This window comes from Aggregatibacter sp. 2125159857, assembly GCF_017798005.1.
Classification (GTDB): Bacteria; Pseudomonadota; Gammaproteobacteria; order Enterobacterales; family Pasteurellaceae; genus Aggregatibacter.
In genome coordinates this window covers 1,439,222-1,669,907 of the sequence record NZ_CP072548.1, presented here as the reverse complement: position 1 = coordinate 1,669,907, position 230,686 = coordinate 1,439,222, and the positions used below count along the sequence as shown (strand labels likewise).

Below are 230,686 nucleotides of genomic sequence, written 5' to 3'. Positions count from 1 at the left end.
GTAATTGTTGGTAAAGTTTGAGTTGTGCAGCGGCGCGACCGTCTTTTTCTTCAATTAAGTCCGCTAACATTAATGCAACGGCACTGTTATTCTTTTCACGGCTTGCCTTAATGAGAAATAATTCAAAATTATCCCGTTGATTGAGTTGTTGATAACAGAATTTTAAACGGTGCAAGACCTCACCAATATAATCAGGATTTTGCGTTAAAATATTTTCTAAAAAATGCACCGCACTTTGGTAATCTTTCTGTTTGATGGATAATTCCGCCAGCATCATAGAGGCGCGTACGCAAGTTGGAGAAACGGCGAGGGCTTGTAACAAAATTTGTTTTGGATCTTCTTTACTTTCGTCAGGGAGATTTTTGACATACTCACAATAATAATGCGCTAATTCAATTTGATGACTATTGGGTGATATTTTGGCTAATTTTTCCGCAACATTAATGGCTTTTTTCCATTCTTTCGTTTTCTGATAGATAAGCGCAAGCTGTTGTAGTGCGCCTTCAGCAAACTCCGGTTCATCTACCATTAAAATATAAAGGTGTTCGGCTCGGTCAAAAAAACCTACTGCCATAAAATCTCGGGCTAATTGCTGTTTAGCTAATAACTTTTGTTCGAATGTGTAATGAGGACTGTTATCGAGAGCTTGATGGATACGTAATGCGCGATCCACTTCACCTCGAGAACGAAATAAATTACCTAAGGTAAGTTCAGCTTCAAATTGTGAATTGCTGTCAATTTCATTTTCATTTTCCTGCTTTTGTAGCATATCTAAAAATAAATCAACAGCTTTTTCAGTTTGATTAGCTAAAAGAAAATTGACCCCAGCAACGTAATCACGGGAGAGTTTATTACTGATATCTTCCTGATCTTTTTTGGCGCTACGATGCCCCATATACCAACCATACGCGGCAGCTATTGGTAGAAGAAGGAAGAGTAGTTCAAGCATTATTGAGGAGCCTTATCTCTGCTGGTCGTTAATTCATTGATTTGTTGAGTTTGGCGTTTTATTTGACGATTTAATGCAATATTTTTTAATTTTAACTTAAGGTAGAAAACCCCTGTGATAAACCAACCAAGGATAAGCCCTAAGCCAAATAAAATAGCTACTAAGGTAGAAAGTTGGAATTGGCTTTGTGCAAAAATGTAATTAAAGGTAATTACTTGATCATTATTTGCTCCTACGGTAACAGCAACTAAGATGATAGCCAAGATAATGATTAATCCCAAAATATATTTAATCATTTGGTTTCTCCTTAAAATAAAGTTGTTGCTCATTATGCCAAAAATGAGCATAAAAAACGACACTTAAAAGTGTCGTTAATGAAAGTTAGTGAAATAAATTATGCATAAACGTCAACGCGTTTTCTTAGCTCTTTGCCCGCTTTAAAATAGGGTACGCACTTCGCCTCTAATTGAACCTGTTCTCCCGTTTTAGGATTTCGCCCAAGTCTAGGTTGGCGACAGTGTAAAGAAAAGCTACCAAATCCTCGGACTTCAATACGTTCGCCATTTTCTAATACGCATGACATTTGCTCTAAAATGGCTTTGACGGCTTCTTCGATATGTTTCAGGGAAAGGCTATTATTTTTTTGCATTAAAAGCCCAATAAGCTCTGACTTTGTCATACCATTCTCCTAACTTTTTATGAACCGGCATATTGCTATGCCGGTTTATTAATGAAGTGAATTATTCACCTTTAGCTGCTTTGAAAGCTTCAGCCATGGCATTTGGAATAGCAACTTCTTCTTGCTTATTCACGTTTGCTACAGCGGCCGCTTCTTCAGCTTGATCTTTTGCACGTACAGACAAGTGAACAATACGTGATTTACGATCTACACCGGTGTATTTTGCTTCAACAACATCGCCTACAGCAACTTCATGAGTTAAATCAGCTGCGCGAATGTAACCTTCAACACCGCCGTCTAATTCAACTTTAGCGCCTTTTGCATCAGCTTCAACTACTTTTGCATTTAATACCGCGCCTTTTTTGTTGATAGCAACGAAGTTATTGAATGGATCTTCTTCAAGTTGTTTGATACCTAAAGAAATACGCTCTTTCACTGCATCGACTTGTAATACAACTGCGGCAACTTCATCACCTTTTTTGTAGTTACGAACCGCTTCTTCACCTTGAACATTCCAAGAAATATCAGATAAGTGAACTAAACCGTCGATACCGCCTTCTAAACCGATGAAGATACCAAAGTCAGTGATAGATTTGATTTTACCAACAACTTTGTCACCTTTGTTGTGAGTTTCCGCGAATTGAGTCCATGGATTTGGTTTACATTGTTTTAAACCTAAAGAAATACGACGACGTTCTTCATCAATTTCTAATACCATCACTTCAACAACATCACCTAAGCTAACCACTTTAGATGGGTGGATATTTTTGTTAGTCCAATCCATTTCAGAAACGTGAACTAAACCTTCAACGCCGTCTAAAATTTCAACGAAACAACCGTAGTCAGTTAAGTTAGTGACTTTACCGGTTAATTTGCTGTTTACTGGGTGATTTTCAGCGATTGCCGCCCAAGGGTCTTGACCTAATTGTTTTAATCCTAAAGATACACGGGTACGATCTTTATCGAATTTTAATACTTTAACGGTAATTTCATCACCAACATTAACGATTTCGCTTGGGTGTTTAACACGTTTCCAAGCCATATCGGTAATATGTAATAAACCGTCAACACCGCCTAAATCAACGAATGCACCGTAGTCAGTTAAGTTCTTAACAGTACCTTTAACTTCTGCACCTTCAGACAAGTTCGCTAATACTTCTTCACGATCTTGGCTGCTTTCAGATTCGATTACTGCACGACGGGAAACAACAACGTTGTTACGTTTTTGATCAAGTTTGATTACTTTGAATTCTAATTCTTTACCAAGTAGGTGATCTGCATCACGAACTGGGCGGGTATCAACTAATGAACCCGGTAAGAATGCTCGAACACCGTTTAACTCAACTGTGAAGCCGCCTTTCACTTTACCGTTAACTAAACCAAGTACAGTTGCTTGTTCGTCGTAAGCTTTTTCCAATACAATCCAAGCTTCGTTGCGTTTTGCATCAGCACGGGAAGCAACAGTTTCACCGAAACCATCATCCACAGCTTTAAGCACAACATCAACAACATCACCAACTTGAACTTCCAATTCACCTTGTGCATTTAAAAATTCTTCGGAAGGAATTGCAGACTCGGATTTAGAACCGGTATCTACAAGGACGAAGCCTTTTTGGATAGCAACAATGGTACCTTTAACAACTGCACCTTGACGGGTTTCAAGGTCTTTTAATGATTCTTCAAAAAGTTGAGCAAAAGATTCTGTCATAATTAATCTTCAATTTAAGTAAATAACGTCCACTTCTAATCCATAAAAAGTGGGGCTGATAATAAAGTTTATCCATCCTTGGGTAAACCGTAAAAATTTAAGCTTTAATATCAATACGTTGCTGAATATAGTTTAAGGCCTGACAAATCACTTCATCGATACTCAATGTCGTGCTGTCAAGTAAAAACGCATCTTCAGCAGGTTTTAAAGGAGCGACTGCTCGATTTCTATCACGCAAATCACGCTCTTTTATCTCGGCTAAAATCTGTGCAAAGTTACCACTAATCCCCTTATTTTGCAACTGGTTATAGCGTCTTTTTGCACGTTCTTCCGCACTCGCATCTAAAAATAATTTCACTTGCGCATCAGGAAACACCACCGTTCCCATATCGCGACCATCCGCAATTAAACCGTCATTTTTGGCGAAATCCTGCTGAAGTTGTAGTAATGCAGCACGAACTTGCGGGAAAACTGCCACTTTTGATGCCGCATCTGCCACTTCTTGCGTACGGATTAAATGGCTGACATCCATGCCACCTAATAATACATTCACTTCACCATTTTTCGGCACAAACTGAATATCTAAATGACGGGCAAGCTCAGCCAATTCGGCTTCATTGGTTAAATCGGCATGGCGTTTTAACGCGGCCAATGCCGTCACACGATAAATTGCGCCGGAATCTAGCAACGCAAAACCTAGTTTTTCTGCCAATGCGTAACATAAAGTACCTTTACCGGCACCGCTTGGTCCGTCAACCGTAATAATTTTATTCATGATTTTTCTCTGTCAAAAGGGATTGAATCTCAACCATCATCTTGTCAAACATGTCATAACGTTTGCGATACATAGAACGTTTTTTACTTTGAATGTCTTCTAAAGGACGACGCTCAAGTGCGGTCGGAATTTGCCAATAATTTTCCGCCAAATGCCCCTCGTTTTCCTGCCAAAATTCATCGTAGTTAAACAATAATTTTGCCGAATCATTCCAGCGATATTTTGCCTGACGTTTATGCGGAATGCCTTCCAAACGACAATTCAACGTCTCCGCAAAAACTTTAAACGCATTCACCAACATAAACATCGGGCGCACACCATGTAGCAATTTTGTCGCCTGACGCACTAAATCTTGCGCCTCATCGCCTTTTGGTCCTTGAATTGATGCGATTAACAAGCGGTTATCCGCTAAAAACGTAAAGCTGGCAGAATAAATCGTACGTTGATTAGCATCAGTTAAAGCGATAGCAAAAAAGCCTTCATAAGGATCGATATGGTTGAGCGTTAAATTTAACGCCAATTCATCCGTTAACTGTGCTAACAGCACCGGCTGTTGTGAAATTAATGTCTCGCACAACGCCACACTAAAGTGTTTTTCCGCCATGGCAAAATTGGTCTTAATAGCTTCTAAACGCTGTGTCGCATTAAAGTGTTTATCACAGTACTGGCTTAATAGCGTATTCACACGATAAGGATACTGTACAAAAACCGGCTGCCACAATGGATTTTCATGAATAAAATCGACTAACGCCCGGCATTGCGTTGCAAAAACTAAACGGCGCACTCGATAACGTAGCCATTCCCGCAACAATTTTAATTTGCGTTTTTCTACGGGAAACATTTCATGAAATGTTGGAAAATGGAATTTTGTCACCACAAACCTCAAAAATAGGAATCTGAATAGTTAAAAAAAATTGTATCAAAGAAGACGAAATAGTTTAACCGCCAATATGTATAATTGCTATTCGCTTAGATTGTAGTATAAGTGCGGTAAAAATTTGCATTAAATTACATAGATTGTATTTTTTCTGACCTATCAAACATTTTTTCGAAAAAAATACTTGATCCTCAGGATCGAATCTCTATAATACGCCTCCGCACCGCAGGGGTAGCAAACAAAAAGAAAAGTTCTTAAAAATTTTTCTTGACGATAAAATAACGAGAAGTTAAAATTATCAACCTTGCTTAGTGCAAATGTTCTTTAACAATCAATCAGACAAACTGTGTGGGCACTTGAAGATTCGTTTTTATCATTAAAGAATTTTAAAATTGAACTGAATAGTGCTACGAAGATTCGTTTATTTATATAGATGATTAATTAAGTCAGCAGTATTGAGCGATTAAACTTTTTAAATTGAAGAGTTTGATCATGGCTCAGATTGAACGCTGGCGGCAGGCTTAACACATGCAAGTCGAACGGTAACAGGAGAAAGCTTGCTTTCTTGCTGACGAGTGGCGGACGGGTGAGTAATGCTTGGGAATCTGGCTTATGGAGGGGGATAACGACGGGAAACTGTCGCTAATACCGCGTAGAGTCGAGAGACGAAAGTGCGGGACCGCAAGGCCGCATGCCATAGGATGAGCCCAAGTGGGATTAGGTAGTTGGTGGGGTAAAGGCCTACCAAGCCGACGATCTCTAGCTGGTCTGAGAGGATGACCAGCCACACCGGGACTGAGACACGGCCCGGACTCCTACGGGAGGCAGCAGTGGGGAATATTGCGCAATGGGGGCAACCCTGACGCAGCCATGCCGCGTGAATGAAGAAGGCCTTCGGGTTGTAAAGTTCTTTCGGTGACGAGGAAGGTTGTTGTGTTAATAGCGCAACAAATTGACGTTAATCACAGAAGAAGCACCGGCTAACTCCGTGCCAGCAGCCGCGGTAATACGGAGGGTGCGAGCGTTAATCGGAATAACTGGGCGTAAAGGGCACGCAGGCGGCTATTTAAGTGAGGTGTGAAATCCCCGGGCTTAACCTGGGAATTGCATTTCAGACTGGGTAGCTAGAGTACTTTAGGGAGGGGTAGAATTCCACGTGTAGCGGTGAAATGCGTAGAGATGTGGAGGAATACCGAAGGCGAAGGCAGCCCCTTGGGAATGTACTGACGCTCATGTGCGAAAGCGTGGGGAGCAAACAGGATTAGATACCCTGGTAGTCCACGCTGTAAACGCTGTCGATTTGGGGATTGAGCTTTAAGCTTGGTGCCCGTAGCTAACGTGATAAATCGACCGCCTGGGGAGTACGGCCGCAAGGTTAAAACTCAAATGAATTGACGGGGGCCCGCACAAGCGGTGGAGCATGTGGTTTAATTCGATGCAACGCGAAGAACCTTACCTACTCTTGACATCCATGGAATCTTGTAGAGATACGGGAGTGCCTTCGGGAACCATGAGACAGGTGCTGCATGGCTGTCGTCAGCTCGTGTTGTGAAATGTTGGGTTAAGTCCCGCAACGAGCGCAACCCTTATCCTTTGTTGCCAGCGATTCGGTCGGGAACTCAAAGGAGACTGCCGGTGATAAACCGGAGGAAGGTGGGGATGACGTCAAGTCATCATGGCCCTTACGAGTAGGGCTACACACGTGCTACAATGGCGTATACAGAGGGTGACGAAGCCGCGAGGTGGAGTGAATCTCAGAAAGTACGTCTAAGTCCGGATTGGAGTCTGCAACTCGACTCCATGAAGTCGGAATCGCTAGTAATCGCGAATCAGAATGTCGCGGTGAATACGTTCCCGGGCCTTGTACACACCGCCCGTCACACCATGGGAGTGGGTTGTACCAGAAGTAGATAGCTTAACCTTCGGGAGGGCGTTTACCACGGTATGATTCATGACTGGGGTGAAGTCGTAACAAGGTAACCGTAGGGGAACCTGCGGTTGGATCACCTCCTTACCAAAGATAGAATTGACTTTAAGTGTCCACACAGTTTGGCTGATGATTGTAAACAAAAGAAGAATAAACAAATAAAGCAAGATGTGAAGAATATCTTTACATGTTGTCCCCATCGTCTAGAGGCCTAGGACATCGCCCTTTCACGGCGGTAACCGGGGTTCGAATCCCCGTGGGGACGCCATTTAAAGATGATTTTTTGTCTTCTTAATAAACTGTTCTTTAACAAACTGGAAACAAGCTGAAAACGAGACTTTCAAGAAAGTCTGAGTAAGGGTCATTGATAAAAGGCAATGATTCTGAATAAATTAACTGTTACGGCTGACAAACCTAACGTGTTTTTAGCGTCAATCTATGATGTAAAGTGAATTTTAACTTTAAATTCCATTTTATCTTCATCAGATTGTTCATCCTAAGAATACTTGAGGTTGTATGGCTAAGTGACAAAGCGTACAAGGTGGATGCCTTGGCAATCAGAGGCGAAGAAGGACGTGCTAATCTGCGAAAAGCTTGGATGAGTCGATAAGAGGCGTTTAATCCAAGATGTCCGAATGGGGAAACCCAGTAGATGAAGAATCTACTATCACTTACTGAATTCATAGGTAAGTGAGGCGAACCGGGAGAACTGAAACATCTAAGTACCCCGAGGAAAAGAAATCAACCGAGATTTTGTGAGTAGCGGCGAGCGAAAGCGAAAGAGCCTGTTAGTGATAGCGATAGAGACAGAGGAACAAGCTGGGAAGCTTGGCGACACAGGGTGATAGCCCCGTACTCGAAGTCCAGGTCGTGGTACTAAGCTAACGAGAAGTAGGGCGGGACACGTGATATCCTGTTTGAAGATGGGGGGACCATCCTCCAAGGCTAAATACTCCTGATTGACCGATAGTGAACCAGTACTGTGAAGGAAAGGCGAAAAGAACCCCGGTGAGGGGAGTGAAATAGAACCTGAAACCTTGTACGTACAAGCAGTGGGAGCCCGCAAGGGTGACTGCGTACCTTTTGTATAATGGGTCAGCGACTTATATTTTGTAGCGAGGTTAACCGAATAGGGGAGCCGAAGGGAAACCGAGTCTTAACTGGGCGTTGAGTTGCAAGGTATAGACCCGAAACCCGGTGATCTAGCCATGGGCAGGTTGAAGGTTGGGTAACACTAACTGGAGGACCGAACCGACTAATGTTGAAAAATTAGCGGATGACTTGTGGCTGGGGGTGAAAGGCCAATCAAACCGGGAGATAGCTGGTTCTCCCCGAAATCTATTTAGGTAGAGCCTTGAGCGGACACCTTCGGGGGTAGAGCACTGTTTTGGCTAGGGGTCCATCCCGGATTACCAACCCGATGCAAACTACGAATACCGAAGAGTGATACTCAGGAGACACACGGCGGGTGCTAACGTCCGTCGTGGAGAGGGAAACAACCCAGACCGCCAGCTAAGGTCCCAAAGTCTATATTAAGTGGGAAACGAAGTGGGAAGGCTTAGACAGCTAGGATGTTGGCTTAGAAGCAGCCATCATTTAAAGAAAGCGTAATAGCTCACTAGTCGAGTCGGCCTGCGCGGAAGATGTAACGGGGCTCAAATATAGCACCGAAGCTGCGGCATCAGACGAAAGTCTGTTGGGTAGGGGAGCGTTGTGTAAGCGGATGAAGATGGTTCGAGAGGGCTGTTGGACGTATCACAAGTGCGAATGCTGACATAAGTAACGATAAAACGGGTGAAAAACCCGTTCGCCGGAAGACCAAGGGTTCCTGTCCAACGTTAATCGGGGCAGGGTGAGTCGGCCCCTAAGGCGAGGCTGAAAAGCGTAGTCGATGGGAAACGGGTTAATATTCCCGTACTTGGTAAAGCTGCGATGTGGGGACGGAGCAGGTTAGGTTAGCGTACTGTTGGATATGTACGTTTAAGTTGGTAGGTGGGAAGTTTAGGCAAATCCGGACTTCCTTAACACTGAGAGATGATGACGAGGCTCTACGGAGCTGAAGTAACTGATACCACACTTCCAGGAAAAGCCACTAAGCGAAAGGCTTTACTAAACCGTACTGAAAACCGACACAGGTGGTCAGGTAGAGAATACTCAGGCGCTTGAGAGAACTCGGGTGAAGGAACTAGGCAAAATAGCACCGTAACTTCGGGAGAAGGTGCGCCGGCGTAGATTGTAGTCCCTTGCGGGCGAAGGTTGAACCGGTCGAAGATACCAGCTGGCTGCAACTGTTTATTAAAAACACAGCACTCTGCAAACACGAAAGTGGACGTATAGGGTGTGATGCCTGCCCGGTGCTGGAAGGTTAATTGATGGTGTAATCGAAAGAGAAGCTCCTGATCGAAGCCCCAGTAAACGGCGGCCGTAACTATAACGGTCCTAAGGTAGCGAAATTCCTTGTCGGGTAAGTTCCGACCTGCACGAATGGCATAATGATGGCCAGGCTGTCTCCACCCGAGACTCAGTGAAATTGAAATCGCCGTGAAGATGCGGTGTACCCGCGGCTAGACGGAAAGACCCCGTGAACCTTTACTATAGCTTGACACTGAACATTGAATTTTGATGTGTAGGATAGGTGGGAGACTTTGAAGTAGTCACGCCAGTGATTATGGAGTCGTCCTTGAAATACCACCCTTTAACGTTTGATGTTCTAACGAAGATTGCGAAACGTGGTCTCGGACAGTGTCTGGTGGGTAGTTTGACTGGGGCGGTCTCCTCCCAAAGCGTAACGGAGGAGCACGAAGGTTTGCTAATCACGGTCGGACATCGTGAGGTTAGTGCAATGGTATAAGCAAGCTTAACTGCGAGACAGACAAGTCGAGCAGGTACGAAAGTAGGTCATAGTGATCCGGTGGTTCTGCATGGAAGGGCCATCGCTCAACGGATAAAAGGTACTCCGGGGATAACAGGCTGATACCGCCCAAGAGTTCATATCGACGGCGGTGTTTGGCACCTCGATGTCGGCTCATCACATCCTGGGGCTGAAGTAGGTCCCAAGGGTATGGCTGTTCGCCATTTAAAGTGGTACGCGAGCTGGGTTTAGAACGTCGTGAGACAGTTCGGTCCCTATCTGCCGTGGGCGTTGGAGAATTGATTGGGGCTGCTCCTAGTACGAGAGGACCGGAGTGGACGCATCACTGGTGTTCCGGTTGTGTCGCCAGACGCATTGCCGGGTAGCTACATGCGGAAGAGATAAGTGCTGAAAGCATCTAAGCACGAAACTTGCCAAGAGATGAGTTCTCCCACACATCAAGTGTGTAAGGGTTGTTTAAGACTAAGACGTAGATAGGTGCGGTGTGTAAGTGTAGTGATACATTGAGCTAACGCATACTAATTGCCCGAGAGGCTTAGCCATACAACGCTCAAGTGTTTTGGGGAGACCTGGAGCATGGAGCGAAGTAGAAGGTAACAGTTAAGAGACGAGACGAAGAAGAGAAAGTGGAGAGTCAGCTTGTTTTAGTTTGAAGAAGACAGAGAAATAAAAAGAAAGAGATAAGAGAGAAAGAGAAGAATATCATCGACCGATTTTTGGCGGCGATAATGCGGTGGACCCACCTGATTCCATACCGAACTCAGAAGTGAAACGCTGTTATGCCGATGGTAGTGTGGGATGTTCCCATGTGAGAGTAGGTCACCGCCAAGTTTATTCGTATGAACCCCTGATGTGAGAGCATCGGGGGTTTTTGATTTTTATATATCTATTATGTATGTATTTTGTTTGCTAGTTTGATATCACCCTGAATTTTATATGAATTACTAAAACGCCGTTTTGCGTGATAACACTTAAAAATGATTGGAAAAGTAACCGCACTTTTCAAAACAGAAAGATGGTTCAAGCATCCACGCTTGGACCAAATAAGCACAAGCGCGGACGCTTGCGCTATCGTGAGATTTTGAACGCGTTTTTGAAGTTGAAAAAACGTTTGAAAAAATAACCGCACTTTTATTCTTAGACTCGTACTTAAAAATGAGAAATTATTTATTTCTAAATGGATTTCTAGAACGACAAACCTTAGAGCTATCTTTTAAAGTTCTAATAAAGAAATCTTCGTATTGAGAAGCTCCGATTGATAAATATATTTCTTTTATATGTTCTCTAACTGACGGTTTATACTCCAAATACATTGATTTATCATTAATATCTGAAATAATTCTTTCATCAAATAAATCTGTAATAAAAAATATTCTACACTCTTGCTCATCTTCAAATGCAGCATGCTTAACTAGAAACTTAAGTGGTAACAGAATATAATTAACAATATTGTATAAATCTTCATTAGATTTATTATTTCCAAACATGGAACTTAATACTTCTTTAAATTTATCAATCGACTTTTTAACTTCATCAGTTTTTTTATTAATCTCATCTAAGTAGGAAGTAAAAAACTCAGATCTACCCTCTTTATAAAAATCAATCTCGCTACGCTTAGCTAATTTTATATAATCTGGTTCATTATCCATATATATACATCTATAAACTGGCAATTTATTAATTTTATTATTAATATCTGTATTAATGCTTGAATTATTCTCTGGAGAAAATGAATTTATCAGTGATTCTTTTTTTCCATACTCAATAAAATTACAAGGTTCTGAATATTCATCAAAGAAATTTTTCTCAAAAATAAGACTTACTCCAGAAGCTTCCTGATTATTTTCTTTTCCATACAATCTAAACTGATTTAAGCTATCATGATTAAATGTAAAACAGCTAATAAATGAACAAAGACCAATCTCTTCATTAGGCAAATTAAAATAATCTAATAAAATATTCCCCTCCGTTGGATCGTTTACATTTTTTATTGTACTTAAACGTAATTTGGATGGTTCTTCATTATATCCCAATAATGAAAAAGCGGTACTTGGTCGAGTATAGTGACAAATGTATTTCTCATACTTACTATCTAATTTTAAGCAATTTAAAATTTCATCAACAATCTCTTTTAACTTTATTAGATCTTTAGTAAACTTCTTAATAGAATATTGTGAAATTCTAATAAAGCATTCAGATTCATAATGATAAACTCTCTTAGAATCTTCAAAAAGTTTTTTTGCATTATCATATTCTCCTTGATAGAGAAGTATTTCTCCAATAATTAATCTAGCTTTACAGAGAAGATATTCACCATCATCTTTATTTATATTTTCTAATACTTCTTTTGCTTCGACTAGCTCATTACATTCTTTTAGAATAACTCCAAAATTAATACATATAAAAGCAAATTCTTTTGGATTATCGTCTCTAGTTATTTCACGGAAAACTTTCTTTGCTTCATTATATTTACCTTGATTATATAATAGAATACCTAAATTATTTCGAGATTTTACAAATTCCTCTGCATCATCTTCCCTTTTGATTTCTTGGTATGCATGTTGAGCCTCTAGATATTTCTCTTGTGATTCAAACAATAACCCTAAATTAAATCGCGACATTGCAAATCGTTTTTTATCATCTTCTTTTTGAATTGATTTATATACCTGCTCAGCCTCTGCATATTTTCCTTTTTTCTGGAACTCTAGCCCCGATTTAAATTGTGATTTTGCAAATTCTTTTCTACTAGAATTATTCTCTTTATTCATGTTATTTCCTCTGACTTAAATTACTAAACTTCATTAATCAAATTCAAAATCCGCTTATCCGACACCTGATACTTCGTCCCTAACTGCTGTGCAAACAAACTCACCCGCAATTCTTCAATCATATAACGAATCTCCGCCACCTCATCAGAAATCGGTTTGGATTTTGGGAGTTTGGCGAGGAGTTGTTGGTAGGCTTGTTGCACTTGTTCCACGCGTAACATGGCGGCGCGATCACGATTCACATCTTGAGCCAGTTTATCCATGCGTTTGTCGATGGCTTGCAGATAGCGGAGTAAATCCGGCAGGCGGGCGTAGCCGCTTTTTTGCACGAAGCCTTGATAAATCAAACCTGAAATCTGGCTTTTCATGTCAGACAGGGCAAATGCCATGGTGAAATCCATTTTTCCTTTAAGGCGTTGGTTGAGCTGGTGGGTGAGCGTAAGGATCTGTTCCACTTTTTGCGCAATATCTACGGTGACTTCATTAACGTTTTCACGCACAAAATCGCGTAGCTTATCAAAGCCTTCTTCGTTCCAAACAAAGCCGCCGAAATCTGCAATGAGTTTGTCCACGGCACAGGCGATGCAGTCGTCAATTAAATCCAGCACGCGACCAAATGGCGTAAAATACAGCCCCAATTTGGCTTTATTCGGCAATTTTTCATGCAGATATTTAATCGGTGACGGCACGTTGAGAAGCAACAATCGGCGCAAACCTTGTTGCATTGCCACCGCTTGTTCAAATTCCGTTTCAAACAGTTTAATGCCCACCGCGTCTTTTTCGTCCACAATGGCAGGAAAGGCTTTCACACTGAAACCGCGCTGTTTTTGTTCATAACATTGCGGCAACTCAGCGAAACTCCAAATATGCAGACCGCTTTGTTCAATGCCATCGTCTGCCACCGCAGAAATGCTTTCTTGCACACGGTCTTTTAAGCTAAATTTCAGCTCGTCCAAATTCATGGATTCGGCGATTTTCTTGCCGTTTTCATCCACCACGCGGAAAGTCATTTTCAAATGGCTTGGAATTTGTTCCCAATGCCAGTGTTCCGCTTCTACGGCGACACCCGTCATACGACGCAATTCATAAATCAGCGTATCCAACAACGGTTTTTCCAACGGCACGGCGCGCCCTAAAAAGGCTTGGGCATAATTCGGTGCCGGCACGAAATTGCGTCGATAAGATTTAGGCAGAGACTTAATCAGCGCAATCACCAGTTCTTCCCGTAATCCCGGGATTTGCCAATCAAACCCCATCATTTCCACTTGATTGAGCAACGGCAACGGAATATGCACGGTCACGCCGTCCGCATCCGTACCTGGTTCAAATTGATAGGTCAGTTTGAGCTTTAAATTGCCTTGATGCCAGAAATTCGGGAAATCCAGCTTGCTCACTTGTTCCGCATCATCGTTAATCAAGAAGGAACGTTCAAAATTAAGCAGCTCGGGATCTTGTTTTTCCGTCTTTTTCCACCAGGTATCAAAATGCTTTTGCGACACCACGTCAGTGCCGATACGCTGATCGTAAAACTCAAATAAGGTACGCTCGTCCACCAAAATATCGCGGCGACGGCTTTTGTGTTCCAATTCTTCAACTTCACGAATCAGCTGCTGATTTTGCTTGAAGAATTTATGTTTGGTGTTCCAATCCCCTTCTACCAAGGCGGATTGAATAAAGATTTCACGGCTTACCCTTGGGTCAATGGCGCCGTAATTCACCGGTCGGGCTGCCACAATCGGCACGCCATACAGGCTCACTTTTTCATCGGCAATCACCGCTCCGCGAGATTTCGACCAACGCGGTTCGGAATAAGATTTTTTCGTTAAATGCTCGGCGAGCGGCTCAATCCATTCCGGCTCAATTTCCGCCACCATGCGCCCCCAAAGTTTGGAGGTTTCCACCAACTCTGCCGCCATCACCCATTTCGGTTGTTTTTTGAAAAGCACGGAATTGGGGAAAATCGCAAAATGGGCGTTGCGCGCGCCGAGATATTGTTGTTTTTCCGCTTCTTTTAAGCCGATATGCGACAGCAAGCCGCTTAAAAGTGCGGTGTGAATTTGCTGATATTCGGCTTTTTCCGAATTAATCGGCAAGCCCATTTCACGCACGGCAAGACGAATTTGTTGATAAATATCCTGCCATTCACGAATGCGCAAATAATTTAAAAAATCCTTTTGGCACTGGCGGCGGAATTGGTTTTTCGTTAATTCTTTTTGCTGTTCTTGCACATAATTCCAAAGATTCAAGAACGCCAAGAAGTCCGATTTTTTATCGGCAAAGCGGCGATGTTTTTCGTCGGAAGCCTGCTGTTTTTCGGTTGGACGCTCACGCGGATCTTGAATGGATAACGCCGAGACAATAATCATCACTTCATAAACGTTGCCAAAATCGACCGCACTTAGAAGCATTTTAGCAAGACGCGGATCGACAGGAAGTTGGGCAAGTTGGCGACCGATTGGGGTAAGTTCCCAACCTTGTTTTTTCTCTGTCGATTCGCTAGCGCGCGTCTCCTGACGCGTGCTTTCATCTGTCAAATTTTGGGCACGCGTCGGGAGACGCGCGCCATCACGAGATTTATATTTTTTCGGTTGAATCGCCCCCAACTCTTCCAACAACTTCACGCCATCTTGGATATGCCGTTTATCCGGCGCATCTACAAAGGGGAACGCCTCAATGTCATCCAAACCCAACGCCGTCATTTGCAAAATAACGGAAGCCAAATTGGTGCGCAGAATTTCAGGATCGGTAAATTCAGGGCGATTGTTAAAATCCTCTTCCGAATAAAGACGAATACAAATGCCTTCGCTCACCCGTCCGCAACGCCCTTTCCGCTGATTGGCAGAAGCCTGTGAAATCGGTTCAATCGGCAAACGTTGCACTTTGGTGCGATAGCTATAACGAGAAATACGCGCTGTGCCGGGGTCAATCACATATTTAATGCCCGGCACAGTCAATGAGGTTTCCGCGACGTTGGTGGCTAACACAATGCGATTTAAACCGCTCGGATGGAAAATTTTATTTTGTTCTTGCGCTGACAAGCGGGCAAAGAGCGGTAGAATTTCCGTGTGTTTTAAATTTTGCTTTTGCAAAGCTTCAGCTGTGTCGCGAATTTCACGCTCACCGTTCATAAAGATCAATATATCGCCCCGACCTTCTGCTTGCAGTTCATCCACTGCGTTAAGAATGCCTTGTAGCTGATCTTGATCGTCTTCTTCCGCAACAGGGCGATAACGCACTTCCACGGGATAAGTTCTGCCTGAGACTTCGATAATCGGCGCGTTGTTGAAATGTTTGGAAAAACGTTCCACATCAATGGTGGCCGAGGTGATAATGACTTTTAAATCCGGACGACGCGGCAGAAGCTGTTTCAGATAACCGAGAATAAAATCGTTGTTCAAGCTACGTTCGTGGGCTTCGTCGATAATCAGGCAAGAATATTGATTGAGGAAACGATCCGTTTGAATTTCAGCCAGCAGAATCCCATCGGTCATCAACTTAATTTGGGTGTTATCGCTAATCTGATCGTTAAAACGGACTTTATACCCCACTAAATCGCCAAGCTCTGTTTGCAATTCTTCCGCAATTCGAGCCGCTACCGAACGGGCGGCAATACGGCGTGGTTGAGTGTGTCCGATTGTGCCAAGATTGCCTAAGCCGAGTTCCAAACACATTTTCGGCAACTGCGTGGTTTTCCCCGAGCCGGTTTCCCCCGCCACCACGATCACTTGATGCTCGGAAAGTAGTTTTTCAATTTCTGCTTTGCGTTGGCTAACCGGCAAACTTTCCGGAAAAACGATTGGATTTTTGACCGCACTTTTACGGCTTTCTACACGTAATCTTGCTTGTTCAATTTGTTGTTGGATTTCATCTGCAACGGCTTGCTGCGCTTCTTGGCTTTTAATTTTGCCAATGCCGTGAATGCGGGCGGATAAACGGCGTTTATCCGCCAACATAATGTCAATTAATTGAGAAAAAAGGGATTGCTGTAAAGGGGGTAATTTGTGCTTGACCGTTCTATTTTTCATACTAATTTACTTTTTTAAGCTGCCGTAAGCTAAACAAAACCAGCCGATTAAAAATAATGTACCGCCGATAGGTGTCACCCAAACCAGGAATTTGCCTGCGCCAAGCGCAAGTGCATAAAGACTGCCGCTAAAGAGAAGAATACCAAATGCCCACGCACCCGTGGCGAAATTGACCATTTTGCAGGCAACCAATGATTCACGGCACAATTGCGCAATGCCGATACCCATGATTGCAAGGGTATGGAACATTTGATATTTCACACCGGTTTCAATCCACGCTAATTCTTTAGGCTCTAAAACCTTGCTTAATCCATGTGCAGCGAAAGCGCCAATCGCCACACATAAAAAACCGCTCAAGGCGGCAATCAATAACCATTTGTTTTTCATTTAAAATTTTCCTATGAGTAATGCCAAAATACCAGCAGCGATAAGCGGCCCCACTGGGATGCCGCCGAGAAAAGAGACACCGATAATGGTGCCGATGACTAAGCCTGTCAGCAAAACCGGTTGTTCCCCCATCAGCGGAACGCCTTTGCCCGCAAGCCATGCGACCAATACACCCACCGCAATGGCAACGAACATTTTCCAACTGACAAACGCTGACAAGCCGGGAAACTGAATTTTACCGGAAACTAACGGGCTCAAAACGCCAATGGTTAAAATCACAATACCAATACTCAAGCCGTATTTTTCCAAATAAGGAATATATTGAGCGAGAAACGTTTGCTGCATGATCAGTAACACAGCGGCGGAAATGGTGATGGCGCTATTGTGACTTAAAATGCCGAGCAAAATTAACACCACCAAAAGTAACGCAATCATATTGAATTGAAGCGACATATTGATCCTAAAGTGCGGTAAGAATTTGCGGAGAATTATAGCATACGCCAAGTTTTTTCCTTGCCGGCATAGAAAATCCATGGCGAAAAAGTGCGGTCATCTTTTAGCATCTTTTTACACAAACACCTGTTGTACCAAGAACATATATAATATCGTGCCGGCAGCGATGGACAAGAACATATTGCGTTTCCACAAATGTAACGCAACGACGAGCACACCGGAAAGAAATTCGGGAACGCCATGAAAACCGCGAAATACATCTACGTTTTTGTAGCAATACACCACGAGCATACCAAACATCGCTGCAGGTAAGACTTTACCTAAATAACGGATATATTCGGGAATCGAGCGGTTCGCCGGGAAAATCCAAAAGGGCAGCCAGCGGGTAAATTGCACGGCCAGCACAGCAATACCGATGGTGATGATTTGTTCGGTTAATGTCATTCTTCAATCCTCTTTAAGGTTGAGGACAATTTCGGACGACGGAAAGTCAATACCGTCCAAATGCCAATTAAAGTAGGCAATAAGAAATAGTCATGTCCGAAAACAATAAGAGAAATCGCGGCGATCGCCAAACCTAACAAAGAGCTTTCATGAGATTTTTCCTGCGCCCAGTTTTCGGCAAAAATCACTAAAAACAATGCTGTCATAGCAAATTCAATGCCCTTCAAATCAAAGGGAATAATGTTCCCGAATACGTTGCCAATGCCAGCACCGATTGCCCAATACATATGCAAATAAAACGAAACAAAAAAGAGATACCAACCACGATCAATATGCGGTGGGACGTTTGCCATGTAATTCAAGGAAAAAGATTCATCTACCAACGTGGCAATCAGGTATGGGCGTTTTTTACCCAAGGATTTTCCGTATTTTTCCAACATCGCAATGCTATAAAAAAGCTGTCTGCAACTCACCATCAAGGTAATCAATAACGCATTTAACGGCGCAAATGCCAAACTTAATGCGCCGGCAATGATGAATTCCACGGAACCGGCGTAGATGAATAACGCCATCAACACAGGATACCAAACACCAAAACCAAGCGCTTTCATGTAAATGCCATAAGCCACGCCAAGGAACAAAAAGCCGGCGAGCATCGGCGCACTATAGGGCAAGGCGGCTTTTGCTGCCGCCCAAATGGGATGAGCATTTGTCTTAACACCAGACATACAGCTAGATCTCTTCTAATATAGACAATTCGGGCAAGGTAGAAAAACTTTGGGCTTTCACGGTTTCATAGAAATCATCCACGAACGCCATTTGCGAATCTAACTCTCGCGTTGCGGCATAAAGATTACTGTGTAATCCCTGTTCAGTGATTTTACGTGCCACAATGTAGCCACGATCCAGATAAGGCTTCGCTGCCCAAAACGGCAATGCCGCCACACCACGTTTACTGGCTACCAACTGAATGATGGCGATGGTAAGTTCACTGGTTCGGCGGGTCGGATTGATGCCTTTCGGGTGTAATACCTTACGCAACAAATCCAACATATCATCCGGTACGGGATAAGTAATCAACGTTTGATCAATAAAATCTTCCGCCTGCCAAACCTCTTTCGCTGCCAGCGGATGATCTTTTGCGCACAGCCCTACCATTTCATAGGAAAACAACGGTTTATACACAATACCCGGAGTCTCTTCCACTTCTTGCACTACCGCCCAATCGGCACGATGGCTTAACAACAACCCAACGGCATCGGTGTGGAAACCGGACACAATATCCAACTCCACCAACGGCCAATGTTGACGGAATAAATCCATGGCAGGCATGAGCCAATCGAAGCAGGTGTGGCATTCCACTGCAATGCGTAATTCACCGGCTTCTCCTTGTTTCACTCGTGCCAAATCACGCTCCGCCTCAATCACTTTAGGCAAAATCTCATTGGCAAGCTGAATCAACCGCTCACCGGCCGGGGTGAAGTGTAACGGCTGGGTTTTACGTTCAAATAACGGCAAACCGTATTGATCTTCCAACAGTTTAATTTGGTGGGAAAGGGCGGATTGAGTGAGATAAACCCGTTTTGCCGCCAAAGAAACACTGCCTGTTTCTTTTAAGGCAAGTAAGGTTTTAAGGTGTCGAAGTTCAAGAAAGATTGGTTTCATGAGAAAGATTCATATTCATGAGGGAAATAATGAAACCGTATCATACACTAAAATAGGCTGTGCTTTAATGTTCCAGAAAAGAAAATTAAGGCATAGATTGAACAAATCCGTTCATCCTTTTTGTTGAGGTTAAATCACATAAGTAGACCGCACAGAGATGTCTCAAAGTGCGGTCGGAAAAGAGAGCGTTTTACGCTTTTTTGTATAATTGCGGTAACGCAGAATCTTTGTTTGTCGCCAGTAAACCGGTGCGGGAATAGATGCCGAGTTTGTCGCGGGTGTCGGTGATATCAAGGTTACGCATGGTTAATTGACCGATACGATCGACAGGATCAAACGGTGCATTTTCCACTTTTTCCATACTCAAACGTTCCGGATGGTAGGTTAAATTCGGCGATTCGGTGTTGAGTAAGGAATAGTCGTTACCACGACGTAGCTCTAACGTCACTTCACCGGTGACCGCGCGAGCCACCCAACGTTGAGCGGTTTCGCGCAACATTAAGGCTTGCGGATCGAACCAACGACCTTGGTATAACAAGCGACCTAAACGAATACCGTTGATGCGGTATTGTTCAATGGTGTCTTCGTTGTGGATGCCGGTAACTAAACGTTCGTAAGCGATGTGTAAGAGTGCCATTCCCGGGGCTTCATAGATTCCGCGTGATTTCGCTTCGATGATACGGTTTTCAATTTGGTCGGACATCCCTAAGCCGTGACGACCACCAATGCGGTTGGCTTCAAGGAACAATTCTACGATGTTGTCGAACGTTTTACCGTTTAATGCCACCGGGATACCTTCTTCAAAACGCACCGTCACTTCTTCTGCTTTGATTTGTACATCTTCACGCCAGAATGGTACGCCCATGATTGGGTTCACGATACGAATACCGGAATTTAAGAATTCCAAGTCTTTTGCTTCGTGAGTCGCGCCAAGCATGTTGGAGTCGGTAGAATAGGCTTTTTCGACAGACATTTTGTAATCAAAACCGTTTTCGATTAAGAAGTTAGACATCTCAAAACGGCCGCCCAATTCATCGATAAATTTTTGATCCAACCACGGTTTATAAATTTTTAAATTTGGGTTGGTCATTAAGCCGTAACGATAGAAACGTTCAATGTCGTTGCCTTTGTAAGTACTGCCATCGCCCCAAATATTGACATCATCTTCTTTCATGGCAGAGACCAACATGGTGCCGGTTACTGCGCGACCTAATGGCGTGGTGTTGAAATAAGTTAAACCGCCTGTGGTCACGTGAAACGCACCACATTGGATCGCCGCAATGCCTTCTTGGGCTAATTGCGTGCGGCAGTCAATTAAGCGGGCCATTTCTGCGCCATATTCTTTAGCTTTGCGTGGAATGGCCTCGTAATCCTCTTCATCTGGTTGGCCAAGATTCGCGGTGTAAGCGCAAGGAATAGCGCCGTGTTGACGCATCCAAAGCAGTGCCGCGCTGGTGTCTAAGCCGCCGGAGAAGGCGATACCGACTTTTTCACCTTTGGGTAAGTGTTGCAAAATGGTATTTGACATATTTTCTTTCCTTATTTGTGTTTGTTTGAGTGAATGGGGTTGATAAAAGTCCGTGGTAAAAACATTTTGAAAAATCACCGCACTTTTATTCTTCGGTTGTTAGCATTAAATTCGGATCCGGATATTGGTAAACAAATTCTAATTCATGACAAATTTTTTCCGCCATGATAATGCGCTGCGGATCCTGTTCTGAGCTAATAAAGTGCGGTGGTTCTAGCCCGTATTTTTCCGCCGCGTGGCGATAATATTCTTCCCGCGTCGGGTGTATTGGCGCGGCCAAATGATATAAACGGTAGCCGCCCGGGGTTTCTAACAATAATTGAATGGCGCGAGCGCAATCGTCTAGATGGACTAAATTCACGGGAGAATAACCGCACTTGAGGGCTTGTTTTCCGGCAAGAGAATAAACGGGATGGCGATCGTTGCCGACTAAACCGGCAAAACGAATAATGTCGCAATCGATGTCTTGCATTTGTGCTAAGCCGTTTTCAATTTCCACTAAGGCACGGCCTATATCACTGTCCGGTTGGGGGATGGCAGATTCATTAAAATTGGCGGAAATGTCAGGAAAAACGGAGGTGGAACTAATAAAAATAATATGACTTACGCCTTGTAATAAGGCTTCATTAACCAGATTTTGCACGCCTTCGACATATTGATTGAGATCGAAAAAATATTGGCTTGGTGGAATGTTAATGATCAACGAATCCACATCAAGCAATGCACTGACATCATCAGGATCTGCATTAATTTCAGGGGTAAGTTCCAAATGATAGGCTTCCAAACGCATTAAACGCATTTGTTCTACACCATCGTGAGTACGTTTTGTGCCTTTAACTTCCCAACCGAGATTTTTTAAATGTCGTGCCAGTGGCAACCCTAGCCAACCTAACCCGACAATGGCGACCGACCTCATATGACTCCTATCCGGTTACAAAAAATTCCCACTATTCTAATGCATAGCGGGAATTCCTTTAAGTGTTATTTGGTTAATAAATCCAAGGCTTCTTGGTATTTATCTACGGTCTTCTGAATGACATCCGACGGCACTTTCGGTGCCGGTGGCTGTTTATTCCAACCGCTGTTTTCTAACCAGTCACGAATAAATTGTTTATCAAAAGACGGCGGGTTTGTGCCTTCTTTATAGGTTTCTACCGACCAGAAACGGCTGGAATCCGGTGTTAATACCTCATCCATCAAGGTTAACGTGCCGTTTTCATCCAAGCCGAATTCAAATTTGGTGTCACAAATAATGATACCTTTGGTTAAGGCATATTTCGCCGCTTCGGTATAAAGGGCGATGGCTTTTTCTTTCACTTGTGCTGCTAAATCTTTGCCGATTAAGTTTTCACACTCGGCATAGCTAATATTAATGTCGTGATTGCCGATTTCTTCTTTGCTGGACGGCGTGAAAATTGGCTCAGGCAATTTGCTGGCTTCCACCAACCCTTTTGGCAAAACTAAACCGCAAATGGTGCCGGTTTGTTTATAATCTTTCAAACCGCTGCCGGTTAAATACCCGCGTACGATCGATTCAATTTTAATCGGGGTTAAACGTTTACAAACCACCGCACGATCCTTGACTAAATCGGCTTCCGCTTTGGGTAACACATCGTAAACGCTGTCACCGGTAAAATGATTCGGCATAATGTGCGCCAGTTTGTTAAACCAAAAATTAGAAATTTGTGTCAGGATTTCGCCTTTACGCGGAATCGGATCATCTAAAATCACATCGAACGCCGACAATCTGTCACTGGCGACCATCAACATTCGTTTGTCATCAATTTCATACAAATCCCGTACTTTGCCGGAATAGATTTTTTTAAGACTGAGTTGTGTCATTTCATTCCCTTTTTATCTGCGTAAAAATAATGGCGCGTATTGTACCGCACTTTTCACGCAAACGTTTGCATTTTTTGGGATTTTTATTGATGTTGACTTCATATTGCCGTAAGAGAAAAAAGTGCGGTCAGAAAAAAGGATGTTTTATGACGTATCAAAATACGCCCCAAATGCACCGCACTTTGTTGCAACATGCTCCCATTCATAATGCTCAAACTTGAAAAAAGTGGCTAAAAAGCATATAGTTGCGCCACACATTTTAGGACCGTCATTTAAGGCGGTTTCTTTATTTTTTTCATCAAATCATACAGACAGCACAGATGACATACCCACAAGAACAAGTTAATAAACGCCGCACTTTTGCGATTATTTCTCACCCCGATGCGGGGAAAACCACCATCACCGAAAAGGTCTTACTTTATGGTAACGCCATTCAAAAAGCCGGTTCGGTGAAAGGCAAAGGTTCCGCGCAACACGCGAAATCCGACTGGATGGAAATGGAAAAACAACGTGGGATTTCCATTACCACTTCCGTGATGCAATTCCCTTACAATGAGTGCTTAGTGAATTTATTGGATACGCCGGGGCATGAGGATTTCTCTGAAGATACCTACCGCACTTTAACGGCAGTGGACAGCTGCTTGATGGTCATTGACTCCGCCAAAGGGGTTGAGGAACGTACCATTAAATTGATGGAAGTCACCCGTTTGCGCGACACGCCGATCATCACCTTTATGAACAAACTTGACCGTGATATTCGTGATCCGATGGAATTGTTGGATGAAGTTGAAAGCGTATTGAAAATTCACTGCGCGCCGATTACGTGGCCTATCGGCTGCGGCAAATTGTTCAAGGGCGTGTATCACTTATACAAAGATGAAACCTATCTTTACCAAACCGGACAAGGGCACACCATTCAAGAAGTGCGTATTGTGAAAGGCTTGAATAATCCGGAATTGGATAACGCCGTAGGTGACGATTTGGCACAACAATTACGTGATGAATTGGAGTTGGTCAAAGGTGCTAGCAACGAATTTGACTTAGATTTATTCCTAAACGGTGAACTGACACCGGTCTTTTTCGGTACGGCGTTAGGGAATTTTGGTGTAGATCATTTCCTTGACGGCTTAACCGAATGGGCGCCTGCACCGCAAGCCCGTCAGGCAGATACGCGTAAAGTGTCGGCTGACGAAGAAAAATTCAGCGGTTTCGTGTTCAAGATTCAAGCCAATATGGATCCGAAACACCGCGACCGTGTTGCCTTCTTACGTGTTGTGTCCGGAAAATACGAAAAAGGCATGAAACTCAAACATGTGCGTATCGGCAAAGAGGTGGTGATTTCTGATGCGTTAACCTTTATGGCGGGCGACCGTGCACATGCGGAAGAAGCCTATGCCGGCGACATTATCGGCTTGCACAATCACGGCACGATTCAAATCGGTGATACGTTCACTCAAGGGGAAGAGTTAAAATTCACGGGCATTCCAAACTTTGCACCGGAATTATTCCGCCGTATTCGTTTAAAAGATCCACTTAAACAAAAACAATTATTAAAAGGCTTGGTACAGCTTTCTGAGGAAGGCGCCGTGCAGGTTTTCCGTCCGTTGTTGAATAACGATTTAATCGTTGGGGCAGTGGGGGTGTTGCAGTTTGATGTGGTCGTTTCGCGTTTGAAATCCGAATACAACGTAGAAGCCATTTATGAAACCGTCAACGTGGCAACCGCACGTTGGGTTGAATGTGGCGATGCGAAAAAATTTGAAGAGTTTAAACGTAAAAATGAACAAAACTTGGCGTTAGACGGTGGCGATAACCTCACTTATATCGCACCAACGATGGTGAATCTCAATCTTGCGCAAGAACGTTATCCGGATGTGACATTCTTCAAAACCCGCGAACATTAATTCGTTTAAAAACGTTAAAAAAGCAGACCGCACTTTGATCTTCTTCTATGGATTGCTATCGATCATTGTGCGGTTTGTGGTCTTAAATGAAAAATAGTGCGCTGTTTTGGATGGCGCTCAATTTTTAACTTGCGAAAAAGTAAAAAATCAATAAAATGAACGAACGTTCATTCAGTGGTGTGTTATTTACTGTCTGTAACCTATCAAATGTGCGAATAAAGAGAAATTTTAACCGCACTTCTCACAATTAACCCAAGTTTATTAGTGACTTTATATGCATCAATCTGAAACGGATATGATCGAGCGAATTTTTACTGCCACGAATGATTTGATGGCGACAGTGGGTTTGCCAAATTTATCTATACATAAAATTGCCAAAGAGGCCAAAATTTCCCCGGGGACGATTTACCTTTATTTTAAGAATAAAGATGAATTGCTGGAACAATTTGCACGATATATCTTTAAATCTTTCGAAGAAACCTTGGAAAAAGACTATGATGAAAACCAGCCATTTTTCCAACGCTATCGGAAAATGTGGTGGAATATTTGGCATTCTTTGGAACAAGATCCAACGATTGTTGCCAATATGGGACAATATGAATTTCTACCCGGGTTTTATACTATTTGCAAAGAATGGGAAACGCGCGGTATTTGGCATCGTTTTTGTAAAAAAGCAGTAGAAGCCGGCGAAGTATGTGATCTGCCTCCGCATTTATTATTTGCACTTTCCTTGGAAAGCGCGCTTAATATTGCGTTTAAATGCAAGCACTTTGCCCATAAGAGTTCCATGGCGATGCTGGAGTCGGTGACCGACCGCACTTGGCGTGCCATTCAAAAATAATCACTTGAGCTATTAGATAACCTTTACGGAGTTTTTTATGAGCCAAACTCAAACGAATAAACCAAAGCGTTCTCATGTTTTCTTGTTAAAACTGGCGCTGGGAATATTTATCTTAATTTTTATCGCAATGATTGTGATGAATCAGATGAAAGCAAAAGGCATTGCGGATTTCTTGGCTAACCAAGGAGAAAGAGCCGTTCCGGTGACGGCAATGACAGTTTCTGCTCAACAATGGACACCGGTGATTCAAACCACCGGTTTGGTGCGTCCGAATCAAGGGGCGATGTTGAGTGCGCAAAGTGCGGGGACAATTTCAAAAGTTTTAGTGACCAACGGACAAAGCGTAAAAAAAGGCGAGTTGTTGGTGGAATTAGACAGCTCCGTGGAGCGTGCAAGCTTACAAGCGGCTGAAGCACAAGTGATTTCATTACGTCAAACGTATCAACGCTATGCGAATTTGGCGAAAAGTGGTGGCATTTCTCAGCAAGAATTAGACAATGCCAAAGCGGCGTATGATGCACAAGTGGCGAACGTGGAATCCTTGAAAGCCACAATTGCGCGCCGTCAAATTGTTGCACCTTTTGATGGCAAAGCCGGTATCGTGAAAGTTAATGTGGGGCAGTATGTATCGAACGGCACAGAAATTGTGCGTGTGGAAGATCGCAGTTCCATGAAAGTAGATTTCGCGATTGCACAGAATTTATTGGAAAAATTGCATATCGGTCAAAAAGTCACCGCGACAGCAGATGCCCGTTTAGGCGAAACCTTCTCGGCAACGATCTCTGCGATTGAACCGGCGATTAATTCCTCCACCGGATTAATTGACGTGCAAGCCACGTTTGATCCGGAAGATGGCGAAAAACTGTTATCCGGTATGTTCACCCGTTTAAACGTGGCATTGGCAACGGAGTATGACCAAATTGTCGTGCCACAAGTCGCTGTGAGCTACAACATGTATGGCGAATCTCTTTATATTTTGACCGCACTTTCTGATGAGGAAAAAGAGAAATTTGCTAGCCAAGGCGATGTAAACAAAATGTATCGTGCGAAGCAAATCACGGTGTTTACCAAAGATCGCCAAGGCATTTATTCTCAGCTAAAAGGCGATGAAGTGAAAATCGGCGATAAAATCGTGACCGGTGGTCAGCAAAATTTAAGTAATGGCGCATTAGTGCTTGTCGCAGATAAAGAAGGTGTCGGCACCACACAACCGGCAACGAAAACCAATCTCTAATTAGGAACAGCGAATGAAATTTACCGATATATTTATTCGACGTCCTGTTCTCGCAGTTTCGATTAGCTTGTTAATAATTATCTTAGGATTGCAGGCAATTTCAAAACTGGCAGTGCGTGAATATCCTAAAATGACCACGACCGTCATTCAGGTTTCAACCGTCTATCCCGGTGCGGATGCCAATTTGATTCAGGCATTCGTGACCTCCAAAATTGAAGAAGCGGTCGCGCAGGCGGATAACGTGGACTATATGTCTTCTTCCAGTAGACCGAGCAGTTCTTCGATCACGGTGAAAATGAAATTAAATACTGACCCGAATGCGGCGCTTGCCGATGTGTTGGCGAAGGTGAATTCCGTGCGTTCAGAATTGCCAAGTGGCATTGAAGATCCGACCGTAACCTCTTCTACCGGTGGTTCGGGGATTATGTACATTAGTTTCCGTTCTAATAAATTAGATGCCAGCCAAGTGACCGACTATATTCAACGTGTCGTGAAACCGCAGTTCTTTACTGTTGAAGGGGTGGCAAGCGTCGATATTTTCGGTGCATCCGAATATGCTCTGCGCATTTGGTTGGATCCGCAAAAAATGGCGGCACAAAACCTTTCTGCCACACAAGTGATGTCTGCCTTATCGGCAAACAACGTGCAAACAGCTGCGGGTAACGATAACGGTTTTTACGTGGTGTACAAAAACAAAGTGGATACCACCACAAAATCCGTGGAGGATCTGGGTAATCTGATTGTCTCTTCCAATGGCGATAAACTGGTGCGTTTACGGGATATTGCGGATATTGAATTAAATAAATCCAGTGATGCGGCGCGTGCCGTAGCCAACGGTGCTGATTCCGTTGTTTTAGCGGTGAACCCAACCTCTTCCGCTAACCCGTTAACCGTGGCAGAAAAAATTCTGCCGTTGTATGAAAGCATAAAAAATAACTTACCGGACGCGATTCAAACAGATATTTTGTATGATCGTACCGTTGCCATTAACAACTCCATTGAAGAAGTGGTGAAAACCATTATTGAAGCGACGATTATCGTTTTGGTAGTGATCACGATGTTTATCGGTTCTTTCCGGGCGATTTTGATTCCGGTCATTACCATTCCGATTTCCCTTATTGGGGTGATCATGATGCTGCAAACGTTGGATTTCTCCATCAACCTGATGACATTGCTTGCCTTAATTTTGGCAATCGGTTTGGTGGTGGATGATGCTATTGTGGTATTAGAAAACGTTGACCGCCATATTAAGCTGGGTGAAACGCCATTCCGCGCGGCAATTATTGGTACCCGCGAAATTGCCGTACCGGTTATTTCCATGACGATTGCGTTGATTGCGGTATATTCACCAATGGCGTTAATGGGCGGCATTACCGGAACATTGTTTAAAGAGTTTGCCTTAACCCTTGCCGGTGCGGTGTTTATTTCCGGTATCGTAGCATTAACGCTTTCTCCGATGATGACCAGTAAATTGTTGAAAGGACACGATAAACCAAGCAAATTGGAAGAGCGTGTTAACCGCACCTTAACTAAAATCAACAATGCCTATACTTATGTTTTAGGTTTAGTGATGGCGAATCGGAAATGTATGTTGGTATTTGCGGCAGCGATTTTTGCCACATTACCGGTATTGTTTAATTCCCTTTCCAGTGAATTGACCCCGGCAGAAGACAAAGGCGCGTTTTTGGCCATTGGTTCTGCACCATCTAACGTGAACGTAGATTATGTGCAAGCGGCCATGGCACCGTATCAAAAAATCTTAACGGAGACGGAAGAAGTACAATTTGCGATGACCATTTCAGGGGTGCCAAGCAGCAACCAATCTTTGAACGTCGTAACCTTGAAAGACTGGAAAGATCGTTCCAGAAGTCAGGCAAAAGTGTTGGAAGAGTTAAACAACAAAGCCAAGGCGATTCCTGAAGTGTCTGTCAGTGGTTTTGCTTTCCCCGAAATTGAAACCGGGGAACAAGGACCACCGATTGGTTTTGTGATTAGTACGTCAAAAGGCTATGAAGATTTAGCGAATGTTGCCGGTAAATTCTTGGAAGCGATGCAGAAATCCGGCAAGTTCGTTTACTCGAGCTTAGATTTGAAATTCGACACGGCACAAATGCACATCAAAATTGACCGTGAAAAAGCCGGTACTTACGGCATTACGATGAAACAAATCAGTGCAACATTAGGCAGCTTCTTATCCGCAGCGACAGTTGAACGTGTGGATATTGACGGTCGTGCGTATAAAATTATTTCACAGGTAAAACGCGAAGATCGCTTATCTCCACAAAGTTGGGATAATTATTATGTTTCGGCTGCGAATGGCACATCTGTTCCGCTAAGCAGTTTGGTGAGCATGACGTTAGAACCACAACCAAGCTCTTTGCCACGTTTCAGCCAGCTGAACTCGGCGGTGATCAGTGCGGTACCGATGCCGGGTTCTTCCATTGGGGATGCGATTCAATGGCTGAAAGACAGCTCAAAAGAATTATTACCGCAAGGTTATAACTACGACTTCAAAGGTGAAGCCCGTCAGTTGGTACAAGAGGGTAATGCGTTAGCCGTGACGTTCGTGTTGGCGGTAGTGATCATTTTCTTGGTGTTAGCAATTCAGTTTGAGTCCATTCGTGACCCGATGGTGATCATGATTTCCGTGCCGTTGGCGATCAGTGGGGCATTATTAGCATTAAATGCCTTCGGTTTTGTTGGCAAAGCCGGTGCGACATTGAATATTTACTCCCAAGTGGGGTTAATTACGTTGGTCGGATTAATCACTAAACACGGTATTTTAATGTGTGAAGTGGCAAAAGAAGAGCAGCTCAATCACGGTAAAAACCGTATTGAGGCCATTACTGAAGCCGCCAAAGTGCGTTTGCGTCCAATTCTGATGACCACTGCAGCGATGATTGCCGGCTTGGTTCCATTGCTTTATGCCACTGGTGCCGGCGCAGTCTCCCGTTTCAGTATGGGGATCGTGATTGTTTCAGGTTTGGCGGTTGGTACGTTGTTTACCCTGTTCGTGTTGCCGGTGATTTATTCTTACGTGGCAAGTGAACATAAACCGCTCCCAGAATTTGATGAAAACGTCAAACCGATTGAAGGTGAGATAAATCACTAATTCAAATCATCCGTAAAACAAACCGCACTTTTGAACCCTGTTGAGCTGTTCTAAGTGCGGTTCTTTTTTGTTTTATTTTTTCACATTTCAGCGGATTTATGATATTTTAACCGCCGATTTTAATCAGTTTATGGACGCTCCATTGCGTCTTCTCTTTTCATTAACTAAAAGGAAATTTGAATGGAAGCTCAACAAGGCAGCCCAATGTCAATGTTATTTATTTTCATCATCTTCGGATTGATTTTCTATTTCATGATTTATCGTCCGCAAGCGAAAAGAAATAAAGAACATAAAAAATTAATGTCCGAATTAACCAAAGGCACCGAAGTGTTAACCGCCGGCGGTATCATCGGTAAAATCACCAAAGTGCCTGAAAAAGGGGATGTGATCGTTATTGCACTAAACGATAAAACCGAAATTACCATCAACCGCAATTACATTGCCGCCGTGTTACCAAAAGGCACAATCGAAACTCTTTAATCTATTCCTCAAGGGAACAAGAAAGCTATGTTAAATCGTTACCCTTTATGGAAGAATCTAATGGTGATCTTTTTGGTCGCCATTGGTGTTTTATACGCTCTTCCAAATCTTTACGGTGAAGATCCTGCCGTACAAATCTCAGGAACTCGTGGTCAGGAAGCCGATTCCGGTGTCTTAAGCGAAGTTCAAACCGTCCTAAAAGACAATCATCTGATAACCAAATCTGTGGTATTGGAAAACGGCTCGATTTTAGTGCGTTTCGACAATACCGATGCGCAATTACTCGCCAAAGATAAAATCACCGAAAAATTAGGGACAAATTATTCTGTTGCGTTAAACCTTGCACCGGCAACACCAAAATGGCTAAGTAGCATTGGCGGCAACCCGATGAAATGGGGCTTGGACTTGCGTGGTGGTGTACGTTTCCTGATGGAAGTGGATATGAACTCAGCGCTAAGCAAACGTCAGGAACAACTACAGGATTCCTTACGTACCGAATTGCGCAAAGAGAAGTATCAATATAGCGCCATTAAGTCAGCAGAGAATTTTTCCACGATAGTCACATTGGCGAATCCGGATCAGTTATCTGATGTACAGCGTTATTTGCGCAAACAGCATCCGACCTTAGACATTCGCGAGATTTCTGATAATACCCTGTCTTTGGCGTTATCTGATGCGGCATTAAACGAAGCTCGCGAAAGTGCCATCGAACAAAACTTAAGTATTTTGCGTAAACGTGTCACCGAACTGGGTGTGGCTGAAGCGGTGATTCAGCGCCAAGGCGCAGAACGTATCGTGGTTGAATTGCCGGGGGTACAAGACACTGCCCGCGCGAAAGAAATTCTGGGCGCAACGGCGACCCTTGAATTCCGCTTAGTCAATGGTAATGCAAACTTAGACGCTGCAGCGCGCGGCATGGTGACTTCTGATTCTGAAGTGAAATACGACAGAAACAATCGCCCTATCGTGCTGTATAAACGCGCTGTATTAGGTGGTGAACACATTACCAACGCCAGTTCAGGTGTGGATCAAAATACCTCCAGACCGCAAGTCAGCGTCACCTTGGACAGCGAAGGTGGTGAAATCATGTCGCAAACGACGCGTGCCAATATCCAAAAACCGATGGCAACGTTATATGTGGAATATAAAGATAGCGGCAAAAAAGACGAAAATGGTAAAACCATTTTACAAAAACACGAGGAAGTGATTAACGTTGCCACCATTCAAGGTCGTTTCGGTAGTCAATTCCAAATTACCGGCATTGACTCTCCGGCTGAAGCACAAAACCTTGCAGTGTTACTTCGTTCCGGTGCGTTAATTGCGCCGATTCAAATCGTGGAAGAACGTACCATCGGTCCGTCTCTTGGCGCACAAAACGTCGAACAAGGTTTGCAAGCAAGTTTCTGGGGATTGATGGTGGTTGTGGTCTTTATGATCATTTACTATCGTAAATTCGGTATCATTGCGGACATCGCTTTAATTGCTAACATTGTTTTATTGGTTGGGTTAATGTCCTTATTACCGGGCGCTACGCTTACCATGCCGGGGATTGCCGGTATCGTGCTAGCGGTTGGGATGTCCGTGGATGCGAACGTATTAATCTTTGAGCGGATTAAAGAAGAAATTCGCAATGGTCGTCCGATCCAACAAGCCATTAACGAAGGTTATAACGGTGCATTCAGTTCTATCTTTGATGCGAACTTAACCACCATTTTGACTGCGGTGGCACTCTACGCCGTGGGGACAGGTCCAATTAAAGGCTTCGCAATCACCTTATCTTTAGGGATTGCTATCTCAATGTTTACCGCAATCACCGGAACACGCGCAATCGTGAATTTCTTATACGGCGGCAAACGAATTGATAAATTATCAATTTAACGGTGAGGAAATATATTGTGAATTTAGAAAATAGAAGTCAGCCAATTAAAGAAATTCAAGGCATTAAACTCCCTTTCCGTTTAGTGGAATTCATGAAATTCCGTCTGTGGGGCTACCTTGCTTCCGTCGTGATTATCGCAGTTTCCTTATTCTTTGTGTTTACCAAAGGTTTCAACTGGGGCTTAGATTTCACTGGTGGCGTGGTGGTAGATACCCACTTCTCCCAACCGGCGGATTTGGAAAAAATCCGTTCTACGTTGGTGCAAAATGGCATTGAGAGTCCACTGGTGCAAACCACCGGTGGTGTGCGTGATGTGATGATTCGCCTACCGGCAACCGATGATGCGCAAATTGGCGATCACGTCAAAAAAATGCTTAATACCTTGGATAGTGATATTCAAATTCGTTCCATTGAGTTTGTTGGGCCGAACGTTGGGGAAGAATTAACCCAAGGGGCCATTTACGCCACCTTAGCCACCCTCATTATGCTATTGCTTTATGTGGGCATGCGTTTTGAATGGCGTTTAGCCACCGGCGGTGTGCTTTCTTTAGCGCACGACGTAATTGTTACCCTAGGGGCATTCTCTTACTTACAAATCGAAATGGATTTAACCTTCATTGCAGCGATCCTTTCTGTAGTAGGTTACTCGTTAAACGACAGTATCGTGGTGTTCGACCGTGTGCGTGAAAACTTCCGTAAAATCAGACGGATTTCTGCCATCGACATCATCGATATTTCTTTAACTCAAACCCTGTCCCGTACTATTATGACCTCGCTCACGACATTGATTGTGGTCGTTGCCCTTTATGTTTTCGGCGGTCCAACAATTCATAGCTTCTCACTTGCGTTGCTCATCGGGATCGGTTTCGGTACTTATTCTTCCATCTTTATTGCGATTGCTATCGCCTATGATTTAGGCTTAAATCGTGAACACATGGTTCAACCCAAAGTGAATAAAGATGATATTGATGAAATGCCGTAATTGAGCATTAAGAAAAGGCGCTAAAAAGAAGCCCCTCGACCGGTTCAGTTGAGGGGCTTTTTTCGTATTAAGCAATGTTGAGTTTAGGAATTACGTTAATAGATTTCATTGAAACGGCTGACGCTATTTAGATTCAAAACGCTCGAATGCTAGCACTTTATTTTCAACTTTGCGTAACATGAAGGTAGCAATGCCGGTAATCAGTAAATAGATACCGCCGGCGATACCATAGATGGTCAACGCATCATATTCTGTGCCATAGAGCTGGCGGGCATATCCCATGATGTCCATAATCGTGATGGTTGACGCCAACGATGTGCCTTTAAATACCAAAATAATTTCATTGGTATAAGAAGGCAGTGCGCGTTTAAGAGCGTATGGAATCAAAATTTTAAGCGTTTGCACGCGTGACAATCCTAACGCGGCACAACTTTCCCATTGACCTTGTGGAATGGCTTTAACCGCGCCATAAAAAAGTTGAGTAGAGTAAGCTGCACTATTTAATGCTAAGGCCAGCATAGCGCAAAACCATGCATTGGAAAGCAAGGACCAAAGTGGACTTTGCGTAATAAATTCAAATTGCCCCGGACCACTATAAATTAAAAAAATCTGAATAAGTAGGGGAGTGCCGGTAAATAAAACAAGATAAAAATTCACCGCACTTTTTAGCCAGCGATTCCCCATGGCAAGGATAAACGTGAAGAATAACGCTAATAAAAAGGCGATTAATAAAGAGGCGAAAGTGAGCAATAAACTGGTCGGAATGCCCTGCGCAATCACTGATAAATAGTCTTCAAACATTATGCATTCCCTCGCTCAAATCGAGTAAATCGTCTTTCTAATTTACGAATCGCAACTTGGCTGACAAGGGTCACCGCTAAATAAACTAACGCTGCAATGCCGTACCAAGTAAAAGGCTGATGTGTATTGGTGTTAATCAATCCGGCTTGGCGCATTAAATCATCTACGCCAATTAGCGAAACAAGTGCGGTATCTTTTAACAACACAAGCCATTGATTGCTTAATCCCGGCAAAGCATGACGCCATACCTGTGGCATGATGAGGTGAATAAAGGTATAAGGGCGGCTTAACCCCAGCGCCATACCCGATTCCCATTGCCCTTTGGGAATGGCTTGAATAGCGCCCCGTAAGGTTTGGGAAGCGTAAGCGGCAAAAATCAGGGATAAAGCAAATACACCACAACCGAAGGCACCAAATTCAATATATTCACCGGTTAATAATTCTACGATTTCCGTTGAGCCGAAATAAATCAATAAAACGACCAAAATTTCAGGTAAACCACGCAATAACATCACCAAAACAGAGGTTGTTCTGGCAATGATCGGGTATTTATTGGACTCAAGTGCGGTGAAAAAAATACCTAAAATTAAACCGACAATGAGCGAACAAACAGCAAGCCCTAAGGTCGTTAGGGCTGCATGAAAAATTAACGCGAGATAATCATAAAACATAAATTATTTTGTCATCCATTTATCATAGATTTTTTGGTATTCGCCACTGGCTTTGATGGCGTCTAACCCTTTGTTTAAGTTATCTAATAATTCTTTAGAGGATTTATTAACGGCAATACCTAAGCCATTACCAAAATATTTTTTATTGGTCACTTTCTCACCGACAAATTGGATTTCAGGTTCTTTTGTGATCATATCGGCAAGCACGGCTGTATCGCCAAAAATCACGTCAATACGTCCATTTTTTAAATCCAAAACTGCATCTTGTAAGCTGGCATAGGCTTTGATGTCATATTGTTTTGTTTCTGCCGCCGTATATTGTTGGAAGGTGGTACCGTTTTGTACCCCTACATTTTTCGTCTTGCTTAAATCGCCTTTGCCTGTTAATGCAACGTAGCTTGCCGAGCTGTCGTAGTAAGGTTGAGAAAAGGCAACTTGTTTTGCACGTGCATCTGTAATGTCAATGGCGGAAATGGATGCGTCAAAACGTTTTGCTTTTAAACTTGGAATCAACGCATCGAATGCTTGGCTTTTAAAGTGGCAGGTCGCTTGAATTTGTTGACAAACGGCATTGGCGATATCCACGTCAAAGCCAATGATTTCGCCTTTTTCGTTTGTGGTTTCAAATGGCGGATAGCTTGGTTCCATTGCAAAAGTGATTTCTTGTGCGTTGGTTGCAAGTGCGGTGCCGGCGAGTAGGGCGGTTAAAAGTAATTTTTTCATCATGTTTCTCCTTCTAGATTAAATGTTGTGTGATAAATAGTGTTTAAACTGTTCGGTTTTAGGTTGTTCAAAGCAACTGTTGTCGCCCATTTCGATAATATGGCCTCGTTCCATGTACACGACTTTGGTCGCCACTTTTTTCGCAACATTCACTTCATGGGTGACAATCACTTGGGTAATGCCCGTTTGTTGCAATTCTTCAATAATGGAGACGATTTGCGCGGTAATTTCCGGATCCAGCGCAGCCGTCGGTTCATCAAATAACAGCACCTGCGGTTTCATCATTAATGCGCGCGCAATGGCGACGCGTTGTTGTTGACCGCCGGATAAATGGAGCGGAAAACGCGCTGCGTGTTCTTCCAAACGTAAACGTTGCAATAATTCCATCGCCTGTTGTTTGGCTTCCGTTTCGCTTGTGCCAAGAATTTTCATCGGCGCTTCAATGAGGTTTTGCAACACGGTCATGTGCGGCCATAAGTGATACTGTTGAAATACCATGCCGACATCACGACGTAGTTGGCGAATTTGTTTCGGATCATTATTGGCGGACAAATCAAATTGATTATTGGCAATGCTCAATTCGCCCGATTGTGGCACTTCCAGCAAATTTAGCGTACGAATTAAGGTGCTTTTACCGGCACCACTTGGACCTAATAACACCACAACATCGCCGTCATCGGCGGTTAAATTAATATCGAATAAGGCCTGATTGGCGCCATAGAAAAAATTCAGGTTTTTAACACTAATTGTCATTGTGACTTCTGCTCTTGTATCAAATCATTGTTGGAATGAAAATATATTATTGTTTTATGCATAATTATGCAATGGGTTTGTGTATAATTTTATTCGGTGACGATTCTCTTTTTTGCCGACAATAACCGCAAAGGCAATGACAAAATTATGCTATAGTATTCGCCTTATTAAATTGAGGAATAAATAACGATGACATTAAGTCTCATTGTGGCCATGACAAAAAATCATGTGATCGGTCAAGAGAACAAAATGCCGTGGCATTTGCCGGCGGATTTGGCGTGGTTTCGTCAAAATACCTTAGGAAAACCTGTGATTATGGGACGAAAAACCTTTGAAAGCATTGGTCGCCCATTACCCAAGCGAACCAATATCGTATTGTCTCGCCAACCCTTTGTTCATGAAGGCGTGCTATGGAAAGACAGCATAGAAAGTGCGGTCGATTTTGCAGGTGATTCTCAAGAACTGATGATCATTGGCGGTGGGCAGCTTTTTAAACAAGCGCTACCTTTGGCAAACCGTTTATATTTAACGGAAATTCAAACGGAATTGGCGGGTGACACGTTTTTCCCACAGATTTCATATGATGAATGGGAGATTGAGTTCGAACAATGGCGACCTGCCGATGAGCAGAACCCCTATGATTGCCGTTTTTTAATTTTACGGCGGAAATAACGAAAAACGGGGCTAAAAAAGACGATTTAAATTCATTAATCGCGAAAGGGAAAACACCAGAAAAAATGACCGCACTTTATGCGATCGTTTTTTTATGAACAGATGACTTTAATGGCCAAGCCGCCTGTGGCGGTTTCGCGGTATTTCGCGTTCATGTCCTTTCCGGTTTCGTACATGGTTTCAATGACTTTATCCAAACTCACGCGTGGGCTGGTGGTACGGCGTAAAGCCATGCGACTGGCATTAATGGCTTTCACTGAGGCGATAGCGTTACGCTCAATGCAAGGCACTTGAACTTGTCCGCCGACCGGATCACAGGTGAGCCCCAGATTGTGTTCCATGGCGATTTCTGCGGCGATACAGACTTGTTCCGGGCTGCCGCCAAGGATTTCCGATAAACCGGCGGCTGCCATGGAGCAAGCGACACCCACTTCGCCCTGACAGCCGACTTCTGCGCCAGAAATAGAGGCGTTCATTTTATATAACGATCCGATCACGCTACAGGTTAATAAATAACGTTCAACGATTTCATCGGTTAATGCGCCAACAAATTTTTCGTAATAAGCCAACACCGCCGGCACGATGCCACAAGCGCCATTTGTTGGTGCGGTAACGACGCGTCCGCCTGCGGCATTTTCTTCATTGACGGCTAACGCAAACATATTGATCCAGTCAATTACCCGCATCGGATCGTTAGATAATTCGTTGTTCGCTTTTAGCATTCGATATAAGGTCGCCGCGCGTCGGGCAACTTTTAACGGCCCCGGCAAGACCCCTTCCGTATGCAAACCACGATGAATACAGGCTTTCATGGTTTGCCACACTTGGTGTAAATGATTTTCCAGTTCTGTTTTGCTGTGTAACGCCAGTTCATTTTTCATCACTAAACTGGATAAGGAAAGCCCGCTCTCTTGGCAATGACGTAACAGATCGGCAGCGTTCGCATAGGGATAAGGCACTTCGATGGGATGTTCTTCTTGCTGATTAAAATGCGCTTCATCCACAATAAAACCGCCACCAATGGAGTAATACGTTTGTTTGTATAATACTTCGGTGTCGGCGAATGCCGTAATGGTCATGCCGTTTTCGTGTAAGGGCAAAAAGGTTTTATGAAAAATCATGTCCGTTGCCGGATCGAAGTTAGCCACTTGTTTGCCTTCAGCTAAAGGCAATTTAGCGGTTTTATTTACCTTGGCAATAAAACCGGGAATGCCTTCAATATCCACGTTATGAGGTAAGTAGCCGGCTAATCCCATGATAATCGCAATATCGGTGCTGTGGCCGAAGCCGGTCATGGATAACGAACCGTAAACATCCACTTGAATGTGTGTGACCTTTTCCAGTAGGTGACGTTCAATTAAATCATCAATAAATTGTTTACCGGCTTTCATCGGCCCAACCGTGTGCGAACTGGAGGGGCCGATACCGATTTTAAACATGTCAAAAACGCTAATCATCTTTTACTTATTACCCTCGCTGACGAGGTGAAATCGTCGGGCGTGTTTGTTTGAATCAGGTTAAAGGAAGCGCATTCTACGCTTATTTTTAAAATAATCCATAGCGTAGATGAGGGATGACGGCGACACGTATGGCAACCCTAAATAGGTTAATTCATTGTGATTGGGGGAGTATATCAGTCGCTGACAAAATTCAGCTGTGTTTTACATTTGCGGCAAAAATAGACCGTACTTTCACGTTGGATCTTATTGTGTCGGCGAAGGGTTAATTGGTGCGTTTGGCAGGCGCAGCGGTAAGTAAAGGTTTTGCCTTGCACGGAAGACAGATCAAACTGATGGCAGGTATCGGCCGGTAAATGAAAAATCTCCTTCATGACAAACCGCCATTCTTTGCCGTGCGGCTGAACATGACCGAAATGTTGATAAACAATGAGATGAGCGAGTTCATGTAAGGAGACCTGCTGAATGAACTCATCCGGATTTTCCAACATTAAAGTGCGGTTAAAACTGATGGCGTTTTTTTGTAAATAAGCGACACCGGCTTTTATTCCTCTTAATTCATAATGAATTTGCGGAAAATGAAAAGGGTGTTTGAAGTAGTCTTCCGCCAACTGCATACCATAATGCAGGCGGCGGAGAATTTGCATTTTTATCATGCGAAAATGATGTTCTGTTTGCATAACATAAAGTGTTGAAGGCGGTTTTTATCCGCTGATCTGTGTTAAACGCAAAAGGGCGTTTGTGGCTACGTTGAATACCTCATAACAATATACCTTTAACGCCATGTTGTCATGCGTTCCAATGGATAAAATCGGGTAAGAACGGAGATAGACGGACGAGGTATAAAAATTTGAAGAGAGAGGTCACAGAAGCCATGAAACTGCTTGCAACTTAATTAAACAAATAATAAACTTAGCTCAAGGTGGTGAAAAGTGTTTTTTTGTGGTGAATTTTGGATCGAAATCCCAAATTCTAAGCAAATAAACCGAACGCCGATAAAGAGAATAAAAGGTGAATTCATGTTTCGTGGAGCGTCGGCAGTCAATTTAGATGCGAAGGGTAGGCTTGCTATCCCGACCCGATATCGCGCCGAGCTTTTGGAACAAAATCAAGGGCAAATGGTTTGCACCGTGGATATTCGTCAACCTTGTTTATTACTTTATCCTCTCCAAGAATGGGAGATAATTGAACAAAAACTGCTTGAACTTTCCAACTTCGATCCCGTACAACGCAGCCTACAACGGGTTATGTTGGGATACGCAACGGAATGTGAATTAGACAGTGCCGGTCGAATTTTGATCAGCGGTCCGTTGCGCCAACACGCGAAATTGGAAAAGTCCATTATGTTGGTTGGGCAGTTGAATAAATTTGAAATTTGGAGCGAAGCCGAATGGCAAGCCCAAGTGGAAAAAGATATGGCACTGGGCGCAACAGAGACTTTTGCGCTATCGGAAAAATTAAAAACGCTGTCATTATAAGAGTCAAACTCAAGGAACAGCGGCACTAGCAAAGATAAGCGGCGATTATGCCGCTCTATCTTCTTTTTAGATTGTAACTTTATGTACCCTTGGTAGTCATGTATGGCCCTTTTAAATACATTTTCGTCAGCTGAACATTCAACCGTTTTGTTACATGAAACCGTTGAAGGGTTGGCATTGAAAGAAAATGGTATTTATATTGATGGGACATTCGGCCGAGGCGGACATTCCCGCTTGATCCTCTCCAAATTAGCCGACAATGGCAAATTAATTGCCATCGATCGCGATCCTAAAGCTGTCGCAGAAGCCAAAAAAATTCAAGACTCACGTTTTCACATTGAACATAATACCTTTTCTGAAATTTTACCGATTTGTGAAAAATTAGGTTTAGTTGGCAAAATTGACGGGATTTTGCTTGATCTGGGCGTATCTTCTCCGCAATTAGATGATGCCGCACGTGGCTTCAGTTTTATGAAAGACGGGCCGTTAGATATGCGTATGGATAACAGTCAAGGATTGTCTGCGGCTGAATGGTTACAGCAGGTTTCAGAACAGGATTTGGCATGGGTTTTAAAAACCTTTGGTGAAGAGCGTTTTGCCAAGAAAATCGCCAAAGCTATTGTCGATTACAATAAAAGTGCGGTGCAAAATGGCGGTGAATGTTTAACGCGTACCTTGCAGCTTGCTGAATTAATTGCGCAAACCGTGCCATTTAAAGATAAACATAAACATCCGGCAACCCGCAGTTTTCAAGCGATCCGTATTTTTATCAATGCCGAGTTAGATGAATTGGAAAAAGTGTTAGCCTCCGCATTAGCCGTGTTGGCGCCAGGTGGGCGTTTATCGATTATCAGTTTCCATTCATTGGAAGATCGCATGGTGAAACATTTTATGCGGAAACAAAGCCAAGGCGAGGCGATTCCAAAAGGCCTGCCTTTGCGTGAAGATCAAATTCAACGTAATCAACGCTTAAAAGTGATCGGTAAGGCAATTATGCCAAGTGAAGATGAAATTGCCCAAAATCCACGCGCGAGAAGTGCGGTATTACGTATTGCAGAGAGATTAAGTTGATGTTGCAGGATAATGACAGATACCCGTTGCAAGAGATCATCATTGAAGACTTATTTACGTCTAATAAACTCGTGCTGATCTTGTTATTCGCCATTACCGCCAGCGCCCTTGGAACGGTTTGGATTACACATCAAACCCGTGGTTTGGTGGCGGAAAAAGGGGAATTGGTTTTGCAGCATCAAGCGCTTGAAAATGAGTTTTTAAATTTAAAATTAGAAGAAGCGACACTCAGCGATAACACGAGAATAGAAGCCATTGCCAAACAATTAGGTATGCAACGTGCCACATCAGAGCAAGAAGTCGTTATTCTTGAATAGTATGGAATGTGAGAGATATGGTGAAGTTTAATAAATCCTCTAAGTTACCTAAGCCCAAAAAAGCCACAAAAGGGACATCTCATAGCAGTTCTGCGGTTAAGCCGAATAAACCGAAGGTTGTTTATGAAAAAAGCTTTTTACAAGCCCGTTATATTTCGGTGTTAAGTTTAATTCTTTTGGGATTAATCGCACTGGTTAGCCAAGCTGCCTATGTTCAAATCGTCAATGCCGATTCATTAATCGATGAAGCGGATAAACGTTCTTTGCGCAAACAAGAAATTCAGTTTGTGCGTGGTTCTATTTTAGATCGTAATGGTCAACTGTTGTCTGTTAGCGTGCCGATGTATTCTGTCGTTGCCGATCCGAAATTTATCTTTGATGAAAACGCATTGAAAGATAAAGAACGCTGGCAAAAATTGGCAGAAGCCTTGGGGATTTCTTATAGCAATTTGGTCAAACGGATAGAAAAAGATCCGAAATCTCGCTTTGTGTATTTATCTCGTCAAATTTCACCGACCCTTGCACAATATGTAAAAGAGTTAAAAATTACCGGTATCGTTTTGAAATCGGAAGCGCGCCGTTTTTATCCTCGCGTGGAAGAAACCGCCCATTTGATTGGTTATACCAATATTGATGGCGCAGGTATTGAAGGCATTGAAAAAAGCTTTGATTCCATGTTAGTGGGCAAATCCGGTTCAATGACATATCGTAAAGACCGATTCGGTAACATTGTCGAAAATATTTCCGATGTGAAGAAATATGATGCGCAAGATGTCACCTTGAGCATTGATGAAAAATTACAATCCATGGTTTACCGTGAAATTAAGAAAGCGGTTGCCGAGAATAAAGCGGAATCCGGTACGGCGGTGTTGGTGGATGTGCGCACCGGTGAAGTTTTAGCAATGGCAAATGCCCCTTCTTATAACCCGAATAATCGTGTGGGAGTAAAATCCGAGTTAATGCGTAACCGCGCGATTACCGATACCTTCGAGCCGGGATCAACGGTAAAACCGTTCGTGGTTTTAACCGCACTTCAACGTGGCGTAGTACGTCGTGATGAAATTATTAATACCGGCCCGTTAATCTTGAACGGCCATGAAGTCAAAGACGTGGCACCACGTGATCAGTTAAGTTTAGACGGCATTTTGGAAAACTCCAGTAACCGTGGTGTGAGCCGTTTAGCGTTACGTATGCCACCGAGTGCCTTAATGGAAACCTATCAAAATGCCGGTTTAGGCAAACCGACAGATTTAGGATTGATTGGTGAACAATCCGGTTTATTGAATGCCAACCGTGCTCGCTGGTCTGATATTGAGCGTGCTAACGTAGCCTATGGTTATGGTTTGAATGCAACGCCATTACAAATTGCTCGTGCTTATGTCACTTTAGGTAGCTTTGGTATTTATCGCCCTCTATCTATTACAAAAGTCGATCCGCCGGTAATTGGTCATCGTGTTTTCTCGGAAAAAATCACACGCGAAGTCGTCAACATGATGGAAAAAGTCGCGATTAAAAATGGCCGTGCGATGGTTGAAGGCTATCGTGTCGGCATCAAAACCGGTACAGCGAAGAAATTGGAAAATGGCCGCTATGTAGATAAATACGTGGCTTATACCGCAGGTATCGCACCAATTACCGACCCACGTTATGCTTTGGTGGTGCTGATTAATGATCCGAAAGCTGGGCAGTACTATGGTGGTGCAATTTCCGCACCGGTATTTTCCAGCATCATGAGCTATGCGTTGCGTAGCAACAACGTACCGCCCGATGGCATTGAAACAGATAAAACAACGAAACGCACTGTTCGTTTGAATAGTAAAAAATCAAGTGAAGTCAACTAAATTCAACATAAAGTGCGGTGCGTAAATAAAGCGTTTTCCACTCATTCATTGAGAAAACATTATGTATCGATTAACTGATCTTCTTGGGATTCACATTGCAGAAAATGTGAATCTCACCGAAATGACATTAGACAGTCGAACTGCAAAGGCCGGCTGTCTTTTTGTTGCAATTAAAGGACATCAAACCGATGGTCGTCAATATATTCCGCAAGCGTTGCAAAATGGCGCAAGTGCGGTCATTTTTGAGGCTGATTCTGAGGCACAACATCTTCAGGTGCGCTACGAACAAAAGGTTCCACTCATTGCGTTTTACCGTTTAAGCGAACATTTATCCCATCTTGCGGATGTGTTTTATGGGCAGCCTTCCAAGCGTCTAACCTTGGTTGGGGTTACCGGTACCAACGGCAAAACGACAACCGCGCAATTATTGGCACAGTGGACACAGATTTTAGGGCATACCAGCGCCGTAATGGGCACTATTGGTAACGGCTTATTCGGCCGAGTCAAAGAAGCGACAAATACCACGGGCTCTGCTGTGGAAATCCAAGCATCACTGGCGGAGTTTGTGGCACAGGGCGCAGATTTTGCGGCGATTGAAGTGTCTTCTCACGGTTTGGTTCAACATCGCGTCGAGGCCGTGCATTTCAGTGCCGCGGTGTTCACGAATTTAAGTCGCGATCATCTGGATTACCATCACACGATGGAAAATTATGCCGCGGCGAAAAAACGTTTATTCAGCGAATTGGATGTTCGCCACCACATCATTGATGCAGATGATCCCGTTGGGGCAGCCTGGTTAGCCGACATGCCGGGAGCTGTTGCGGTCAGTAGCAATGCGAATTTTGTGCCACAACAAGCCAAATGGTTGAAAGCGCTAAACGTCACCTTTAATCACAAAGGCGCCAGTATTCAATTTGAATCTTCTTGGGGTAATGGCGAGGTACAAAGCGCGCTTATTGGCGCATTTAACGTCAGTAATTTATTGTTGGTCATGGCAACCTTGTTGGCGCTTGGCTATGACTTAGCCGAACTCCTTCGTAGTGCACATAAATTAACCGGTGTTTGTGGTCGGATGGAAATGTTGCATGCTCCGCATAAACCGACCGTGATCGTGGATTACGCTCACACACCGGACGCGTTGGAAAAAGCGTTACAGGCAGCACGGTTACATTGCCATGGTAAGCTTTGGTGTATTTTCGGCTGTGGTGGTGATCGCGATAGTGGTAAACGTCCGTTGATGGCGAAAATTGCCGAACAGTTGGCGGATAAGGTCATTGCTACGGATGATAATCCCCGTACAGAAGATCACACCCAAATCATGGCGGATATTTTAAAAGGGTTTATTCATCCGCAAGCCGTACAAGTAATACACCAACGTGAAGCGGCCATTGCCACGGCGATTCAAAGTGCGGTGGAAAATGACGTTATTTTAATTGCCGGCAAAGGGCATGAAGACTATCAAATTATTGGCAAAACGAAGCATCATTTTTCCGATCAGGAAGTTGCCCGTCATTATTTATCTCAGTAACGAAAACTATGATTACATTATCACTCTCTCAAATCGCCTCCATTTTAGAGGCACAACTTATCGGTGATGGCAACGTGACTGTCGAAAACGTGAGTACGGACAGCCGTAAAACCGTCAATCACGGTCTGTTTTTTGCGTTGAAAGGCGAAAATTTTGATGCACATGACTACGTTATGAAAGCGGCTGAACAAGGTTGTGTTGCCGCCGTAGTTGAACATCCAACAGACGGCAATATTGCCCAATTAATTGTGAAAGACACTCGTCTTGCCTTAGGGCAGCTTGCCAAATGGTTGCGTGAGAAAATCAATCCAAAAGTGGTGGCGATGACAGGGTCTTCGGGCAAAACCACGGTAAAAGAAATGACGGCGGCTATCTTGCATCAAAGTGCGGTGGATTTTGACGACGTTTTATTTACCCAAGGCAATTTTAATAACGACATCGGTGTGCCGCTGACGTTATTACGTTTAACCGAAAAACATAAATTTGCAGTGATTGAACTTGGCGCCAATCATCTTGGTGAAATTGCCTATACCACCGCCTTGGCGCAGCCTGATGTGGCGTTAGTCAATAATGTCATGGCAGCTCATTTGGAAGGTTTTGGTTCTCTTGAGGGCGTTGCCACCGCCAAAGGCGAAATTTTCCGCGGATTAACCCAGCATGGCGTCGCTATTATTAACAAGGCACATAACTATTCACAAAAATGGCAGGCAGATATTGGTGATCATGCGGTGCAATATTTTGCTTACGATGATCCGCAAGCCGATTATTATGCTGAAAACATTGTATTTTCCGAACAAGGGGCGGCTTTCGTCTTACACACGCCACAAGGCAATGTGCAGATTGATTCACCATATTTAGGTGAGCACAACGTATCAAATGCTTTAGCCGCGGCAGCGCTGGCAATGAATGTGGGTGCGATGTTAGCGCAGGTCAAAAAAGGGTTGGAAACGCCATCTTTGGTGAAAGGGCGTTTGTTCCCGATTGTCCCTTGTGAAAATCTTTTGCTCCTCGATGATAGCTATAATGCGAACGTAGGTTCCATGAAATCGGCAATTTCTGTGTTGCAAAAATATTCGGCATTTCGCGTCTTTGTTGTTGGTGATATGGCAGAATTAGGCGATAATACACCGCTTTGTCATCAAGACGTGGGCGAGTTCGCCCGTGCTGCCAAATTGGATTTGGTGATTTCATTTGGACGTGACAGTGCCGCCATAAGTGCGGTCAATTTGGGTCGTCATTTTACCGATAAAAAAGAACTTGTCGCTTATTTAACACCAATCATTAAACAACAATTAACACAACAAAAAGTCGTTGTTTTGGTGAAGGGATCACGCAGTATGAAAATGGAAGACGTGATCGATTTATTAAAGGGTAATTTTTTATGTTAGTTTGGATTGCTGAGTTTCTCACCAAATACAATTCTGATTTCCATGTCATTTCCTACATTACCGTGCGTGCTATTTTAGCGTTGCTCACGGCACTTTTATTGTCCTTATGGATCGGCCCGAAGGTTATTCGTCGCTTGCAATTATTGAAGTTTGGTCAAGTCGTACGTGATGACGGCCCTGAAAGTCACTTTGCCAAAAAAGGGACGCCGACCATGGGCGGTGTCATGATTCTCTTTGCCATTGGTGTGAGTACATTATTATGGGCGGATTTAAGAAACCCCTATGTTTGGTTTAGCTTGTTTGTTTTATTCGGCTACGGCGCTGTCGGCTTTGTGGACGATTACCGTAAAATTACCCGTAAAAGCACAGACGGCTTAGTGGCGCGTTGGAAATATTTTTGGCTGTCTGTGGTGGCATTGGTGGCTGTGTTTGGTATGTATGCCATGGGGCAAGATACCGATGCGACACGCCTTGTCGTGCCGTTCTTTAAAACGGTAATGCCTCAGCTAGGCATTTTCTATATTGTATTAGCTTATTTTGTGATTGTCGGTTCCAGTAATGCTGTGAACTTAACGGATGGGTTAGATGGTTTGGCGATTGTGCCGACCATCATGGTCGCCGGTGCATTTGCATTGGTGGCATGGGCAACTGGGAACATTAACTTCGCTGAATATTTACACATTCCGTACATTAAATTTAGTGCTGAGTTAGTGGTATTCTGTACTGCCATTGTGGGCGCCGGTCTTGGCTTCTTGTGGTTTAACACTTACCCTGCGCAAGTGTTTATGGGCGATGTCGGCTCATTAGCGTTGGGCGGCGCGTTAGGCGTGATTGCCGTCTTAGTTCGCCAAGAATTTCTATTGCTGATCATGGGTGGTGTGTTCGTCATGGAAACCCTGTCCGTGATTTTACAAGTGGGTTCCTACAAATTGCGTAACAAACAACGCATTTTCCTGATGGCACCGATTCATCATCATTTCGAGAAAAAAGGTTGGCCGGAGCCACGTGTTATTGTGCGTTTCTGGATCATTTCCTTAATGCTGGTATTAATTGGTTTAGTGACCTTAAAACTACGTTAATCCCCCCAAAAAAGAGCGGTCATTTTTGAGAGAGAATTTCATGCAATATCAAGATAAAAAAGTCACGGTTATCGGACTGGGCAAAACAGGGTTATCCTGTGTTGATTTTCTGCGCGCTAAACATGCTGATGTTCGTGTCATTGATACGCGCAATGCACCGGCAGGGGCAGAACAACTTGATAAAGCCATTCCTCTGCATACCGGCAGTTTAAACCAGCAATGGCTGTTAGAAAGCGATTTGATCGTAATTAGCCCGGGTCTTGCGGTAAAAACACCTGAAATTCAGACCGCACTTCAAGCCGGTGTCGAAGTCGTCGGCGATATTGAGCTGTTCTGTCGAGAAGCGGATAAACCGATTGTGGCCATTACCGGTTCGAATGGGAAAAGTACTGTGACCACATTGGTTGCAGAAATGGCAAAAGCCGCCGGATTAAGCGTTGGCATGGGCGGTAATATCGGCATTCCTGCGCTTTCTCTCTTAAATCAATCGCATGATATTTACGTTTTGGAGCTTTCCAGCTTCCAGTTAGAAACCACCTATTCGCTAAAAACCGTGGCAGCAACAGTGTTGAACGTCACCGAAGATCATATGAATCGTTACGTGGATTTACAGGATTATCGCCAGGCGAAATTAAAAATCTACGATAATTGCCAAACGGCGGTAGTTAACGGAGAAGACTCGCTCACCCTGCCAACTACGCAACACCCGGAAAAAAAAGTGAGTTTTGCGGAACATCATGCGGATTATTGGCTGAAAAATGAAAATCAGAAAACCTATTTAATGGCGCGTGATGAGGTGATTTTAGCTTGTGATGAAATGAAATTAACAGGTCGCCATAATTACATGAATGCCTTGGCCGCGATTGCCTTGGCACAAGCAGCCGGTATTAATTTGCTGGGAATTCAGACCGCACTTCGCGAGTTCGGTGGCTTGGAACATCGTTTCCAAGTGGCGCATATGGCGAACGGCGTGCGTTGGATCAATGATTCAAAAGCAACCAATGTCGGTAGTACGGTTGCTGCATTAACCGGTTTACAGGTCGCCGGGAAACTCTATTTATTGTTAGGTGGCGATGGCAAAGGCGCCGATTTTTCAGCTCTGGCAACTTTAATTAATCAGCCGCATATTTATTGTTATTGCTTTGGCCGTGATGGCAAAGCGTTAGCGGATCTTACCTCACAAAGTCGCTTATTCGACACCATGGATCAAGCCATCGCGGCAATCCGTCCGCAATTACAAGCAGGCGACATGGTGTTGTTATCCCCGGCCTGTGCCAGTTTGGATCAATTTCCGTGTTTTGAAGCACGCGGTGAAGAGTTCACGCGATTGGCACAGTTAAGCTCATCACTAAGTTAGGACAGATGAGGAAAATACATGGGATTTTGGGATCAGTTTAAAGCGCGTAGCGTGCAAGCAACCACCGTAACGCCAAGCAGTTCGTTGTACGACCGCACGTTGCTTTGGTTGTATTTAATCTTGCTATTAATTGGGTTATTAGCAGTATCCTCAGCCTCTATTCCGGTGGGGACCCGTTTGTATAGTGATGCGTTCTATTTTGCCAAGCGCGATGTGCTTTACATTATCCTTTCCTGTGTGACCTGTTATTTTGCGCTACAAATTCCCATGGAAAAGTGGGAAAAATGGCATGTTAAACTCTTTGGCGTGGCTTTGGTGTTGCTTTTTCTCGTGATGATTCCTGGGATCGGACGGGAAGTGAATGGCGCACGCCGTTGGATCCCGATGGTTTTATTTAATTTCCAACCGGCGGAATTTGCCAAGTTAGCCTTAACCTGTTTCCTCGCCAGTTATTTTACCCGTCGTTATGATGAAGTGCGGAGTCGCAAATTAAGTGCATTCAAGCCTTTTATCGTGATGGGCGTGATGGGCTGTTTCCTTTTAGTACAACCTGACTTGGGCAGTGCCGTTGTCTTATTTATTATCACCTTTGGCTTATTATTTATCGTAGGTGCCAACTTTTGGCAGTTTATCGGGTTAATTGGCGTGGGCTTGTTGCTGTTTGTGTGGTTGGTGCTGACATCCGCATACCGTCTAAAACGGATTACCGGCTTTATGGATCCTTTCAAAGACCCTTACGGCACCGGTTTCCAATTATCTAACTCGTTAATGGCATTCGGTCGTGGTGGCTTTTTCGGGGAAGGGCTAGGCAATTCCGTATTGAAATTGGAATATTTGCCGGAAGCACACACTGACTTCGTAATGGCGATTGTGGGCGAAGAGTTCGGCTTTTTTGGGATTTTTATCATTATTACGCTACTTGGCTTATTGGTTTTTCGCGCCATGAAAATTGGGCGTGAGTCCTTAATTCTGGAACAGCGTTTTAAAGGCTTTTTGGCTTTCGGGATCAGCTTTTGGATTTTCTTCCAAGGTTTTGTGAATTTAGGGATGGCGCTGGGGATGTTACCGACCAAAGGGCTTACCTTTCCACTCGTCAGTTACGGGGGCTCCAGTATTATCATTATGTCGGTGACTATTGGTATGCTTCTGCGCATTGATCACGAAAATCGCCTCATGCGTGGTGGTCAAGCAAGATTGCGAGATGACTAGGCCCAAAAGTGCGGTCGGTTTTTTAAGTATTTTTAGAGAAAAGAGATGGGTAAAAAATTATTAGTGATGGCAGGTGGAACAGGCGGACATGTTTTCCCTGCCATTGCCGTTGCACAAGAATTACAGCAGCAAGGTTGGGAAATTCGCTGGCTGGGCACCAAAGATCGAATGGAAGCCCAACTCGTACCAAAACATGGCATTCCCATTGAATTTATCCAAATTTCAGGGTTACGCGGCAAGGGCATCAAGTCTTTATTATTGGCACCTTTTGCGATTTTGCGCGCGGTGTGTCAGGCGCGTAAGATTATTCAACAATACCAACCCAATGCGGTATTAGGCATGGGCGGCTATGTTTCGGGCCCGGGCGGTATTGCAGCAAAACTTTGCGGCGTGCCGGTAGTATTGCATGAACAAAATGCCATTGCGGGGTTAACCAATCACTGGTTGTCGAAAATTGCAGCTCGTGTATTACAGGCATTTCCCAATGTCTTTCCTCATGCCGAAGTGGTGGGTAATCCGGTACGTCGTGATTTATTCCAAACCGAATCGCCGGAAACACGTTTTGCTGCGCGTGATAAAACCTTGCGTATTTTAGTTGTCGGCGGCAGCCAAGGAGCGCGCGTGTTAAATCAAACTGTGCCAAAAGTTGCAGAGAAACTCAGTGCTCAAGGTTTGGAGATTTATGTGCGTCACCAAGTAGGCAAGGGCAATTTAGCAGGCATTGAGGAAATTTATCAGGCAAACCAAAATGGCGTGGCGACAGAGTTTATTGATGACATGGCAGAGGCTTATGCTTGGGCGGACATTGTGATTTGTCGCTCGGGCGCATTGACGGTGTGCGAATTGGCGGCAGTCGGTGTGCCGGCTATTTTCGTGCCTTTCCAACATAAAGACCGTCAGCAATTTTTGAATGCCAAATATTTAGCGGATGCAGGGGCGGCGCTGATCATTGAACAACCAGAATTTACCGAAGCGCGTCTGTTGAATGCGTTAACCCCGCTGTTAGCAGATCGTGAAACATTATTAGCCATGGCATTAAAGGCAAAAAGTAAGGCAACACCGTTAGCGGCTAAGCGGGTCGCTGACGTGATTGAAGACGTGGCAAATTAAATTAAAAGTGCGGTCGTTTTTTCAACTATTTTGCGCGACCGAGTAAGAAGGACAGATTCATGGATAACTATCATCAACAGATTAGAGACATCATTCCGGAAATGCGCCGAGTGAAGCAAATTCATTTTATTGGTATCGGTGGCGCAGGGATGTGTGGTATTGCCGAAATTTTATTGAATGAGGGATATCATATTTCCGGTTCGGATATTGCGGAAAGTGCGGTGACTCAGCGTTTAACTTGTGCCGGCGCAAACGTTTTTATTGGGCATAAAGCAGAAAATATTGCCGGTGCCAGCGTGGTGGTGATTTCTTCCGCGATTCGTGATGACAACCCTGAAGTCGTGGCGGCAAAAGAAGCACGCATTCCGGTCATTCAACGCGCGCAAATGTTGGCGGAGTTAATGCGTTTTCGTCATGGTATTGCAGTGGCAGGTACGCACGGTAAAACAACCACCACCGCGATGGTCTCTATGATTTATGCAGAAGCAGGTTTGGATCCGACTTTTGTTAATGGCGGTTTGGTGAAATCTGCCGGGACGAATGCGCATTTAGGGCGTAGCCGTTATTTGATTGCCGAGGCCGATGAAAGTGATGCCTCTTTCTTGCATTTGCAGCCGATGATTTCTATCGTGACCAATATTGAGCCGGATCATATGGATACCTATCACGGTGATTTTGATGAAATGAAGCAAACCTATGTGAATTTCTTACATAATTTGCCGTTTTATGGTCTCGCCGTGTTATGTGCCGATGATGCCGATTTAATGAGTTTAGTGCCACAAGTTGGGCGTCAGGTGATTACTTACGGTTTCAGTGAGAATGCCGATTATCGCATTGAAGATTATCAACAAACCGGTTTCCAAGGTCATTACACGGTGATTTGCCCGAACGGTGAACGCATCGATGTCTTGCTGAATGTGCCGGGACGCCATAATGCTTTAAATGCGACGGCCGCGTTGGCGGTAGCTAAAGAGGAAGGCATCAAAAACGAAGCGATTTTAGCCGCATTGGCGGATTTCCAAGGGGCAGGGCGTCGTTTCGATCAATTAGGGCAATTTATTCGTCCGAATGGTAAAGTGATGTTGGTGGATGATTATGGACACCATCCGACCGAAGTGGGCGTTACCATTCAAGCGGCGCGTCAAGGTTGGGAAAATAAACGGATTGTGATGATTTTCCAACCGCACCGTTATTCCCGTACCCGCGATTTATTTGATGACTTTGTGCAAGTCTTATCTCAGGTCGATGCCTTGATTATGTTGGATGTGTATCCCGCCGGTGAGGCACCGATTGTGGGGGCTGATAGTAAAGCATTATGTCGTTCCATTCGCAATCTTGGCAAAGTGGATCCGATTTTGGTGTCTGATACGACACAATTAGGAGACGTGCTTGATCAAATTATTCAAGATGGGGATTTAATTTTGGCGCAAGGCGCCGGCAGCGTGAGCAAGCTTTCACGCCAGTTAGTAGAACGTTGGACAAAAGAATAAGTGGATAGCGAGATGAGTAAAACCTTAAAACAAGAAAAAATTGCCGTATTATTGGGCGGAACCTCAGCCGAACGTGAGGTGTCTTTAAATTCAGGAACAGCCGTATTAAATGCGTTGCGTAAACAAGGGTATGATGCTCACCCGATTGATCCGAAAACTTTTCCAGTCGCAACACTAAAAGAACAAGGCTTTGATCGTGTGTTTAATATTTTACATGGTCGCGGTGGTGAAGACGGCACGATGCAAGGGTTGTTGGAGCAAATCGGTATTCCTTACACCGGCTGCGGCGTGATGGCGTCTGCGCTGACCATGGATAAAATGCGCACGAAAATGTTATGGAAAGCCTTTGGTTTGCCGGTCGCTGAAATGGAAATCGTTACCGTGGAAAATCGAGCAACCTTAAACCCTGAGTCAGTAGTTAAAAAACTCGGTTTGCCGTTAATGGTGAAACCCTCTTTAGAAGGGTCTAGCGTAGGGTTAACCAAAGTGAAAACGATGGAAGAATTGGAAAGTGCGGTGGATTTTGCGCTTAAATTTGATCGCACCGTACTTATCGAAGAGTGGCTTGCTGGCGATGAGTTCACTGTACCGGTATTGGATGGTGAAGTGTTACCTTCCATAAAAATCGTGCCGGAAGGAGAGTTCTATGATTATGACGCAAAATACATTTCTGACAATACACAGTATTTTTGCCCGGCTGGCTTAAGTGACGCGCGTGAGCAGGAATTACGCCGTTTGGTGAAGCAGGCTTATGATGTGGTGGGATGTCGTGGTTGGAGCCGTATTGATGTGATGGCAGATGCGGAAGGAACGTTCCGTCTGGTAGAGGTGAACACGAATCCCGGTATGACAAGCCACAGTTTGTTCCCAAAATCAGCTGCAACGGTCGGGTATTCTTTTGAACAGTTGGTTGAGAAAATTTTAGAGTTGAGCGCGGAATGAATTTACTAAAACGCAAAACCACACAAAATATAAGATATGGTGAGCCAAAATCAAAAGTTTTTGTGCAAATTAAATTATTACTTGTGCTATTATGCGTTGGCATCGCGTTCTATTCTTATTCAAATTGGCAAAGTTTTCTAGAAAAATTAGATAGTAAACCTATCAGTGCATTTGCATTAGTCGGTACACCAACCTTTACGACGGATGCGGATGTGCGTGATGTTTTATTGAAAATGGGTGGGTTAAAAGGCTTTTTCGGTCAGGATGCCGACATTATTCGTGAGCAAATTGAAACAATGCCTTGGGTAAAAGGGGCGGTTGTGCGAAAAATGTGGCCGAATAAGTTAAGCATTTGGGTGACAGAGTATAAGCCTGTTGCGATTTGGAACGAAAGCGATTTTCTGTCTGATGATGGCGTCGTTTTCCAGCTGCCCATGAATAAACTCAAAGATACGCATCTCCCGCGTCTAGCCGGTCCGGATTTCCAAAGTGAAAAAGTGCTTGATGCCTGGAATAGAATTTATGCTGATTTGAAACAAAAAGGCTTAAATTTAAAAGCGGTTGCCATTGATGCGCGTGGTGCATGGAAAGTCGTATTAGATAATGATGTGGTACTGAAACTTGGGCGAGGCGACTGGAAAAACAAACTCGAGCGTTTCGTGACGATTTATCCACAGATTGAAATTCCTGAAAATAAGCGATTATCTTACGTTGATTTACGTTACGCCTCCGGTGCTTCGGTAGGCATGGTGGATGCTAATTAAATATTAATAGTGAAGTTAAAAAATGTCTAAAATTGTGGAATCAAAGACTATTGTAGGATTGGAAGTCGGTACATCAAAAGTGGTTGCCGTAGTGGGTGAGGTATTGCCTGATGGCGTGGTAAACGTGCTTGGTGTCGGCAGTTGCCCTTCTAAAGGAATTGATAAAGGAAGCATTACGGATCTCAATGCAGTAGTGACTTCAATTCAACGCGCCATTGAAGCGGCTGAATCTGTGGCTGACTGCCGTATTATGAGCGTAACGCTAGCCATTACCGGTGAACATATTCAAAGTCTAAATGAAAATGGCTTTGTTCCGATTGCCGAAGGCGAAGTCACACAAGATGAAATTGATTCCGCGATTCACACAGCCAGTTCGGTGAAAATGCCGGAAGGGTTGTCTTTGTTGCACATTATTCCACAAGAATTTGCCGTTGATAAGCAAATGAATATTAAAAATCCACTAGGTTTGCAAGGTGTGCGTTTAAAAGCGCAGACCCATTTAATTGCTTGTCATCAAGATTGGTTAAACAATCTGAAAAAAGCGGTAGAACGTTGCAAATTAAAAGTGGAGAAAATTGTCTTTTCCGGTTTGGCTTCAAGTTATTCTGTATTGACTGAAGATGAAAAAGATTTGGGCGTCTGCTTAATTGATTTCGGTGCCGGCACCATGGATATTATGGTGTATATTAATGGGGCATTGCGCTTTAGTAAGGTGATTCCTTACGCCGGTAATCGTGTGACCGATGATATTGCTTATGCTTGTGCGACCTCAAGAATGGAGGCTGAAAGCATTAAAGTGAATCATGGTAGTGCATTTTGTCCACCGAAACATCATGCGGATAAAAAAATTGAAGTCTCTAGCATTGGTGGGCGTGGTCCGCGTACATTGACTCGCGAACAACTTTCGATGGTGACATCTGCCCGCTATAAAGAATTATTAGGTTTAGTTAAAAATGAACTTCTTTATTTAAAAGCGGACTTAGATTCTAAAAATATGAAATGTGAGCTTATTGCCGGCATTGTCATCACCGGTGGTGGCGCACAAATTGAAGACTTAAAAGAATGTGCCGCCGAGGTATTCGGTACTCACGCTCAAGTGCGTATTGGTAGCCCGTTAAATATTACCGGTCTTACAGATTACGTCAATAAACCACAATATGCAACGGTCATTGGATTATTGCAATATGGACATAGTAATGAAGATGAAGGTCCAATCAATGAGGAACATACCGATAGCGGATTTTTAAGTGCTTGTGGCAATATCATGAAAAAAATTTTTAATAAAGTGCGGTCGGAATTTTGAGAATTTTGATTTTTCATCTACAATATGAACAATTTGGGTTTAATACGCCGATAATTTGTCGGCACTAACGGAGAATAGGTAATTATGTTTGAGCCGGTGGATTACGATCTTGGTGAAATGAGTGGTGCGTTGATTAAAGTCGTCGGTGTTGGCGGTGGCGGCGGTAACGCGATTAATCATATGGTTGCAAATATGCAGCAAAAAAATGCCGGTAATCTAATTACTGACGATGCTCTATTTAACACCGATGAGCATGGTAAGATTGAATTCTATTCTGTGAATACAGATGCTCAAGCGCTTCGTAAGAGTCAAGCCCAACAAACCGTTCAAATCGGTGCGAATACAACGAAAGGATTAGGTGCCGGTGCAAACCCAAATGTCGGTCGTAAAGCGGCTGAAGATGATCAGGATGCCATTCGTAAAATGTTGGAAGGGGCTGATATGGTATTTATCGCTGCCGGTATGGGCGGTGGTACAGGTACCGGTGCAGCACCGATCGTGGCTCAAATTGCAAAAGAATTAGGTGTTCTTACCGTCGCTGTGGTGACGAAGCCGTTTGTATTCGAAGGTAAGAAACGGATGATGTTTGCTGAAATGGGAATTAAAGAGTTATCGAAATATGTGGATTCTCTTATTATCATCCCTAACGAGCAATTAACGAAGGCCATGCCTAAAAATGCCACATTGATACAAGCATTTTCCGCCGCAAATGATGTGTTGAATAATTCTGTGACCGGTATTTCCGATATGATCACATCTCCAGGGTTGATTAACGTGGACTTCGCTGACGTGCGTACCGTGATGTCAGAAATGGGACAAGCGATGATTGGCTTTGGCGCAGCACAAGGTCCACAAGGAGAGGGGCGAGCTGAAGAAGCCGCAAAAATTGCCGTGAAAAGCGATCTATTAGAACGTGTGGATTTATCCGGTGCGAAAGGTGTTTTAGTTAATATTACTTGTGGTATGGATTTGGGATTATCTGAATTCAACGCTGTAGGTGAGACCGTGAGAGGGTTTGCTTCGGAAGAGGCAACCGTGGTTATCGGTACGACATTAGTGCCGGATATGGTTGATGAAATTCGTGTAACTATTGTTGCGACCGGTATCGGCGAGCCTGAAACGCCGGAAATTCAAATTCCTGCTCGTCCTCAGACAGTACAGGGAAATACTCAACCGGGTCTTCAACCGATTAGTACAGCCTTTGGTAGTTTGGGAACTCGAGCGCCAAATTATGGTCAGATAACACAAGATAACGTATCTGAACGTGGTCAACAAAAGCCGGAAGATAAACCTATTCCTGCTAATGTTGATTCACTGTTTAATGTACGTGATTTTATGCGTAATAATGACAAATAGAGAGAATTATGATTAAGCAAAGAACCTTAAAACAAAGCATTAAAGTCACCGGTGTTGGCTTGCATAGCGGTAACAAAGTTACTCTGATTTTGCGCCCGGCAATGCCGAATACTGGGGTGGTCTATTGCCGTACTGATTTGAATCCGCCGGTGACATTCCCGGCTAACGCAAATTCAGTGCGTGATACAATGCTTTGTACTTGCTTAGTGAATGAACAAGGTGTGCGTATTTCAACGGTTGAACATCTTAATGCCGCATTGGCTGGATTAGGTATTGATAATGTGATTGTTGAAGTAGATGCACCGGAAATTCCAATTATGGATGGTAGTGCAAGTCCATTTATTTATTTATTACTTGATGCGGGTATTGAAGAGCAAAATGCACCGAAGAAATTTATTCGTATTAAACAAAAGGTACGCGTAGAAGATGGTGATAAATGGGCTGAATTTTCTCCTTATAACGGTTTCCGTTTGAACTTTACGATTGATTTTAATCACCCGGCAATTAGCAAAAATGTACGTAATTATGTGTTGGATTTTTCCGCACAGGCGTTTGTTCAACAAATTAGTCGCGCAAGAACCTTTGGTTTTATGAAGGATATTGAATACCTTCAATCCCAAGGCTTAGCTTTAGGCGGTAGCTTGGATAATGCCATTGTGCTTGATGATTACCGAATTTTGAATGAAGACGGTTTACGTTTTAAAGATGAATTGGTTCGTCACAAAATGTTAGATGCGATCGGTGATTTATATATGTGTGGTTATAACATCATTGGTGATTTCAAAGCCTATAAATCAGGTCATGGTTTGAATAATAAATTATTAAGAGCGGTATTGGATAATCAAAAGGCGTGGGAGTTTGTTACCTTTGAAGACAAACAACAAGTTCCACAAGGTTATGCTGCACCGGCTCAAATCTTAATTTAATATCTAAAATAGTCGGTTATAAAAAGCTATATTTCATTAGAAATATAGCTTTTTTTGTATCACGTTTTATCAGTTAATCGACATAAACAAGGCTACTTCATGAGAAGTAGCCTTTTTATTATAGCCAGCCAAAGTCTGGCTATAAAAACCATACGCAACATATATGGAGCCAAATAGCTTAAGTGATGAACAGAAAAATCCTCGCGATATAATGAATAAGGCTGACAACCGAAATTCAACATTATAGGAGGATTATTTACCCCTCGTAGCGTGTAACTTGTTGCACGAATGATTAACCTCGACACGTAATTCACGATTTTATGCGTAGCGTGCATCTTGTGCGCGAATGATTAACACTCGGATGTGTAATTCACGATTTTATGCGTAGCGTGCATCTTGATGCACGACCAAATAACGCACGGAACGTTATTTAACTCTTTCGGGCATTCATGATTTCGTGCAACAAGTTGCACGCTACGATTCATTTAAAATAGTGATATGAAAATAAACACGGTTACCGGTTTTCACAAGCCCCTTGGGGGGGCTTGTGAAGTATAGACCCTTGTAGAGGGGAGCCTAAAAACCGCACGTTTTACGTGCGGATTGTTATTTGAGATTAAATCTAATCTAAATTACAAGTATCCAAACATAGTTGTGAAGATATAACCAAAGATACAGGAGGTAATTACACCGATTAAGCCCGGTAAAATAAAGCTGTGGTTGATGACAAACTTACCGATGTGGGTGGTACCGGAGCGGTCAAATTGAATCGCTGCCAAGTCACTTGGGTAGGTCGGTAAAATGTAGTAACCGTAACAAGCCGCTGCGAAGGCAAGAATAATCGCCGGGTCAACACCGATACCTAATGCCAGTGGTACGAATGCCACTAATGCCGCCGCTTGGGAGTTAACGAATTTAGAGATTAATAGTAGCATCACAGCATAAGTCCAAGGATGAGCTTTTACGACGTCCCCTAATGCCGCTTTCATCATCGGTGTATGGACGGTAAACATGGTTTCTGCCATCCAAGAAATCCCGAACACTGCTACTAATGCAATCATACCGGAACGGAAGATTTCATTTTTACTGATTTTGCCGGCGTCGGTTTTTGTAAAGATGATGATTAATGAACCGGCTAATAGCATGAAGATTTGAATGACATGAACCATGCCTAAATTGACTTTTTTCTTCACGGAGTCTTTTAAGACGATTGCTGCATTTTCAATGGTTTCTGTTTTATCCGCGGCAGTAATGATCACATTGTTATCTTGTAAAGCAATCGTTTGGGTTAATGTGCCTTCGTTGTCATAAATCTCAGCGCGGTCATAAACTGTTTTGGCTTTGGCTTTGTTGTCTTTAACATCAAGAGCGACTTTACCGTCTTTAGCTACGGCAAGAATTTTACCATCTTTCACGTTAAAGCTTTTGACTGCTTTATTGCCTGAAAGTACTTCAACTACTTGCGCCGGTGTGCTTTTCTCAAAGGACGGACGCAATTCTTTGAAATACCCTAATATGGCAACCACTAAAATCGCACCGAAGAAAATCCACATCGCATTCCAGCTGGATTGTGGTAATTTTTTATCGAGTAGGGAAGCGCTGTCGCCATACACATATTTTTTGAATTCAGGATCTTTTAATTTTTCTTGGAATTCTTGGTCTTTATCTAAATCTTTACCACGGAACCAGCTGAAGATACCGATGGCTAAAACACCACAAAGGGTAGATGGTACAGTGATTTTTAATAAATCTAAGTAACCGTCAAAACCGGCTAAATGGTTTTGTGCATTCACTAAGAAAGCCGTTAAGGTGACTACCGCAACGGAAACCGGGGAAGCGATGATACCCATTTGTGAGGCGATAGAACTGGCTGCCATTGGGCGTTCCGGACGAATGTCGTTTTTAATCGCGATATCGTAAATAATCGGTAACATGGTATAAACCACGTGGCCGGTACCGCAAAGAATCGTCAGGGTGCAGGTAACGAATGGGGCGAGAATACTGACGTATTTCGGGTTTTTACGCAGTAATTTTTCTGCGATTTGCAACATCACATCTAAACCGCCACTGGCTTGTAACGTTGCAGATGTTACCACCACTGCAAGGATGGTTAACATGACATCGATTGCCGGTTTACCCGGTTCAATGCCGAAACCGAACACCAAGACAATAAGACCGATACCGCCTAACAAACCTAGAGCGATACCGCCTTTTTTGGCGCCGTAGAATAAACAGATTAAGACGATCGCAAGCTGAATTGCAAATTGCGTGCCTTCACTTAAGTTCATGAGAAATTCCATAGAGACTCCAGAAATAATTTCATTTGGTGATGAGAAAATCAACGCCAGTCTAGCATTAAGGCTACTTATTAAGTAGTAGAATTAGGAAAATTTTTGCGTTACATCAAAATTTTATCGGTGTGTTTTTCAACGCATAGCGATGATTCACTTCTCGCCTAACCTGTAAAAAAGCTGGCAGTGAGAAAAAACATGGTGATTTTCAACCGCACTTTAGTCTATGTTTTTACTAGTTTATTGGTTGAATACGATATAGAATAAACACAATTTTTAACGCAGTATTAATAAACAGAAGAAGAAAGGTAACAGTATGATCGATCCGAATTTACTTCGTAATAATCTGGCAGAAGTTGCAGAAAAATTAAAAATTAAACGTGGTTTTATTCTTGATGTGGACAACATCACGCAATTAGAAGAAAAACGCAAAGCCTTACAGGTCAAAACCGAAACGTTACAAGCAGAACGTAATGCGCGTTCTAAAGCGATCGGTGCGGCAAAGGCCCGTGGAGAAGATATTGCGCCGTTGTTGGCGGAAGTGGATCACATGGGCGCAGAATTAGAACAGGGTAAAGTTGAGTTAGAAAAAGTACAAAATGCGTTAAATGACATTGCCTTGAACATCCCGAATATTCCTGCAGATGAAGTGCCTTTGGGGAAAGATGACACTGAAAATCTTGAAGTATCCCGTTGGGGCGAACCACGTAAATTTGATTTTGAGGTAAAAGACCACGTGGCGTTAGGCGAAAATTTAGAAGGCTTGGATTTCGCTTCTGCGGTGAAATTAACCGGTTCCCGTTTTGTGGTGATGAAAGGTCAAATTGCCAAATTACATCGTGCTATCGCGCAATTTATGTTGGATTTACACACGGAACAACATGGCTACACGGAAGCTTATGTGCCTTATTTAGTGAACCACGATACGCTTTATGGCACAGGTCAATTACCTAAATTCAGTGAAGATTTATTCCACACGAAACCGCTAGAAGGGCAAGACCCAAATGAAGTGCAACGCACTTATGCATTGATTCCGACAGCGGAAGTGCCGGTTACTAACTTGGTCCGTGGTGACATTTTAGAAGCGGAAAATTTACCGTTAAAAATGACCGCACATACGCCATGTTTCCGTTCTGAAGCGGGTTCTTATGGACGTGATACACGTGGCTTAATTCGTATGCACCAATTTGATAAAGTGGAATTGGTTCAAATTGTGGAACCGGAAAAATCCATGGATGCCTTGGAAGAACTGACAGGTCATGCGGAAAAAGTCTTGCAATTACTTGGTTTGCCATATCGTAAAGTATTACTTTGCACCGGTGATATGGGCTTTGGTTCTTGTAAAACTTACGACTTAGAAGTTTGGGTACCGGCGCAAAATACATACCGTGAAATTTCTTCTTGCTCTAACATGTGGGATTTCCAAGCGCGTCGTATGCAAGCACGCTGTCGTTCAAAAGGTGACAAGAAACCTCGCTTGGTGCACACCCTTAATGGTTCCGGTTTAGCCGTGGGTCGTACCTTAGTGGCAGTTTTGGAAAACTATCAAAATGCCGATGGTTCAATTACCGTACCGGAGGTTTTACGTCCTTACATGGGCGGATTAGAGGTGATTGGCAAATAACTCATACGCGATTTAGAAAATCAACATAAAACCACCGCACTTGAGTCTGTTCGTTAAAAACCAGCCTAAAATACCCTTAAGGGCAGATTCTCATGGGTAATATCATGAAAAGTGCGGTGGTTTTTTATGGAGAATTGGAGCTAAAAAATAGGCAACATCTTTGAGGTGTTACCTATTTTTTTGTTGTTAAGCTTTGGCTTGCGCCCGTTTCACTAAAACCGTGGAAAGGCTGAACGCCACAATAAAGGAAATGGCCATGCCAATGCTGTACATCGCAAGGCTGTCCGGTTTAATCGACGGAATACCTAAGAAACCTGCCGCACCAAGGGCGATGGCTTTTACGTTAAAGAAGGCAATGAAGGCACTTGCCAGACCGGAGCCAATCATCGCCGCGATAAAGGCTTGACGGTAACGCAAGTTCACCCCGAACATGGCAGGCTCAGTAATACCAAGCAACGCAGAAATGCCGGAAGGAATGGCCAAGCCGCGTACTTTTGGATCTTTTAAGGCAAATGCCACGCCCAAACAGGCGGCGCCCTGCGCAATGTTAGACATTGCCGCAATTGGGAAAATAAAGGTACCGCCGGTGCGTGCCATTTCCACCAATAATTGGGTTTCCACCGCAATAAAGGTTTGATGCATACCAGTAATCACGATGGGGGCGTAGAAAGTACCGAAAATTGCACCGCCGATGAAACCTAATGTGTCATATAACCAGGTTAACCCTGCGGCAATTAATGAACCGGCTTCACGTCCGATTGGGCCGATAAGAGTAAACGCCAAGAAACCTGCGATAAATAAGGAAAATAACGGGGTAATCAGGTTATCTAGATAAGACGGCACAAATTTACGAAACGTTTTTTCTAACGTTGCCAACACCCAAGCAGAAATTAAGGTTGGGATCACGGTGCCTTGGTAACCTACACGTTCAATTTGCAAACCAAACACATTCCAATATTGGATTTTGCCTTCTGCCAGCGTTAAAGCATAGTTCCAACCGTCAGCCAGTGCCGGGTGAACCAATAACATCCCTAATGCGGCCCCAAGGAATGGGTTACCGCCAAACTTACGGGTGGCAGAGAAACCAAGCAACACCGGCAAGAACACAAACGGTGCATTGGCAATGGTGTTAATGAAATCCACTAAATCTTTCAGTTCGGGATGCATGTCGATGACGCTGAGTTCATCTACAAAGAACCCTTTGGCGGTAAGCATGCTGTAAATACCCATCAACAAACCGCCTGCCACAATGGCCGGAATGATCGGCACGAAGATATCCGCTAAACCTTTCACCAAACGTTGCAACAAACTTTGATTACCGCCTGCCGCTTCTGCTACTTCCGCTTTACTCACATCGCCGATGCCTAGCAATTTGGTTAATTCAGCGTGAACTTTATTCACCGTGCCGGAACCAAAAATAATTTGATATTGGCCTGCTACAGCAAATTGCCCTTTTACGCCTTCAATGTTGTCAATGCCTTCCTTGTCCACTTTGCTTTCATCATTTAGCACAATACGCAAACGGGTAGCACAGTGAGCCGCAGTGACAATATTTTCTTTGCCGCCAAGTTTTTCAATCACTTGTTGGGCAATGTTAGGAAAGTTCATAGTCTTCTCCCGAAGTAGTAAATAATAGGTAGAATTCTAGCTAAAAGGGTTTTGCCGAGCTAGCAAAATTTAGTGCAGGATTCACTCATCCGCGCACAGAATACACCTTAAATTTGTTATTTTTCGCCAATACCTCATGGCCACCGAAATGTTGATCCAGCCAGTCGGCATAAGGCAAAAAGGCATTCGCCACAATGCGCAATTCCCCACCGGCTTTAAGATGCCATTTGGCTTGTTTAATCAATTCGTTAACGGCGGTATAGGCGGTATCAATGCCGTCATGAAACGGCGGGTTGGAAATGATCAGGTCAAATTTACCTTCCACATGAGAAAACACATCGCTTGCCTGCACCGTACCTTGCAACTGATTTTCTCGCAACGTTCGCTGTGCCGATTCAAGCGCCATGGCGTGAATATCCGTCATCACCAGCTTGGTTTTCGGATGATATTTTTGAATGTAACTGCCAATCACGCCTGCGCCACAACCGATATCCAGTACATCGCCCGACACGTTTTTTAACGTGGACAACAACAATGCGGTGCCGCCATCCAGTGCGGCTGCGCTGAAGACGCCCGGCAACGCATACACGGTGACATCAGCAAGTTGTGGATGTTGGTATGATTTCCAGAAGGAATTCAGCTCAAAGTGCGGTGGATTTTTTAGCTGAAAATGATAAAGACTACAACGGCGGGCAGAGTCGATTTTGTGAATATCGCCGAAGTCCGCAAGCCTATTTTCGGCAGAACGTACGCCGCTTCGATTTTCGCCGACAATGAGAATTTCTTGTCCCACCGGGCTTTTGGCAAGCATTTGCATTAATTGGAAATGGCATTCCTGCTTGTTCTTCGTCCAATAAAACAGGATCAAATCGGCTTGGCATTGAAATTCAAGGGAAAAATCCACCGCACTTTGATGCTTTTGATTTTCTCGATTGGCGTAATCAAAATACCAACTCCAAGCGCGGGCGTTAAAACCTTGGCGTCGTAAATGGGAAAGAAACTCATCGTTCACCGCGCCGGTAAGCAATAATGATTTCCCCGTTAAAAAATCTAAATGCCGTCCCAACACTTCGCTTTCTGCACAAATCACGCTATTAATCCTCTGCCTTATTGGTTAAAATGGGCGCCCATTATACTGGATTGAATTGATTTTAGATATGCAAGAAACGCGCCAACCTTACTCCCGTCGAGATGTATTACTGCAACAAATGGGCATTAGCCAATGGCAGTTAGTGCGTCCGGAAGCGTTGAAAGGCGCAATGAATATCACGGTCGCCGAGCATATCCGTCTGGTGATCGTTAGTCAGCAAAATCTATTGCAACAACCTGTTGTGCAGGATGTGTTACGCAGCCTGACACTGGATAGCGAGCAAGTATTAAACATCACCTTTGAACAACTTGCTTATTTGCGAGTTAACCATAAAGTCAGTTATTGGTTGCTTTCTCAAAACACCTCGGAAAACGACCGCACTTTAGCGCTCCCACAACCGTTAAATGTGTGGCAGTCAGGTGATCTTGAGGAATTTAAACAATATCCGCAGGCAAAGCGTCAATTTTGGCAAACCATTCAACAATCCCCTTCCATCAATGCCGAATAACAAGGATTTATCGTGATAACCATTTCGCCCATTGAAGAACAAGATTTTGACGCACTTTATTCCATTGAGCAGACGGCTCACGCCGTGCCTTGGAGTTTAGGTACGCTGAAAAATAACCAAGGCGAGCGTTATCTCAATTTAAAGATTGTCGAAGGACATCAGATTTACGGATTTGCTATTTGTCAGACCGTACTAGATGAAGCCACCCTGTTTAATATTGCTATCGATCCGCAAAAACAAGGCTTAGGACTTGGACGACAGCTCTTAAACGAGCTCATCACCCAACTCAGACAAAAAGGCATTTTGACATTGTGGCTGGAAGTGCGCGAATCCAATAAAAAAGCCCAAGCGCTTTATGATTCGCTGGGCTTTAATCAAGTAGATATCCGTAAAAACTATTACCCGACGCCCAATGGCAAACGGGAAAACGCCGTAGTGATGGCAGCCTATTTATAAGGCTATTTTTCTTTTTTTGTCTCTTTTTTGATGGCTTGCCACATTGGCGCAAACCAGTTTTTCACCTGTTGATTTATCCAATTCAAATCTAATTCCTGCGTTTGTACCAACACACGTTGCCAATATAAATCCCCGCGAGAACGCTCATCACCAAAAGCGATTTTATTTAATAAGGCAAAACATTGGTCAAAATCCACCGCACTTTCATTGGAAATCAGTTCCAAATACGCGTCAATGCCCGTTGTCGGAATCAACTGTAATTGTGCCTGCCCGGATAAATAGCTTTCGACATAAATTTGCAGTTGCGCAAGGGCATCCTGTTGAGACACTACCTGAAAGATCTCGCGTTTATCCTTGCCTTGGAAAAGGGATTCCGCCGGCTGCGGCTGCGTGGCACACAACAATAAATGATATAACCACGCTTCAATACGATCTTTGTCTTTGACGGTTGCCATGCGCCAAGTCACACGCTGTAACGGGTCGCCATATAAGTGGGAGATATTGCCTGATAAGGTGATGTTACCGAATGCTGTCGGCAAAGTCATTTGTACAAAACGGTTTTGTGGCGTTTGTTCCACATAATCGGCAATATAGTGTTTAAATTCCGCCACTTCATCCAATAATTTATTGGCGTAGAGTGTCGCAAATTCACCTCTTGGCAATACGCCTTTCACCTTCAAATGATCAAAAAATGCGTCGATTTGGTGTTCATCGACATCCACCAAGTCCGCATGAATCAGGTATTTCTCTAAGCCATTATTTAAAACGAAATTTTCACTGTCGGCGATACTTTCTTCCTGTTCGGAAAAATTCACACCGAGGTGGCGTTCAAAGAAAAATTTCACCGGATTTTTTACAAACGCCACCAAACGAGAAAATTCAATCTCCGTTTCTTGCTCGAAACCATCCTGCGCTATCGCCGGTTGAATAAAATTCGACAATGCTTGATTGGATTGCGAATTCACCAAAGGCAACCATTGTTGCGCAAAAGATTGGCTAAAAGTGCGGTCGTTCTTTTCAAAGTTTTTTCGACTGAATGCCGTCATGCCGTGTTGTTGCACCAGCAATGCCCGCCAATCCTTACCTTCATCCGGCAGATTTTCCACAATGTAATCCAACAACTGGCTCACCAATACGGAGGGCTCACGTTCTTGATTATCTGAAATAGAACGCCCGATGTAGCTGATATACAAATATTCCTGCGCAGACAGCAAAGCCTCAAGGAACAAGTAACGATCATCATCACGGCGCGCACGGTCGCCTTTAATGCGGTGATACTGCATTAAGTCAAAACTATTTGGCGGCTGTTGACGTGGGTATTCACCGTCATTCATACCGAGCAGGCAGACCACTTTAAACGGAATAGAACGCATCGGCAGCAACGTGCAGAAATTCACTTTGCCGGCCAAGAAACGGTAGTGATTTGGGTTTTCTTCTAACGCACCACTCATGACATCAGCCACAACATCAACGCCCAAGAGCTCCTCAAAATGCACGTTCTGTAACTGTTCTGCAAATTGCTGAATCACGTCTTTAATATAAAATAAGGTTTCCTCGGTTTCCGTTGTCGCAGCAAAGAAACGATCCGTTAAGGTCAACAAATGTTGTTGCCATTGCACCACAGAATAGCGTTGTTGTAGCGTTTGATACCACTCAGATAAGGCGGCAACAAATTCAGCCAGTTGCCCTGCCATCTGCCCTTTTAAACCAAAACTGTTATCCACTCCAAGGCTGTCTTGCCAAATACCATTTTCTTCCCGTAAGGCATACCCCAACAACATGCGTTCCAAACCGGCTTGCCAGGAATTATAGTTGCTTTGCACCTCACCATGAGGTTCTGCACTTTGTTTCTCTAAACCAAAACGTACGCCGGCATTTTTCACCCAATCTCGAATTTGTGCCAAATCCTGCAATTCAATATTAAAGCGTTGGCGTATTGCCGGCACATCTAACAGCGCCAACACGTCTTCTGCACTGAAAAGACTTTCTTTGAGCTGCAATAAAGAGAGGAAACCGGCAATAATCACATCATTTTCCGATAATTTATTATCCGAAATAGAAAATGGAATGGCAGTTTGCGGCGTAGCATATTGCCCGAAAACCGCGCGAATATAAGGGGTGTATTTATCAATATCCGCCGCCATCACGATGATGTCTTTTGGGGTCAAATGGGGATTTTCTTGTAATAAATGCAGCAGATAATCCTGCAAGACTTCCACTTCCCGCATCGTGCTGTGGCAAGCATGGAAGGTTAAAGTGCGGTCATTTTCTTGATAGTTTAACGGCTCACTGCCACTCGGTATAAGGTGCAAAATCTGATGTTGAATTTGACTCAATAAATTCTTCGGTTCAATCTCCGCATAGGCAGAAATCTCATTCGGTTCCAATTGCGTTAATAAATAAGAAAAATCGCGTCCCAATTTTCCCCATGAAGCCAACAAGGGGTTGCCGACCTGCAATTTTTCCTGTGCGTAAGTCACCTCCCATTGCTGCTCTACCTGCGCTCTTTGTTCTGCGGATAACAACGGTTTATTGGCTTGGTTGAAATAATCGGTTCGAGTGCGTAACGCTAATTTTTCGACAAATGTGGGATCCACAATGTCCCCCCAATATTCCTCGCAAGGATTATTGAAGAACAAATGCACATCGCAATATTGGCTAATGGCTTGAAAAATTTCTAAATAGGCTTTCGGCAACGCCGGAATACCGAAAATAAAAAGGCGTTCAGGCAGAAAGAGCGGTCGATTTTCACGGAGTTTTTCTAACAGCAACTGGTGTAAATGCGCACGGTGTTGCACTAACTCCAATCCCGTTTCTGTTTTTACCGCCTGCACTAAAGCCCGCCACAAACTCTCCTGCCAGGCAATATTTTGTTCAATCTGTGCCGATAAACGATCATTATTGAAATTGGATTGAGCTTCAATTTGATGATGAATATCTGCCTCTTGGTTCGCTTCCCAAGCAGCGATCCAGTCCGGGCGGTAAACCAAATATTGGTCGAATAAATCGGCAATTTTCCCGGCAAGTTGATAGAGTTTAAATTGCTCCGATTGCACAGAATGCGCCAGATAATGCCGTAAAGGATAGAAAGCCTCTTGTTCTAAATATTGAGGAATTAAGTGCATCAAACGCCACATCATGGCGTTTTTATTAAATTGATTACTTTGCGCAACATCGGGCAAGTTTTCTGCATAAAGTTGCCAAATAAAACTGGCGGGCATCGGGAAAGCAAAATTTGCTGCAATGCCTTTTTGCTCTGCAATTTGTAACTGTAACCATTGTGCCATGCCCGGACTTTGTACCAGCACCGTTTCCGGCTGTAATGGATTGCTCAGCGGTTGACGTTGAATTAATTCAACGAGAATGTCCTTTTGCACCTCAAGTTGATTAGAATGATAAACAGTAAACACGCCGCCTCCGGAAATGCGCTCAAATATAAGTTGCGCTATTATAAACTAATTTCACCCCGAGGATATTTCACCGTAACCTGATTTTGCGTGCACGTAATATGAAAATGAATGTGATTTTGGTGAATACTGCTTTCGCAAGAGAGACCAAGAAACTGACGTTGTCGTTGATTCTCGACAATTTGAATAGCCTGAAAACGTTGATAAATTTCCACCGCACTTTTGCGTTGCACATTTCCCCATTGGTTAAACGTGAGGAAAAGCCCGCTGAATACAGATAAGGTCACCAACAAGGACAGTAAGCTCATGCCTTTGTGCTTAATTTTTGGGAACGACAAAATCATACCAACTCTTCTCTGCTAAACGCCAACGACTGTATTGTTGCACGATCTGAGTAACCGTACTTTTGGAATAAGTCACTTTAATATTTTCATCTAACGTCAATCGCCCTTTGGTAATGATCGAACCGCTAATTTTACCTTGCCCTCGAATGTGTAAATCGCCTTCGGCGACAATCACAGCATTCACATTTTTGTTAATCTCCCAGTCGGTTTCATTTGCCGTGAACCAATACAATGCCGCAGGCGACGACTTGCTTAAAATTAGCGGTGGAGACTGTAATTGTTGACGAAAAAGCGCAAGCCCTTCTTTGGAAATAAACTGGTCAAACAATTTTTCATGTTGGTTTCGCACTGGTTGCTTTTGAAATAACTTATCCCGTTGACACCACGCATAATGGCTTAAGCCATCGGCAAATGGATTATTCTCCAGCCGAAATGTCAAGAGAAACGTATCACCGTTTTCTTGCGTGGAAAGCTGTTCACAGCGCGTTTTTTTCTCATTCACGCTAAGTTGTTGCAAGGTGAGCTGTTGTTCCACATACCGATGCCGCTGAGCGGTAATGGATGAATACAAACGAAGTAAATCATCATTAAACAGCATGGCAATCAGCAAAAATCCGCTGAGTAATATCAGTAAGGTGAGGGTCATGATGCCGCGTTGGGGTGTTGTCATGGTTCTTCTCGGTTTAATAAGGGCACAACGATGGCGGTTTCGTAGGTGATTTTTTTATTCTGCTTTAAATTTCCCATTAAACGTACTTCAACGCCTTTTTGCTCTGCCAACCAATGAAAAGTGAAATGGGTGATTTCATATTCTTTTTCATCTAACAAATCTACCCAACCACCGTGATTGCAGGCAGATTGTTGAGTATAACGTTGGCAATCGTCAAAACTGCAATTTTGTTTGACCGCACTTTTATAGGTTAAACGGGTTTCTACCATTTTCTTATTGAGTCGATAACCAAATAATTCACGTTCAATTTCTTTGGTGGCATTTTTTCCGTTCACCAGACAGGTGTTGCCTTTGTATTGTCCGCCTATGCAGCCATTCACATTCAGATCGTAGAAAAAGAGAACACAACTATTGCTATTTTCTGTCTCCATTTGCGCGATAGTGATTGCCGCAGGCGGATTCGGTTGTTCAAAGAAGGACAAATTGTTTCGGGTTAATTTCTCGCTCACCGCCCGAAACCCGGCACGCGCCAAATCTTTTCCGATGAGCTGAATCACACGCTGTAGCTCTGTTTGTAACTGGAGACGCAAAAGCATTTCCTGATTTTGTTGTTGGTGCTGGCTATAAAACTGCAAAATCACCAAGAATAAAAACGAAGAAAGGGATATCGAAAGCATTAAACTCACCAAGCTTTGCCCCGACATGTATTTTTGTTTTAACGTCATGCTATTCTTCATCATTTACACAAGCGCTTAAGGATTGGTTATCTTTTAATTTCAGACTGCCCACATTAAAAAATGAAAAGAGGGTTCGTTGATGGTTGGCTTGTAGCACAAAACAAGCGGTGGACGCTGTGTTACGAATGCCGCTTAACCGTGTAATTTCAAAAGGGTAGTAGCGTTTGCTGATTAACAAAGTGTCTTCAAAGGCAGGAAAATAAAAATAGGCGGAAACTTCAGGAGGACAATGTTGTGGGTTTAAGCAATCACATAGCTTATCGTGCTTAATTTGCGCTGTGAGACACCAACGTCCCGTCGTTTGATGACGATTGGCAATTAACAACCAAATGTCCGATGAATTTTCTACCCGCGCTTGAATTTGGCGTAAAAAGATATACAGCTTTTGTTGCTCTTTCTGCAAAATTGATTGTTGGCGGTAGTATTGCCATGTAGGAAGTGCCAATGTTAATAGAACACTTATCACAAGCAGTGCAATCAAGCTTTCCAATAAGGTGAATCCCTTTTGCATAAACGTTCCTTTTTTTGACCGCACTTTAGTCAGTGAAATCATCAAAAGGAAAGCTTGCGATATGATTTTGCGATCCCAATCGCAAAAGCGTATCTTTCGCGCATGAGAAGCATCATGCGCAGAGAAAATAAGAATAGGTTGCCGATCAAAGTGCGGTCATTTTTGGAGCGATTTTTAGTTTTGCTCTTTTTTCAGTAACGCACATAAAAATAAGAAAGTAGAACAGATTACCACTGAAGGGCCGGCGGCGGTGTCGTAATAGGCGGATAAGGTTAAGCCCATGGAGACGGCGATCATGCTGAGGATACTGGCGATGACAACCATGCTTTCCGGTGTGCGGGCAAAGCGTTTGGCGGTGGCGGCAGGAATAATGAGCAACGAGGTGATAATCAAAGCACCGACAAATTTCATACTTAACGCAATGGTTAATGCGGTGAGAATCATTAAAATAAAGCGCATTCTTTTCACGTTAATGCCCTCCACTTGTGCCAGTTCAGGACTGATGGTGGTGGAAATAAGCGGTTTCCAAAAATAGCATAATGTGGCAAGCACGATGACAGCACCTATGCCGATATAAATTAGATCTTCGTAGTTAATGGAAAGCAGATCGCCGAATAAATAGGACATTAAATCTACTCGCACATTTTGCAGTAAGCCGACGGTTACCACGCCGATTGAAAGACAACTGTGGGCGATAATGCCAAGTAACGTATCGACAGAAAATTGTGTGTTATTTTCCAGCCAAACCATCACAACGGAAAGCAGTAACGTGAGGATGAGAATGGCGATATACGGATTGATTTGCAGAAAAATACCCAATGCCACGCCAAGGAGGGCAGAGTGGGATAGGGTATCGCCAAAGTAAGCCATTTTTCGCCAAACGACAAAAGCCCCGAGGGGCGCGGTGATGAGCGAAAGTATCATGCCTGTGAGCCAAGCGGGAAAAAGAATATCAAACATCATATTACCTTGCGTTGGAGTGTTTCGGTTCCATGTTGCAGATATCCCCATGCATATCATGACGATGATTGTGATGGTGGGTATAAACTGCAATGTTTTTAGAAAATTGATCGCCAAAAAAGTGAATAAATGTCGGGTCATTAGATACGGTTTCCGGCGTGCCGGCACAGCAAATATGCTGATTGACACAAAGCACTTCATTGGTGTCTGCCATCACAATATGTAAGTCATGGGATACCATTAAAATGGCGCAATTAAGTTGCTTTTGGGTTTGATTGATCAGCTGGTAGAGTTCTGCCTGACCGGTCATATCCACCCCTTGAGTCGGTTCATCCAAGACCAATAAATTCGGTTTATTTAACATCGCCCGCGCCAATAGCACCCGTTGCATTTCGCCACCGGAGAGCTTTTGCATACTGTTGTGCATTAAATGGGTAATCGACAAGCGCGTCATCGCTTCTTGAATGTCTTGTTGTCCAATGCCTTTTTTTAGGGATAAAAATTTCTCCACAGTGATGGGAAGATTATGATCCAAATGGATTTTTTGCGGCACATAGCCAATACGAATATGTTTGTTATAAATGACTTGACCTGACGTGGGCTGTTGCAATTTTAGCAAGACTTTCAACAAGGTTGATTTACCTCCACCGTTTGGACCGACAATGGTAATAATGGAGTTGGGATAAACCGTCAAGTTAATGTTGCTTAACGCCACGTGTTGCCCGTATTTCACATTAATATTTTTTAATTCAACTAAAGGCAATTTAATTGCATTGATTTGCATATGAATTTTGGCATTTTGTTTTGGGGAAAAATTGCGCTAAAAATAACTTATTTTTTGAAGTTTAACAAGTTGAACGCAAATTTCTGTGTATAATGACGAGATTCATTTTAATTTATGTTTTGATGAATTTTTTTTTATTCATGTGGTCGTAACTACTATTCTGATGAAGGGTTTGTTGTAAAGGAAGTTGGTGCTGTGCGGTATATTATGTTGGCTAGAGATCGCCGTAAAAGAAAATCTCGTATAAAAGCCGTTATTTTTTTTATTGCGATTTGCTCAATTGCGCTTGGTGTTTTTTTACGCTTAAACGACAGTGCTTCCGATAAAGCGGAAACCATGGCTTATCCTCTTCATCTTGATTCTTCCATGACGAATGAGCTCACTTCAAGCACGAATCAATTTCAAGACATTCTCGCCGATGCACTCTATCCCGCATCTGCCTACACGACCTCGTTTGCGAATGAAACCTTGCAATCCTCACAAATTCTTGCGGATACTCGTGGGTTGAATACCGAAGATAATAATGCAACCTCTTATGAGGACGACCTTGGACAAGATGACGAAGCGGAAGAAGTCACAACCCATGATGAATTTGATGGATTAGAAGGGTTGCCGAATGATGCTAAAGATGTGGTGGCGAATATTTTAGATGTGGCCGATCAGGCTATTCGGATTAAAGAACAATTCAGCCACACCGTTGTGAAAGGGGAAACATTAAAGGATGTCTTGGAGCTTTCCGGATTAGATGATGAGACCGGCAAGCAGTTGACCGAAGCCTATCCCGAATTAAAGCATTTACAGGCAGGGCAACAGTTTTACTGGATTTTGGATAATGATGGAAAATTAGAATATTTGAACTGGCTTGTTTCTCAAAAGAAAGAGCATACTTACGAATTGCAAGCAAGCGGACAATTTAAACGACAAATTATCGAAAAGAAAAGCACATGGAAGCGGGATGTTTTACGCGGTAGCATGGAAACGTCTTTTGTGAATAGTTTGAAAAGCATGGGACTGGAAAGTCGCCAAATTTATCAGTTGTTCTCCGCCTTACAGTGGCAAGTGAGCCTAAAACAGCTAAATAAAGGCACAAAAATTTCCATTTTGGTCTCTCGTGAATATTTAGATGGCAAGCTCACCGGTCAGGGAAATGTGGAAGCGATTCACATTATCAGTAACGGTAAGAGCTATTATGCGATCCAAGCGGATAACGGGCGTTATTATAATCGCCAAGGTGAAACCTTAGGCAGAGGTTTTGCGCGTTACCCATTGCAACGTCAAGCACGGATTTCCTCGCCGTTTAACCCTGTTCGCCGCCACCCGATTACTGGCCGAATTGCACCGCATAAAGGGGTGGATTTCGCCATGCCGACAGGCACACCGGTGATTGCGCCGGCGGATGGCACAGTAGAAAAAATTGCTTATCAAGCCCGTGGTGCTGGCCGTTATGTGGTGATTCGACATTCGCGTGAATACCAAACCGTTTATATGCATTTGAGCCGTCCTTTAGTGAAAGCAGGACAAACGGTCAAAAAAGGGGAAAGGATTGCGCTATCAGGGAATACCGGCGGGTCAACGGGACCGCACTTGCACTATGAATTTCATATTAACGGGCGTCCGGTCAATCCGATTACGGTAAAACTTCCCGGCACAAGCAGCAGTATGACCACAGCAGAACGTAAGGCGTTTTTAATTAAAGCGGCAGAAGTTGAACGTGCGTTACGCTAAATTCGTGTGTGGATTAAATGGCAACTTAAACAAGCAAGGTAAGCGTAAAGAGGACATGCGGAATGTTTAAATGAATTTGTGACCTAGGACAAATTTCTTATAAAAAATCACCGCACTTTATGCTTATTTTTGCGCTTTGAATGTAAATATGGTACTTTTTATTCGTCAATCCGACGGTAATGATTAAATTTTTTATGAACGAAGAACACTCGACCAATCAACCCGAAGCCAGTAAACAATCCTTTTTCCAATCTCTTTTCGGGCGCTTTTTCCAAGGCGAACTGAAAAATCGTGAAGACTTAGTGGAAGTCATTCGTGATTCCGAACAAAACGATTTAATCGATCAAGATACTCGTGAAATGATTGAGGGCGTGATGGAAATCGCCGAATTGCGCGTGCGTGATATCATGATCCCGCGTTCTCAAATTGTCTTTATTGAAGCGGAGCAGGATCTAGATTCCTGTTTGGATGTCATTATTGCATCAGCGCATTCCCGTTTTCCGGTAATTAAAGACGCAGATGATCGCGACAATATTGTCGGCATTTTACACGCCAAAGATTTGTTGAAATATTTGCGTGCCAGTGCAGAAGAATTTAATTTGCTTGATGTTATTCGCCCGACAATGATTGTGCCGGAAAGTAAACGTGTGGACAGAATGCTAAAAGATTTCCGCTCCGAACGTTTCCACATGGCCATTGTCGTGAATGAATTTGGTGGCGTCTCAGGTTTGGTTACCATTGAAGACGTATTAGAGCAAATTGTTGGAGACATTGAAGACGAATTTGATGAAGAAGATGTGGCAGATATTCGTCAGCTTTCCCGCCACACTTATGCCGTGCGCGCATTGACGGATATTGATGATTTTAATCAGCAATTTAACACGCAATTTGTTGACGAAGAAGTGGATACTATCGGTGGATTGATTATGCAGGCCTTTGGTTATTTACCGAAACGTGGCGAAGAAATTACGTTGGAAAATCTCCACTTTAAAGTGACGTCTGCCGACAGCCGACGTATTATCCAGTTGCGTGTTACCGTGCCGGATGAAAACCTGCCGGAGAAGGAAAAAACAGAAGAGATTATCGAATAGTTTTCGTTTTAACTTGATTTTTCATTATATCTTTAACGATGGCACGCGCTTTTCTAACGCGTGCCGTTTATTTCATTCAATAACAACATATTAGGGGCGTGTGCTGGGAGGCGTACGCCGTTTGCGTGATGAATAAATACTTAACTTACCTTATCGCACTGTTTTCCGGTGTTATTGGCGTATTTGCCTTCGCACCTTTCAATTACTGGCCGCTATCTTATATTTCCTTGTTAGGATTAATTTGGGTAATAAAAACGCCACAAAAATCCACCGCACTTTTTTCTGCCTTTTTATGGGGCTTAGGTTTTTTCACATTCGGCGTCAATTGGTTGCATGTCAGTATTCATCAATTCGGCGATGCACCTCTGGTGGTGAGTTATTTCTTAGTGGTTGTGTTGGCAGCCTATTTATCTTTATATCCGCTCCTATTTGCCTATTTGGTACGTCGTCTGCAAGTGCAACGAGCAGTGATGTATCCGGTGCTGTGGACGTTTACGGAATTCCTGCGCGGTTGGGTTTTCACCGGTTTTCCTTGGTTGCAATTTGGCTATACGCAGATTGAGAGTCCTTTTGCAGGCATTGCGCCGATTTTTGGTGTTACGGGATTAACATTTTTTACAATGTTTGTGAGTGCGGTCATTTTTAACGGCGTTTTTGCATGGCTAAGCGCACCACGCAAGATCACGATGGCGGTGGCGAATGTCTTGATTCTAGCCGTTGTTGCTTTGCTTGCCGGCTATACGTCCAAAGCAAAATATGTGCAAGACATCCCTGAAAAAGCCGTGAATATCACCTTAGTTCAAGGCAATATTGAGCAAAATTTAAAATGGGATCCGAATTATTTGTCTCAAACCATGGAAAAGTATGGACGATTGATTGGCGATAATTTGGGAAAAACAGATTTAATTATTTTGCCGGAAGCGGCATTTCCTACTTATGAAAATAATATCCAACCATTTTTCCAAATGCTCCAATCCATAGCGGAAAAAACGAATACAGAAGTGATGATTGGAACGATTTATCGTGATGAATCTGTAGGTAAATTATTCAATTCTATTGCGGTAGTTGGTAATAAGGCGATGCCTTATGAGCTAAAAACGCCTAACCGCTATAATAAACATCATTTAGTGCCGTTTGGTGAGTATGTCCCGTTAGAAAGCCTTTTACGCCCGCTTGGAACGGTGTTTAATTTGCCGATGTCAGCTTTTCAAAGTGGTGATTTTATTCAAAAACCACTCTCAGCCAAAAATGTTAATTTCACAGCGGCGATTTGTTATGAAATTATTTTGGGCGCGCAGTTACAGAAAAATAAGGTAGCGGATTCCGATTTCATTTTAACCATTTCTAATGATGCGTGGTTTGGCAATTCCATTGGCCCATGGCAACATTTGCAAATGGCACAAATGCGAGCATTAGAGTTTGGTAAACCTGTCATTCGAGCCACGAATACAGGTGTTACCGCATTTATTAATGCACAAGGGGAAATCGTGGCGCAAGCACCACAATTTGTGGAAACCGTACTTACGCATAAGCTCGCGCCGACAGAAGGCAAAACGCCTTATGCCGTATTAGGCGATGCCCCTTTATTTATTCTAAGTGCGGTCTTTTTCTTACTGCATTTCTTGGGTGGATTTATTCAACGTCGTATCTTGAAAAAGATGCAATATCCAACAACTTAAAAAACAAAAACACCGGAGAATATCCGGTGTTTTTGTTGATTCGGTGAGGCGAACATTAACGGCTACGGAAAATGATGCGGCCTTTGCTTAAATCGTAGGGTGTCATTTCTACGGTGACTTTATCACCGGTTAAAATACGAATATAGTTCTTACGCATCTTGCCCGAAATATGTGCAGTTACCACATGGCCGTTTTCTAACTCAACGCGAAACATGGTGTTTGGTAAGGTTTCCAGAATTGTACCTTGCATTTCAATGCAATCTTCTTTTGCCATTTGATCCTCTAAAATAATTAATCGGTTTTCCCGCCGGCATCTGTTGGCGGAATCTCATATGAAAATTCGGTGCGAATTATACCGTTTTTATTGGAAACAAGGAAGTTTTTATCCGGACAATCCGCTTTGCTTAGATTTCATTTTGGATGACTCGTTGTTTTTTAATATAGCCGGAATTAAACTTGTGATAACGCCGATATAAAAAGCCCGGCATTAAACCGGGCTTTTTTTCGTAAAACTGAATTATTCAGCAACGATAACAACGTTTAAGTGAGAGAAAACTTCACCGTGGAATTGGAAAGTTACTTCATGTTCACCAAGCGTACGGATTAAACCGTTTGGTAAACGCACTTCACTTTTCGCCACTTCAACGCCTTTTGCAGTGATTGCATCAGCGATGTCACGAGTACCGATAGAACCGAATAAACGACCTTCGTCACCCGCTTTAGATGCGATGGTTACAGAACCTAATGCTTCTAAGCGTGCTGCGCGGTCAGCAGCTGCAGCTAATGCTTGAGCTGCTTTTTCTTCTAATTCTGCACGGCGTGCTTCGAAATGTTCAATGTTCGCTTTGGTTGCCATAACTGCTTTACCTTGTGGGATTAAGTAGTTACGTGCGAAACCGGATTTCACATTGACTTGATCGCCCACTTTACCTAAGTGTGCAATTTTATCTAAAAGAATTACTTGCATTTGACCTTCCCCTTCTTAGTGATGATGTGTATCAGAGTAAGGTAATAACGCTAAATAACGTGCGCGTTTGATTGCGCGAGCTAATTGGCGTTGGTACTTCGCACGAGTACCGGTAATGCGGCTTGGTACAATTTTGCCGCTTTCAGAAATGTAGTTCTTTAATGTAGCGATATCTTTGTAATCGATTTCAACAACATTTTCCGCTGTGAAACGGCAGAACTTACGACGACGGAAATAACGTGCCATTTGGCTAGTCTCCTAATCTATAAATTCGATTTGCTCGGCATGTAGGACTAATTGTGTTGACCCATTATTTAATTGATGGGTGGTTAAGAAACCTAGAATTAATACTTTACTGCCGACCGTAATGCCTTGAGTTTTTTCTACTAATTGATTGCCACTGATTTGAACGGGCATTTTACACCAGGCTTGTCGCATTAAATTTGCTTCTTGCTGGCTCGAACGATGTTCCAATAAAAATTGGCAATGTTCGATTCCGTTCGGGCTTTTGCGTCGTTTAGGATTATTGGCGACAACACCAATAATGGATAAACGATTATCAATGTTCAAATTACTCTTCAGCATCCTCAAAATCGTTGGATTCAACTTCAGTTAAAGCTTTACGATCATCTTTTGCTTTAACCATTGGGGACGCTTCGGTTACGGCGTGCTTAGTGTGAATAACAAGGCTGCGCAATACAGCATCGTTATAACGGAAAGTCGTTTCTAGCTCGTCGATGACTTGTTGAGGCGCTTCTACATTCATAAGCACATAGTGTGCTTTATGTAATTTGTTAATTGGGTATGCTAATTGACGGCGACCCCAATCTTCTAGGCGATGAATTTGACCGCCGGCTTCTTTTACAGAACCGGTATAACGTTCAATCATCCCTGGTACTTGCTCGCTTTGATCCGGGTGGACCATAAACACGATTTCGTAGTGACGCATTACTGCTCCTTACGGGTTAATCAGCCTCCAACGTTAAGACCAGTCACCAATCTTGTGGAAGCAAGGAACTTATTCGGACGTGACTGAGGGCGCAAATTATACACTGAATCCGAGTTTTTGCAATAAAAGTGCGGTCATTTTTTTCAGTGTTTTTCCCCTTGGGCGTTTTTACATCCAAGCATTATTACGAATAATGCCGACTGCGATACCTTCGATTTCAAAATGCGGACGTTGGGTTAAATCTACGACAATTGGGGCAAATTCTTCGTTTTCAGCGTGCAAGTAAATCATCGAACCTTTACGCTCTAAGCGTTTTACTGTCACTTCATCTTCAATACGAGCAACCACAACTTGACCATTGCGCACATCTTTTGTGCTATGCACTGCTAGTAAGTCGCCGTCTAAAATACCAATGTCTTTCATGGATTGCCCATACACTTTGAGCAGAAAATCCGCTTGTGGTTTAAACATTGTAGGATCAACATGATATGTACCTTCGATATGCTGTTCGGCTAAAATCGGTTCACCGGCGGCAACGCGACCAATGAGGGGGAGGCCGGGTTCTTCTTCTGCATGATTATCTTCCAATAAAAGACGAATGCCACGTGATGCACCGGAAACAATTTCAATGACACCTTTTTTCGCCAAAGCCTTCAAATGTTCTTCTGCTGCATTAGGAGAGCGAAACCCTAACTCTTTTGAAATCTCCGCTCGCGTTGGTGGCATACCTGTGGTTTCCAGATGATGTTTAAGAAAATCATAGACTTCTTGCTGGCGGGCTGTGAGTGGTTTCATAATATCAATCCTGTTCATATATACATAAATAACTGGTATTATATACAGAAAAATAAGCAGCGCAATCTTTTCTTTGGTAAAAGATAACGCGAATGATGACGTTATCTGAGAATTGTGGCGTAGGTCACTAATTCAGTAAAATTTTTATGCTAAACTAGCGCAAGTTTGACAACCTTTTAGTGATATGACGTTATAACAAGGACATTTATTATGGCGAGTTTTCTTAATGCTTATCGAAAATTGCTCGAGTTGCCATTGTCGATTTTAGTAAAAAATAATCCGATTCCACATCACCCTATTGAAGAATTAGCACTGAATGTTGCGCAACCTGTCGTTTATGTGTTGCCTTACACCTCTGAAACCGACTTTGTGATTTTCCGCAAAAACTGTTTGAGTGTCGGTTTACCGGATCCCTTGGAGCAAAATGAAATTAACGGGCGTGTTTTGCCACGTTTTGTCTTTTTAGATGAAGGACGGCGCTTTTTTAAATCCAAAGGTGCGAAGAAAGAAACTATCACGATCTTCAATAACTATTTGGAATTGCACCGCACTTTGCCGGAATTAGATGTTCAACTCATTCCGGTTTCGGTTTTGTGGGGAAGAGCTCCGGGACGAGAAGACAAAACCGGTTTACCGAATTTACGTTTGTTAAACGGACTACAAAAAACCATCGCAGCACTCTGGTTTGGACGGGATACTTTTGTACGTTTTTCTCAAGCGGTATCTTTGCGTTATATGACGCGTGAGCATGGCTTTGATCAGAAAATCGCACAAAAACTCGCCCGCGTGGCAAAAATACACTTTGCCAAGCAGCGGATTTCTGCGACTGGCCCGCGTTTGCCTAATCGCCAAGCGATGTTTAATAAACTATTGCAACAACCGGTGATATTGGCGGCCATTGAGGATGAAGCGAAAAGCAAAAATATCAGTAAAGAAAAAGCCTACAAAGAAGCCGAAAAAATTTTAGATGAAATTGCTGCCAATGTGAGTTATGAAGGCTTACGCATGGCAGATCGTTTCTTACGCTGGCTATGGAATAAACTTTATCAAGGTATTGATGTAGAAAATGCTGATCGCGTGCGGAAATTAGCGTTAGAGGGGCATGAAATTGTGTATGTGCCTTGCCATCGTAGTCATATTGACTATCTCTTGCTTTCCTATGTGTTATATCACCAAGGTTTGGTACCGCCACATATCGCCGCCGGAATTAACCTAAATTTCTGGCCAGTTGGGGGCATGTTCCGCCGTGGTGGGGCATTCTTTATTCGTCGTACCTTTAAAGGCAATCGCTTGTATTCCACCATTTTCCGTGAATATTTGGCGGAATTGTTCCATCGTGGTTATTCTGTGGAATACTTTATTGAAGGCGGGCGTTCCCGTACTGGTCGCTTGTTAGCGCCAAAAACCGGCATGATGTCGATGACTTTGCAAGCCTTACAGCAGCAACAAACCCGACCGATTTCTGTCGTGCCGGTGTATGTGGGGTATGAACACGTTTTAGAAGTGGACACATATGCAAAAGAGCTGCGTGGGGCGGCAAAAGAAAAAGAAAATGCCGGTTTAGTGTTACGGGTAATCAAAAAGTTACGCAATTTGGGCAAAGGTTATGTGAATTTTGGTGAGCCGATTACTTTAAGCAATTATTTGAACCAGCATTTCCCGGAATGGAAAGCTCCATTGGAAGATCGCCCACAATGGTTTAACAAAGCGGTTGACGCAGTCTCTCATCAAGTGATGGTGAATATTAACAAAGCGGCAGCAGTGAATGCCATGAACTTAACCGGTACAGCGTTGTTATCCTCCCGACAACGTGCGCTATCTCGCGAGCAATTGTTAGAGCAGCTTGCCAGTTATCAACAATTCTTACAAAACGTGCCATATTCCGATGATGTGGTGATTCCAACGGAAAAACCGGAAATTATGCTTGATCATGTGTTAAGTTTGGATCGCATTGGTATTTTGGTGGAAAAAGACAATTTTGGTGAAATTGTTCGCTTGGAACGTTCTTCTGCCGTATTAATGACCTACTACCGCAATAATATCCAGCACCTTTTTGTCTTGCCATCATTGGTTGCCAGTATTGTGTTGCATTATGAGGCGATTCAAAAAACCTTAGTGCTGGATAGTGTATTGAAAATTTATCCGTTCTTGCGAAGTGAATTATTCCTGCATTTTAATGAAGAAGCGCAAATTGCCGAACGAGTAGAGCAGATTATTCAAGAATTTCAACGGCAAAATATTATTAAACATAGTGAAAATGTGTTGACTATCAATAAGCCGAATATTCGGATGCTACAATTGTGGTCTGCCGGTGTGCGTGAAATTTTGCAACGTTACTACATCACCGTGAATTTATTGCAAAATAATCCATTGATTTCTCGTGCGAATTTGGAAAAAGAAAGTCAGTCTGTAGCGCAACGCTTGTCTGTTCTGCATGGCATTAATGCACCGGAATTTTTTGATAAAGCGGTTTTCTCTGCTTTTACGAATAGCTTAAAAGAACAGGGCTATTTCAATGAAAGTGGCACAGCCAATACGGAAAAACTACAGGAATTAGCCACGATCTTAACGCATTTAATTTCTACTGAGATTTGCCTAACGATTAACGGTGCGGTGGCGAAAGTGGAAGAAAAAGAACAGGATGAGAATTAACTAAAATAATAAACATCAATTAGCCGCCAGAAGCCTGATTATGATATCGGACGTTTGGTGCGCTAATTGATTTTTTATTTATTGATTATCTAAATACACCCACCACAGCTACCACAACGCCAATCCTCTGGATTTACGGCTTGGTAAAATGCCCGCATATACTCTTCTTCTAATGGAATATTGTATTGAATAAATAAATCAGATAACCAATCCATGTTAGCGAGTATCCAATCATTTTCATCTAAGCCTTCTAAATAAAGTTCATCTTCGGGATCCATGAAATTATAAATATTTTGTGTTCCCATATCTTTATCCCGTCGTTCAGCAGGAAGTGTAAGAGGCAGTCCGTTATAACTGATTTCCCAATGACCTAAATAAAGCGTATGACCTTTTGATGTCCAGTTGGCAGTAAATGGATTTTCCATGATTTTTTATACGTTGCTGTAATAAAGGTGGGGAGGAGTATAAAACGTGAAATAAAATGAGCCATACTACAAACATGGTAATCCTGTGGGTAATCATAAAAAACTTGATCTCACGCAAAGAGAATACCTCAAAAAGTTTAAGCCCGTTTTTCATGAGAATGAATTTATCCTCTTTATTTTGCTAACTTTTCTTTTTGCTTTAGGTAGAAATTCGCTATAATTCTAAGCAATTTTTTATGTTTTTGATTTATTTTTGAGTGTGATTTCATGTTAAAGCAAGTGACCGACTCCCTATTAGTTCGCAATAATTTAGCATTATCAGATTTGTCTAATCTGTTCGATACCTTAGCGCAACGCAACGTGGATTATGGCGATTTATATTTTCAGCTGAGTCAGGATGAAAACTGGGTATTGGAAGACGGAATTATTAAAGAAGGCGGATTTCATATTGATCGCGGCGTAGGCGTGCGTGCAGTCAGTGGTGAGAAAACCGGTTTTGCCTATTCGGATCAAATTAATTTAGCCAATTTGCAACAATGCGCCCAAGCGGTGCGTGGTATTGCACAACCTTCCCAAGGTAATTTTATTCTGCCGGTAAGATTTAATCCGGTGGATGCACCTTTGCGTTATCAATCTATCAATCCGCTATACAGTTTAAGCCAAGAGCAAAAAATTGAATTATTGCGCTTAGTGGACAAAACTGCCCGCGCGGAAGACCCGCGAGTGGTGCAGGTGAATGCCGGTTTGAGTATGGTATATGAGGAAATGTTGGTGGCAGCCACGGACGGCACCTTGGCGGCAGATATTCGTCCACTCATTCGTTTATCGGTTTCCGTATTGGTAGAACAAGACGGTAAGCGCGAACGTGGTAGTGCGGGCGCAGGCGGTCGTTTCGGCTTAGAGTGGTTCTTTGAAAGCTATCAAGGTGAGCAAAGAGCGGTCTATTTTGCGAAAGAATCGGTGCGTCAAGCATTGGTAAATTTAGGTGCGGTGGCGGCACCGGCAGGATTAATGCCGGTGGTGTTGGGCGCAGGTTGGCCGGGTGTGTTATTACATGAAGCAGTAGGGCACGGCTTGGAAGGCGATTTTAATCGTAAAGAAAGTTCATTGTTTACCGGCAAAATCGGCGAATTAGTCACATCGCCGTTATGCACAATCGTGGATGATGGCACTTTAATGGATCGCCGAGGATCAGTCACCGTTGACGATGAAGGTGTGCCGAGCCAACATAACGTGCTAATTAAAGACGGTATTTTGCAGAAATACATGCAAGATAAAATGAATGCTCGCTTGATGGGCGTGCAACCGACAGGCAATGGACGTCGTGAATCCTATGCCCATTTGCCAATGCCACGCATGACCAATACTTATATGTTGGCAGGCAAAGATAAATTTGAGGATTTAGTAGCATCCGTAGAACACGGCATTTTTGCACCGCACTTTGGCGGCGGCCAAGTGGACATTACTTCCGGTAAATTCGTATTTTCTACTTCAGAGGCTTATTTGATCGAAAAAGGCAAAATCACTAAGCCGGTGAAGGGCGCAACCTTAATCGGTAGTGGTATTGAAGTGATGCAAAATGTGTCCATGGTTGCTGATGAAGTAGAATTGGATCATGGTGTTGGCACTTGTGGTAAAGAAGGACAAAGTGTGCCGGTGGGTGTAGGGCAACCGGCATTGAAGATCGATCAAATTACCGTAGGTGGGACAAATTAATACGTACGCAATATCGCATTGTTAAATAGCGGAGATCATCAATAAATGAAAAAATCGACATATTTGTTTTTGGGACTTCTGGTATGCGCGGTTGCCGGTGGTGGATATTACTGGCATCAAGAGCAAAAATTTAACGATCCTAATGGGGTTAAAATCACGTTAAACCCGATTCAACCAACACAGTATCAGGCTGAAGGGGGAGAAATAATTGCACCGTTAGTGATTGATTTTAGCGCAAATATTGTTGCACCCAATCAAGTAAAAGCACCTATTGCGCAGGGCATTAAGCTTCTTCCATCAGTGAAAGGGCAGTGGACATGGGAAAATGAACACGCACTGGCTTTTTTGCCGGCGCAAGATTGGGCGGCGGGGCAAGAATATCAGGTGACACTAGATAGACAACTACTTAACGCAAGCTTATCCTATGCACCGGAAGTTACCCAACCTCAAACGGTCAAAACAGCACCCTTTAGTGTCGTCCGTGCGGAAGGGGAATTTTCTCAAGATGCTATTTCAGGACAGCATTATGCAGTGGGTCATATTGTTTTCTCTCATCCGGTCGATCCGAAAGTGCTGGAACACGCCATTGAATTTAAGTTAGTTCAACAACCGGAGGGAAAAGAGGCTACGCTAATAAAAACGTTGCCTTTTCACGTCACTTATTCTGACAATCAGCTTGAAGCGTGGATTCGTTCTGAGCCGTTAGCGCTCGCAACACAAGAGGATGAGTTTGTGCAAATTAGCCTCTTGAAGTCACTACAATCGAAATTAGGCGGAAATACATTGGATAAAGATGTTGGCATTCCCCTAATTGCTATTCCGAATGAATTTAGTTTGAAAAATACACAAAGCACATTTTCTTTTGTAAATGATGAGGAAGATGTCCTTGATCAGGTGCTAACACTGCATTTTAACAACGAAGTGAATGAAGAGGATATTGCGGATAGTTTGGTTGCGGTGTTACTGCCGGCTTTGCCGAAAGGTGAAACGTGGTCTTATGAAAAATTAAATGAATCTGCCCTGTTGCAGGGCGAGGTGATTAAGCCGGAGCTTCTTGGTGAGGGGCAATCTTATACGACAAAAACGGCTTTTCGTCTGAGCGTACCGGAAGAACGTTGCGTGTATTTTATTTTAAATAATGAGTTCACCGCAAAAGGGGGCTATCGTTTTAAAGATCCATTAGGCAGTTTAGCTTGCTTACCTCATTATCCGCATCATGTGGAGTTTGTCGGTCAAGATGATCTTCTTCCGCAATACTGGAATAGCAAAATTAATTTAAAAATACGTAATGCGCAAAGTGTAACATTAGATGTTGCACCATTATCGAAAACACAAGTACTTTCAATGATTAATTGGAGCGCGCCATCTCTTCAACCATCAGATTTGGCTGTCTTTAAGCCGGAAAAAGCAACGCTTTTCAAAACAGAGACGTTACATACCGAAGGTGAAAATCCACGTTACTTTGATTTTCTTTCCGTGGATTTAGCTGAAAAAGGGCTACCTTCTAAGGGCATTTTTTGGTTAAAAGCTGAAGTTCCTGTACCGGCAGAGAAAACGGAAGTGGAAAGTGCGGTCAAAAATGACATTGATCAGGTGACAGATAAATTGACGGACTATCGCTTGCTTGTTTTAACCGATTTTGACGTGACAACGGAGATGGAGGATAGTGGTAAGTATGTCGTTAAGGTAAAATCCTTAGCCACCGGCGAGCCGATTGAGGGCGCAACCATTCGTCTCGTGACGGCAACGGCAGAAGAAAGAGAGGCACAAGCAACCAATGAGAAAGGGGAAACCACCATTGAATTGCCGAAAGAAAATGCCGGTAAGACGTGTGTGCTTTGGGTTACCAAAGGCGATGACGCCTCTTTTGTGATTATTCATGCCCCTTAATGGGGTCTATTACGCCTTGCATTGACGGAGATTTAACCTGAACATTTTTTTGTATTCTACGTAGAGAGTTTAAATGTAAAAGCGGTTAATTTGTCTGTGCAAAAAGAGGCAGTTAAATTTGTGATTAATGTCTTTTCATTGGGGGCTAATCACTATATCATTAGCAGCTCATATTTATCATCGCCGCTTATCTTTTATGATAAGTATTTGTTTCTAATTTTTATCGAAAAACTTCGGTACGTTAGGGAGAAAACCAAAGCTAGTGGAAAACTCGGTTCAAAACAAGCCAATTATTGAGCTTCGTTCAATCAAAAAATCCTACGGTTCCAATACCATTATTAACGATTTTAATTTAACCATTAATAACGGTGAATTTGTCACCATTCTTGGCCCATCCGGTTGTGGTAAAACTACCGTGTTGCGTTTATTGGCCGGATTGGAAGAATTAGATTCAGGCAACATTATTTTGGATGGTGAAGACATTACCAATGTGCCGGCAGAAAAACGTCACATCAACACCGTATTCCAAAGCTATGCTTTGTTCCCGCACATGACGATTTTTGAAAACGTGGCTTTCGGTTTGCGCATGCAAAAAGTGCCGGAAAGCGAGATCAAACCTCGTGTGTTAGAGGCATTGCGTATGGTGCAGTTGGAAGAGATGGCGGAACGTAAACCAACCCAGCTTTCAGGCGGACAACAACAGCGTATTGCGATTGCTCGTGCGGTGGTCAATAAACCGAAAGTCTTATTGCTTGATGAATCTCTGTCTGCGCTGGATTATAAATTGCGCAAACAAATGCAATATGAATTAAAGCAATTACAACGCCAATTAGGCATTACCTTTATTTTCGTGACCCATGACCAAGAAGAGGCAATCACCATGTCTGATCGTATTGTCTTATTGCGTAAAGGTAAAATTGCACAAGACGGCTCTCCGCGTGAGATTTATGAAGATCCGGCAAACTTGTTTGTGGCACGTTTCATCGGCGAAATTAATGTTTTTGATGCAACCGTCATTGAACGCAAATCAGACAATGTAGTGCTTGCTAATGTGGAAGGCCGCATTTGTGATATTTATACCGATATTCCGGTCGAAAAAGATCAACAACTTCAAGTGTTGCTTCGTCCTGAAGATATTGTGATTGAAGAGCTGGATGAACACGAACATTCTAACGCGATTATCGGTCACATTATCGACCGCACTTATAAAGGCATGACATTGGAATCTACCGTGGAATTCGAACATAACGGTAAACGCGTATTAGTCAGCGAATTCTTTAATGAAGATGACCCGCATATGGATCACAGTGTTGGTCAACGCGTAGGTATTACATGGCACGAAGGTTGGGAGGTTGTACTCAACGATGAAGATAATCAATAATAAATTTCAGAAAATTACTGTTGCGATTATCTTCGGTTGGCTCATTTTCTTTGTGCTAATTCCAAACTTATTGGTATTAGTCGTAAGTTTCTTAACCCGAGATGGTAGTAACTTTTATGCCTTGCCATTTAACTTGGATAACTACATCAACCTATTTAATCCGCTTTATGCACAGGTGGTGTGGAATTCATTGTATATGTCGGGCATTGCCACCATTATTTGCTTACTGATCGGCTATCCATTCGCCTTTATGGTCAGTAAAATTCATCCGAAATATCGACCGCTCTTATTGTTCCTTGTGGTATTGCCATTCTGGACAAACTCGCTGATTCGTATTTATGGTATGAAAGTGTTCCTTGGTGTTAAAGGCGTGTTAAATACCATGTTGATGGATATGGGCATTTTGAGTGAACCGATTCGCATTCTAAACACAGAGGTGGCGGTGATCATCGGTTTAGTCTATTTGCTTCTGCCATTTATGATTTTGCCACTTTACTCCGCGATTGAAAAATTAGACGGACGTTTATTGGAAGCCGCAAAAGACTTAGGCGCTAATGCGTTTCAACGTTTCTTCCGTGTGATTTTACCACTCACCATGCCGGGCATTGTGGCAGGTTGCCTGTTGGTATTATTGCCGGCAATGGGCATGTTCTACGTCGCGGACTTGCTTGGTGGTGCGAAAGTCTTACTTGTGGGTAACGTGATTAAGAGTGAATTCTTAATTTCCCGCAACTGGCCATTCGGTTCGGCAATCAGTATTGGCTTAACGATTCTCATGGCCTTGTTAATTTTTGTGTACTACCGTGCTAATAAACTATTGAATAAGAAAGTGGAGTTAGAATAATGAGCCGTTTACTACGTAATATCTTTATGTTTGTGGTATACGCTTATTTGTATATCCCGATTATTATTTTGGTGACTAACTCCTTCAACGAAGACCGTTATGGCCTAAGTTGGAAAGGCTTTAGTTGGAACTGGTATGAACGGCTGTTTAACAATGATACTTTAATTCAAGCAGCGATTCATTCTGTAACGATTGCTTTCTTTGCAGCAACCCTCGCTACCATCGTGGGCGGTTTAACTGCGATTGCGCTTTATCGTTATCGTTTCCGTGGCAAACAAGCCGTAAGTGGTATGTTGTTTATCGTGATGATGTCACCGGATATCGTCATGGCGGTATCATTGCTTGCGTTGTTTATGGTTGTGGGGATTTCTTTAGGTTTCTGGTCCTTATTGTTGGCACACGTGACCTTCTGTTTGCCTTATGTCACGGTCACTATTTTCTCCCGTTTAAACGGTTTCGATGCAAGAATGCTAGAAGCTGCGAAAGATTTGGGTGCCAGTGAAGTGACGATTTTACGCAAAATCATCCTGCCTCTTGCGTTACCTGCCGTGGTCTCCGGTTGGTTGTTAAGCTTTACCATCTCGCTAGATGATGTTGTGGTGTCGTCTTTTGTGAGCGGTGTAAGCTATGAAATCCTGCCGTTGCGTATTTTCTCCTTAGTGAAAACCGGTGTAACACCGGAAGTCAATGCACTTGCAACCATCATGATTGTGCTTTCATTATTACTCGTGGTGGTCAGCCAATTTATCGGCAGAAAACACAAAGACATCTAGCGGTAATAATGTTTCACAAATAATTTAATATCACATACAATACGCCTTGACGCACAATCAAGGCGTTTTTTTATACCTGCATTTTATGCAGGTGGTTTTTTTTCACCTCTTTTACGGAGAACAAACAAAAATGAAAAAATTTGCCGGTTTATTCACCGCAAGTATGATCGCTGTTGCCCTGACAGGTTGTAACGAGAAAGACAACAAACAAGCGCAAACCGCGCTGGAAGCCCCTAAAGCTGAAGCGCCTGCAAATGATACCGTGTATCTTTATACATGGACTGAATATGTACCGGATGGTCTTTTAGACGATTTCACCAAAGAAACCGGTATTAAAGTGATTGTGTCAAGTCTTGAATCAAACGAGACAATGTATGCGAAATTAAAAACGCAGGGGGCTGCCGGCGGTTATGATGTGATTGCGCCGTCTAACTACTTCGTCTCCAAAATGGCACGCGAAGGGATGTTAAAAGAACTAGATCACAGCAAATTACCCGTCATTAAAGAATTAGACCCTGATTGGCTCGACAAACCTTACGACAAAGGCAACAAATATTCCCTTCCGCAATTATTAGGTGCGCCGGGCATTGCCTTTAACACCAACACTTACAAAGGTAGCGATTTCACCTCTTGGGGCGATTTATGGAAACCTGAATTTGCCAATAAAGTGCAATTACTAGACGATGCCCGCGAAGTGTTCAACATCGCGTTATTAAAAATCGGTCAAGATCCGAACACACAAGATCCGGCAATTATCAAACAGGCTTATGAGGAATTGTTGAAATTACGTCCGAATGTGCTTTCCTTCAACTCTGATAACCCGGCGAACTCTTTTATTTCCGGTGAAGTAGAAGTGGGTCAATTATGGAACGGTTCTGTGCGTATTGCGAAAAAAGAACAAGCACCTTTAGACATGGTGTTCCCAAAAGAAGGGCCGGTACTCTGGGTGGATACTTTAGCCATTCCGGTTACCTCTAAAAATCCGGACGGTGCACACAAACTTATCAACTATATGTTAGGGGCGAAAGCGGCAGAAAAATTAACCTTGGCAATTGGTTACCCAACGGCGAACCTTGAAGCGAAAAAAGTCTTACCAAAAGAAATCACGGAAGATCCGGCAATCTATCCAACGGCTGAAGTATTAAAAAATAGCCACTGGCAAGATGATGTGGGTGATGCGATTCAATACTACGAACAATATTATCAAGAGCTAAAAGCAGCGAAATAATTTGTTCTCATAGCTATCACAAAAGTGCGGTCTAAATTTATATTAATTTTCAACCGCACTTTTTTTTATCCGGTGCTAAGATAAGGAAATCAAAAGCGAAAAAGATAGGATTATGACAACACCAATTTCAGACAAAATTCACCACGCGTTGTCCCAAATTGATAATGCACTGTTAGCTCAGGATATTTGGCTTATTTTACAAGAGCAAAAATTTGTGGGATTCCTACCGCACTTTGCCATACAGCACTTGTGCAACAAACATCAAATCACTCCTCAACAACTCTCCCTTCAGTTGCTTCCTATTGCCGCTTGTTATGCCACCACACCTATCTCACATTTTAATGTTGGTGCGATCGTCATAGGAGTGAGCGGCAGTTTTTATTTTGGGGCGAATCAAGAATTTTGCCAAACGGATATTCAACAAACCATCCATGCCGAACAAAGTGCGATTAGTCATGCTTGGATGCGCGGAGAAAAACAGATCACCGACATTAGCGTCAACTACACGCCATGCGGCCATTGTCGCCAGTTTATGAATGAATTAAATAGCGCAGAAAGATTACAAATTCATTTACCGCATCGCCAGAATAATCTATTGCACCAATATTTACCCGATGCATTCGGGCCAAAAAACTTAAACATTCAGCGACATTTGCTGGATCAACATGACAACCAATTATCCTTAAACAGCAACGACCCGGTGATTTCACAAGCCCTTGCGATGGCGAACCAAGCACATGCGCCTTATTCAAACTCCTTCCATGGCATTGCATTGCAAACGCAAGATCAACAGATTTATCATGGCAGTTATGCGGAAAATGCAGCGTTTAATCCAAGCCTACCGGCGATGCAAGTGGCGCTGAATTATCTGATATTAAGTGGCGAAGCCGTAGAAAACATTACCCGTGCGGTGATGGTAGAAAAACCACAGACGCTCAGTTATAAAAGGATGGCAGAGGATTTGATGGGAAGTTTAACGAAGATTAAATTAGAGTACATTTTGGCCTAATGGCATTGAATAAAATACAGTGAACGTGCCTTTATGGTATCCGCTTAGGTGTGGTGAGATTTTATCATCGATTCAAGATCTCTTAAAAAATCCACCGCACTTCAACGCACTGAGTCGCTTAAAACTGCTATATCCCCGCCAATTTTTTCCAACTATTGAGACCTTATGAAACAACTTTTTGCTACCACTGCCCGTGGGTTTGAAGAGCTTTTGAAATCCGAATTGACCGAGTTAGGCGCACAGGATGCCAAAGTCGCCGCAAGGCGGCGTGCATTATTGGGCGGATGATGAAACGCTGTATCGCACTTTGCTTTGGAGCCGTTTGAGTTCACGCATTTTATTGCCTATCGTGCAAGCGAAAGTCTTTAGCGATTTGGATTTATATTCCGCTGTAGTGGGCGTGAATTGGTTGGATTATTTTGATGACAAAGTCCATTTTTTCGTGGGTTTTAACGGTACAAACCAGGAAATTCGCCACACCCAATTTGGTGCGGTGCGTGTGAAAGATGGGATTGTGGATTATTTTGAGCGCCACGGGCGCTGGCGGATCAACTCGGCGCCTTTGATTACATCCGTCGACACACCCACACCTGTTACAACGGCGTCGAAGGCGGCTGCGGCGAATGCCCGAGTTGTGTCTTGAGAGAGCGCGGGTTGAAAGCATATTTACAGGAACTGGAAACAAAAAACATTTAGAAAAAATAGCACTCTTTTTTCTGACAGGTATGCAAAACCTAGTTTAATTTAATATGATATGTGAATATTCTTTTGAGGAATACTTGGCAGTTTGTTAATGAGAATATTGGTGATTCATTTTTTATAAGGAGATGGTATGGAAAATATGTTTATTGAATTAATGAAAGTTAATGATTTTCCCTTTTTTTATATTTTATTGATTTGGTTATGTGTTCAAGTTGTATTAAAGATTTTGGGATCTAATTCTATAGAGTATGTTCATCGTTATTTAATATCTAAGAAAAATTCTAGAATTAAAGAATTGTTAGAGTTAAATGACATGATTACTGATTCTGAGTTAGATGACTTAGTTCAAGAAGAAGTAAAGTCTAGAGTCTTTGAGATGACATCTGGCATTTCTGTCGATAAGAGTATTCGAAGAAGTATTTTGTTTGTTTCTAAAGATAAAAATATTCCTTTATCTGATTTCAAAAAAGCGCAAAAGTTTTTACGTATTATTGATGGTCATTTGAATATTGTTATTAATAAAGTTGATATCGTTGAAAAGTATTTTAATATATTTTATTCAACAACTGTATTCCTTACGGGACTTTATTTTTTAATTATTCCTATAGTCGATATTGGTGGATTATCAGATGTCCAAAAACTAGAGATTTTTGCATTTTGTGTTTTTATGTTTATATTTTCTCTTTATATTATATCAAGAAATCAAATCTTTAAATCTGCAGAAAAAATAAAAAGGATTTTATAAATATAATAAAAATACCCACGGTTGAGCGTGGGTATGTGGTGATATAGAAAGATTTATTTTGACTAGTTAGCTTTGGCTGAAAATGCACCGCTAAAGCCTTTTTCTTGGTTAGTATAAATACCGCCCATTTCATTAGCATCCTTCCCAAAGAAGGCTCCTTGCATGGTTGTGCCGTCTTTTGTTCCGCTGAATTGGTTACTGGAGATTTTACCTTCCAGTTTAGAAACAACGTTATCCGGATAACCGGTTGCCAGTAATTGGCCATTAACTTTTTTCTCATCAAAGTTAGCGGTCATATCAATACCGACAATTCCCCATCTTGGCGGGTTGACGCCGGAAGCTCCCTCATTTAGGGTTTCGTTGTTGACATGGTAGCTACTTAATCCAAGATAACGTACTTCACCTGTACGTGGAATTTCATTTACCGGGGTTAATTCACCTTGTACATAAACATAGGTTTTGCCGTCTTTTTGGTTTTGATAGATGCCGTTTCTTGTGCTGGACATGAAGATTAATCCATTAACAAAGGCACCAGTACTTAAACGGGTTTCTCCGTCCTTATCCAAATAAGTGTATCCTGGATTCACACCTTCGGGTGCAATATCAATTCGTTTCCCGTCAACGTTTAATACATCGATATTGTTTGAACTTAAACGATGTACTTTGGGATTCACAATTTTGTCATTTACATCACCGCTTTTATATTCATAAGTGACACCATTATATTTTCCACTGGTTGGAATGCTCACAATTGATACCGGTGTGCTTGGATCTGATGGTTGGGCCGGTGTTGTCGGTTGTTTAATTTGATTACTTGGTTGGTTTGGCTCAGTTGGTTGTGCCACTTGATTATTAGGCTGATTTGGCGTCGTCGGTTGTGTTACCTGATTATTCGGCTGGTTTGGTGCTGTTGGTTGGGTAACTTGATTACTTGGTTGACTTGGTGTTGCCGGCTGATTTGTTTGGTTGTTTGGTTGACTCGGAGTTACCGGTTGAGTGATGGTGTTGTTGGTGTTATCCGTATGATTTGAATCACTACCGCTGGATGAGCACGCGGATAAAGTTAATGCAGTAACAACAGCGAGAATAGATAAATTGAGTTTATTCATTAGTGTTCCTTATTTACAATATAGTAAAGAGAGTGGTAGTCATTTATCGTCATTTACGACGGGCAGGATAATACCAAAAAATAATAACAAAGCAAATTAGTAGGTTTTATAAAATAGACAGAAAACAGCAAAAAAGTGCGGTCGGTTTTCAGAGTGAATCTAAAATATCCGTAAAATCCACCGCACTTCAACGCACTTAGCGTTTAAAACTGCTATAATCCCCGCCAATTTTTCCAACCATTGAGACCTTATGAAACAACTTTTTGCCACCACAGCCCGTGGGTTTGAAGAGCTTTTAAAATCCGAATTGACCGAATTAGGCGCGCAGGATGCCAAAGTCGCGCAAGGCGGCGTGCGTTATTGGGCGGATGATGAAACGCTGTATCGCACTTTGCTTTGGAGCCGTTTGAGTTCACGCATTTTATTGCCTATCGTGCAAGCGAAAGTCTTTAGCGATTTGGATTTATATTCTGCCGTGGTGGGCGTGAATTGGTTGGATTATTTTGATGAAAAAGTCCATTTTTTCGTGGATTTTAACGGTACGAACCAAGAAATTCGCCATACCCAATTCGGCGCGATGCGTGTAAAAGACGGGATTGTGGATTATTTTGCACGCCATGGTCGCGCTCGTCCAAACGTGGATAAAGAACAACCGGATATTCGTATTCATGCGTATTTAAATCGTGATGACGTGGTGCTTTCTCTCGATTTAAGTGGTGATGCGCTGCATATGCGTGGTTATCGCGAAGACACCGGCAAAGCGCCGTTGCGTGAAACCTTGGCAGCTGCGATTGTGCTGCGTTCCGGTTGGCAAAGAGGCACGCCGTTGGTGGATCCGATGTGTGGCTCCGGTACGCTATTGATTGAAGCGGCACAAATGGAAGCACAAATCGCACCGCAATTATATCGTCTTCATTGGGGCTTTGATTTTTGGCAGGGGCATAATCAGGCAGCGTGGGAAAAGGTGAAAGAAGAGGCTTTAGCTTTGGCGGAAGCCGAAAAACAACGTGAAAATCTACCGCACTTTTATGGCTTCGATTTGGATCATCGTGTGTTGCAAAAAGCCAAACAAAACGCTAAAAATGCGGGCGTGGCGCATTTGATGCAATGGCAACAGGGCGATGTGGCAGCGATAAAAAATCCAAGCCCGAATGTGGCGGGCACGGTGATTTGTAATCCGCCGTACGGCGAACGTTTAGGCACAACGCCGGCGCTGATTGCCTTATATTCTGTGTTTGGGCAACGCTTGAAACAACAATTTGCCGGCTGGAACGCCTCTATTTTCAGTGGTGAACCAAGTCTATTGGATTGCTTGCGTTTACGTTCTCACCGTCAATTTAAAGCGAAAAACGGCCCGTTAGATTGCGTACAGAAAAATTATCAAATTGCCGAGCGCGCAGAGCAAAGTGTGGTAGAAAATGCCCTAGAATTTGACCGCACTTCTTCGGTAACGTCTGAAGTTGCGGTGGATTTCGCTAATCGCCTGCAAAAAAATATCAAGAAAATTGAGAAATGGGCGAAGCAGCAAGGGCTAGACGCTTATCGCCTATATGATGCGGATTTGCCGGAATACAATTTGGCGGTGGATCGTTATGCTGATCATATTGTGGTGCAGGAATATGCTGCGCCAAAAAATATTGATGAAAACAAAGCACGCCAACGTTTGTTGGATGCGGTGAATGCCACCTTGCAAGTGACTGGCATTGAAACCAATAAGTTGATTTTAAAAGTGCGCCAAAAACAAAAAGGCACCAATCAATATGAAAAATTGGCAAACAACGGCGAGTATTTTTATGTGAACGAATACGGCGCGAAGTTGTGGGTGAACTTAACGGATTATTTGGATACCGGCTTGTTTTTGGATCACCGCCTGACCCGTAAAATGTTGGGTGAAATGGCGCAAGGTAAGGACTTCCTCAATTTGTTTGCTTACACCGGTTCGGCAACAGTGCATGCAGCGTTGGGTAAGGCAAAATCGACCACAACCGTGGATATGTCAAATACCTATCTTAACTGGGCGGAACAGAATTTGTTGTTGAACGATATTGAAGGCAAACAGCATAAACTGATTCAAGCAGATTGCCTGCAGTGGTTAGCAAAATGCGATCGTCAGTTTGATTTGATTTTTGTGGATCCGCCGACATTCTCCAATTCCAAACGCATGGAAGACAGTTGGGACGTGCAACGGGATCATATTAAGTTAATGACGAATTTAAAACGCATTTTGCGCCCGAACGGCACCATTGTGTTCTCTAACAACAAACGTGGTTTCAAAATAGATTTTGCTAAGTTGGAAGAGTTAGGCTTAAGTGCGGTGGAAATTTCTCACAAAACCTTGCCGTTGGATTTTGAACGCAATAAGCAAATTCATAATTGTTGGTTATTACAAAAAGATAAAAACAACTAAAAAAAATGACCGCACTTATGCGATATCTGGTAAGTTTAATGCGTTAAAAAGATAGTAGGTTTAAATTATCAAAATAGTAATGAATTTCATTTGTGATAGTCATATAATTATTTTGCCGTAACAAGGCGGTTCTATTGAATCATGTCAAGGAGGTATAGGGATGTTAAAGAATATTGAAAAAGCAACCGTTCTTAAACTGAATGATCTTTTAACTTATCAAGACGGTCAGGTCATTAGCAAAACCTTTTCACAAAATCCTGCCGTAGGGTTGACGATGTTTTGTTTGCCGAAAGGTGAGGAGATTAGTGCACATAAATCTCGTGGCGATGCATTGGTCACTATGCTTGAAGGAAAGGCAAGAATTACGATTGATAAAACAGATTATGAGGTGAGCGCCGGAGAAAGTATCGTATTACCGGCAGATGTTCCCCATGCATTATTTGCGTTAGAGAATTTTAAAATGTTTTTAACGGTGGTTTTCCCAAAAGATAAATAAGTCTTTAGATCAAAGTGTGTTGAAATGAAAAGAACCGAATGCATCGTACATTCGGTTCTTTTTATGGCATTATTTTTTGTTGTTTTCTGGGCATTGATTAATATCACTACATTTGCCATAGAGATATAGACTGTGGCTGGAGAGTTCAATGCCGTGCTGTTTACTGATTTCTTTTTGGCGACTTTCAATTAATTCGTCATTAAATTCGAACACTTTACCGCAATCGGTGCAGATAATATGGTCGTGATGTTGGGTTGGCGCCAACTCAAAAACCGATTTATTTCCTTCAAAGTTATGACGAATTAAGATTTTGGCTTCATCGAATTGGTTTAAAACACGATATACCGTCGCTAAACCAATGTCTGAACCATTCTCCAATAGCATTTTGTAAACATCTTCTGCGGAAAAATGCTGTTCACTGTGTTTTTGCATTAAAGCTAGGATCGTCAAACGGGGTTCCGTAATTTTCAATCCTGCTTTTTTTAATAATTTGATGTTTTCTTCAGACATAACAGCTCCTTTTTTGCTATTAAGCTAACTCAGCCAAACACATTTCGTCATAAACTTGTTTAACCCATTTGTTGACACGTTCAGACGTTAATTCCGGTTGACGATCTTCATCAATACATAATCCGACAAACGTATCATCGTCAACTAATGCTTGTGAAGATTCAAAGTTGTAACCTTCTGTCGGCCAATGTCCGACAATAATCGCACCGTGCGGCTCGATAATATTACGCACAGTTCCCATGGCGTCACAGAAATAATCTGCATAATCTTCCTGATCGCCACAGCCAAAGATGGCGACAAGTTTATCCGTAAAATCAATTTGCTCTAATGTTGGGAAAAAGTCATCCCAGTCACATTGCGCTTCGCCGTAGTACCACGTCGGAATACCGAATAAGAGAAAATCGTAAGCCTCGATATCTTCTTTGCTACTTTTGGCAATATCGCGAATATCAACTAATTCGCTGCCTAATTGTTTTTGAATCATTTTGGCAATGTTTTCTGTATTGCCAGTATCACTACCATAAAATAAGCCGACAACAGCCATCTTGTTACCTATTTATTAATGTTAAAATAATCTTGTAAAATTGCGCCAATAAGCTCGGCACGATTCACATTTCGTAGGGATGCTAAATCTTCTAATTGTTGAACCAAGTCCGCATGCAATTTTAATTCGACACGCTTTAATCCACAGGATTTATCACGTTTTAATTGATTGCGCTTATTAATACGGATTTGTTGTTCCCGACTCAGTGGATTGGTTTTCGGACGTCCAACTCTACGAATTTCGCTAAATAAATCTAAAGTAATACAGTCAGAATCTTGTTTTGCCATTTTGTTAACCACTGACCTGTAAGTCAACTTCTGCCATTCTTAGTAAAGAGAATTATTTCAGAAGTGATAATGATAAGCCACAACCAAATTTGGGAGAAAACTATATCATAATTAACAGGCAAATGAAATTCTATTTAGATTCCCCGTGGCTATCAATTCTATTTAAAAAATGTGTGATTGCACGGATAACAAATTGCGGTTTTTCCGCATGAACCCAATGTCCGCTACCGTTAATGGTAAAGGAGGCCGCGTGTGGACATTGGGATAAAATCCGATCGGTGTATTCGGGTAAAATGTAGGAGGAATTGCCACCTTTGATAAACAAGCAAGGTTGTGTGATGTGGCGTGATTCCCAGCCCATTAAGTGAGGATAATTGTGTTTAAGTGCGGTCAAATTAAAGCGAAAATAATCGGCACTTGAGGCATCAAAGGATTTCAACATAAACTGTTGTACGCGTTCATCTTGAATATATTGCGCTAAAATGGGCTTAGCCTCTTGACGGGTATGGGGTTGTGCTTGTTTTACGGCAAATAAACCGTTAAAGACGTCATCGTGCCCATGTTCGCCATACGCGACAGGCGCAATATCAATCACCACTAATCCTTTGACTAATTCAGGGTAATTTGCCGCACAAACCATAGCGGTTTTTCCGCCCATGGAATGCCCGACTAAAATCACTTCACGAATGCCCAAAAAATGAATTACGTCAAAGACATCTTCTGCCATGGCATCGTAATTCATTTCTTCGCAATGAAAACTCAAGCCGTGATTACGTAAATCCACCCGTAGAATGGAATAATCATCACTGAATGCACGAGCGATGACACCCAAGTTATTCATATCGCCGAATAAACCGTGAATGAACACCAAAACTGGTTTATTAATTGCTTGTTTTAATTCATTAAATTGGAAGTTGAGTAATTTTTTCATCGGTTAAATTTGGGGCTGGAGAATTTGCTTACAGCTCGTTATAATGTGTCAAAAGGTTAAAGAGATCAAGCAAGTGGAGAGAGAAAATGAAAATTATCGAAGTGGATGAAGAACTTTATCAATACATTGCCGGTAATACGCAATCGATTGGTGAAAGCGCTTCGGATATTTTGCGTCGTTTGCTCAATCTTTCCACGAAAAACAGCTATGTTCCTTTTGCCGAGAGTTTATCTTCTCCAGTTGAACATTCTTCTTCCGCTAACACGAAACAGGATGCCAAAAAAGTCAATGCAGCGCCGGAATCAAGCGATGCAATAAAGCCTGCTGTGAAAAAGCAGCCTGATGCCGTAACGCAAAAAACCATTGAGAAATTAGAAGCGTTACTCAACTCAGAAGCATTTAAACAAGAAAATAAAGCGGTTATTCGTTTCTTAAATATTCTGACAATTTTATATCGCACCAATCCAGAAGGCTTTGCTCTCGCCACCGAGTCATTGCAAGGACGTACGCGCGTTTATTTTGCCCGCGATGAAGGCACCTTGTTAATGGCAGGAAATCATACGAAACCGAAACAAATTCCGGATACGCCGTATTGGGTGATCACAAATACCAACAGCGGTCGTAAAATGCTTATGCTGGAAGGCGCGATGCAGTCCATGCATTTGCCGGAATACTTAATTGATCAAGTGCGGTCATTTTTTACGGCAAATTAACGCTTATGGCACTAGGTCAGCAATTTGCACAATCTCCTCTATTTTCCAAGCGAATCGCCTTGCAAGTTTTGCAAGGCGACGCTTTTACATGGCAACAACTCCTTAAAAAAACACAGCAAATCTCCACATATTTACAATATCTTGGTGTGAAGCCACAAAATGGCATCGCATTATGTGGGAAAAATCGCCTAGAACTGGTGTTATTTTATTTAGCGGCGATTCAAATCGGTGCCCGCGTTTTAATGCTCAACCCCATGTTTCCACTGGAAAAACGTATTGCATTGTGCCAAGCCTATAATGCGGATTTTTTCTTTACCACAGATCACGCAGAATGTGTTGCAGAATCCCAAAAGTGCGGTCAGATTTTTAAGTGTTTTTTCACCTTTTCAGATGCCATACAACAGGCAGAGAAAATCGATGCTTTCGGCGATTTTCCCGTTAATTTGACGCAACCGGCGACCATGACGCTGACATCGGGTTCCACAGGCTTGCCAAAAGCCGTTGTACATAATGTGCAGGCGCATTTGGACAATGCACAAGGCGTATGTGACTTAATGCAATTTGGTGCGACAGATTCCTGGTTACTTTCATTGCCGTTGTATCACGTCTCCGGGCAAGGCATTGTGTGGCGTTGGTTGACGACTGGGGCAACCTTGGTGTTACCCGGTGAGGATTTTTATGCGGCCGTCAATCAGGTGACTCATGTCTCCTTAGTGCCAACGCAAGTGCAACGCTGGTTACAGTATTTGCAGGAAAAACCAACAGCAATACAAACACGCGCCGTATTGCTTGGCGGGGCACATATTCCGTTAGCACTGACACAATCGTTACATCGTCTTGGTGTGAAAAGTTATTCCGGTTATGGCATGACGGAAATGGCCTCCACGGTGTTTGCTAAACAAAGTGATGAAAAAAACGGGGTAGGACAGCCCTTAGCTGGACGTGAATACTGTTTGCACAATGAGGAAATTTGGTTGCGTGGTGCAGGCTTGGCGCTAGGTTATTGGCAACAGGGCAGTATCGTTCCTCTCCTTAACGAACAAGGTTGGTTTGCCACCAAAGACAAAGGTGTGTGGCACGATGGCGAACTTGTGATTTCAGGGCGAATTGATAATATGTTTATTTCTGGTGGGGAAAACATTCAGCCGGAAGAAATTGAAAAACTGATTTTGCAGTCTGATTTAGTCAAACAGGTTTTTGTGTTGCCTGTCACCGATCCGGAGTTTGGTCAACGACCGGTGGCCATTGTAGAATGGCGAGAATCGACAAAAAGTGCGGTGGAAAATCTGAAAACTTTTTTACAGGGACGGTTGGAACGTTTTAAACAACCCGTTGCCTATTATGAATTGCCGTTGAATTTAACCGATGGCGCGATCAAAATTTCTCGGAAAACGTTAGCAGGCTGGCTAGCGAAACAATTAGGATAAATATGAAAATAAACGCGTTTTTAACCGCACTTTGTGCTGCCTTATTTTTAAATATGGCGGTGTCACAAAGCGCCTTTGCCGATCAAAATACCCTGTCTTTGCCAACCGAAAAAAGTCTCAAGGCAGATCTCGCCGCAGCACAAAAAATGCCGGATGGCGATGAAAAGCAAACGTTGGTCACAGACATTCAAACCTCTTTGGATCTCTTGCAACAAATTCAAGCGCAGCAAAAGGCCAATGAGGCGCTACAAGCCACATTGAATGGGGCGGATGCTGAGATTCAGAAGAATAATGCTGAATTACAAACGCTGAAAAAGCAATTGGATTCGGCAAAAGCGGCAGATTATCAATCTCGTCGCTTAGCGGATCTACAGGCTCAGCTTGAAAAATTAATCGAACAACAACAGGAAACGCAATCGGCGTTAGGGGCAGTGAATAGCCAATTGGCGGGGCAAAGCTCAGTATCCGAGCGGGCGCAAGCCACATTAACCGCCAATTTGAAGCGTGCGCAAGAGCTTAATCAAAAGCTTGGCGATAGTACGACTTCAGCAGCATTGAAACAGCAGGCTCAGTTAGAGTTACAACTGATTGATCTGAAAAATAATTACAATCAAATTTTGTTGAAAAACAGCGATCAGCTGACGGTGTTGTATCAAAGCCGTTATGACTTATTAAACGCTCGTGCGCAAGTGCTACAACAACAGATTGCGGCCATTCAAGAGGCGATTAATCAACAGCATTTGGCACAAACACAAAATCAGGTTGAGCAAGTACAGCAACAAAGTCAAAGTGCGGTCAAAAATAATTACATTCAAAAAGAATTAGAGCGTAATGCCCAGCTGAGCCAATTTTTATTGGAACAAACGGAAAAAACCAACACGTTAACGCAAGATGAATTGCGTATGCGTAGTGTTCTAGAAAGCTTAACGCAAACGCAGCGCACCATTGATGAACAAATTAGTGCGTTGCAAGGCACATTGGTGTTGTCACGGATTATTCAACAGCAAAAACAAAAATTGCCGACAAACTTGAATATCCAAGGTCTATCAAAACAAATTGCGGATTTGCGTGTGCAAATTTTTGACATGACCCAACGCCGCAATGAGCTTTATGATTTGGAAGCGTATTTAGCGAAAGTTCAAGTCGACCAGAACCAAACCTTTACGGCAGAAGAAAAAGCACAGCTTACTAATTTGTTGACGGAGCGCCGTAAAATTGCCTCCGATGTGATTAAATCTTTAAATAACCAATTAAATTTGGCGATTTCTTTAGAATTGACACAACAGCAAATTACACAGCTTAGCGATCAAATTCAGGCGAAGTTGGATCAGCAAAGCTTTTGGGTAAAAAGTAATAATCCGATCAATTTAGCGTGGTTTAAGAATTTACCTATGTCCCTTAGCGAGCAATTTGAGGGAATCAGTAAAAAATTAGGTTTCCCGAGTAATTTTGATAATTTGCCTTATTTACTCATGTTTGTGGCAATTTTGGTACTGATTGGCGGTATTATTTTCAGATTTAAAACACTGATTAAGCAACGTTTAGCTACCATTAACAGTGAAATTAATACACTTCGTTCCGACAGTCAGTGGCATACGCCAATGGCACTTTTATTGACAGCGATTATCGCTTTGCCATCCACATTATGGTTTTTAGCCGTATGCCAACTGTTAGGCTTTTTCTTTGTTCGAAATCCGGCGGAATTTTGGCAATGGTCGTTGAGTATGGCGGCATATTGGTGGTTCTTTAGCTTTGTGCTTGCACTTTTACGACCGAATGGTATCTCCGTTCGTCATTTTGGTTTTTCTCAGGATGAAGCGGAAAAACTGAGAGCGGTGACGAAACGAATCATTGTCGCGGTAGTATTATTATTGAATACCTCGGTTTTCAGTAATGTCATGGACAGCGGTTTAGCCAATGATGTGCTTGGCGAATTGAATACCATGGTCGCCTTGATTTTTTGTATTGCTATTATTGCGCCACGTTTTCGTAGAGCTTCAAAAACATTAGGCCAGACAAATCGTGATCATCGAGATGAACTGGTTTTAAAAATTGTCCGCATTTTATTGCAATTAGTGCCGGTCGGATTGATTGTATTGGTCGCGCTCGGTTATTACTACACCGCACTTAACTTGATTAACCACATGATTAACACCTACATCGCTTGGGTGATTTGGTCTCTGGTTCGTTACACGCTATATCGTGCGATTACGGTTTCCTCCCGTCGTTTAGCATACCGTCGCGTGCAAGAAAAACGTCAGCAAAAAGCGACGAAAGCCAATGATGGATCCTCTGCAGAGGATATCGTGGTGGTGAGCGAACAAGAAGAGGGTATGGCCGTTAATCAAGTCCGTAGCCAGTTACTGCGCTTTGCCGATTTATTCATTTGGACGGCATTGTTTGCGATTTTCTATTATGTGTGGTCGGATTTAGTTACTGTAGCAAGTTACTTACGCGACATTACCTTATGGCAACAAACAACGACAACAGAAGCCGGTGTCGTAACCGAAAGTATTTCGCTATTTAACTTACTTATGGCGTTAGTGATTATCGGTATTACTTACATTTTAGTGCGCAACTTGCCGGGGATTTTAGAAGTGTTGATCTTCTCCCGTGTGAAGTTGTCGCAAGGCACGCCTTATACGATTAATACCTTATTAACCTATCTCTTAGTGGCCATTGGGGGCGCATGGGCATTTGCCACCTTAGGGATGTCATGGTCTAAATTGCAGTGGTTATTCGCCGCACTTTCTGTGGGTCTCGGTTTCGGTATGCAGGAAATTTTTGCGAACTTCGTGTCGGGTATTATTCTCTTATTTGAACGTCCGATTCGAGTGGGTGATACCGTCACCATTAACGATGTCACCGGCACGGTAGCGAAAATTCGTATTCGTGCAATTACGATTATCGATCCTGATCGCAAAGAAGTGATTGTGCCGAATAAATCTTTTGTGACCGGACAGGTCACTAACTGGGCGTTATCCAATACCATTACTCGCTTAGTGATTTCGGTAGGAGTGGCATACGGTTCTGATTTAGACTTGGTTAAACGCTTATTATTACAAGCGGCAGCTGAGCAAGCTAATGTGATGAAAGAACCTGAACCAAGTGCCTTATTCGTTAGTTTTGGCGCCAGCACCTTGGATCATGAATTACGGGTTTATGTGTCTCAAGTCTCCGAACGCACCAATACCATTGATGCGTTAAACCGCCGTATTAACGAATTGTTTGCGGAAAATAACATTGAGATCGCTTTCAATCAGCTTGATATCTTTATCAAAAATCAAGATACCGGCGCGATCATGCCGTTGGTGGAAGTGAAATCATAAATCGAATTGAAGAGAGAAGATTATGGCTGGAAATACGATTGGGCAATTGTTTCGCGTCACCACCTTTGGTGAATCTCATGGCATAGCATTAGGTTGTATTGTTGATGGTGTGCCACCGAATATGGCGCTTTCGGAAGCAGATATTCAGCCGGATTTAGATCGCCGTAAACCGGGTACCTCTCGTTACACGACGCCACGTCGAGAAGACGATGAAGTGCAAATTTTGTCCGGCGTCTTTGAGGGCAAAACTACCGGTACCAGCATTGGCATGATCATCAAAAACGGCGATCAACGTTCGCAAGATTATGGCGAAATCAAAGATCGTTTTCGCCCGGGACATGCCGATTTCACTTATCAGCAAAAATACGGCATTCGTGATTATCGAGGTGGCGGTCGGTCTTCTGCCCGTGAAACCGCCATGCGTGTAGCGGCTGGCGCTATTGCAAAAAAATATTTACGTGAACAATTCGGCATTGAAGTACGAGGCTTTTTAAGCCAAATCGGCAAGGTAAAAATCGCACCACAATCCCTTGCAAACATCGATTGGGCGGAAGTGAATGACAATCCGTTTTTCTGTCCGGATAAAAGTGCGGTGGAAAAATTTGATGAATTAATTCGTGAATTGAAAAAGCAGGGCGATTCCATCGGTGCAAAATTAACCGTTGTCGCCGAAAATGTGCCGGTAGGCTTAGGCGAACCGGTATTTGACCGTTTGGATGCAGATTTAGCGCACGCTCTCATGAGCATTAACGCGGTAAAAGGCGTAGAAATTGGCGATGGTTTTGCCGTCGTAGAACAACGCGGCAGTGAACATCGTGATGAAATGACACCGGAAGGATTTCTTTCTAATCATGCGGGCGGCATTTTGGGCGGTATTAGCTCAGGACAACCGATTATTGCGACCATTGCGTTAAAACCTACCTCCAGCATCACCCTTCAGGGGCATTCCGTCAATCTTAATAACGACCCTGTGGAGGTGGTGACTAAAGGGCGTCATGACCCTTGTGTGGGGATTCGTGCCGTACCGATTGCTGAAGCGATGATGGCGATTGTGTTGTTAGATCATTTGTTACGATTTCAAGCGCAGTGTCGATAATTTGCAACAGGGACACCATAATGAATAAGATTTTTCATCAACTCATCAAAAGTGCGGTCATTTTTAGCAGCGTTTTTTTTGCGACCTCCACTTTTGCTGCACCACAAGATTGGCAACAGATCAAACGTCCGATCCCGGCGGAAAACGGCAAGGCAGAACCGATTGGCAGCTATTCCAACGGCTGTATTATTGGTGCGGAGCCCTTGCCTTATAAAGGCGAAGGCTATCAAGTTATTCGGATGAATAAGAACCGTTATTATGGTCATCCGGACATGATTCGTTATTTGCAACGTCTAGGGCAACGTGTCAAAGCGGCAGGCTTACCAACGATGTTAGTGGGCGATATTGCCATGCCTGGCGGTGGCCGTTTTTTGACGGGGCACGCCAGTCATCAAATGGGGTTAGATGCCGACATTTGGCTGCGTATGGGCAGTATGTCGGATACTGATGCGTTGAATTCTGACGGTAAAGGTTTGTTGGTGGTGAACCGCAAAGCACAACGGGTAGATGAGAGCGTTTGGACAGCCAATCACGCAAAACTGATTAAGTTAGCCGCAGAAGATCCGAAAGTAACGCGTATTTTTGTGAATCCGGCGATTAAATTGAAACTCTGTGAAACGGCAGGTTCGGATCGTGCTTGGTTACATAAAATCCGGCCGTGGTTTGGGCATGACTCCCATTTTCATGTGCGGCTCACCTGCCCGCAAGGTGCACAACACTGCGAAAATCAGGCGCCGGTGCCAGCCGGGGATGGTTGTGATAGCGAACTTTATTCTTGGTTTGAACCGCCAAAACCCGGGGCAACACCAAGTAAGCCCAAAGTCACACCGCCGGAGCCTTTTTTGTGTCAACAAATCTTAAACTCACCAAATCGGAGTGAATGGTTGGAGTAAGGGATGGAATTCGGTCTTGATATTTTAGCCATTTTATTTGTGGTCGCTTTTGTTGCCGGTTTTATTGACGCTATTGCCGGCGGTGGCGGATTAATCACGATTCCGGCATTGCTGATGACAGGCATTCCTCCTGCGGTCGCGTTGGGGACTAACAAGCTACAAGCCTGTGGCGGCTCCTTTTCCGCCAGTCTTTATTTTTTACGTAAAAGAGCGGTCAATTTTTCGGAAGTTTGGTTAATTTTGCTGATGGTTTTCTTTGGTGCTGTCGCCGGAACGATTTTAATTCAGCTGATTGACGCCTCCGTCATTAAAAAAATTCTGCCATTTTTAATTTTAGCGATCGGCATTTATTTTTTAGTGACCCCTAAACTGGGCGATGAAGATCGTAAACAACGTCTGTCTTATCGAGTTTTCGCTTTTTGTATCGGCACATTGATGGGCTTTTATGACGGATTCTTTGGACCGGGCACCGGTTCTATTATGAGCTTGGCATGTGTGACATTACTTGGTTTTAACTTAGCGAAGGCCACCGCCCATGCCAAAGTCATGAATTTTACCTCTAACTTGGCTTCCTTAATTTTTTTCCTTATTGGGGGGCAAATTTTATGGACGGTCGGTTTGGCCATGATGGCGGGACAATTTATTGGCGCCAATTTAGGCGCTAAAATGGTGATGACAAAAGGCAAAACGTTGATTCGCCCAATGGTGGTGGTCATGTCTTTCATCATGACGATAAAAATGGCCTTTGATCAAGGCTGGTTTAATTTCTAACGGGATAAAGTGCGGTCAATTTCCGCAACGTTTTTTATGACAGATTCTCAACAAAATATTCGTTTAACGGCACGTGTCGGCTATGAGCCGCATTTCTCGTGGTCCTATTTAAAGCCTAAATACTGGGGCATTTGGCTCGGTATTTTGGTTTTGCTGTTACTGGCGTTTATTCCTTTTCGTTTGCGCGATAAATTCGCCGCCAATATTGGTCTGTTGGTTGGACATAAAGCGAAAAAACAACGTAAACGCGCTCAAATTAATTTGCAATATTGTTTTCCGCAATGGTCGGAACAACACCGCGAACAGGTGATTGATGACATGTTTGTTGTATTAGCGCAAGTGATGTTAGGGATCGGCGAAATTGCGGTGCGTTCAAAAAAACATTTGCAACAACGTAGTGAATTTATTGGCATTGAACATATTAAACAGGCAAAAGAGCAGGGTAAAAATGTGATTTTGCTGGTGCCGCACGGTTGGGCAATTGATGCGTCAGGGATTATTTTGCACACTCATGGCATTCCGATGACATCCATGTATAACCCGCATCGCAATCCGCTGGTGGATTGGCTTTGGACGCTGGCACGCCAACGTTTCGGTGGCAAAATGCATGCGCGCCAAAATGGTATCAAACCGTTTTTGAGCCACATTCGACAAGGACAAATGGGCTATTATTTGCCGGACGAAGATTTTGGTGAAGAACAAAGCGTGTATGTGGATTTTTTTGCGACTTACAAAGCGACTTTACCGGGCATTAATAAAATGGCGAAGTTGGCAAAAGCTGTTGTGATCCCGATGTTTCCGCGTTATAACGCGCAGCTGGGTAAATACCAAATGGAAATTCATCCGGCAATGGACCTTAGCGATGATCCGCATCAATCTGCTCGCGCCATGAACGCAGAAATCGAAAGTTTTGTTGCCGAAACCCCGGAACAATACGTGTGGATTTTGCAGCTTCTGCGCACCCGAAAAAATGGCGAAGATCTTTATGATTAATGTTCGGCAATCTAGCGATTTATGATAATATGCGCGCCGGCTTATCATTTTAATTCACGTGAAAAAACAACCGCACTTTTAGGTAAAAAAATGGAAAAACAACTTGCACTTATTGCTTCTTCAATTAAATCCATTCCTGATCATCCAAAACCGGGAATTATTTTTCGGGATATTACCAGCTTAGTTGAGAATCCGGCGGCGTTTCGCGCGGCAATCGATTTGATGGTGCAACATTGCAAAGAGAAAGGCATTAATAAAGTCATTGGGACGGAATCCCGCGGCTTTATTTTTGGTGCGCCGGTGGCGTTGGCATTAAATGTGCCTTTTGTATTGGTACGTAAACCTGGTAAGTTGCCACGTAAAACCATTGCGCAATCTTACGAATTGGAATATGGACAAGACACCTTGGAAATTCATGTGGATTCCATTCAAAAAGGTGATAACGTATTGATTATTGACGATTTATTGGCAACAGGCGGTACCGTTGAAGCCACGGTTAAATTAGTACAACGTTTAGGCGGCGAAGTGAAACATGCGGCATTCGTGATCAATTTACCGGATCTCGGCGGCGAACAACGCTTACGCGATTTAGGCGTAGAACCTTATACTTTAGTTAATTTTGCCGGTCATTAATTTTCTAAACGGGCAGGGATAAAGCATGAGTTATCAAGTATTAGCAAGAAAATGGCGACCAAAAACCTTTGCTGATGTTGTCGGTCAGCAACATATTTTGACCGCACTTGCTAACGGCTTGCGTGAAAATCGCCTGCATCATGCTTATTTATTTTCCGGCACGCGCGGTGTGGGGAAAACATCCATTGCCCGTTTATTTGCCAAAGGGCTAAATTGTGTTAATGGCGTGACCGCTGAGCCTTGTGGCGTATGTGAACATTGTAAAGCCATTGAAGAAGGCAATTTTATCGATTTAATTGAAATCGATGCGGCATCCCGCACCAAAGTGGAAGATACACGAGAGCTGTTGGATAACGTGCAATACAAGCCGGTGTTGGGGCGTTATAAAGTGTATCTTATCGATGAAGTGCACATGCTTTCACGCCATTCTTTCAATGCTCTCTTGAAAACTTTGGAAGAGCCGCCGGAATATGTGAAATTCCTATTGGCGACTACCGATCCTCATAAACTGCCGGTGACGATTTTATCTCGCTGTATGCAGTTCCATTTGAAAGCCTTGGAGAAATCCCAAATTGCCGAGCATTTGGGGTACATCCTAAATCAGGAACAGATTCCCTTTGAGTCTTTAGCATTAGAGAAACTCGCCAGTGCGGCACAAGGCAGTATCCGCGACAGTCTCAGTTTGACAGATCAAGCCATTGCAATGAGTAACGGCAATGTCACGCTCAATATCGTCAATGAAATGCTTGGTTTATTAGATGAAACCCAAGCCATTGAGATTATTTATGCCTTGCAACAAGGCAATGGCGAAAAGCTTATGCAAGTTGTCAGTGAGGTGGCGAATAAAGCAGGTGATTGGGATGAGCTGTTGCGTGAAATTGCGGAAAATTTGCACAAGATCGCAATGCAGCAATTATTGCCACAAGCCTCGTTAACGGAAGCGGATCACATTAGCTTTTTAGCGAAACATATCGCACCACAGGACGTACAGTTTTTCTATCAAGTGGTTGTGAGTGGCCGGAAAGAATTAAGTTTGGCACCAACGGCGCGCATGGGCGCAGAAATGGTGTTATTGCGTGCGTTGGCGTTTCATCCGAAATTCATTGGTCAGCCGCTAAACCTTGAAAACAGCACTCAAGAAAGTTCACCAAAAAATCCATCAAGTGCGGTGGAAAATCGTGTTAAATCTTCTGGTCAAACTGCTTCAGCGGCAATTGAAATGCCGGTGGTTTCTCAGGCGATAAAAGCCCATTATCAAGATCGTAAAAAATCCATTACGAATGAAACCGTGACAAAAACAGCGCAACCTCAATCCACGCAATCGACAGAACCCTTGGTGAGTTCGCCTGTACTTGGTGCATTAAACGGATTAGATCAACTGGATGCGATGCCGAGTAGCCCTTCTCAAGAAAAAAAAAAGCCTGAGCGCCTAGCACAACATTCCTCTGAAAAACTGACCGCACTTTCTCAGGCTTCTGACAGCTTGGATGCTAAAAGTGCGGTGGAAAATCCGAATGAATCGGAGAGCGAAGAAAACGATTCTGATGGGCTAGGCGAAGATTATCGTTGGGAGTGGAGCAACCCGGAGCTAGCACAGGTTGAACAAGGTACCAAACCTTCAGACATTAAGGCCGCCATTCTGCAAGACATCACCCCTGAATTACAGCAAAAAATTGTCCATTTAACGGAAGAACAAGATCGCTGGGCACAGTTAATTGAACAAAGCGGTGTGGAAAATCTCACCAAAGAATTTGCGTTAAATACCTTTATTTGGACGGAAAGCGAAGATTCGCTTAAATTGGGTGTGCGTTCCAGTCATGCACATTTGAATCAAGATAAACATTGTAAATTGCTGCAGCAGTCGGTTTCACATGTATTAGGGAAAACCATTGCATTGGCTGTTGAAATCAATGATGACGAACAGTATCTCACGCCGACAGATTATCGCCGTAAAATTTATGCCCAATTACGGGAACAGGCGAAACAGGATTTATTGCAAGATCCTAAATTGCAATTATTAGAACGCGAATTTGATTGTAGCGTTGATGTGAAAAGTATTCGTCCGGTGTAATGATGTTTAAAAAACACGCCTTTAAATTCATCACTTTTCTCGTTTTCCTTATAGCGGCGATTACCGGCTATCTTTTTTATAGCCTAACGATTTTCTCTCCTGTCAATATTCACTTTACCACGATGCCAAATCTCACCTATCATCCGATAAAAAAACAGGATGAGTTAATGTGTTATCAAGCAGACCAGGTACCACCCGAAATCACACAAAAGACATTTCGCTTATTGATTTGGAATTTGCATAAAGGGCAAGATGCCGGTTGGCAACAGGCACTGAATCGTTTGGCGCAGGGACGTGATCTGTTGTTATTACAGGAAGTGTTAAACACACAAGAATTGGCCGCGCAATATTCATCGCGATTTCCTACCGCACTTTATGCCAGCGCCTTTGCCTATTTACAACAACAATCCGGCGTGGAAATTCTCTCTCAATTTGCACCGCATTTTTACTGTGCCGGCGCAAAATCTGAGCCTTGGATTCGTATTCCAAAAGTGGGGGCGGCGATGAGCTTACCTCTGTCCAATGGGCAAGCGCTGTTATTGGTCAACGTGCATTTGATTAATTTTGAAATGTATCCGACGGCTTATGAAGAACAACTTCGCACACTGATGCAGTTAGTTTCACAACATCAAGGTCCTCTTGTGTTATCCGGTGATTTTAATTCTTGGAGCGGTTATCGCATGGCGATTATCCGAAAATTGATCACCGAATTCGGTTTGGCTGAAGTGTCTTTTGCTCAGGATCATCGCTTACGCTTTTTAGACAATCCGCTCGATCATGTTTTTGTGCGTGGACTGAATGTGTTGAACGCCACAACAGAACCCACGGAAAGCTCTGATCATGCACCGTTACTATTAGAGGTAGAATTAGCGGATTAAACCGCAGCCGTGATCACAATTTCTACTTTCCAGCGAGGATCCGCAAGTTTAGCTTCTACGGTAGCACGCGCCGGGGGATTTTGCATATCAACCCATTCATCCCAAGCTTGATTCATTAACGCATAATCCTGCATATTCGCCAAAAAAATTTGTGCGTTTAGAATACGGCGTTTATGGGAATGTATTTTTCCCAGCAACTTGTCGATAAGCGTTAAGACTTCTTTCGTTTGCTCATAGGCATTCTGTTCTACGCTGGTTTCCGGCACTTGCCCTGCAAAATAAGCAACACCCTGATAAATTACGGCTTCAGCAAGACGAGCGTTGGTGTCAATGCGTTGAATTTGTGTCATGTCATCTTCCTCTGAATAAAAATAATTCTCAGAGATTATACCAATCTTCATAAAAAACCTCTAAAATTCTTGAACCTTCCATTCAATAATTCATCTGATTTATGAAGCTATTAATTTCGAATCAACACGGTGCCATTGTGATGGCGCTTATGCCATTTTTATACGGAATGTTGCTCAGTCATCCGATTTGGCAGCATATTTTCTTTTTGTTGGCGTGGTTTTCCTTGTATTTAATGACCTATCCGTTTCTGAATTTATTTAAAGGCAGAAATTTGGAACTGTATATCAAATGGTCGTGGATTTATTTCTTCGCCTGTGTCATTTTTGCCATTCCGGTATTGATTTATAACTGGCATACGGTGTTATTTGTGGCGGCTATGTTGCCTTTCGTGTTGATCAGTATTTATTACGTTAAGCAGAAAGATGAGCGCGCTTTTTTAAATGATTTGGCAGGTATCGTGATTTTTGCCATTGCCGGTATGGGAGCTTATTATTTTTCTGACCGCACTTTTGATGACAAAATTTGGCTGGTCGCGCTGTATCCGAGCTTATTTTTTATTGGAACCACTTTATATGTGAAATCCGTTATGCGCGAGCGTAAAAATCCGTTGTATTTAAAATTATCCATTGGTTTTCACGCCCTTTGTATTCTCGGATTTGTTTTTGTCCAACAATATCTCATGGCGTTGGCGTTTGTGCCGCCATTCATTCGTGCCATTTGGTTGCCGCAGAAAAAAATGTCGGTCAAACAAGTGGGTTTCACCGAAATGGGGATTTCCCTATTGTTTTTTGCGAATTTACTTTATGCCACTTTGTAGATAAAGGGTGAAAAATAGAGAGATGATGAAAAGATAGACAGATGATGAAAAAACAATTGAAATATATTGCCCTCGTATTCGGGTTATTGAGCGGTTTCGCCCAAGCCAATCTTGGACTTCCAATTTCCGTGGGAAATACCGTCCAAGAGATGGATAAGCTGTTACGTAATCAATTAACGAACGACCAGTTGAGGGAATTGGCGCAACGCTTTTTACAAGCCGGCGATTTACGTACCGCATTTAATACCATGCATATTTTGGCGCTGAAAGATGATCGTCGTGCGCAGCTTGATCTCGGGCGGTTTTATTTCCGTGGTGATGGCGTGGCACAAGATTACGGTAAAGCCTATTGGTGGTTTAGTGAAGCGGCCGAAAAAGGTAGCGCCATGGCGTTAACAAATTTGGGGATTTTATATGCTGGCGGTTATGGCATTAAAAAAAATCTTCCGCATGCCATCTCTTTATTGGAAAAAGCCGCCTCAGCCAATGATTCCCATGCCATGTTAGTTTTAGGCATGTTGTATTACAACGAGGACAAGATTAAAAGCCTGAGCAAAGCTTTTCGATGGTTAGAAAAAGGCGCGAAACGTGGCAATGAGGAAGCCATTTTCCGTTTAGCGTTAATGTATGAACGAGGTGAAGGCACAAAACGTAACCGACCGATGGCGATTTCTATTTATAAAGATTTAATCGCACAAAAAAGCCGTTTTTCTGAAGAAGCAAAAGAGCGTCTAGCGTTATTAGAAGGTTAAGTGGATACAATAAATGGATGAGATTCGATACATATACGAAAAATGGCATGAGTATGCGAAAGCGCGGGATGTTGAAGCGCTAATTGCGTTATACGCGGATCATGCGGTATTTGAAAGTCCTTTGGTTCCGGCTATCTTAGATAGGACAAATGGCGTACTGAATGGCAAGGATGATATTAAATTTTTCTTACAGGAAGGAACAAAGCGTCGTCCTAACGAATTGGTTAAATGGTTTCGGCGTGGTGACTATCTCACAAATGGGCGTTTATTAGTTTGGGAATATCCAAGACAAACCGATGAGGGTGAGCAAATTGATATTCTAGAATTGATGGAAATCGAAAACGGGCTCATTCAACAGCATAGAATCTATTGGGGCTGGAAAGGATGTTTGCTGATTAGTCAGGGGTTAGCGAGATTGCAGCACGAATAACCAACCTCAATGCGTAATTCACAATTTCGTGTGTAGCGTGCATCTTGATGCACGACCAAACCACGCACAGAACGTTATTTAACCCTTTCGTATATTCACGATTTCGTGCAACTTGTTGCACGAATGATTAACCTCGATGCACAATTCATGTAGCGTGCATCTTGATGCACGATCAAACCACGCACAGAACGTTATTTACCCCTTTCGTGTATTCACGATTTCGTGCAACTTGTTGCACGAATGATTAACCTCGATGCACAAGTCACGTAGCGTGCATCTTGATGCACGACCAAACCACGCACGGAACGTTATTTAACCCTTTCGTATATTCACGATTTCGTGCAACAAGTTGCACGCTACATACGGTTATCCGTTTTCACAAGCGCCTTGAGGATTCGGTCCTTATCTTATAGAGGAGCCTAAAAACCGCACGTTTTACATGCGGATTGTTATTTGTATTACTATGATAATTTAAATAAAAAATAACCGGAAAACCCACCGCACTTTGCATATAAAAAAGGACGCCAATCATGCGTCCTTTTGAGTCTGAATTTCGCCTTATTCTTCAGGCGTTACCACTTCAATTTCCACGTTGCTATGCAAGCCACGCGGTAACTGTGCCCCTTTGCGCCCCCGTTCGGCACGGAATTTCTGTAAATCTTCCGGCTTTAAGGTCACTTTACGTTTCCCGGAATGGAAGACGAGACTGGAATTTTCTTCAATCAACAATAACCGCACCAGTAATTCGGAACGCGCTTTGGCGTTGGCGGACGGAATCGTGACGATTTTGTTGCCTTTGCCTTTAGAGAGTTCCGGTAAATCTTGTGCAGGGAAAATCAGCATTCTGCCGGCGGAGGTAAGAGCCACTAAAAGTGCGGTCGGATTTTTCAGTGTTAACGGCGGTAACACTTTGGCGTTTTCCGGTAAGGAAATAAGTGCTTTACCGGCTTTGTTACGAGCGACTAAATCGGCGAATTTACAAATAAAGCCATAGCCTGCGTCGGATGCCATGAGCAACGGTTGATCTTCATTTTCAATCAGCAGCTGATCAACGGTTGCGCCTGCCGGCAGGGTAAGTTTACCGGTGAGCGGCTCGCCTTGGGAACGGGCGGACGGCAGACTTAGCGGATCCAGTGCGTAACTGCGTCCCGTGCTGTCGATAAACACCGCCGGTTGATTGCTTTTGCCGTAGGCATGTGCCAAATATTTGTCGCCGGCTTTGTAGCTTAAGCCTTGCGGATCAATGTCATGCCCTTTCGCGCAACGCACCCAACCCATTTCCGACAAAATCACCGTCACCGGTTCTGCCGGCAGCATTTCGTTTTCTGCAATGGCTTTGGCCTCCGCGCGTTCAATCAACGGCGAACGGCGTGGGCTGGCGTATGTTTTGGCATCTTGTTGAATTTCTTTTTTCAACAGCGTATTTAAACGGCGTTCGGAGCCTAAAATCTCTTCCAAAGATGACCGCTCTTTTTCTAGCTCTGCTTGTTCCGCTTGCAACTGATGTTCTTCCAGTTTCGCCAAATGACGCAAACGCAAGTTCAAAATGGCTTCTGCTTGTGCATCACTTAAGTTGAAACGAGCCATTAATTCGGCTTTCGGCTCATCTTCGTGACGGATGATTTCGATCACTTCATCAATATTCAAAAAGGCAATCATCAAACCTTGCAAAATATGCAGGCGGGCAAGCACTTTATCTAAGCGATATTGCAAGCGGCGGGTCACGGTGGTGCGACGGAAAGTCAACCATTCGGTGAGGATTTCTAACAAATTTTTCACTGCCGGTTTGTAATCCAAACCAATCATGTTCATGTTGACACGGTAGCTTTTTTCCAAATCGGTGGTGGCAAATAAATGCGCCATCATGGCATCGGTATCTACGCGATTCGAACGCGGCACGATGACAATGCGCACCGGATTTTCATGATCCGCTTCATCACGAATATCTTCTACCATCGGCAATTTTTTCGCCGTCATTTGCTCGGCGATTTGCGCAATCACTTTGGATGGCGAGGCTTGGTGTGGCAGGGCGCTGATAATGATTTCCCCGTCTTCTTTTTTCCATGCTGCGCGCATTTTGATAGAGCCGCGACCTTGTTGATATATTTTGCGAATTTCTTCTTTCGGCGAAATGATTTCCGCCTCTGTCGGGAAATCCGGGCCTTGTACTACGGTTAATAAGTCATCCAAGGTGGTTTTCGGATTATCCAGCAACATCACTGCAGCGTCAGCAATTTCATTAATATTGTGCGGAGGAATATCCGTTGCCATCCCCACCGCGATCCCTGTCGTACCGTTGAGTAAAATATGCGGCAAACGTGCCGGCAAATATTGAGGTTCTTCTAAGGTACCGTCAAAGTTTGGTTGGTAATCCACAGTGCCTTGACCGAGCTCCGCCAATAGCACTTCTGAAATTTTAGATAAACGGGATTCCGTATAACGCATCGCCGCGAAAGATTTCGGATCGTCCACCGCGCCCCAGTTGCCTTGTCCGTCAACCAATGGGTAACGGTAAGAGAAGGGCTGCGCCATCAACACCATGGCTTCATAGCAAGCGCTATCACCGTGCGGGTGGAATTTACCCAACACATCCCCCACAGTACGGGCAGATTTTTTATATTTTGCCGCTGCATTCAGCCCAAGCTCGGACATGGCATAAATAATGCGTCGCTGTACCGGCTTCAAACCATCCCCGATAAACGGCAATGCGCGATCCATGATGACGTACATGGAGTAATTGAGATACGCCCTTTCGGTGAAGTGGCGTAGTGGCATTTGTTCAATGCCTTCGTAGTTGATGGAGTCAGTCATGATTTATTTTTGCGTTTTATTTATGTCGATAATATTCGTTTAATTTATTGGCTTTCGCCAAGTTTCCCCTCTTTTGTAAAGAGGGGCTAGGGGAGATTTAAAGTGCGGTTGATTTTTGAAATGTTTTGAGGTGTTTAAAAATGTTACCGCACTTTTCTTCTTACACAGCCAAATCCACTTGATCCCCTTTCGCTTGCAACCAATTTTTACGGTCTTCAGCGCGTTTTTTTGCCAGTAACATATCCATAGTTTCCATTGTTTCTTGGCTTTCTTCGCCTTGCGCTTCAAAGGTGAGCTGGACTAAACGACGGGTATTCGGATCCATCGTGGTTTCGCGTAATTGCATTGGGTTCATTTCACCCAACCCTTTAAAACGCTGTACGTTCGGTTTGCCTTTTTTCCCTTTGAGACGATCCAAAATAGCCTCTTTTTCGCTTTCATCGAGGGCATAGAACACCTCTTTGCCTAAGTCGATTCGATAGAGCGGTGGCATCGCCACATACACATGGCCTTGTTCTACCAGTTTTGGGAAATGGCGTAGGAAGAGGGCACAAAGTAGGGTGGCAATGTGTAAACCATCCGAATCCGCATCGGCGAGAATACAGACCTTGCCGTAGCGTAATTGGGATAAATCATCGTTGTCGGGGTCAATGCCGAGAGCCACGGCAATATTATGCACTTCTTCCGAGCCTAAAACTTGTTCGGAAGACACTTCCCAGGTGTTCAAAATCTTACCGCGCAACGGCAAAATCGCTTGGTATTCACGTTCCCGTGCTTGTTTGGCAGAACCGCCGGCGGAATCGCCTTCCACAAGGAATAATTCGGTTAAATTCAGATCTTGTGAGCTGCAGTCGGCGAGTTTGCCCGGTAAGGCTGGACCGCTCACCAGTTTTTTACGCACCACTTTTTTCGCTGCACGCAAACGGCGTTGGGCGGAGCTGATTGCCATATCTGCCAATAATTCAGCTTGTTGAATATTTTGGTTCAACCACAAACTGAAAGCATCTTTCACAACGCCGCCAATAAACACCGCACTTTGACGGGAGGAAAGGCGTTCTTTGGTTTGTCCGGCGAATTGCGGATCTTGCATTTTAAGGGACAGCACATAAGCACAACGATCCCATAAATCGTCAGCGGTAAGTTTTACACCGCGCGGCAATAAATTTCGGAATTCGCAGAACTCACGCATGGCATCTAATAATCCTTGGCGCAAACCGTTGACGTGTGTGCCGCCAAGTGCGGTCGGAATCAGGTTTACATAGCTTTCGCCGATGAGTTCGCCACCTTCTGGCAACCATAATAACGCCCAAGACACCGCTTCTTTTTCGCCCTTAAATTCACCGATGAATGGTTGTTCCGGTAAGGTGACTAAACCGTTTACCGCTTCCATTAAATAGTCGTTCAAGCCGTCTTGATAAAGCCAAGTGTCTTCGGTGTCATTCACTTTATCGATAAATTTAATTTCGAGTCCTGAGCACAACACGGCTTTGGCGCGGAGTAAATGACGCAAACGGCTGGCAGAGAATTTTGGGCTGTCGAAATATTTTGGATTGGGTTTGAAGTGCACGGTAGTGCCGGTCGTGCGACGACCGCAGGTGCCGATAACGGTGAGATCTTCTACTTTTTTGCCATTTTCAAAGGCGATTTTATACACTTCACCGTTACGTTTAACGGTGACATCAACTCGCTCGGATAAGGCGTTCACCACAGAAATCCCCACCCCGTGCAAACCACCGGAGAAGGTGTAATTTTTATTGGAGAATTTACCGCCGGCGTGCAGTTTGCTCATGATGACTTCTACGCCGGATACTTTTTCCACCGGGTGAATATCTACCGGCATACCGCGCCCGTTGTCGATCACTTCAATGGATTGATCTTTATGCAAAATCACTTCGATTTTCGTGGCAAAACCGGCAAGGGCTTCGTCCACGCTGTTGTCGATAACTTCTTGTGCGAGGTGATTTGGGCGGGTGGTGTCGGTGTACATGCCCGGGCGGAGTTGTACGGGTTCAAGGTCTTTTAAAACGGTAATTTCGTTGGCGGAATAATTCGTTGTCATAGTCATTCATTAATTAAATCTTGGAAGCAAAATTGCGCGGGATTATAGCAAAAAACAACGGGATTTTTAACCGCACTTACCGGTTTTGTCGAAAGGAGGGAGAGGTAAGTGCGGTCCTATTAGCAGAACTTTGGATTATGACGACGGGTCTTCGTCATGCTGATTTTTCAGGGTGGAGAAATAGTTGGCTAATATCGGGCCGGAAACATTGTGCCAGAAACTGAAAACGGCACTTGGCACCGCGGCAATCGGGTTAAAGTGCGCGGTGGCTAAGGCAGCGCCGAGACCGGAGTTTTGCATACCCACTTCAATAGCAATCGCTTTGCTATCGTAATTATTGAGGCGTAAGGCTTTGGCAGCGAGAAACCCAACGAGATAGCCAAGGCAGTTGTGCAAGACGACAACACCGAAAATTAATAAACCGGAATCAATGATTTTGTCTTTGCTACCGGCGACGACGGCGGCAAGGATTAACACAATGGCAATCACCGAAACCAACGGCATGGTTTGACTGATTTGGGCCATTTGTTTTTTTAACAAGGCGCGAATGACTAAACCTAAGAAAATCGGGAAGAGCACCATTTTTAATACCGAAGCAAACATGGCAGAGGCATCAATATCAATCCATTGGCTGGCTAATACATAGAAAATGACCGGCGTTAATAACGGTGCTAGTAAGGTGGAAATGGTGGTGCACGCGACAGAAAGTGCGGTGTTGCCTTTCGCTAAATAGGTCATCACGTTGGAGGAGGTGCCGCCCGGACAAGCGCCTACCAGAATCACGCCGATGGCTAAATCTGTTGGGAGCGCAAAGAGTTTTGCTAATGCAAACGCAATAGCCGGCATGATCACAAATTGTCCAACCACACCAACAATGACGGATTTCGGGTGCTTAACGACTTCGCTGAAATCGTTAAAGGTGAGGGTAATGCCCATACCAAACATGACAATGCCCAGTAAGTAAGGGATATATCCGCGGATTTCGAGGAAGGCTTCCGGTGAAACAAACGCAAGGAATGCAAAGAGTAACACCCAAAGTGCGAAGGTTTTACTCACAAATTGGGTTAATTTGAGCAAATGTGGCATAAATTTTCCTTAAATAAACATATCGAGTAGTAAAAAAGAGGTTAAAAATAACAGAAATTTGGCAGGGAATACAAAGCTTTTTCATGGATTTTTTTAGCATGCCCTGAGAAGTGGATTGCGCGATATTATGTGGCTGTTGCACAAAGCTGAAATTACGGCTTCCTAAGGTTGCAGGAGGATGAATCACTTTAGCCTATTTCAATATAAAGCTAATGTTTCGACAAGGACTTCAACCATTTTTATATTTGATACATAATCAGTAAAAATTTAAATATAAATTAAATAATATGAGTTAATAATGTAAAATATCTAAAATATAGCTATCAGAATCTATTCATTAGGAATATATAAAACAGGATTAAATTATGAATAAACAATGTTTTCGTATCATCTTTAGCAAAACTTTACAATGTTTAGTTGTGGTGTCTGAGCTTGCAAAGTCGGAAGGTAAATCAGCCGAGATATCATCTTTTACTGTTCCGCAAATTTTAGCTCGAATTCAACCGCTTACCTTCAGTTTATTTTGTGCTTTGGGGTTTGTTGCATTTCCAGATTCCGTGATGGCCGATACCTTTATTATTCAAGCAGATAAATCAGCACCTAAAAATGAACAACCGATTATTTTACAAACCGCGAATGGACTCCCTCAGGTAAATATACAAACACCTAATGATAAAGGACTTTCACACAATAAATATTCAAAATTTGATGTGGATACCAAGGGAGCCATTTTAAATAACAGTCGTACTAATGTTCAAACTCAACAAGCAGGAATGATTACAGGTAACCCTTATCTTGCTCGTGGAGAGGCTAAAGTTATTTTAAATGAAGTCAATTCGTCTGATCCCTCTGTGTTAAAAGGGTATGTGGAAGTGGCCGGTAAAAAAGCGGATGTGATTATTGCCAATCCCTCAGGTTTGCATTGTGAGGGATGTGGAGTCATTAATTCAGACCGGACGACTTTCACAACGGGTAAACCACAAGTTGTAAATGGTAATTTGGAAAATTTTGTCGTTGAAAACGGTCTGGTAAGCGTTTCAGGTAAAGGTTTAGATAATAGTCGTGTTGATTACACCGAAGTGATTACGCGTGAAATGCAAGCGAATGCAGGTATTTGGTCTAAGAAAGAAACTAAAGTTATCACAGGGAAAAATACCGTTAAACGGTCAGATAACCTCGAAGATCTCCAAATTACGCATACGAAGCAAACCTTATCAACAGAAAATAAACCTCAATTTGCTCTCGATGTTGGCGAATTAGGGGGTATGTACTCAGGTAAAATCCACTTGATTGGAACGGAAGAGGGGGTAGGCGTTCGGAATGCCGGGCACATTGGCGCTAGTGCGGAAACATTACAAATTGATAGCCATGGGCGTATCGTAAATACGGGGACTGTAAATGCGCAGAAAGAACTGCGATTAGTTAGTGAAACAGGTATTGAAAATACAGGTAAAATTGAAAATCGACAAAGCGCTATTGTACTCACTACGCGGACTGAGATTAAACAAGACGGTACGGTTGTAGCACGCAATGGCAATATTTATAAAAGTGCAAATCAAGGCATCACCCAAAATGGTGAGACTATTGCAAAAGGAAATGTGAATTATCAAGCTCCAAAAGTGACAGCTTCAACGCACTCGCTTATTGCTGCAGGCGTTGATGTTAAGGATGTTGCGCAAGGCGAGGAACGTTCTCTTGAAAAAGCCTCTGCACAAGGTAAAAACATCACAGCGATCACAACTGAAAAAGCCACCTTACAAGGGAGAAACCTTGCATCAGGCAAAATTCAAATCACAGGTTCGGCAGCAAATTTGGATAATAGCCATACATCCGCATATTCAATTAATGTCACCGCATCCGAAGATAACATTCAGGCGAATAATGCCGCTATTATTGCGTATGAAGAGCTAGCTTTATCAACGCCGACCTTACTTGAAACTAAAAATAGCTATTTAAAAGCGGAAAATATTACAACTAAGCAACGTTCTCTTCATACGCAAAATACAGTATGGGAACAGACCGGTTTGGGAGAGTTAAAGCTTGAAGTTGTGGATGAGCTACAAAATAAAGGCGGTACTTTTAAAACTAAAGGTGATTTGACCGTTAAAGCAAGCGGTATGGATAATCAACAAGGTCGTTTATTGGCAAGTGGTAAATTGACTGTCAATGTAGGGAAAGGCAAATTAGATTCAAGTCACGGCGCAATGTTATCGGACCAAATGCTTTCCATTACTTCAGGTGAGCTTATTAACGATGCCGGTTTAATTCAATCAGCTAAACATATTGCAATCAATACACAAGGGCAGTCTCTCTCTAATAAACAGACATTAAGTAATACAAGTACACAGAATAAAGGTATTGTGGCATTAGGTGATCTAGATATCCAATCAGAAAATATTTTTAACCAACAAGGACGTATTGTTAGTGGTGGCGCGCAAAATCTCCAAATAGCCCATACTAATAATCAACATGGGTTAATTTATTCCGGGCAAAATTTCACCTTAAATGGTGTAGGTCTGACTAATGATGGCGGTAAGATCGGGGCGGCTAAGCAAGGCAATATTGCGCTTTCAGGGGATTTAAGTTAGCAGAATGGTGAAATTGATGCAGATGAGATAGTCGTGTCGGCTCAAAATATGAGAAGTTCGGATAAGAGTCGGATTATTGCGAAGGGTGTTACCTTAACAATGGCTCATCAATTAGAGAACTTAAACAGTTTTATTCAAGCCGATTCGAAAGATTTAACCATTTCAAGTCAAGCACTAGATAACACCGGTGGTGAGATTCATGGTCTTCAAAGTGCGGTAACGATTAATACACGCCAGCAAAAGCTTGTAAATAAGACGGGTAAGATCCGTTCGAAGTCAATGTTAATGGTTAATAGTGGAGAATTAAATAACATTAACGGTGCTATTCACAGCGAAGGTGATGTTGTGATTAATGCCCATGGACAACTTATTAATAATCAACAAACGAAAGATAAATTACATGGAATCTTAGCTAAAGGTAAATTGAAAATTGATGCAGGTAAATTAGATAACGATCAAGGGGCAATTTTAGCTAATTTAGCACAACTAGATGTCGCGCAATTAGAGAATCATTTAGGTATTGTACAGAGCGGTAGTGATTTATCTCTAAACACTTAACAGCTTGAGAATAGCGAAGGACTAATTTCAGGTGCCGCAAAGACTACTCTTACGGTGGCAAATAGTTTACGGCAACAAGCAGGTAAAATCAGTGCGGGAGCATTAACGCTAAACGCCGGCACACTTGATTCTACACAAAAAAGCGTTATTGCGGCTGATAATGCTGATCTGACAATTAAACATAACTTAATCAACACGCATAGTGAGCTTTCTGCAATTCATAATTTAAATGTCATTAGCCAAGAATTGAATAATAGACAAGGTCTGTTATTAGCTGAACAGGGACGCTTAGTCATCAATACCCAACAACATCAAGTGAATAACCAACATGGTAAAATCGTTGCGGGGCAGGCGGTGCATCTAGATAGCGGCCAATTAGATAATCAACAAGGTCTCGTGCAAGGTGATACAGGTGTTACCTTAAATACTCACGGTCAATCTGTGAATAATATGTCGGCAGCCATAGTAAGCCGACAAGCTTTGGCTATTACAGCGGAGCAATTGAATAATAACCAAGGCTATATTCAATCGGCACAGCAAGCTGATATTCAGCTTGGTTCCTCAACTTTATCCAACGAAAACGGTGAGATTTCTATCGGTACGGATTTGAACTTAAATTCCGGCACAGTGAGCAATACCGATGGCACTATAGTCGCAAAACAGAACGCCATTATTCGTAGTGGTAGACTAAATAATACCAATGCTATGTTAATTGCAGAGCAGGGGAATCTTGATATTGATACTCATGAGCAAGATTTAATCAATCAGCAAGGTAAATTGAGTTCGGGCGCGAATTCTAAAATCAATAGTGGCTTATTAGATAATCAGGCAGGTTTAATTCAAAGCCGTCAAGATATGATGATTAATACTCATCAAGGTGATTTGAATAACCAACAAGGAGAAGTGCCACCAAAAGAAAAAGGCATCATTTCATTAGGTCGATTGGTGATCAGTACACAGCAATTTTTAAATAAAACAGGGTATGTGTTAAGTCAAGGCGACCAGACTATAACGACAGAATCTGTTAAAAATGATTCAGGTATCCTTTCCTCATTTGCATCTCAAAAAATAACAGTAAATCAAGATCTTAGCAATGTGCAAGGTAGAGTCAGCGCGAATGCTGTCACGATAACTGCGCAATCGATTAATAACCAAACGGGTTTATTGCAAGGGAGTGATCTACTTAATCTTCGGGCGACAGAGATTTTTAATAATCAGAAGGGACAAGTCAAAGCAAATGATAAGGTTGAAATTCATGCAAAAAGTGTAAATAACCAAGAGGGAAATATTAATACGATTGCAGGCAATTTATTGCTTTCTTCTAAGGAAAGGCTGAATAACAGGTTAGGCAACATCATTACAAAGCAAAATGCAAGCATTATTGCAAATGGCATAGATAATCACCAAGGAACGATTTATAACGAAAAAGGATTGCTTCATCTTAATTTATGGCAACAGGCCTTAGATAATCAACAGGGTAAAGTGATTAGTAAAGAGAACCTCATTTTTGAAGGTGGTTCTCTCTCAAATCATAACGGGGCTATTTATGCTGAAACACAAGGTAAGCTCCAAGTTACAGGATTAGTTGATAACCAACAAAACGGTAAAATTCACGGATTAGGTGAAATGACTATTTTGGCCGATAGCGTTGATAATCGTGGTGGTGAAATTCGTACAAAAGATAATCTCACATTAAATGTAACGACAGAAATCAGCAATCAAAAAGTCGGGGCATCGGGATCATTTATTGAAAGTGGAAATCTTTTAATAATGAATACTGCAAAACTCGATAATCGCTATACAAAATCAATTTCAGAGCAAGTAAGGGAAGGTATCTTAGCCTCTGCATTAAAAATTTCTGCGCAGTCTATCGATAATCAGCAAGGTAAAATTCATAGCCGTACCGAGAGCCATTTAGCCGTAGAGCACTCTCTCAATAATCAGCAAGGTGAGATAACAGGAAATCAAGCGGTTTCAATTAAAGGCACAAATTTACATGTTGATAACCAATCAGGACGCTTGCAAGGGGGGGCTCTGTCAATTGTTGCTGATGATGTTACGACCGATGGACATATTGAGGGTAAAAATGTCCAAATTACCCAACAAAAAGATTTTGTGACAAACAATCACATTAATGCCGAAGACACACTTTCCATTACAACGGCGGGAAATTTAACGAATCGACATAATTTATATGCGAATGCCGGTGTCATGCTTAATGCGTACCATATTACCAATGATGTAGATGGACGAATTAGTAGTGCAGATACCCAAGTTTACGCCAAAGGTAATATCACCAATGAAGGGTTGATTAATGGGATTAGCTCGGATGGAAATGCAAAAACGGTTGTGAAGGCAGGGAAGCATTTACTCAATACAGGGAAAGGTCGTATTTATGGTGATGAAGTTGCACTTCAAGCAGAGAAAATTGAAAACAGCGATAAAGATTACGGAAATGGGGAAATTAAATCGGCTGTCATTGCCTCGCGTGAACGCTTAGACATCGCTGCACACGAGGTGGAAAATAATACGGTACATTATTTAGCCGATAATCAGGTGGGTGCAATCTTATTTAGTGCAGGAGAGATGACCTTTGGGCGAACACTAAACGCAGATAATCATGCGGAGGGCAAGGCTGACACATTACGCAATAACAGTAGTGTGATTGAAGCGCAACAAGACATACACTTAAACGTCGCGCAAATTCATAACAATAACGTGCATTTTCTTGTTGAACACGTAAAAACAGGTAAAGCGCCAACTGAGGTCACGAAATTAGAAAATAGATCTGTGAATAAGACTGACATTGTGCCGATGGGGCGTAATGCTCGCCATAATTTGCAAACCGATTTTACGAATAATTTAAATGGAGATAAATCGGGGATAAATACTAACGATCCTCATATTCCAATGACATTACTTCGTTGGGCCGGTTGGAGCCGTGCGGGACAGCTAGTTTATAAAAATGATGGCGCGGAACCGACGGTCTTAAAAGCAGGAGACGTCATAACCAAAGATACACCGCTTGCCATTCGTAATGAAATGACGTGTGACTATATTAACGGAAAAAATGCTTGTCAGTATACACCGGCAGGGCAATATGGTTCGGATAGTCCTATTTGGGCATACTTTGGTGTTCCGGCACCGGTAGAACAACAGCCCCCGTTTCCATTTGATGATTTAGCGGAACAACCTTGGTATAAAGAGAGTGATTGGTTTGATGATGAGGGTAATTTTAAGCGCCCTACCAGACCATCTCGTTTTTGGATGAATAGCGCAGCTTATCAAGAGCAAATAGTAAAATGGGATTATTATGTCGAACACATTAGACCGTTAGAGTTGTGGGAAGCTAAATACCGCAAGAGCATAGATGCGGTGGATGCCGGAATCGAGGCGCATAATAAAAACCGGTTAGGTGCGTTAGCGGGAAAATATTATCGTGAGTTTTGGCGCTTGCATATTAATAATCATCGAGTGGATGAAAGCAAAGTCACGAGAACGGTGGCAGGTCAAATACTGGCCGGTGGTTACTTAAATTTTGATGGTCAATCTTTTGTTAATGAACGTAGTGTCGTTATTGCCGGAGAGACCATGTCCTTAACAAATCAAATTAAAAATATTGGTGAACAAGGATTACATCGCATTACGGATAGCGGCGATAAAGTGTTTACATTTGATAAATGGCGAGGGGGCTTTAAACGTTATTTTCAACGTAAATGGGAAAATCAAGGGCCATATACCCGAATTATTGAAACCCCATTTGATATGCCGGTCTATCGGGTTGAAGAAAAGGTGAATTACAGTGCTAATAAACGGACTTCGGATGAGGTTAGCGCATCGACACATCACACATTATCTTTAACCGAAGTGGGTGCGAATAACAGCAGTGCAATCGCGACGATAAGTGCCTACACACCGACTAAATTAGAAGGTGGTGAAATAGCTTCATTTGCCACATTAAACACATCGCAAATTCTTCATGGGGCGCAACTATGGTCGGGGAATAAATTAGGGCTTGGCGTGCCGACGTTAGCGGAGCGATTAAATGATTTTGGGCGCCTACCGGGACAAAGTCAAAGTGCGGTGCGTCAGTTGGCGCGAGTTGAGTTATCGAACGAGCTTGAAGTGCGTAGCATCCAGCCGAATGTCACGCTTCCGCAAAATGTGTTATATCGAGTTAATGCTGCGCCGACGAGCAAGGTGCTGATTGAAACGGACCCGGATTTTACGAACCAAAAACGCTGGTTAAGCAGTGATTATATGTTCAACACACTCCGCTATGCGCCGGAAACGATGCAAAAGCGTTTGGGTGACGGATTTTATGAGCAACGCTTAATTCGCGAACAAATAAACCGCTTAACGGGCAGAAATTTCGTGGGCAACTACAGCGACTTTGACAGTCAATATCGAGGTTTAATGGATGCGGGCATCACGTTTGCGCAGAAGTTTAATCTTCGCCCGGGGATTGCGTTGACGCCAAGTCAAGTGGCGCAGTTAACGACAGACATCGTATGGTTTGAAAGCCAACCGGTTTCGCTTGGGAACGGACGCATAGAGCAGGTGCTGGTGCCGAAGATTTATGCGTTAGCGAAGAAAGGCGATGTAACAGGAAACGGCGCTTTACTGTCAGGCAAAAAAGTAACTCATAAAGGCGGAGATTTCACGAACAGTGGCACTGTCGTAGGGCGAGAGTTAGTTCAATTTGACAGCGCAAGCATTCGCAACACAGGCACGCTTAGTGGCAGAGCGATAGTCGGGCAGGTGAGCGGTGATGTCGAGAATCTCGGCGGAACGATAGAAGCGGACAGAGCGATTTTATTGAATATCGCGGGAAACTTTAAGCATAGCAGTACAAGCCACACAAGCGAAGTCAATGAAAACGGCTATCAACGCACAGACACGAGACAAGGACGAAAAGGGTTATTGCACGTCAAAGGGGAAGACGGCGAATTACAAGTGTCGGCGAATAATATTGATGTGACGGGCGCAGATATTCTCAATGAAGGAAAAGGGCGAACCTATGTTTCGGCGAAGAACAAGATGAGTTTGGGGACTTTAGAGACTGGTTTTAGCGAAAAGATGGGGGGAGGCAATCACACCCGCGTCGAGCGCGTGACGGAAAGTCTCATATCACGGGTGAAAGGCCAGGGAGATGTCGTCTTATCGGGTAAAGATATTTGGTCTGCCGGTGCGGAATTAGAGGCCAAGAATAAGTTTATGGCGTTGGCAGAAAACGACTTGGTTCTGGGCACGGCGACAGTTGACAGTGATTTTGAGGAGTTCCATCAAACGAAAAGCGGCAGTTTGGCGAAGACCACGAAGACGCGTTTAGATAAAGTGCAATCCCGCAATCACCTCGGTACCCAAGTGAGCGGCAAAGACGTGATTCTTTCAGCAGGTCATGATGTGAAGGCGAAAGGCATTCAGGCTATTGCGGATGATAATCTCCATGTTCAGGCTAGACATGATGTTGATATTGGTGCGACGACCAATCACTTTAAAGAAGTGCATCAACAAACGAAGAAAACGTCGGGTGTGCTTACGAGTGGCGGAGGCATCACCTTGGGTTCGAAATCGGAAAAACATCATGTTGAATCGGCAGGTCGGACGCAATCGGATGGGCGAAGCACATTAGGGTCTTTGCATGGAAACATCAGCGTCCAAGCAGGCAATCACGCTCACGTGATGGGCACGGATATGATAACACCACGTACAAATCGTATCGATGTTGAAGCCGCGAGCGTGAAGGTTGAGGCGGGGAAAGATATTATTCATACGAATGAGCGTCATGAGTATAAACAATCCGGCGTAAGTTTGGCGGTGTCATCACCGATGATAGAAGCGGCGCAATCGGTGATGAAAAGCGTGAAGCGCAGTGGTGAAGTAAAAAATGAACGATTAAAACAATTATATCAACTGAAAGCAGCCTATGAAGTTGGTTCTGTCTTAGGCTCGGCAAAAGGTGTTGCAGACACCCTTTCCTCATTAGGAAATATGAACGGCGGTGGCGACATCTCTAGTCCTAGTGTGAAAATCTCCGTCAGTGTTGGTGCTAGCCAATCTAAACAAAGCAGTGAAACGAAAACTATCACGCATCAAGGTAGCAAATTAAATACGGGGACGCTTAATCTCACTAGCCGAGAAGGGAATGTGGATGTTTTAGGGTCTTATATTAATGCCAAACGTGCAGAGTTTGATGCGGCAAAAAATCTGAATGTAGAATCCCTTCAGGACACCTATTACAACCGCAGTGAAAATAAAAATAGCGGCGGGAACGTGGGGATGTCCTTAGGGATGAATGGTAATAGTTTTGGATTGGGTGTTGAAGACTCTGCACAGGTGGGCAAAGGGCGGGAAAACAGCGACAGCATCACCCAACGCAATAGTTATATTAACGCCCAAGAAACAGTAATAAAAACCGGTAAAGATGCCAATTTCAAAGGTGCTGTTGTTAAAACAGACCGTTTAGAGGCGGATATTAAAGGCAATCTTAATTTAGAAAGCCGCCAAGACAGCAATCACTACGATAGCAAACAAACTCAAGCTGGTGCGGGCTTTAGTGTGGCGATTTACGGCACAGGGTCGAGTGTGTCAGCGAACTATTCTCAAAACAAAGCGAAAGTGAACTATGCCCAAGTGGAAGAACAAACGGGCTTCCATGTGGGCAAAGGTGGAATGGATGTTAAGGTTGCGGGGAATACGCACTTTGCGGGCTCTGTGATTGACAGTGAAGCCGACCAAGATAAAAACCGCTTCCAAACAAAATCGCTTAGTCATACCGATATTGAAAACCACAGTGAGATTGAAGTGAAAAGCATGAGCGCTGGGCTTTCAACGAATATGGCTCAGAATGCTAAAAATGCGATGGGCGCGGTGGCGAGTGCTTTAGGGAATAAACATGAAAGTGCTACAAGTCAAACGCAATCAGCGATAGGGTCTAATATTCAAATTGACACAGAAACACCGGAAAATCTGACCGCACTTTCACGGGATACGAAGAATGCAAATCATAAGGTGAAAGCCTTTGATTTACAGGAAATCAAAGAGCAACAAGAAGCGGCACAAGTGGCGGGTGAGTTGTTTTCAAAAATCACAGGTGATGTAGCCAAAGCATTTGAATTTGAAGACGGCAGCAAAGAGAAGATTGCGATGCATGCCCTTGCGGGCGCATTGGCAGCGAAGATGTCAGGGGGGAATGTTGCGACAGGTGCGGCAGCGGGAGCAGGGTCGGAGTGGTTGAACACGTATGTTACAGATTACTTAAATGAACAAGCGAAAGACCTTAAGTTAGATGCAGGACAAAAGGAGAAGCTTAAACAAGCAGCGCAGCAAATGACGGCGTTGGCGATAGGTGCGGCAGCGGGTGCAGTGACCGGTGGGACAAGTGAAACGATTAAACAGGGGGCGTTGGCATCTTACAATGCGGAGACGTATAACAGACAGCTTCATGTTGATGAGATTAAATGGATTAAAGAAAACGCAAAACGTTTTGCTCAAGAGGAAAGTGAGCGTTTAGGGCATCAAGTCACTGAACAAGAAGCGATGGAGCGATTAATTACCCAAGCAGCTCAAGAAGTCGACTATGCTTGGTTTAAGAAAATAGGCGAAACAGATGGTCAAGCACAGTCTTTCTTAAGAAAAGCAACGGCTCAAGGGGATGTTCCTCCTTATGATAATCGCGGCACATTTATCAATTCAGGTGGTAAACGTCAGTCGATGTTTACTGTTGCGGATAAAGATGAATATTACTCAACAGGTAAATATTCAAATGCATTGGCACAATTTGATAAAGCAAACGGCCATGTCGTAACGAAGACATTACAACCGAAAGTAAAATATAATCTTTATACTAAATCGTTATCAGATGGTGCAGATGCTGCTTTAAAAGGTACCTTGCATGCATTTGATCATCCGGAGGATGTACTCAAGCCAATTGGTTTTGGTATTGCGAACTGCTTAAAAGAAGATATGTGTATTTCAGCCGGTAAGGAAATGTTATCGGATTCAGGAAAGGCAGTATGGCAATCGGGTAAAGACATTTTGGGCGAAGGCTATCGTCTTGACGATGTAAATTACCTTTATGGTAAAAATATGGTCAATGAGATTGATGCGATAGCAGCAGTGAGAGGTGGTACTGCCTTGTTAGAGCTTACTGGGGTGGGGAAAGCAGCAGGTAAAGCTGCCAGTACAATAGGAGATGCAGCAGTAAATTATGTTAGATTCAAGTTGCCAAAAGGCTCAAATGCGAATGAGGTGTTGCCGATTGTTGGGGAGACAAAGGGGTATGATCTAGAATCATTCAACTATGAAGCACATAATCTTGTTAATTATGAGAAATATAAACAACAATTACGACAAGAAAATTTAGATAATATAGCTAAATTATACCCTGAACTTTCTCATGCTGCTTTAGGTAAAAATAATTTTACATATAAAGGTAAAATGTTTACGAAGGCTGAGTCAGATGAATTGGGTAGAGCTTGGGTTGGACCTAATTATGAGGTAACAAGTCAAGGGGGATTCATTAGTGAAGATAGGACAAGAAGATATAGACCTGCCACCTCAAAGAAAAATTCTAGTTATGCTGACACTGGAATACAGTCTAATTTTGAACGTTTTTACATAGACCCTATTACTGGCTCATCAAAGGTAGAAAGTAACTTACATTTAAATATTTATGAGGATAAAAAATAAATGCTTATAGCTGAACTAAAATGGGTTGATTACAATGTCCCAACAAGAGATGATGCATCCTTAATAATACTTAAACCAGCCTATTGCTTAAATTTAACATTGGCAATAGGGGCTAAAGATGAGTCTGGAAGTGATTTTTTTTATACTAATATTTTTAATTTAGGGATGATTCAAAGAGAAAAATTATTAATGATAAATAAAGGGATAGTTATTGATCTTTATACACTAGATGAAATAGAAAATCATTTGAAAGCTATAATAAATAAAATATCTGGAGAAACCTGGAATGATATTGTTATTCAATTAAAAGAATATTTTGATTGGGAATATCAATAGTTTGTAAATACCCCCGATGGCGCAAGCGTCCAACGCTTGTGCCATGACAAGTACCAATAATAGCGCCAGCGTCCACGCTGGTGCTGTTTAATAAAAACATTGTGAATTTTACCCATAAACGTTGGGAGAACCAATGTTCAAAATTCTTTGGATTTTTTACTGCACTTTTAGATGATAGGCACAAGCGAGGACGCTTGCGCCATCGTGGGAGACAAAGCAGCAGAAAAGCTTGGATACGGACAGAGGATCCCTCCTCAAAAAGCGCCATTTAATTCCCATGGGCAAGATGTTTATTGGAATGGCAAAAATTATATTACCCCAGATGTTGATGGGCATAATGTTTCCGATGGTTGGAAAATTTTTGACCGAAGAGGAAATAGACTTGGCACTTATGATAAGGATTTAAAAAGAATTAAGGATTAATAATGTTTGGTATTTTCTTTAAAGATAAAGGTACACCTTTTGATAATGGATATGGAATGCATATTTTGGCTTCGATCTCTTTAGGTGAATATGTAGAAGAATTACATATTCCAATAGACTATTGGAGTATTGAAGAATATAGAAATAGCTGGGCTGCATCTATAGCTGATGGGATAGAAAAAAAGAAACATTCAGTACTTATTACATCTATGCATGAGCCAGAATCTTTAAATTTTATTTCTACATGGATTGTTTATTATGATGGGGAAATTTCTTATGTTCAAAATAAGATCATATTTATCGATGATTTCCCAGAGTTTGATGCGTCTAAAATCAATGAATATGTAAATAAACGAGAGGTCTTAAATGAAGATGGTTTTAAGATATCTGAATGGATAGTAAAAACAAAAGATGTAATTGATTTTTATAATAGCATTATCGGTTTAGTTTGACTAATTGATTCTAATAATTAAGGGATAAGTAATGCGGTCAATTGAAAGTAATAAAAAGGATTTTGGAGTTTACTGGACTGAGAGTTTTTCAATTGATGATTATGTGTACGGTAATATTAAAATAAGAATAGGTGATAGGTTATATCCTGAAAATAATGATTCCTATGATAACTACACATTAGGTACAGTTTTTTTAATTTAAAAGACTCATTTATTAATAAATACTATTATGGTTATTGTACAAATGAAGACTTTGGTGAAAATGAGTTTAATGCTACTAAATGGCATAATGGAGAACTATCTAATGTTTTTTTAATTGATACAACAGAGTTGGGTGGTTATGAGAATATCAACACACTTTATTTATGTATGGCATATTCAGGAGATTTTGAGCGTTTATTTTATAGTGTAGATAATGGAGAATCTTTTAATGAAATTAGATATCCAAAAGGAACTGTTCAGGGGGTTGTATCTCGATTGCCTACATACTAGGCTCCCATAGATGGCGCTAGCGTCCACGCTTGTGCTGTTTAATAAAAACATTGTGAATTTTACTCATAAACGTTGGGAGAACCAATGTTCAAAATTCTTTGGATTTTGTGACCGCACTTTTAGTTGATAGGCACAAGCGAGGACGCTTGCGCTATCGTAGAATTATTCACTATAGTAAAAATGGATATCATATAGTTCCGGCTAAACCAAAGGAATAATAGTCTATGAATAATGACATTATAAGATTAAGAATTGTTACCCAAAATGCCTTGATAGGTAAAATTACCAAAGAGGTTAGAGGTGTTTATGTAAGAATCAATAAAAATTGTATAAGTATTTATATTATTATTGATGGAGATATCTCTACCTATTGGAATGAAGAGATTTATGAAATTGGTACAGATATTATTTCTAATTTTGGTGAGGATTATACTATTGATGAGAATTTAGTTAGAATTGATTACCCTAAATATTTATCTTTTGATAATTATATATGTGTATATAAGCGCCATGAAAAATATGAATAAGATTAGAACTATTTATAACAAGAATTTAAAAAGAATTAAGGATTAATAATGTTTGGTATTTTCTTTAAAGATAAAGATACATCAATGATAGCGCCAGCGTCCACGCTGGTGCTGTTTAATAAAAACATTGAGAATTTTACCCATAAGCCGTTGACAGAACCAATGTTCAAAATTCTTTGGATTTTATAACCGCACTTTTAGATGAGAGGCACAAGCGAAGACGCTTACGCTATTGTGGGGACATCTAGAAAATATTCTAACTATTAGTTTGGAAAATAGTTTTTCAGACACTTCAGCATACTTTCATGGAGGTAGGATATGTATTCACTAGGTTTATCATTTTTTTTTCAATATATAGTTTTTCTGTGTCTAGAAAAGTAGGAATTGGAATATTATTTTCGATAAAAATCTCATCATATTTAAATAGTTTACCCAACTTAAATAATGATTTTTCTTGTGTTACAATAAACCCTATATTAACCTCATCATTACCATCAGAATGTATAAAACTACATTCAGGAAATCTAAGTAGAAATAGATCCCAAGTTGTAGACTTAATGGTATTTAATACCTTTTCTTGTTTTGAGTTCTTATGGATTCCAAATATTTTTCCAGCACTACCATTAAAGTATTGCTTTGCTAAGTAATATTCTCTTGCAAAAATTTTACCTAACTGAGATTGCATAAAATTATCAAAAATATCAAGCTTTTCTTTTACAGTCCCTTTTGGTAGTTCAAATAAATTAATAAAGATCATCTTGATTAACAAAATCTCTATTCCTAATAGATTAATATTATTTGAATAGTTCATAATGAAATTATCAACTCTTTCTGAAGCTGTTTCATCTATAGTTTTACCTTTTAAATAAAAAAATATTTGTTCTTCATTTACTGTTTCTTTATATTCCTTGTTTTTAAGGAAAAATATTTCATCCATTAAGTATAACTTTAACAATGATTTTGTGTGTTTGATTAAATACTCTCTAACTTGAGTTTCATCCTTTTTATCAATGATACCTTTTGAATAGGCTTCCAGGTAATAGAAGTAAGGACTTAGACCCCATTTATTTTCTGTAATAAATTCAAGGAATTCAATTAAGCCATCATTTTGATAATTACCTTCTATAAATCTATGAATAGAAGACATAACATTTGAATCAAGTAAGGCAGAAGCGAAAAATTTCAAGTTGTCTATCTTTACAGCTATAATATTTTGAACAAAAAGAGAAGGTTCTTTACCAGATAAATGATCTAGTATAAAAATTTCATTACAAAATTCTTTATGTTCATCTAATAGTTTAGAACTGTTTTCTGAATCTTTTATTATCCACTTGTAGCGCATATTTATACCTTGACTTTATTATGTATTTTTATTTAACTATCGAATTTAAGTGTATTTCTTAATCACTTCATCGCCACACCCAACCACTTCATCATCTCTCTCTCATCCCAGCCTTTACGTTTGGCATAATCTTGAGCTTGGTCTTCATCAATGCGACCTAAAGTGAAATAGTTACTTGCCGGGTGGGTGAAGTACCAACCACAGACGGAAGCTGCCGGCCACATGGCGTAGCTTTCGGTGAGTTTCATGCCAATGCGTTGTTCTACTTCTAATAAATCCCAAATCAAGGCTTTTTCCGTATGTTCCGGGCAGCTTGGGTAACCAGGTGCAGGGCGGATGCCGACGTAGTTTTCATTGATTAATCCTTGGTTATCAAATTCCTCTTGCGTGTAGCCCCAAATGCGGGTGCGGAGCTCAAAGTGCAGGTATTCTGCCATGGCTTCAGCGAGGCGGTCGCCTACGGCTTGTAGCAAGATGGCGTTGTAGTCATCGCCTGCGGCTTTGTAGCCTTCCACTAAATCCATTTCTTCAATGCCGGCGCACACGGCGAACATACCCATCCAGTCTTTTTTGCCGCTTTCGCGATCAGCGATAAAGTCGCTTAAGGCAAAGTTAAATTGGCTTTTGCTGTTTTTGCCACGTTCCGTTTGTTGGCGTAAACCGTAAGCCGTGCCGATAGGTTGAGTGCGGTCTTCATCGGAGAATAACACCACATCATCGCCCACACGTTCCGCAGGGAAAATACCTAAGATACCGCTTGGGTTAAGTTTGTGATTTTGTTCGAAAGCATCTAACATCGTTTGCGCATCATTCCACACGCGGCGGGCTTCTTCGCCACTTTCCGGATGATCAAAGGCATCCGGATAGCCACCCATCAAGCCCCATACACGGAAGAACGGCGACCAGTCGATAAATTTGCGCAGTTCGGCAATCGGCACGTTTTTGAATTCCACAATGCCGGTTTGGTTTGGCGTTGGCGGCACATAATCCGCCCATTCGCCACTAAAGCCGTCGAAACGGTTGGCGCGCGCTTCTTCAATGCTGAGTTGTTTACGCAGTGGTTTGCGATTGGCAAAGGATTGTTGGATTTTCTCGTAATCTTTCTTGAACTGTTCCCATAATGCCGCGCGACCTTCCGGATTCATCAATGTGGCACATACGGTTACCGCACGGGAGGCGTTTGAGGTATAGAACACGCCGTGTTGTTTGTATTTGGGATAAAGTTTAATCGCAGTATGTTCTTTGGAGGTGGTAGCACCACCGATCAACACCGGCAAGTTCAACCCTAAACGCGCCATTTCGCCAAGGAAGTATTCCATTTCGTCTAAAGATGGCGTAATCAAACCGCTCAAGCCGATAAGATCCGCTTTTTCATCTATGGCGGTTTGAATGATTTTATCCGCCGGCACCATTACGCCCAAGTCAATCACTTCAAAGTTATTACATTGCAACACCACGCTTACGATGTTTTTGCCAATGTCATGCACATCGCCTTTCACGGTAGCGATCACCACTTTGCCGTTGCTGGAGCCTTTTTGTTTGGTGGCATTGATAAACGGCTCTAAATACGCCACGGATTGTTTCATCACGCGCGCGGATTTCACCACTTGCGGGAGGAACATTTTGCCGTCGCCGAACAAATCGCCCACCACGTCCATGCCTGCCATGAGTGGGCCTTCGATCACTTCTAACGGCGTTGGGAGTTTTTGGCGGGCTTCTTCAGTGTCTTCAATGATGTACGTGGTAATTCCTTTCACGAGGGCGTGTTTTAAACGTTCTTCCACCGGCCACGTACGCCATTCGGCGACAGAATCCACCGCACTTTCATCGTTGCCTTGGTTACGATATTTTTCCGCAATATCTAATAAACGCTCTGTGCCATCCGGCGTGCGGTTTAAGACGGCGTCTTCAATTACATTACGTAATTCCGGATCCAGATCATCGTAAATAGCGAGCTGTCCTGCGTTCACGATCCCCATGTCCATGCCTTGTTTGATGGCGTGATAGAGGAAGACCGCATGAATGGCTTCACGCATTACGTTGTTGCCGCGGAAGGAGAAGGACACGTTTGACACACCGCCCGAAATTTTGGCATGTGGCAAGCTGCGTTTAATACGACCTGTGGCGTTAATGAAATCCACGCCGTAGTTGTTGTGTTCTTCAATCCCGGTGCCGATGGCGAAAATATTCGGGTCGAAAATAATATCTTCCGGCGGGAAGCCAAGCTGGTTGACTAAGATGTTATAGGCACGGGTACAGATTTCCACTTTGCGATCTTCGGTGTCCGCTTGCCCAACTTCGTCAAATGCCATTACGACCACGGCAGCACCGTATTTACGCACCAGTTTGGCGTGTTCAATAAAGATTTCTTCGCCTTCTTTCAAGGAGATGGAGTTCACAATCGGTTTACCTTGCACCGATTGCAAGCCTGCTTCAATCACTTCCCATTTGGAGGAGTCGATCATCACCGGCACTTTGGCCGCATCGGGTTCTGTCGCCATAATATTAAGGAAACGGGTCATGCATTTTTTGCCGTCAAGCAAAGCTTCGTCCATGTTCACGTCGATGACTTGCGCGCCGTTTTCTACTTGATCGATGGCAATTTCAATGGCTTCGGCAAATTTGTCTTCTTTAATTAAGCGTTTGAATTTCGCCGAACCCGTTACGTTATTACGTTCGCCCACGTTCACGAACAGGCTTTCATCATCAATGTTGAGCGGTTCTAAACCGGATAAACGCATGGCGGTTTTGATTTGTGGCAATTTGCGCGGCGGGATGTTTTCTACTGCATCGGCAAAGGCTTTGATGTGTTCCGGTGTGGTGCCGCAACAGCCGCCGATAATGTTCACAAAGCCGCTTTCCGCCCATTCTTTAAGGTGTGCCGCCATGTCTTCTGCGCCAAGATCGTAGCCGCCAAAGGCATTTGGCAAGCCCGCGTTCGGGTGTACGGAAACGTAGGTTTCGCTGATTTTGGAAAGTTGTTCGACATACTGGCGTAATTCTTTCGGGCCTAACGCACAGTTCAAACCGAACGTGAGCGGTTTCGCGTGGCGCAGAGAGTTGTAGAACGCTTCAGTGGTTTGTCCGGAAAGGGTACGACCAGACGCATCGGTAATGGTGCCGGAAATCATGATCGGCAATTCCACGCCTAATTCTTCAAACACGGTTTCGATGGCAAATACCGCGGCTTTGGCATTCAGCGTGTCGAAAATGGTTTCGATCATGATTAAATCGGCACCGCCCTCGATTAAGCCGCGTGTAGCTTCTGAATAGGCGTCCACCAATTCCATAAACGTCACGTTACGGAAACCGGGATCGTTTACGTTCGGGGAAATGGACGCAGTGCGGTTAGTCGGGCCGAGAATCCCCGCAACGAAACGTGGTTTTTCCGGTGTGCTGTATTTATCTGCCGCCAAACGTGCCAGTTTCGCGCCGGCAAAATTCAGTTCGTAAGCAATAGATTGCAAGTCGTAATCCGCTTGCGCAATGGTTGTGGAGCTGAACGTATTGGTTTCAATGATGTCCGCGCCGGCTTCTAAATATTTTTCGTGAATGGCGGAAATGAGTAACGGTTGGGTGAGGGTCAGCAAATCATTATTGCCGCGTAAATCGATTGCGCTTTCAGCAAAGCGTTCGCCACGGAAATCCGCTTCGGTGAGTTTATATTTTTGGATCATCGTGCCCATGGCGCCGTCTAAAATTAAGATACGTTGGGCAAGGGCATTTTTTAGTATTTCAGTGGTGTTTTTCAAAATAAGCTTTCCGTTTGTTGGAGTTCAAATAAATGGGTGGAATAGTAGGAAGATGTGCTTGTGCTGTCAAATGTTATCTCTCTAAAAGTGCGGTGTTTTTTTAACGCATTTTTCTAGTAGACATAAGAAGAGAATTCTTTGCCGATTTTCTGCTTTTTATCTTGGTCTATGCTAAACTAGCGCGCAATTTTTCTCGTATTTTTAATGATTTTTTATCCCTTATGACCTTATCTACCCCTCTTTTTATTGCATTGCGCTATTGGCGGGCAAAAAGTGCCGATCGCTTTGGACGGTTGGTGACGAATTTAGCCAGTTTTGGCATTGTGCTTGGCGTGATGGCATTGATTATTGTGCTGTCTGTAATGAACGGTTTGGAAGGCTATCAAAAGCAACAAGTGCTTTCTTCCATTCCACACGCCATTGTCAGCCCGAACGGTAAGGTGAAGATTGATGATGCCGAGCCACCTATGCCGAATTTCGTGCAAAAAGCCGTGCCGATAAACATGACGAATGTGATTTTTCAAACCGCGGGCGGTGTCAGCGCAGGGCAGGTGATTGGGATTCGACAATTTTCAGATGACCCAATTTTATCCACATTGCCTGAGCAGAATTTTGAGGATTTGCTACCGACAGGCGAATTTAAAATTATCATTGGCGATCAACTGGCGCAGAAATTAAACCTGCATGTCGGCGACAAAGTACGTTTAATGATTACCGAAAACAGCCAATACACGCCATTTGGGCGCGTGCCGTTGCAACGTTTATTTACCGTCAGTGAAATCTATTTTGATACGGGCGAGGTATCCGGTTATGAAGCGTTCGCCAATTTAACGGACATTGGACGTTTAATGCGAATTCAGCCGGGCGAAGCACAAGGTTTCCGTTTATTTTTAACGGATCCGTTCCAAATTACCGAGCTGCCGGCGGCATTTCCCTCAGCCGAGCAAATCACCGATTGGCGCATGCAAAAAGGCGAGTTTTTCCAAGCAGTGCGCATGGAAAAAAATATGATGGGCTTGTTGGTGAGCTTAATTATCGTGGTGGCGGTATCCAATATTATTACGTCTTTAAGCCTGATGGTGGTGGACAAACAGGGCGAAATCGCCATTTTGCAAACCCTCGGTTTAACAAAAGGACAGGTGCGTTCCATCTTCATTTATCAAGGTTTATTGGTGGGGTTAATGGGCACTTTGGTGGGCGCTATATTGGGCGTGTTAGTGACGTTCAATTTGGATGCCATCGTGAATATCTTAGGTGCAAAAACGATGTATTTGCCGACCGCACTTGAGCCTTGGCAAATTCTGACGATTGTCGTGTTTTCCTTATTATTGTCATTGTTATCCACCATTTATCCTGCCTATCGCGCCGCGAAAGTGGAACCGGCAGAAGCCTTGCGCTACGAATAAAAAGAGATGAAAAAATGAATACAGCATTATTATCTTGCCAAAATGTGAGTAAATTTTACCAAGAAGGCACCCAACAAACGGAAGTGCTAAAACAGGTATCTTTCTCTATGCAGCCGAGCGAATTGGTCGCGATTGTGGGCAGTTCCGGTTCGGGCAAAAGTACCTTGTTGCATACCTTGGGCGGATTAGATCAACCGAGCAGCGGTGAAGTGTTTATCAAAGGGCAATCGTTGCAACAAATGACACCGAATGCCTTGGCGAAGCTACGCAATCAATATTTAGGCTTTGTGTATCAGTTTCATCATTTGATGGCAGATTTCACCGCACTTGAGAATGTGATGATGCCGATGCTTATCGGGCAACAAAATAAAACGGAAGCACAGGATCGCGCCGAACAGATCTTAAGTGCGGTCGGTTTACAGCACAGAATTTCACATCGTCCGTCTGCGCTATCCGGCGGGGAACGCCAACGTGTGGCGATTGCCCGAGCGTTGGTGAATAACCCGGCATTGGTGTTAGCAGATGAACCTACGGGGAATTTGGATCACAAAACCACGGAAAGCATTTTTGAGTTGATTCAACAGCTTAACCAAGAAAAACAGATTGCGTTCTTATTGGTGACCCACGACTTGAATTTGGCGGAAAAATTGAATCGCCGTTTAATTATGCAAGACGGCGTGTTACGCGAGGAAACTGCCTGATGAATACGCCATTTTTTATTAGTTGGCGCTATCAACGCAGTAAGCATAAAAACCGTTTGGTGTCGCTGATTTCATTTTTTTCCAGCATGGGCATTGCCTTGGGCGTGGCGGTGTTAATTATCGGTTTAAGCGCCATGAACGGCTTTGAACGTGAACTCAATCAACGGATTTTGGCAGTCGTGCCGCATGCGGAAATTTCCTCTGCAAGCGGGCAAAACAACGCACCGGTTGATCATTGGCAACATCTTGCCGCTAAGTTGAAACAAAATCCGCAAATCATTGGCGTTTCGCCTTTTGTCAGTTTTACCGCCTTAGTGGAAAATGGCGCAAAATTAAAAGTAGTACAAATTAAAGGCGTGGAAACGGTATTGCAGGATCAAGTGAGTTCTCTTGGGCGTTTCGTGTTAAATCAAGGATGGCAAAATTTCGCGCAACATGGCGGGTTGGTGTTAGGCTCGGGGATTGCTCGGGATTTGGATGTGCAAGAAGGGGATTGGGTTTCTCTGTTAATTTCACAACAAACAGGCTCGGATAATTTGACTCAGCCCTTGCGTGAACGGATTCAAGTAACCGGCATTTTGCGTTTAGACGGCCAGTTGGATCACAGTTATGCCCTCATGCCATTGGCACAAGCGCAGCAGTTGATGAATTATCAAGTGGAACAGGTGAGTGGGGTAGAATTGAAAACCGCCGATCCGTTTAACATTCAAACCCTTGATTATTCCATGTTGCAAGATTATCCGCAGATGCTCTACCTGCAAAACTGGATCAGTAAATTCGGCTATATGTATCGTGATATTCAGCTGATTCGTACGGTGATGTACATTGCCATGGTGCTGGTGATTGGAGTGGCGTGTTTTAACATTGTGTCCACGCTTATTATGGCGGTGAAAGATAAAGCCGGTCATATTGCTATCATGCGTACTCTTGGGGCGAATAATGGGTTTATTAAGCGTATTTTTATTTGGTATGGCTTGCAGGCGGGTATGAAAGGCTGTCTGATTGGGATTGTGTTGGGCGTGATTTTGGCCTTAAATTTGACCGCACTTATTCAAGGCTTGGAAAGTGTTATCGGCAGAAAATTATTGTCTGACGGCATTTATTTTGTGGACTTCCTGCCAACCGAGCTACATTGGCAAGATGTATTGCTGGTGCTGCTTTCTGCGTTAATTCTCAGTTTATTTGCCAGCCTTTATCCGGCAAATCGCGCGGCAAAATTGCAACCGGCACAGGTATTAAGCGGTCATTAAAAAAGAAATTAAATAAACTAGTTTACTAGTACAAATTGCGGTGGTAGAGTAATACCACTTTTTCGGGCATTTTAGAATTTTATGAAGATAAGCGAGTGAATAATGAAGACAAAAAACGATATTTCCATTGAAAATGACGATACGCGAATTGGCAAAATTGAACAGGTATTACCTCCGATTGCCTTGCTAGAAAAATATCCGGCAAGTAGCGTTGCAGTGAAAACCGTTGAAAATGCCCGTCACGAAGCGCATAACATTATTCATGGCGAAGATGATCGTTTACTTGTGGTGATCGGGCCTTGTTCCATTCATGATCCGAAAGCCGCATTAGAATATGCGAAACGCATTAAATTAATGCGCGAAAAATATCAAGATACCTTACAAATTATTATGCGCGTGTATTTTGAAAAACCGCGTACTACGGTGGGCTGGAAAGGTCTCATTAATGACCCATACTTAAATAATACCTATGCGTTGAACGACGGTTTGCGTATAGCGCGTAAATTATTGTCTGACATTAACGATTTAACGGTGCCGACGGCAGGGGAATTTTTGGACATGATCACGCCGCAATATTTAGCTGATTTCATGAGCTGGGGCGCGATTGGGGCGAGAACCACTGAATCCCAAGTGCACCGTGAGTTGGCTTCCGGTTTATCTTGTGCGGTTGGCTTTAAAAATGCGACCAACGGTGGCGTAAAAATTGCCCTAGATGCGATTGGAGCAGCAGAAGCGCCACACCATTTCTTGTCCGTCACGAAGTTCGGTCATTCTGCTATCGTTTCCACCAAAGGTAACGAAGACTGCCACATTATTTTACGCGGTGGCGACAATGGCCCAAATTACAGCGAACAAGATGTTGCCGAGGTGTGCGGTGAACTTGCCAAAGCGGGCTACAGAGCCCATGTGATGGTAGATTTCAGCCATGCCAACAGCTGCAAACAATTCAAAAAACAATTGGATGTGAGCCGTGAAGTGGCTCGTCAAATTGCGGCAGGTTCCGATAAAATTTTTGGTGTGATGATTGAAAGCCATTTGGTGGAAGGCCGTCAAGATTTGGTCGAAGGCAAACCCTTAACTTACGGCCAAAGCATCACCGACAGCTGTATCGGTTGGGAAGATAGTGAAAAAGTCTTGCAAGAGTTATCCGATGCGGTGGCAGCAAGACGCAAATTAAACGGCTGATTTTTCTTTTCGCCCGTTCATTTCAAACAAAAGTGCGGTGGATTTTCAGAGCGAATTTCCACCGCACTTTTTTTGACTTTTAAGTTAAACCGCCTCCGGATTTGGTATATCATATAGGGACTTATTTTATCCACTGAGGCAATAATGGCGTCTAAAAATTCTCCTCCTGCGAAAGATCAAAACACCATCAATTTGAACATTCCTCCTCATTCCATCGAAGCCGAACAAGCCGTGTTGGGCAGTATTTTGCTGAACAACATGTATTGGGATGATGTGGCAGAAAATGTGGTGAAAGAGGATTTTTATCGCTTTGAACATCGTTTGATTTTTGAGGAAATGGAAAAGCTGATTGCTCAGCAATCGCCGGTGGATTTAATTACCTTAGAACAGGCACTAAAAAGTCGCGAAGTCATCGAACAGGTGGGCGGTTTTGCTTATTTGGCGGAGCTTTCCAATAACACGCCGAGTGCCGCCAACGTGGTCGCTTATGCCAATGTGGTGCGAGAAAAAGCAATCATGCGCGAGTTGATTTCCGTTGGGAACAAAATTGCGCAAAACAGCTATTCTCCGAAAGGGCAGGATGTGAAACATTTGCTGGATGAGGCGGAGCGAGAAGTTTTTGCCATTGCTGAGAAGCGCGCATCCGGTACTGAAGGCCCACAAAATATCATTTCCATTCTGGAAAACACCATCAATAAAATCGAACAACTCAGCCAAGTTAAAGATCATTCCGGTGTGACCGGCGTTTCCACGGGTTTCAAAGATTTAGATAAGAAAACGGCAGGTTTGCAAAAATCCGACTTGATTATTGTGGCGGCGCGTCCTTCCATGGGGAAAACCACCTTTGCCATGAACCTATGTGAAAATGCGGCGTTAGGCAGTGATAAACCGGTATTAGTGTTCAGTTTAGAGATGCCGGCGGAGCAAATTATGATGCGTAGCTTGGCGTCACTTTCACGCGTGGATCAAACGAAAATCCGTACCGGTCAGGGCTTGGATGATAACGATTGGGCAAAAATTTCTAGCACCATGGGGATGCTTGCGAAAAAACCGAATTTATTTATTGACGATTCTTCCGGTTTAACGCCGACGGAGCTGCGTTCCCGTGCAAGACGGGTTTATCGTGAAAATAACGGCTTAAGTTTAATCATGGTTGACTACCTTCAATTAATGCGTGCCCCGGCATTTTCTGAGAATCGTACCTTAGAAATTGCAGAAATTTCCCGTTCTTTAAAAGCGTTGGCAAAAGAATTAGAAGTGCCGGTGATCGCCCTGTCACAATTAAACCGTACCTTGGAAAACCGCCAGGATAAACGCCCGGTCAACTCAGACTTGCGTGAGTCAGGTTCTATTGAGCAGGACGCAGACTTGATTATGTTTATTTATCGTGACGAAGTGTATAACCGCGAGTCAGAAGAAAAAGGCATTGCGGAAATTATTATCGGTAAACAGCGTAACGGGCCGATTGGACGTGTGAAGTTGGCATTCCAAGGTCATTTTTCCCGTTTTGATAACTTAGCAGAACATCATCATTACGATGACGAATATTAGATAACAGCGTAAAAGAGATAAAAAATGCACATGAAACCTGCAACAGCCAAAATCAGTTCTGTTGCGTTAAAACACAATATTCAAACCATTAAACAAAAAGCCCCAAACAGTAAAATTATTGCAGTAGTCAAAGCCAATGCTTACGGACACGGTGTCGTGTTTGTGTCTTCTGCCGTCGAAAGTCTGGTGGATTGCTTTGGTGTAGCGCGTTTAGAAGAAGCACTAAAATTACGCTCCAACGGCATTACCAAACCGATTTTGCTGTTAGAAGGGTTTTTCTCTTCCAAAGACTTGCCGATTTTAGCCGTTAATAACATTCAAACTGTCGTGCATAGCCAAGAACAGTTAGAGGCTCTTGAAGAAGCCCAAACGCCTAATCCGGTGAAAGTGTGGTTGAAAATTGATACCGGTATGCATCGATTGGGCGTGCATTTGGACGACGTGGACAACTTTTATCAAAAACTTAAATCGCTTCCGTGCGTTGATCCGAATATTGGCTTTGTGAGTCATTTTAGCCGTGCTGATGAACTAGAGTGCGGTTATACCGAAAAACAATTAAGCTGCTTTTTACAGGCAACGGAAGGTAAATCTGGTGAACGGAGTATTTCTGCTTCCGGCGGTATTTTATTCTGGCAGGACGCGCATTTAGACTGGATTCGTCCGGGCATTATTATGTACGGCATTTCACCGAATAATACAGCGGGTAAAGAATACGGTTTAACGCCGGTGATGAATTTAACGTCTTCTTTAATCGCCGTGCGCGAACATAAAAAAGGCGAACCGGTGGGATACGGTGGTGTTTGGACAAGTGAAAAAGACACGAAAATCGGTGTAGTGGCGATTGGTTATGGTGATGGTTATCCGCGCGATGTACCACAAGGAACACCGGTTTACCTGAATGGTCGCCGTGTGCCGATTGTGGGTAAAGTGTCTATGGATATGCTCACCGTGGATCTTGGCGCAGACAGTCAAGACAAGGTGGGCGATGAGGTGATCTTGTGGGGTAAAGAATTACCGATTGAAGAAATAGCAGCAATTACGGGCATAATCAGTTATGAATTAATCACCAAATTAACCCCGCGTGTATTAACTGAATACATTGATTAAATTTAAAGGAGTGCTTATGCAAAATATCAATCCAACCCAAACGAACGCATGGAAAGCGTTAACCCAACATCATGCGCAACGTAAGAATACAACGATTCAAGATTTATTTGCGCAAGAAAAAGATCGTTTCGCCAACTATTCTTTAACCTTTAACAACGAGATTTTGGTCGATTTTTCCAAAAATAATCTAACCCGAGAAACCCTTGATTTATTGCGTCAACTCACTGAAGAGTGCGGCTTAACACAAGCTAAAGAAGCCATGTTCAATGGCGAAAAAATCAACCGTACAGAAAATCGTGCCGTATTACATACCGCACTTCGTAACCGTTCTAATACCCCGGTTTTGGTGGATGGCAAAGATGTGATGCCGGAAGTCAATGCCGTGCTCGCCAAAATGAAATCGTTCTGTGAACGTGTGATTTCCGGTGAATGGAAAGGTTATACCGGCAAAGCTATTACCGATGTGATCAATATCGGTATTGGCGGTTCCGATCTTGGCCCTTACATGGTGACCGAAGCCTTGCGCCCGTATAAAAATCATTTAACCATGCATTTTGTTTCTAACGTGGACGGGACACACATCGCGGAAACGTTGAAAAAAGTGAATCCGGAAACCACTTTAATTTTAGTGGCGTCTAAAACGTTCACCACCCAAGAAACCATGACGAATGCGCTATCTGCTCGTGATTGGTTCCTTGCCGCAGCAAAAGATCCTGCCCATGTGGCAAAACATTTTGCGGCGCTTTCGACTAATGCTAAAGCGGTCGCAGAATTCGGCATTGATACTAACAATATGTTTGAATTCTGGGATTGGGTTGGCGGCCGTTATTCTTTATGGTCTGCTATCGGGTTGTCTATTGCGCTTTCTATCGGCTTTGAAAACTTTGAAGCCTTATTAAGCGGTGCGCATGAAATGGATAAACATTTCCGCAATGCGCCGTTAGCACAGAATATTCCGACAACGCTGGCTTTAGTAGGCTTGTGGAACACCAACTTCTTGGGCGCACAAACGGAAGCGATTTTACCGTACGACCAATATTTACACCGCTTTGCCGCCTACTTCCAACAAGGCAATATGGAATCCAACGGTAAATATGTTGGCCGTGATGGCAAGGTGATCGACGGTTATCAAACCGGTCCAATTATTTGGGGCGAACCGGGCACGAACGGTCAGCATGCGTTTTATCAATTGATTCACCAAGGCACCACATTAATTCCTTGTGATTTCATTGCACCGGCGCAAAGCCATAATCCGTTGTCTGATCATCATAATAAATTGCTTTCCAACTTCTTTGCCCAAACCGAAGCGTTAGCGTTCGGTAAAACCAAAGAACAAGTAGAAGCCGAATTCTTGAATGCAGGTAAAACTTTGGAAGATGTGAAAGACATCGTGCCGTTTAAAGTGTTCACCGGTAACAAACCGACCAACTCCATTTTGTTACAAAAAATCACGCCGTTTAGTTTAGGGGCGTTGATTGCCATGTACGAACACAAAATTTTCGTACAAGGCGTGTTGTTCAACATTTACAGCTTCGACCAATGGGGCGTGGAATTGGGCAAACAACTTGCCAACCGAATCCTACCTGAATTGGTCACCAACGAGAAAGTGGAAAGCCACGACAGCTCAACCAACGGCTTGATTAATCAATTCAAAGCTTGGCGTTAAGCTCTCCATTGAGTGCCTGCCATTGAGAATAATGGGAGGCACTAGATGTGGAATGACAAAAAAAGTGCGGTGAAATTTCACCGCACTTTTTTTGTTATAGGAAGATAAACCTTAATGCGTAATTCGCGATGTCATGCGTAGCGTGCAACTTGTTGCACGAAATCGTGAATGCCCGAAAGGGGTAAATAATGTTCCGTGCGTGGTTTGGTCGTGCAACAAGTTGCACGCTACGATGCTAGATATGGAATGATAAAAAAGTGCGGTAAAATTTCACCGTACTTTATTCTGTGTAATTAAATCTTCAATTTAGCAACTTGTTGCACGAATAATTAACCTCGATGTGTAATTCACGATTTTATGCGTAGCGTGCATCTTGATGCACGAATGATTAACTTCGATGTGTAATTCACGGTTTCGTGTGTAGCGTGCAACTTGTTGCACGAAATCGTGAATGCCCGAAAGGGGTAAATAACGTTCCGTGCGTAGTTTGGTCGTGCAACAAGTTGCACGCTATGATTCCGTATATGGAATGACAACAAAGTGCAGTGAAATTTCACCGTACTTTGTTGTTTTTAATGAAAATAACCAATTAAAATGGTGGCTACTAATGCGGCAAGGGCTAAGAAGAAAAAGTGCGGTCGGTTTTGAGATTGTTTTTTGCTGAAGAATTTTGCTGAAAAAATAATGTAGCCGCAAAGCAATACAACTTTAGCCATAATCCAACTTTCTAAGCCGAAGTTGAATTGAAATAACATGACAATACCGCTGAGAATTAAGAGCGTATCTGTTAAGTGCGGTAGAATTTTCAAGAGTTTAACGGCACGCCAATTTCTCTGCGTGAGTTGCATTCCGCCTCGCACAATCAATAATCCCAAGCTTAAAAAAGCACAAATAATGTGCAAATAAACCAAATAAATATCCATTTATCCCCCAATATTTAAGGCAGCAATAAAGCACTGCTGCCTTAAAATGATCTTGTGTTGTTATTCTTCGGTATTTTCTACCGCACTTTCTTGTTCGGCTTCCTCGTCATCGACATCGCAGATACGCTCCAAGCTCACAACATGCTCATTTTCACTTGTGCGGATTAAGCGAACACCTTGCGTGTTACGTCCGACGATGCTGATCTCACTGACTCGGGTACGAACAAGAGTACCGGCATCGGTGATCAGCATGATTTGATCCGTATCAACCACTTGGGTTGCCGCAACGACTTTGCCATTACGTTCACTTACCTTAATGGAAATTACCCCTTTGGTATTACGGGATTTGGTCGGATATTCTTCTAACTTCGTCCGTTTGCCGTAGCCGTTTTGTGTCGCAGTCAGAATTTCGCCATCGTTTTTCGGAATAACTAAAGAAACGACTTTATCGATGTTGAGATCTAAGGTTTCTTCTGTGTTGTCATCAGAAACCTCTTCAATTTCAACCGCACTTTCGTCATCATTCAAATCATTGGTTAAGGCAAGTTTGATACCGCGTACCCCTGTCGCCAAACGCCCCATTGCACGGACAGCGGATTCGCTGAAACGTACTACGCGACCTTGGGAAGAGAACAACATGATTTCATTGTTGCCGTCGGTAATATCTACGCCGATCAATTCATCTTCGTCGCGTAAGTTCAGCGCGATGATACCGCTAGAACGTGGACGGCTGAATTCGGTTAACGCGATTTTCTTCACAATACCACCAGCGGTTGCCATGACGACGAATTTATCTTCTTCATAAGCGGTAACCGGTAAAATGGCAGTAATACGTTCATTTTCATTGAGCGGTAAAATATTGACGATTGGTCGTCCGCGCGAGCCACGGCTGGCTTGCGGAAGTTGGTATACTTTCAACCAATATAATCGTCCACGGCTGGAGAAACAGAGAATGGTGTCATGAGTATTAGCAACCAAGAGCTTCTCAATGAAATCTTCTTCTTTCATTTTCGTTGCCAATTTACCTTTGCCACCGCGGCGTTGTGCTTCGTAATCGGTAATTGGCTGATATTTCACATAGCCTTCGTGAGAAAGCGTCACCACCACATCTTCTTGGGCGATTAAATCTTCTAAATTAATGTCACCGGAAGCGGCGGTAATTTCTGTTCTGCGCGGATCGTTAAATTGTTCGCGGATTTGTTCCAATTCTTCACGAATTACTTCCATTAAGCGTTCTGGACTGCGTAGGATATAGAGCAATTCGCCGATGGCTTCCAATAATTTTTTGTATTCGTCTAGAATTTCGTCATGACCTAAGTTGGTCAATTTTTGTAAACGCAAATCTAAAATGGCTTGGGCTTGGACTTCGGTCAAATAATATAAACCGTCACGGATACCATATTGTTCGTCTAAATCTTCCGGGCGAGCAGCATCGACACCAGTTGCTGCTAACATCTCTGCAACATGACCAAGTTGCCATGGACGAGCAAGCAATTCACGTTTGGCGCTTTCCGGATTAGGCGCTTGACGAATTAGCTCAATAATTGGATCCACATTGGCTAACGCAATAGCAAGACCTTCCAAAATATGGGTGCGTTCACGGGCTTTGCGTAATTCAAAAATGGTACGTCGGGTCACTACTTCGCGGCGATGTAACACGAATGCTTCAATGAGTTGTTTTAAATTCAAGAGTTTCGGCTGACCGTGGTCTAATGCCACGATATTAATCCCGAAAGTGACCTGCATTTGCGTGAGGGCATGCAAGTTGTTTAATACTACTTCACCCACTGCATCGCGCTTGATTTCAATGACGATACGCATACCGTCTTTATCTGATTCATCACGTAAACCGCTAATGCCTTCAATTTTTTTCTCTTTGACGAATTCCGCAATTTTTTCGATTAATTTGGCTTTATTAACTTGATACGGAATTTCGTTAACAATGATGGTTTCACGGCCTTTTTCATCGGTTTCAATTTCCGCACGGGCGCGGACATAAATTTTACCACGACCGGTCTTATAGGCTTCTTCAATGCCTTTACGGCCGTTAATGAGTGCCGCAGTAGGGAAATCCGGACCGGGAATATGACTCATTAATTCATCAATGGTGATGTCGTTATTTTCGATATAAGCCAAACAACCGTCTAACACTTCGCCTAGGTTGTGTGGTGGAATATTGGTCGCCATCCCCACAGCAATCCCGGAGGAGCCGTTGACCAATAAGGCTGGGACTTTGGTTGGCAATACTTCCGGAATCATTTCTGAACCATCATAGTTTGGCACGAAATTGACGGTTTCTTTATCGAGATCTGCCAATAATTCGTGGGCGATTTTGGTCATACGGGCTTCCGTATAACGCATCGCTGCCGGCGCATCGCCATCTACAGAGCCGAAGTTACCTTGACCGTCCACTAACATATAACGCAAGGAGAAAGGTTGCGCCATACGCACCAAGGTATCATATACCGCGCTATCACCGTGTGGGTGGTATTTACCGATAACGTCACCCACAATACGGGCAGATTTACGGTAAGGTTTATTGTAGGCATTTCCCCCTTCGTGCATAGCAAATAACACGCGGCGGTGTACCGGTTTTAAGCCGTCACGTACATCAGGCAAGGCACGTCCTACAATAACGGACATGGCGTAATCGAGGTATGAAGATTTCAGCTCTTCTTCAATACTGACCGGCGTAATATCTTGGACGAAATCAGACATTTAGAACTTCCTAATCATTAAATTTAATGTGAAAAAATTGGCGTAATTATAGCACGGAAAGGGCTTTCTTCTAAATTAAATCTTGTAATGAAGACAGAAAAGCGCCCCTCAGTGTATTTGAGTGGCGCTTGGCATAATATTATTGAGGGATGTGTTGTGCGATGGCTAGAAATTCCTCAAAAAACGTTGGGAACGTTTTTGCCGTACAGTCCGGATCCAAAATGGTGATAGGCGTGTCGGATAACGCCACCAAGGCGAAACACATTGCCATACGGTGATCGTTATAGGTTTCGATTTCTGCAGCCTTAAAATCCGTTAATCTTAACGGTTGAATACGAATAAAATCTTCGCCTTCTTCCACGTCAGCGCCCACTTTGCGTAGTTCGGTTGCCATGGCGGTTAAGCGATCGGTTTCTTTTACTCGCCAGTTATAAATGTTACGAATCACGGTTTCCCCTTCGGCAAACAACGCGGTCGTGGCAATGGTCATGGCCGCATCAGGAATATGGTTCATGTCCATATCCACGCCGTGTAACGGAGCTTGTTCCGCTTCAATGAAATCCTCGCCCCAGGTGATTTTTGCCCCCATTTTTTCTAACACATCCGCAAATAAACGGTCGCCTTGAATACTGTTTTTGCCGATGCCTGTGACTTTCACTTTGCCTTTAATGGCACCTGCCGCCAAGAAATAGGACGCCGAGGAGGCATCGCCTTCTACCAAGAAAGTGCCTGGCGATAGATAAGATTGTTTGCCTTTCACGAGAAAGCGTTGATAGTTTTGATTTTCAACTTCCACACCGAAGATTTTCATCATGTTAAGGGTGATGTCGATGTAGGGTTTGGAAACTAAATCACCAACAATTTCAATTTCACTGTCGCCTTCTGCAAGAGGGGCAGCCATTAAAAGTGCGGTCAAAAATTGTGATGAAATGGAGCCGTCGATTTTAATCGTGCCACCACGCAAACCGGTGTTACGAATGGCAATCGGCGGATAGCCCTCGTTTTCTAAATAACGAATGTCTGCGCCTGCCTGCAACAATGCATCCACTAAGTGCTGAATCGGGCGTTCTTTCATGCGTGGTTCACCGGTTAATATCACTTCATTTTGTGGGGAAGCGTCTTTGCGTGTCAAACAAAGTGCTGCCGCCAACGGACGCATGGCGGTGCCGGCGTTACCTAAAAATAACGCTAAACCGTCATGCCATTGAAAGGCGCCACCTAAGCCTTGCACTTCGCAGACGGATTTATCGTCAGACAGCGAATATTGCACGCCAAGGTGTTTTAAGGCGTTGAGCATATGGCGGATGTCGTCGCTGTCCAGCAAATTAGTGACGTTGGTCGTCCCATGTGCCAATGCTGCTAACAATAAGGCGCGGTTGGACAGACTTTTCGAGCCGGGCAGGTTGATCGTGCCTTCCACATGATGGATAGGGTTAAGGGTAATGGAAGTGGCGTGTTGCATAAGTTGTCCGTTATAAGCCTAAAATGTCGCTAAGTGCGGTTAAAAAACGCTGATTTTCTTCCGGCAAGCCGATGCTGATGCGCAAATGGTTTGGCAAACCATAACCGGCAAGTGGACGCACGATTACGCCTTTGCGTAACAGTGCTTGATAAATCAGCGCAGCAGGTTGTTGTAAATCCAACATCACGAAATTGCCTTTGGACGGCACATAACGCAAGCCTTTTTCATCAAAGAAATTTTGCAATAATTGCAAGCCGATTTGATTATTTTCTGCCACTTTGGCGACAAATTCATCGTCTTGAATAGCCGCAGTGGCGGCGGCAAGGGCAAGGCTGTTGCAGTTAAAGGGTTGGCGTACGCGATTGAGTAAGCCCGCAATTTCTGTCGAGGAAACCGCATAACCAATGCGTAAACCGGCTAATCCATAGGCTTTGGAAAGGGTGCGGCACACAATCAGGTTCGGGTATTTTGCTAACAAACCGAAAGAATCCACCCGTTCACTCGGTTCGGTAAATTCCACATAAGCTTCGTCCAACGCTACGATCACTTGCGGATGCACTTGGGCCAAAAAGTCGGCAATTTCCACCGCACTTGAGAAGGTGCCCGTCGGGTTATTCGGGTTGGCGAGGTAAATTAATTTTGTTTTTGGCGTGATCGCTTTCAGAAAATCAGTCAAATCATTGCCGTAATTTTTCGCCGGAATTTCTACCCGTTTGGCATTCAAGGCTTGGCTAATCAACGGATAAACAATGAAACCATATTGGGAATAAATGATTTCGTCCTGCTCGGAAGCAAAGGTGTGGGCGATGAGTTCAATTAAATCATTGGAGCCGTTGCCAAGGGTGATTTGTTCCGGTAGTAAACCGAATTTTTCCGCGACAGCTTGTTTGAAATAAAATCCGTTGGAATCAGGGTAAAGATGAAGGTTGTCTAATTGCGCCTGAATCGCTTTTTTGGCGCTTGGCGGTAAGCCGAACGGATTTTCGTTTGAAGCGAGTTTGATGATATTTTTAATGCCTAATTCGCGTTCTAATTCTTCAATGGGCTTACCGGCTTGGTAAGGTGAAAGCGCTTTTACGCCCGCATTGGCACGATCAAGATATTGCATAAGATGCTCCGAGTAGTCATAAAGAAAAAGAAAGCGCGGTGGATTTTTACGATGAATTTCGACCGCACTTTTAAGAGGGCTATGCGTTTTCTTTGGCAAATTTTTGCATAAATTGGATCAATGTTTGTACGCCTTCAATCGGCATGGCGTTATAAATGGACGCGCGCATACCGCCTAACACTTTGTGTCCTTTTAACGCTTGCAATCCCGCTGCCGTGGCTTCGGCAACGAATTTTGCATTCAATTCGTCATTACCGGTCGTGAAGGTCACGTTCATTAAAGAGCGGTTGGCTTTTGCCACGTTATTTTGGTAGAAATCGCTACCGTCTAAATAATCGTAAAGCAAGTTGGCTTTGGCAAGATTGCGTTGTTCGATTTCCGGTAAGCCGCCGATAGACAACAAATGTTTGAATACTAAGGCACATAAATACCACGCAAACGTTGGTGGCGTATTGATCATGGAATCGCTGTTTTTCTGCGTTTCATAATTCCAAATGGACGGTGTGGCTTTGCGTGCTTTACCAATTAAATCATCGCGCACGATAACAATGGTGATCCCTGCCGGGCCAAGGTTTTTTTGCGCGCCGGCGTAAATTAAGCCGAATTTGCTGATATCTATTTTGCGGGAAAGAATGGTAGAGGATAAGTCGCCCACTAATACGCCATTGCCGACGTTTGGCACATCAAAAATTTCTACGCCACTGATGGTTTCGTTCGGGCAGTAGTGAACATAATCGTATTGTTCGGCAATATCGCTGAAATCAAGAGATTTGACTTTGAGTTCATCGCCCGATTCTAAAATGTTGATTTCATCAATTTCGCCGAAAGAGCGGGCTTCTTTTGCCGCGGTAGCAGACCAGTGGCCGCTGTTTAAATACAATGCTTTGCCATTTTCACGCAATAAATTCATTGGAATGGCGGCAAATTGACCGCGCGCGCCACCTTGTAGAAATAACACTTGGTAGTTTTCAGGAATGTTATAGAGTTTACGAAAATCCGCTTGGGATTGAGCGATTAATTCCATGAACAATTTGCCGCGGTGGCTGACTTCCATGACGGAGGTGCCTTGCCCCTGCCAATTTAATAATTCTTGTTGTGCTTGTTCTAAAACTGCTTTGGGCATCATTGCCGGACCGGCACTGAAATTAAATACATTTGCCATGGGATTTCCTCTGATTTAGTGAAAAATTGACTTCAGTTTTATCACCTCACCGTTTTCTAATCAATGATTTTTACGGAAATTTTTTGAATTTATCGGGAGGGGAAATAATCCCCTTTTAAAATGGGGAATTTTTTGACGAAATCCACAAAAAAGGCTACATTATCGCCAATTCATTTTTACTATAAGGGAGCAAATCAATGGAAAACGTCAACAAGTCTTTTCAAGATGTTTTGGAGTATGTGCGTATGTATCGCTTAAAAAACAAACTATTGCGCGATATGGACGATAACAATCGTAAGATTCGCGATAACCAAAAACGTGTATTGCTATTAGATAATTTAAATCAATATATCCGTGATGATATGCGAATTGAAGATGTTCGCGCCATTATCGAAAATATGCGTGACGACTACGAGAATCGGGTGGATGACTATGTTATCCGTAATGCAGAATTGTCTAAACAACGTCGTGAAATTAGCAGTAAAATGAAAATGCAAGCTAAATCTGCGTGTGAATCGGCTAAAAAAGCATAGCCGTTAAGACTTAGTTCAAGAAGTTCAAGAAAATGGTGACTTAGTTCACCATTTATTTTTTTATTGGAATCATGTATGTCCTTTTTTTCTTATTTTTATTTCGAAAGTCAGATGCATTTTCAGGGATACCTGAAATATGTTGTCATCTTCATTGCGCTTTGCGCATTATTATTTGTCACCGTCTTATATTTACGTCATCAGTTAGAAACAAAATACCGCGATTTAAGCATCATTTTTTTACTTTTGATCATTTTCTTGTTTGGCGTGCAATATAGTCAATACGAGCAAAATCAAGTATATGCGAACGATACGTCACGCATGGTAACATTTTTAACTTCCGTGAAAGAATCACAACAGGTGACGGCAGAAGATATTCGGGTCAATAGCCGGAGCTTAAGTAATGGGATGATTTTGAATATTCAAGATAAATATTATGAGGTGCATTTCAATAATGATTTTACCGCCTACAATTTATTACCGATCCATTTGGTGAAACCAAATATTAACGTTATCGACAAGGAGGGGAATTAATGGAAGGTTATACCTTGTTAGGCATTAAGTTAGTCATGGGCATTATTGGTTTAGTGCTGCAAATCAACTTGATGGGAAAAGGCAATTTGGCGCCGACGTCCGCCATGGATCAAGTGCAAAATTATGTGTTAGGCGGTATTATCGGTGGTGTGATTTATAGTGATAGCATCGGCGTATTGCAATTTTCGTTAGTCTTGGTACTTTGGACGTTGCTTATTTTCACCTTGCGGTTTATTAAGAATCATAACCAATTTGTGAAGTCGATCATCGACGGTAAACCGGTTTCGGTGATTTTAAACGGCAAAGTGCAAACCGCAGAATGTATGCGCAATGGCATTTCCGCCAATGATCTAATGTTTAAGTTAAGAGCGGCCGGTGTGTACGAAATTGCCTCGGTAAAACGTGCTGTATTGGAGCAAAATGGTCAACTTTCCATTATTCAATATGGCGATGAAAATTTGCGTTATCCGCTTATTGTGGATGGGCAATTAGACTCCGATGTTTTAGACATTATCAACAAAGATGAAGACTGGGTGAAAGCGCAGTTGGAAGAACAGAAACTGGAACTGAATAAAGTCTATATCGGTGAATACCTAAACGGTAAGTTAATTACGCATTTGTATGAAAAGGCATAATAAAAATACCTCATAAAAAGACCGCACTTTATGCGTAAATGCTAAAGTGCGGTCTTTTTTTATTTATGGATTTAGTGCGTAGCGTGCAACTTGTTGCACGAATGATTAACCCCGATGCGTAATTCATGATTTCGTACGTAGCGTGCAACTTGTTGCACGAATGATTAATCTCGATGCGCAATTCATGTAGCGTGCATCTTGATGCACGACCAAACAAACCACGCACGGAACGTTATTTACCCTTTCGGGTATTCACGATTTCGTGCAACAAGTTGCACGCTACGATTTGCGGTCTTTTTTATCTGTGGATTTAGGCCGACATCACGGAAATCGCTTTAATTTGCGCATAAACCAGCTGTCCCACTTGTAACGCTAAATCATGGAAAGACCATTTACTGATACTTGCCCAAAGATGTTTTCCGCCAATATCCAATTTTAAATCTACTCGATTTTCCAGCTCTAAAATCTTAATAACCCGTCCATACAATGTGTTACGAATACTCGATTGTTCTACTTTATTCAAACTAATCGACACATCAGAACTATGAATGCAAATTCGTACTTTCTCATTGATCTGCGCCTCAACTTGATTAATCCAAATGTTCTGATCGCCAATCGAAAGTGCGGTCATTTTATAAGAGGGATTATGCATAAAAACAGGCAAAGAAAGCACCGCACTTTGTTCGTTTTCTTGCTTCCAAGGAAGAAACAGCGGACTTTCCCAAATACTTTCTAACACATCATAAGCTTCAACTTTGCCGTTAGTCAGCAATACAACCCGCTCGGCTAAACGCAACAATTCATCAAGACTGTGAGTGACATATAAAATCGGAATGTTAATTTCTTTTGATAGCCGTTCCAGATAATTCATCAGCTCACGTTTGCGCGGTAAGTCCAAGGCAGAAATGGGTTCATCCATTAATAAAATTTCCGGATCCGTCAATAATGCCCGACCGATGGCAACCCGTTGTTTTTCACCACCGGATAAGGTTATCGGATAGCGTTTTAACAAATGACCAATACCTAACAACTCAACAATATAGTTAAATTCATCTTTGCTGGTATTTTTCATGCCATAACGCAAATTACCATTCACCGTATAGTGAGGAAATAAGCGGGCATCCTGAAAAACATAACCTATATTGCGCTGATTGATCGGCACACAAACATTTTCTGCCGAATTGAACAATTCACGATCATTTAACGAAATCACGCCTTCATCCGGATTAATCAATCCGCTGACAAGATTAATGAGGGAAGATTTCCCCGAACCGGACAAACCGAAAAGTGCGGTAACACCTTGCGATGGAATATCTAAATGCGCTTCTAGGGGTAAAGTACCTAACTGTTTTTTTACATCAATGTGCAGCATCGCTTTGTCCTAATCTTTTTTGCATACGTTTTGCCAACCATTCCGATAACAATAAAGAAATCAGCGATAAAATCACGGCAAAAACACATAACCGAGCGGCTTGTTCTTCTGCACCCGGTGTTTGAATAAAGGAATACATTGCCAAGGGAATGGTTTGGGTTTCGCCGGCAATATTGGACACAAAGGTAATGGTGGCACCAAATTCCCCTAAAGAGCGGGCAAAACCAAGCACAATGCCGGCAAGAATGCCCGGTAAAGATAACGGTAAGGTAATGGTTAAAAAGACTCGCCACGCAGACGCGCCCAGTGTTCTGGCGGCCTGTTCCAATTTTAAATCAATACTTTCAAGGGAAAGGCGAATGGCACGCACAACCAAAGGAAATGCGACTACGGCAGAAGCTAACACCGCCCCTTTCCAGCTAAATCCAAAGGTCAATCCGAACCATTGATATAAATATTTACCGATAAAGCCATTGCGTCCCATGGCAACCAGTAAGAGATAACCAATCACGACCGGCGGCAACACCAAAGGCAAGTGAATAATCCCGCCCACAATGGATTTGCCATAAAAATCTTTTCGAGCCAAAAGCCAAGCCACCAAAACAGCAACAGGCAAACTCCATACCATCGCGCTGACGGAGACTTCCAAACTCAAGCGAATGGCATCGATTTCTAATGGGCTCAAACCTAATAACACCAGAAACTCTGTAAGCAAAATTCAATTCCCTATATAAACAAAGCGTAGCACAATGGCTACGCTTAATGAGTCAAAGTCGGTTTGCTTATTTTACAGAGAAACCGTAATCAGCAAATACTTTTTTCGCTTCAGGTGATTCTAAGTATTTCAAGAATGCTTGCGTTTCCGCATTGTTGTGATCTTTTAAAATCGCAACCGGATAATCTGCCGGTTTGTAAGAATCTTGTGGGAACACACCAATCGCTTTCACTTCTTTGCTCACTTTCGCATCAGTTGCGTACACAATACCTAAAGGTGCTTCACCACGTTCGACTAAGGCTAATGCCGCACGCACGTCTTTCGCACGAGCTAATTTGTCTTTGACTTGATCCCATAAGTTTAATTTGGTTAACGCTTCTTCCGCATATTGACCAGCAGGCACGTGCGCAGGGTCACCCACAGACAAATAAGTATCTTTTAATTGCTTAATCCATTCGCCTTTTGCGATATCAACGTTTTGTAATTTGCTGTCTTTTTGTGAGATTAAAACCAGTTCATTACCCACTAATAATTTTTCGGTTTCTTTAACGGTTAACCCTTTTTCGGAAAGATATTTCATCCATTTTGTGCTGGCGGAAATAAATAAATCTGCTGGCGCCCCTTCTTCAATTTGTTTTGCTAATGTTGAAGAGGAAGCAAAAGAAAATACCACGTCTTCTTTTGGATTTACTTTTTTGTAATCTGCCGCCACTTGTTTTAATGAATCGGTCATTGAAGCCGCTGCAAACACAGTCACTTTCGCCTGTGCAGAAAGAGAGAATGCTAAACAAGCCGCCGCTAAACCGGCAGCGATTTTTGAATATTTAAACATAGTAAAAACTCCGTTTTGGTTGGTTAACAAGTTATATATAGCACAAATTATACAACGAAAATAGAGAAATAAAAGGCGTATAACTCATTATTTAAAAAACAAAATATGCCCTAACCTTTCGGAGGTAGGGTTAAACATTCTTATTCTTTTAGAAATATAGTATGATGTGCCGCACACAATCGTCAGCGTAATTTTGAGGAACACGATGAACGGAACAGAAATTTTACTCACCATCAAACTGAAAGAAACCCTTTTCGCCGATCCTAAACGCATCCGTTTATTACAAGAAATTGAAAAATGCGGTTCTATCAATCAAGCGGCTAAAAATGCCAATGTCAGTTATAAAAGCGCTTGGGATCACCTTGAGGCGATGAATCAAATTAGCCCCAAACCATTACTAGAACGCAATATTGGTGGGCGAAATGGTGGCGGAACAGCATTAACCGTTTATGCACAGCGCTTATTGAAACTTTATGATTTGCTAGAACAAACCCAAGAAAAAGCCTTTGATATTCTGCATGATGAAAAAGTGCCGTTAAACAGTTTGCTCTCTGCCATGGCACGTTTTTCTTTACAAACCAGTGCAAGAAACCAATTTTTCGGCAAAGTACAAGCATTAAGATTTGAAGATATTCACTGCTTTGTGGATATTCTCTTAGAAGATTTTGACAAACCGCTGACTGTCTCTATCACCGAAAAAAGTGCGGTGCGTTTAAAACTTGAATCTGACAAAGAAGTAATGGTGATGTTTAAAGCGCCATGGGTCAAAATTACCGCCAATCCGCAAGAAAATTTGCCAAATCAATTTAAAGCGATAGTCACATCCATTATTGGTAAAGGTGAAGCCGGTGAAGCGATTTTAGTGTTAGAAGGCTCAAACATCGAGTTCTGTGCAACGCTCACCAAAGATCAGCATGTGGAAATCAATCAGTCCGTTTGGGCTTCCATTGATCCGGAACAAGTGATTATTGCGACACTTTATTAATGAGAGTCAGCAAAAAGTGATCTTCTATTCAAAAATTGGATGGATAAATCTTTAGTTAGATTCTAAATAGTTTACCCAGTTTTATTTCACTCACCCAGCTACTAGGATACAGCTCAAAGTGCGGTTAGATTAAAAAACGTTTTGAAAATTGACCGCACTTTCACCTCCAACACCTCTGTCATACTCTCTGCTAGTCAGCCAAAAGCCTACTTCTCATGCAGGTGAGTATATTTTTTTGAGGGAGGCAAACGTATGCTACTCATCCTTTCCCGAGGGCTTTTGGGAAACTTCACAAATAAACATACGGGCAAAGCTAGACAGTAATTCCATTTTCCATATCTAGTTAATCCTACATAATCCTATAAGTTAGAACGCCAGAATATCTATGGTACAATTGAGAAAATCGTCTTTCGTCATTAAAGGATTAAACAACATTGGCTTGCTGAAATCATGGAAGTCAATATCTGTTTAACCTTAGCAAAAGTTTTGTGACAAGCATTTGGATTATCGTATATTTTTTAACCTATCGTATTGTATAAGAAAATAACGCATTGTGCGTAGCTATCAACATGCACAAAAAAATAGAAAATTTGTGCGCATTGTACTAATATGCACAAAATATCAAAAATATTGTACGTATTATACAAACCTATATAAGAAAAGACACTTTTTGTGCGTGAAGGAAGTAATAAATGAACAACTATCATATTCCAGATTTATTTGCCTTAGGCGAAATAGAAAACAAAAGCGTATTGAAAGCTTGTAATGCTGCCCATCAAGCATTGGGAGAACTAAAAGGTGTGGTGCATACGATGCCGAATCAGAATATTCTGTTGGGGACATTGCCCTTACAAGAAGCGAAAGAAAGCTCAGAGATTGAAAATATCATCACCACCCAGGATGATTTATATCAGAGTAATGTCTCTACTCACCAATTTACTACGGTCGCAGCGAAAGAAGTTCACTATTATGCACAAGCTATGTCATTGGGTTTTGAGTCTGTCCGAGCTAATAAATTGATTACACTGAATCTAATTAAAGAGATTCAGGCTACATTAGAAGGAAACAATGCGGGCTTCAGAAAGCAGCAGGGAACAGGACTGGTAAATCAAGTAACAAAAGAAATCGTTTATATGCCTCCGCAATATCCTGACGATATTGAAAAATATATGTCTGATCTGGAACGGTTTATCAACGATTCAGCACTGCTTGATTACGATCCCTTGGTCAAAATGGCATTGATTCACCACCAATTTGAAAGCATTCATCCATTTTATGACGGAAACGGTCGGACAGGACGGATTTTGAATATCCTGTATCTGATTCAGCAGGATTTGCTAGACACGCCTATTCTGTATCTTTCCCGATATATCAACCGAAACAAAGCTAAATATTATCAATTACTACAAGATGTTCGTAACAGCGAAAACTGGGAAGCGTGGTTAGTATTTATGTTAAATGGCATCACAGAAACCGCCAAACGGACAGTGACCTTAATCAATGGAATTAAAGTATTAATGCAAAACCATAAACAGCTCATCCGTGACAACTTACCACAGATTTACAGCCATGAACTGATTAATAATCTGTATAAACACCCTTACACCAAAATTGATTTTGTCGTACGTGACTGCCAAATTCACCGTAATACAGCAAGAACCCGTTTAGAAGCATTAGTCAAAATCGGTATTTTAAGGAAGGAAAAAATCGGAAAAGAAAATTTTTATATTAATGTGGCGCTGTATGGGTTGTTGATGGCGCAATAAGGTTTTATGAAAATGTCTCTATATTTAATGATGTGATATACTTCTCACATTTCATATCAATGATGTGTATTTTATTTTGAAAAACCTAAGGAGAAAAAATGTATTACAATTCTGATATTCCGAAACATAAAGTATTTTTAAGTTTTCATCATCAAGATGACTATTATCGTCAACAATTTGAACGGCAATTTTCTAATGACTTTGATCCGGTATTTGTTAATCGTTCTGTTTAAGATGGCGATATTGATCCAAATTATAAAACGGATGCCATTCGCAGAGAGATTCGTGAAAACTACATTTCTGATTCCTCGGTAACCATAGTTCTTATTGGCCAGAATACATGGCAACGTAAGCATGTAGATTGGGAAATTGGATATAGTCTAATAACCTCAAGGCTAAATACTCGTTCTGGCCTAATCGGCATCCTGTTGCCAAGTTATTTTCCACACTACGACCCATATTTTTATCCTAACTGCGCACAAAGACCGACCGAAAATAATAGTTGTATTTATTATACACCGTGCAACATTCCACCAAGACTATATGGTAATGTTCAAAGTGGTTATGCCAAAATCTATTCTTATCCTACCTCTTACTGTGAATTGAGAAAATGGATTCATGAGGCCTTTCAAAGGAGAGGAAGTGGATTACATCATAATAGTCGCAACTATTTTGTCAATAATCGCAATGGCTCACATTGGTAGTTTAGGTATTTTGGAATTTTTATATAGGAATCATCTCTTATGTCCACACAAATTACACCCCCTTTAGCTGTTCATTTTATCTGGCATCCTGATGATAAAGGGAATATCTATTCTACAATGATGGAATTTCGTCGTTATCTTACACGGGATATTGATCGTCCATTTTCTAGAGAATTAAATATCCCAACATTTTTATACAGCTCACAAAAACCTAAAATCCCACCATCTTCTATTCCACAGAAACTTGCTACGAAAGATGTGATTTTTCTTTTTATTAGCAGTAATACTTTGATGAATTCAGATTGGGAATGCTATATAAATTCGTTACCAGAGCAAGATAATTATCATATTGTACCTGTAGCTATTGAACGAGAAGGATTAAACCAAACTTCATCAGGTCGTCTGAAGAATTTAAATTGCATTCGGGCATTTGATTGGCCTACTGAACTAAAAAAAGAATATGCAATCCTCTTTCTTTCTCATGAGCTATATCGATTTGGTTTAAAAGGTGTTACTGAGAATAGCCTTGGCATTGATTCTTCGATTCGCCTATTTTTAAGTCATGCTAAAAAAGGAGATACTGGCTTAAAACACGCAGAAGCGATTAAAAACTTTTTAGATAATTCCAATATGCAAAAATTTTTTGATGCAAATGAAATATCGTCTGGATTTAAATTTGATCAAGAAATTGAAAATCATATTAAAAACTCAACAATCATTGCGATTGAAAGTGATGCCTACTCTTCTCGATATTGGTGTCAAAGAGAAATTTTAAGTGCCAAAAGGGAACGACGCCCTATTATCCTTGTGAATAGCTTGGAGGAATACGAAGATAGAGTTTTCCCTGCGGCATCAAATATTCCTTGTGTGCATATAACTGCGGAGCCATTGGGAAAAAAAGATATTTTAAGGATTCTTATCGCAGCATTATTAGAAACAATACGTTTTGAACATGCACACAAACTGTTACGATATTATCAAGAGCAAGGCTGGATTGATAAATCTGCTGAGATTTTTGCGAGGCCGCCAGAAATTCAACAAATTGTTGATATTTTAGATAAAGAGCATAAAGATAATTTAGTTATTTGCTACCCTGAACCACCTTTATATAAAGAAGAAACAGAATGGACGGATCATTTTAACATTACTGTTTCTACTCCCTTATGGTCATCTAAACAAGAGAATGAAGCTAGTCCTAGCTTGCGTATTGGTCTATCTATTTCTGATTATCTTCCTGACGGTTATGAAACATACAACCAGGGCATTGATGAACTTAAGCGGTTTTCTCAATCTTTAGCGCGACATTTATTAGCTGGTGAGCACACTCTAATTTATGGTGGCGATTTACGGGATGAAGGTTTTACGAAGTTCATTCTCGATGAAGCAACAGTTTTAAGAGATAGGTTGCAGACAGATCAACTATTTGTAGAAAATCACCTAGCTTGGCCTCTATATACTAAAGAAGAAAATACAAAGTGGTATGCAAATTATAAAACTGTAGTAAAACCCGTAGAAGCTAATATACCGGATGATGTAGAAGGTTTGATTCAGAATAAAGATCATTTTCTTGAACCAAATTGTTCTGCAAATAAATATATTTGGTCTCGATGTCTTACCAAGATGAGAGAAAAATCTATTTATTCTTCGGATATAAGAGTTTTTGCTGGTGGAAAATTTGAAAACTACCTTGGAAAAATGCCTGGAGTTTTAGAAGAGTTCTTGATTGCTTATAAAGAGAAAAAAGTAATTTTCTTAGTTGGTGGTTTAGGGGGATTAACCGGTAAGTTATGTGATTCAATTAAGAATCGATGCTTGGCTGAAGAGTTTACGGAAGAATGGCAGACTTCTCATAATGCATTCTATAAAGAATTACAGGATATCGCGCGTTCTCATAATAATAATGCTAATTATGACAATATTAAATCTATCATTGAAAATATCTCAATCTCAGAGCTTGCAAAAAAAAGCAGGACTAACGGCCAAAGAATACGAGAGATTGATGCAGACACCTTTTGTTGATGAATGTGTTCATCTAATTCTAAAAGGGATTAAAAAACTTATCTAGCAAGGAGGGCAGTCTTAATGACCAAGCATAAAGTTTTTATTAGTTATCATCATGATAATGATCAATGGGCAAAAGAAAAATTATTAGAGCTTAATAGCAAATATGATATTTTTATTGATGGTTCTGTTGATATTGGGGATATTAATGATGATTTATCTGATGAAGAAATTAGAAAGAAAATTCGTGATGAATACTTACGTGATACTACCGTTACAATTTTATTGGTAGGAACAGAAACTAAAAATAGAAAACATATTGATTGGGAACTTTATTCCAGTATGTATGATGGTAAGGCAAATAAAAAGTCAGGTATCTTGGTAATACAGCTTCCTTCAATAAATCCCCAGTGTATCACAGCTGCTCATGGCAATAAGGAAAAGGATAACTTATACCCATTAATTACCAATTGGATTAGTATAGATTCTAGAGATGAGTATGAAAGACTATATCCTTATTTGCCAGAACGTATAATCGATAATTTACTAGCTAAAAATGTAAAAATATCTGTTACAAAATGGGAAGATTTAAATGTTGAAGATTTAAATTTGCTTATTGATCTAACTTATCGAGATAAAGAATCTTGTCAGTATGACATGAGTAGAAAAATGAGAAGAAATAATTCGTAGATTATTTATAGGAGATGATATATGAATTTGCTAACCTACATATTTAAAGGATCTTATGTTAATAGGCAAAAAGATAAATCTTTTATCAAAAAAGCTCTTTGTACATTTAACAACGACGAAATTACTGGATTTGGTGTCAAAGTAAATAATAACCCATGGGAATTTGAGGTGTTTATTTTTATTACAATAGATACAAATTACCTAAAAAGGGAAAAGTTTACTGAGTGGTTAAAACAGTTTGATGATAAATATTCTTTGCATAATATATTTCTTGGAGGGTTGTCTGAAGGTGGAAATATAGCAACATTTATTAATGAAGATACATTATTTTCATTTGACAAACTTTTTATTTTTCCCGAGAAAATATCTGAATTATTCATTAGAGACAAATCCCTTCCTACATATTTATTTGGAGAGCGTTCTGCTTTTGAGACTAAATACCCTCAGTATAAAAATGCCAGATATCAGATTCCAGCAATTTTTATTAGTCATTCATCATTAGATAAAGATAAGATAGCTTTACCAATTAGTGATTATTTATGTGCTAAAGAAATACCAATTTGGTTAGATCGTAATGAAATGACTTTAGATGATAATTTAAGTGAGGAATTAATATACAAGAAAATTTATGATGGTATTTCAATATGCAAGACAGGAATATTCATTGTTACATCAAATTTTATTGAGAAAAGCAAATGGACAAAAAGAGAGCTATCTACATGTAAAGAGCTTGGTAAAAATATTTCATTACTTATCTTTGATGAAAATAAAGAAAGAGTAGAAAAGTTAAAGAAAGATTATTCTTTAGATGATTCGTCTATTGTCTTAATGAATGGCATAGAAGGTAATTATGAGACTATAAGAAAGAAACTTTTAGAGGATAATTTCGTATAAAATTCTGTTTTTCTAATATCTAAAATTGACTTAATCATATTCCTTAAATCAATAAAACAGTATTGATTGGATGGTGTGGTTTATCCTCTAAGAAACTTCGATGAAACCAAACAATATCTCTCTATTGTGATAGTTCATCTGGATGGCAGGTTCTACTAAGAAAGAACTAATATTCATTGATTACACCACATTATCTTTATACGATAAAGACGCAGACAAGACCGTGGGAAAATTAGCTGGTTTCTTTAAGCAAAATCAGTAACTTAATAGAGTATCTTCCATAAGATGTTCTATTTTCTAAGAAAAAACTTACAACGTAATTTCATCAATGGATTTACCGAAACTCGGTACAAACACCTGCAAAAAATAATTCATTTCGGGGCTTTGCCATTGATCCATCAATTTTTCTAACCGCACTTTTGCTGATTTAAATTCCTGATTGCCGTTTTCCAGCTCAAATTTCACCTTAATATAAGCACAAATTAAATCCGCCTGTTTCACAATGTGCTTTTCTTCCTCAGCAAAACATTGAGTATCCAAGTAGGGTAAAAAATCGGCTTGTAATGCTTCCGGCAGTAAACTCATTAAATGCAACTCAGCCGCCGTTTCAATTTGTTTATAGGCATGCGTGATCTCCTCGTTAAAATACTTAATCGGGGTAGGTAAATCACCGGTGAAGATTTCTGATGTGTCGTGATACATCGCCATCACGGCAATACGATCTGCATTTAGTTGGGCACCGTAAAAACGGTTTTTAATCAGCGCCAACGCATGAGCAACAAAAGCCACCTGCAAGCTGTGTTCCGCTAAATTCTCTCGTTCAATATTGCGCATAAGCGACCAGCGCTGAATCAATCTTAAGCGATCCAAACAGGCAAAAAAATGACTGGTTTTAATTTGTTCCATGCCACAACCTATTAATTAAAGGTATATTCTTCGATAACCACAGGAATCTTATACTCTTGTCCCAAGCGGGAAATTTCAACCTGAACCTGTGTATTCGGACGCACATCAGCGATAAGTTTCATCATTTCTGCCGGTGAACGTGCCTCGACCTCATTGATTTTCAGAATAATATCGCCTGCCTGTAACCCGGCTTTTGCTGCTGGGCTATTCGGAATAATGCTGGTGATGAGCACACCTTGCGAAGATGCCCCTTGCCCGTTGCTAAATAAAATATCCGTTTGCACGCCGAAATAGCCACGAATGACACGTCCATCACGAATAATTTTTTTCATGACGTCATTGGCTAAATCAATAGGAATCGCAAAATTTAAGCCTTCCGCGATTTCATTGGCGGTTTTGCCGATACTCAATGTGCTGATACCCAATAGCTCACCGGCAGAATTAATTAACGCTCCGCCGGAATTACCTCGGTTAATGGAGGCATCAGTTTGGATAAAGTTTTGGCGCCCCAGCGCTTCACCGACCGCACTACGCCCTACCGCACTGACAATCCCTTGCGACACACTTTGCCCCAAATTGTATGGATTACCAATGGCTAACGCCACATCGCCCACATGCACAGGTCGATTAGGATTTTGTGGAATCGTGGATAAATTATCCGCTTTGATTTTTAACACGGCTAGATCCGTTAACGCATCCGAACCAATTAATGCCGCATCAAAAATATTGCCGTTTTGCAATGCCACCACAATTTGATCAGCATTTTGAATCACGTGCTTATTAGTCAGAATGTAGCCATCTTTCGACATGATCACGCCGGACCCCAAGTTATTCACTTGGAACTGAGAGGAAGAGGAAGTAAAGGCTTGATTATAAACATTCACCACGGCAGGCGAGGCAATACGCACAGCATCCCGATAGGAAGCAACATCATGTTGAGAGTCAGTGATTTTAGGCATGACATACAAAATCACGGCAGCGGAAGCCAAGCCGATAATCGCCGAATGAAAAAGTTTCTTTAACATCAGTTCCTCATTTTCTTATATAAATTAATTTGAGATCGTCGCCGATAGGCTCGCAAGATTGTAGTTGCCATAAAGGCGCATCGGCAAGTTGCGTTAAATTAGGCAAATGGCATAAATCTCTGGCTTGATCGCCTAGTAATTTTGGCGCCATGTAAATAATCAGTTCATCCACCAGATTTTCAGCAATTAATGCGCCCGCCAACGTCGCGCCCGCTTCCACCCAAAGGGTGTTAATTTGGCGCTTGCCTAACTCTGCCATCAATGCCTGCAAACGAGTTTCGCCTTGGTTTCTGTCTAATTTTAAGTAATCCGTAAAAGGCGGAAAATCTGTAAGTGAATAATCGTCTTCTCCCACCAACCAAACCGGTGATTCCGTTAAAAATACCTTAAAATCCGACCGCACTTTATGGCTAGAATCCAAAATCACCCGCACCGGTTGGCGTAATTTTTCTTGTGCATAGTCGGCTTTTACGTCAGGCGGTAATTCTTCCCAACGCACATTTAAGCTGGGATCATCCGCCAGCACGGTTTGTGAAGTCGATAAGATCGCAGAAGCCTTGGCGCGATATTGCTGTACATCCGCCCTTGCCTGCGCGCCGGTAATCCATTTGCTTTCGCCACTTGCCATGGCGGTTTTGCCGTCAATACTCATGGCCAGTTTTAACTGTACGAAAGGCTTGCCGGTACGCATGCGTTTTAAAAAGCCTTTATTCAGCTGTTCGGCATTTTCTTCCAATAATCCCACCGCACTTTCAATGCCTGCGTCGCTTAAAATCTGTAGCCCTTTGCCCGCCACTTGTGGGTTAGGATCGCACATCGCCGCAATCACTTTACTCACGCCGGCCTCAACCAAGCCTTTCGCACAAGGCGGTGTACGCCCAAAATGCGAACAAGGTTCTAAGGTGACATAAGCTGTTGCACCACGTGCCTTTTCCCCGGCTTCACGTAATGCCATCACTTCCGCATGCGGCTCACCGGCTTTCGCATGAAATCCTTTGCCAACCACCTTGCCATCTTTCACCAAAACACAGCCCACGGAAGGATTTGGCGTTGTAGTGAATTCGCCCTGTTTGGCTAAATCAAGCGCCAGTTGCATAAAAGCAACATCTTGCAGGCTAAATGGTTCGTTCATCAATGATCCTTTAAGTTTTCGATTTCTTGGCTAAATTCGTTGATGTTATCAAAACTCAAATAGACGGAGGCAAAACGGATATACGCCACTTTATCTAAATTCTTTAATTCTTCCATCACTAACGTGCCGACCAATTTACTTGGCACTTCGCGTTCACCGGTCGCGCGCAATTTATGAATAATGCGGCTAATGGCTTTTTCCACATCGTCAGCACTCACAGGGCGTTTTTCCAAGGCATGTTGAATACCACGACGTAATTTATCTTCATTAAACGGCTCTCGATTGCCGTTATTTTTAATCACTTTTGGCACAATCAATTCTGCCGTTTCAAAGGTCGTAAAACGTTCGTGACACTGACCGCACTCTCTACGGCGGCGCACCTGAAAACCGTCAGAAACCAAACGACTGTCGATCACTTTGGTTTCTTCTGTCGAACAAAAAGGACAACGCATACTTGTCTCCCATCATAAATAGCGAAAAAAACAACCGCACTTTGGCGTAAATAGCGCGGTTATTTTACAAATTATTTGCACAAAGTGCGGTATAAAAAACAAAAATTTTTAGGTTTTACTTCATACTAATCGTTTATAGCAAACGCAAGTAAACCGTGATTTCTTCCCGATCGTGATACAGGTGTTTTGCCTGTAACTGGAATTTTAACCCTTGCTGCGACAATTTATCCGCAATAAATTGCAGACATTGTTGTACTTCCGCATAGCGTTTTTTCATCGGCAGCTTCAAATTAAAGATCATGCTATGACACCAACCGTTCAACAGCCATTTCACCATTAACTCGGTAATTCGACTTGGTTGCTCCACCATGTCGCACACCAGCCAATCAATTTTACGTCGTTTCGGCGGCTGAAACTTAAAGCCGTCTTCCGCACAATGCTCAATACGCCCCGTATCATGCAGACTGGCTGCCATTTTGCCGTGATCCACCGCATACACAAACAATCCACGTTTCACTAACTGATATGTCCAACCGCCCGGACAAGCGCCGAGATCCACGGCATACATGGTTTCGTTAAGCAATTCCGCTTCTTTTTGGCGTGGAATAAAACTCAAAATCGCCTCTTCCAATTTTAATGTAGAGCGACTTGGCGCATCGGCAGGGAATTTTAAACGTTGAATCCCCATTAAATGCGCAGCATGATTGTGATTGTAAGAGTAGCCCACATAACAAGTATTATTTTGTAAGAAAAAAACATGCAATGTCAGACCGCTCTTTAAGTTACTTTTTGCATTTAGCCATCCTTGCTTTTTCAACGCTTGGCGCAGTGGCACAGTGAATTTACGGCAAAATCCAAGTAACTCTTTCGCTTCATTCGTATCGGCGGTTTCTACCCATAATTCATTGCTGTTTGTTAATGGAATGGTCTCTGCAATCTGTTGATATTGTTGAAGAATCGGGGTAATGCGATCCTGTTGCGGTAAATCCGTCAGCAAATCGGAAACCACGATCATTTGACGCGCAAAAATCAGCTGTTGAAAGGGCAATTCTCGCGCTAATAAATCCGCCTCACTGGGCTGATAACATTCAAAAATCACATAGCCGCTGTTTTCGGTAACACGGGCGAAGCCAAAGACGCCTTTTTCTGCTGCTTTATCGGTGATTTCCGCCGCCAACTCGCGCTCAAATCCCATCCGACAATATAATGCCAACTTATTCATTTTCTTGTTTATTTTCTTCTTGATTAATGGTTTGAATAATCCAGGAACGGAACGCCACAATGCGCTCATCATTACTGTTATCTAAATGATTGACCACATAAAAGGATTTCGGATCCCGCAAATGGGTATCAAATACCGGTTGTAAATTGCCGTTGTCCAACTCTTGTTGCGCTAAAAGTCGATTGGCAAGCACGATGCCTTGTTCATGAATTGCCGCTTGCAACGCCATGAACGTATGACTAAAAATTGGGCCTTGCTGAATATTTAATTCTTCCAATGCCAAATAATTTGCCATATGTTGCCAATTATCGCGGGCATGAATGTGCAACAAGGTATGCTGTTTTAAATCCTGTGGTTGATGAATCGGCTTTTGTGCCAATAACTTCGGTGAGGCGAGAATGAGCAAATCTTCTTCCACCAAGGGATCCACTTGTAAGTTATCCCAGTTGCCTTTGCCGTAATAAATCGCAACATCAATATCTTGGCTGAGCAAGCCTTCATCTTGATCGACCCCTTTTAAGCGCACTTCAATATCGGGATACAATTTATTAAATTCGCTCAAACGTGGCACTAACCACTGGATACCGAAGGTTTGTGGCACGCTGATGGTTAAATGTTTATCATTTTTTAAGGCCAGCAATTTATCCGTTGCCTCAACCAAACGGTGTAGGATTTTCGTGATGTCGGCATAATAGGCTTTGCCAAAATCCGTTAATTCCAGCGCACGATTTTTGCGTTTAAATAATGCAACGCCTAAGAAATCCTCCAGCAGTTTGATTTGATGGCTAATTGCCGCTTGCGTCACAAACAATTCATCTGCCGCTTTTGTGAAACTTAAAAATCGGGCGGCAGATTCAAATGCTTTGAGCGAATTTAAAGGTGGCAAACGTTTATACATAGTATTTCTCAGTGATTCATTTTTTAGAAAACAATCAGATTATTTTTTTTAATCAGTTTGATAAAAAAATCTCTTTTGCCCATTATGCGCATTCTACTTAGAATGAAACCATACTTAAGTCGTGATTTCTTCTTTGTTAAGATTTTCAATTAAGTATGATGTTGTGTTTGCATATTGTTTGGTTTTTCCAAACGTGAGTAACGAAAGTTACACTTTCTTTTCATTTCCTGTATATTCGGCCATTTTCGCCAGACACCGCTCCGCAAAAGAGCGGTGTTTTTTATGGGAAATTCTACCATAGTTAGCCGTTTATTTCTTGCGCCAGTTCACAAAACGCCAAAAACAATGCCGTTATTATTTCAAAAATTCAGCGATTTTTACGATGAAAATATTTTCAATCCAGATGGAATGGTGTAGATTAAAAACGATTTAATCGAAATATATTAAGGAAATAGCATGTCAGACTTACTTGATTGGAAAAATCTCGGATTCAGTTATATCAAAACAGATTATCGTTTTATCGCCCGTTGGAAAGACGGCAAATGGGACAACGGTGAATTAACGACAGATAGCACATTACATATTCACGAAGGTTCTACAGCACTGCATTATGGACAACAATGTTTCGAAGGTTTAAAAGCGTATCGTTGCAAAGACGGTTCAATCAACCTTTTCCGTCCGGATCAAAACGCGAAACGTATGCAAAACACCTGTGATCGCCTGTTAATGCCACAAGTGCCGACAGAGTTATTTATTCGCGCCTGTAAAGAAGTGGTGAAAGCTAACGAAAAATGGGTAGCCCCTTATGGCACCGGTGCCACACTTTATTTGCGTCCATTCGTTATTGGCGTTGGTGAAAATATCGGCGTACGTCCTGCACCGGAATATCTTTTCTGTGTGTTCTGTTGTCCGGTTGGTGCTTATTTCAAAGGTGGCATGAAACCATCTAATTTCTTGGTAACCGATTATGACCGAGCAGCACCGCATGGCACCGGTGGCGTCAAAGTCGGCGGAAACTACGCAGCAAGCCTATTACCACATGAACTTGCCGCAAAACGCCAATTTGCCGATGCCATTTATCTTGATCCGAAAACCCATACCAAAATTGAAGAGGTGGGCGCGGCAAACTTCTTCGGCATTACGCGCGATAATAAATTTATCACACCACGTTCAGACTCCATTTTGCCAAGTATTACCAAATATTCCTTGCTTCACTTAGCCAAAGAACGTTTAGGCATGGAAACCATTGAAGGCGATGTCTATATCAATGAACTCGATAAATTCGCCGAAGCAGGCGCTTGCGGTACGGCTGCGGTTATTTCACCTATCGGTGGTATTCAATATGGCGATGACTTCCATGTGTTCTATTCAGAAACTGAAGTTGGTCCAATTACTAAACGTCTTTATGATGAACTCACCGGCATTCAATTTGGCGATGTCGAAGCACCGGAAGGCTGGATTGTGAAAGTCGAGTAGTGAGATATTAAAAAATACCGAAAAGAAAAAGTGCGGTGGATTTAAAACTATTTTAAAAATCCACCGCACTTTTTTGTTTGTTACTCGAACAGTCCAATTAGCTCATGCGATAGTTCGGCGCTTCTTTGGTGATGGTAACATCATGCACGTGGCTTTCTTTAATGCCTGCACCACTGATACGCACGAATTGGGCTTTTGTGCGTAAGTCATCAATGGTAGCGCAGCCGGTTAATCCCATGCAAGAACGTAATCCGCCCATTTGTTGGTGAATGATTTCTTTGAGCAAGCCTTTATAAGGAATACGGCCTTCAATGCCTTCCGGTACTAATTTGTCGGCGGCGTTATCGGATTGGAAATAACGGTCGCTTGAGCCTTTCGCCATGGCACCAAGAGAGCCCATGCCACGGTAAGATTTGAACGCACGACCTTGATACAGTTCAATTTCGCCCGGTGCTTCTTCTGTACCGGCAAACATGGAACCGACCATGACGCAACTGGCGCCTGCCGCAAGCGCTTTCGCAATGTCGCCGGAGTAACGGATACCGCCGTCGGCAATCACTGGAATACCGCGATCTTTTAAGGCTTCAGCCACATCAGAAATGGCGGTGATTTGTGGCACGCCCACGCCGGTGACGATACGGGTGGTACAAATAGAGCCAGGGCCAATCCCCACTTTGACTGCGCTCGCACCGGCATCAGCCAAAGCAAGTGCGCCTTCTGCAGTGGCGACGTTACCGGCAACAATCGGTAGATTTGGGTATTTTGCACGCGTTTCACGCACACGTTGTAACACGCCTTCGGAGTGTCCGTGAGAAGAGTCGATTAATAAAACATCGACGCCGGCCTGGACTAACGCATCAATGCGTTCTTCGTTGCCAGGGCCTACGCCAACCGCCGCGCCCACGCGCAAACGACCAAATTCATCTTTACAGGCATTCGGTTTTTGTTCTGCTTTTTGATAGTCTTTTAAGGTAATCATGCCTTTTAATTTGAAGTTATCATCAACAATTAAGACTTTCTCTACGCGATGTTCGTGCATTAATTGGAAAATCTCTTCACGTTTTGCCCCTTCTTTAGCTGTAACCAAACGAGATTTCGGTGTCATGAAATCGGCAACGGTTTTGTTTAAATCAGAGACAAAACGGGTATCGCGACCGGTGATAATACCGACTAAATTACCTTCAGCATCGACAACCGGATAGCCGGCAAAGCCATTTTTCTGTGCAATGGCTTTTAATTCGCTGATGGTTAATGTGGGTGTTACCGTAATGGGATCGGAAACCACACCGCTTTCAAATTTTTTCACTTTACGCACACGATCCACTTGGCGTTCAATGGACATGTTTTTGTGAATAAAGCCAATGCCGCCTTCTTGTGCAAGGGAAATGGCCAATTTGGTTTCGGTTACCGTATCCATTGCCGCTGACAACATAGGAATGTTCAAACGAATTGTTGAGGTTAATTGAGTAGAAAGGTTAGCAGTGTTAGGTAACACAGTGGAGTGAGCTGGAACAAGAAGAACGTCGTCAAATGTGAGTGCTTCTTTTAAGATGCGTAATGCCATTGCAATATCTCTCTTTAAGTTAAAATGATGAAAAAATATTGCGGGCGGATTATACAGATCCATCCCGTATTTGAAAAGAAAAAATGATAAAAAATTTGCGTTTTTAGCGTATGATAACCACCGTTTAGACGCGGAAAAACAGGAAGGATTTATGGCGAAATTACTAGAATTACTGACAAGCGAGGTGGAAAATTCATTGGAAAATTTGACCGCACTTTTAGCTTGCAGCAAAGAGGAATTATTCGCAGAAGTGCGCCAGATGGAGCAACAAGGACTGCATTTTACACTAGAAAACGAGCATCTTTATGTGATCCCCGAATTACCTTTATTAAATGAAAAACGTCTAGCGGAGGCGTTAAAGCCTTATCATGTGGTGGTTAAACCGGTCATTTCTTCAACCAATCAATATTTATTAGAGAATGTTGCTCACCTTCAAAAAGGGGATCTTTGCTTGGCTGAATATCAAACCGCCGGGCGTGGTCGTCGTGGGCGACAATGGATTTCGCCTTTTGCCGGGCAAATTATCATGAGTTTTTACTGGCAATTGGATCCTCGTAAACCTTTAGATGGATTAAGTACCGTGATTGGCTTGGCGATTGTGCAGGCGTTGGTTGAATTGGACATGTACGGATTTCAAGTCAAATGGCCGAATGATATTTTGGTCAATGAGCGAAAACTTGCCGGTATTTTGGTGGAAATTGTTAATCGCCCTAACGGTAAACTCAATTTGGTTGTTGGCATTGGCATGAATGTTTCTCTTGGACAAGAAAAACAAATCGATCAACCCTGGGCAGAGTTGGTGGAATTTTTCCCACATATTGATCGTGAGAAACTGATTATACAAATGGTCAATACTATTTATCGTTATTTAGCGCGTTTTGAACAGCACGGCATTGATGCGGAAATGCAACAACAATGGCTGGAATATGATGCCTATTTAGGCACAGAAGTGAATGTGATAAGCGAAAAAAGCACCATTTCAGGTATTGAACAGGGGATTAATGCGCAAGGTCATTTATGTCTCATGACAGAAAATGGTGTGCAATATTTTAATGCAGGCGAAGTCTCGTTACGGAAAAAGTAAAAGATTGTAAAAAAGCACCTTAGCAAAGATTAATTCGTTAAGGTGCTATATTTAAGGGAATTATTTTCTGTTATTTCGTGGCGGCTTTCATGTTGCGAACAAACTCAGAGAGCTCCGTTAAACATTGGGCATGATTTTCTAAATTTCGCTCAATGATTTTTACGGTTGCCGAACCGGAAATCGCACCTGCTGCACCAAGTTGTAATGCTTCTTTTACTTGCGCCGGTTGGGCAATGCCGAAACCTTGCAGGATAGGCGGGGCATGGTGAGCTTTGAGTTGCTCTACAAGGGTATCTAAGTTAGCCGCATGACTTTGATTTTCTGCGCTGGTCACGCCAGCACGCGAGACCAAATATGTATAACCTTCACTGCTTTCAGCCACACCTTGAATCGTTTTTTCATCCGCATTTGGCGGGCAAATAAAGACGGGTTGAATACCGTGTTTTTGGGCTGCTTGGACATAGTCTTCTTTTGCCAATAATGGAATGTCCGCCACTAAAACAGCATCCACACCGACTTCCGCGCAACGTTGATAAAAATTATCCAAGCCTTTGGCAAAAATTAAATTGGCGCAAAGTAATAGGCTGATGGGAATCTCCGTATATTTTGACCGCACTTTGGCAAGCAATTTAAAGCTGTCTTCCGTGCTATGCCCAGCATTAAGCGCACGATTATTCGCGGCTTGAATTACCGGACCATCCAATAAGGGATCGGAAAATGGAAAACCCAACTCTAAGGCATCTGCGCCGTTATCCACGAGGGTACAAATAATTTCAAAAGAACGGTCAAATGTCGGGTCACATAAGGTAACGAAAGGAACGAATGCGCCTTCCTTTTTTGCGCGTAATCGGGAAAAGGTCGTTTCAAAACGGCTCATGATTGCATTCCTTTTTCTTTTAATACTTTATCAACAGTGAAGATATCTTTATCGCCACGACCGGATAAATTCACCACTAAAATTTGTGCTTTATTCGGTTCTTGGCGGATCATTTTTAAGGCGTGCGCAAGGGCGTGAGAGCTTTCCAATGCTGGAATAATGCCTTCATGTTTTGCCAGTGCTTGGAACGCATTTAAGGCTTCATCATCGGTAATGCTTGGGTATTCCGCACGCCCAATGCTTTGCAAATAGGCGTGTTGCGGTCCGACAGAAGGGAAGTCTAGCCCCGCAGAAATCGAGTAGGATTCTTCCACTTGGCCGTCTTCTGTTTGCATTAACGGCGATTTCATCCCGAAATAAATACCCACTTTCGCATGGCCTAACGGCGCGCCATGTTCACCTGTTTCAATGCCGTGACCGGCAGGTTCTACGCCAATTAGACGCACATTCGGTTCATCAATGAAATCCGTAAACATACCGATAGCGTTTGAGCCGCCGCCTACGGCTGCAATCACCGCATCCGGCAGGCGACCTTCTTTTTCTAAGATTTGACGTTTGGTTTCTTCGCCAATCATTTTTTGGAATTCGCGTACAATGGTTGGGAAGGGATGAGGGCCTGCCGCTGTACCTAGTAAATAATGAGTGTTTTCATAATTCGCTGACCAATCACGCATGGCTTCACAGCACGCATCCTTTAAGGAGCAAGAACCTTTTTGCACAGGAACCACTTCGGCGCCCATTAAGCGCATACGGAAGACATTGGGTGATTGGCGTTCCACGTCTTTTGCGCCCATATAAATGCGGCAAGGCATATCCAACATGGCACAAGCGAGGGCCGTTGCAACGCCATGTTGCCCTGCGCCGGTTTCTGCGATAATGCGAGTTTTGCCCATGCGTTTTGCCAGCAAAATTTGACCTAATACTTGGTTAGTTTTATGAGCACCGCCGTGGAGCAAATCTTCCCGTTTTAAATAAATTTTGGCTTTCGTGCCTTTGGTTAAGTTACGGCAAAGGGTAAGTGCGGTCGGTCTGCCGGCATAATTTTTCAGGAGATCCTGAAATTCACGTTGAAATTCAGGATCGTCTTTGGCTTCAACAAACGCTTTTTCTAATTGTTGTAGCACCGGTATGAGAATCTCCGGCACGTACATACCGCCGAACTCACCGAAATAAGGGTTTAAAATCGTGTCTGACATAGGCTTTCCTTATGACATTAAAAACAGGCTATCGTAGATTTTGTAGAAATTTATGACAGCGAATAAAACAACAAATACACTTGAAATCAGTTGAATTAACCAAAAAATTGCCCAAAGTAAAAAGGTTGCCATCGGGCTAAAACCAATCTCGGCAAGGATATTTTGTTGCTTTAAGTAAAAACTCCGTAAACTGAGTAAGTAAGCCGAGAGCATAATTAACAATGGAATGGCGACAAAGCAACGGATGACATAATAGACGATGTCGATTAAATCAGGCTCATTAATGTAGAAAAATAATCCTTTTCTAAACTCCGGATCTTTAATGTATTCCGTCATCACCATATACAGCACAAAAAACAGCAGGGCAGGCGTTAGCCCACGTAAAAAGGCCAAATAAGGCTCAGTAATTTCAGTTAAAAAACGGGAAAGTTTGCCAGGTTGTTTAGTCATTTTTGCTTACTTTTAACGGGTTAAAGGTTTGTGCTGTCGGCATGACTTCAATTCGGTTAATGTTTACGTGCTCCGGTTGTTGGTTAAGCCATAACACGATATTGGCAATATCTTGCGGCGTGACATATTGCACGTTTTCATACACTTGTGCTGCACGGGCATCATCGCCTTTAAAGCGCACGTTAGAAAATTCTGTGCCGCCACATAAACCGGGTTCTACATTGGAAACACGCACGTTGGTGCCGGCTAAATCAGCACGGAGGTTTAAACTAAATTGTTTCACGAAGGCTTTTGTGCCGCCGTAAACGTTACCGCCCGGATAGGCGTAATTGCCGGCAATCGAGCCTAAATTAATGATATGCCCTTGATTACGCGCGACCATTTGCGGCAAAACCAAACGGGTTACGGTGACCAAACCTTTCACGTTGGTATCGATCATTTTTTCCCAGTCATCTAAATCGGACTTATCCGCTGTTTCTAAGCCAAGGGCAAGACCTGCGTTATTCACTAATAAATCTATGGCTTGTAATTCTGCCGGCAGTGTCTTTAATGCCTTTTCAGTCGCATGACGATCAGAAATATCAAAGGCGAGAGGAAAGAATTTATTGCCGTATTCTTGTTCTAATTGTGCTAAACGTTCTTGTCTTCTTCCTGTACCGATGACTAAATAACCGGCTTTTAACAATGTGCGACAAATGGCGTTCCCAAAACCGGCAGTAGCGCCTGTGACTAATGCAATTTTTGTCATATTGATTTCTCCTTATTGTGAGATTGGTGTACGGCAACATTGATTTAAAAAATGACCGCACTTTTTATGATGAGCAATATACTACTACACTAGTACAAAAAAAGTATAGGGTTTTCTTCAAAGATTTGAAAAAGAGGCACGATCTAAAAAAGAATCACGAGAAGTGCGGTGATTTTTTCTGCTATTTTTGAGTGGTGATACCGCAAAGCATAATTGCAACAAAATGAATCAAGGAGGCCTTGGCCTCCTTAGTATTCACATTATTGATTAAAGGCACCATATTTATATTCTGTAATCATATTGGTATCGGTGATCACTTCCGGTTTGCGATTTAACGAGGAAAAATCGATCTTTTCGTATGGGATTAATGGTTTGCCATAAATTTGAGATGCCGCATTTTCTAGCTCTGCTTGAGAACTGAATACTGGTTGCGCATTTTCCCATTTTAATCGGGAGATATTGTATTCCACTTGCTCTTTAGTGAGTTCAGGAATTGGATTCAATGAAGCTAATGACATATTCATATAGCTATAGCTATATGGGAAAACCGCTTTTGAGGTATAGTGAGCATCAAGAGAACTGGTCGTATTAAAATAAATAAAACCCTTCGGATTTAAATGCGCTTTTGCTAGCGTTAAAAATTCTTGACTTAGCAAATTGCTTGAATAATTTCGCCAGTGGAATGTTGTATTCATCAGAATAAAATCAAATTTTTTCTCCGGATTTTTATTTAACCAACGACGGCCATCATCCGTAATCAGATTAACGCGTTTATCTTGTAGGAATTTTTGCATTTCAGGATACATACCGGCAAGTTGCGGATAGGCAGGGTTAAGTTCAATAACCGTCATGGATTCTAATTCCGGCATGGAGGTAAGTACCCTTGTCCATGATGCTGTACTTAAGCCAATCACTAAAATATTTTTGGCGTGAGGCGCAATAACCGGTAATAAGTAGGCACGTTCGATACCATTATGGTTATTTGTCAAGCTGGTATTTAACATGCCATCATAAACATTACCACCAAAAACCAGTTCATCGTTTTTATCATTTAAATAAACTTGAATAAAGCCATGTTTATTTTCAATTAATTTCTCTAATTTTAATGGTTTTCCATCATCATCCATCCTTTTTGCCAGTGAATGAATGATTTCTTCAGGTACAGTGAGGGTTGTTGTAATCACCATGATACTTGCAACAGCAGTTGCTATTTTTAACCATTTTTCTTTTACACAAAGCATGGCAGTCAACAACGTGATGAATATAATGAGAAAATAGGTTTGTTGCGTGGTAAAAATATCTAAAAGGTAAAAACCAATCAGTATTGGTGAGATGGTACAGCCGACGACATTGGCAAAATAAACGTTAGAAATTGCCGCGCCGGTTTTCTTTTGTTCTGCACCAAGGTGATGCACGATTGGGAAAACAATTCCCCGTGCTAATGCACAAAAGAAAATGGAAGCAATAAAAATACCGAATATACCTTGGATTGGGAAATAAATTAATAGCGCAATTGCCAAACAATCAAGTAGTGCTGAAAAAATAAAGGAATAACCAATATAGTTGATATTTCCTTTACCGGATTGACATAGATTTTTACCAATCAGAGAACCGCAGGCAATACCTAATAAAAATAGCGCAAGTGTTAATGAAAAAATTTGCGGAAGAGAGACGCCATAGAAACTAAATAATCTAATCCAAATCATCTCAAGCCCTAAGCTGAGAAAACCACTTAAGAAGGACAGGATGATTGCTTTTTTCGTGATTGTCATGATTTACCCCTTTCTTCCGTATTTAATAAAAATAATTGTTGCAACAAGACAGTTAACGATTGCTGCTAAATAAATTACTTGAGTAATGGTTAAGTGATTAAATAGGAAAAAACCAACACTTATACAAGCAAATGCTGCACCTAATGTGTTGGTAAAATATAACCAGCCAATATTATTGCCAATATTATCAAAATGCTGGTTCAAATATTGTGTTAATAGTGGCAATGTGCTTCCCATGAGAAATGTTGGGAAAAGCAGCAATATAAAGTTAGACAAAGCAACAGTTGTCACACTTGAGTGCAAGAATAACGCTTTGACGAACTCAATTAAGGTCGGGCTTGCGAAACCAAAGATACCAATACCAATCTCGGTCAGGGCAAAATAAAGAATGATATGTTTAGAAAATTTATCCGCTATACGCCCACCAAAGTAAGCGCCGATACCAAGACCTGCCATAAAAACGGCGATAATAATAGTAATAGATTCTAGATCCACACCAAAGGCGGTAAATAACATTCTCTGCCAAGCGATTTGATAGATTAATGCGGCAAAGCCTGACATAAAAAAGACGGCTTTTACTGTTTTAGCACTATATTGATTCATCGTGTTACCCTAATCCTAATATAAGTAATAGATTAAAATGTTGGAATGTTATCATCCTTTAATGTGTCATAAGGAATATTTTCTTCAAAGTTAAAAACTTTAATATCCTTATCATCTTTATTTGAAAAGAAATTATAATGGGGATTTAACTCTTTTGTTTCTACGCCTATCCATTGAGAGAAACCATAAATAAAGTTAAATGCACTTCGTTTAAGATTAACTACCTCCCGAACCTTATCATCACTAGATATTTTAACAAAAGGAACGTCAAAGTTTTGTTTGTATTTGTCACCAAAATCTAAATCAACTTCTTTTTTATCTTCTTTATGCGTATGAGATAAACCATGATCTGAAAAATAAATTAACGAATAAGGCTCATTTTGTTCTTTTAATAAAGTCACTGTTTCCTCAATGAATTTATCCGTTTTTAAAATTGTGTTTACATAACAAGAAAGACTCTCATTAATAAATTCCAGCTTTTTCTCTTCTTCTTTAAGTCGCTGACAAAAATTACGGTGCGAACCCATTAAATGAATGACGAAAAGTCTCACATTATTTGAGTAAGTTTTTTCCTTGAATCTGGTTTTTAGTTCATCTAATAATGCCATATCATCGGCATTATTGGTCGTAAAACCGCCTTTTTTAGTGAAGTAATGAAAATCGGCAGCCACACCTAACCGACTGGCGAGCGTATCATATTTACCTATGCTGCCTTGATTGGATAACCAAAATGTTTTTATGCCGGCCATTTTAGCTAATGTAATAATATTATAAGAGTAATCTTTTTTTCCCTGATCTTTAGGGTTGAAATGTAATGTATTTAACAGTGAATGATAGGTGGCAGGTGCACTGGAAATATAACCTGCATTAATATATCCCTTTGTTTTATCTAAAAATGGCGTGGTGGGTAAATGAAAACCATAAGTTGACATATAGTCTCTTCTCGCACTTTCACCAATAATTAAAACATAGTTTTTATATTGAGGTTTTGCCGAAATAATATGCCAAGGTGGAGTAATATTTTGCACGTTTTCAAGATCGCTTTTATCATGATAATAATCAGCAATACTTTCAATGATGTTAGCATAAAATGAAATGAGATTAACTGGGCTATTAGCCAATGTCCAGTGTGCATCCACTTTATCATTGGATACATTTTGAATATAGAACTGGGTTGGCACCCAGATCACACTGAAGATTGTCACAATAGCAAGAAAGCCGTTTAAGATTTTTTTATATTTTTGTTCTTTTGCTGAGATTTCTACTTGGTTAATCGCATATTTTTTTAGTTTATATAAAACATAAAAAGAGAATGTAAATAATATAGGTAATCCTAAATTAGATAATTTAAGTTTCCCTAAAAATTCAAAAGATTCTGCCGGGTTAGTTTCAAAAAACGCGGCAATAATACCGGAATTTGGCTTGCCATAAGATAAATAGACAGGATAATAAAGAGATAATGTTATTGTAATAAATGTGACAAAATACCAAAATATTTTCCGATTAAATGAAAAAATTAAGTAATAGAGGATGTATATAACAAATAATCCATAAAAAATGCTATCTTCAGGAGAAATAGTTTGGGTGAGAAAAGAAAACCAAAATAGCCATAACCAAAATAGGCGAGAACGTAGATAATTAAGAAAATTTTTAGACATAAGTAAATAAAATGTAAAATTTTCCGTATTCTATACGTAATGACTTATTGACTCAATGATTATTATTGAGAGTAGTGTAAAGATTTGTTAAAGTTTTGTCAGTTTTATCTGTATTTAGAAAGGGAATGAACGAATTGATTAAGCCCCACGATTGGGGCTTAGGTATCATGCGATGTTTAGCCTTTTTTGTTCAAGTTAAATTCAATGTTTGGGACAAAAAACATTTTGAATTTCAACCGCACTTAAGGTTGATATGACGTCTATAAATAGCCTTTTTCACCTCGTGGTAAGCTCACTAAACCGGAGCGGACGATCTCGATGACAACAGCTTCTTCTTTCAGCGTGTTTACAAAGGCATCAAGTTTATCTTTAGTGCCGGTGAGTTGGATAATGTAAGACTTCGTGGTAACGTCTACAATTTGTGCACGGAAAATATCCGTCAAACGTTTCAGTTCTTCCCGCGCTACGCCTTGTGCACGAACTTTAATTAACATCACTTCACGCTCAACGTGTTCACTGTCGCTTAAATTAATCACTTTGAACACATCCACCAATTTGTGCAATTGCTTTTCAATTTGCTCCAACACTTGTTCATCGCCGTAGGTTTCGATAGTCATGCGGGATAACGTCGGATCGTCTGTGGGGGCCACGGTAAGGCTCTCGATATTGAAAGCGCGTTGTGAGAATAAGGCGACGACGCGGGATAACGCGCCTGATTCATTTTCGAGTAATACGGATAAGATTCTACGCATTATGCATTCTCCGGTTTAGTTAAAATCATTTCATTCATGGCGCCGCCACGCACTTGCATTGGGTAAACGTGTTCGTTGGCATCAACATTGATGTCAACAAAGACCAGTTTATTTTTAATGCTGAACGCTTGTTTAAGCTTTTCTTCTAATTCTTCCGGTTTGGAGATTTGAATTCCCACATGATCGTAGGCTTCTGCTAATTTCACAAAATCCGGCAATGAATTCATGTAAGTTTGCGAATGGCGACCGGAATAAATCAAATCCTGCCATTGTTTCACCATGCCGAGGAAATGGTTGTTCAAACAAATAATAACGATAGGAATGTCATATTGCTTCGCAGTAGAAAGCTCTTGAATATTCATTTGAATACTGCCATCACCGGTAATACAAACTACCGTTGCTTTTGGATCGGCCAGTTTGACACCAAGTGCTGCAGGCAAACCAAAGCCCATCGTGCCAAGCCCTCCGGAGTTGATCCAACGACGTGGTTGGTCGAACGGGTAGTGTAAGGCAGCGAACATTTGATGTTGCCCTACATCCGATGCCATATAAGCATTACCTTGAGTTAAACGATAGATGGTTTCAATCACTTGCTGAGGTTTAATTACGCCGCTGTGACGATCGAAATCTAAGCATTTCACGGCTTTCCATTGTTCGATTTGTTTCCACCAATCCGTTAAATCCGATTGAGATTTCGCAAGGTTTTCATCTTCTAATAATGATAAAAATTCATCTAATACGCTTTCTGCGCTGCCGACAATCGGAATCGCCACCGGTACAGTTTTGGAAATGGAGGTGGGATCCACATCCACATGAATCACTTTGGCATGTGGGCAATATTTTGCGAGATTATTGGTGGTGCGATCGTCAAAGCGAACGCCGATACCTAAAATCAAGTCGCTGTTATGCATTGCCATATTGGCTTCATAAGTGCCGTGCATACCAAGCATCCCGAGGAATTGTCTATCCGTACCCGGGAATGCGCCTAGACCCATAAGAGAAGAGGTGACTGGCAAATTTAACTGTTTAGCAAAGCGTGTTAAGGCATCGTGGCAGTTAGCCGAAATCACACCACCGCCCACGAAAAGTACCGGTTTTTTTGCCACCAATAAGGCTTTTAATGCTTTTTTGATTTGCCCTTTGTGACCTTGCACCGTTGGGCTGTAAGAACGCAAAGTGACTTCTTCCGGATAAGTGTAGGCAAATTTGTTTAATGGATTAACAACATCTTTTGGTAAATCAATGACCACAGGACCGGGACGGCCGGTGGAGGCAATATAAAAGGCTTTTTTTATGATAGTCGGAATGTCTTCCGAGTTTTTAACTAAAAAGCTGTGTTTCACGACCGGACGGGAGATACCTATCATGTCGCATTCTTGGAAGGCATCGCTACCAATTAACCCTGATGGCACTTGTCCGGAAAGTACCACTAACGGAATGGAATCCGCATACGCCGTGGCAATACCGGTAATGGCATTGGTGGCGCCCGGGCCAGAGGTGACTAAAACACAACCCACTTTGCCGGTAGCTCGTGCATAGCCGTCAGCCATGTGTACTGCCGCTTGTTCGTGGCGTACTAAAATGTGTTCGATGCCCCCTAAAGTATGGATTGCATCGTAAATATCTAAAACCGCCCCACCCGGATAACCAAATAAAAATTCAACACCTTGATCACGCAAGGATTGAACGACCATTTCTGCTCCCGATAATTTCTTCATTTTTACCTCTTCCTATTTGCTTTAAAAAAGTATCGCTTTTTTTGACCGCACTTTTATACCGATAGTATAAGTTTGGCGCATTGCGGTTCAATGGAGATTATTCTTAACGAAAAGAGGTTTGCTTGTCTATTGAAAAGTTAAGCGAGGATTTAGTTTTTTAGCCTATTTTGCGAGATAAAATTCTGTATAAATTTATATTTTTAAAATTTCATAAATTAATTTTTAGTTTAAATAGAAAAAATGCGACTTTATGTCGCATTTTATAAAAATTACAGAATTTAATTTTAAATTTAATTTTTGTGCGCGAGATCACAATTTAGCGCTTTTTAAAGATAAACACGAGTAAGGTGAGCACGGCACCTGTAGTAATAAAACCAAGTAAGCCGGAGTAGGTGAACCCCACTACAACATAACCTGCAATAGTTGCTATTGCCACGGTAAGGGCATAAGGCAATTGGGAGGTGACGTGATCCATGTGGTCGCATTTCGCCCCAGTGGAAGACAAAATGGTGGTATCGGATACCGGTGAGCAGTGGTCACCGCAAACAGCTCCTGCCATGACGGCAGATAAGCAAGGCAGCATAAATTCTACAGATCCCGGCATGGCGTGAGAGGCAATGGCCGCAGCGATTGGCAACATAATACCGAATGTTCCCCAGCTGGTGCCGGTAGAGAACGCCATGACAGAAGCTAAAATAAATAACAATGCCGGCAATAAGGCAAGTGGCAATGTATCAGAAACTAAAGACGCTAAATAAGCACCGGTTTTCACATCACTTACCACATTATTAATAGTCCATGCGAAGAATAGAATGAGAATTGCACCGGACATAGATTTAATTCCCACGCCCCAAGCTTTAACATATTCGGGAACATTCACCAAACGATCGGCAAAAATACACAGTGATGCAACCAAAACCGCACTTAAACCCCCGGTAACTAATGACACGCCAACAGTGGTATTTTCAAATGCCCCTAAGATAGAGAAAGGTTTGCCGTCAGCCGCTAAGGCTTCATTACCGGTATACATCATGGCAGAAACGGTCACGATAATTAAGGTTAAAATCGGTAATACAAGATTACGCACATGGCCTTTTACCTCAGAAGATTGCGTTTCGGTAATTTCTTCTGCACTTAATGCTAATTTTTCATGTTTTGCCATCGCACCGATATCAAAAGAAAAATAGGCAACAAAAAAGACCATGATGATTGAGAAAATCGCGTAATAGTTCATGGCGCTCATTGCCATAAACGCCCCAATGGGTGAGTAGCCGGTAATGGAGTAGGTGGCTAATAAACCTGCAATAAGCGTAATAATGTAAGCGCCCCAGCTGGATACCGGCATTAATACGCACATTGGCGCAGCAGTCGAATCTAAAATATAAGCTAACTTCGCGCGAGAAACTTTAAATTTATCGGTAATTGGACGCGCAATCGCACCCACCGCTAAGCTGTGGAAATAATCATCAATAAAGGTGATAAAAACCAAAGAGGCTGCCACTAATTTAGCACCACGGCGACCTTTGATGTGCTTTTGCGCCCATTCAGCAAAGGCTCGGTTACTGCCGGACATGCTTAAAAGTGCGGTCAAAACGCCAAGCAATAATAAGAAAAGCAGAATGTTAATGTTGTTGCTATTTAATCCACCTTCTTTAATGAAGAGGGAAGCAATATTATTTTTTAAATACACTAAGGTATTTAACGGTTCAAAATTTGCCAGCATGGCGGCGCCGACTAAGATACCCACGCTCAAAGAAAGGAGCACTTTACGTGTAATAATCGCTAATGCTAATGCAAGCAATGGGGGAATAATTGACCAAATTGACGATGAGTAATCGATGAGTTCCATATGGTGTTCTACCTAAAATTAAGGGAGAACCACTGACTTTAAATACTTAGAATAACTAGAAATAATTTAAAAAGGCAGGCAAATAAAGACCTAACCTAACCAGTAGCGCTCCATAGTTTGATTGACTATGACAGTGACGGTTCTTTCGAAGACGCCACCAACCAGCTAAAACGACTCTTAACTGATTTCGGCAAACGTTCCTTTCCATTTTCTTCATCGTTATCCACTCTGAAAATATACTTATAACGTTTGCACCTCTACGTATGTATAGGACGCTATAAGACTACAATAAAAACAGAGAAATGCCAATATAAAAGAGATGTCATTGATATAAAATAATTTAAGAAATAGATATTTACCTTGGTATATAATTTGTTTATCATAATTCAGATTTCAGTTTGCTTATATTAATACCAGAGGAGAAAATTAATGAGTGAAGTATTGAAAGTCTTATCTAATATTCGTAGCTTGCGTCTTGCTACGCGTGATTTTTCTGTAGAGCAATTAGAAAATCTTCTTGAAAAGATTGAAACGCTTGTTTCTGAGAAAAGAGTGGAGATAGCGAAAGCTCAAGAAGAAGAAAATGCACGCCAAGAACGGATCGCGAAATATAAAGAATTACTTGAAAAAGAAGGAATTTCTAGACAAGAATTAGCTGAAATTTTAGGTTTGGATGTCTCTGAAAAAGTCAGCAGTATTTCTAAAAAACGTTCAGCAAGACCTGCAAAATATCAATATGTTGATGAAAATGGCGTAACAAAAACGTGGACCGGTCAAGGCAGAACACCGAAGGCAATTCAGGCGCAATTAGATCAAGGAAAGCTTTTGTCCTCTTTTGAAATTTAATTGATAACAATGACTAAAAGAGACCCATTTTTATGGGTTTCTTTTTTTCAAGATGACACAGAATTTATGATTGAGAATAAAATACTATTAACCGACTGTTCGGATGCGATTGGATTAATCTCCAAAATTACCAATATTTGTTATAAGCACCAATTAAATATTGTGCATAATAATGAATTTGTTGATTTTGAAACTAAGCATTTTTTCATGCGTACGGAACTCCAAGGCATTTTTAATGAAGAAACCTTGTTGGCCGATTTGGCACTGAGTCTGCCGGAAGGGACGAATTGCCGCCTACTCAGTACAAAACGTAAACGAATTGTGATTTTAGTCACGAAAGAAGCGCATTGTTTAGGCGATATTTTGATGAAAAATTACTATGGCGGTCTTGATGTGGAGATTGCTGCAGTGATTGGAAATCATGAAGCATTGCATACATTGGCAGAACGTTTTGATGTGCCCTATTTTTGCATTAGTCATCAGAATTTGACTCGTGAAGAACACGATGCATTGCTCGCCGAAAAAATTGACGAATTTGCTCCGGATTACATTGTGCTGGCGAAGTATATGCGAGTGTTAAATCCAAAATTTGTGGCACGTTATCCTAATCGAGTGATTAATATTCACCATTCATTCTTACCGGCATTTATTGGTGCGAGACCGTATCAACAAGCTTATGAGCGCGGTGTAAAAATTATTGGTGCAACAGCACATTTTATTAATAATGAATTGGATCAAGGTCCGATTATTATGCAAAATGTGATCAATATTGACCATACTTATAGTGCTGAAGCCATGATGAAGGCTGGACGCGATGTAGAAAAAACAGTATTGAGCCGAGCCTTAGATTTGGCATTGCACGATCGCATTTTCGTCTATAAAAATAAAACGATCATTTTATAGACCGCACTTTAATTGTTACAATAAGTACCATTCTGATTTAAGCCACCTTTCTGTCAAAAATCGAGGAAAGGTGGATTTTTTTATTAATCATGATTTGAGGCTTGAAAAGTCAATCTTAAGCCTTTATATACAAGAACATTAAAAAAACATAAGACAGGTTATGGGCAAGAAAAAACGCTCGGCGAGTTCTACTCGCTGGTTAAATGAACATTTTAAAGATCCTTTTGTACAAAAAGCGCATAAACAAAAATTGCGTTCCCGTGCATATTTTAAACTTGATGAAATCCAACAAACGGACCGTTTGTTTAAACCGGGTATGACAGTAGTCGATCTTGGTGCCGCACCGGGCGGTTGGTCGCAGTATGTCGTGAGTCAAATCGGTCGAAATGGGCGGGTTATCGCGTGCGATATTTTGGAAATGGATCCCATTGTCGGCGTAGATTTTCTGCAAGGGGATTTTCGTGATGAAAATGTGCTGAATACCTTGCTAGAGCGCGCCGGTGAAGAAAAAGTCGATGTGGTGATGTCGGATATGGCACCGAATTTCAGTGGAATGCCGTCAGTAGATATTCCACGCGCAATGTATTTGGTTGAGCTGGCATTGGATATGTGCAAACAGGTGTTGGCAAACAAAGGTAGTTTTGTTGTAAAAGTTTTTCAGGGTGAAGGTTTTGATGAATACTTAAAAGAGATTCGTTCTCTCTTTAGTGTGGTAAAAGTTCGGAAACCTGAGGCCTCTCGAGATCGTTCTCGGGAAGTTTATATCGTTGCAAGCGGCTATAAGTTTTAATGGTGAAGTTACAAAGAAAGACAATCAATTTGATAACTTTCACTTTCGAAACAAATATAGTAACCTTGCGACATTTTATTAACTTTATAAGTATGGGGTAATGCCTTGAACGATATGGTAAAAAATTTAATTCTTTGGGTTGTTGTTGCTGTTGTCATGATGACGGCATATCAAAGTTTTAATTCGGCTTCTAATGGCAATGTAACGGACTATACCACTTTTATTACTGATATTGAAAATGGTCAGGTGCGTCAGGCTAAGTTTGAAGACAATGAAATTTTAGTTACCAAAGCAGATGGAGCTAAATATACCACTGTCATTCCTTTAGAAGATAAAAACTTATTGAATGATTTATTAAATAAAAAAGTCAAAGTAGAAGGCACCCCTCCGGAAAGAAGAGGATTATTATCTCAAATCTTGATTGCTTGGTTCCCGATGCTGTTATTAATTGGCGTTTGGGTTTTCTTCATGCGTCAAATGCAAGGTGGTGGCGGTAAAGCCATGAGCTTTGGTAAAAGCCGCGCGCGTATGATGACACAAGAGCAAATTAAAACCACTTTTGCCGATGTAGCCGGTTGTGATGAAGCAAAAGAAGAAGTGGCTGAAATTGTTGATTTCTTGCGTGAGCCAAAAAAATTCCAAAATCTTGGCGGTAAAATTCCAAAAGGGATTTTAATGGTTGGTCCTCCGGGTACGGGTAAAACCTTATTGGCGAAAGCCATTGCCGGTGAAGCGAAAGTACCTTTCTTCACGATTTCCGGTTCTGATTTCGTTGAAATGTTCGTGGGGGTTGGGGCTTCTCGTGTGCGCGATATGTTTGAACAAGCGAAGAAAAATGCGCCTTGTTTGATTTTTATCGATGAAATCGATGCCGTCGGTCGCCAACGTGGTGCTGGGCTTGGTGGTGGTCATGATGAACGCGAGCAAACCTTAAACCAAATGTTGGTTGAAATGGATGGCTTTGAAGGTAATGAAGGCGTTATCGTGATTGCTGCAACTAACCGTCCGGATGTTTTAGACCCAGCGTTAACCCGCCCGGGACGTTTCGACCGTCAAGTTGTGGTTGGATTGCCTGATGTGAAAGGTCGTGAGCAAATTCTTAAAGTTCACATGCGAAAAGTGCCTGTTGGGCCGGATGTTGATGCAATGACCCTTGCGCGAGGTACGCCGGGCTATTCCGGTGCGGATTTGGCAAACTTGGTGAATGAAGCGGCGTTATTTGCTGCACGCACCAATAAACGTATCGTTACGATGGTTGAGTTTGAAAAAGCCAAAGACAAAATCAACATGGGACCTGAACGTCGCACCATGATCATGACTGACAAGCAAAAAGAGTCCACCGCATATCATGAAGCGGGTCATGCCATTGTCGGTTATTTGGTGCCGGAACACGATCCAGTGCATAAAGTAACAATTATTCCACGCGGACGTGCTTTAGGTGTAACCTTCTTCTTACCGGAAGGCGACCAAGTCAGCATCAGTCAAAAACAATTGGAAAGTAAACTTTCTACATTGTATGCAGGGCGTTTAGCAGAAGACTTGATTTACGGCGAAGAAAATATTTCGACAGGTGCTTCTAACGATATTAAAGTGGCCACCAATATTGCTCGTAACATGGTTACTCAATGGGGTTTCTCCGATAAACTTGGTCCAATTCTTTATACTGAGGATGATGGGGAAGTGTTCTTGGGCCGTTCCATGGCGAAAGCAAAACATATGTCTGATGAAACTGCGCATGTGATTGATGAGGAAGTCCGTGCGATTGTGACACGTAATTATGCTCGTGCAAGACAAATTTTGATCGACAATATGGATATTTTACACGCCATGAAAGATGCGTTAGTAAAATATGAAACCATTGAAGAAGAGCAAATCAAACAGTTGATGAATCGCCAACCGGTCACACCGCCGGCAGGCTGGGAAGAATCTAAATAGCGAGTATTTCGCTTAGTTTAGCTGCCTTCACAAGGTTTATGTATTTCTTGTGAAGGCAGTGATTTAATAAGCCATAAGAAAGGAAGATTTACGCAATAAAATGCGTTCTTTTTCGAGGGAGTTGGTGAATAATGTTTGTGACCACCCCAACGATAGGAAGATTATGCCAGTTAGACGTTTTAATATTTTCTTTGCCTTTATCTAACGACAAAAAGACGAATTCGCCGTCTGTATACGCGATCAATTCATAAAGACAAAAATTATTTTCAATCTCCATCACCACGAATTCTCCGATAAATACCTTATCACTCTTTTCAACGACTAACATATCACCCGCTTCAATTCCCCATGCTAATAGATTGGGATTGGAGATATGAATAAAACATGTCTGTTTTGGGTGTTTTACACAATACAAGTTGAGGTCGAGTTTTTTGCGATAGTGGAATTTTTCTGATTTTTGTTCTTCAAAAAAAGGAAGCGGTTGATAGGATGAACCGCTGTAGTTCATTGAAACAAGCGTATTATTGTTATTCATGGTAATTCCTTAGCTTAAGCCTAAATTTTCTATATCTCAATTTTACTGTGTTTATGTACAGTATGTCAACGTGTTGCAGTGCTTTCTCATCTTGCTTATGCCAATAAAAATTTGATCTGTTCTGTTTTCTTTAATTGAAATTTAGGCTATCTTTAATTCCCTCAGGGGAATCACATGTGATTCAAAGACTCATCGCAACTTTATTTGCACAACATCATTAATTTAATATGAAAACATCACGTTTAATTTCTTTATTTTTTCAGGGCAATTTGGTCAAACGGATTGCCATTGGCTTGGTTTTAGGTATCGTTGTTGCTCTCGTTACGCCTATTTTGGAACCATCACTCGGTTTTAACTTGGCAAGCGAAGTCGGCGTACTTGGCCAGATCTTCGTGCGCTCACTCCGCGCAGTTGCGCCATTATTAATTTTTGTTTTAGTCATGGCGGCAATTGCCAATAAAAAGGTGGGAACACAAACCAGCATGAAATCCATCATTGTGCTTTATTTGCTCGGTACTTTCTTGGCCGCATTAGTCGCTGTGATTGCCTCTTTCTTATTTCCGGTGGAAGTGGCACTTTCTGTCAAAGAAGATATCGCGTCGGCACCTAAAGGGGTTGGCACAGTGTTATTAGATCTTGTATTTAATGTCGTGGACAACCCATTAAATGCCATTTTTAAAGCGAATTTTATTGGTGTATTGGCGTGGTCAATTGGTTTAGGCTTAGCACTTCGTCACGCCTCAGACACAACAAAAAATGTGGTATCGGATTTTTCTGAAGCCGTGTCTAAGATTGTTTATGTCATCATTACATTTGCTCCTATTGGTGTATTTGGCTTGGTTGCTCAAACACTTGCAGATAAAGGATTAGTAGCGTTAGGCGGTTATGCTCAGTTATTAAGTGTTTTAATTGGTGCAATGCTATTTGTCGCCTTTGTCGTGAATCCAATTTTAGTTTTCTGGAAAATTCGTCGTAACCCTTATCCACTTGTTTGGACTTGTTTGCGTGAAAGCGGATTAACCGCATTTTTTACCCGTAGTTCAGCAGCGAATATTCCGGTGAATATTAATTTGGCAAAACGTTTGAATTTAGACGAAGAAACCTATTCTGTGTCTATTCCGTTAGGCGCGACCATTAATATGGCCGGTGCGGCAATTACCATTACGATTCTTACACTTGCGGCAGCGAATACATTAGGCATTGAGGTTTCTTTCAGCAGTGCGATTTTACTCAGTATCGTTGCAAGTTTATGTGCGTGTGGTGCTTCCGGTGTGGCCGGTGGCTCCTTGCTATTGATTCCTTTAGCTTGTAGCTTATTCGGTATTTCCGATGATGTCGCCGCGCAAATGATTGGAGTTGGCTTTATTATTGGTATCCTGCAAGATTCAACTGAAACCGCATTGAACTCTTCTACAGACGTTCTGTTTACAGCGGCAGCCTGTATTGCAGATGAAAATAAGAAAACAACAGCATAATTGCAGAGAAAGGGTAGAGGTGTTCTACCCTTTGTCTTTTATGGATATATAAAATCTCATTTATTTTGCTAAGGGGATCGGGTAGAATTTCAGAGAAATAAACAGCTTAATAAGGTACTTACGATAATGAAATTAATGAAAGTCGTCGCTTTAGTCTCGTTTGCTTCTATTGTAGTGGTCGGTACAGCGCTGGCGGCGAAACAAGGGATAAAACCCAAAGAATCGGAATCCGCCTCTTCAGCACCACAGGCAACGCAAACCGCACAGAAGAATACGAATGACACGCCTCTCTCGCTTTTCCAAAAACACGTTAATATTCATTTTGAAGAGCGGAAATTTATTGTTAACGAAGATAACCAAGCCTATGTTCTGGCGAAATATTCTATTGAGAATCTGGGGAATAAGCCGATCAAATCGCTTTACTGGATTGCATCATATTGGCATGACCAACACATGCTTTATTCTCAGGATATTCCTCTCGATTTTGCAAAACCGCTAGCGGCGAAATCTAAAGCGACGGTCAACTTACGCATTCCGTTTAATAAAATTCAAGATGAATACCGCACGTTGTTTACTAATTCACAGGATGTCTCCGTGTATTCTGTTCCTCGTAGTGTAACCTTTGTGGATGGACAACAAATCAATGTCGCGAATTAATTGACGTTGACATAAAACGCAAAATATCTTGAGGGTATTTTGCGTTTTGTTTTTTTCCTTAGCACACAAAATGTGTGGCTAAAGATGATCGAGATCTGATATTGGCAATATCATAGCGTTAAAAGTGCGGTCATTTTTTCAATATTTTTTTCATTTTTTATAGGATTTTTTTGTGGCACTTATCAGCTTAACCAACGGATATCTTTCTTTCAGCGATGCCCCTTTATTGGATCATGCGGAGTTACATATCGAACCTAACGAACGCGTTTGTTTAGTTGGGCGCAACGGCGCAGGCAAATCGACGCTGCTTAAAATCATTGCCGGCGATGTCATCATGGATGACGGCAAAGTACAGTATGAAAAAGACTTGGTTGTGTCCCGTTTAGAGCAGGATCCGCCGCGCCATGCCGAGGGCAACGTGTTTGATTATGTGGCGGAAGGCATTGAGCATTTGGCGGATTTGCTGAAGGAATACCATCATATTTCCATGCAGTTAGAGCAGGATTATAGCGAGCAGACATTAAACCAGCTTGCCCAAATTCAAGCAAAATTGGAACACGCTAACGGCTGGCAATTTGAGAATAAAATCAATGAAGTGTTACAAAAATTGGAACTAAATCCGAATACGAAACTTGCTGATTTATCCGGTGGTTGGTTGCGTAAAGCGGCTTTGGCGCGCGCCTTGGTATGCAATCCGGATGTGTTGTTGTTAGATGAGCCGACTAACCACTTGGATGTGGATGCCATCGAATGGCTGGAAAATTTCCTGATGGAATTTGGCGGGAGCATTGTGTTTATTTCTCACGACCGTTCTTTCATTCGCAAAATGGCGACTCGCATCGTGGATTTAGATCGCGGCAAATTGGTGTCTTACCCTGGCAACTACGATTTATACCTTACCGCGAAAGAAGAAAACTTGCGGGTAGAAGCGTTACAAAATGAGTTATTTGATAAACGCTTAGCGCAAGAAGAGGTCTGGATTCGCCAAGGCATTAAAGCCCGTCGCACCCGTAATGAAGGACGCGTGCGCGCGTTAAAAGCCATGCGCGAAGAACGTCGCCAACGTCGTGACGTGATGGGTACCGCAAAATTGCAATTAGATACCTCCAGCCGTTCCGGCAAGATCGTGTTTGAAATGGAAAACGTCAGTTACGAGATTGAGGGCAAACAATTACTTAACGATTTTAGCACCACCATTTTACGTGGCGACAAAATCGCTTTAGTCGGCCCGAATGGGTGTGGTAAAACCACCTTTATCAAATTGCTACTCGGCGAAATTCAACCGACAAACGGCTCCATTCGTTGTGGTACTAAATTGGATATTGCCTATTTTGATCAATATCGTGCCGATCTTGATCCGGAAAAATCCGTGATGGATAACGTTGCCGATGGCAAGCAGGACGTGGAAGTCAACGGCATCAAACGCCATGTGTTGGGCTATTTGCAAGATTTCCTATTCCCACCGAAACGCGCCATGACGCCGGTAAAAGCCCTATCCGGTGGTGAACGCAATCGCTTGTTATTGGCAAAATTATTATTAAAACCGAATAATTTATTGATTCTCGACGAACCAACCAACGACTTGGACGTAGAAACCTTGGAGCTCTTGGAAGAAATCCTCACCGACTACCAAGGCACATTGCTCATCGTCAGCCACGACCGTCAATTCATCGACAACACCGCCACGGAATGTTACATCTTTGAAGGCAAAGGCGTGTTGAATAAATACGTTGGTGGTTTCTTCGATGCCAAACAGCAACAAGCCAATTATTTTGCTCAAAAAGCCGAACAGAATACTGCAGCACAGAAAAAAGTTGAGCTGAAAAAAGAAGAAAGTGCGGTGGAAAATAAATTGGTTTCCAATAAACCCAAATCCGTCAAACTTTCTTACAAAGAACAGCGCGAACTGGAACAGCTCCCACAATTGCTGGAAGATTTAGAAGAAAAAATCATCGCACTTCAAACCGAAATCGGCGACCCGAATTTCTTCCAACAAGCTCACGATGTGACGGATGCTAAACTGAAAGCATTGGCTGACGCTGAAGCCGAACTGGAAACGGCATTTATGCGTTGGGAAGCATTGGAAGAAAAGAAAAATTTAGCGGAAGGAAAGTAGCTGAGTTTTAGGAAGCAAATAACAATCCGCATGTAAAACGTGCAGTTTTTAGGCCCCCTATAAGGACCTATACTTCACAAGCCCTAAAGAGGCTTGTGAAAACCGGTCACCGTGTTTATTTTCATATCACTATTTTAGTGAATTGTAGCGTGCAACTTGTTGCACGAAATCATGAATGCCCGAAAGCGTTAAATAACGTTCCGTGCGTAATTTGGTCGTGCATCAAGATGCACGCTACGAACGAAATCACGAATTACACATCGAGGTTAATGTTAATCATTTGTGTAATAAGTTACACGCTACGAGGGGTAAATAATCCTCCTATATGTTGAATTTTGGTTGTCAGCCTTGTTCATTATATAGAGAGGATTTTTTTCTGTTCATCGCTTAAGCTATTTAACTCCATACGCATAGCGTATGGTTTTTATAGCCAGGCTCTGGCTGGCTATAATCAAAGTGCGGTCATTTTTTAGGATGGTTTAAAACATCGGAAATCATGACCGCACTTTTTTGTTTAACGAGCGTAGTAACCCGCCATGGAGCTGTAAACGGCATTTTCTGCCTGAATCACATTGAATTTGGCTTGCAAAATGGAAAGCTGGGAGGCTTTTTCTGTATTGGCCGCCGTCAACCATTCGCGCAATTCAGACACGCCTGCATTATAGCGGTTGCGGTAATATTGCGTGATGCGTTGGTTGTAATTGTACGTTTGTTGCACGTTGGCAAACTGGCTTTGTGCTTGAGTGAATGCGTAGTAGTTGGTATCTACGTCATTTAACGCGGTGGTGATACTTTTTTCGTAGTTCAAACGGGCTGTTTCGTAATCCGCTTCAGAAATTTTTACGTTCCATTTAACCGTGTTCCAATTTAAGAACGGCAATGTAATACCAACGTTGCCGGCGCCAATAGAGGAGAATGTGGTTGCCCCGGTTTGATTGGTGGCATTACGGCTCAAACTCCCGCCCAAAGTGATTTCCGGGAACCAGCTTTTTTCAGTGGCTTTGGCATTTTTGAATGCACTGCTTAAACGGGCTTGATAGCCTTTGACATCAGGACGGTTGGCAATCACGGAAACCGGCACGTTTAAATTTACACCCACAGTTTTTACGCTCAAAATATGCGGGAAGTTGATGTTTAATGCGTCATCCGGTTTTAAGTTCAGCAAATTGCGTAAGGCTTGTTCAGCGGCTTTGCGGTTGGTTTGCAGCGTAATTAAATTATTACGTGCGGTTAATACCGCTTGTTGTGCCTGATCTACGCTAGCACTGTCTGCGACACCTTGCGCCAAGCGATTTTTCATGATGTTGCTGATGTCGGTGTAATACTTAATGCTTTCTTGAGTAGTGCTAATGGCATCGTTTAAATAGGCAAGTTGATAGTAGGTTGTCACCACTGAGTTGATTAAAGAAAGACGGGTAGATTCCATGTCTTCAATGGTGGCTTTATGTGACCACTCCGCCGCATCAGCGGTATCCGCTAAACGACGCCATAAGTCCAGCGTATAAGACACATTTAGCGCGCCGGTATGCGTGATCGCGGAGTTGCCGCCATGATTAATGTCTTTTTGGGCAGTGGATTTTGCTGCACCGCTAAAGGCCGGAATCAAGTTTGCACCGGCAAGGTTGGCGCTATACAGCGCGCGGTTGACGGAAACTGCCGCTTTGGCTAAGTCTTTGTTATTTGCAAGGGCTTGTTCAACCACGCGGTTGAGTTGTGCATCATTATAAAGCGCCCACCAGTTGTCTTTAATGTTGTATTGCTTGGTAATGTCTTCATATTGTTTGTAATTATCGAGGCTGGCTTGATAAGAATCGCCAATATTGGCACAGCCGGCGAGCGTTGTTGTCATCACCACTGCAAGGGCTAGTTTTTTCATTTTTAACATTTTTTATCCTTCTTTAAGGTTCAAAGGGGCTATCGTATGCCTCAAAAGTGCGGTCGATTTTAACCGCATTTTTAGGTTTTACAAAATCTATTCACGGGCTAATGCCGTAATCGGATCTAAGCGTGCAGCACGCTTTGCCGGCATATAACCGAATACTACACCGATTAAGCTGGAAAAAGCGACTGCGGCAATAATCGAACTGCCGGAAAATGCCATAGTGAAATCGGTCATAAAGGTGTTAAACAGTACTCCAATCGCACCGGAAAGCAAAATACCGGTAACGCCGCCAATTAAACAAATCAATACGGCTTCAATTAAAAATTGTTGCAGGATGTTGGATTGTCTTGCGCCGATTGCCATGCGCACGCCGATTTCTTTGGTGCGTTCGGTCACTGACACCAACATAATATTCATCACACCAATCCCGCCGACGATCAAGGAAATAAAGGCAATCGAGGAGATAAGTAATTTCATCGTACCGGTGGTACTTTCGATAGTTTGTTTAATGGTGTCGCTGTTCATGATGAAAAAGTCTTTTTTGCCGTGGCGTAGCGTCAGCAATTCCGTAATGCCTTTTTCTGCTGCCGTTGTGTTCACATCTTCTGCGACTTTCACCGTAATCGAGCCGATTTTTTTACTGCCTGAAATACGGTTCATGACGGTGGTGTAGGGCGCGTAAAGATTCAAGGAACTGCTGGCGCCGCCCATTTGACGGTCGGACACAACACCAATAATACGCAACGGACGTTTGTTAAATATCACCACTTTGCCAAGGGGATTTTCATTGGGGAAAATGGCTTTTTTGGCACTTTCATCAATTAACGCCACTTGTGCGTTTTCTGCGACATCTTGCGCGGAGAGTAGGCGACCTTGTTTTAATTTTAAACCTTCCACATCAAAAGATTCTTCGCTCACGCCTTTTAAGGACGTCGTCGAAAACGCTTTATTCGCATAAATCAAGGTACCGCTTGACGCACTATTCGGCGTAACGCTTTGCACATAGGTTTGTTGGCGTAATGTGTTGGCATCGCTAACGGTAAGATTTTGCATTTGTTCCGCACGGCGATCGCCAAAGCCGGTGCCGTTAAAAATGGTGATGGTGTTTGTGCCGATGCCGCGAATATTTTCCAGAATTTTTTGTTGTGATCCATTGCCCAACGCCACCACAGACACCACGGAGGTGATCCCAATAATAATGCCAAGCATGGTGAGCAAAGAGCGCATTTTATGTGCCACAATAGCGCTAACAGACATGCGAAAGGCTTCCATCAGCTGATCTTTGCTGAAGCCAAAACGTCCTTTAAAAACACCTGAATTTTTGACCGCACTTTTCACCGGCTGGGCTTGCGTGTCACTGATAATTTCGCCGTCTTTGATTTCAATCATCCGATTGGCGCTGGCAGCGATATGCTTGTCGTGGGTGACCATAATAATGGTATGGCCTTCTTGGTGCAGTTGGCGCAAAATTTCCAACACGTTTTCACCGCTTTGCGAATCTAAAGCACCGGTGGGTTCATCGGCTAAAATGATTTCACCGCCGTTCATTAGGGCGCGCGCGATACTCACCCGTTGTTGTTGCCCGCCGGAGAGTTGATTAGGCTTATTCTGCCATTTGTCGCTTAATCCCAGTTTTTTCAATAATTGTTTGGCGCGTTCCAAACGTTGGTTGTGCGGCATGCCCGCATAAATTGCCGGTAATGCCACGTTTTCTGCTGCAGTAAGGCTACTCAATAAATTGTAACGTTGGAAAATAAAACCGAATTTTTGACTGCGTAAATCGGAGAGCTGATCGGCGGTTAATTCGATGGTTTCTTTCTCATCGATTTTGTACGAACCGCTGGTTGCTGTATCCAAACAACCAATAATGTTCATCAACGTGGATTTGCCCGAACCCGATTGCCCGATAATGGCAACGAAATCGCCTTTTTCTATATTTAATGAAATGTCTTTCAGAATATGAACACGATTTTCGCCGGTGCCAAAGTAGCGGTTGATGTTTTTCATTTCAATAATATTCATTGGAAAATTCCACCGCACTTTAGAAAATTCGTGGCCCGCGCATATTGCCGACGGCTTCGCCGGCAGCTACTTGTGACACAATGACTTTTTCGCCTTCAGCAACACCGGATTTAATTTCTGTTTGGTAATCGTTTTGTACGCCGATTTCTACTTCACGTTGTTCCGGTTGGTTGTTACTGTTTAATACCTTCACAAAGGTTTTGCCGTTTTGCGTTTGAATTGCCATATTCGGCACGGATAGCACGTTTTGCGCGTTGGCAATTTTGATGTTGTTTTCTGTAGTCATGCCGATGCGCAAAATCCGGTTGGGATTTTCCACGATAATGTTGGCGTAGTAATAAACTGCGCTGTTACTGGTGCTTGACGCTGAAGTTGTGGTGCTGGACGTGGAGCTATTGCTAATCGTCGTTGTCGCCGGATCAACGGATTCAATTTTGGCGTGATAAAGGGTTTTGCTGTCGGACAAAATACTAAAGGTTACATCTTGTCCGGCTTTCACTTTCGTAATATCGCCTTCGGAGATTTCCGGTTTAATGCGCATTTTGCTTAAATCTGCCACTTTGACAATGGTCGGTGTGGTTTGATTGGAGTTTACCGTTTGGCCTTCAGAAACCGGTGTGGCAATCACCGTGCCGTCAATCGGTGAAGTGATTTTGGTGTAGCCTACATTGGTTTCCGCGGTATTCACTTCAATTTCTGCTTGTTTGATGTTTTCCTGCACCACATTCATTTCTGCTTTGGCGTTATCTAAGGTCGCTTTTGCGCTGTTTAAGCTGTCCAAGGACGTGCCTTTTTGCGCATACAATTTGGTTAAACGATGGTAATTAGAAAGCGCCACATCATAGGCGGTTTTACGCGCGACAAACTGGGCTTGGTAGCTTGCAAGCGCCGCTTTTCGGGTGTTTAGCGTGTTGATTTGCGTGGTGGAATCAATTTCCGCAATCATATCGCCTTTTTTCACTTGCTGACCTAAAGCCACATAGAGTTTAGTAACTTTACCAGAAACCTGCGCGCCCACATCAACGGTGTTGACACTTTCAATTGAGCCGGTCGCCACCACATTTTTTTCAATGTCGCCACGTTGCACAGTTTCCGTTAAATAAGTGGTTTTAGGCGTGGAATCGCCCATAAAAAAATAACCGCCGGTGATCACCGCGGCAGCCAGTGCGGCCATTATCCAATGTTTTTTCGTCATATTTTCTCAAGGGTTAGAAGACACAGTGAAAATAGAATACAGGAGAAAGATTAAGGAAATCTTAATTATTAATGAATGAACGTTCATTTAGTGGCGCATTTTAGTGATTCTTCTTCGGATATTCAAGTGAGAATCAAAAACGGAACTTGAATATTTACGTATTGTCATTAAAATGTAATACAATTGTATTACATTAAGGAGGCTAAAATGACTTCATATACTTTTCGATTAGATCCTGAATTAAAAGAGCAGGCCTTTTCCGTTTTCAGAAGCTACGGATTAAACCCGGCTCAGGCACTAAAAATGATTTTACAACAAGTGGTTTCGACAAAATCCATTCCGGTTCAGTTAGATTATCAACCGAATGAAACAACGATCCGCGCTATGAAAGATGTATTAAATGGAAAAGTGGAAAGCATAGAAGCTGAGAACGTAGAGGAGCTGATTAAAAAAATGCAACGTGTCGCAAACGAGGCATAAATGAAAATTAGCTTTACTAAAGACTATAAACGCGATCTCAAACGATTAGCCAATCAACCCGAAATATTACTTTCTACCGAAATGATTGATGTTATGCATCATTTGCTAAACGGCAAGAATCTTCCCGAAAAATACAAGGATCATGCGTTGTCCGGAAATTGGAAAGGGTTTCGAGATTGCCATATTAAAAATGATCTAGTGTTGATTTACCACGTAAATAATGAAGGACTCACTTTGGTTAGACTCAACACCCATTCCGAAGTTTTTCGCTAATCGCTTTCAATAACAAGCCGCCTTCTTCGCTTTTTATGTCATAGCGTGTAGAATAGTGCGGTTATTTTTTTATGCGTTTTAATTGAGAAAATTATGAGTACAGAAACTATCTTAGAAACGACGGAAAATGCCCGTCCGCACAATTTTATTACCCAAATTATTGATGAAGATTTAGCGTCCGGTAAACACCAACGTGTTCACACCCGTTTTCCGCCTGAGCCAAACGGCTATTTGCACATCGGTCATGCCAAATCTATCTGTTTAAACTTCGGTTTAGCAAAAGAATATAACGGTTTATGTAACCTCCGTTTTGACGACACCAATCCAGTGAAAGAAGATGTGGAATATGTGGATTCCATCAAAGCCGATGTGGAATGGTTAGGTTTCAAATGGGAAGGTGAGCCACGTTATGCTTCCGATTATTTTGATGCGCTTTATGGCTATGCCATTGAATTGATCAAAAAAGGATTGGCGTATGTGGACGAACTTTCACCGGAAGAGATGCGCGAATATCGCGGCACGTTAACCGAGCCGGGGAAAAACAGCCCGTATCGTGATCGTAGCGTAGAAGAAAACCTCGCATTATTCGAGCGAATGAAAAACGGTGAATTTGCAGAAGGCACGCTGAGTTTGCGTGCAAAAATCGACATGGCGTCGCCGTTTATGGTGATGCGCGACCCGGTGATTTATCGTATTAAATTTGCCAGCCACCACCAAACCGGCGACAAATGGTGCATTTATCCAATGTACGATTTCACCCACTGTATTTCCGATGCCATCGAACGCATTACACATTCATTATGTACTCTTGAATTCCAAGACAACCGCCGTTTATATGACTGGGTGTTGGAAAATATCAGCATTGAGCGCCCATTGCCGCACCAATATGAATTCTCCCGTTTAAATTTAGAAGGCACACTCACTTCTAAACGTAAATTGTTGAAATTAGTCAATGAAGGCATTGTAGATGGCTGGAATGATCCGCGCATGCCGACCATTTCAGGTTTACGTCGTCGCGGTTATACACCGGCGTCATTGCGTGAATTCTGTCGTCGTATTGGCGTGACAAAACAAGACAACGTGGTAGAATACAGCGCATTAGAATCTTGCATTCGTGATGATTTAAACCAAAATGCGCCGCGAGCCATGGCAGTGATCGATCCTGTTCGTGTGGTGATTGAAAATTTTGAAGGCGAAGAAATGTTAACTGCGCCGAATCACCCGAATCGTCCGGAATCAGGCGAACGTCAATTGCCATTCACCAAAGAAATTTACATCGATCGTGCAGATTTCCGTGAAGAAGCCAACAAACAATATAAACGCTTAGTGTTAGGCAAAGAAGTGCGTTTGCGTAATGCTTATGTGATTAAAGCCGAACGTGTGGAAAAAGATGCCAACGGTGAAATCACCACCATTTTCTGTACCTATGATCCGGAAACCTTAGGTAAAAACCCGGCAGATGGTCGCAAAGTGAAAGGTGTAATCCACTGGGTTTCCGCCACGCACAACCACCCGGCAGAATTCCGTTTATACGAACGCCTTTTCACCGTGCCAAACCCGGGCGCGGAAGAAAACATCGAAAGCGTGCTAAATCCAACGTCTTTAGTGGTGAAACACGGTTTTGTCGAACAAAGCCTTGGCAATGCGGAAGCAGAAAAAGGCTACCAATTTGAACGTGAAGGCTATTTCTGTGCCGACAGCAAAGACAGCCATCCGGAACATTTGGTGTTTAACTTAACGGTGAGCTTGAAAGAAGGTTTCTAATCCCATCACCCATTAAAAAGTGCGGTGGATTTTTCAGGTGTTTTTCCCCCATAGACTTTTGTGTGAATTAAATCTTGCTATTTTGTGAGTAAGCGGCTATAATGCGCCCCATATTTCGGACGCGGGGTGGAGCAGCTTGGTAGCTCGTCGGGCTCATAACCCGAAGGTCGTTGGTTCAAATCCGGCCCCCGCAACCAATCACAAGTTCAGTAAAAAGAACCCCAATTTTGGGGTTTTTTTATACGATAAATTTGTTGTTTAAGTATCAACGTGTTGTATGTAATTGGTTGATAATTATTGAAAAACTGGGCTGTAAGCCCTTTTTTTATGTCTGTCGTTTGAGGAGGCTGTTTTGGCAACTTTAGAACAAAAATTACAAGAATTATTACAAGGTTCGGTTGAAGATCTTGGTTGCGAGCTTTGGGGCATTGAATGTCAACGTGTCGGTCGCTATTTAACTGTGCGTTTATTTATTGATAAAGAAGGTGGCGTAACCGTAGAAGATTGTGCTGATGTCAGCCGTCAAGTGAGTGCTGTGTTGGATGTGGAAGATCCGATTGCCGATAAATATAACCTAGAAGTGTCTTCACCGGGTTTAGATCGCCCATTATTTACCTTGGCGCAATATGCTCATTATATCGGTCAGGACATTGTTGTGCATTTGCGCATTCCGGTAGCGGATCGTCGTAAATGGCAAGGTGAATTAGCAAAAATTGAAAATGACATGATTACGCTGATTGTGGATAAACAAGAGCAAGTTTTAGCGTTTGGTAACATTCAAAAAGCCAATGTTGTTGCGAAATTTTAAATTTAAAGAAGGATAAAAAAGCATGAGTAAAGAAATTTTATTAGCGGCCGAAGCTGTGTCCAATGAAAAATTATTGCCACGTGAAAAAATCTTTGAGGCCTTAGAAAGTGCGATTGCGCTTTCTACTAAGAAAAAATATGAATATGACGTTGATGTGCGTGTTGCGATTAATCCGAAAACCGGAGAATTTGATACCTTCCGCCGCTGGTTAGTGGTGGAAGACGTGAATAACCCGACAAAAGAAATCACCTTAGAAGCGGCTCGTTTTGAAGACCCTGATGCACAAATTGGTGATTATGTGGAAGATCAAATCGAATCTATCGCCTTTGACCGTATTGCGATGCAAACTGCACGTCAAGTGATTAGCACGAAAATTCGTGAAGCAGAACGCAGTAAAATCGTTGACCAATTCCGCGCGAAAGAAGGGCAAATTGTCACTGCAACAGTGAAGAAAAGTAACCGAGACAGCGTTATTTTAGATGTAAATGGTGAAGAGGGTAATAAAGCCGAAGCCGTGATGTTGCGTGAAGATATGTTGCCACGTGAAAACTTCCGTCCGGGTGACCGTGTGCGTGGTGTGCTATATAAAGTGAGTCCGGAAAGCAAAGGCGCACAATTATTTGTAACACGCGCGAAGCCGGAAATGTTAGTGGAATTATTCCGTTTGGAAGTGCCTGAAATTGGCGAAGAATTAATTGAAATTAGAAGTGCCGCCCGTGATCCGGGTTCTCGTGCCAAAATTGCAGTAAAAAGTAACGACAAACGGATTGATCCGGTCGGTGCCTGTGTCGGTATGCGTGGTTCACGCGTGCAGGCGATTACCAATGAATTAGGCGGTGAGCGTGTGGATATCGTCCTTTGGGATGACAATCCGGCACAATTTGTGATTAATGCAATGGCGCCGGCAGATGTAAGTTCTATCGTGGTTGATGAAGACAAGCACGCGATGGATATTGCGGTAGAAGATGCCAACTTGGCGCAAGCGATTGGACGTAACGGTCAAAATGTACGCTTGGCAACGCAATTAACCGGTTGGACATTAAATGTGATGACCACCGAAGAATTAAGCGAAAAACATCAGGCGGAAGATAATAAAGTCTTAAATTTATTTATTGACGCATTAGAAATTGATGAAGAATTTGCGCAATTACTCATTGATGAAGGTTTCTCGACATTGGAAGAATTGGCTTATGTACCGGTTCGTGAGTTAACGGCAATTGACGGTTTGGAAGACGAAGATTTAGTCGAAGAGTTACAAACTCGTGCGAAAAATGCGATCACCGCAAAAGCGTTGGCAGAAGAAGAAGCCTTAAAACAAGCGAAAATTGAAGATCGTTTATTAAACCTTGACGGCATGAATCGTCATATCGCATTTAAATTGGCGGAAAAACACATTACGACATTGGAAGAATTAGCCGAGCAGGGCGTTGATGATTTAACCGATATTGAAGAACTCAGTGCCGAACAAGCGGCAGATTTAATTATGGCAGCCCGAAATATTTGTTGGTTCACTGAGTAATAAGGGAGTGAAAAGATGACTGAAGAATTAAAAACGAATGCACCCAAGAAATTAAGTTTAAAGCCACGTACAAAAACCACGGTGAGCACAACCAGTGCTTCCGGTAAAAGCAAGGAAGTTCAGGTTGAAGTGCGTAAGAAACGTACGGTTCCAACCGAAGCTGCATTGAAAGCAGAAGAGGCAGCAAAATTAAAAGCACAGCAGGAAGCTGAACAAAAAGCGGCTGAACAAAAAGCGGCTGAACAAAAGGCGGTGGAAGAGAAAGCTGCAAAAGAGAAAGCGGCTAAAGAAAAAGCAGCGAAGGAAAAAGAAGCTGCAGAGAAAGCGAAACAAACGCAAGCGAAACAAGCACAAAGTGCGGTTAATAATCCGCCTAAATCAGCTGATCCGGAAAAAGAAAAACGTAAAGCTGAAGAAGCGGAATTACGTCGTAAAGCGGAAGAGGTTGCTCGTCAAAAAGTGGAAGAGCAAGCTCGCAAAGCGGCTGAGGAAGCGAAACGTTATGCTGAGGCTGATACGTCAAGCAATGAAAGCACCTCAGAAGATTATACCGATTATAATTTAAGTTCTCGTTATGCTTTAGAAGCAGAAGATGAAGAAGAACGTCGTAATGAAGGTCGCGGTCGCGGTAAAAATAAAGTGGCCAAAGCGAAAAAAGGCGGACGTGATGACGAAAGCAATAAAAACGAGCGCGAGTCTAACCGCCGTAATCTAAAAGACGGTAAATTCGGTAAGGGTAAAAATGGTAAGAAAGGTGCAGCATTACAACAAGCCTTTACAAAACCAGTTCAGGCTGTGAAAACGGATGTTGTCATTGGTGAAACCATTACCGTTGCAGAATTAGCAAATAAAATGGCGACCAAAGCTACCGAAATCATCAAAGCGATGATGAAAATGGGTGAAATGGTGACCATTAACCAAGTGCTTGATCAAGAAACGGCGCAATTAGTGGCAGAAGAATTAGGGCACAAAGTGATTCTTCGTAACGAAAATGAGCTTGAAGAAGAAGTATTAGGTGATCGTGATGTTAATGCTGAAAAAGTGACGCGTGCGCCGGTTGTGACCATTATGGGGCACGTTGACCATGGTAAAACCTCATTACTTGACTACATTCGTAAAGCCAAGGTGGCAGCTGGCGAGGCGGGTGGTATTACTCAGCACATCGGTGCATACCATGTAGAAATGGATGATGGTAAGATGATTACCTTTCTAGATACTCCGGGACACGCGGCATTTACTTCTATGCGTGCACGTGGTGCGAAAGCAACGGATATCGTCGTGCTTGTGGTTGCAGCAGATGATGGTGTGATGCCTCAAACCATTGAAGCGATCCAACACGCGAAAGCAGCCGGTGCGCCTTTAGTGGTTGCAGTGAATAAAATTGATAAACCGGAAGCCAACCCGGATCGCGTAGAACAAGAATTGCTTCAACACGAAGTGATTTCTGAAAAATTCGGTGGTGACGTGCAATTCGTACCGGTTTCTGCGAAGAAAGGCATGGGTATCGATGATTTATTAGATGCTATCCTACTCCAATCAGAAGTCCTTGAATTAACTGCAGTGAAAGACGGTATGGCAAGTGGTGTTGTGATCGAATCTTACCTTGATAAAGGTCGCGGCCCGGTGGCAACCATTCTTGTTCAATCCGGTACGTTACATAAAGGTGATATCGTACTTTGCGGTTTTGAATATGGTCGTGTTCGTGCGATGCGTGATGAAAACGGTCAAGAAATCGAGGAAGCCGGTCCGGCGATTCCAGTGGAAGTGCTTGGTCTTTCCGGTGTGCCTGCTGCGGGTGATGAAGCGACCGTAGTGCGTGATGAGAAAAAAGCACGCGAAGTTGCCTTATACCGTCAAGGCAAATTCCGCGAAGTAAAACTTGCTCGTCAGCAAAAAGCCAAATTGGAAAATATGTTCAGCAATATGGCAGAAGGCGATGTGGCAGAACTCAATGTCATTGTGAAAGCTGACGTACAAGGTTCTGTGGAAGCTATCGTTCAATCCTTAATGGAGCTTTCAACGGATGAAGTGAAAGTGAAAGTGGTCGGTTCCGGCGTGGGCGGTATTACTGAAACAGATGCGACTTTAGCGGCAGCGTCTAATGCGATCATTGTCGGCTTTAACGTGCGTGCAGACGGCTCTGCCCGCCGCATTATCGAAACCGAAAACATTGATTTACGTTATTATTCCATCATTTATGAATTGCTTAACGAAATCAAAGCGGCTATGAGCGGTATGCTACAACCTGAATTCAAACAAGAAATTATTGGTATGGCTGAAGTGCGTGATGTATTCCGTCATCCAAAATTTGGTGCGATCGCCGGTTGTATGGTAACCGAAGGGATTGTGAAACGTAACAACCCAATTCGTGTCTTGCGCGACAACGTAGTGATCTTTGAAGGTGAACTAGAATCGCTTCGCCGTTTCAAAGATGACGTATCTGAAGTGCGTAATGGTATGGAATGTGGTATCGGCGTGAAGAATTACAATGACGTAAAAGTCGGCGACCAGATTGAAGTATTCGAAGTGGTTGAGGTTAAACGCTCAATTTAATTTCCAAAGAAAATGCGATCAAATGTGATCGCATTTTTTTTTTTAGAAAAACGATTTAATTTATTCCAATTATTCGTGCAACAAGTTGCACGCTACGAAGCAAAACACACCTTAAAACCATCGCAGTTGTAGCGTGCATCTTGATGCACGAAATCCGTATTGTTTTAAATCCGATGACGATCAAAACAGGTCTTAAAGTTACCGCACTTTTTAAATGAATGACGAGATTAAGTGCGTCTATTCGTGCAACAAGTTGCACGCTACGTAGGCTATCAAAACATGCCTTAAAGCTAGCGCAGTTGTAGCGTGCATCTTGATGCACGAAATCTCTATTTTGCATCTTGATGCGGGTTTAATGGCCGTACATGATCACTTGAATGATTAATAAAATGGATGAAATCACAAATTGGCAACCGACAATCGGCATGACGAATTTAATCCATTTATTGAACGGAATATTCAGCATTTGTAAGGTTACCAGCACCAAACCTGTAGGCGCAAGGAAGAGCATGATGTATTGCCCCCAATTGTAAGCTGAAACCACGATGTCTCTTGGAATGCCGACGGTATCGGCTAATGGCGCCATAATTGGCATAGACAGTACGGCAAGGCCGGAAGAGGAGGGCACGATGAGACCCAAGAAGATAAAAATCAGAAGTTGTCCGATAATAAACACGCTGCCGTGCATACCGCTTACCAAGTGTGACAGATAATCAAGAATTGTGTCAGAGATCATGCCTTGTTCCAAAATAATGTTGACCGCACGAGCAAGGCCAATAATCAGTGTTACGCCCACGAGTTCGGAAGCGCCGTGTGTGAAGCCGTGGATGAGCTCTTTTTCAGGTAATCCGCTGATAAACATAATGAGAATAGTGATTGCCAAGAAGGAGGCGGCCATTTGGGGAAACCACCAGCCGCCGAACATAACGCCCCATACCATAAGTGGGAATGCGCAGCAGAATAAAATCAGAATGAGTTTTCTTTTAAAGGTGAAGTCAACGGTGGCGTTGGGATCGATATCTTTCATGTAGTGATCATAGAAGGCTTGACGATCTTCGTAGGTATAAGAGAATGCGGGATTGGCAGTCAGTTTTTGGCAATACCATCTCATATAAATAATGACGCAAATTTCGCCCAATATCAGTCCGATGGCACGGAATCCGATGCCTTCAGTGAAAGGAATGCCGGCGGCATTTGAGGCGATGACAACGGAGAACGGATTAATGGTGGAAAATGCGGTACCCATTGACGCCGCAAGGAAGATAGCGCCGACGCATACGATGGCATCGTACCCTAGTGCTAAAAACACCGGCACAAGAATCGGGTAAAACGCGACGGCTTCTTCCTCGATGCCGCAAGCCGTTCCTCCCAGTAGCATTAACACGCACACCGCAAACACCACAGAAAATTCGTTGCCTTTTGTCTTTTTTGCCAGCGACATTAAGCCGGCATTAAATGCACCGGTTTTATTGATCACGCCAATCATGCCGCCTAAGATAAAAATAAAGACCATAATATCTGCCACTTCAATGGTGCCGTCCACCATGGCATGGAGCATATCGATGGCATTTTTTTCGTGTTGTGTAACGCGTTGATAAGTATCGGGAATGGCAATGGGTTTTTTGATAATGCCGTTGGTGAAATGGGAAAGCTGAATTTTAATATTAAATTGATTGAGGGTTTGTTCGGTTGCAGGATAGCGTTGATCAGGATTTCCGTAGGTTTTGACAATGAACTGTTTCTCAGTGTTGTCGTAGGACAGTTTGGAATAAGCGCCCGAGGGAATAAGCCAAGTTAAACCAATGGCCATTAGAAGAATGATAAAAAGAATGCTAAATGCGGAAGGAAAAGTCATCTTTTTCGTCGATGTTTCCATGATGAAACGCTCCTTGTGTTCGGATTAGTGAACAAACCGAGCGCGCATTCTACACAGACAACAGGGAAAAAGCAAAGATTAAATGGTTGTGATTTCCTGTAATAACAGGGTACGCAATCGTTTACCTAAATTAAGCGGATTAAACCATGTCTGCGCTTGAAAGCGTAAGCAAAAAAGAAATGAAAAATCCACCGCACTTTGTGTGGGGTGGATTGAGAATTATTGATTCATCGACATACACAATAACGTCAATGGATGGATACAGGTTACATTAGATGACATATCGATCTGCCATTTACAGGTTTGACATTCTGAAATCACGTAATCGAACCCACCAGCATTGATGTTATCAAATAGTGTTTTCCCGATGGCTTGCGAAACTTCATAGTTTTCCGCCTTGAAACCGTATGTTCCGGCAATACCACAACATTGTGATGGTAACATCACCACTTCTAATCCCGGAATTTGTTTTAACACTTCCAAAGTGTATGGTGCCCAACCCGCTTTATCCACGTGACATGCAGTGTGATAAGCCACACGCAATTTCAATGGTTTAAGCGGTAAGGTTTTACCTTCTTTAAAGAGTTGATATAAGAATGGTGTCACCATGTGAATATGCGGACGAACCTTCGCATTGTCGATACCTAAAATATGATGGTATTCATCTCGTAAATTTAAGGTACAACTTGATGCTTCGCTGATCACATCCAAGCCATTTTCATCCACCATTTTGCTGATGTAATCGGTGTTAAATTGTGCGATTTTCTTCGCACGTTCCGGGAATTGGTTCACGCTTAATGGTAAGCCACAGCATTTTTCTTTTTCCAATAACACCACACCAATGTCCATAGCATTGAACACTTGAATAAATTCTTTACCCAATTGTGGATTATTGTAGTTCACATAACAGCCATGATAATACGCCACTTTACGTTCAAATTTTTGTTGGCTTGCCAACATTTTTTTCATATACCAGCTGCGGAACGTACCAAAAGAATATTTTGGTAAGGTACGATGACGGCTGATTTTCAATGCTTTTTCCAACACAAATTTTGTCGCTTTTAAGCCTGTGAGAGTGTTCACAATCGGCGCAAGCGGTGTGTTAAGTGTTCCCATAATATCGGTGTTACTTAAAATTGCATCACGTAATTTTTGCACTGCCGGCTTGTGTTGTTGAGCAAGGTATTTGTTTCTTGCGCGAACGATAATATCGCCGATTTTTACATCAGACGGACACGCAATTTCACAACGTTTACAGTTAGTACAGTATTTTAACGCTTCATCGTAAAGCTCTGCTGATTTTAAGCGTAAACGCTCACCATCCGGGCCCGATTGTTTTGGGCCAGGATAGTTTGGATTCTGACGCGAAACCGGACATACCGCGGTACAAGCTGTACATTTAATGCAGCTCTCAAAACTCTCATCAAAAGCATGATGATGTTGTGGCGCATTAAGGGATTGTTTTGCATTATCAATTAATTGTTGAATGTTCATAACGCCTCCTTAATGTGTGTTGTGAAGAATTTCATCAGCAACAGCAAGCGCTGTGACCACGGCTACGCCTGAACCACAACCAAGTTCTAACGCATTGAAACCACCAATCACATTACCCACCGCATATAAATTCGTTAAAAATTGACCGCTCTTTTGCACTTGGCATTGCGCGTTAATCGCCACACCTGCAGATTGGTACGGTTGTGGATTTGAAAAACGGTGATCAGTCCACGTAAAACGATCGGTATTGTTAAAGCCTGCCACACCGATGATGTCAGAATGGAATACGGGCTCGTAGATTTTATCGAATTCAGAAACTAAACCTTTACTGAAGAAACTGCCGGAAGCTAAGACAAAATGCTCAGCCGTGATTTCTTCCTCTTCGTGCAAACGCGTTTGAATAGCACGAACTTTGTTGCCATGAAAATGTGCTTTTAATGCGCTATCACCATTCATCATGAGTCCACCTAATTTCTCAAAACGATGGCGTAATTGAATACGTTGGCGCATACCTAATAAAGAAGGCGGTAAGGTTGGTAATTCAAATAATGGTAAGCCAGTTGCTTTGCGAAGTGATTCCATAAATTCTTGATTTTCTAAACCGAAACAAGCCGGCAATAAAATGGCTTCTGTGCCTTGCGCGGCGTCTTTCATTTCAGCTACAAGATCATCAAATTTCAGTTTATATTCTAAAACTTGCGCAATGTTCACACTGCGGAACTCACGGGAATTTGCACGTAACTGATCTAATTCTGGGATATTTAAAAAGCCTGTTTTTACTTCACAATGTGCAAATTGTGGATTGAGCGTAAGGTTATCTGCCAATAATTCTGGTTGGAAATCGTGATAGCCTTCAATGCCTAAAACCGCAATTTTTTTATACGGGAATGGGGTTTCGCCTTGTACGGTTGGCACACTATTTGGTGAAAGCCATGCACCACGTAAGCTACCTAAACCCGTTACGCGAAGATGATTTTCTGCACTTGAGCCAATTAAATCTAAATTTAACGATTCCGCTAATTTTTCGAAATCTTGCGCTTTCGCTAACACGCGCTCAGCCCCCATAATGCTATAAGGGTGTTGTGGTAATTGAGCTGCAAGTGCGGTCAAATTTTCAGGAATATTTTTAACAAACGCACCATTGGGTAAACGGCTTAATAAATCCAATGAGCCAGAGGCAAAATCAATCGCCGCTTGGCCGTTATTAATAATGGCGCAACGTTTGCCTTGTTCTTGTAAGGTGATGCCGCAAGTTAAACCTGCAAGGCCGCCACCAATAATTACGACATCAAAATTCATTGTTATCCGTCCCTTGCTGTTTGTCCGTTTCAAGCGGTTGAACATCGTTTAAGCCCAACACGCTGCCATACATCCATGAAGTAAATTCGGCTTCACGAATCGCCTCACCCCATGCAATCGGTTCAATACCGCGCCAACGTTCTTCCATAAAGGAGGTTAGTTGTGTGGTCGATTGGCGAGGTGTTGCTACGTCAAAACGGTTCATTAAACCAGCAGCACGGCATGCGCAAAGCTCAGCTTGGCAAGTCCCCATACCTACACGAGTACGGCGACGTAAATCCACTAAGTTATTCACATTTAATTCATCAACGGCATAACGGACTTCACCCGCTGTCACAGCTTCACATTCGCACACCATTGAACGATCAAGACGTTCTTTATCTAATAAACGAGTTGCACGAGAACCATGACGATACACGGCTGAATAACGAATCGGACTTGGAAGTGAAATGACTTTCTGATTAGTTTCTGCACGGCTTTCACTTGAACCCGGTAATGGACGCTCTGCAGTCGTACAACGTGCTGTTTTGTTGAGTTTTTTACAAACAAGATCCGTTGCCCATTCTGCCATTAGGCGATAAGTCATTAATTTACCACCAGTGATAGTGATGAAACCATCTAAGCCATCACGCTCTGCGTGGTCAAGTAACACGATACCGCGACTGACGTTACGACCTGATGGATCGTCATCTGACGCGACTAACGGACGCACACCGGCATAAGCGCGTAATACACGAGTGTGACGCAAGCTTGGTGCAAGTTTTTCCCCTTCACGGAATAAAATATCTACTTCTTCCGGGGTGACTTCCATGTTATCGATTTGATCGTAAGGAATACGGCTAGAGGTTGTACCGATAACACAAATGGTATCACCTGGCACAAGAATGTCCGCATCCGCCGGTTTACGGCAACGGTTAATGACCATTTTGTTGATGCGGTGCCCCATGACAAGTAATGCACCTTTTGCCGGGAACATTTTGATTTTAAGATCCGCATATTCTGCGATGCCTTGTCCCCAAATACCACCTGCATTGACGACTAATGGTGCAAAGAATTTGCGATTTACGCGATTTTTGTGATCGTAAACATCCACGCCAATCACTTTGCCACCTTCACGAATTAAATTTTTCACTTCGCAATAAGTGAACATTTTCGCACCATTTTCAGTGGCATCCATCATGTTGGAAGCCGTTAAACGGAAAGGATCGATTGAACCATCTGGAACAACAACGGCACCCACTAAATCAGGGTTTACCGATGGTTCCATAATTTGGGCAAGTTTAGGATCAATGGCGACAGCTTCAATACCTGATTTGGTACAACTTTCGATGAAGGTTTTTTGATAATCAAGGGAATCTTCGGGTAAGGTGATAAATAAACCTTCTGTTTCATCCACACAATGACGAGCGATATTGCGCAGAATTCGGTTTTCTTTAATACATTCTTCTGCGGATTCCTGATCGTTGACGGCATAACGCGCACCACTATGTAACAAACCATGATTACGGCCTGTTGCGCCTGTCGCAATATCACGACGCTCTAATAAAATACAGTCAATGCCACGCAATGCGCAGTCACGAGCAATCCCCGCACCTGTTGCACCACCACCAATGATAATCACATCCGTCGAAATCGGGGAAAAATCTCCCGCATCACGATACAGATTAGGCGATAATCCCATTGTTACCCCCAAGCCAAAATATGAATAAAAAGAAACGTAAAAACGGTTATAAACTGAGTGGCTATTGTAGGGAAGTGCGGTTAAATTCACAACATTTTGAGCGAAAAAGAAAGCTATTTTGTGAGAGGGATCACATAATTTTCGAATTCGCTCATTTGTTAAAAAATATTTTGTGAAATGCATCACATTTTTGAATTATTTCCCTGTTTAATTTCTGTTTTTATTTTATCATGCACGCTATCCCCAGTATGGGGGTGGACTCATAATTAAAATGATTTTGGAGAGAAATTATGTTTGGACCATTTAAACCCGCTCCGCATATTGCGGAACTTCCAGCGGAGAAAATTGATTCCACGTATAAACGCTTACGTTGGCAAGTGTTTGCAGGGATTTTCTTTGGTTATGCCGCATACTATTTTGTGCGTGCAAACTTCGACTTGGCACAACCGGGCTTAATTCAAGCCGGCTTGTACTCAAAAGCGGAATTAGGTGTTATCGGCTCTGCAGCCGGTCTTGCCTATGGTTTGTCTAAATTCGTCATGGCGGGGATGTCTGACCGTTCGAACCCGCGTGTGTTCTTACCATTTGGTTTATTGCTTTCTGGTCTTTGTATGACCATGATGGGGGTATTCCCATGGGCTACTTCAGGCATTGCCATCATGTGGGTCATGATCTTCTTAAATGGTTGGTTCCAAGGGATGGGGTGGCCTCCATGTGGTCGTACTATGGTGCACTGGTGGTCTAAATCAGAACGCGGTACTATCGTATCTATCTGGAATACCGCGCACAATATCGGTGGTATGATGCCGGGCGCCATGGTGCTATTAGCCAGTGCGATTTTCTTCAGTACTCACGGTGTTGAAGCACAAGCCAAAGATATTTGGCAACAATCCCTCTATTATCCGGGTATTGCAGCAATGCTTTGTGCGATTCCGGTGTATTTCGTGATGCGTGATACGCCACAATCTTGTGGTTTACCGTCAATCGAAAAATGGCGTAATGACTACCCAGATGACTATAACGAAAAAACGTACGAAAACGATTTAAGCACAAAAGAAATCTTCGTCACTTATGTATTGAAAAACAAATTGTTATGGTACATCGCGATTGCTAACGTATTCGTATACTTAATCCGCTACGGCGTATTGAAATGGTCTCCGGTTTACTTAAGTGAAGTCAAACACTTCAACATCAAAGGTACCGCATGGGCTTACACAATCTATGAATTAGCAGCGGTTCCAGGTACATTATTATGTGGTTGGGTATCCGATAAAGTCTTCAAAGGTAAACGTGGTTTAACCGGTTTCATCTTCATGATCTTAACTACAGCTGCTGTAGTGGCATACTGGATGAACCCAGCGACACCTGAAGCAGAGCTTGCAAACTACTCTGCTTGGTATGAAAACCCATATCAATTAACTGACTTCGTATTAATGACCTTAATCGGTTTCTTAATCTACGGTCCTGTAATGTTAATCGGCTTACACGCTCTTGAGCTTGCACCGAAAAAGGCAGCAGGTACAGCAGCAGGTTTCACCGGTTTATTCGGTTACTTAGGTGGTACTGTGTCAGCGTCAGCGGTTATCGGTTGGGCAGCACAACACTACGGTTGGGACGGTGGTTTCTACGTCATGATCGGTGGTGGTGTTTTAGCGGTGTTATTACTCTTCATCGTAATGGTGGAAGAAGGTAAACACAAAGCGAAATTAGGTGAACACTACGGTAAATAATCGTCAATGAGTTCAAAATGAAAGCGCCTTTCGGGGCGCTTTTTTTATGCGTAAACATTTTGGAATTGCGATAAATTAGAGAAATAGTAATCCGCACGTAAAACGTGCGGTTAATATGTTCTTTCGTTGATAAATTATCTTGAACCATGTAAATCGTAGCGTGCAACTTGTTGCACGAAATCGTGAATGTCCGAAAGGGGTAAATAATGCTCCGTGCGTGGTTTGTTCGTGCATCAAGATGCACGCTACACACAAAATCGTAAGTGCCCGAAAGGTTAAATAACGTTCTGTGCGTGGTTTGGTTGTGCATCAAGATGCACGCTACGTACGAAATCGTGAATGCCCGAAAGGTTAAATAAGGTTCCGTGCGTGGTTTGTTCGTGTAACAAGTTGCACGCTACGCACGAAATCGTGAATGCTTGAAAGGTTAAATAAGGTTCCGTGTGTGGTTTGTTCGTGCAACAAGTTGCACGCTACGCACGAAATCGTGAATGCTCGAAAGGTTAAATAAGGTTTCGTGTGTGGTTTGTTCGTGCAACAAGTTGCACGCTACGAGGGGGGAATTTGGCTCCATGCACATAGCGTATGGCTTTTATAGCGGTTTGACTAGTGATAAAAAAGGCTTTCATCACGAAAGCCTTTTCTTTTGCACGAAAGTGCGGTGTGTTTTTCAAGCGTTTTATTGTGTTGCTTGAATTGCCGTTAATGCAATGGTGTACACGATGTCATCAACCAATGCACCACGGGACAAGTCGTTCACCGGTTTACGCATACCTTGGAGCATCGGGCCGATAGAAACAAGGTCGGCGGAACGTTGAACCGCTTTATAGGTGGTGTTACCGGTATTCAAATCCGGGAAGATGAATACGGTGGCTTGACCGGCAACCGGAGAATTTGGCGCTTTAGAACGAGCCACATCTTCCATCACTGCTGCATCGTATTGTAATGGACCATCGATGAGCAAATCAGGACGTTTTTCTTTCGCAATACGCGTCGCTTCTTTCACTTTTTCAACGTCTGCACCGCTACCGGAAGAGCCGGTAGAGTAAGAGATCATCGCCACTTTCGGATCGATACCGAAGGATTTCGCCGATTCGGCAGATTGAATGGCAATTTCGGCTAATTGCTCTGCGGTCGGATCCGGGTTTACCGCGCAGTCACCATAAACCAACACTTGATCCGGTAATAACATGAAGAAGATGGAAGAGATAATGGAGCTACCCGGTGCGGTTTTGATAATTTGCATCGGTGGACGAATGGTGTTGGCTGTGGTGTGAACTGCACCAGAGACCAAGCCATCCACTTCGTTAGCTTCCAACATCATGGTGCCAAGTACAACGTTGTCTTCCAATTGTTCACGTGCCATGGTTTCTGTCATGCCTTTGGCTTTACGTAATTCCACTAAACGTGCAACATAGTTTTCACGTACGCTTGCCGGGTCAACAACAGTGATGCCTTTGACTAATTTCACGCCTTGCGATTCGGCAACGCGTTTTACCTCTTCTGGATTTGCTAACAAAATACATTCTGCGATACCGCGTTCGGCACATAAGATGGCTGCTTTGATGGTACGTGGTTCATCCCCTTCCGGTAATACGATACGTTTATTTGCTGCACGGGCTAATTCTGTTAATTGGAAACGGAATGCCGGTGGTGATAGACGGCGTGAACGACTTGAAGCTTCTGCTAATCCATTAATGAAAGTGGTATCTAATTTTTCGCTGATGTAGCGTTTGATGTTTTCAATGCGTTCTTTATCGTCAACCGGTACTTCCAGATTAAAACTTTGTAAGCTTAATGCAGTTTGCCAAGTATTACCTTCAATACGGAAGACCGGTAATTTTTTGTTTTCAAAAACGTGTTGGCAAAGTTTCTTAATTTGCGGATCTAATTTGTAACCGCCGGTTAATAATAAACCACCGATTTCAATACCGTTAGACACCGCAAGGGCCGCTGCCACGATTACATCAGGGCGGTCAGCAGAAACCACGAGTAAGCTTCCGGCACGGAAGTGTTCCACCATATTTGGCAAACTTCTTGCGCAGAAAGTGATACCGCGAATACGACGGTTGACATCGCCTTCATTAAGAATGGATGCACCTAAATGTTTAATTAAATCAATGGCACGGGTTGCGATAAGATCTGCAGACCATGGAATACAAGCCAATAAGTTGAGCTGGCTTTGTGCAAATAATTTTACCAACTCGGATTCGCTGTTGTGGCTGTGTTGGAAAGAATCGAAAATTTCGCTTAAATCTGGGCGGGTTCTGCCGGATTCATCCACTGGCGCATTGAATTTGTTCACGATTACGCCAAGAAGATTTTTATTGCCTTGACCACCGAATAGAGAGGCCACTGCTTCTACACGTTCTTTTAACTGTGCAGGGGTTTCTGTAGCAGGTGCCGCAACTAATACGATTTCTGCATCAAGTGCTTGGGCGATTTCGTAGTTAATGCTATTGGCAAAAGAATGTTTGCGGGTTGGAATCAAGCCTTCCACAATGACAATTTCATTGTTTTTAGCAAGACGTTGATGATTTTCAACGATTTTTTCTAATAAAACATCAGATTGATTTTGACCAATCAGCGATTCTGCCACGCTTAGCATAAACGGCTCAGCCGTTTCTAAACCGGTGCTGGTGCGTACAATAGAGGTTGTGCGGTCGATAATATCTTCACCGGTATTTGGTTGAGAAATAGGTTTCATGAAACCGACTTTGGCACCTTTTTGTTCAAGTGCGTTGATTAAACCAAGACTTACGCTGGTTAAACCCACGCCGGTACTAATCGGAATTAAAATAATAGTACGAGACATAATTTACCTTCGATTGGAATAGAGGATTAAAAAGAAACTGCCGAATACATCGGCAGTTTATTGATTACGTTTTAGATACAAAGACGTGCGGTGTCTTGTGCGATCACTAATTCTTCATTGGTTGGAATAACCATGGCAATTGGGGTGTTGTCAGCGGTAATCACGCCTTCATTACCAAAACGGGCAGCCATGTTTTTCTCATTATCCAATTTATAACCGAATAATTTTAAGTGCGCTAAGGTGAGTTCGCGTACGTGCGCAGAGTTTTCACCAATACCACCGGTAAAGACGATGGCATCCAAACGCTCACCGATAACGGCCATGTAAGAACCGATGTATTTCGCTAAACGGTAGCAATAAACATCTAATGCACGTTTTGCCGGGATTTCTTTGTCGTAGTTGTCTTCGGCATAACGGCAGTCGCTAGTGACTTCGGTTAAACCAAGCAAACCGGATTTTTTCGTTAAGGTGGTGTTGATTTCTTCAACGGACATGCCGAGGGTGTCGTGCATGTAGAAAACGATAGCCGGGTCGATGTCACCACAACGGGTACCCATGACTAAACCTTCTAACGGGGTTAAACCCATAGAGGTATCGATACATTCGCCATGACGAATCGCGGATACGGAACCGCCGTTACCTAAGTGGCAAGTGATCACGTTGACTTTGTCTTCTGCGACGCCTAAACGTTTTGCCGCTTCACGGCTGACATAATAGTGGCTTGTACCGTGTGCGCCGTAGCGACGAACACCGTGATCGCGATATAAAGAGTAAGGTAATGCGTATAAGTAAGCTTCTTCCGGCATGGTTTGATGGAATGCAGTATCAAATACCACCACGTTTTTCTCTTTCAAATGCGGGAAGAGTTTGAATGCTTCTTTGATACCGATTAAGTGTGCAGGATTGTGCAATGGTGCAAATTGAATTGCATCTTCGATGCCTTTAACCACTTCATCAGTAACGATAACGGAAGAGGTGAATTTTTCGCCGCCGTGTACGATACGGTGACCGATAGCAACAACGCCTTTTTGTAATTCAGGATCAAGCGAGAAAATGTTATTGACAACAAAATTTAACGCTTCGGCGTGAGCGGCGCCGGCACCTAAATCAGCCTGTCCTTTTTCGCCGTGTAATTTCCATTTGATACGGGCTTCAGGTAAGTAAAACGCTTCGGCTAAGCCGGACAATTTTTCTTCGCCGGTGGCAGGATTCAAAATGGAAAATTTTAGTGAAGAACTACCACAGTTGAGGATTAGGACTAATTTTTCAGACATAAGCGACCTATACGGGTTTGAGTTAAACAAAATTCGTTCAAATAGTGAACGAATAATAGAAAATTAAACCGCCATAGAATACACCCTTCACCTTTTAAAATAAATTCTTAACATCAAAAAATGCGACCTGAATCAAAAAAATTTAGCAATTTTTTTACATTTCGTAAGTGATTCATTTTTCCTGAAAAAAAGATTACCAAAGAAGAGGTATAAATGTAGAAAATTAAAAAAAACGTCGGTTTATGGTATGTTGAGCAACCTGACGTTGAGTTGACACAAAGGATAAGCATGACATGGGTTTTTATCGCACATTAAAAGCGGGACAACACTATTTAAATATTTGGCCTTTAGAGCCTAAATTAGGCGCTATCTTCCCCGAAAATCGCGTTATTAAAGCAACCTTATTTGCCCAGAAAATGATGCCGTTTCTCGCGGTATTATTTGTGGTATGGCAGCAAATTTATGCGCGCGGCGACAATATGGCGCTTGCTGTTGCGGTGTTAAGCGCTTTATTTGCATTATGTTTGCCTTTGCAGGGATTTTATTGGTTAGGCAAACGCGCACAAACGCCATTGTCACCTCAAAGTGCGGTCGGTTTTCACCACGTTTTGGAAAAATTAAAAGAAAAGCAAGAAGTCATACCGAATTTTTCCGATAAGCCTACTTATTTGGATTTAGCCAACTTACTGAAAATGGCTCAGAAAAAATTACCACGGGATTTTTGGCAAGATCTTTAATTTCCCGATTTTTTCTATATTCCTAAACATAACAATGATATAGTGACGCCCCTTTGCTTCTTTGTGCAAAAGGGTGTTTTTTAGTGCGTAAATTTTTGCGCAAACGTTTTCGTTTTTTGCTAGAATACCGCCCGTTGCAAATAGAAGTGTTTTTTTCAACACTTTAGAGATGATTTGATGATTGATTACATTATTATCGGCATTATTGTTTTTTCCGTTATTGTCAGCTTATTACGCGGTTTCGTCCGCGAAGTGATGTCATTAGCCAGTTGGGTTGTGGCATTTTTTATTGCAAGTAATTTTTATGTGTATCTGGCGGGTTTATTAACCTCCATTGAATCCTTGTATCTCCGTAACGGTGTCGCCATTGCGATCTTATTTATTGCCTCATTGATTGTCGGCGGCATCGTAAATTATGTGTTAGGTCAGTTAGTGGATCGCACCGGTTTAAGTGGAACAGATCGTGTACTCGGTGCTTGTTTCGGGTTATTACGCGGTGTTCTGATTGTGGCGGCGATGTTATTTTTCTTGGATACATTCACCGCATCAAATCAAAGTGATTGGTGGAAAGAGTCAAAATTAATACCGCACTTTCGTTTTGTGGTGGATTGGTTCTTCCAGCAGATACAAGCCAATTCCAGTTTTTTAAATTCAACCTTGAATTTGGAGCAAGTGACCACACCGGCTTCAAATCCAACCCCAACTTCAACGCAGAATCAGTAGAGGAACAACGTGTATGTGCGGTATTGTCGGTATTGTCAGCCAAACCCCGGTAAATCAAGCCATTTATGATGCCTTAACGGTATTACAACATCGTGGGCAGGATGCGGCGGGCATTGTCACCATTGATGACGAAAATCGCTTTCGTTTGCGTAAGGCGAACGGCTTGGTGAGTGATGTGTTTCAACAAGTGCATATGTTGCGCTTGGCGGGCAATACCGGTATCGGTCATGTACGCTATCCGACAGCAGGAAGTTCCAGTGTCTCTGAAGCACAGCCGTTTTATGTAAACTCGCCTTATGGCTTAACCTTGGTACATAACGGAAATTTGACCAATTCATTGGAATTAAAAGAGAAATTATTTAATCTTGCACGCCGTCACGTCAATACGAATTCCGATTCGGAGCTTTTACTGAATATTTTGGCATACCATTTGGATCAACCGCAAAAATACGCGTTAACACCGCAAGATATTTTTAATGCAGTGAAACAAACCCATGAAGATATTCGCGGTGCGTATGCCTGTATTGCGATGATCATTGATCATGGCATGGTGGCGTTTCGTGATCCCCATGGTATTCGCCCTTTGGTGTTAGGTAAACGTGAAGAGCATGGCAAAACCGAGTATATGTTCGCTTCGGAAAGTGTGGCGTTAGATGTGGTGGGATTTGAGTTTGTGCGTGATGTGGCGCCGGGAGAAGCCATTTTTATTACGTTCGATGGTGAGTTGTATGCACAACAATGTGCTGAAAATCCTGTGTTAACACCGTGTATTTTTGAATATGTCTATTTTGCCCGTCCGGATTCTTGCATTGATGGTGTTTCCGTGTATGCCGCCCGCGTACATATGGGGCAACGTTTAGGCGAAAAAATTGCTCGCGAATGGCAAGATATCGACATTGATGTCGTGATCCCTGTGCCGGAAACCTCAAATGATATTGCATTGCGTATTGCTAATGTGTTGAACAAACCTTATCGCCAAGGCTTTGTAAAAAACCGTTATGTTGGTCGTACATTCATTATGCCGGGACAAGCGCAGCGCGTCAGTTCGGTTCGCCGCAAATTAAATACCATTGCCGCGGAGTTTAAAGGCAAAAATGTCTTGTTGGTGGATGATTCTATCGTGCGGGGAACCACCTCTGAACAAATTGTGGAGATGGCTCGCGCAGCCGGCGCGAAAAAAGTGTATTTTGCCTCCGCTGCACCGGAAATTCGCTATCCGAACGTCTATGGCATCGATATGCCGACGCGTAGCGAATTAATTGCTTATGAACGCAATACCGATGAAATCGCCAAACTGATTGGTGTTGATAAATTGGTGTTCCAAGACTTAGCGGATTTAACCGGTTCCGTACAACAAGAAAATCCGGCTATTCAAGCATTCGATTGTTCCGTGTTCACAGGTTGTTATGTTACCGGTGATATTACCGAAGCCTATCTGGATAACATTGCTGAGCAACGTAACGATGCGGCAAAGAAAAAACGCGAAAAGGATTCTTCTAATCTTGAGATGCACAATGAGAGATAAAGAGGAAATGGTTTAGATAAACTTGTCCAAGTTAGACGATACAAAAAACGCAGCGTTAAATCTGCGTTTTTTTGTATTGGGTGATGAGAATCATACTTTATTCGGAGGGAACTTCACAGAAAAAGCGATGTAATACGTTGATCATCTCAGCAACTTTCGGATCTTTAATGTAATACACGCGCTCCCGATGTTTGACCTCGCTCGCCACTAATCCGGCTTTACGTAAAAGGGCTAATTGGTTCGACATAGCTGCCTGCGGCATATTCAATTTGACGGTTAATTCGGTGACGTTATAGCGTTGTTCGTGTAAACAACACAAAATCGCCAAGCGATTCGGATTGGCCAACAATTTTAAAAAGGTACTGGCTTCTTGACTTTTTTCGAAGATATCTTTCATCAGATCCTATTTTAGTATTTGCACATTGTGGGAATAAGAGCGCGCATTTTACACGTCCTGTCCGCTGAAACCAATAACTGATCCGTTTTTTAACAATTCCACGCGCTAATTGGTTAGCGTCGGTTCCATGGCATGAGAGAGAGAAGTTTTGCCATACCACAAAAACCGCTTATTCCGGCAAAGGTGAGGCCGGCACCGACAAATGCGGGTAGCCAATAAAAATAAGGCGAAATCCACCATCCCAACAACGATCCCAGTAAAATTAAGCTTCCTGCCACGATTTGGACTTGGCGCATAATCTCAATGGGTTGTGACGGATTAAATCGCGTAGCAAGCCCGACGTTTTTCCAACCGGTTATCCCATCTTGAAGCAGATAAGCTTCACAATGATTTTCTTGTGCCAACTGTTTTAAAAAGTCAGCTTGGCCGGCGGTTCTTGCCCCGGATTTACAGTGAAAAATAAGGCAACTTCCTTGTTTTAAGGTTTTGCTTAATCCTTGATGTTGTAATTCGGCCAGCGGTTGTAGAATTGAACCGTCGATATGTTCGCGGTGATATTCTTCCGGTTGACGAATATCGATTAATATGGCGCCGGCAGCTAATTTGTCTTTTGCTTCCATGGCGGAAATGATGGAAATCGTCATAGTGTGTGTTTTTCTCAGAATAAATAAGCGGCATCATTGCCAATGAGGAAATGATGCCTTAATGGATTATTTTTTTAATGGGCAGGTGTTAATGCCAAGTAATGAATAAAGACCACAGCGTGAGAAGAGTCCGGTCAATAACGGCACAACACCAATCCATCCCCACCAACCGATGACGTTCGTTAACGTGAGTGCGATAAGAACGACCCCTAATAGGATGCGAATGATTTTATCTATACCACCAACGTTTTTGTTCATATTTGTCTCCTTAGTTTACAGTAATAATTAACAAAGATTTAACATATAAAAATTGTATTATATGATATGAATAATTGTCAAAACTTTTTTACGCATTGAGCTTATTTTTTATAACAACAAATGAGGAGCAGCATGAGAAAGCTTCATTTGTCATATTAAAACAACAAAAAAACAGACCGCACTTTGATTGCTTAGAATCGTAGCGTGCAACTTGTTGCACGAAATCATGAATGCCCGAAAGCGTTAAATAACGTTCCGTGCGTAATTTGGTCGTGCATCAAGATGCACGCTACGCATGAAATCGTGAATTACGCATCGAGGTTAATTATTCGTGCAACAAGTTGCACGCTACGAGGGGGTAAATAATCGTCCTATATGTTGAGTTTCGGTTGTCAGCCTTGTTCATTATGTAGCAGGGATTTTTTCTGTTCATCGCTTAAGCTATTTGGCTCCATACGCTATGCGTATGGTTTTTATAGCCAGACTTTGGCTGGCTATAATAAAAAAACAGACCGCACTTTGATGGCTTAGTCAAGTGCGGTCTGTTTTTGGGGTATTTTTACATTAAAGAGAAGACACAAGGCCATCTAAATTTAACGTTTTTTTCTCTCTTTCCAATTTATCTTCAGCAGATCCAATCATCAAAAAGCCGATGATTTTATCTGCAGTATCGCATTGGAATGCTTGGCGTAAGTCGCTCCCGTCTAGCCAAGGGCCGCTAACCCAAACGTTTTTAAAGCCTAAAGCGTTTGCCGCTAATTGAATGGCATAGGTCGCGCAACCTGCACAAAGCAACTGTTCCCATTCCGGAACTTTTTTAATATTCGGATCGATTTTGGCAACAACACCGATGATCATCGGGGCGCGGGTCGCTAGGGTTTCGGCTTTTTTCAAGCGTTCTTCACCAAGGTTCAGTTCATGTACGGCGCTTTTTAATAAACGGCTTAATTCCGTCATTTTATCTTGCTCAATGACAATAAAGCGATAAGGTTGCAGCCTGCCATGATCAGGGCTGCGCAATGCCGCTTGAAACATTTGGGTTAATTGGTGTTTATCGGGGGCTGGGGCGCTCAGTTTTTTCTCCGAATAACGCTCGGTAAGCAATTTTAATGCATCCATGACTGTCCTTCATTTGTGGGTGAGACGAAAAGTGCGGTGGATTATAGCACAGTTTATTTTTTCCGCGTGTTTATTGCGCAGGCGGTTTGTGGTATTTTAAGCATCCTTTTGGATCGCTTTTTGAGGTAGTATGAACGTCATTTTATCTTGTATTAAGTTCGCTTGGCGAATATTAAATTTTATTCGTGATTTGGTCATGAATTTGGTGTTTCTTGTTTTCGTTTTGGTGCTTTTATCTGTTGCAACTTTGATGATTGGCGCAGATAAGTCGGAAAAAACTGTGCTAAGAGGTGATCAAGGGGCGTTATTGCTCAATTTAGATGGCTATTTAGCCGATAATCGCGATGAGAAAAACGATTTCAAAACCCTTTTAAAAGAGCTGGATGGGCAAAATATTCCGCAACAATATTCTACTTTTGATGTGGTATATGCGATTGATTCTGCTGCACAAGACGACAATATTCGTGGTTTAGTGCTGGATTTGAACTTTTTCCAAGGCGGTGATTTGCCGGCGCTGGAATATGTGGGCGAGGCGATTGAAAATTTCAAAGAAAGCGGCAAACAGGTGATTGCTTATGCGGATAACTATAATCAAGCGCAATATTTCCTTGCCAGTTATGCCGATGAAATTTATATGAACCCGACAGGTTCCGTGTCTATTGATGGTTTGGCACAGGAAACGCTGTATTTTAAAGATATGCTCGATAAACTCGAAGTGAACCCGCACGTCTTTCGCGTCGGTACTTACAAATCGGCAGTCGAACCGTATTTACGCAATGAGATGTCTGATGAAGCCAAGGCGAATTTACAACGTTGGTTAAATACCATGTGGAATCATTATAAGCAACGTGTGGCAGAGAATCGTGATATTCAGCAAAGTGCCGTTGCACCGGACGCGCATACGTTTTTAACCGAATTGAAAGCGTTAAAAGGTGATACCGCGGCCTATGTGAAGCAACGCAAGCTCGTAACCGGCGCAATAGATCGTTTAAATTTAGATAAAAAACTGACCGCACTTTTTGGTGAAGATAAGGATCATCAACCGAAAATGGTAGATTACGAGAGATATTTAGCCTCTTTGCCGGATCGTATGCATGGGGAAACCGACAACCAGATTGCGGTAGTGAATGTAGAAGGCGCTATTATTGATGGTGACAGCGACGAAGAAAATGTGGGTGGCGATACAGTTGCCAAATTGTTACGCCAAGCTTATGACGACGACAAAGTAAAAGGCGTGGTGTTGCGTGTCAATAGCCCCGGTGGCAGTGCATTTGCCTCGGAGATCATTCGTCAAGAAGTGGCACATTTACAAAATGCCGGCAAACCTGTGGTGGTTTCCATGGGCGGTATGGCGGCTTCAGGGGGCTATTGGATTTCCTCTACAGCCGATTATATTGTCGCCGATAAAAATACGATTACCGGCTCAATCGGCATTTTTGCCATGTTGCCGACCTTTGAGAACACCATTAAGAAAATGGGGATTACCGCAGATGGCGTAAAAACCTCTGATTTAAGGTTCAGTTCATTATTCTCACCTTTATCGCCAACCTTAAATGATGTTATTCAGTTGGAAATTGAACATGGCTACGATCAATTTTTAACGAAAGTCAGTGAGGGTCGCCATTTAACCAAGGCGCAAGTGGATAATATTGCGCAAGGTCAGGTTTGGCTAGGCTCTGAAGCGCTTGAACATAAATTGGTAGATGAGCTTGGGACATTAGATACGGCCATCGGTAAGACGATTGAATTAGTGAATGAAAAACGGGCAGAAAAAGATAAACTCGATGAAGCCTCATTCTCAGTGGAATGGATTGTGGATGAAGACAGCTCATTATTGAAAAAAATGTTACGTGACTTCAAAGGCAATGCGAAAACTTGGGCGCAAGGTTTCGTGCTTGAAAGCGTTGGATTACCGAAAGCGTTCACGCAGTTAACCAAACCGCTTGGCACATTAACTCGCTTTAACGATCCTAAAGGGCAATATTTGTATTGTTTGACGTGTGGTTTAGTGAAGTAAAGTGCGGTCAATTTTTCAATCATTTTAAATCGGCGTGATATAGGGTTTCTGTAAAACAAACCGTTATCCCGCCTTATTTGAAACTGGTATAATGCCTCGCTATTTACTCGGAGAGTGAAGAATATGAGTCAATTTTTTTATATCCATCCCGAAAATCCGCAAGCCCGATTGATTAATCAGGCAGTTGAAATTTTGCGTAACGGCGGCGTCATCGTCTATCCAACCGATTCCGGTTATGCCTTGGGATGTATGATCGGCGATAAGCACGCCATGGATCGTATCGTGCAAATTCGCCAGCTACCGGAAGGGCACAATTTTACGTTGGTGTGTAGTGATTTGTCAGAATTGTCCAATTATTCGTTGGTGACTAATTCTGCCT

Annotated in this window: 190 protein-coding genes, 2 tRNA genes, 3 rRNA genes, 3 pseudogenes and 1 riboswitch (2 of these 199 cut by a window edge); of the genes and pseudogenes, 109 read left to right on the top strand and 89 right to left on the bottom strand. The window is 42.5% G+C overall.

All coding sequences use genetic code 11. The features are described 5' to 3' along the window. The 6 genes from lapB to J5X96_RS08105 all read right to left on the bottom strand — a co-directional run. Window positions 1-949: the 5' portion of a lipopolysaccharide assembly protein LapB gene (gene lapB, locus J5X96_RS08130; protein ID WP_209362951.1), read on the bottom strand. The gene continues 242 nt to the left of window position 1, outside the view; only the first 949 of its 1,191 coding nucleotides appear in the window; its start codon is at window positions 947-949; its stop codon lies beyond the left edge, outside the window. Further along, window positions 949-1,245, bottom strand: coding sequence for a LapA family protein (locus tag J5X96_RS08125; protein ID WP_033002809.1), 297 nt, complete (start codon window positions 1,243-1,245; stop codon window positions 949-951). Before J5X96_RS08125 ends, lapB begins: the two co-directional genes overlap by 1 nt. Window positions 1,246-1,343: 98 nt before the next feature. Continuing rightward, window positions 1,344-1,628, bottom strand: a complete 285-nt coding sequence (locus J5X96_RS08120) for an integration host factor subunit beta (RefSeq protein WP_021617105.1) — start codon at window positions 1,626-1,628, stop codon at window positions 1,344-1,346. A 61-nt stretch (window positions 1,629-1,689) separates the two neighbouring features. Continuing rightward, on the bottom strand, window positions 1,690-3,336 hold the full coding sequence (gene rpsA / locus J5X96_RS08115) for a 30S ribosomal protein S1 (RefSeq protein ID WP_021617104.1): 1,647 nt from the start codon (window positions 3,334-3,336) through the stop codon (window positions 1,690-1,692). 97 nt (window positions 3,337-3,433) lie between these two features. Next, entirely contained in the window at window positions 3,434-4,111 is a 678-nt protein-coding gene (cmk, locus tag J5X96_RS08110; protein WP_209362949.1) for a (d)CMP kinase, read from the bottom strand. After that, window positions 4,104-4,952, bottom strand: a complete 849-nt coding sequence (locus tag J5X96_RS08105; RefSeq protein ID WP_371812516.1) for a VirK/YbjX family protein — start codon at window positions 4,950-4,952, stop codon at window positions 4,104-4,106. The genes cmk and J5X96_RS08105 overlap by 8 nt, the downstream gene beginning before the upstream one ends. Window positions 4,953-5,462: 510 nt before the next feature. Between J5X96_RS08105 and J5X96_RS08100 the strand changes: the two genes are divergently transcribed. From J5X96_RS08100 to rrf, 4 genes are all read left to right on the top strand, one after another. After that, window positions 5,463-7,002, top strand: a 16S ribosomal RNA gene (locus tag J5X96_RS08100). Window positions 7,003-7,107: 105 nt separating this feature from the next. Continuing rightward, window positions 7,108-7,183: transfer RNA gene (locus J5X96_RS08095), tRNA-Glu, on the top strand. A 250-nt stretch (window positions 7,184-7,433) separates the two neighbouring features. Continuing rightward, window positions 7,434-10,330, top strand: a 23S ribosomal RNA gene (locus J5X96_RS08090). Between the two features lie 172 nt (window positions 10,331-10,502). Continuing rightward, window positions 10,503-10,618 (top strand): 5S ribosomal RNA (gene rrf, locus J5X96_RS08085). Together the 16S, 23S and 5S rRNA genes with 1 tRNA gene alongside form the textbook arrangement of a ribosomal RNA operon. A gap of 332 nt (window positions 10,619-10,950) precedes the next feature. On the opposite strand, the gene J5X96_RS08080 is transcribed toward rrf, so the two are convergent. The 10 genes from J5X96_RS08080 to J5X96_RS08035 all read right to left on the bottom strand — a co-directional run bounded on the left by J5X96_RS08080 (window position 10,951) and on the right by J5X96_RS08035 (window position 22,899). Beyond that, window positions 10,951-12,555, bottom strand: coding sequence for a lipopolysaccharide assembly protein LapB (locus J5X96_RS08080; RefSeq protein WP_209362946.1), 1,605 nt, complete (start codon window positions 12,553-12,555; stop codon window positions 10,951-10,953). A gap of 23 nt (window positions 12,556-12,578) precedes the next feature. Further along, window positions 12,579-16,580, bottom strand: coding sequence for an ATP-dependent RNA helicase HrpA (gene hrpA / locus J5X96_RS08075; protein ID WP_209362944.1), 4,002 nt, complete (start codon window positions 16,578-16,580; stop codon window positions 12,579-12,581). A gap of 6 nt (window positions 16,581-16,586) precedes the next feature. Continuing rightward, window positions 16,587-16,967: a DUF423 domain-containing protein gene (locus J5X96_RS08070; RefSeq protein WP_209362942.1), complete on the bottom strand. Its 381-nt coding sequence runs from the start codon at window positions 16,965-16,967 to the stop codon at window positions 16,587-16,589. Next, a complete protein-coding gene (locus J5X96_RS08065) occupies window positions 16,968-17,420 on the bottom strand; it encodes a DUF441 domain-containing protein (protein WP_209362940.1) in 453 nt (150 codons plus the stop codon). A gap of 114 nt (window positions 17,421-17,534) precedes the next feature. Further along, the gene (locus J5X96_RS08060; RefSeq protein ID WP_209362938.1) at window positions 17,535-17,864 is read right to left on the bottom strand and encodes a branched-chain amino acid transporter permease; all 330 of its coding nucleotides are present in this window, start codon (window positions 17,862-17,864) and stop codon (window positions 17,535-17,537) included. Further along, the gene (locus J5X96_RS08055; RefSeq protein WP_209362931.1) at window positions 17,861-18,592 is read right to left on the bottom strand and encodes an AzlC family ABC transporter permease; all 732 of its coding nucleotides are present in this window, start codon (window positions 18,590-18,592) and stop codon (window positions 17,861-17,863) included. The genes J5X96_RS08060 and J5X96_RS08055 overlap by 4 nt, the downstream gene beginning before the upstream one ends. A 4-nt stretch (window positions 18,593-18,596) precedes the next feature. Beyond that, window positions 18,597-19,529: a LysR family transcriptional regulator gene (locus tag J5X96_RS08050; RefSeq protein ID WP_209362923.1), complete on the bottom strand. Its 933-nt coding sequence runs from the start codon at window positions 19,527-19,529 to the stop codon at window positions 18,597-18,599. Window positions 19,530-19,719: 190 nt separating this feature from the next. Further along, entirely contained in the window at window positions 19,720-21,057 is a 1,338-nt protein-coding gene (gene argG / locus J5X96_RS08045) for an argininosuccinate synthase (protein WP_006718777.1), read from the bottom strand. Window positions 21,058-21,142: 85 nt separating this feature from the next. Beyond that, a complete protein-coding gene (locus tag J5X96_RS08040; RefSeq protein ID WP_209362922.1) occupies window positions 21,143-21,973 on the bottom strand; it encodes an SDR family oxidoreductase in 831 nt (276 codons plus the stop codon). Between the two features lie 65 nt (window positions 21,974-22,038). Continuing rightward, window positions 22,039-22,899 (bottom strand): phosphoribosylaminoimidazolesuccinocarboxamide synthase, encoded by an 861-nt coding sequence (locus J5X96_RS08035; RefSeq protein ID WP_109859476.1) that lies wholly within the window; start codon window positions 22,897-22,899, stop codon window positions 22,039-22,041. A gap of 320 nt (window positions 22,900-23,219) precedes the next feature. Between J5X96_RS08035 and prfC the strand changes: the two genes are divergently transcribed. From prfC to secF, 7 genes are all read left to right on the top strand, one after another. Then, the gene (gene prfC, locus J5X96_RS08030) at window positions 23,220-24,803 is read left to right on the top strand and encodes a peptide chain release factor 3 (RefSeq protein WP_209362920.1); all 1,584 of its coding nucleotides are present in this window, start codon (window positions 23,220-23,222) and stop codon (window positions 24,801-24,803) included. A gap of 274 nt (window positions 24,804-25,077) precedes the next feature. Continuing rightward, window positions 25,078-25,644, top strand: coding sequence for a TetR/AcrR family transcriptional regulator (locus J5X96_RS08025; protein ID WP_209362909.1), 567 nt, complete (start codon window positions 25,078-25,080; stop codon window positions 25,642-25,644). A 37-nt stretch (window positions 25,645-25,681) separates the two neighbouring features. Beyond that, complete coding sequence (locus J5X96_RS08020; protein ID WP_209362907.1) at window positions 25,682-26,878, top strand: efflux RND transporter periplasmic adaptor subunit; 1,197 nt, start codon at window positions 25,682-25,684, stop codon at window positions 26,876-26,878. A gap of 13 nt (window positions 26,879-26,891) precedes the next feature. Further along, entirely contained in the window at window positions 26,892-29,990 is a 3,099-nt protein-coding gene (locus J5X96_RS08015; protein WP_209362905.1) for an efflux RND transporter permease subunit, read from the top strand. A 180-nt stretch (window positions 29,991-30,170) separates the two neighbouring features. Then, the gene (gene yajC, locus J5X96_RS08010; RefSeq protein ID WP_005701087.1) at window positions 30,171-30,470 is read left to right on the top strand and encodes a preprotein translocase subunit YajC; all 300 of its coding nucleotides are present in this window, start codon (window positions 30,171-30,173) and stop codon (window positions 30,468-30,470) included. A gap of 27 nt (window positions 30,471-30,497) precedes the next feature. Continuing rightward, the gene (gene secD, locus J5X96_RS08005) at window positions 30,498-32,348 is read left to right on the top strand and encodes a protein translocase subunit SecD (RefSeq protein ID WP_209362903.1); all 1,851 of its coding nucleotides are present in this window, start codon (window positions 30,498-30,500) and stop codon (window positions 32,346-32,348) included. A gap of 17 nt (window positions 32,349-32,365) precedes the next feature. Continuing rightward, window positions 32,366-33,331, top strand: coding sequence for a protein translocase subunit SecF (secF, locus tag J5X96_RS08000; protein ID WP_209362901.1), 966 nt, complete (start codon window positions 32,366-32,368; stop codon window positions 33,329-33,331). 123 nt (window positions 33,332-33,454) lie between these two features. On the opposite strand, the gene artM is transcribed toward secF, so the two are convergent. From artM to artP, 4 genes are read right to left on the bottom strand one after another with little or no spacing between them, the layout of a single operon-like run. Then, a complete protein-coding gene (gene artM / locus J5X96_RS07995; RefSeq protein WP_209362893.1) occupies window positions 33,455-34,132 on the bottom strand; it encodes an arginine ABC transporter permease ArtM in 678 nt (225 codons plus the stop codon). Continuing rightward, entirely contained in the window at window positions 34,132-34,803 is a 672-nt protein-coding gene (artQ, locus tag J5X96_RS07990; protein ID WP_209362891.1) for an arginine ABC transporter permease ArtQ, read from the bottom strand. The genes artM and artQ overlap by 1 nt, the downstream gene beginning before the upstream one ends. A 3-nt stretch (window positions 34,804-34,806) precedes the next feature. After that, the gene (locus J5X96_RS07985; protein ID WP_209362890.1) at window positions 34,807-35,526 is read right to left on the bottom strand and encodes a lysine/arginine/ornithine ABC transporter substrate-binding protein; all 720 of its coding nucleotides are present in this window, start codon (window positions 35,524-35,526) and stop codon (window positions 34,807-34,809) included. Window positions 35,527-35,544: 18 nt separating this feature from the next. Beyond that, the gene (gene artP, locus J5X96_RS07980) at window positions 35,545-36,279 is read right to left on the bottom strand and encodes an arginine ABC transporter ATP-binding protein ArtP (protein WP_021617078.1); all 735 of its coding nucleotides are present in this window, start codon (window positions 36,277-36,279) and stop codon (window positions 35,545-35,547) included. Between the two features lie 189 nt (window positions 36,280-36,468). Here artP and folA point away from each other — a divergent pair, with 189 nt between their 5' ends. Next, window positions 36,469-36,951, top strand: coding sequence for a type 3 dihydrofolate reductase (folA, locus tag J5X96_RS07975; protein WP_209362888.1), 483 nt, complete (start codon window positions 36,469-36,471; stop codon window positions 36,949-36,951). A gap of 92 nt (window positions 36,952-37,043) precedes the next feature. Here folA and J5X96_RS07970 read toward each other — a convergent pair whose 3' ends face one another. Together J5X96_RS07970 and J5X96_RS07965 are read right to left on the bottom strand one after the other, a co-directional pair. Continuing rightward, window positions 37,044-38,408, bottom strand: coding sequence for an L-serine ammonia-lyase (locus J5X96_RS07970; RefSeq protein ID WP_209362886.1), 1,365 nt, complete (start codon window positions 38,406-38,408; stop codon window positions 37,044-37,046). Between the two features lie 176 nt (window positions 38,409-38,584). Next, a complete protein-coding gene (locus J5X96_RS07965) occupies window positions 38,585-39,088 on the bottom strand; it encodes a SprT family zinc-dependent metalloprotease (protein ID WP_209362884.1) in 504 nt (167 codons plus the stop codon). A gap of 339 nt (window positions 39,089-39,427) precedes the next feature. On the opposite strand from J5X96_RS07965, the gene mraZ reads away from it, so the two are divergent. From mraZ to lpxC, 16 genes are all read left to right on the top strand, one after another. Next, window positions 39,428-39,886, top strand: coding sequence for a division/cell wall cluster transcriptional repressor MraZ (gene mraZ / locus J5X96_RS07960; RefSeq protein WP_209362882.1), 459 nt, complete (start codon window positions 39,428-39,430; stop codon window positions 39,884-39,886). A gap of 102 nt (window positions 39,887-39,988) precedes the next feature. After that, a complete protein-coding gene (rsmH, locus tag J5X96_RS07955; RefSeq protein ID WP_209362880.1) occupies window positions 39,989-40,957 on the top strand; it encodes a 16S rRNA (cytosine(1402)-N(4))-methyltransferase RsmH in 969 nt (322 codons plus the stop codon). Beyond that, window positions 40,957-41,274 (top strand): cell division protein FtsL, encoded by a 318-nt coding sequence (ftsL, locus tag J5X96_RS07950; RefSeq protein WP_209364799.1) that lies wholly within the window; start codon window positions 40,957-40,959, stop codon window positions 41,272-41,274. Before rsmH ends, ftsL begins: the two co-directional genes overlap by 1 nt. Window positions 41,275-41,291: 17 nt before the next feature. Continuing rightward, a complete protein-coding gene (gene ftsI / locus J5X96_RS07945) occupies window positions 41,292-43,115 on the top strand; it encodes a peptidoglycan glycosyltransferase FtsI (protein WP_209362878.1) in 1,824 nt (607 codons plus the stop codon). Between the two features lie 61 nt (window positions 43,116-43,176). Beyond that, complete coding sequence (murE, locus tag J5X96_RS07940) at window positions 43,177-44,643, top strand: UDP-N-acetylmuramoyl-L-alanyl-D-glutamate--2,6-diaminopimelate ligase (RefSeq protein WP_209362877.1); 1,467 nt, start codon at window positions 43,177-43,179, stop codon at window positions 44,641-44,643. An 8-nt stretch (window positions 44,644-44,651) separates the two neighbouring features. Further along, a complete protein-coding gene (murF, locus tag J5X96_RS07935) occupies window positions 44,652-46,031 on the top strand; it encodes a UDP-N-acetylmuramoyl-tripeptide--D-alanyl-D-alanine ligase (protein ID WP_209362875.1) in 1,380 nt (459 codons plus the stop codon). Then, the gene (mraY, locus tag J5X96_RS07930) at window positions 46,025-47,110 is read left to right on the top strand and encodes a phospho-N-acetylmuramoyl-pentapeptide-transferase (RefSeq protein WP_021617067.1); all 1,086 of its coding nucleotides are present in this window, start codon (window positions 46,025-46,027) and stop codon (window positions 47,108-47,110) included. Before murF ends, mraY begins: the two co-directional genes overlap by 7 nt. Before the next feature lie 40 nt (window positions 47,111-47,150). Beyond that, entirely contained in the window at window positions 47,151-48,467 is a 1,317-nt protein-coding gene (gene murD / locus J5X96_RS07925; protein WP_209362873.1) for a UDP-N-acetylmuramoyl-L-alanine--D-glutamate ligase, read from the top strand. Window positions 48,468-48,485: 18 nt separating this feature from the next. Continuing rightward, entirely contained in the window at window positions 48,486-49,676 is a 1,191-nt protein-coding gene (gene ftsW, locus J5X96_RS07920; protein WP_209362871.1) for a putative lipid II flippase FtsW, read from the top strand. A 45-nt stretch (window positions 49,677-49,721) separates the two neighbouring features. Further along, window positions 49,722-50,786 carry an undecaprenyldiphospho-muramoylpentapeptide beta-N-acetylglucosaminyltransferase gene (gene murG / locus J5X96_RS07915; RefSeq protein ID WP_209362870.1) on the top strand — a complete coding sequence of 355 codons (1,065 nt, stop codon included), beginning with the start codon at window positions 49,722-49,724 and terminating at the stop codon, window positions 50,784-50,786. A 59-nt stretch (window positions 50,787-50,845) separates the two neighbouring features. Further along, complete coding sequence (murC, locus tag J5X96_RS07910; protein ID WP_209362861.1) at window positions 50,846-52,276, top strand: UDP-N-acetylmuramate--L-alanine ligase; 1,431 nt, start codon at window positions 50,846-50,848, stop codon at window positions 52,274-52,276. A gap of 12 nt (window positions 52,277-52,288) precedes the next feature. After that, a complete protein-coding gene (locus tag J5X96_RS07905) occupies window positions 52,289-53,218 on the top strand; it encodes a D-alanine--D-alanine ligase (protein ID WP_209362860.1) in 930 nt (309 codons plus the stop codon). After that, complete coding sequence (locus J5X96_RS07900) at window positions 53,215-53,982, top strand: cell division protein FtsQ/DivIB (RefSeq protein ID WP_209362858.1); 768 nt, start codon at window positions 53,215-53,217, stop codon at window positions 53,980-53,982. The genes J5X96_RS07905 and J5X96_RS07900 overlap by 4 nt, the downstream gene beginning before the upstream one ends. Window positions 53,983-54,004: 22 nt before the next feature. Then, window positions 54,005-55,285 (top strand): cell division protein FtsA, encoded by a 1,281-nt coding sequence (gene ftsA, locus J5X96_RS07895; protein WP_021617060.1) that lies wholly within the window; start codon window positions 54,005-54,007, stop codon window positions 55,283-55,285. An 84-nt stretch (window positions 55,286-55,369) separates the two neighbouring features. Next, window positions 55,370-56,641, top strand: a complete 1,272-nt coding sequence (gene ftsZ, locus J5X96_RS07890) for a cell division protein FtsZ (RefSeq protein ID WP_209362856.1) — start codon at window positions 55,370-55,372, stop codon at window positions 56,639-56,641. Between the two features lie 8 nt (window positions 56,642-56,649). After that, the gene (gene lpxC / locus J5X96_RS07885) at window positions 56,650-57,567 is read left to right on the top strand and encodes a UDP-3-O-acyl-N-acetylglucosamine deacetylase (protein ID WP_209362854.1); all 918 of its coding nucleotides are present in this window, start codon (window positions 56,650-56,652) and stop codon (window positions 57,565-57,567) included. Window positions 57,568-58,199: 632 nt separating this feature from the next. Here lpxC and J5X96_RS07880 read toward each other — a convergent pair. Continuing rightward, the gene (locus J5X96_RS07880) at window positions 58,200-59,867 is read right to left on the bottom strand and encodes an anaerobic C4-dicarboxylate transporter (protein WP_209362852.1); all 1,668 of its coding nucleotides are present in this window, start codon (window positions 59,865-59,867) and stop codon (window positions 58,200-58,202) included. Between the two features lie 307 nt (window positions 59,868-60,174). Between J5X96_RS07880 and serS the strand changes: the two genes are divergently transcribed. Continuing rightward, window positions 60,175-61,482 (top strand): serine--tRNA ligase, encoded by a 1,308-nt coding sequence (gene serS, locus J5X96_RS07875; protein ID WP_209362851.1) that lies wholly within the window; start codon window positions 60,175-60,177, stop codon window positions 61,480-61,482. A 186-nt stretch (window positions 61,483-61,668) separates the two neighbouring features. Here serS and J5X96_RS07870 read toward each other — a convergent pair whose 3' ends face one another. Both J5X96_RS07870 and rsmC read right to left on the bottom strand, forming a co-directional pair. Further along, the gene (locus J5X96_RS07870; RefSeq protein ID WP_209362849.1) at window positions 61,669-63,090 is read right to left on the bottom strand and encodes a sucrose-specific PTS transporter subunit IIBC; all 1,422 of its coding nucleotides are present in this window, start codon (window positions 63,088-63,090) and stop codon (window positions 61,669-61,671) included. Between the two features lie 85 nt (window positions 63,091-63,175). Continuing rightward, complete coding sequence (gene rsmC / locus J5X96_RS07865) at window positions 63,176-64,180, bottom strand: 16S rRNA (guanine(1207)-N(2))-methyltransferase RsmC (RefSeq protein WP_209362846.1); 1,005 nt, start codon at window positions 64,178-64,180, stop codon at window positions 63,176-63,178. 67 nt (window positions 64,181-64,247) lie between these two features. Between rsmC and J5X96_RS07860 the strand changes: the two genes are divergently transcribed. Both J5X96_RS07860 and rimI read left to right on the top strand, forming a co-directional pair. After that, the gene (locus J5X96_RS07860) at window positions 64,248-64,688 is read left to right on the top strand and encodes a DNA polymerase III subunit psi (protein ID WP_209362844.1); all 441 of its coding nucleotides are present in this window, start codon (window positions 64,248-64,250) and stop codon (window positions 64,686-64,688) included. Between the two features lie 12 nt (window positions 64,689-64,700). After that, window positions 64,701-65,144, top strand: a complete 444-nt coding sequence (rimI, locus tag J5X96_RS07855) for a ribosomal protein S18-alanine N-acetyltransferase (RefSeq protein ID WP_209362842.1) — start codon at window positions 64,701-64,703, stop codon at window positions 65,142-65,144. 2 nt (window positions 65,145-65,146) lie between these two features. On the opposite strand, the gene recC is transcribed toward rimI, so the two are convergent. The 7 genes from recC to znuC all read right to left on the bottom strand — a co-directional run bounded on the left by recC (window position 65,147) and on the right by znuC (window position 72,557). Beyond that, entirely contained in the window at window positions 65,147-68,554 is a 3,408-nt protein-coding gene (recC, locus tag J5X96_RS07850; RefSeq protein ID WP_209362840.1) for an exodeoxyribonuclease V subunit gamma, read from the bottom strand. Between the two features lie 38 nt (window positions 68,555-68,592). Beyond that, window positions 68,593-68,895, bottom strand: coding sequence for a DUF5374 domain-containing protein (locus J5X96_RS07845; RefSeq protein ID WP_209362839.1), 303 nt, complete (start codon window positions 68,893-68,895; stop codon window positions 68,593-68,595). Continuing rightward, window positions 68,870-69,565 (bottom strand): DUF2572 family protein, encoded by a 696-nt coding sequence (locus J5X96_RS07840; protein WP_209362837.1) that lies wholly within the window; start codon window positions 69,563-69,565, stop codon window positions 68,870-68,872. The genes J5X96_RS07845 and J5X96_RS07840 overlap by 26 nt, the downstream gene beginning before the upstream one ends. After that, window positions 69,562-70,305 carry a hypothetical protein gene (locus tag J5X96_RS07835; RefSeq protein WP_371812515.1) on the bottom strand — a complete coding sequence of 248 codons (744 nt, stop codon included), beginning with the start codon at window positions 70,303-70,305 and terminating at the stop codon, window positions 69,562-69,564. Before J5X96_RS07835 ends, J5X96_RS07840 begins: the two co-directional genes overlap by 4 nt. Then, entirely contained in the window at window positions 70,292-70,813 is a 522-nt protein-coding gene (locus tag J5X96_RS07830; protein ID WP_209362836.1) for a type II secretion system protein, read from the bottom strand. Before J5X96_RS07830 ends, J5X96_RS07835 begins: the two co-directional genes overlap by 14 nt. Window positions 70,814-70,987: 174 nt before the next feature. Continuing rightward, window positions 70,988-71,773, bottom strand: coding sequence for a zinc ABC transporter permease subunit ZnuB (znuB, locus tag J5X96_RS07825; RefSeq protein WP_209362834.1), 786 nt, complete (start codon window positions 71,771-71,773; stop codon window positions 70,988-70,990). A gap of 4 nt (window positions 71,774-71,777) precedes the next feature. Beyond that, window positions 71,778-72,557, bottom strand: a complete 780-nt coding sequence (znuC, locus tag J5X96_RS07820; RefSeq protein WP_209362833.1) for a zinc ABC transporter ATP-binding protein ZnuC — start codon at window positions 72,555-72,557, stop codon at window positions 71,778-71,780. A gap of 195 nt (window positions 72,558-72,752) precedes the next feature. Between znuC and mepM the strand changes: the two genes are divergently transcribed. The 3 genes from mepM (at window position 72,753) to lnt (ending at window position 77,052) form a co-directional block, all read left to right on the top strand. Then, window positions 72,753-74,282: a murein DD-endopeptidase MepM gene (gene mepM, locus J5X96_RS07815; RefSeq protein WP_209362832.1), complete on the top strand. Its 1,530-nt coding sequence runs from the start codon at window positions 72,753-72,755 to the stop codon at window positions 74,280-74,282. A gap of 194 nt (window positions 74,283-74,476) precedes the next feature. Continuing rightward, window positions 74,477-75,373: a CNNM family magnesium/cobalt transport protein CorC gene (gene corC, locus J5X96_RS07810; protein WP_209364797.1), complete on the top strand. Its 897-nt coding sequence runs from the start codon at window positions 74,477-74,479 to the stop codon at window positions 75,371-75,373. 128 nt (window positions 75,374-75,501) lie between these two features. Continuing rightward, the gene (gene lnt / locus J5X96_RS07805; RefSeq protein ID WP_209362831.1) at window positions 75,502-77,052 is read left to right on the top strand and encodes an apolipoprotein N-acyltransferase; all 1,551 of its coding nucleotides are present in this window, start codon (window positions 75,502-75,504) and stop codon (window positions 77,050-77,052) included. A gap of 55 nt (window positions 77,053-77,107) precedes the next feature. On the opposite strand, the gene infA is transcribed toward lnt, so the two are convergent. The 6 genes from infA to lexA form a co-directional block, all read right to left on the bottom strand. Then, the gene (gene infA / locus J5X96_RS07800) at window positions 77,108-77,326 is read right to left on the bottom strand and encodes a translation initiation factor IF-1 (protein ID WP_005627617.1); all 219 of its coding nucleotides are present in this window, start codon (window positions 77,324-77,326) and stop codon (window positions 77,108-77,110) included. A gap of 243 nt (window positions 77,327-77,569) precedes the next feature. Then, entirely contained in the window at window positions 77,570-78,019 is a 450-nt protein-coding gene (gene rplI / locus J5X96_RS07795) for a 50S ribosomal protein L9 (protein ID WP_209362830.1), read from the bottom strand. A gap of 15 nt (window positions 78,020-78,034) precedes the next feature. Further along, the gene (gene rpsR, locus J5X96_RS07790) at window positions 78,035-78,265 is read right to left on the bottom strand and encodes a 30S ribosomal protein S18 (RefSeq protein WP_005541294.1); all 231 of its coding nucleotides are present in this window, start codon (window positions 78,263-78,265) and stop codon (window positions 78,035-78,037) included. 12 nt (window positions 78,266-78,277) lie between these two features. After that, window positions 78,278-78,604 carry a primosomal replication protein N gene (priB, locus tag J5X96_RS07785; RefSeq protein WP_209362829.1) on the bottom strand — a complete coding sequence of 109 codons (327 nt, stop codon included), beginning with the start codon at window positions 78,602-78,604 and terminating at the stop codon, window positions 78,278-78,280. Then, window positions 78,591-78,968 carry a 30S ribosomal protein S6 gene (gene rpsF / locus J5X96_RS07780; RefSeq protein ID WP_005555822.1) on the bottom strand — a complete coding sequence of 126 codons (378 nt, stop codon included), beginning with the start codon at window positions 78,966-78,968 and terminating at the stop codon, window positions 78,591-78,593. The genes priB and rpsF overlap by 14 nt, the downstream gene beginning before the upstream one ends. A gap of 168 nt (window positions 78,969-79,136) precedes the next feature. Next, the gene (lexA, locus tag J5X96_RS07775; protein WP_209362828.1) at window positions 79,137-79,763 is read right to left on the bottom strand and encodes a transcriptional repressor LexA; all 627 of its coding nucleotides are present in this window, start codon (window positions 79,761-79,763) and stop codon (window positions 79,137-79,139) included. 210 nt (window positions 79,764-79,973) lie between these two features. On the opposite strand from lexA, the gene plsB reads away from it, so the two are divergent. Continuing rightward, window positions 79,974-82,415: a glycerol-3-phosphate 1-O-acyltransferase PlsB gene (gene plsB / locus J5X96_RS07770; RefSeq protein WP_209362827.1), complete on the top strand. Its 2,442-nt coding sequence runs from the start codon at window positions 79,974-79,976 to the stop codon at window positions 82,413-82,415. A gap of 89 nt (window positions 82,416-82,504) precedes the next feature. On the opposite strand, the gene J5X96_RS07765 is transcribed toward plsB, so the two are convergent. Next, on the bottom strand, window positions 82,505-82,840 hold the full coding sequence (locus J5X96_RS07765; RefSeq protein ID WP_209362826.1) for a hypothetical protein: 336 nt from the start codon (window positions 82,838-82,840) through the stop codon (window positions 82,505-82,507). A 267-nt stretch (window positions 82,841-83,107) separates the two neighbouring features. Here J5X96_RS07765 and tldD point away from each other — a divergent pair, with 267 nt between their 5' ends. From tldD to J5X96_RS07715, 10 genes and pseudogenes are all read left to right on the top strand, one after another. Beyond that, window positions 83,108-84,556 carry a metalloprotease TldD gene (gene tldD, locus J5X96_RS07760; protein ID WP_209362825.1) on the top strand — a complete coding sequence of 483 codons (1,449 nt, stop codon included), beginning with the start codon at window positions 83,108-83,110 and terminating at the stop codon, window positions 84,554-84,556. A gap of 45 nt (window positions 84,557-84,601) precedes the next feature. Then, window positions 84,602-86,446, top strand: coding sequence for a hypothetical protein (locus J5X96_RS07755; RefSeq protein WP_209362824.1), 1,845 nt, complete (start codon window positions 84,602-84,604; stop codon window positions 86,444-86,446). A 262-nt stretch (window positions 86,447-86,708) separates the two neighbouring features. Then, window positions 86,709-87,827 carry a spermidine/putrescine ABC transporter ATP-binding protein PotA gene (potA, locus tag J5X96_RS07750; protein WP_209362823.1) on the top strand — a complete coding sequence of 373 codons (1,119 nt, stop codon included), beginning with the start codon at window positions 86,709-86,711 and terminating at the stop codon, window positions 87,825-87,827. Beyond that, window positions 87,811-88,671 (top strand): spermidine/putrescine ABC transporter permease PotB, encoded by an 861-nt coding sequence (gene potB / locus J5X96_RS07745; RefSeq protein WP_021617029.1) that lies wholly within the window; start codon window positions 87,811-87,813, stop codon window positions 88,669-88,671. Before potA ends, potB begins: the two co-directional genes overlap by 17 nt. Further along, entirely contained in the window at window positions 88,671-89,444 is a 774-nt protein-coding gene (gene potC / locus J5X96_RS07740) for a spermidine/putrescine ABC transporter permease PotC (RefSeq protein WP_021617028.1), read from the top strand. Before potB ends, potC begins: the two co-directional genes overlap by 1 nt. A gap of 130 nt (window positions 89,445-89,574) precedes the next feature. Beyond that, on the top strand, window positions 89,575-90,672 hold the full coding sequence (locus J5X96_RS07735; RefSeq protein ID WP_209362822.1) for an extracellular solute-binding protein: 1,098 nt from the start codon (window positions 89,575-89,577) through the stop codon (window positions 90,670-90,672). 112 nt (window positions 90,673-90,784) lie between these two features. Further along, complete coding sequence (cdd, locus tag J5X96_RS07730) at window positions 90,785-91,681, top strand: cytidine deaminase (protein WP_209362821.1); 897 nt, start codon at window positions 90,785-90,787, stop codon at window positions 91,679-91,681. A 165-nt stretch (window positions 91,682-91,846) separates the two neighbouring features. Continuing rightward, window positions 91,847-92,228, top strand: a pseudogene (rlmL, locus tag J5X96_RS07725) (23S rRNA (guanine(2445)-N(2))/(guanine(2069)-N(7))-methyltransferase); the annotation flags it as partial. Then, window positions 92,219-92,377, top strand: a pseudogene (locus tag J5X96_RS07720) (7-cyano-7-deazaguanine synthase); the annotation flags it as partial. The pseudogenes rlmL and J5X96_RS07720, both read left to right, overlap by 10 nt. Before the next feature lie 136 nt (window positions 92,378-92,513). After that, window positions 92,514-93,128, top strand: coding sequence for a hypothetical protein (locus tag J5X96_RS07715; protein ID WP_209362820.1), 615 nt, complete (start codon window positions 92,514-92,516; stop codon window positions 93,126-93,128). Between the two features lie 62 nt (window positions 93,129-93,190). On the opposite strand, the gene J5X96_RS07710 is transcribed toward J5X96_RS07715, so the two are convergent. Beyond that, a complete protein-coding gene (locus J5X96_RS07710; protein WP_209362819.1) occupies window positions 93,191-94,237 on the bottom strand; it encodes a transferrin-binding protein-like solute binding protein in 1,047 nt (348 codons plus the stop codon). Window positions 94,238-94,487: 250 nt separating this feature from the next. Between J5X96_RS07710 and rlmKL the strand changes: the two genes are divergently transcribed. Further along, window positions 94,488-96,644 (top strand): bifunctional 23S rRNA (guanine(2069)-N(7))-methyltransferase RlmK/23S rRNA (guanine(2445)-N(2))-methyltransferase RlmL, encoded by a 2,157-nt coding sequence (gene rlmKL / locus J5X96_RS07705; protein WP_209362818.1) that lies wholly within the window; start codon window positions 94,488-94,490, stop codon window positions 96,642-96,644. A 160-nt stretch (window positions 96,645-96,804) separates the two neighbouring features. Next, on the top strand, window positions 96,805-97,140 hold the full coding sequence (locus J5X96_RS07700; protein ID WP_209362817.1) for a cupin domain-containing protein: 336 nt from the start codon (window positions 96,805-96,807) through the stop codon (window positions 97,138-97,140). 69 nt (window positions 97,141-97,209) lie between these two features. Here the strand turns inward: J5X96_RS07700 and fur are convergent, their stop codons facing one another. The 4 genes from fur to J5X96_RS07680 form a co-directional block, all read right to left on the bottom strand. After that, window positions 97,210-97,650 carry a ferric iron uptake transcriptional regulator gene (gene fur, locus J5X96_RS07695; RefSeq protein ID WP_021617023.1) on the bottom strand — a complete coding sequence of 147 codons (441 nt, stop codon included), beginning with the start codon at window positions 97,648-97,650 and terminating at the stop codon, window positions 97,210-97,212. Between the two features lie 19 nt (window positions 97,651-97,669). Further along, on the bottom strand, window positions 97,670-98,194 hold the full coding sequence (gene fldA, locus J5X96_RS07690) for a flavodoxin FldA (RefSeq protein WP_021617022.1): 525 nt from the start codon (window positions 98,192-98,194) through the stop codon (window positions 97,670-97,672). Window positions 98,195-98,202: 8 nt separating this feature from the next. Further along, complete coding sequence (gene ybfE, locus J5X96_RS07685) at window positions 98,203-98,481, bottom strand: LexA regulated protein (RefSeq protein WP_209362816.1); 279 nt, start codon at window positions 98,479-98,481, stop codon at window positions 98,203-98,205. 130 nt (window positions 98,482-98,611) lie between these two features. Then, on the bottom strand, window positions 98,612-99,412 hold the full coding sequence (locus J5X96_RS07680) for an alpha/beta fold hydrolase (RefSeq protein WP_209362814.1): 801 nt from the start codon (window positions 99,410-99,412) through the stop codon (window positions 98,612-98,614). Window positions 99,413-99,498: 86 nt separating this feature from the next. Between J5X96_RS07680 and seqA the strand changes: the two genes are divergently transcribed. From seqA to J5X96_RS07630, 10 genes are read left to right on the top strand one after another with little or no spacing between them, the layout of a single operon-like run. Then, a complete protein-coding gene (seqA, locus tag J5X96_RS07675) occupies window positions 99,499-100,125 on the top strand; it encodes a replication initiation negative regulator SeqA (protein WP_209362813.1) in 627 nt (208 codons plus the stop codon). Between the two features lie 5 nt (window positions 100,126-100,130). After that, on the top strand, window positions 100,131-101,552 hold the full coding sequence (gene menE, locus J5X96_RS07670; RefSeq protein WP_209362811.1) for an o-succinylbenzoate--CoA ligase: 1,422 nt from the start codon (window positions 100,131-100,133) through the stop codon (window positions 101,550-101,552). 2 nt (window positions 101,553-101,554) lie between these two features. Beyond that, window positions 101,555-104,881, top strand: a complete 3,327-nt coding sequence (gene mscK / locus J5X96_RS07665; RefSeq protein ID WP_209362809.1) for a mechanosensitive channel MscK — start codon at window positions 101,555-101,557, stop codon at window positions 104,879-104,881. Between the two features lie 22 nt (window positions 104,882-104,903). Beyond that, complete coding sequence (aroC, locus tag J5X96_RS07660) at window positions 104,904-105,977, top strand: chorismate synthase (RefSeq protein WP_209362807.1); 1,074 nt, start codon at window positions 104,904-104,906, stop codon at window positions 105,975-105,977. 20 nt (window positions 105,978-105,997) lie between these two features. Then, on the top strand, window positions 105,998-106,870 hold the full coding sequence (mepA, locus tag J5X96_RS07655; RefSeq protein ID WP_021617015.1) for a penicillin-insensitive murein endopeptidase: 873 nt from the start codon (window positions 105,998-106,000) through the stop codon (window positions 106,868-106,870). A gap of 3 nt (window positions 106,871-106,873) precedes the next feature. Then, complete coding sequence (locus tag J5X96_RS07650) at window positions 106,874-107,641, top strand: TSUP family transporter (protein WP_209362805.1); 768 nt, start codon at window positions 106,874-106,876, stop codon at window positions 107,639-107,641. Between the two features lie 36 nt (window positions 107,642-107,677). Next, on the top strand, window positions 107,678-108,634 hold the full coding sequence (gene lpxM / locus J5X96_RS07645) for a lauroyl-Kdo(2)-lipid IV(A) myristoyltransferase (protein ID WP_209362804.1): 957 nt from the start codon (window positions 107,678-107,680) through the stop codon (window positions 108,632-108,634). 21 nt (window positions 108,635-108,655) lie between these two features. Continuing rightward, a complete protein-coding gene (gene apt, locus J5X96_RS07640; RefSeq protein ID WP_209362802.1) occupies window positions 108,656-109,267 on the top strand; it encodes an adenine phosphoribosyltransferase in 612 nt (203 codons plus the stop codon). Between the two features lie 25 nt (window positions 109,268-109,292). Further along, on the top strand, window positions 109,293-111,338 hold the full coding sequence (gene dnaX, locus J5X96_RS07635; protein ID WP_209362800.1) for a DNA polymerase III subunit gamma/tau: 2,046 nt from the start codon (window positions 109,293-109,295) through the stop codon (window positions 111,336-111,338). Further along, entirely contained in the window at window positions 111,338-112,216 is an 879-nt protein-coding gene (locus J5X96_RS07630) for an endonuclease/exonuclease/phosphatase family protein (protein WP_209362798.1), read from the top strand. Before dnaX ends, J5X96_RS07630 begins: the two co-directional genes overlap by 1 nt. On the opposite strand, the gene J5X96_RS07625 is transcribed toward J5X96_RS07630, so the two are convergent. Beyond that, on the bottom strand, window positions 112,213-112,566 hold the full coding sequence (locus J5X96_RS07625; RefSeq protein WP_209362796.1) for a RidA family protein: 354 nt from the start codon (window positions 112,564-112,566) through the stop codon (window positions 112,213-112,215). The two genes, J5X96_RS07630 and J5X96_RS07625, sit on opposite strands and share 4 nt — an antisense overlap. 101 nt (window positions 112,567-112,667) lie before the next feature. Between J5X96_RS07625 and J5X96_RS07620 the strand changes: the two genes are divergently transcribed. The 3 genes from J5X96_RS07620 to J5X96_RS07610 are packed head-to-tail and all read left to right on the top strand — an operon-like array spanning window position 112,668 to window position 114,566. Next, a complete protein-coding gene (locus J5X96_RS07620; RefSeq protein ID WP_209362794.1) occupies window positions 112,668-113,384 on the top strand; it encodes a YwiC-like family protein in 717 nt (238 codons plus the stop codon). Between the two features lie 41 nt (window positions 113,385-113,425). Further along, window positions 113,426-114,136: a tetratricopeptide repeat protein gene (locus J5X96_RS07615; RefSeq protein ID WP_209362793.1), complete on the top strand. Its 711-nt coding sequence runs from the start codon at window positions 113,426-113,428 to the stop codon at window positions 114,134-114,136. Between the two features lie 13 nt (window positions 114,137-114,149). Beyond that, window positions 114,150-114,566 carry a nuclear transport factor 2 family protein gene (locus J5X96_RS07610; RefSeq protein ID WP_021617006.1) on the top strand — a complete coding sequence of 139 codons (417 nt, stop codon included), beginning with the start codon at window positions 114,150-114,152 and terminating at the stop codon, window positions 114,564-114,566. A 558-nt stretch (window positions 114,567-115,124) separates the two neighbouring features. Here J5X96_RS07610 and parC read toward each other — a convergent pair. The 3 genes from parC to J5X96_RS07595 all read right to left on the bottom strand — a co-directional run bounded on the left by parC (window position 115,125) and on the right by J5X96_RS07595 (window position 120,522). Further along, window positions 115,125-117,377 (bottom strand): DNA topoisomerase IV subunit A, encoded by a 2,253-nt coding sequence (parC, locus tag J5X96_RS07605; protein ID WP_245193459.1) that lies wholly within the window; start codon window positions 117,375-117,377, stop codon window positions 115,125-115,127. A 160-nt stretch (window positions 117,378-117,537) separates the two neighbouring features. Then, a complete protein-coding gene (gene parE, locus J5X96_RS07600) occupies window positions 117,538-119,436 on the bottom strand; it encodes a DNA topoisomerase IV subunit B (protein ID WP_209362791.1) in 1,899 nt (632 codons plus the stop codon). Between the two features lie 135 nt (window positions 119,437-119,571). After that, window positions 119,572-120,522, bottom strand: a complete 951-nt coding sequence (locus J5X96_RS07595) for a bile acid:sodium symporter family protein (protein WP_209362789.1) — start codon at window positions 120,520-120,522, stop codon at window positions 119,572-119,574. Between the two features lie 365 nt (window positions 120,523-120,887). Between J5X96_RS07595 and J5X96_RS07590 the strand changes: the two genes are divergently transcribed. The 9 genes from J5X96_RS07590 (at window position 120,888) to J5X96_RS07550 (ending at window position 134,781) form a co-directional block, all read left to right on the top strand. Further along, the gene (locus J5X96_RS07590; RefSeq protein ID WP_209364795.1) at window positions 120,888-123,110 is read left to right on the top strand and encodes a filamentous hemagglutinin N-terminal domain-containing protein; all 2,223 of its coding nucleotides are present in this window, start codon (window positions 120,888-120,890) and stop codon (window positions 123,108-123,110) included. Between the two features lie 99 nt (window positions 123,111-123,209). Beyond that, window positions 123,210-123,668, top strand: a complete 459-nt coding sequence (locus tag J5X96_RS07585) for a hypothetical protein (RefSeq protein WP_209362787.1) — start codon at window positions 123,210-123,212, stop codon at window positions 123,666-123,668. 24 nt (window positions 123,669-123,692) lie between these two features. Continuing rightward, window positions 123,693-132,362, top strand: coding sequence for a hemagglutinin repeat-containing protein (locus tag J5X96_RS07580; protein WP_305852110.1), 8,670 nt, complete (start codon window positions 123,693-123,695; stop codon window positions 132,360-132,362). Continuing rightward, the gene (locus J5X96_RS07575) at window positions 132,363-132,698 is read left to right on the top strand and encodes an Imm8 family immunity protein (RefSeq protein WP_209362783.1); all 336 of its coding nucleotides are present in this window, start codon (window positions 132,363-132,365) and stop codon (window positions 132,696-132,698) included. A 171-nt stretch (window positions 132,699-132,869) separates the two neighbouring features. Beyond that, window positions 132,870-133,121, top strand: coding sequence for a toxin C-terminal domain-containing protein (locus J5X96_RS07570; RefSeq protein ID WP_209362781.1), 252 nt, complete (start codon window positions 132,870-132,872; stop codon window positions 133,119-133,121). A 2-nt stretch (window positions 133,122-133,123) separates the two neighbouring features. Continuing rightward, window positions 133,124-133,573 (top strand): hypothetical protein, encoded by a 450-nt coding sequence (locus J5X96_RS07565; RefSeq protein ID WP_209362779.1) that lies wholly within the window; start codon window positions 133,124-133,126, stop codon window positions 133,571-133,573. A gap of 31 nt (window positions 133,574-133,604) precedes the next feature. Further along, the gene (locus J5X96_RS07560; protein ID WP_209362778.1) at window positions 133,605-133,775 is read left to right on the top strand and encodes a hypothetical protein; all 171 of its coding nucleotides are present in this window, start codon (window positions 133,605-133,607) and stop codon (window positions 133,773-133,775) included. A 514-nt stretch (window positions 133,776-134,289) separates the two neighbouring features. Continuing rightward, a complete protein-coding gene (locus J5X96_RS07555) occupies window positions 134,290-134,592 on the top strand; it encodes a hypothetical protein (RefSeq protein ID WP_209362776.1) in 303 nt (100 codons plus the stop codon). Between the two features lie 48 nt (window positions 134,593-134,640). Then, window positions 134,641-134,781, top strand: a complete 141-nt coding sequence (locus J5X96_RS07550; RefSeq protein WP_209362774.1) for a hypothetical protein — start codon at window positions 134,641-134,643, stop codon at window positions 134,779-134,781. Between the two features lie 103 nt (window positions 134,782-134,884). Here J5X96_RS07550 and J5X96_RS07545 read toward each other — a convergent pair whose 3' ends face one another. Together J5X96_RS07545 and metH are read right to left on the bottom strand one after the other, a co-directional pair. Beyond that, window positions 134,885-135,934, bottom strand: a complete 1,050-nt coding sequence (locus J5X96_RS07545) for a hypothetical protein (protein ID WP_209362772.1) — start codon at window positions 135,932-135,934, stop codon at window positions 134,885-134,887. Window positions 135,935-135,996: 62 nt separating this feature from the next. After that, window positions 135,997-139,689, bottom strand: coding sequence for a methionine synthase (gene metH / locus J5X96_RS07540; RefSeq protein WP_209364794.1), 3,693 nt, complete (start codon window positions 139,687-139,689; stop codon window positions 135,997-135,999). Window positions 139,690-139,907: 218 nt separating this feature from the next. Between metH and J5X96_RS07535 the strand changes: the two genes are divergently transcribed. The 7 genes from J5X96_RS07535 to pgi all read left to right on the top strand — a co-directional run bounded on the left by J5X96_RS07535 (window position 139,908) and on the right by pgi (window position 148,552). Beyond that, complete coding sequence (locus J5X96_RS07535; protein ID WP_209362770.1) at window positions 139,908-141,092, top strand: lipoprotein-releasing ABC transporter permease subunit; 1,185 nt, start codon at window positions 139,908-139,910, stop codon at window positions 141,090-141,092. 14 nt (window positions 141,093-141,106) lie between these two features. Then, on the top strand, window positions 141,107-141,793 hold the full coding sequence (lolD, locus tag J5X96_RS07530; RefSeq protein ID WP_209362768.1) for a lipoprotein-releasing ABC transporter ATP-binding protein LolD: 687 nt from the start codon (window positions 141,107-141,109) through the stop codon (window positions 141,791-141,793). Continuing rightward, a complete protein-coding gene (lolE, locus tag J5X96_RS07525; protein WP_209362766.1) occupies window positions 141,793-143,043 on the top strand; it encodes a lipoprotein-releasing ABC transporter permease subunit LolE in 1,251 nt (416 codons plus the stop codon). The genes lolD and lolE overlap by 1 nt, the downstream gene beginning before the upstream one ends. Before the next feature lie 102 nt (window positions 143,044-143,145). Continuing rightward, complete coding sequence (aroG, locus tag J5X96_RS07520) at window positions 143,146-144,228, top strand: 3-deoxy-7-phosphoheptulonate synthase AroG (protein WP_371812512.1); 1,083 nt, start codon at window positions 143,146-143,148, stop codon at window positions 144,226-144,228. Between the two features lie 144 nt (window positions 144,229-144,372). Beyond that, complete coding sequence (locus tag J5X96_RS07515; protein WP_209362764.1) at window positions 144,373-145,779, top strand: replicative DNA helicase; 1,407 nt, start codon at window positions 144,373-144,375, stop codon at window positions 145,777-145,779. Window positions 145,780-145,803: 24 nt separating this feature from the next. Next, entirely contained in the window at window positions 145,804-146,886 is a 1,083-nt protein-coding gene (gene alr, locus J5X96_RS07510) for an alanine racemase (RefSeq protein WP_209362761.1), read from the top strand. A gap of 16 nt (window positions 146,887-146,902) precedes the next feature. Further along, window positions 146,903-148,552 carry a glucose-6-phosphate isomerase gene (pgi, locus tag J5X96_RS07505; protein ID WP_209362759.1) on the top strand — a complete coding sequence of 550 codons (1,650 nt, stop codon included), beginning with the start codon at window positions 146,903-146,905 and terminating at the stop codon, window positions 148,550-148,552. Between the two features lie 572 nt (window positions 148,553-149,124). On the opposite strand, the gene J5X96_RS07500 is transcribed toward pgi, so the two are convergent. The 5 genes from J5X96_RS07500 to serC all read right to left on the bottom strand — a co-directional run bounded on the left by J5X96_RS07500 (window position 149,125) and on the right by serC (window position 155,925). Then, a complete protein-coding gene (locus J5X96_RS07500; protein WP_209362757.1) occupies window positions 149,125-149,475 on the bottom strand; it encodes a SirB2 family protein in 351 nt (116 codons plus the stop codon). A 60-nt stretch (window positions 149,476-149,535) separates the two neighbouring features. Then, window positions 149,536-152,193 (bottom strand): DNA topoisomerase (ATP-hydrolyzing) subunit A, encoded by a 2,658-nt coding sequence (gene gyrA / locus J5X96_RS07495; protein ID WP_209362755.1) that lies wholly within the window; start codon window positions 152,191-152,193, stop codon window positions 149,536-149,538. A gap of 139 nt (window positions 152,194-152,332) precedes the next feature. Beyond that, entirely contained in the window at window positions 152,333-153,655 is a 1,323-nt protein-coding gene (gene aroA / locus J5X96_RS07490) for a 3-phosphoshikimate 1-carboxyvinyltransferase (RefSeq protein WP_209362754.1), read from the bottom strand. A 10-nt stretch (window positions 153,656-153,665) separates the two neighbouring features. Next, window positions 153,666-154,763, bottom strand: a complete 1,098-nt coding sequence (hisC, locus tag J5X96_RS07485) for a histidinol-phosphate transaminase (RefSeq protein WP_209362752.1) — start codon at window positions 154,761-154,763, stop codon at window positions 153,666-153,668. A 79-nt stretch (window positions 154,764-154,842) separates the two neighbouring features. Then, window positions 154,843-155,925 (bottom strand): 3-phosphoserine/phosphohydroxythreonine transaminase, encoded by a 1,083-nt coding sequence (gene serC / locus J5X96_RS07480; RefSeq protein WP_209362750.1) that lies wholly within the window; start codon window positions 155,923-155,925, stop codon window positions 154,843-154,845. A gap of 197 nt (window positions 155,926-156,122) precedes the next feature. Between serC and J5X96_RS07475 the strand changes: the two genes are divergently transcribed. The 3 genes from J5X96_RS07475 (at window position 156,123) to J5X96_RS07465 (ending at window position 157,624) form a co-directional block, all read left to right on the top strand. Then, window positions 156,123-156,458, top strand: coding sequence for a DUF496 family protein (locus tag J5X96_RS07475; protein ID WP_021616916.1), 336 nt, complete (start codon window positions 156,123-156,125; stop codon window positions 156,456-156,458). 75 nt (window positions 156,459-156,533) lie between these two features. After that, window positions 156,534-156,989: a DUF3290 domain-containing protein gene (locus J5X96_RS07470; protein ID WP_209362749.1), complete on the top strand. Its 456-nt coding sequence runs from the start codon at window positions 156,534-156,536 to the stop codon at window positions 156,987-156,989. After that, window positions 156,989-157,624, top strand: coding sequence for a DUF421 domain-containing protein (locus J5X96_RS07465; RefSeq protein WP_209362747.1), 636 nt, complete (start codon window positions 156,989-156,991; stop codon window positions 157,622-157,624). The genes J5X96_RS07470 and J5X96_RS07465 overlap by 1 nt, the downstream gene beginning before the upstream one ends. A gap of 310 nt (window positions 157,625-157,934) precedes the next feature. Here J5X96_RS07465 and modC read toward each other — a convergent pair whose 3' ends face one another. The 3 genes from modC to modA form a co-directional block, all read right to left on the bottom strand. Beyond that, window positions 157,935-158,996, bottom strand: coding sequence for a molybdenum ABC transporter ATP-binding protein ModC (gene modC, locus J5X96_RS07460; RefSeq protein WP_209362745.1), 1,062 nt, complete (start codon window positions 158,994-158,996; stop codon window positions 157,935-157,937). Beyond that, window positions 158,983-159,711 carry a molybdate ABC transporter permease subunit gene (gene modB, locus J5X96_RS07455; RefSeq protein WP_209362743.1) on the bottom strand — a complete coding sequence of 243 codons (729 nt, stop codon included), beginning with the start codon at window positions 159,709-159,711 and terminating at the stop codon, window positions 158,983-158,985. The genes modC and modB overlap by 14 nt, the downstream gene beginning before the upstream one ends. A 67-nt stretch (window positions 159,712-159,778) precedes the next feature. After that, on the bottom strand, window positions 159,779-160,543 hold the full coding sequence (gene modA, locus J5X96_RS07450; RefSeq protein ID WP_109858755.1) for a molybdate ABC transporter substrate-binding protein: 765 nt from the start codon (window positions 160,541-160,543) through the stop codon (window positions 159,779-159,781). Between the two features lie 205 nt (window positions 160,544-160,748). On the opposite strand from modA, the gene J5X96_RS07445 reads away from it, so the two are divergent. From J5X96_RS07445 to J5X96_RS07420, 7 genes are all read left to right on the top strand, one after another. Continuing rightward, the gene (locus J5X96_RS07445; RefSeq protein ID WP_209362741.1) at window positions 160,749-161,528 is read left to right on the top strand and encodes a TOBE domain-containing protein; all 780 of its coding nucleotides are present in this window, start codon (window positions 160,749-160,751) and stop codon (window positions 161,526-161,528) included. A gap of 692 nt (window positions 161,529-162,220) precedes the next feature. Next, window positions 162,221-163,294 carry a Fic family protein gene (locus J5X96_RS07440; protein ID WP_209362739.1) on the top strand — a complete coding sequence of 358 codons (1,074 nt, stop codon included), beginning with the start codon at window positions 162,221-162,223 and terminating at the stop codon, window positions 163,292-163,294. Between the two features lie 98 nt (window positions 163,295-163,392). Continuing rightward, window positions 163,393-163,527, top strand: a complete 135-nt coding sequence (locus J5X96_RS09790) for a TIR domain-containing protein (RefSeq protein ID WP_245193458.1) — start codon at window positions 163,393-163,395, stop codon at window positions 163,525-163,527. Window positions 163,528-163,536: 9 nt separating this feature from the next. Further along, window positions 163,537-163,998 carry a TIR domain-containing protein gene (locus J5X96_RS09855; protein WP_209364792.1) on the top strand — a complete coding sequence of 154 codons (462 nt, stop codon included), beginning with the start codon at window positions 163,537-163,539 and terminating at the stop codon, window positions 163,996-163,998. A gap of 39 nt (window positions 163,999-164,037) precedes the next feature. Continuing rightward, window positions 164,038-166,017 (top strand): TIR domain-containing protein, encoded by a 1,980-nt coding sequence (locus tag J5X96_RS07430; RefSeq protein WP_209362737.1) that lies wholly within the window; start codon window positions 164,038-164,040, stop codon window positions 166,015-166,017. A 63-nt stretch (window positions 166,018-166,080) separates the two neighbouring features. Beyond that, entirely contained in the window at window positions 166,081-166,689 is a 609-nt protein-coding gene (locus J5X96_RS07425; RefSeq protein ID WP_209362735.1) for a TIR domain-containing protein, read from the top strand. 21 nt (window positions 166,690-166,710) lie between these two features. After that, a complete protein-coding gene (locus J5X96_RS07420) occupies window positions 166,711-167,583 on the top strand; it encodes a toll/interleukin-1 receptor domain-containing protein (protein WP_209362733.1) in 873 nt (290 codons plus the stop codon). Window positions 167,584-167,892: 309 nt separating this feature from the next. Here J5X96_RS07420 and yfbR read toward each other — a convergent pair whose 3' ends face one another. The 6 genes from yfbR to J5X96_RS07390 all read right to left on the bottom strand — a co-directional run bounded on the left by yfbR (window position 167,893) and on the right by J5X96_RS07390 (window position 173,218). After that, window positions 167,893-168,489 carry a 5'-deoxynucleotidase gene (gene yfbR / locus J5X96_RS07415; RefSeq protein WP_209362731.1) on the bottom strand — a complete coding sequence of 199 codons (597 nt, stop codon included), beginning with the start codon at window positions 168,487-168,489 and terminating at the stop codon, window positions 167,893-167,895. Window positions 168,490-168,500: 11 nt separating this feature from the next. Continuing rightward, complete coding sequence (gene degS / locus J5X96_RS07410; RefSeq protein ID WP_209362729.1) at window positions 168,501-169,514, bottom strand: outer membrane-stress sensor serine endopeptidase DegS; 1,014 nt, start codon at window positions 169,512-169,514, stop codon at window positions 168,501-168,503. Between the two features lie 7 nt (window positions 169,515-169,521). Then, window positions 169,522-170,646, bottom strand: coding sequence for a bifunctional diaminohydroxyphosphoribosylaminopyrimidine deaminase/5-amino-6-(5-phosphoribosylamino)uracil reductase RibD (gene ribD, locus J5X96_RS07405; RefSeq protein WP_209362728.1), 1,125 nt, complete (start codon window positions 170,644-170,646; stop codon window positions 169,522-169,524). After that, complete coding sequence (gene nrdR / locus J5X96_RS07400) at window positions 170,646-171,098, bottom strand: transcriptional regulator NrdR (protein ID WP_006718479.1); 453 nt, start codon at window positions 171,096-171,098, stop codon at window positions 170,646-170,648. The genes ribD and nrdR overlap by 1 nt, the downstream gene beginning before the upstream one ends. Before the next feature lie 133 nt (window positions 171,099-171,231). Continuing rightward, window positions 171,232-172,320: a 23S rRNA (cytidine(2498)-2'-O)-methyltransferase RlmM gene (gene rlmM, locus J5X96_RS07395; protein ID WP_209362726.1), complete on the bottom strand. Its 1,089-nt coding sequence runs from the start codon at window positions 172,318-172,320 to the stop codon at window positions 171,232-171,234. Beyond that, complete coding sequence (locus tag J5X96_RS07390) at window positions 172,313-173,218, bottom strand: transcriptional regulator GcvA (RefSeq protein WP_209362725.1); 906 nt, start codon at window positions 173,216-173,218, stop codon at window positions 172,313-172,315. The genes rlmM and J5X96_RS07390 overlap by 8 nt, the downstream gene beginning before the upstream one ends. 282 nt (window positions 173,219-173,500) lie before the next feature. Here J5X96_RS07390 and J5X96_RS09820 point away from each other — a divergent pair, with 282 nt between their 5' ends. Both J5X96_RS09820 and J5X96_RS07385 read left to right on the top strand, forming a co-directional pair. Next, window positions 173,501-173,635: a hypothetical protein gene (locus J5X96_RS09820; protein ID WP_256436797.1), complete on the top strand. Its 135-nt coding sequence runs from the start codon at window positions 173,501-173,503 to the stop codon at window positions 173,633-173,635. A 39-nt stretch (window positions 173,636-173,674) separates the two neighbouring features. After that, on the top strand, window positions 173,675-174,694 hold the full coding sequence (locus J5X96_RS07385; RefSeq protein ID WP_209362723.1) for a branched-chain amino acid aminotransferase: 1,020 nt from the start codon (window positions 173,675-173,677) through the stop codon (window positions 174,692-174,694). Between the two features lie 97 nt (window positions 174,695-174,791). Here the strand turns inward: J5X96_RS07385 and guaB are convergent, their stop codons facing one another. Then, the gene (gene guaB, locus J5X96_RS07380) at window positions 174,792-176,258 is read right to left on the bottom strand and encodes an IMP dehydrogenase (RefSeq protein WP_209362722.1); all 1,467 of its coding nucleotides are present in this window, start codon (window positions 176,256-176,258) and stop codon (window positions 174,792-174,794) included. A gap of 70 nt (window positions 176,259-176,328) precedes the next feature. On the opposite strand from guaB, the gene birA reads away from it, so the two are divergent. Next, window positions 176,329-177,342: a bifunctional biotin--[acetyl-CoA-carboxylase] ligase/biotin operon repressor BirA gene (birA, locus tag J5X96_RS07375; protein WP_256436796.1), complete on the top strand. Its 1,014-nt coding sequence runs from the start codon at window positions 176,329-176,331 to the stop codon at window positions 177,340-177,342. Window positions 177,343-177,412: 70 nt separating this feature from the next. Here birA and trpA read toward each other — a convergent pair whose 3' ends face one another. The 10 genes and pseudogenes from trpA to J5X96_RS07325 all read right to left on the bottom strand — a co-directional run bounded on the left by trpA (window position 177,413) and on the right by J5X96_RS07325 (window position 188,965). Continuing rightward, window positions 177,413-178,219, bottom strand: coding sequence for a tryptophan synthase subunit alpha (gene trpA / locus J5X96_RS07370; RefSeq protein WP_209362718.1), 807 nt, complete (start codon window positions 178,217-178,219; stop codon window positions 177,413-177,415). Next, the gene (gene trpB / locus J5X96_RS07365; protein WP_209362716.1) at window positions 178,216-179,415 is read right to left on the bottom strand and encodes a tryptophan synthase subunit beta; all 1,200 of its coding nucleotides are present in this window, start codon (window positions 179,413-179,415) and stop codon (window positions 178,216-178,218) included. The genes trpA and trpB overlap by 4 nt, the downstream gene beginning before the upstream one ends. Window positions 179,416-179,424: 9 nt before the next feature. Further along, window positions 179,425-179,865, bottom strand: coding sequence for a hypothetical protein (locus J5X96_RS07360; RefSeq protein ID WP_021616941.1), 441 nt, complete (start codon window positions 179,863-179,865; stop codon window positions 179,425-179,427). Further along, entirely contained in the window at window positions 179,858-180,613 is a 756-nt protein-coding gene (locus tag J5X96_RS07355; RefSeq protein WP_209362714.1) for an SDR family oxidoreductase, read from the bottom strand. Before J5X96_RS07355 ends, J5X96_RS07360 begins: the two co-directional genes overlap by 8 nt. Window positions 180,614-180,873: 260 nt before the next feature. Next, on the bottom strand, window positions 180,874-182,385 hold the full coding sequence (locus J5X96_RS07350) for a fused MFS/spermidine synthase (RefSeq protein WP_209362713.1): 1,512 nt from the start codon (window positions 182,383-182,385) through the stop codon (window positions 180,874-180,876). Then, a pseudogene (locus J5X96_RS07345) lies at window positions 182,321-182,988 on the bottom strand (fused MFS/spermidine synthase). The gene J5X96_RS07350 and the pseudogene J5X96_RS07345 overlap by 65 nt, the downstream one beginning before the upstream one ends. A gap of 32 nt (window positions 182,989-183,020) precedes the next feature. After that, the gene (locus J5X96_RS07340) at window positions 183,021-184,646 is read right to left on the bottom strand and encodes a phosphoethanolamine transferase (RefSeq protein ID WP_209362711.1); all 1,626 of its coding nucleotides are present in this window, start codon (window positions 184,644-184,646) and stop codon (window positions 183,021-183,023) included. A gap of 260 nt (window positions 184,647-184,906) precedes the next feature. Further along, on the bottom strand, window positions 184,907-185,398 hold the full coding sequence (gene ilvN, locus J5X96_RS07335) for an acetolactate synthase small subunit (RefSeq protein ID WP_021616948.1): 492 nt from the start codon (window positions 185,396-185,398) through the stop codon (window positions 184,907-184,909). Further along, window positions 185,398-187,116, bottom strand: coding sequence for an acetolactate synthase 3 large subunit (locus J5X96_RS07330; protein WP_209362709.1), 1,719 nt, complete (start codon window positions 187,114-187,116; stop codon window positions 185,398-185,400). Before J5X96_RS07330 ends, ilvN begins: the two co-directional genes overlap by 1 nt. A gap of 316 nt (window positions 187,117-187,432) precedes the next feature. After that, window positions 187,433-188,965 carry a Na+/H+ antiporter NhaC family protein gene (locus J5X96_RS07325; RefSeq protein WP_209362707.1) on the bottom strand — a complete coding sequence of 511 codons (1,533 nt, stop codon included), beginning with the start codon at window positions 188,963-188,965 and terminating at the stop codon, window positions 187,433-187,435. Window positions 188,966-189,060: 95 nt separating this feature from the next. Continuing rightward, window positions 189,061-189,233: riboswitch (Lysine riboswitch) on the bottom strand. A 161-nt stretch (window positions 189,234-189,394) separates the two neighbouring features. On the opposite strand from J5X96_RS07325, the gene J5X96_RS07320 reads away from it, so the two are divergent. The 4 genes from J5X96_RS07320 to ftsH all read left to right on the top strand — a co-directional run bounded on the left by J5X96_RS07320 (window position 189,395) and on the right by ftsH (window position 193,439). Beyond that, entirely contained in the window at window positions 189,395-189,811 is a 417-nt protein-coding gene (locus tag J5X96_RS07320) for an H-NS family nucleoid-associated regulatory protein (RefSeq protein WP_209362705.1), read from the top strand. A gap of 66 nt (window positions 189,812-189,877) precedes the next feature. After that, window positions 189,878-190,714 carry a formyltetrahydrofolate deformylase gene (gene purU, locus J5X96_RS07315; RefSeq protein ID WP_209364791.1) on the top strand — a complete coding sequence of 279 codons (837 nt, stop codon included), beginning with the start codon at window positions 189,878-189,880 and terminating at the stop codon, window positions 190,712-190,714. Window positions 190,715-190,874: 160 nt separating this feature from the next. Continuing rightward, complete coding sequence (rlmE, locus tag J5X96_RS07310) at window positions 190,875-191,504, top strand: 23S rRNA (uridine(2552)-2'-O)-methyltransferase RlmE (protein ID WP_209362704.1); 630 nt, start codon at window positions 190,875-190,877, stop codon at window positions 191,502-191,504. 114 nt (window positions 191,505-191,618) lie between these two features. Further along, window positions 191,619-193,439 carry an ATP-dependent zinc metalloprotease FtsH gene (ftsH, locus tag J5X96_RS07305; RefSeq protein ID WP_209362702.1) on the top strand — a complete coding sequence of 607 codons (1,821 nt, stop codon included), beginning with the start codon at window positions 191,619-191,621 and terminating at the stop codon, window positions 193,437-193,439. An 88-nt stretch (window positions 193,440-193,527) separates the two neighbouring features. Here the strand turns inward: ftsH and J5X96_RS07300 are convergent, their stop codons facing one another. Next, a complete protein-coding gene (locus J5X96_RS07300) occupies window positions 193,528-193,974 on the bottom strand; it encodes a LexA family transcriptional regulator (RefSeq protein ID WP_209362700.1) in 447 nt (148 codons plus the stop codon). 227 nt (window positions 193,975-194,201) lie between these two features. Here J5X96_RS07300 and sstT point away from each other — a divergent pair, with 227 nt between their 5' ends. The 3 genes from sstT (at window position 194,202) to J5X96_RS07285 (ending at window position 198,222) form a co-directional block, all read left to right on the top strand. Beyond that, window positions 194,202-195,449, top strand: a complete 1,248-nt coding sequence (gene sstT / locus J5X96_RS07295) for a serine/threonine transporter SstT (protein WP_021616957.1) — start codon at window positions 194,202-194,204, stop codon at window positions 195,447-195,449. 126 nt (window positions 195,450-195,575) lie between these two features. Continuing rightward, on the top strand, window positions 195,576-196,106 hold the full coding sequence (locus J5X96_RS07290) for a hypothetical protein (protein WP_245193457.1): 531 nt from the start codon (window positions 195,576-195,578) through the stop codon (window positions 196,104-196,106). A gap of 172 nt (window positions 196,107-196,278) precedes the next feature. Further along, window positions 196,279-198,222 (top strand): ABC transporter ATP-binding protein, encoded by a 1,944-nt coding sequence (locus J5X96_RS07285; protein ID WP_209362698.1) that lies wholly within the window; start codon window positions 196,279-196,281, stop codon window positions 198,220-198,222. Window positions 198,223-198,736: 514 nt separating this feature from the next. Here J5X96_RS07285 and J5X96_RS07280 read toward each other — a convergent pair. The 3 genes from J5X96_RS07280 to J5X96_RS07270 form a co-directional block, all read right to left on the bottom strand. Further along, the gene (locus tag J5X96_RS07280; RefSeq protein ID WP_209362697.1) at window positions 198,737-200,107 is read right to left on the bottom strand and encodes a TolC family protein; all 1,371 of its coding nucleotides are present in this window, start codon (window positions 200,105-200,107) and stop codon (window positions 198,737-198,739) included. 87 nt (window positions 200,108-200,194) lie between these two features. Further along, window positions 200,195-202,126 carry a MacB family efflux pump subunit gene (locus tag J5X96_RS07275; protein WP_209362695.1) on the bottom strand — a complete coding sequence of 644 codons (1,932 nt, stop codon included), beginning with the start codon at window positions 202,124-202,126 and terminating at the stop codon, window positions 200,195-200,197. 19 nt (window positions 202,127-202,145) lie between these two features. Next, the gene (locus tag J5X96_RS07270) at window positions 202,146-203,321 is read right to left on the bottom strand and encodes an efflux RND transporter periplasmic adaptor subunit (protein ID WP_209362693.1); all 1,176 of its coding nucleotides are present in this window, start codon (window positions 203,319-203,321) and stop codon (window positions 202,146-202,148) included. 207 nt (window positions 203,322-203,528) lie between these two features. Between J5X96_RS07270 and J5X96_RS07265 the strand changes: the two genes are divergently transcribed. From J5X96_RS07265 to infB, 7 genes are all read left to right on the top strand, one after another. Next, the gene (locus J5X96_RS07265) at window positions 203,529-203,801 is read left to right on the top strand and encodes a type II toxin-antitoxin system RelB/DinJ family antitoxin (protein WP_209362692.1); all 273 of its coding nucleotides are present in this window, start codon (window positions 203,529-203,531) and stop codon (window positions 203,799-203,801) included. Continuing rightward, window positions 203,802-204,074 carry a type II toxin-antitoxin system YafQ family toxin gene (locus J5X96_RS07260; RefSeq protein ID WP_209362690.1) on the top strand — a complete coding sequence of 91 codons (273 nt, stop codon included), beginning with the start codon at window positions 203,802-203,804 and terminating at the stop codon, window positions 204,072-204,074. A 93-nt stretch (window positions 204,075-204,167) separates the two neighbouring features. Beyond that, complete coding sequence (gene glnS, locus J5X96_RS07255) at window positions 204,168-205,838, top strand: glutamine--tRNA ligase (RefSeq protein ID WP_209362688.1); 1,671 nt, start codon at window positions 204,168-204,170, stop codon at window positions 205,836-205,838. A 120-nt stretch (window positions 205,839-205,958) separates the two neighbouring features. Next, a tRNA-Met gene (locus J5X96_RS07250) sits at window positions 205,959-206,035 on the top strand. Between the two features lie 155 nt (window positions 206,036-206,190). After that, the gene (gene rimP, locus J5X96_RS07245) at window positions 206,191-206,646 is read left to right on the top strand and encodes a ribosome maturation factor RimP (RefSeq protein WP_021616648.1); all 456 of its coding nucleotides are present in this window, start codon (window positions 206,191-206,193) and stop codon (window positions 206,644-206,646) included. A gap of 22 nt (window positions 206,647-206,668) precedes the next feature. Further along, a complete protein-coding gene (gene nusA, locus J5X96_RS07240) occupies window positions 206,669-208,165 on the top strand; it encodes a transcription termination factor NusA (protein ID WP_209362686.1) in 1,497 nt (498 codons plus the stop codon). A gap of 15 nt (window positions 208,166-208,180) precedes the next feature. Then, the gene (infB, locus tag J5X96_RS07235) at window positions 208,181-210,718 is read left to right on the top strand and encodes a translation initiation factor IF-2 (protein ID WP_209362684.1); all 2,538 of its coding nucleotides are present in this window, start codon (window positions 208,181-208,183) and stop codon (window positions 210,716-210,718) included. 352 nt (window positions 210,719-211,070) lie between these two features. Here infB and J5X96_RS07230 read toward each other — a convergent pair whose 3' ends face one another. The 4 genes from J5X96_RS07230 to glpA all read right to left on the bottom strand — a co-directional run bounded on the left by J5X96_RS07230 (window position 211,071) and on the right by glpA (window position 217,068). Next, window positions 211,071-212,594 (bottom strand): YfcC family protein, encoded by a 1,524-nt coding sequence (locus J5X96_RS07230; protein WP_209362682.1) that lies wholly within the window; start codon window positions 212,592-212,594, stop codon window positions 211,071-211,073. A gap of 219 nt (window positions 212,595-212,813) precedes the next feature. Next, a complete protein-coding gene (gene glpC / locus J5X96_RS07225) occupies window positions 212,814-214,088 on the bottom strand; it encodes an anaerobic glycerol-3-phosphate dehydrogenase subunit GlpC (protein ID WP_209362680.1) in 1,275 nt (424 codons plus the stop codon). 9 nt (window positions 214,089-214,097) lie between these two features. Further along, a complete protein-coding gene (gene glpB / locus J5X96_RS07220) occupies window positions 214,098-215,387 on the bottom strand; it encodes a glycerol-3-phosphate dehydrogenase subunit GlpB (protein WP_209362678.1) in 1,290 nt (429 codons plus the stop codon). Beyond that, window positions 215,377-217,068, bottom strand: coding sequence for an anaerobic glycerol-3-phosphate dehydrogenase subunit A (gene glpA, locus J5X96_RS07215; protein WP_209362676.1), 1,692 nt, complete (start codon window positions 217,066-217,068; stop codon window positions 215,377-215,379). The genes glpB and glpA overlap by 11 nt, the downstream gene beginning before the upstream one ends. Window positions 217,069-217,358: 290 nt before the next feature. Between glpA and glpT the strand changes: the two genes are divergently transcribed. Next, window positions 217,359-218,798 (top strand): glycerol-3-phosphate transporter, encoded by a 1,440-nt coding sequence (glpT, locus tag J5X96_RS07210; RefSeq protein ID WP_209362668.1) that lies wholly within the window; start codon window positions 217,359-217,361, stop codon window positions 218,796-218,798. 679 nt (window positions 218,799-219,477) lie between these two features. On the opposite strand, the gene pta is transcribed toward glpT, so the two are convergent. Together pta and J5X96_RS07200 are read right to left on the bottom strand one after the other, a co-directional pair. After that, on the bottom strand, window positions 219,478-221,613 hold the full coding sequence (pta, locus tag J5X96_RS07205) for a phosphate acetyltransferase (protein ID WP_209362666.1): 2,136 nt from the start codon (window positions 221,611-221,613) through the stop codon (window positions 219,478-219,480). A 71-nt stretch (window positions 221,614-221,684) separates the two neighbouring features. Then, a complete protein-coding gene (locus J5X96_RS07200) occupies window positions 221,685-222,887 on the bottom strand; it encodes an acetate kinase (protein ID WP_109127904.1) in 1,203 nt (400 codons plus the stop codon). 293 nt (window positions 222,888-223,180) lie between these two features. On the opposite strand from J5X96_RS07200, the gene yfbV reads away from it, so the two are divergent. The 3 genes from yfbV to purF all read left to right on the top strand — a co-directional run bounded on the left by yfbV (window position 223,181) and on the right by purF (window position 225,872). Then, window positions 223,181-223,624 (top strand): terminus macrodomain insulation protein YfbV, encoded by a 444-nt coding sequence (gene yfbV, locus J5X96_RS07195; RefSeq protein ID WP_209362664.1) that lies wholly within the window; start codon window positions 223,181-223,183, stop codon window positions 223,622-223,624. A 177-nt stretch (window positions 223,625-223,801) separates the two neighbouring features. Continuing rightward, entirely contained in the window at window positions 223,802-224,347 is a 546-nt protein-coding gene (locus tag J5X96_RS07190; protein ID WP_209362662.1) for a CvpA family protein, read from the top strand. A 13-nt stretch (window positions 224,348-224,360) separates the two neighbouring features. After that, a complete protein-coding gene (purF, locus tag J5X96_RS07185; RefSeq protein ID WP_209362660.1) occupies window positions 224,361-225,872 on the top strand; it encodes an amidophosphoribosyltransferase in 1,512 nt (503 codons plus the stop codon). Between the two features lie 97 nt (window positions 225,873-225,969). Here the strand turns inward: purF and J5X96_RS07180 are convergent, their stop codons facing one another. The 4 genes from J5X96_RS07180 to J5X96_RS07165 all read right to left on the bottom strand — a co-directional run bounded on the left by J5X96_RS07180 (window position 225,970) and on the right by J5X96_RS07165 (window position 228,290). Further along, window positions 225,970-226,269, bottom strand: coding sequence for a helix-turn-helix transcriptional regulator (locus J5X96_RS07180; protein ID WP_209362659.1), 300 nt, complete (start codon window positions 226,267-226,269; stop codon window positions 225,970-225,972). A 113-nt stretch (window positions 226,270-226,382) separates the two neighbouring features. After that, on the bottom strand, window positions 226,383-226,913 hold the full coding sequence (locus tag J5X96_RS07175) for a rhodanese family protein (RefSeq protein WP_209362658.1): 531 nt from the start codon (window positions 226,911-226,913) through the stop codon (window positions 226,383-226,385). A 66-nt stretch (window positions 226,914-226,979) separates the two neighbouring features. Further along, window positions 226,980-227,171, bottom strand: coding sequence for a DUF2892 domain-containing protein (locus tag J5X96_RS07170; protein ID WP_209362656.1), 192 nt, complete (start codon window positions 227,169-227,171; stop codon window positions 226,980-226,982). A gap of 564 nt (window positions 227,172-227,735) precedes the next feature. After that, a complete protein-coding gene (locus J5X96_RS07165) occupies window positions 227,736-228,290 on the bottom strand; it encodes a nitroreductase family protein (RefSeq protein WP_209362654.1) in 555 nt (184 codons plus the stop codon). A 130-nt stretch (window positions 228,291-228,420) separates the two neighbouring features. Between J5X96_RS07165 and sppA the strand changes: the two genes are divergently transcribed. Beyond that, entirely contained in the window at window positions 228,421-230,307 is a 1,887-nt protein-coding gene (gene sppA / locus J5X96_RS07160; protein ID WP_209362652.1) for a signal peptide peptidase SppA, read from the top strand. A gap of 123 nt (window positions 230,308-230,430) precedes the next feature. Then, on the top strand, window positions 230,431-230,686 hold the 5' end (the start) of the coding sequence (locus J5X96_RS07155; protein ID WP_021616807.1) for an L-threonylcarbamoyladenylate synthase. 368 nt of this gene lie beyond the right edge of the window; only the first 256 of its 624 coding nucleotides appear in the window; it begins with the start codon at window positions 230,431-230,433; its stop codon lies off the right edge, out of view.

Excerpts from the sequence above, each read along its gene's own strand:
- murD (WP_209362873.1), top strand. The coding sequence starts at position 47,151 with ATGCAATATCAAGATAAAAAAGTCACGGTTATCGGACTGGGCAAAACA.
- J5X96_RS07550 (WP_209362774.1), top strand. The coding sequence starts at position 134,641 with ATGTTTGGTATTTTCTTTAAAGATAAAGATACATCAATGATAGCGCCA.
- corC (WP_209364797.1), top strand. The coding sequence starts at position 74,477 with ATGAACGAAGAACACTCGACCAATCAACCCGAAGCCAGTAAACAATCC.
- J5X96_RS07420 (WP_209362733.1), top strand. The coding sequence starts at position 166,711 with ATGAATTTGCTAACCTACATATTTAAAGGATCTTATGTTAATAGGCAA.
- J5X96_RS07390 (WP_209362725.1), bottom strand. The coding sequence starts at position 173,218 with ATGTATAAACGTTTGCCACCTTTAAATTCGCTCAAAGCATTTGAATCT.
- rsmH (WP_209362880.1), top strand. The coding sequence starts at position 39,989 with ATGGCCCTTTTAAATACATTTTCGTCAGCTGAACATTCAACCGTTTTG.
- fldA (WP_021617022.1), bottom strand. The coding sequence starts at position 98,194 with ATGGCTGTTGTCGGCTTATTTTATGGTAGTGATACTGGCAATACAGAA.
- J5X96_RS07985 (WP_209362890.1), bottom strand. The coding sequence starts at position 35,526 with ATGAAAAAATTACTTTTAACCGCCCTACTCGCCGGCACCGCACTTGCA.
- J5X96_RS08025 (WP_209362909.1), top strand. The coding sequence starts at position 25,078 with ATGCATCAATCTGAAACGGATATGATCGAGCGAATTTTTACTGCCACG.
- J5X96_RS07430 (WP_209362737.1), top strand. The coding sequence starts at position 164,038 with ATGTCCACACAAATTACACCCCCTTTAGCTGTTCATTTTATCTGGCAT.
- J5X96_RS08105 (WP_371812516.1), bottom strand. The coding sequence starts at position 4,952 with ATGTTTCCCGTAGAAAAACGCAAATTAAAATTGTTGCGGGAATGGCTA.
- mraZ (WP_209362882.1), top strand. The coding sequence starts at position 39,428 with ATGTTTCGTGGAGCGTCGGCAGTCAATTTAGATGCGAAGGGTAGGCTT.
- J5X96_RS07650 (WP_209362805.1), top strand. The coding sequence starts at position 106,874 with ATGGAATTCGGTCTTGATATTTTAGCCATTTTATTTGTGGTCGCTTTT.
- J5X96_RS08065 (WP_209362940.1), bottom strand. The coding sequence starts at position 17,420 with ATGTCGCTTCAATTCAATATGATTGCGTTACTTTTGGTGGTGTTAATT.
- J5X96_RS07360 (WP_021616941.1), bottom strand. The coding sequence starts at position 179,865 with ATGACTAAACAACCTGGCAAACTTTCCCGTTTTTTAACTGAAATTACT.
- ybfE (WP_209362816.1), bottom strand. The coding sequence starts at position 98,481 with ATGGCAAAACAAGATTCTGACTGTATTACTTTAGATTTATTTAGCGAA.
- gyrA (WP_209362755.1), bottom strand. The coding sequence starts at position 152,193 with ATGTCTGATTTCGTCCAAGATATTACGCCGGTCAGTATTGAAGAAGAG.
- priB (WP_209362829.1), bottom strand. The coding sequence starts at position 78,604 with ATGCTGAAGAGTAATTTGAACATTGATAATCGTTTATCCATTATTGGT.
- hisC (WP_209362752.1), bottom strand. The coding sequence starts at position 154,763 with ATGCAATATCTTGATCGTGCCAATGCGGGCGTAAAAGCGCTTTCACCT.
- glnS (WP_209362688.1), top strand. The coding sequence starts at position 204,168 with ATGAGTACAGAAACTATCTTAGAAACGACGGAAAATGCCCGTCCGCAC.
- potB (WP_021617029.1), top strand. The coding sequence starts at position 87,811 with ATGAAGATAATCAATAATAAATTTCAGAAAATTACTGTTGCGATTATC.
- murE (WP_209362877.1), top strand. The coding sequence starts at position 43,177 with ATGTATCGATTAACTGATCTTCTTGGGATTCACATTGCAGAAAATGTG.
- J5X96_RS07860 (WP_209362844.1), top strand. The coding sequence starts at position 64,248 with ATGCAAGAAACGCGCCAACCTTACTCCCGTCGAGATGTATTACTGCAA.
- infA (WP_005627617.1), bottom strand. The coding sequence starts at position 77,326 with ATGGCAAAAGAAGATTGCATTGAAATGCAAGGTACAATTCTGGAAACC.
- rplI (WP_209362830.1), bottom strand. The coding sequence starts at position 78,019 with ATGCAAGTAATTCTTTTAGATAAAATTGCACACTTAGGTAAAGTGGGC.
- cdd (WP_209362821.1), top strand. The coding sequence starts at position 90,785 with ATGACAACACCAATTTCAGACAAAATTCACCACGCGTTGTCCCAAATT.
- glpC (WP_209362680.1), bottom strand. The coding sequence starts at position 214,088 with ATGAACATTCAACAATTAATTGATAATGCAAAACAATCCCTTAATGCG.
- menE (WP_209362811.1), top strand. The coding sequence starts at position 100,131 with ATGGCACTAGGTCAGCAATTTGCACAATCTCCTCTATTTTCCAAGCGA.
- J5X96_RS07265 (WP_209362692.1), top strand. The coding sequence starts at position 203,529 with ATGACTTCATATACTTTTCGATTAGATCCTGAATTAAAAGAGCAGGCC.
- znuC (WP_209362833.1), bottom strand. The coding sequence starts at position 72,557 with ATGCAAATCAATGCAATTAAATTGCCTTTAGTTGAATTAAAAAATATT.
- cmk (WP_209362949.1), bottom strand. The coding sequence starts at position 4,111 with ATGAATAAAATTATTACGGTTGACGGACCAAGCGGTGCCGGTAAAGGT.
- aroA (WP_209362754.1), bottom strand. The coding sequence starts at position 153,655 with ATGCAACACGCCACTTCCATTACCCTTAACCCTATCCATCATGTGGAA.
- J5X96_RS08125 (WP_033002809.1), bottom strand. The coding sequence starts at position 1,245 with ATGATTAAATATATTTTGGGATTAATCATTATCTTGGCTATCATCTTA.
- nusA (WP_209362686.1), top strand. The coding sequence starts at position 206,669 with ATGAGTAAAGAAATTTTATTAGCGGCCGAAGCTGTGTCCAATGAAAAA.
- J5X96_RS07570 (WP_209362781.1), top strand. The coding sequence starts at position 132,870 with ATGATAGGCACAAGCGAGGACGCTTGCGCCATCGTGGGAGACAAAGCA.
- J5X96_RS07330 (WP_209362709.1), bottom strand. The coding sequence starts at position 187,116 with ATGAAGAAATTATCGGGAGCAGAAATGGTCGTTCAATCCTTGCGTGAT.
- J5X96_RS08055 (WP_209362931.1), bottom strand. The coding sequence starts at position 18,592 with ATGTCTGGTGTTAAGACAAATGCTCATCCCATTTGGGCGGCAGCAAAA.
- glpT (WP_209362668.1), top strand. The coding sequence starts at position 217,359 with ATGTTTGGACCATTTAAACCCGCTCCGCATATTGCGGAACTTCCAGCG.
- apt (WP_209362802.1), top strand. The coding sequence starts at position 108,656 with ATGATAATATGCGCGCCGGCTTATCATTTTAATTCACGTGAAAAAACA.
- parC (WP_245193459.1), bottom strand. The coding sequence starts at position 117,377 with ATGACTGACTCCATCAACTACGAAGGCATTGAACAAATGCCACTACGC.
- J5X96_RS07425 (WP_209362735.1), top strand. The coding sequence starts at position 166,081 with ATGACCAAGCATAAAGTTTTTATTAGTTATCATCATGATAATGATCAA.
- plsB (WP_209362827.1), top strand. The coding sequence starts at position 79,974 with ATGGCGAGTTTTCTTAATGCTTATCGAAAATTGCTCGAGTTGCCATTG.
- J5X96_RS07190 (WP_209362662.1), top strand. The coding sequence starts at position 223,802 with ATGATTGATTACATTATTATCGGCATTATTGTTTTTTCCGTTATTGTC.
- ftsI (WP_209362878.1), top strand. The coding sequence starts at position 41,292 with ATGGTGAAGTTTAATAAATCCTCTAAGTTACCTAAGCCCAAAAAAGCC.
- yajC (WP_005701087.1), top strand. The coding sequence starts at position 30,171 with ATGGAAGCTCAACAAGGCAGCCCAATGTCAATGTTATTTATTTTCATC.
- J5X96_RS07275 (WP_209362695.1), bottom strand. The coding sequence starts at position 202,126 with ATGAATATTATTGAAATGAAAAACATCAACCGCTACTTTGGCACCGGC.
- modA (WP_109858755.1), bottom strand. The coding sequence starts at position 160,543 with ATGTTTAAATATTCAAAAATCGCTGCCGGTTTAGCGGCGGCTTGTTTA.
- pta (WP_209362666.1), bottom strand. The coding sequence starts at position 221,613 with ATGTCTCGTACTATTATTTTAATTCCGATTAGTACCGGCGTGGGTTTA.
- dnaX (WP_209362800.1), top strand. The coding sequence starts at position 109,293 with ATGAGTTATCAAGTATTAGCAAGAAAATGGCGACCAAAAACCTTTGCT.
- J5X96_RS07270 (WP_209362693.1), bottom strand. The coding sequence starts at position 203,321 with ATGACGAAAAAACATTGGATAATGGCCGCACTGGCTGCCGCGGTGATC.
- mraY (WP_021617067.1), top strand. The coding sequence starts at position 46,025 with ATGTTAGTTTGGATTGCTGAGTTTCTCACCAAATACAATTCTGATTTC.
- J5X96_RS07630 (WP_209362798.1), top strand. The coding sequence starts at position 111,338 with ATGATGTTTAAAAAACACGCCTTTAAATTCATCACTTTTCTCGTTTTC.
- fur (WP_021617023.1), bottom strand. The coding sequence starts at position 97,650 with ATGTCTGAAGAAAACATCAAATTATTAAAAAAAGCAGGATTGAAAATT.
- J5X96_RS07900 (WP_209362858.1), top strand. The coding sequence starts at position 53,215 with ATGAATTTACTAAAACGCAAAACCACACAAAATATAAGATATGGTGAG.
- J5X96_RS08070 (WP_209362942.1), bottom strand. The coding sequence starts at position 16,967 with ATGAAAAACAAATGGTTATTGATTGCCGCCTTGAGCGGTTTTTTATGT.
- J5X96_RS07320 (WP_209362705.1), top strand. The coding sequence starts at position 189,395 with ATGAGTGAAGTATTGAAAGTCTTATCTAATATTCGTAGCTTGCGTCTT.
- lpxM (WP_209362804.1), top strand. The coding sequence starts at position 107,678 with ATGACAGATTCTCAACAAAATATTCGTTTAACGGCACGTGTCGGCTAT.
- J5X96_RS07755 (WP_209362824.1), top strand. The coding sequence starts at position 84,602 with ATGAAAAAATCGACATATTTGTTTTTGGGACTTCTGGTATGCGCGGTT.
- J5X96_RS07590 (WP_209364795.1), top strand. The coding sequence starts at position 120,888 with ATGAATAAACAATGTTTTCGTATCATCTTTAGCAAAACTTTACAATGT.
- sppA (WP_209362652.1), top strand. The coding sequence starts at position 228,421 with ATGAACGTCATTTTATCTTGTATTAAGTTCGCTTGGCGAATATTAAAT.
- J5X96_RS07560 (WP_209362778.1), top strand. The coding sequence starts at position 133,605 with ATGCGGTCAATTGAAAGTAATAAAAAGGATTTTGGAGTTTACTGGACT.
- J5X96_RS07515 (WP_209362764.1), top strand. The coding sequence starts at position 144,373 with ATGGCGTCTAAAAATTCTCCTCCTGCGAAAGATCAAAACACCATCAAT.
- J5X96_RS08040 (WP_209362922.1), bottom strand. The coding sequence starts at position 21,973 with ATGAGGTCGGTCGCCATTGTCGGGTTAGGTTGGCTAGGGTTGCCACTG.
- J5X96_RS07325 (WP_209362707.1), bottom strand. The coding sequence starts at position 188,965 with ATGGAACTCATCGATTACTCATCGTCAATTTGGTCAATTATTCCCCCA.
- J5X96_RS07475 (WP_021616916.1), top strand. The coding sequence starts at position 156,123 with ATGGAAAACGTCAACAAGTCTTTTCAAGATGTTTTGGAGTATGTGCGT.
- sstT (WP_021616957.1), top strand. The coding sequence starts at position 194,202 with ATGAAAACATCACGTTTAATTTCTTTATTTTTTCAGGGCAATTTGGTC.
- mepA (WP_021617015.1), top strand. The coding sequence starts at position 105,998 with ATGAATAAGATTTTTCATCAACTCATCAAAAGTGCGGTCATTTTTAGC.
- J5X96_RS08080 (WP_209362946.1), bottom strand. The coding sequence starts at position 12,555 with ATGAATAAAGAGAATAATTCTAGTAGAAAAGAATTTGCAAAATCACAA.
- lpxC (WP_209362854.1), top strand. The coding sequence starts at position 56,650 with ATGATTAAGCAAAGAACCTTAAAACAAAGCATTAAAGTCACCGGTGTT.
- argG (WP_006718777.1), bottom strand. The coding sequence starts at position 21,057 with ATGTCAAATACCATTTTGCAACACTTACCCAAAGGTGAAAAAGTCGGT.
- J5X96_RS07470 (WP_209362749.1), top strand. The coding sequence starts at position 156,534 with ATGTCCTTTTTTTCTTATTTTTATTTCGAAAGTCAGATGCATTTTCAG.
- aroG (WP_371812512.1), top strand. The coding sequence starts at position 143,146 with ATGAAGACAAAAAACGATATTTCCATTGAAAATGACGATACGCGAATT.
- folA (WP_209362888.1), top strand. The coding sequence starts at position 36,469 with ATGACATTAAGTCTCATTGTGGCCATGACAAAAAATCATGTGATCGGT.
- J5X96_RS07830 (WP_209362836.1), bottom strand. The coding sequence starts at position 70,813 with ATGCAAAAGGGATTCACCTTATTGGAAAGCTTGATTGCACTGCTTGTG.
- J5X96_RS08120 (WP_021617105.1), bottom strand. The coding sequence starts at position 1,628 with ATGACAAAGTCAGAGCTTATTGGGCTTTTAATGCAAAAAAATAATAGC.
- J5X96_RS07620 (WP_209362794.1), top strand. The coding sequence starts at position 112,668 with ATGAAGCTATTAATTTCGAATCAACACGGTGCCATTGTGATGGCGCTT.
- J5X96_RS07905 (WP_209362860.1), top strand. The coding sequence starts at position 52,289 with ATGAGTAAAACCTTAAAACAAGAAAAAATTGCCGTATTATTGGGCGGA.
- J5X96_RS07970 (WP_209362886.1), bottom strand. The coding sequence starts at position 38,408 with ATGATTAGCGTTTTTGACATGTTTAAAATCGGTATCGGCCCCTCCAGT.
- trpA (WP_209362718.1), bottom strand. The coding sequence starts at position 178,219 with ATGAGCCGTTTTGAAACGACCTTTTCCCGATTACGCGCAAAAAAGGAA.
- J5X96_RS07965 (WP_209362884.1), bottom strand. The coding sequence starts at position 39,088 with ATGCAAACAGAACATCATTTTCGCATGATAAAAATGCAAATTCTCCGC.
- artP (WP_021617078.1), bottom strand. The coding sequence starts at position 36,279 with ATGACAATTAGTGTTAAAAACCTGAATTTTTTCTATGGCGCCAATCAG.
- ftsL (WP_209364799.1), top strand. The coding sequence starts at position 40,957 with ATGTTGCAGGATAATGACAGATACCCGTTGCAAGAGATCATCATTGAA.
- pgi (WP_209362759.1), top strand. The coding sequence starts at position 146,903 with ATGCAAAATATCAATCCAACCCAAACGAACGCATGGAAAGCGTTAACC.
- J5X96_RS07440 (WP_209362739.1), top strand. The coding sequence starts at position 162,221 with ATGAACAACTATCATATTCCAGATTTATTTGCCTTAGGCGAAATAGAA.
- artM (WP_209362893.1), bottom strand. The coding sequence starts at position 34,132 with ATGTTTGAAGACTATTTATCAGTGATTGCGCAGGGCATTCCGACCAGT.
- J5X96_RS07350 (WP_209362713.1), bottom strand. The coding sequence starts at position 182,385 with ATGACAATCACGAAAAAAGCAATCATCCTGTCCTTCTTAAGTGGTTTT.
- ftsZ (WP_209362856.1), top strand. The coding sequence starts at position 55,370 with ATGTTTGAGCCGGTGGATTACGATCTTGGTGAAATGAGTGGTGCGTTG.
- secD (WP_209362903.1), top strand. The coding sequence starts at position 30,498 with ATGTTAAATCGTTACCCTTTATGGAAGAATCTAATGGTGATCTTTTTG.
- J5X96_RS07465 (WP_209362747.1), top strand. The coding sequence starts at position 156,989 with ATGGAAGGTTATACCTTGTTAGGCATTAAGTTAGTCATGGGCATTATT.
- serC (WP_209362750.1), bottom strand. The coding sequence starts at position 155,925 with ATGGCAAATGTATTTAATTTCAGTGCCGGTCCGGCAATGATGCCCAAA.
- J5X96_RS07260 (WP_209362690.1), top strand. The coding sequence starts at position 203,802 with ATGAAAATTAGCTTTACTAAAGACTATAAACGCGATCTCAAACGATTA.
- yfbR (WP_209362731.1), bottom strand. The coding sequence starts at position 168,489 with ATGGAACAAATTAAAACCAGTCATTTTTTTGCCTGTTTGGATCGCTTA.
- J5X96_RS08060 (WP_209362938.1), bottom strand. The coding sequence starts at position 17,864 with ATGACATTAACCGAACAAATCATCACCATCGGTATTGCTGTGCTGGCC.
- J5X96_RS08020 (WP_209362907.1), top strand. The coding sequence starts at position 25,682 with ATGAGCCAAACTCAAACGAATAAACCAAAGCGTTCTCATGTTTTCTTG.
- J5X96_RS07385 (WP_209362723.1), top strand. The coding sequence starts at position 173,675 with ATGTCAGACTTACTTGATTGGAAAAATCTCGGATTCAGTTATATCAAA.
- J5X96_RS07565 (WP_209362779.1), top strand. The coding sequence starts at position 133,124 with ATGTTTGGTATTTTCTTTAAAGATAAAGGTACACCTTTTGATAATGGA.
- murC (WP_209362861.1), top strand. The coding sequence starts at position 50,846 with ATGGATAACTATCATCAACAGATTAGAGACATCATTCCGGAAATGCGC.
- guaB (WP_209362722.1), bottom strand. The coding sequence starts at position 176,258 with ATGGCATTACGCATCTTAAAAGAAGCACTCACATTTGACGACGTTCTT.
- potC (WP_021617028.1), top strand. The coding sequence starts at position 88,671 with ATGAGCCGTTTACTACGTAATATCTTTATGTTTGTGGTATACGCTTAT.
- J5X96_RS08035 (WP_109859476.1), bottom strand. The coding sequence starts at position 22,899 with ATGACACAACTCAGTCTTAAAAAAATCTATTCCGGCAAAGTACGGGAT.
- rpsR (WP_005541294.1), bottom strand. The coding sequence starts at position 78,265 with ATGGCACGTTATTTCCGTCGTCGTAAGTTCTGCCGTTTCACAGCGGAA.
- J5X96_RS07710 (WP_209362819.1), bottom strand. The coding sequence starts at position 94,237 with ATGAATAAACTCAATTTATCTATTCTCGCTGTTGTTACTGCATTAACT.
- trpB (WP_209362716.1), bottom strand. The coding sequence starts at position 179,415 with ATGTCAGACACGATTTTAAACCCTTATTTCGGTGAGTTCGGCGGTATG.
- glpA (WP_209362676.1), bottom strand. The coding sequence starts at position 217,068 with ATGGGATTATCGCCTAATCTGTATCGTGATGCGGGAGATTTTTCCCCG.
- J5X96_RS07170 (WP_209362656.1), bottom strand. The coding sequence starts at position 227,171 with ATGAACAAAAACGTTGGTGGTATAGATAAAATCATTCGCATCCTATTA.
- J5X96_RS07280 (WP_209362697.1), bottom strand. The coding sequence starts at position 200,107 with ATGTTAAAAATGAAAAAACTAGCCCTTGCAGTGGTGATGACAACAACG.
- J5X96_RS07870 (WP_209362849.1), bottom strand. The coding sequence starts at position 63,090 with ATGAACTTTCCTAACATTGCCCAACAAGTGATTGAAAAACTTGGCGGC.
- ftsW (WP_209362871.1), top strand. The coding sequence starts at position 48,486 with ATGGGATTTTGGGATCAGTTTAAAGCGCGTAGCGTGCAAGCAACCACC.
- J5X96_RS07680 (WP_209362814.1), bottom strand. The coding sequence starts at position 99,412 with ATGAAAAAATTACTCAACTTCCAATTTAATGAATTAAAACAAGCAATT.
- ftsA (WP_021617060.1), top strand. The coding sequence starts at position 54,005 with ATGTCTAAAATTGTGGAATCAAAGACTATTGTAGGATTGGAAGTCGGT.
- J5X96_RS07880 (WP_209362852.1), bottom strand. The coding sequence starts at position 59,867 with ATGGAATTTCTCATGAACTTAAGTGAAGGCACGCAATTTGCAATTCAG.
- J5X96_RS07200 (WP_109127904.1), bottom strand. The coding sequence starts at position 222,887 with ATGTCTGAAAAATTAGTCCTAATCCTCAACTGTGGTAGTTCTTCACTA.
- J5X96_RS07835 (WP_371812515.1), bottom strand. The coding sequence starts at position 70,305 with ATGATGAAGAATAGCATGACGTTAAAACAAAAATACATGTCGGGGCAA.
- glpB (WP_209362678.1), bottom strand. The coding sequence starts at position 215,387 with ATGAATTTTGATGTCGTAATTATTGGTGGCGGCCTTGCAGGTTTAACT.
- degS (WP_209362729.1), bottom strand. The coding sequence starts at position 169,514 with ATGTTAAAGAAACTTTTTCATTCGGCGATTATCGGCTTGGCTTCCGCT.
- mscK (WP_209362809.1), top strand. The coding sequence starts at position 101,555 with ATGAAAATAAACGCGTTTTTAACCGCACTTTGTGCTGCCTTATTTTTA.
- ftsH (WP_209362702.1), top strand. The coding sequence starts at position 191,619 with ATGGTAAAAAATTTAATTCTTTGGGTTGTTGTTGCTGTTGTCATGATG.
- J5X96_RS07500 (WP_209362757.1), bottom strand. The coding sequence starts at position 149,475 with ATGGATATTTATTTGGTTTATTTGCACATTATTTGTGCTTTTTTAAGC.
- murG (WP_209362870.1), top strand. The coding sequence starts at position 49,722 with ATGGGTAAAAAATTATTAGTGATGGCAGGTGGAACAGGCGGACATGTT.
- znuB (WP_209362834.1), bottom strand. The coding sequence starts at position 71,773 with ATGTTTGATATTCTTTTTCCCGCTTGGCTCACAGGCATGATACTTTCG.
- J5X96_RS07340 (WP_209362711.1), bottom strand. The coding sequence starts at position 184,646 with ATGTCTAAAAATTTTCTTAATTATCTACGTTCTCGCCTATTTTGGTTA.
- J5X96_RS07735 (WP_209362822.1), top strand. The coding sequence starts at position 89,575 with ATGAAAAAATTTGCCGGTTTATTCACCGCAAGTATGATCGCTGTTGCC.
- alr (WP_209362761.1), top strand. The coding sequence starts at position 145,804 with ATGCACATGAAACCTGCAACAGCCAAAATCAGTTCTGTTGCGTTAAAA.
- J5X96_RS07175 (WP_209362658.1), bottom strand. The coding sequence starts at position 226,913 with ATGACGATTTCCATCATTTCCGCCATGGAAGCAAAAGACAAATTAGCT.
- prfC (WP_209362920.1), top strand. The coding sequence starts at position 23,220 with ATGACATACCCACAAGAACAAGTTAATAAACGCCGCACTTTTGCGATT.
- purF (WP_209362660.1), top strand. The coding sequence starts at position 224,361 with ATGTGCGGTATTGTCGGTATTGTCAGCCAAACCCCGGTAAATCAAGCC.
- J5X96_RS07180 (WP_209362659.1), bottom strand. The coding sequence starts at position 226,269 with ATGAAAGATATCTTCGAAAAAAGTCAAGAAGCCAGTACCTTTTTAAAA.
- lolD (WP_209362768.1), top strand. The coding sequence starts at position 141,107 with ATGAATACAGCATTATTATCTTGCCAAAATGTGAGTAAATTTTACCAA.
- aroC (WP_209362807.1), top strand. The coding sequence starts at position 104,904 with ATGGCTGGAAATACGATTGGGCAATTGTTTCGCGTCACCACCTTTGGT.
- J5X96_RS07585 (WP_209362787.1), top strand. The coding sequence starts at position 123,210 with ATGGCTCATCAATTAGAGAACTTAAACAGTTTTATTCAAGCCGATTCG.
- J5X96_RS07765 (WP_209362826.1), bottom strand. The coding sequence starts at position 82,840 with ATGGAAAATCCATTTACTGCCAACTGGACATCAAAAGGTCATACGCTT.
- J5X96_RS08050 (WP_209362923.1), bottom strand. The coding sequence starts at position 19,529 with ATGAAACCAATCTTTCTTGAACTTCGACACCTTAAAACCTTACTTGCC.
- ribD (WP_209362728.1), bottom strand. The coding sequence starts at position 170,646 with ATGAACGAACCATTTAGCCTGCAAGATGTTGCTTTTATGCAACTGGCG.
- J5X96_RS07355 (WP_209362714.1), bottom strand. The coding sequence starts at position 180,613 with ATGACAAAAATTGCATTAGTCACAGGCGCTACTGCCGGTTTTGGGAAC.
- J5X96_RS07625 (WP_209362796.1), bottom strand. The coding sequence starts at position 112,566 with ATGACACAAATTCAACGCATTGACACCAACGCTCGTCTTGCTGAAGCC.
- J5X96_RS07535 (WP_209362770.1), top strand. The coding sequence starts at position 139,908 with ATGACCTTATCTACCCCTCTTTTTATTGCATTGCGCTATTGGCGGGCA.
- modC (WP_209362745.1), bottom strand. The coding sequence starts at position 158,996 with ATGCTGCACATTGATGTAAAAAAACAGTTAGGTACTTTACCCCTAGAA.
- J5X96_RS07715 (WP_209362820.1), top strand. The coding sequence starts at position 92,514 with ATGGAAAATATGTTTATTGAATTAATGAAAGTTAATGATTTTCCCTTT.
- J5X96_RS07595 (WP_209362789.1), bottom strand. The coding sequence starts at position 120,522 with ATGCCACATTTGCTCAAATTAACCCAATTTGTGAGTAAAACCTTCGCA.
- J5X96_RS07610 (WP_021617006.1), top strand. The coding sequence starts at position 114,150 with ATGGATGAGATTCGATACATATACGAAAAATGGCATGAGTATGCGAAA.
- J5X96_RS07445 (WP_209362741.1), top strand. The coding sequence starts at position 160,749 with ATGAACGGAACAGAAATTTTACTCACCATCAAACTGAAAGAAACCCTT.
- lolE (WP_209362766.1), top strand. The coding sequence starts at position 141,793 with ATGAATACGCCATTTTTTATTAGTTGGCGCTATCAACGCAGTAAGCAT.
- rlmE (WP_209362704.1), top strand. The coding sequence starts at position 190,875 with ATGGGCAAGAAAAAACGCTCGGCGAGTTCTACTCGCTGGTTAAATGAA.
- rpsF (WP_005555822.1), bottom strand. The coding sequence starts at position 78,968 with ATGCGTCACTACGAAATCGTGTTTATGGTCCACCCGGATCAAAGCGAG.
- ilvN (WP_021616948.1), bottom strand. The coding sequence starts at position 185,398 with ATGCGTAGAATCTTATCCGTATTACTCGAAAATGAATCAGGCGCGTTA.
- lnt (WP_209362831.1), top strand. The coding sequence starts at position 75,502 with ATGAATAAATACTTAACTTACCTTATCGCACTGTTTTCCGGTGTTATT.
- murF (WP_209362875.1), top strand. The coding sequence starts at position 44,652 with ATGATTACATTATCACTCTCTCAAATCGCCTCCATTTTAGAGGCACAA.
- tldD (WP_209362825.1), top strand. The coding sequence starts at position 83,108 with ATGTTAAAGCAAGTGACCGACTCCCTATTAGTTCGCAATAATTTAGCA.
- J5X96_RS07300 (WP_209362700.1), bottom strand. The coding sequence starts at position 193,974 with ATGAATAACAATAATACGCTTGTTTCAATGAACTACAGCGGTTCATCC.
- rlmKL (WP_209362818.1), top strand. The coding sequence starts at position 94,488 with ATGAAACAACTTTTTGCCACCACAGCCCGTGGGTTTGAAGAGCTTTTA.
- nrdR (WP_006718479.1), bottom strand. The coding sequence starts at position 171,098 with ATGCGTTGTCCTTTTTGTTCGACAGAAGAAACCAAAGTGATCGACAGT.
- purU (WP_209364791.1), top strand. The coding sequence starts at position 189,878 with ATGATTGAGAATAAAATACTATTAACCGACTGTTCGGATGCGATTGGA.
- J5X96_RS07165 (WP_209362654.1), bottom strand. The coding sequence starts at position 228,290 with ATGGATGCATTAAAATTGCTTACCGAGCGTTATTCGGAGAAAAAACTG.
- artQ (WP_209362891.1), bottom strand. The coding sequence starts at position 34,803 with ATGTTTTATGATTATCTCGCGTTAATTTTTCATGCAGCCCTAACGACC.
- J5X96_RS07845 (WP_209362839.1), bottom strand. The coding sequence starts at position 68,895 with ATGATTTTGTCGTTCCCAAAAATTAAGCACAAAGGCATGAGCTTACTG.
- rlmM (WP_209362726.1), bottom strand. The coding sequence starts at position 172,320 with ATGAATAAGTTGGCATTATATTGTCGGATGGGATTTGAGCGCGAGTTG.
- infB (WP_209362684.1), top strand. The coding sequence starts at position 208,181 with ATGACTGAAGAATTAAAAACGAATGCACCCAAGAAATTAAGTTTAAAG.
- J5X96_RS07545 (WP_209362772.1), bottom strand. The coding sequence starts at position 135,934 with ATGCGCTACAAGTGGATAATAAAAGATTCAGAAAACAGTTCTAAACTA.
- hrpA (WP_209362944.1), bottom strand. The coding sequence starts at position 16,580 with ATGAAAAATAGAACGGTCAAGCACAAATTACCCCCTTTACAGCAATCC.
- J5X96_RS07840 (WP_209362837.1), bottom strand. The coding sequence starts at position 69,565 with ATGACAACACCCCAACGCGGCATCATGACCCTCACCTTACTGATATTA.
- seqA (WP_209362813.1), top strand. The coding sequence starts at position 99,499 with ATGAAAATTATCGAAGTGGATGAAGAACTTTATCAATACATTGCCGGT.
- J5X96_RS09790 (WP_245193458.1), top strand. The coding sequence starts at position 163,393 with ATGTATTACAATTCTGATATTCCGAAACATAAAGTATTTTTAAGTTTT.
- parE (WP_209362791.1), bottom strand. The coding sequence starts at position 119,436 with ATGACAACGAATTATTCCGCCAACGAAATTACCGTTTTAAAAGACCTT.
- J5X96_RS09820 (WP_256436797.1), top strand. The coding sequence starts at position 173,501 with ATGGGAAATTCTACCATAGTTAGCCGTTTATTTCTTGCGCCAGTTCAC.
- J5X96_RS07230 (WP_209362682.1), bottom strand. The coding sequence starts at position 212,594 with ATGGAAACATCGACGAAAAAGATGACTTTTCCTTCCGCATTTAGCATT.
- serS (WP_209362851.1), top strand. The coding sequence starts at position 60,175 with ATGATCGATCCGAATTTACTTCGTAATAATCTGGCAGAAGTTGCAGAA.
- rpsA (WP_021617104.1), bottom strand. The coding sequence starts at position 3,336 with ATGACAGAATCTTTTGCTCAACTTTTTGAAGAATCATTAAAAGACCTT.
- J5X96_RS08015 (WP_209362905.1), top strand. The coding sequence starts at position 26,892 with ATGAAATTTACCGATATATTTATTCGACGTCCTGTTCTCGCAGTTTCG.
- J5X96_RS07575 (WP_209362783.1), top strand. The coding sequence starts at position 132,363 with ATGCTTATAGCTGAACTAAAATGGGTTGATTACAATGTCCCAACAAGA.
- lexA (WP_209362828.1), bottom strand. The coding sequence starts at position 79,763 with ATGAAACCACTCACAGCCCGCCAGCAAGAAGTCTATGATTTTCTTAAA.
- J5X96_RS07700 (WP_209362817.1), top strand. The coding sequence starts at position 96,805 with ATGTTAAAGAATATTGAAAAAGCAACCGTTCTTAAACTGAATGATCTT.
- J5X96_RS07615 (WP_209362793.1), top strand. The coding sequence starts at position 113,426 with ATGATGAAAAAACAATTGAAATATATTGCCCTCGTATTCGGGTTATTG.
- J5X96_RS07555 (WP_209362776.1), top strand. The coding sequence starts at position 134,290 with ATGAATAATGACATTATAAGATTAAGAATTGTTACCCAAAATGCCTTG.
- J5X96_RS07290 (WP_245193457.1), top strand. The coding sequence starts at position 195,576 with ATGAAATTAATGAAAGTCGTCGCTTTAGTCTCGTTTGCTTCTATTGTA.
- yfbV (WP_209362664.1), top strand. The coding sequence starts at position 223,181 with ATGGGTTTTTATCGCACATTAAAAGCGGGACAACACTATTTAAATATT.